This window comes from Cyclobacterium sp. SOCE241 (genome assembly GCF_056867545.1).
In genome coordinates this window covers 5,940,151-6,134,411 of the sequence record NZ_CP149779.1, presented here as the reverse complement: position 1 = coordinate 6,134,411, position 194,261 = coordinate 5,940,151, and the positions used below count along the sequence as shown (strand labels likewise).

The following is a 194,261-nucleotide window of genomic DNA, read 5'->3' as shown; positions in this document are numbered from 1 at the left end:
AACCAAAACCCACATATCCTCTTTTAATCTTTGTTTATTCGCATGAAAAAAGGCATGAATATTTCCTTTCATTATTTTAATTGTTCATAATAATAATAATAAAACTAAGAACAAAGTTACTTAGTCCTAATAATGAATTTCAAAACCTATTAAGCAAATAGAAAACCCGGTGGCCGAACGGAGCCGAAGCCAAGGGGATGTATCCGTATTACCTACTCCTTCAGCTCCGCCCAGGATCCGGTATAAAAAAGGCATAAAAATCCCCCAGCCCCCTTGACAAGAGAGAGTAGCAGAAAAAGACATTTTAGGCTGATTTTCTGAAATTAATTGGGCTGATAAAGCTTGCAGGTAGATCGCATTCGTTAATCCTAAACGCATCAAAATCCCCCTTTAAAAGGGGGTAAGGGGGATTTTTTACGTAAATTTTTAAATAATAAAAATAAAATTTAAAACGCTAAACCCTGTTTTTAAAGAGGAAATCTAGAAAATAAACATATAATTTCTTATATTTTATCATGCATTTTCTTCCTTATGATAAAAATTTAAAAGATTTTTCAAGAGAATTAAGAACTCATTCAACCCTATCCGAAGTTTTACTATGGCAAAAGCTAAAAGGTAGTCAATTTCGAGGCTATGCTTTCAATAGGCAAAAACCATTAGGGCATTTTATTGTTGATTTTTACTCTAAAAAATTACAATTGGTAATCGAAATTGATGGAGATAGCCATTTTTATCCTGAATCGGTTGTTCAAGACCAAAAACGGCAATTGATTTTGGAGAAAATGGACCTCTTTTTCTAAGGTTTTTAGATCGAAATGTCAAGAAATCTATGCCCTATGTTTTAATAGAGATAGGAAATTATATTGATGATTGGGAATTGAAAAATGATATTCCTAAAACCTCATTCTAAACTAGGGATATTTGATTAAAAATCCCCCAGCCCCCTTAATAAGGGGAGTTGCAGCAAATGACATTTTAGGCTGATTTTCTGAAATTAATAGGGCTGATAAAACTTGAAGGTAAACCGCATATGTTAAATCCTAACGTAACAAAGTCCCTCCGCCGCGGCGGAGAGCAAGGGGATTTTTACGTAACTGTCTAACTTACGCGGTACTTAATCAAACACCTCTAAGCACCTATTTAAATCAAGTTGCTTCACTTCAAACCAGACGGCTGAGCGGAGCCGAAGCCTTAGGGCAACGTATCCGTATTACCTACCCCTTCCGCTCAGGGTCCGGTATAAATCAAAACGCACCAAAATCGAAAATAATATTTCAAACTATTGGTCTCGTCTAAAATTTAACCTATATTCAATCGTAAGGGCTAAGCTCTTAGGATTTTACCAACAATTATAAAAGCACAAACGCTACCTAACCACCTAAAACCTGAAAGATATAAACATGGGAACTGAGAATGTAGAATTAATGAAAATGGCACGTGAATCCCTAAAGGGAAATTGGGGGCTGGCCATAGGTACTTTTCTTTTATATATGTTTATCATGGGCTTTTTACAAGGAATGGCGGATTACTATCCGATGATAGCCTTGGGAACGTTGTTAATTACAGGACCTATGACACTAGGTCTGGCCTATTTCTCACTGAGTATTGCCCGCAATCAAAATGCCAGGCTTCAGCAAATATTTGATGGCTTCAATAACTTTGGTACAGCTTTAGGGGCCTATTTATTGATGTTCATTTTTATACTTCTATGGATGCTTTTGCTGATAATACCCGGAATCATTGCGGCCCTTTCCTATGCCATGACTTTCTATATTATCGCTGATGACCCAAACATCGGCCCACTGGATGCCATTGACAAAAGCAAGCAAATGATGAAAGGTTACAAAATGAAGCTTTTCCTTATGTTCTTGATGTTTCTTGGTATGGCTTTGCTTTGTATCCTTACCTTGGGAATTGGATTTTTGTGGTTTATCCCCTTTGCCAATGTGACCCTGGCTAAATTTTATATGGACATAAAAAACAGGAATGTCATCCCTGAAGTTATCTAAAATTATTTTACTAATAAAGAGTAAAGCTATCTCGATAAAAAATTAATCAACCAACCAAGTCCCTTGAATATTGTCAAGGGACTTGGTTTTCTTTTTATAACTCAGCCAATTTACCTATTGAAAGACTAAAATTTCGAATAAACATAAAACCCTCTCAGGGGTGACATTTTTGTAGACAGGGGCAATAGCCCCTGCAATATGGTCTGTAGGCCAGCTGATTTTGGCGGTATTGTTGCTTCTTTTTCTGCAACAATACTGACAAAATCTTATCCTAAATCGAATAGTAACGCCATCTTAAAAAACCAGCAAAATCAGGAAAAATTAAATCTAATCAACTACCTTTATCATCTGTTTTACTGAAATCGACATATCATCTGTATCTTTTTATTAAGGCAAACTCGTCTAACGAGCAATTGCTCCATGGGAATCACCTGATCTCCTATAAACAGATGATAATTACACCCATTTAATTATTTTAATCAATTGTCGCATTGATTTTAAATGTTTTCAACATTTATAGACCTGCGATATATTAATGTTTAAGATGAAAAGTAAACAGTTAATCAATAACAACATCAATCACTTCTACACCAAAGCTTCTGAAGAAACCCGATTGGATAAAGGTATGGGCTTATTTGAATTTGAAAGAACAAAAACACTTATCGCCAAATACTTGCCTTCAATCCCTTCCCGTATCCTAGATATAGGTGGCGGTACCGGAAAGTATTCAGCTTGGCTTGCCCAAAAAAGACATCAAGTCCATTTGGTAGAACCGGTTGACAAGCATATTAAAATCGCCTTAAAAAGAGCCAATAAACGGGGCAATAAATTTCATGTACATCAAGGAGAATCTCGAAAATTAGAATTTCCAAATAATTTTGCTGACCTAATCATTCTCCACGGACCACTTTACCATCTTCAAAAAAAGGAAGACAGGGAATTAACGGTTCGTGAAGCAAAACGGGTTTTAAAAAACAATGGAATTGCTTTGGGTTTTGCGATCAACTATACAGCCTCAACTTTGGTGGGCTTACTAAATGGCTTGATTCACAAAAAATCATTTTTCGAAATGTGTAAAGAAGAATTAACTTCAGGAATACATAACCCACCCCTTGATTTCCCATGGTTATTGGCGGAAGCTTATTATCACAATCCCCCGCAACTCAAAGAAGAGTTTTTGAGTCAGGGATTTATCCATTTGAATACTTATGCAGTGGAAGGTATGGCTTGGTTAGATAAAAATTATTTTGCCAACATGGAAAATAGTGAACGAAGAAAAACCTTATTAGAACTTATTCAGCTCACTGAAAATGACTGTAACCTACTGACTTTCAGTCCACATATGATGATCGCAATTCAAAAAAAATCACCTTATGAAAAATAAAGTACAATTCTTCCAAGCATTGTCAGCAAACAGAGAACAGCACAATGAAATAGATTTAGGAGAACAATTAGGTCTTGATGAGCAAGAAACCCAAGCTATATTGGCTTTGCTCCTATCCGAAAATAAAATCAAATACGAGCGCAAAGGAGTCTGTAATTATTCGCTTATGAAGACAGTGAAAAAATAACCCCCGGTAAATTCCCCTGATCCTACAGGGGAATTTTTTTCGTTCTACTTTTTATTACTATCCTTTCAATACACTTAATATTGAGTCTTCTTCAATGTAAAAAGTCAGGTTCATAGATAATTTATGTTGGCAAGGTTGAATAACCCCCGGTTATCTATTCTAACGAAAATTGGTTTTGGCTGTATTGTTGCTTTTTTTCTGCAACATTACTAACAAAACTTCGACCACCTAAAATCCAAACTAGAAATCCAATCTTATCCTCCACATAATTTTTTTGTGTAAAACTGTTTGAATAATTATGTAAACATAAAAAACCCTGGAAGGGTGATATTTTTGTAGCCAGGGGTGAATAACCCCTGGTTATCTGATTCAATCGAAAATTGATTTTGGCGGTATTGTTGCATTTTTCTGCAACAATACTAACAAAACTTCGACCACCTAAAATCCAAACTAGAAATCCAATCTTATCCTCCACATAATTTTTTTGTGTAATGACTGTTTGAATAATTATGTAAACATAAAAAACCCTGGAAGGGTGATATTTTTGTAGCCAGGGGTGAATAACCCCTGGTTATCTATTCTATCGAAAATTGATTTTGGCGGTATTGTTGGATTTTTCTGCAACAATACTGACAAAATCTTAAGCCTACCTTAAACAAAAACAAGCTCTTCATTTAACATTATTTTTCATACTATTCTACATATTCCAAAACCCAAGTAACCCATTATTGGAAACTAGGAGTATATTTATAGGGGAGCTCTTTTTCAAAGTAATCCTCACCCCAATGAATACTTACATGCCACCCAATAATCATTAAATCAATGCACTTAAAAGCTTTAAACAAACTTTCCGGCTCGTTTTCTAATGCGCAAAAAATGCCTGTTCTATTTTTAGGACACGGCAGCCCTTTGAATGCCATAGAGGAAAACACCTTTGTCGCAAACTTTAAAAAATCGGAAAAGAAATCCCCAAACCAAAGGCTATTTTATGTATTTCAGCCCATTGGGAAACCAAAGGTACTTATGTGACCGCTATGAAAAAGCCAAAAACCATCCATGATTTTGGTGGTTTTCCCCAAGCATTATTTGATGTACAATACCCGGCCCCCGGAAGCCCTTCCCTTGCCCGGGAAACAAAAGATTTAATCACAAAAACTAAAATAGGATTGGATAAAAACTGGGGGCTAGACCACGGTACTTGGAGTGTAGTCAAACATCTTTATCCGAATGCAGAAATACCAACTATCCAAATGAGTTTGGATTATACCAAGTCGCCTAAACACCATTTCGAATTGGCGAAGGAGTTGTCTCAGTTGCGTCAAAAAGGGGTTCTGATCATTGGCAGTGGAAATATGGTACATAATTTAGGTAAAGTGGCCTGGGACAAATTAAAAGGAGAACCATTTGCTTTCGACTGGGCCATGGAAGCCAATGAAAAAATAAAATCCTGGATATTAAATGGGGACTTTCAAAATTTAATAAATTTCAAAAAACAAGGAAAAGCCTTTGACCTTGCCATACCAACCCCGGAACACTATTTGCCACTGCTCTACGCCTTGGCACTTAAACACGACCGAGACAAAACTAGTCTATTTAATGACCAACCCGTGGGTGGTTCTCTATCGATGACTTCGGTAAAATTTGACTAACCCATTCTTAATGCTACACTTATTAACCGATCGGTTATTGAATATAACTCATCTGATAATTCATTAAAATATTTAATCCCGTGTACAAAAAGCTGCTTCTTTTCGTTGTTCCAATTTTTCTAGGTTTAGATTTCCCCAATATTAAGCCGCCCACCGACGAAATTCTTTGGGACAAATGGGGTATTCCTCACATTTATGCCAGCACTGATGACAACCTTTATTATATGATGGGTTGGGCACAAATGCATAACCATGGCAACCTGATCTTAAAACTATATGGTGAAGGAAGGGCAAAATCGAGTGAATATTGGAGCGAAGATATTGGTAGAGATAAATTGTTGCATCAGCTAGGTGTACTCAATGCATCTCAGAAGGCTTATGCACTACTTCCCCAAAAGGAAAAGCAAGTCCTGATCTCTTTTGCCAAAGGGATCAATACCTATGCTGAGCAAAACCCCAATGAACTCGAAGAAAAATATAAAGTGGTATTACCGGTAAAACCCGAAGACATCCTACAACATACCTTTAGGGTTTTTTACTTAGAATTTCTTATCAACCGCAATATTCGGAAAGCGAAAAATTGGTCCGCCGGATCAAATGGATGGGCGATCAACGGAAGTAAAACTACCTCCGGAAACAGTATGCTAATGGCCAACCCGCATCTAAATTGGGATGATTTCTGGTTGTTTTTTGAAGCGCATTTAATAACAGAAACCAACGATTTGTACGGGGCCACCTTGGTAGGCCTTCCTACCATCGGTATAGGCTTCAATAAAAACCTAGGTTGGACCCACACTGTCAATACCTTAGATAATGTAGATCTATACGAACTTACCCTTCAAAATGGGCAATATCAACTCGACAATGAATTTCACGATTTCACTATTGACAGTGTCCAAATTATCGAAAAAACAGGAAGTGAAAAAAGCAACAACAGTGCTGAGAAAACAGTCAGCTTTTGGAATGGTATATAAAGAAGAAGGCAATAAAGCCATTGCCATAAAATGGCCCAATACTGACGGCAAGCTCAATATAATTGGTCAATGGTTGGCCATGGGAGAATCCCAAAACCTTGAACAATTTCAAGAGGCCTTGGCAATTAATGGCCTGCCCCTATTCAATGTAATTTACAGCGACAAAGAAAACAATATCCTGTATCATTTTGGTGGAAATGCCCCTAAAAAAAATGGAGATTGGAAAAAATGGCAAAACATCGTTGCCAGTACCTCCAGCGATGATTTGTGGCAGGGCTACTATTCCTCAGAGGAGGTTCCCACCTACCTAAACCCTGAAAGTGGCTGGATTCAAAATGCCAATGACCCACCCTATACCAGTACCTTTCCTGCAGCAATTAGGCCTGATGATTACCCTTCTCATATGGCTCCAAATGCAATGGGATTTAGACCCCAACGCTCAGCTTTATTGATTAAAGATGCAATGAACCTCAACTTGGATCAACTAATCGCTTTGAAGCATGATACAAAATCGGAATATTTTTTAAGAATAAAAGAAGATTTAAGGAATATCAATTCCATGGAACTGGATAGCTTGACAAAGGAGGCTTTAGAAATATTGCTCAGTTGGAATGGTGCTTTCGAGGCAAATAGCACTGGCCCGGTATTGTTTGGTATGTTAGCAAAGGAACTAGGGAGCAAGGGTGTTTTCGCCGAAGAATGGGATTTTAATGACCCTTTAAACACTCCCAGAAAGTTAAAGGACCTATCTCATGTTACTTCCTCACTTCAAATAGCAGCAGAAAAGCACCAACAAATTTACGGATCCCTAGCTGTTAGCTATGGAGATGTTTACCGTCTAGAGGTTGGGAATCATAGCTATGCTGCAAATGGTGGCGCAGGAAGTTTAGGGATATTTAGAACCATGAATTATTCACCAAAGGGAAAGGGACAATTCATTGCCACGCACGGTGAGACCTACGTTTGTGCCACTGAGTTTGGAAAGGAGGTTACTGCCAAAGCCCTTATGTCATATGGAAATGCCACCCAAGCCCATAGTCCCCATGTAGGAGATCAATTGGAACTGTTTTCCAAAAAGCAACTTAGGAAAGTATTGCTTCAAAGAGAAGATCAATTACAAAACCTAGAAAAAAGAGAGCAATTAAGCCAAATGCAATAGGGTAAATTTGGCGATAGGCTAGACTTTGGCCTCATATCGTCAAATTTACCTGTTTTAAGATTAATTTTGCCTTCTGTTCAATCGGTTAATTTTGAATTGAAGTAACAAAATCATCGTGATAACTGCCACTAAAATTATACCTGTTAGGAACTTTATTTCAGGCATAATCGAAGCTAAATCTCCACCATAAAAAGCTACTTTCCTAAAGCCACTTAAATATTGCGTAACCGGAATAAACTGGGCGACATTCGTGATCAGCTCAGGTATTGCAGAAGTGGGCCATGTAAAGCCACTTAAAATAAAGGCCGGTGTAGAAATCACCATCAACAGCTCCGTAGCTTTCAATTGGCTGGGTATGGCTATCGAAAACAACATTCCAATAAACATAGAAGCGAAGGTCAATAATGTTGTCAAAATTAACATTTGAAAATTGATTACTTCTACCCCAACATTAAAGAAAGTAAGAATCAAACTTATGATTAACCACATAAAGGGAAGCATAATCAAAAAGGGCGTTGCCTTTAAGGCTATGTGGTAAACTGAAGATTTACTTTCTTGTATAAGTTGGCCAAAATACCCATCTTCAAAATCTCTGGAAAAAACCAAGGCCATTGCCAGAAAAATGATTTGTTGCATAATGGCCGCAAGCAATCCAGGCAACATAAACGTCACATAATTACCGGTAGAATTATATAGTTTGTTGAAATTTATTTTAAAACTCTCATAAGCTGCCATGGCTTGATCCGGATGGATTCCTTGCTTTTTAAGCCCTTCTATTTCAATTCCGGCATTGATTGTCATCAACACAGTATTAATATGGTTGCTTGCAGTATTCGCATTCAAAATATTGGCCATATTTAGATCAACTCTGACTTCAGGATGCCGTTTTTGTAAAAGGTCTTTCTCAAAATCACTTGGCAAAGTAATGACAGCAATATACGGATTGACAGGCATTTCCCTTTTAATATTCCCCGGAACGGTACGAACATCTTTCACATCTAAACCTTCATTGTCCTCAAAAGCATCGATTATCTTATCTGTAGCAGGACTTTGGTCTTGGTCTACTATGACAATCGGTAAATTTTTGACCTTTGCTTGTTGGTACACAAAGCCGAATAAAATCCCATAGCCTACAGGTGCTCCAAAGAAGATGGCCATCAATACACTATTAGAAAAAATACGCTTGAACTCTAACTTCAATAAACCTATGAATTTTTTCATTTTCTTTTACTTTATAAGAAAGGTCGCATTCATGTATAATTTTTGAGCTGATACATCTGATGTAGGTACTACTTTCAATTCGTATATGGACTCAGACAATTCGTACAAAGGAGCTGTGCTTGTAATATCAGCGTATTTGGCAAGTTGTTTAATGGCTACAATTTTAGCCACTACCTCTTCTTTAGTAAAAGGATTTAACAGTGTCAAAGATTCTTCCAACTCAAAATCATAAATTTTGGATTCAGGTATGGTAAACCTAAAGTATACACCATTGGTTTTGTAACCATTGAAAAGGGTATACCCGGGACTAAGCAACTCCCCCTTATCCAAACTGATGGTTTCAATTGACATGTCGGCAGGAGCAATTACATACTGTTCTCTTGAGGCAGAAACAACCTCTTCTTTGGCTCCCTTAGCTCTATCAAGTTGCCCTTTTGCTTGTTCAATTTGTTCTTCTCTTGCTCCTTTTTTACTTCATCCCGCTTTGCAGACAAAGCGGCCACTTGAGCTTTTGCCATGTTTAATTTCATTTTCACCTCATCAAACTGTTGCTGAGTTACCAGAGAATCCATAAACATGGCTTCCAATCTGTTGTAAGACTCTTGAGCAAAATCCAGCTGGGCTTTTCCCGCATTCAATTGTTCATTTATCTGATTCAATTGTTCTGCAGTTGCCCCATTAAATGCCATATTTAACTGACCTTTGGCAGCCAATATAGCACCCTCAGCTTGAAGCATTTTGGCCTGCACTTCCGGGATATTGATGATGGCCAAGGTGTCACCTTCCTTAACTTTTTGCCCTTCCTCTACAAAAATTTCATCTACTCTCCCTGCAAGTTTGCTACTTACCGAAATGGTTTCAAATTTCACTTTGCCCCTATAAGGGCTGATTTGCTCTTGCTGACAGGAATTTAAGGCCAGTAATGTTAAACTGCCTAGTAATATATTTTTATACGCATTCATTTTCTTGATTTTTTTGTAGGTTAGTAATTTAGAATCCCTTTGGCATGAAGCAAATCTGCCACTGCTCTTCTTTCTTGAAAATAGGATTGTTGTAAATTAAAATTGGCCTTTTCAACATCGTTTAATGCATCCAACACCTCATTGATCGAAGCCAAGTTATTTTTAAATTGTGTATTGACCATCTCATAATTTTCTTTGGCCAGTTCAACTTCCTTTTGCACAATTTTGGTATTCATCAAGGCCGCTTCATAGCTAATTTCCGCTTTGGAAATCCCCAATGCAATCATTTCATTGGCATCTGCAATTTGCTCTCTATACTTGGCTGTTTCCAGCTGAATTTTCCTTCTTTTCAATCGGGATTGATTGCCATCAAAAACATTCCACTTGAGGCCTACACCTATATACCATTTAGGGTCAAGCAGGGATAAATTTTCTTCCAAAAACTCATAATGTCCCTTTAATGCTACTTTTGGAATAAAGTTGCTCTTCAGCATTTTGGCCTGATATTGCGTGGCTTTTTCTGCTTCTTCTAAGGCTTTGATTTCATTGCGTTTTTCACCGCTCACTTCACCATCCACAGCAAATGAATGCAACTGAGGGTTCAGCATTTGCAAGTCCACTCTGCTTTCACCCGTAAGCTGATGTAAGGCTTCGATCAACAGTGTATTGTTGTGTTCAAACTCAAGTTTTTTACCCTCCAATTGTTGCTTTGCCAAGGCTATTTTATTCCTGCTTATAGGGGTAGCCAGACCATTTTCAATGGCTTTATTGACATACAGCACTTGCTCATTGAGGTAATTTTCCGTGCTTTTTAGTACTTTTTTAGAAGCTTTTACCAAGGCAAGTTGATCATAGGTTTCGATAATCTTTAAGGCAATTTTATCCTCTTCCGCCAATCCTAAATAATTCAAGGATGCTTCCTTGTGTTTGCTTGCCTGCAGTGCATTGCTTGCTTCCAAACCGCTAAACAAAACCCAATCTACATCTACAGAAGACCTAAGAATATTTTGATTCTGTAATACAGGGACTTCTTGAAGTGGGATATCATTGGGGAAAGTGGAGTTGAATGGCAAGCCAATTGCATCTTTAATTACAAGCTTTTGTGTCTCGGTTAAAAGGGTTGTGGTATTCTCATCAAATGTAATGTCTTCATTCAAGTGGGTATAACTTCCATTCAAAGTTATTTTAGGCAAGAATACCGATTTCGCCAATTGCTGATCCACCTTTGCTTGTTCCACCTCAAATCCATTGCTATTGAGCCCATGGCTTTTATCTAGCCCTTTGTCGATCAAATCTTTTAAGATAGGATCCAATTGCTGCCCCTTGGTGATTGAAGGCAACGCCGTTACAAGCACTATCAATAGCATTACTAATGCTCCTTTGTATGGTTTCATGGTAAATCATTTAATAATTACCCTACAAAGGTCCTGGAACTACAAGAATTTTCTTTTGACCTATATCAAAAAGTGAAACATGGAAACGGAAAACAGGTTAAAATTGCGTCTTTTATCACTACCTATTGACTGAAAAATCAAAGCTAGCATGAAACATCGCCAGTATTTGTTTTTGAATCCGGGTTATTATTAGGAATACCTGGGCTTTCTCAGATAGGAATCCAATCATAAGAATATCAGGATATTAGGAGATTTTTACTCAGCATTTCTATATCCACTTTCTCCAATAAGCATAACTTTTGAAGGCCGAAAAAAGCCTAACAATCTTGTTTGTTATGAGTGGTCGATATTAATAAAGACTTTTCAAGTATGAATTATTTACTCGAATTGCTTTTCCTAATCCGACTCAAAGTTTCTTGCGTCATGCCTAAATAAGAGGCAATATGACCTAGTGGGACTTGATAAGCGATGTCCGGAAATTCAGCCAACATGTACTCGTACCGTTCTTTTGCCGTTTGGAATTGAATGGCGTTTAGTTTATTTACAACCTTGGTGAGCATTTCGGTGGTAACCAACCTTCCCAACTTCTCCATTTTTGGATAGGTATCAAATAATTCATCCAATTTCCCCTTAGAAATGCTGTAAATCACTGCATCTTCCAAAATTTCGATATAATATAAACTGGGACATTGTTGAAAAAAACTGTCGGCACTGGCCATAAATTTACCACTTCCAAAAAACCATTGGGTGATCTCTTTCCCAGACTGGTTGAGGTAATGGCTTCTACCCAAACCACTTTCTATAAAATACAAGGTTTTTGACACTTCTCCCTGGCGAACAAGCAATTGATTCTTAGCAACCGTCTCTTTGGTAAAGTGCCTAAGGATGTCATCTAGTTCCTCTGTGGTAAAAGGCACCAAAGCTTTTAAAAAATCAGAAAGATTCATATCAATTTATTGGGGTAGCTATACAATTCAATTCAAGCAAATTTAACAGCTCTTGCTGCGAATCAATGAAATCCTTTATTTTTTTTTAATTTCTTAGAGCTAATTAAAGTTCAGTTAAATATTTGTACCGAAATTGTATGGTCATGGGGATTAATCAATTTATATAGTCCCATATTCTCAAAATTTATGGAACAAAAACTTCAATTGCGAACAGTCAATGTAACCAGATATATGCAAGCTCTCAGGGAAGGGGGTTCACTTCCTGCACTTGCTGCCGCAGACGATGGCTTCAAATATGTGTTAAAATTTCGCGGGGCCGGTCAACGGGAAAAGGCGCTAATCGCTGAGCTCCTTGGTGGTGAAATTGCCCGGATTTTAGGTCTTAAAGTTCCTGAACTTGTATTTGCCAATTTGGATCCTGCCTTTGGTCGTTCAGAAGGTGATGAAGAAATTCAGGATTTACTAAAGGGAAGTCAAGGTTTGAACTTGGCCTTGCATTATTTATCCGGGGCCATAAATTATGATCCTGTAGCTACTAAAATTGACACTTTTCTCGCCTCTAAAATTGTATGGTTAGATCTTTTGATCACAAATGTGGACCGAACTTTTAGAAACACAAATATGCTGATGTGGAACAGAGAGCTTTGGCTAATTGATCATGGTGCAGCATTTTTATTCCAACATGGATGGACAAGATGGAAAGAAAATGCAACCAAGCCTTTTCCTATTATTGCCAACCATGTTTTGCTCCAACAGGCAGAAAAATTAGACCAAGTCAATGAGGAATTCTCCTCTCTTTTAAGTAAAGAGAAGATAGATGCTATCGTATCGCTAATTCCTGAGGAATGGCTACTCGCCGGAAGAGATGGAGATAATGCAGCAGAATTAAGAACAGTTTATGCAGATTTTCTGAAGTTAAGAATGTCCTATTCAGATCAATTCACCAAAGAAGCCAATGATGCAAGAAAATCACTTATATGAGTATGCTATCCTTCGGGTTGTTCCAAGGGTGGAGCGGGAGGAATTTGTAAATGTTGGCGTTATTTTGTGCGACCACAAAAGTAATTTTCTAGATGTCAAACTTCACTTCTGTCGGAAAAAAATTGTGACTTTGGATGCAGATGCAGATTTAGAAATGATCCATGAAAATTTAAAATCTTTTGAAAAGATTTGCAAAGGAGAAAACGATGGTGGACCAATAGCAAATATGGATCTTGCTTCTAGGTTTAGGTGGCTTACAGCAGTAAGAAGCTCAATAATTCAAACTTCCAGACCTCATCCGGGACTAAGTAAAGATCTTCCAAAAACCCTTCAGCAACTTTTTGAAGAGTATGTGATGTAATAAAATTAATAGCCAAAACTTCAAATCTTTAAGAAAGTTACTTTATTCATTAGGCCATAAAATACAAATCCCGCCCGCAAATTTCTATCGGGAGGGATTTGTATTTAACCCATATTAAGTAATAGGGTTTGAGATTAGTTTTGAATGGCGAGAAAATCAGGCTGATTTTCTCGCCATTCAACCCATAATTGATGGTCGATTGCATTGGGATTTAAAATCCATTAACACCGCCTGCCACAAGGCTAATCAACAATAGAACAATAAATATATAAAAGATAACTTTAGCTATTGAGGCCAAACCGGAGGCTATTCCTCCAAAACCTAACACCGCAGCGATTAAAGCTACAACAAGAAATGTAATTACCCATGTCAACATAATATCAGTGGTTTATAGTTAAAAATTGATTCAATCAATTGGTTACAAAAACCAATCCAGTATAACGGGTAACAATCGCTAAGTCCTTATTGCGGTGTATTTTAACCGATCAAGCTACTTTTTTGATTTATTCAGTTAATAACACCCCAATTTCGGCAAAAGTAGCAGCTTGGCCATCGGTTGTACTTTTGGCAACCAATCGAATATACCTAGCTGTTCGGGGTTCAAATTCTACTTGTTGTTCTATGGGACTATTGGCTATATTACCAAACTCCCCAGATGCAGCCTTTTGCCAGTTTTTCCCATCCAGGCTAGTATAAAATTCAAAGTCCTTGATCAATCCTGACATGTACCGGGTCTGCATAGGGTAATAGGTAAAACCGGAAACCTCCTGAGTTTCTCCCATATCTATGCTTGCCCTGTTTTGTTTACTGGTATAGTTGGTGGAAGGGTCATCATCAATCAGGTGGTTGGCATCCTTTTCCGGAGCTATTACCACCCACTTTTTCTTGGCTAAAGAAAAAGTTATCGTTATCGGTTCGCTAAATTTTCCTGTGATCGGATCCTTGGAGACTGCCTTCAAAGTTCCGGGCTTGATAAGTTCAAAGCTATTTTCGTAAGCAAGGCCATCAGTTTTTGGATCACTTCCATCCAAAGTGTAAAAGGACAGCAAGCCTTCTTCACTTAGATCAAACCTTACCAGACCATTTTTATCCCTGGAAATTGTAGGAGGTAATAATAATTTAGGCGCATTGTAAAATGCAAGGTGACTAATAACCGGGCTTTCTTTGGCATCATGAACGGTGAACCTCACTGCCGATGTTTTGGTATCCGGAAGTCTAAGTATTCTTTTATAACCTATGGTGGTCTCCTTGGCCAAGGGTTCCCATTGCCCATTCTCATTTTTGATTTCAAGCTCAAAAGACTTCACCCTTTGTCCTAAGGAAATATTCTCTTGCACCAAAAAGCGGTTAAAAGTTTGTTCTTCACCAAAATCTATGGTAACTGTTGCAGGCAGTTCTCCTGATTTGGGATTCCAAAATGTTTCCATTTCAGGTTGGAGCAAATTACCCACCATGTGCTCGCCATTTTCTGAAGATGCCGATAAATTGCTAACACTTAAGGAAACCTTTTGGCTAAAATCTTCTTTAACCTTTGTCACCAATTTCATGAGCTGTTGCACATCATTTTCGTGAATTTGCCCTGTTCTATCTACGGGGAAATTTAGCAACAAGGAGCTATTTCTGCCAATACTATTATAATAAATGTCCAACAATTCCGGAAGAGACCTTACCTTATGGTCTTCATAAGCATGGTAATACCAGCCCGGACGGATAGAAACATCAGCTTCTGCAGGTACCCAATGGGTGCCATTTTCCTGTCCTGAAGAATATTTTTTGAGTATTCTGGCATACCACCATAAATTGAATCTCTCATTAGGTTTGACCAAGTGGTGGGGTAGGCAAAACCATGTTCATTTCCAACCCACCTCACATCGGGGCCTGCATCTCCGAAGATCACAGCGTTGGGCTGCAATTCTCTTACAATTTCAATTGTCGAAGGCCAGTCGTAATAATTTTTTTATCTACTCTTCGCTCTTCATTGGCACCACCATAAAAGCCGGTACCTCCATTTGCACCATCAAACCAGACTTCAAATATCTCCCCATAATTGGTCAATAATTCTCGAAGTTGCTCCCTGAAAACAGAAATATACTCCGGTGTGCCATAGGTAGAATGATTTCTATCCCAAGGTGAAAGGTATACACCAAATTTCAGTCCCTCAGCCCTGAAAGCTTCAGACACTTCTTTGATAATATCCCCTTTACCATCTTTCCAAGCTGCATTCTTTACCGAATGCTCAGTAGTGGCTGTAGGCCAAAGACAAAATCCATCATGATGCTTTGCAGTTATTATTATGCCTTTCATGCCTGCTTCCTTGCATACCTTTGCCCATTGCTTCGGGTTAAAATCTGTGGGATTAAAAAGAGAAGGGTCTTCATCCCCCATGCCCCACTCCATATTGGTAAAAGTATTCATGTTGAAATGTGCAAAAGCATAAAATTCTAAATCTTGCCAAGCCAGTTGCTTTTCATCCGGTATTGGATGAACAGGAGCTATGGGCTCAGTTTCAGTCTGACGACAGCTCGCCAAAAGGACAAGAGTAAGGACAAATAGTAATTGTTTACGCATCATTTTTGTTTTGTTTTTGATATTGTGAAGGTAAAGTTCCAAAATAATTTTTAAAGTGTTTCGAAAAATACTTGGCATTATTAAACCCAACTTGATAAGCCACCTCTGAAACCGAAAACTGGTTTAACCTTAATAATTGGGCAGCCCTTTGCAGCCGAATGGATCGGATAAATTCCAAAGGACTTTGTCCTGTTAGGGCATTGCATTTTTTATACAAATGCATTCTGCTCATCCCTAATTCTTTGCTCAAGGTTTCTACAGAAAAGTCCGGATTTTCTATTTCACTTTCTACTAAAGCAATGGCTTTTTGTATCAATTTATCATCCAATGACACCAATTCCGGCTCACTGGTTTGGACAGATATGATTTTCTGATAATGTTGCTGTAGTCTACTTTTTTCCTCCAAAAGATTTTGTAAACCAGAACGAAGAAGCTCAAGGTTAAAGGGCTTTTCAAGGTATAAATTGCAACCGGAGGCCATTCCGGATAAATGGGCTTCTTCCGCAGTTTTCGCGGTCAGTAATACCACGGGTATGTGGGAGGTTTTAAGATTGCTTTTAATGTGTTTACACAAGGTTACCCCATCCATTTCCGGCATCATAATATCGGAAAGAATTATATCGGGTATCTTTTCTTGCGCTATTATTAATGCTTTTTCACCATTGGCTGCTTGGTCTATTACATAATCCTCCTTTAGCACCTCATAGAGGTATTGCCTAAGGTCTACATTATCTTCCACCAGAAGAAGTTTCGGCTTTTGGTCAACCCCTTCTTTCAGGTTTTCTTCAAGCAATTCCTCCCCATCAGAAAATAAAGATTCACCCCCAAAAGGCTTGCACCCCTTCCTTAGCTCTAGTGGAATTCTAACCGTAAATGTTGACCCCTGCCCAATTTCGCTATCTAAGCTAACCTCCCCACCATGCATTTTAGCAAATTCATCTACCAATGCTAGACCAATTCCTGTTCCCTGATTTTGGTTGGCATTGGTGGTATAGTACCTTTCAAAGACTCGTTTCTGAAGATGTTTAGGTATACCTATGCCAGAATCTATTACATGAATTGTCAAAACCCCTTGATTTGGACCATCTTGCCTGAAGCTTAATCCCACCTCAATTCGCCCACCTTCATTCGTAAACTTAAAGGCATTGGACATTAGGTTATTGATGATTTTTTCAATCTTATCTGAATCAAATGAACAATGTAAATTTTCTACTTCAGTACTGAAGGACAATTCAATATTGGTATGAATAGAAAGACTCTGAAAAGCAAGCACTTGATCCTTAATCAATGCTACAATATCACCTTCAGCCTTAACCAATTGAATGCTTTGCATTTCAATATTCCTAATGTCCATTAATTGGTTGACAAGCGTCAATAATTTAAGGGCATTTTTCTGAATTGTTTTTAAGTGGAAATTTGTCGAACCTTCTACATACTCCTCTCTTAATTTTTCTATAGGCGCCAAAATCAAGGTAAGCGGAGTTCTAAATTCGTGGCTTACATTGGTAAAAAAACGACTTTTCATTTGGTCTAATTCAGCCCGTCTTTGGATTTCTTTAATTTCTCCCTGCCTTTTTATTCTGAGACGTTCTTTGTTTACAAACCACCTCCACGTGACACCCAATAACAATAAAAATGACAATGAATAAATAAGGTAGGCTACACCGGTTTTCCAAAAAGGGGCCAAAACCTCTATATCCAAAGCTGCTGTTTCAGACCCCGGAATACCATCTATACTAGAGGCTTTTACCAATAGTTGGTACTTACCGGGATCCAAATTTGTAAAGGTAACTTCAAATGGAGGCTCCGTAAGGTTAGTCCAATCATTGCTAAAGCCTTCCAATTTATATTGGAAACTGCTTTTTTCCGGATTAAGGTAATTCATTGAAGAAAATGAAACGGCAAAAATGTTTTCATCATGGTTCAATTGAATGCTGCGAGAATGATCCAAAGGTTCTTTCAATAAAACCCGGCCATTTACATTTTCATTCACGGATACCTGCCGGTTGAATAATGAGAAGGCTGAGAAAACCACCTGTGGTTCATCTTCATGAAATGAAAAAGCCGTGGGATCTACAAAATTGAAACCATCCGACCCACCGAAATAGATGTCTCCTTTTTTAGCAATGAACATCGCATTTTTATTGAAATAATCTCCTTGAAGACCATCTCTTGCATTGAACACCCTAAAATCAGCTTTCAATTTAGGGCCGGATCTGTCTATCATCGCATGAATGATACCCTCTTGAGAGCTCAACCATAAGTCTCCAAGGGAATCTGCAACTAAACTGACCAAAAATTCATTTTTTAACCCGTCTGATCGATCGAAAACGACAAATTGAGAGGTCTGATCATCGTAATAGCAAAGGCCTTTATGGGTACTAATCCATATCTTTCCGTATTTATCTTTGATAAGGTCTGAAACTTCATTGCTACTTAAACCTGATTCATCTCCTATGCCTCCCGGAAAATACTTATAATATCCGGTTTCCGGATTAAAGACATCGATGCCCTTTATCCCTGCGGACCAAATATTTCCGTGCTCATCCTCAGTTATTCCGGTAATGTAGAGGTTTTTTAACGCCAATCCGTTCCCGGCTTCAGTAAACTGTACAAAGGAATTTTCCGCCTGGTTGTATAAAAAAGTCCCTCTCTAAGCGTACCTATCCACAATCGCTTTTTACTGTCTTCATAAAGGTTCCAAATATTATTGTCCTTTAAAGTTCCGGCATTTTTTTCCATCCCCGGTTCAAAGTGTATCAAAGATTCATTGTCATAGGCATACAAACCATTCTGGTAAGTACCTATCCATAACACGCCTTCACTATCCGTCAATAAGTCTACAACCACCAAATCTTTTGGGAGTGAGGTTCTCCCAAATGTTACAACATCTGTAATTGCACCATCTTCAGGGGAATATTGCCATAAACCTCCCCCATTGGTTCCGATAAATATATTTCCAGCTGCATCTTCTTCAAAGGCATTTACATCATTCATTGGGTAGGGCTTGCTTAGGTCTATTTCTCTTTTCACCAAAGCAAACCTGCTAAAATCAGGGTGGTATAACTCTACACCCTTTTTGTGGGTGCCAATCCAAACTATACCCTGATCATCTTCAAACAATGAATAGACAGCGTTATGGGATAAAGAGTAAGGATTATCCGGTTGATTTAAAAGATAACGAACTTTACTCTTATCTGTATTGATAATATTTATTCCCCCATGGTCTGTACCTATCCATACCTCACCATTGGAGCGGGGCAAAACTGCTTTTACCAATGAATTATTCAGTTTTAACCCCTTCGAGTTTTCATTGATAGCCTTTAAGGTTTGGGTCTTTCGATCTAGATAAAAAACGCCCAAAGCAAAATTAGGACAGAAAACCCAAGCACCGCCCTGCTTGTCAAGCTTGATTTTAAAATTAAACCTTTGGTTCCTACCATATTCTTCATCTATTTCGAATTGACCGGAAACTTTTAATGACTCGCCTGACAGAATGTCTACTGAGCCATTGTCATAAACCAACCAGATATCACCATTCAAATCTTCTTGGATATCCGTTACATTATTAAAACTCAAACTTGCCGTTTCAGAAGGTTTACTTATTAAGTATTTTGACTCATCCTTTTCCGGAAAATATAATGTCAGTCCATCAAAGGGATGTAAAAACCATAACCTCTTTTGTGAATCCACAAAAATTTTATTTACCTCCTTACTTTTTAATTTGTATCGGTTTTTGATGGCATCAAAATCTCGGATAAAAACTCCCTTATTTTTAATGTATACGTTGAAAATGGAATCCTCATTTTTCAGCCAAAGATCTCCGCCTATCCCCTCAAAAATATCATAAACATCATTGCTATATAGCGCATTTGAATCACTTTCATCTGCAAAAAAGTTTTTATGGTTGTTCCATCATATCGGTTTAGCCCATTGCTTGTCCCAAACCACATATACCCATCGGAGTCTTTAAAAATAGCCTGTACATGACCGCTAGACAGCTTTTGATCAGTTTGAAGCTTCCTTAAATTATACTCTTGCCCTAAAAGATTTGAAAAACAAGAAAATACAGCAAAGAGCAAAAGATGCCATCGAATCATAAACCTAAGATAATGACAATAAGGTAAAATTAAAATCACCCTTAGCAAATAAGACCATGACTATTTTAATCAAGGGAAAGCGACAGGTTTTCCTCGATCTATTATAAATAATAACTTTACAATTAGTTTTTGATACCCTTATTAAAAAATCCAATTTTCGGTTGATCAGTTCATCTGACTAATCAATTCCTCAAAATCATCTCTTATATAAATCACATTCCTACCTAATTCGATCCAATTTTTTTCTCTAATTGTTTGAGTAACCTTGAAATCACCTCTCTAGAAGTGCCCAATTCATTGGCGATTTCCTGATGGGTGGTGGAAAGTTCATTGGTTTTCAACTGCTTCATTTTTGTAACCAAATACCGCATCAATCTTTCGTCCATGCGTTTAAATGCAACAGCATCAAGTGTTTTCAGCAATTCTTGAAATTTTATTCGGTACGAATCTGTCACATAATCCTTCCATTGTTTGAACTCCTCTGTCCATTTTTCGTGCTTATCCACAGGAACACTCAGAATCACGCAATCTTCCTCAGCCACAGCCCTAATCTCACTTGGTTTATAAGATGAACAACAAGTTAAGGATAAAGCACAGGTTTCTCCCGGGTCTATGTAGTACAATAAGAGCTCTCTTCCTTCTTCATCTAAGCGCAAGACTTTAATGCTTCCACTTAGCAAAATAGGAACCATTTTAATGAATTGGCCGGGTTCTATTATCGCCTCCCCGCTTTTTACTTCAATGATTCTACCTTCATTACCCAAAGCAGCTAATAGTTTAGAATCAGAAAAAATGTCAAATAACTGTTTAAGTTTTCTTTTGTTATCATCTCACCTAACTTAATCCTTTTTACTATCTAAGGCAAATGCATTGGCTTGATTAAATTCATAAACCAAAATAAAAAACAGCAAATGAATCATCTGAGAAGGCAAAGCAGACCAGTTTTCAATTAAAGATGTTCCTGCAATTAATGCCAGCATTAAAAAACCACCTACAATAGCTGCGCGTTTGGTTTGCCAGCCTATGATTAGAAGTAAACCCAATAAGAACTCTATAAATGGAAGTGCAAAACTAAAAGGGATAAGTAAAAAGTCCGGAAGTGGAGCGCTCTGAAAATTATTGATCATCCCCTCGCTAAAAGCATTAAGTTTTGGAATCCTTACCAAACCATGGCCCAGCATACTTATGCCAATGCCTAATCTAACCATTAAATATGATACTGATTTCATAATTTGTGTATTATCATTTAATCTATGAATACTAATTAACACAGTTTTACTTCTAATCACTCCATAAGGTTGTAATTTTTTTCAGTTTCAAATTTGAAGTGAAATTCCTCCCCTTAGCAAGAGCATGTGATAGAATTTCCTGAGTCTTCTCAATGAGCCTTATAATAGCAAAGCATTGCTAGGTTAAGATTGCAAGCAAAAAAGAAGTAGCTGATCTTGAGGTCTTTTCAGCCAATTTAAGTTGTCTATTGCAGTATTTTGATTTAACCCTAAATCGAATTAACAATAGAAATGATCTATTTAAAACAAAAAAACCCCAATCCTATCGATTGAGGTTTTTTATTAATTATTTTTTATTTAATACCTGTAATAATCAGGCTTAAATGGTCCTTGAGGAGCTACACCGATATATTCGGCCTGGTCTTCAGACAATTGATCCAGTTCAACGCCTAATTTTTTAAGGTGCAATTCAGCAACCTTTTCATCCAAATGCTTGGGCAACATATATACTCCCGGCTTGTATTGGTCGGTATTGTTCCACAATTCTAATTGTGCTAAGGTTTGATTAGCAAATGAGTTGGACATCACAAACGATGGGTGGCCGGTAGCACAACCCAAATTAACAAGTCTACCTTCAGCCAAAATAATGATGTCGTTTCCATCAACATTGTAAAGATCTACTTGAGGCTTAATTTCATCTTTGGTATCACCATAAGCACCATTCAACCAGGCCATATCAATTTCATTATCAAAATGGCCAATGTTACAAACAATGGCTTTGTCTTTAAGTGACCTAAAATGCGCTTCAGTAATAATGTCTTTATTGCCGGTAGCTGTAACTACAATATCAGCTTCTTTAACTGCATCAATCATTTTCTTAACTTCGAAACCATCCATTGCCGCTTGTAAAGCGCAAATTGGATCCACTTCAGAAACGATCACTCTAGCACCTGCTCCACGAAGAGAAGCAGCTGATCCTTTCCCAACATCTCCATAACCTGCCACAGCGGCTACTTTTCCGGCCATCATTACATCGGTGGCCCGTCTTATGGCATCCACCAATGACTCTTTACAACCATACTTGTTGTCAAACTTAGACTTGGTAACAGAATCGTTTACATTGATTGCAGGAATTGGCAATGTGCCATTCTTCATCCTTTCGTAAAGCCTATGTACTCCTGTGGTGGTTTCTTCCGAAAGTCCTTTAATATTGGCCACTAATTCAGGGTATTTATCCAATACCATGTTGGTCAAATCTCCACCATCATCCAAAATCATGTTCAAAGGCTTTTTTCTTCACCAAAGAAAAGTGTTTGTTCAATACACCAATCAAAGTCTTTTTCGGAAAGCCCTTTCCATGCATAGACACTCACACCTGCTGCGGCCACAGCTGCTGCGGCATGATCTTGAGTAGAAAAAATATTACAAGAAGACCAAGTAACCTCAGCACCCAAAGCGACCAAAGTTTCGATCAATACTGCAGTTTGAATTGTCATGTGAAGACAACCCGCAATTCTTGCCCCTTTCAAAGGCTGGGATTCCCCAAATTCTTCTCTTAAGGACATTAGTCCGGGCATTTCACTTTCGGCAAGTCTAATTTCTTTTCGACCGTAATCGGCAAGAGAAATATCCTTTACTTTGTATTGAACGTATTCCTGTGATTTCGTTGCTGACATATTTGAAATTATATAGTTTCTAGGAAAATTTTGTCAAATTTAGCTATAAGTGGACACAAATGAAAATTAGTCATTTCTAATTAGTCTAATTTGTTTAAGCTCATAACGAATTTGTTCTCCATTTTGTTTACTCATTTCCAAATGGCCAAAATTTCCTACTCCGGTAATTTTACCTGAAAAATCTCACCATCATCATATGTGGCCCACTTATCAAACAGATAAAGCATGTTTTGATAGGTTTCTTTGATGGACTTAAATGATTTGGTTTGTAAATGGCGGTACCATATTTCAACATGCCTTAAAATTTCGCTCAGGACTTCGTTCAAATCCAGTTCAGTTCCTGTAATGTCTTTCAATGATATGGCTCCCCTGGTTTTAAAATCAGTTTGATTGACATTGATACCCAAGCCAATGATGGAATGATCCAAGTATTGTCCTTTTATACGATTTTCCAGCAACATCCCTCCTAGTTTTTTGCCGTCGTAATAAAAATCATTCGGCCACTTCACTGTCAGGTCATTCACATAGCGATTGAGGCCTTGTTTAACGCCGATAGCAATGGCCATATTCAAAATAAATTGATCGTTGATGGATAAAAAGGTAGGAAATAAAACCATAGAAAAAGTCAAGTTAAGCCCGGGTGATGATTCCCACTGGCTCCCTCTTTGCCCTTTACCCTTGGTTTGATTGTATGCAATGACAACAGCCCCTTCATGAATGAGCCCTGATCGAACCATAGAAAGCGCAACCTCGTTGGTAGAGTGACAGTCTGTCAGGTTTATAATTTCTTTTCCTAAAAAACAGTATTGGCAAGGATTTTATGCATCTATTATTAGTTATTTCACCCCATAATCTGGATATTTAATGTTTCATCTCAAGTTATGGATAACAAAGTAAATAAATTTAAATTACACGATAAATAAATATATGACGGCAGAAGAGCTGTGCAAAGTTATTGTAAAAGGAATGGAAGATAAAAAAGCTTCTAACATCGTATTGATGGACTTGAGAGATATCTTTAGCACGATGACTGATTTTTTGTGATTTGTTCAGCCACATCCGACACACAGGTAGATGGTATTTCCAACGCAATCGAAGAAGAAGTTTATAAAACGAATAAAGAAAGACCTTGGATGAGTGAAGGAAAAAACACGCGTCAATGGGTCCTACTGGACTATGCAAATGTTGTCGTTCATATTTTCTTAAAAGATACGCGAGAGTTTTACCAATTAGAAGAACTTTGGGGGGATGCTAAGATCACCAAAATCGAATCTCAATAATACTATGGATAGAAACTTTCCTTTATCTTATTCGTTTTAAAAAAATTCAAGCATTATAAAATACCGATATGAGTAATAATAAATCTAAAAAATTTGTTCCAAAACCTCCCCAAAAACCAAATTTCCAACTTTGGTTGATCATAACTGCAGTCATCGTCCTTATTGGCGTTACGTGGTTTAATCAAAACACAGCCACTGTTGAAATTACAATGAAGCGTTTTGAGGACATGGTTTTAAGCAATGACGTTAAAAAAGTAACTGTCATATTCAATCAAAACTATGTAGAAGTCACCTTAAAAGAGGAGGCACTCGAAAACCAAAGGTATAAAGATGAATTGGAGAGTCAGAACAGGTTTTCTAATCCCACGGGACCACATTATAAAATTAAGATAGCTTCCGTTGACAATTTTATCGAAAATTATTCCCAACTGGAAGAAAAATTACCCGAAGAGCAACGCATTGGCTATTCAGCCAAAGAGGAAGAGAGCTGGGGCAATTGGATTTCAAGCTTTGGCTTTTTGATTTTAATTTTCTTTCTATTCTGGATGATGATGCGGAGGATGTCCGGCCCAAGTGGACCGGGAGGACAAATCTTCAATGTAGGTAAATCCAAGGCTCAGTTATTTGATGCTGAAAACAAAGTCAAAATCACTTTTGACAATGTGGCAGGTTTGGACGAAGCCAAAGAAGAAGTAGAAGAAATCGTAGAATTCCTTAAAACTCCTGCCAAGTTTACCAAACTAGGTGGTAAAATTCCTAAAGGTGCTTTACTTATAGGCCCTCCAGGTACTGGTAAAACCTTATTGGCTAAAGCCGTAGCAGGAGAAGCAGGTGTACCATTCTTCACACTTTCCGGATCAGATTTCGTGGAAATGTTCGTAGGTGTAGGTGCGGCAAGGGTTCGTGACCTTTTCAAACAAGCCAAAGAGAAAGCGCCATGTATCATATTTATTGATGAAATTGATGCCATAGGTAGATCAAGAGGCAAAGGGCAGATGCCCGGCTCCAATGATGAAAGAGAAAACACCCTTAACTCCCTATTGGTAGAAATGGATGGATTTGGCACAGATTCAGGCGTAATTGTTCTTGCTGCCACCAACCGTCCGGACGTACTTGACAGTGCACTCCTAAGAGCTGGTCGTTTTGATCGCCAAATTAGCATAGACAAACCGGATATTGTTGGTAGAGAAGCCATATTTAAGGTACACTTAGAGCCAATCAAAACCGCTGATGATATAGAGCCCAAAAATTAGCTGCCCAAACCCCGGATTTGCCGGAGCAGAAATTGCCAATGTTTGTAACGAAGCAGCATTAATTGCAGCGAGAAGAAACAAAAATGCAGTGGATATGCAAGATTTCCAAGATGCTGTGGACAGGGTTATTGGTGGTTTGGAAAAGAAAAATAAAATTATCTCTCCTGAGGAGAAAAAGATCGTTGCCTACCATGAGGCAGGACATGCTGTTGCAGGTTGGTTTTTGGAACATGCAGATCCATTGGTTAAAGTAAGTATCGTCCCTCGAGGGATTGCTGCATTAGGCTATGCTCAATATCTTCCGAAGGAACAATTCCTTTACCAAACCGAACAACTTATCGACGAGATGTGTATGGCCTTGGGAGGCAGAGCTGCTGAAGAAATCATTTTTGGTAAAATCTCTACGGGAGCATTAAGTGACTTGGAAAGAATAACCAAAATGGCCTATTCCATTGTCTCTGTGTATGGAATGAATGATAAAATCGGTAATGTTTCTTTCTACGATAGCAAAGGTGGCGAATACAAGTTTGACAAACCTTATTCTGACAATACAGCACAAACCATTGACGAAGAGGTTCGCAAACTAATCGAATTTGCTTATTCCAGAACCCTTGACCTATTAAGAGAAAGGAAAAAGAATTGCTAATCATTGCCAAAGAATTACTTGAAAAGGAGATACTGTTTCAAGCAGATTTGGAGGAACTTATTGGCAAAAGACCTTTTGACAAGGAAACTACCTACGAGAAATTTACCAAACTAAAATCGGAAGATAAAGCTATTGAGGCACCCAAAAACGATGCTACAGATACTGACGATAAAAAAGAAGATGTCGTAGAAAATAAAGACTAAGGTCTCAAACAAACTATATTGTTACAATCATTTAAAGGAGGGGAAACCCTCCTTTTTTGATATATTGATATCCTATAAGCTATTTTTGTAAATAAACAGTAATTTTGTAAACAAAACAGATCGTTTTAAAGGCATGCCATCATCTCAAATTGCTACGAATAGAAACAATACCATGAAAATCACATTACAGCAATCCCAAAAGGTCTATTTTGTTTCAGATTTTCACTTAGGAACACCAGATGATATAAGCAGTAGGAAAAGAGAAGATAAAATTGTTAAGTGGCTAGGCGAAATTGAAGCAGATGCTGCCGCCGTGTTTTTTGTAGGGGATATTTTCGATTTTTGGTTTGAATACGAAAAAGTTATACCCAAAGGTTTTTTCAGATTTTTCGCCAAGCTAACCATGATGAGAAGTAAGGGGATTCCTATGTTTTTTTTCACCGGAAATCATGATTTATGGATGAAGGATTACTTTTCCGATGAATTGGGAATACCCATTTTTCACCACCCTCAAGAGATTGAAATCAATCATAAACGTTTCCTAGTAGGACATGGTGATGGATTGGGACCGGGAGATAGAAAATACAAGTTGCTCAAAAAGTTCTTTACAAGCAATTTGTGCAAATGGATGTTCAAATGGTTACACCCCGATATTGGAATCGCAATAGCTCAAGCTTGGTCCAAAAATAGTAGGCTATCCAATGAGTTAAAAAAGGAAGATGAATTTAAAGGGAAAGAACAAGAATGGCTCTTTCAATACAGCAGGGATATAGAAAGTAAAATACATTTCGATTACTATATATTTGGCCACAGGCATCTGCCATTAAACTTACCTATCAACGACACTTCTGTTTATTATAATTTAGGAGAGTGGGTAAATCAATGTTACTATGGGGAATTTGATGGGAAAGGCTTTCAACTTAAGCAATACAATGGCTATGCAATTAAGGCTAATTAATGCATTTTCTGCTTCTCTATTTTTACTATGTATGGCAAACAATGTTTGCGGACAAGACACCAAGCTCACCAAACTGTGGGAGGTTTCCCTTTCAGGAATAGATAAAGTGGCCACCAATAATAGAGGAGAAATTTTTGTTACCAATAATCAAGGATACCTTTTTCAATACGATGCATCAGGAAGTTCAGTCAATCTATTGGCTACATCCTTGAGTGCTCCCGTAACAAATTTGGATGCTTATAATACGGTAAACATATTTCTTTTTAGCGGGGCTTTGCAACGATTTGAGTTTTTGGACAGATTTTTAAACCCTATTAGCAGCTTATCCATTAATGAGGCCATCGCTTCAGGTTGGGTAAGTCAGGCTTGCCCCGGCAATAACAATAGCCTTTGGGTATATGATGAATCAGATCTCAATTTAAATAAGTACAATCTCACTACGAATGAACTTGTGCAGGCCCAAGCCTTGAACACACTTATCCAACAAAATGACCTAAAAGTAGTATTATTAAAGGAAAGAAATAATTTGTTATTCCTACAGATAGCTGAAGATGGGCTGTATATTTTCGACAATCAGGCCAATTTTATAGAAAAAATTCCGCTAGATACACACAACAGATCCGTTATTGAAGGAGATTTTGTTTATGTGATTCAAGAAGGCCAATTGATTAAAATAAATTACCTGACAAAGGAATCAAAATCTATTGCCATCCCTAAGGAAAGCAATTTTGAAAAGTTAGGCCTTTCTTCCCAACAGATTTTATTAGCTAATGAAAAGGTTTTGGCCGTTTATAAACGTCCAAAAGATTTATAATAAAGCACAATACAACCATTTACATAAAACAAAGTAATATTTATTGCTTTAGAGCCAATTGTTCGCTTATTAGTTATAATTTTGTTAAATTATATTAATTAAAGTTGAATTTTTAAAATTATTCGGATCGATCTTTGCTATTTGCATATTAATGAATGTAGAAAAATATACCTTAAAATTAACAATACCTGTACTCCTTTTTTTAGCTCTTTTCCAATTGGGGAAGTTTACAGCAGAGGCTCAGAACGTTAGCAGGCCCTTTGAAACGGAAATATCATTCCCTAAGGACCTGAACACCCCTACCGTAAATTTTAATTTACAATCATTGGGAAATAAAAAATTCAAGCTTATCCTAGACGAACCCAATACACAGTCAACTGAGGTTAAAATTTTTGACATTTTAGGTAATCTAATTTTGCAAGACCAACTAATGCCTGATGAGGGCCTTCAGAAAAATTATGATTTTACCCATCTCAACAGCAAAATCTTTGTTGTGGAAGTTGGCAATGCCAAATACAACAAAACCAAAAGCATTTATGCCAACCCCCATGGCACCATTGATAAACAAAGCAAATTAAAAGAATAAAAAAAGGACTTGATTTACAAGTCCTTTTTTTATCGTTGCATTGGGTAATTTAAAATTAAATTACTTCAACAAGTTGGATATCAAATACCAAATCTTCACCTGCAAGAGGATGGTTGGCATCAAGAGTGATTTTAGTTTCATCTACGTGTACCACTTTAACCGGAGTGGGCTGTCCTTGTTGGTTTTGGATGGATAAGTCCATACCAACCTCAGGCTTAATTTCTGCAGGCACTTGATCTATCGGCACGTCTAACATCATGTCTTCCCTTTTCTGACCATAAGCTTCGTCAGTTGGAATGGTTACGCTTTTGTCGTCTCCTACCTTCATGCCTTCTACAGCCACGTCAAATCCCTTTATCATTTTACCATCTCCTACAACGAACTCGAGAGGCTCTCGGTCTTTAGAAGAATCGAATATTGTTCCGTCTTTAAGTTTTCCTGTGTAGTGTACCTTTACGGTATTTCCTTTAGTTGCTACAGACATAATTTATGTTTTTTTGTTTGATGCACAAAGGTAACAGAAATATCAGGCTATTAAAAAATTACAACTCCCGAATGTAATTGTGTTCAAATTCGAAAAGAAATTGTTCACTTTCGAACAATTTTTCCGGCCTATATGCACAAATTTTGTTATTTTGGGGTATAAAAGCTTGGCATAATTTCAGCAGTTAAAAATCAAAAACAATGGAGGAGAAAAATTTAGGCAAAATTTTAATAGTAGATGACAATGAAGACCTGCTCTTTGCGGCTAAAATGTTATTGAAAAAACATGCCAAAGAAGTAACCATAGAAAAAGACCCAAGAAGGATCCCATTTTTGATAAACAATAACAATTTTGATGTAGTCCTTCTGGACATGAATTTTACAGAAGATACGACTTCCGGAAAGGAAGGATTTCATTGGCTCAAAAAAATAAAGGAAATTGACCCAAAGGCTGTGGTTATTCTTATAACTGCCTTTGGAGATGTGGAAATGGCTGTACAGGCCCTTAAAGAAGGAGCTACAGATTTCATCCTTAAGCCTTGGCAAAATGAGAAATTGCTTGCCACCTTATCTGCCGCCATAAAACTAAAAGAAAGTTACAACCAAGTTGACAAGCTTTCAAGCCGTCAAAAGCAGTTACAGGCGGACTTAAAAAAGCCTTTTCAGAAATTATCGGCCGCAGTGCTTCCATGAAAAATGTTTTCTCTATTATTGAAAAAGTGGCGAAAACGGATGCTAATGTTTTGATTCTGGGAGAAAATGGAACAGGAAAAGAACTTATTGCACGAGCCATTCATGACCAGTCTGAACGTAATGACGAAATTTTTGTAGGTGTAGACATGGGGGCCATAACAGAGAGCTTGTTTGAAAGTGAATTATTTGGACATAAAAAGGGGGCTTACACGGATGCCAAAGAAGACCGGGCAGGGAGATTTGAGCTGGCAGACAATGGCACCTTATTTTTGGACGAAATTGGTAATCTTAGCATGCCATTGCAATCCAAGCTTCTAACAGCCCTTCAAAAAAGGGAAGTAACGAGAATTGGGAGCAACAAATCATTACCAATAGATATTCGATTGATATGTGCTACCAATATGCCCATTCACAATATGATTATGGAAAGTACTTTCCGCCAAGACCTTTTGTATAGAATCAATACAGTGGAAATATTTTTACCTCCGCTCAGAGATAGGCAGGATGATATCCCTATATTGGCAGAACATTTTCTTAAAATTTATGCCAGCAAATACAGAAAAGAATTTAAAGGTTTGAAACATAGCGCTCATCAATTGCTGCAAAGGTACAGTTGGCCAGGGAATATCCGAGAACTTCAACATGCCATAGAAAGAGCCATCATCATGGCCGAAGGAGAAGAACTAGACAGCCGAGATTTCTTTTTCCTTTCAGCAAAACCTGCTAACGAAAAAATAAATACGAACACCTTAAACCTCGATGAGGTGGAAAAAAATATGATTCAAAAAGCAATCGATAAAAACAGCGGAAATATTTCTAAAGCAGCGAAAGAATTGGGGTTGACCAGGGCTTCCCTTTATAGAAGGTTAGAAAAATATGGATTATAAAATCGGTTTACTGGGAAGGGTTTTTGTGCTTGCACTGAGCCTTTTTTCCTAGCATATATTATCAGCAATGATGCAGGAGTATTTGCCATCTCTTTATTTATCATTCTAACATTTGTCCAATTGATACTGCTTATCCGCTATGCTGAAAGCAGTTTCAAAAAGGTCAGGCAGTTTCTGGACAATATTAAGCAAAACAATTATTCTACAGTATATCCTGTTAAATTTGATGGCACTGAGACGGATGATCTTCACATCGAATTCAATGCCATATTGGCAAAGCTAAAGGAAGATCAACTGGAAAAAGAAGCCAACTTTCACTATTTTAGAACCGTATTTCAGCACCTCAGTATAGGATTAATCACCTTTGAAGCAGATGGAAGCGTACAGATCCTCAATACCGCTGCAAAACGGATGCTGAATATTGATAAACTCAACCATATACGGGAGATATCAGGTATCAATAAAGAATTGTATCAAGCCATAGACCAACTCAGGACAGGAGGAAGTGAACTTATAAAAATTGCCCATCCTGATGGAATCATGCAATTGTCGGTATATGCCATAGAATTGGTATTGAGGGATACAAAGTTTAAATTGGTTTCTTTACAAAATATTCAAAGTGAGCTTGAAGAAAAAGAAATGGAGGCCTGGCAAAATCTTATCCGGGTACTTACCCATGAAATAATGAATTCCATTGCTCCCATCTCCTCTTTGGCAGCTACCATCAGTACTGATTTAAAAGACAAGATTAAAAATAAAGGACAAGTAGAGCAGGATGATCTACAAGATTATCAAATGGGCATATCCACGATAGAAAAAAGAAGTGAAGGCTTGATCAATTTTGTAAGTGATTTTAGAAGCTTGGCTCATGTGCCATTGCCAAAATTCACAGCCATAAAATTAAAAGAGCTTTTTGACAGGCTAGACATCTTATTTCAGAACCAAAATGAAGAAAAATCGATCCAGTTCATCAAAGAAATTCATCCAAGTGACCTGCTTTTATTTGCTGATTGTTCTTTAATAGAACAGGTATTGATAAACCTGGTTCAGAATGCCATCCATGCAGTAGAAGAAACGGCTATTAAAAAAATCACCTTGCGGGCCTTTATAGATGACAATGGCAAGATCATCATTGAATTGGAAGATTCCGGGAAAGGAATCGAAGAAGAGGCATTGAATAAAATCTTTATCCCTTTTTTCACTACCAAACAAAAAGGTTCGGGCATTGGTCTAAGCCTTTCTAAACAAATCATGCGTCGACACAAAGGCAACCTTCAAGTAAAGTCGAAAGTAGGTAAAGGAACTGTTTTCAAATTAATATTCAACGCATAATTTTCCCTATTAGTACAATCACTGCATTTCTATTTGGCACAAATACCTTTTTAACAATTTCTTCACATAAACTCAGGATATCCCCTCCAAATTAGCATTTAAATAATAAGGGCTTCATTACCAGTTTATTTGGCATGTTTAAATTGCTTCCAAAATAAAATCATTTTGGAGACAAATTTTAAAACGATTATTCTTTCTGACATCCACCTTGGAACAAAAGGATCCAAAGCCAAAGAAGTGGTCAGGTTTTTAAAGCAGCATGAATGTGAAAACTTGATCCTAAATGGAGACATTATTGATGGATGGCAACTAAAAAAGTCAGGTAGCTGGAAAAGAAAACATACCAGGGTATTTAATAGAATCTTGAAAATGATAGATTCTAATAAAACCAAAGTCTTTTATCTTCGCGGAAATCATGACGATTTTTTAGACCAGGTCCTTCCCCTTGAAATCGGTCGACTTTCAATTCTGAAAGACATGATTTACGAAAGCAATGGCAGAAGGTATTTTATCACCCATGGGGATGTTTTTGACAACATCACCACAAACCTTCGCTGGATAGCTTATTTGGGCGATATAGGGTATACATTTTTATTGTGGCTCAATACTCAAGTTAATCTTTACCGTCGCAAAAAAGGTTTGCCTTATTTTTCACTTTCCCAATACGTCAAATCTAAAGTAAAATCAGCTGTTACGTATATTGATGACTTTGAAAAAGAGCTGTGTAAGATTGCCAAATCTAAAAATTGTGACGGAATTATCTGTGGCCACATCCATAAAGCAGAAATAAGAAATATCGATGGCATTGACTACTATAACTCGGGAGACTGGGTGGAATCCCTAAGTGCTCTTGCTGAAGATCACAAAGGAAACTGGCAACTTATTTACTACAATGAATTGGATTTTAGCCAAACCGATAAAAACAAAGTGGTAAAGATGAAGGACATTACCTTAAATCAAGCCAAGAATTTTTATTGACTACAGAAATGAAATTTTTATTTATCGTTCAAGGTGAAGGAAGAGGGCATATGACACAAGCCCAAGTGCTGAAGGGGATATTAGAAAAACAGGGCCACAGTATAGAAGCCGTGATTTTAGGAACTAGTAAAAGAAGAAAAATACCGACTTACTTTTTAAATACTTTTAATTGCCCGATTTATAGTTTCCCTAGTCCCAACTTTGTTACCGATAAAGAAAATAAATCCATTCGACTAAGTGCCACAATTTTTCAAAACTTAAAAAAGGCTGCACATTTTATCCGAACACTAAAACAGATAGACCTCAAAGTACAATCCCATCAGCCGGATGGGATCATTAATTTTTACGACATTTTAGGTGGTTTGTACAACTTCCTTTATAAACCAAAGGCAAAATTCATTGCAATAGGCCACCAATACCTTACTTTCCACCCGGATTTTATTTTTGCCAAACAGGGCAAATTCAATAGTTTTTTATTTAAGTTAAATACCCTTGTCACCTGTTATGGTGCCCAAATGAAGATTGCTTTGTCCCTTTGGCAACCCTGCCCTACTACCTTAGGACAGGGGCTAAAGGTTTGGCCTCCACTTATCAAAGAAAGCATAAAAAAATCTACTGTCAAGCAAGATGATTTTTATCTGGCATACGTTGTTAACCCGGGCTATGCGCAAGAAATCATAGATTCTGCCAAGAAGAACCCTACAGCACAAATTGAAGCTTTTTGGGACAATGCAGCGTTTCCGAACCCATACCAAGTATTGCCAAACCTTACTTTCCACCTGATTAATGAACAACTATTCTTGGAAAAAATGGCTACCTGCAAAGGTTTTCTTACGACCGCCGGTTTTGAATCCATAGGAGAGGCCATGTTTTTAGGGAAACCAATTCTTATGGTACCGGTAAAAGGGCAGTATGAACAACGCTGCAATGCCCTTGATGCAGAAATGGCCGGAGCAGGTATGGCCTCCGACACCTTTGACCTTTCCGTTTTGGAGGAATATATGCGAAGGCCGGCAGACAGCCTCGAAAGAAAAAGCACCTTCAAATGTTGGCAAAACACTTTGGAGACCCATATCATGGAAATGGTGGCGGAACTCTCCGGCAAAAGAAAACTCAAGGTTTAAATCTGATCTTCGCCACAATTCCCACCTAGATCCTCTTAGTGGAGAATGAAAATCTTCAGTTTAAATCCAAATTTTATTCGTTCGTCTAAACGAATTAATTCAAATCAAATTTGCAAAGTCCCATTTACGCTTATATAATTAAATATTAATGTTTCGATCTCTAAATTTTTTAAATTAAAATAAAAAAATAAAATTGAGACATCAAATTTTAGCATAAAGAAATCTAAATAGCTTAAATTCGCTCTTTATTAATTTGGCGAGACCTACCCATGAATATAGAGCTAAAGCGATTGAAGGAAGACCGGGAAAAATCCGGCACTGGAAAAAATGGGGCCCTTACCTTACGGAAAGGCAATGGGGTACCGTTCGAGAAGATTATAGTCCTGATGGATCTGCCTGGGAAAATGTAACACACGATGATGCTAGAAGTAAAGCATATCGATGGGGAGAAGAAGGTATTGGCGGCATCAGTGACAATAAACAAAAACTATGTATTTCTTGGGCATTCTGGAATGGTCATGATGAAATGATCAAGGAAAGACTGTTTGGACTAACAGGAAATCAAGGAAATCACGGTGAGGATGTTAAAGAATTGTATTATTACCTAGACTCATCTCCTACGCATAGTTATATGAAAATGCTCTACAAATACCCACAGAGCAAATTCCCCTACCAGCAAATATTGGATGAAAATCTTAGACGAGGAAAAACGGATAGGGAGTTCGAGATATTAGATACCGGAATATTTGATAACAACGCATATTTTGATATTTACTTGGAATATGCGAAGGAAGACATAGAGGACATAGTCTGTAAAGCCACCATTCATAATCGAGGCTCAGAAGAAGCCTCTATTTGGGTTATGCCTACCATTTGGTTCAGAAAAACATGGTTTACAGGGGATGAGCCATTTATGCCTACATTCAGAAAAAATGGTAAAAACAAAATCAAAGCCTTTTCTCCTAAGTCCGGAAATTACAGTTTTATTTTTCAAGGAGAGCCTGAGCTTAAGTTTTGTGACAATGAAACCAACCGTGAAAGATTATACCATATTGGCAATCAAAAAAATACCTTAAAGATGCCATAAATGACTATGTACTTCATGGAGATACTGCTCACCTGAATCCCAAAAACACCGGCACCAAGTCAGCAGCCATATATAAGTTGACCATTCCTGCCGGAGGAAAATCCGAAGTACTTTTCAGGATGCAAAAATTGCAAACTGAAAACCCCATTGAAAATGCAGAAAGCATCCTTCAAAGCCGCATAGAAGACACCAATAATTTCTATGAAAATATCCAAGAAAGGGTAAAAGACGATGAAATGAAAATGATCCAGAGGCAGGCCTATGCCGGTATGCTTTGGACCAAACAATTTTATTATTACAATGTAGAACGATGGCTGGAAGGCGACCCCGGCAGGTATCAACCTCCGTTAGAAAGAAGATCCGGAAGAAATAGCAATTGGCGTCACTTACAGAATTACGACATTATTTCTATGCCCGACAAATGGGAATATCCCTGGTACGCGGCATGGGACCTAGCATTCCATACCATTCCTCTTGCCCGTTTAGATCCGGACTTTGCCAAAGATCAGTTGCTTGTCTTGCTGAATGATTGGTACATGCATCCCAATGGGCAAATGCCTGCATATGAATGGAATTTTAACGATGTTAACCCTCCCGTTCATGCGTGGGCTGTGCAAAGAGTTTATCAAATCGATAGAAAAAACAACGAAAACAAAGTAGGAGATCAGGAATTTCTAGAAAGAGCCTTCCATAAACTTCTTCTTAACTTTACTTGGTGGGTCAATCAAAAAGACGAAGAAGGTAAGAATATATTTGAAGGTGGATTTTTGGGGCTTGACAATATCAGTGTTTTCGATAGAAGCCATGTAGACAAGTTTTTTGGTAAACTTGAACAAGCAGATGCCACTTCTTGGATGGCCATGTTTAGCCTTAACATGCTTAGGATCTCCTTAGATCTATGTGAATTTAACAAAGTTTACCAACATACAGCCATTAAATTTCTTGAGCACTTCCTGAATATAGCAGGTGCCATGAGTAATATTTCTAAGGAAAATATTAGCCTTTGGGATGATGAAGACAACTTCTTCTATGATGTCCTACACCTTTCCGGAGAAGAACCTAAGCTCATGAAGGTAAAATCCATCGTAGGCATTATACCAATGTTTGCCGTAGAACCTATTCGGGAAGAATTGTTTGATGATCTTCCGGAATTTAAAAACGCTTGAATTTTTTCTTCAAGGAAAGACCAAAACTGGCCGCATTGGTATCCAACTGGATTCACCCCGGGCGTGACAAAAGGCGACTCTTTTCATTGTTGAGGGGACATCGAATGAAGAGTATCCTTAATAAAATGCTTGATGAGAAAGAGTTTTTATCAGAATATGGCATTCGCTCCTTGTCCAAGAATCATCTGGAACACCCCTATTCTGTGCAAATCAATGGCAATAAGTTTTCCATCAGGTATGCTCCGGGAGAATCGGAGACCTCTATGTTTGGAGGAAACAGCAATTGGCGGGGCCCCATTTGGTTCCCAATCAATTACCTGATCATTGAGTCATTGAAAAAGTTTGACTACTATTACGGTGGAACATTCTCCATTGAATACCCTACGGGGTCTGGGAAATACATCACCCTGGATTTGATCGCGAAAGAATTGTCGCTTAGGTTGATCAACATCTTCATGAAAGACAAAGATGGGAATCGGCCAATCTATGCAGATAATGAGAAAATGCAAAAAGACCCGCATTTTCAGGATTTGATTCTATTCTATGAGTATTTTCATGGAGACAATGGGCGTGGTCTGGGAGCATCCCACCAAACCGGCTGGACAGGCTTGGTTGCCGAGTTGATTCACAAATACCATAAAGAACAGGAATTTTACCCTAATGCTGCTACCGAATTTAGTTCCTAACAGATTAGAAGCCGGCTGCGATGAAGTGGGAAGAGGGTGCCTATGTGGCCCTGTAACTGCCGCGGCGGTTATTCTTCCGGAAGACTATGCCAATGAGTGGATCAATGATTCTAAAAAATTAACCAAGGGCAACAGGGAAAGGCTTACCAATGAAATCAAGGAGAATGCTTTGGCTTGGGCCATCGCTAGTGCCACCGTTGAGGAAATTGATGAAATCAATATCTTGAATGCCTCTTTCTTGGCCATGAACAGGGCGATTGATACCTTAAATGTCAAGCCTGAGTTTTTATTGATTGATGGCAACAGGTTTAACCCTGTCTACGATATCCCCTACCAATGTATCGTAAAAGGGGATGCCAAATATGCCAGTATAGCCGCCGCTTCTATTTTGGCAAAAACCCACAGAGATGAATTGATGACCAAGCTAGCCCTTGAATATCCGGGATACGGTTGGGAGAAAAATGTGGGTTATCCAACCAAAGCACACCGGTTGGGCCTACAAACATTAGGCCCTTGCCCCCACCATAGAAAATCTTTTCGATTGCTTCCGAAATAAGTTGGCGATACCTTATTCTATTCCGAAAGCTAATAAGCTTTGTGGAATACTGTTGATGATATCTGTAGGCAAAGTGCCCCTTCCATATTTTTCTCCGGCAAGTTCTCCGGCATGTCCATGATGAAAAACACCACAAATGGCTGCATTTTTCATTGAATACCCCTGGCCTAATAAGGAGGTGAGTATTCCTGTGAGCACATCTCCGGAACCACCTGTAGCCATAAAAACTGTTCCGGAATTATTAAATACCTGAGTTCCATCCGGAAAAGTAAGCAGACTAAATGCTCCCTTTAAAACCAAACTGCAATGATTATTCATGCAAAAATCTTTGGCCAGTTTGATTCGCTGAAGGTGATTGTCACAGGTTTTACCCGTTAACCTTTCAAACTCTTTTAAATGTGGTGTCAGCACAACATTTGGGTGCAATAAAGCTATCCACTCCCGTTTTTCTCCAAGGATATTAATGGCATCAGCATCCAGTACTGTAGGCCCTGTATAGTTTTCAAGAACATGGTGTACCAGTTTATGCGCATGATTACCTTTGCCCAATCCGGGGCCCAGGCCTATTGCGTCTATCCCTGCAAGATCAAGGTCAGCATCCACTTCCATATCAGAGGACGGGGGAATTACCATGGCCTCAGGTATGGTGGACTGGACAATGTTTACCCCACACCCCGGTACTTTGCAAAACACAAGCCCCGCCCCTGTTCGCAATGAAGCCTTTGTACTTAGACAAATAGATCCCATTTTCCCAAAACTTCCTCCTGCCAAAATAATGCGTCCAAAATCTCCCTTATGACTAAAGACATGGAATTTCCGATGGTAGGCAGGCATGTTCTCTCCGGAAAAAAACCAATACTCTGAAGGAAAAGGTTTAAAATGTTTGGGTTCCATTCCTATATTTCTCACCACTAACTTTCCTACATAAGCAGCATGCTCAGGGAAAAGCAAAGCCAATTTTGGAAATTGGAAGCTGATGGTATAATCTGCATGAAACACTTCCCCGTCTGCCGGAGTCTCTGAAGGAAGTCCGGACGGCATGTCTACACTGATTTTCACAGCCTCATTATTATTTAACATTTGCACCAAATCCAAGTACTCCCCTTCCAAAGGACGGTTTATTCCGACACCAAAAATAGCATCTATGCATAGATCCCTGGGCTCCAATTGACGCCAATTACTTTCTATTACTTTTTTCGGTAAAACTTTCAGGTTTTTAATGAAATCAACAGATCCTTTTTCCTGATTGCCAATTATAGCAACTTTCACCTCATAACCCATTCCTGACAATATTCTTGCAATGGCAAGGCCATCTCCCCCGTTATTACCTGTTCCACAATAAATATTAACCGTGTAGGCTTTCTTATACTTGGATTCAAACCAATGACAAAATTCATTGGCGGCCCTTTCCATCAACTGATAGGAGCTAATTCCCGATTCTTTGACAAACAAAGCATCAAGCTCTTTCACTTGTTTTCCTACTATTACTTTTTGCATAAAATATTATAATCAGTGACTTTCAAATAATAAAATTACAAGACAAGCACCACAAAGCAAGTGCTACATGTTGTTTCAGTAATTCAAAAGGTGAAGAAAATTTTATAGCCCATGTTTCCCAAATCACCACCACCGATTTCTAATCCCTTTGTAAAACCTTCAAAAAAATACTTCCTATCCAACTCCTAAAAAGGCGAACTCATAAACTGAAAGGCAAAGAGAAAGTAAAGCATAAATAATCTTGGTCATCCGTTTGAAAATTTAAGGTAATAAATGACAGTCCAAAAAACAATTAATCTTTCTTCAGATTAAATTGTATCTAAGGAAGGAGTGAAAATAATTGACATTTAGTTAGAAACATAAATTTTAAATAAAGAGTATTCGCCTCAAATTACTCTAAACGGGTAGATTAATAGCCCTTGAAAGGCAAATTGGGTAAAGGTTTACAAGGGAGTTCATGTCATTAATCCATTTATGAGAAAGTCAAAATCCCCTAGGGATAATGGGTTGAAAATATTCTTAAAATTAGGCACAATCACTGCTATTGTCAATGCTCTTTCAATCGATGGGTATAAATGGGCAATTTTTAATATTACTCCAACCCTTACATTAAGAGTACCATACTTCCGATAACATATTTTTAACATAGAATAATGGCCCAAATCATCTGGTTTTCAGTCTTCCATTAGAGAGCAAGTGTAGATAAAAAAAACCACCAATCTTTAACTAGCTTTTTCACCACGATCTAATCAATGAAATATGAAAATCAACCTTTACAAAAATACAGTCTCCATTTTTGCTTTACTCTTGATTGTCTTTGCTTGTTCTGAATCCAAAAAACAACAGCCCAGTACATCCAAAGCCCTTATCAGCAAAAAGATTTCAGAACTTTACCAAACAAAAACAGTTGCAGAACTTAATGCCCTTACTTACGAGGATGCTTTTGCCATGTTTACAGCGGAAGAAATTGAAATCTTGGCAAGTGGGCATTGGACATTTAATGTAAATGTTCCTGTTGTTGTATCTGTAATGCGTAGTAAAAAGCAAATAAACATTCCTTTTTGGCTTAAAGACCGGGGTTTTGAGAAAACTGGAATGCATATGCAAAACGAGATGACAACTTATGAAGTTTGGCAAAAGGAATTTGATAAAGGAGAAGTTGGGCTGGGCATAAACGGTTTGGTGAATTACAGCTACCATTATTTTGTAAGTGTAGCTCCTAAAAATCCAGGAGATGCATTGACTATCAGCAATATTTATCCTGAAACCAACTTTATTGGCACCTTAGATAATGGGGCATTTGTGTACCATGATTGGGACGAGTTAGTGCTTTCGGAGGTACCTGAGGCCTTAAAAGGACAGCAAATGCTCACAACCGTACGTGGTAGAGGAACCGAATCACAGTTGGTCAAAGCATTTAGAACCACTAAGTTTCCAGCTACAGAAAAAGCAGATCAAATCATGCTTACATGGAGTGCAGATCCTTCCTCCACCATGGACATCCAATGGAGAACAGCAAGCGCTATTGATTCAAGCAAAGTAAGCTACCGAATAAAAGGAACTGATGTTGTCCACACCCAAAAGGCTGAAAAGTATGAAATGGAAGACCTAAGGCTAGCCAATGATCGTTATGTCAATCGTTTTACTGCTCAACTAGAAAACTTGGAAGCAGGAACTACTTATGAATATAAAATAAGTACTCAAAACAGCTGGCCGGCAACACAAACCTTTACCACCCAATCCAAAGACGATAGTTTTTCATTCATCTGGTATGGAGACACACACTTTTCGCCCGTATGGGGAAAGCTGGCGAATCAGGCTTTTCAAAAACATCCAGAGGCAGCATTTCATGCCATTGCCGGTGATTTGGTAAGTGATGGTCTCCATAGAGACCAATGGGATGAACTCTTTGAATACTCCAAAGATGTCATTTCTCAGAGACCTTTTATGAATGTGATCGGAAACCATGACAACCGTATGGGCTTGGGTGCAGAGATGTACAGGCAACTTTTCAGTTACCCAACCAATGGACCTAAAGACCTCCCTACTGAGCACACCTATGCCTTCACCTATAAAAATGCCTTGTATTTGATGATTGATGCCACCTCTAAGGACGAATTGCAAACCCAATGGATAGAGCAGCAATTGAGTGCATCCAAAGCCACATGGAAATTTGCCATGTTTCACTTCCCTCCTTACAATTGGGAGGAGCCATATCCTAATATCCAAAAAGAATGGATTCCTCTGTTTGATAAGTATCATGTTGACATGGTGTTTTCGGGACATATTCATTATTATATGCGCTCCAAGCCCATGAAAGATGGCCAAGTAGTCCCTAAGTCCCAAGATGGTACCATTTACCTGATTTCCATAGGTATTCCTAGCCCTCATAGGGGCATGGATGAAGAACCCTATGCGGAGATTAGGTATGAGCAAGGACCATTTTATCAGGTTTTGGATATCGACGGCAACAGTCTTACCTACACCGCCAAGGATTCCAGTGAAAATGTGATTGATGCGTTTAGTTTGGTTAAGTAATTTATTGTTTATCAGACAAAACATTGTGTTAAAGCCTGAAATATAGAAAACGTCTTTCTTGTCTAAGTTTAGGGAAGAATAACTTGCACTTAAAATGCTAAAAAGGTCAACTTCCACAGGTTTTGCGAACAGTTATTCGTCAATGTTTTGGCTAAAGCCAAGGAAATGAGAAAATTTCCAAAACCCCCAGCTAAAGCTGGGGGCTATTGAGTATTGGAATCAATAAATACATTTCCTTTTCCATCAGATTTTCAAATTAAATAACCTTCTCAATAGGAATGGGCTTTAGCCCATTTATTAAAGCAATATCCTATTTGTCCCGCTTTAACCGAAATTTAAAGCGATAAAGGGTTTTCATATATTACACCTTGACCGTTGGATTTGGTCTGTGACACCTATGGCTTCGACAGGCTCAGCCACCGGTGCCGGATAGAGAAAAATTTAGACATAAAAAAAGCCGAGATTGCTCTCGGCTAATTGGTGGGCCCACCTGGGCTCGAACCAGGGACTTTCTGATTATGAGTCAGATACTCTAACCAGCTGAGTTATAGGCCCCACTATTTTTAAGATTTTATCCCCTCTTCTATTTGACCACAAATAAAAGAAAGTAATCTTCCAAGTCCAACTATTTTTTCAAATTCAACTTGGCTCCCATTTGAAGTTTAAAAGTCTTTTGAAGCTTTTACCTTGCTTTTGGGAATGCAATGTTACATATTTGATTTTAAAATCACAACATAATTTGTAATGAAAAATTGGCAAGAAATTGAATTTTTGATTTTTGATTTAGGTAATGTTATCTATGACATTGATTACCAACGGACTTTTGAAAAAATAAATAGTCGCCTTCCGGAAAACCAACATCATTTAATTAAAGAATTTATGGTCTCCCCTATTCACTTTGACTTAGAAACCGGGAAATCTGACGAAAATACTTTTAGAAATGGGGTGAGGGATTTCTTTTCTTCAGACTGGGAAGATGCATGGATTGATGAGGTTTGGAACAGTATCCTAGTAGGTATTCCTCAAGAAAGATTGGAGTTGCTAATCGAACTGAAGAAAAAATACCCTTTGTACATGCTGAGCAATACCAACAGCATCCATTTTAAGGTGGTGGAAGAAACTTTCAAAAGAAAATTACCAGAAGGCACCTGGCCTCAACTTTTTGACCATATGTTCTTAAGTCAAGAAATGGGTTTGCGTAAACCTGATGAAGCCATCTACAAAGAGGTGGTCAAAGGCATTGGTGCAGCTCCGGAAAAATGTTTGTTTTTTGATGACCTCAAAGAGAACCTTTTGGGCGCGAATAAAGTTGGCTTACAAACACATCATATTGACCACCCAAAAGCATTAATCAACTTTTTCCAAAATGTATAGTACCAAAGAATATTTAAAACACGGTACCCTTTTCCTATTAACAATTGTTGCAACTACCCTAGCAGGGGGTGAATGGCTATATGGAAGAAGCATACTCTCCTCCGAGCAACCCCTTACCTGGGAATATTTTGTCCTTTCTCTACAGTTTTCCCTTCCTTTTATAGGAATTCTATTGATTCATGAGTTGGGGCATTTGTTTACTTCCATTTACCATAAAGTAAAATCTTCCTTGCCTTTTTTCATTCCTGCCTGGCTGGGCTTCTTGGGTTCTCCTTCCATAGGAACCTTTGGGGCCGTTATCCAAATGAAGGGATTAATAAGCAGTAGAAAAAAATTCTTCGACATAGGTGTTGCAGGCCCTATCGCAGGCTTTGTGGTGGCATTAGGCGTTTTGTTTTATGGCTTCACAAATTTGCCTGAAGCGGATTATATCTATGAGGTGCATCCCGAATATGCAGATCCGGATTACGTGCTGGCAGAAGACGAAGAGGTAATGGATTTTGAATTGGGGTACAACCTATTATTTTGGGCAATGGAACATACCTTGGCAGATCCGGAGCGAATGCCCGCCATGTCTGAAATCATACATTATCCATACCTTTTTGCGGGGTATTTGGCCTTGTTTTTTACAGCCATTAACCTTTTACCCATTGGCCAATTGGATGGAGGACATGTGGTATTTGGGCTGTTTCCCAAAAAACACAAGATTATCTCCCTAGTGGTCTATACCGCATTTTTATTTTACGCAGGACTTGGGATAATAAGTCCCTTTGAGGACATCAATTACTTGGCATTGGCCTTACCTCTGTATGTAGGTTTTCTTTACATCTGCTACCGAAAATCAGACTTATCCAATACCAACAAATGGATAATGGCGTTAATGATTGCAGCCATTCAATACAGCTTGGTGAGTATTTGGCCGGATATTCAAGGCTATTCCGGTTGGCTTTTCTTTGCCTTTCTGGTAGGCCGGATTTTAGGTATCAAACACCCGGAGGTGATCGATGGAAGAAAATTAAATCAAAAACGAATCATTCTGGGTTGGTTAGCCATCGTTATTTTCATCTTATGCTTTACCCCCGAACCATTCGTTTTTGAACAATAAATAAAGAAAACAATTACTCTTCTTCCAGTTCTCTATAAGCCAAAATACCTCCGATAACATTACGGACTTTTGTGAAGCCTTTGCTCTCTAAAAACTGCTTGGCATTTCCACTTCTGGCACCGGAACGACAATGAACAATGATTTCATCGTCCTTGTGCATTTCTATTTCAGACAGCTTATTTGGAAGTTGGGCTAGAGGTATATTTTTAGCCCCCAAGTTGTCCTCTTCATATTCATAAACTTCTCTGACATCTAAAAAAACAAACTGTTCCTCTTTGTCTAATCTTTCCTTTAATTCTTCTACTTCTATGTCTTTCATCGGTACTTATTGAACAATAATTCTTTGAGTTAAGGACTGGCCATTTTTCACCAATTTGATCAGGTACAGTCCTTTTTGACTTTCTGTAAAATTAAGCATTTTACCTGCTTTATCCTCTTCCTGTGGTATATTTATCAACCTTCCCTGAAAATCAAAAACTTTGACATCAGTGACTTCACCTACCACATACAATCTCTCTGTTACGGGGTTTGGGTAAATAACTAAATCATCATCCGGCAATTCCGTTTCTTCCACCACGGGGTCTAAACTCAAATGAGCCCGCATCATTAAGTTTCCTCTGACAACTTCATTCTGCTGCCAGGCTCCCACCACATTGTAAAAATCCGGTCCCCGGAATCTCCGCTTTTATCCAAGCCTACAGGAAGGTAGTCATTTGAAAACTGAGTGAAACCTACAAAGAAATGATCTTCAACGAGTATATTGGAGTCCAATGCAAAATAAGCATACGTGCCCAAACCTGCATCGGCAGGAATTAAGACCTCTTTTTGATACAATGGTTCCCTGCTAATGGTGTCCCATACCATCAATTCTATGGCATTGTTTCTTTGAGCAGGGTCAACAAACTGAATGCTCACTCCTGCTAGGTAAGAAGGGTTGGTTAACTCAAAAGACAGGGCCAAAATACCCCCTCGTTGATTAATCCCCGCAGCATAATCAGCCATCCCGTTGTCATAAGCATAAAAATCGCGAAAAGGGATAACAATTTTACTCGTATCATTCACCCGAAAATCCACATTCGAAGAATATCCATCCCCTCCTTCTGTCTCCAAAAGCGTATCCCCTGCCATCAGATACATCGACACTTCTACATCCATGGGCTCATCGATTGCCTCCACCAATGCTTTGACATCTAAATTACCACTACTAAATGCTCTTCGCTCAAGGGCCTGAGGCACCGGGTTAAATGGACTGTTGGAATTGGGCGCATCCAATAGCTCACCCGTAGCCAGATTTTTTAGGCTTACGGTATATTCCATGGCCCTAAACCTATTGGCGAGATTGTTGAATTCGTTGCTTATCGGTCCTGTGATTTTGTCCTCGTTAATTTCAAAATAAGGGATAGCAAAATAAGGTGCAAATGGACTCCCTGGTATTTGGGTGATCGCCCTGTCTTCAGGAAACCTGTCGATAATACTCCTATCCTTGTTCAGGTAAATATAATCCAAAATCCACGAGTCAAAGGGACCTGAAATTCTTCCGGATTGCTGAAATTTAAATTGGAAGGCACCATACAGATATTTATTCTCCACAGGCAATACCACTTGAACAAATTCATCGGTTGACAAATCTGCCTCTCCGCTTTGGCTCCAGACCATTTCCCAAGAGCCTTCTGAATCTAAAAAATACAATTCAAGCGCATCTGAATCATCAGGGCGTTCGGCCTTGCCACCTGCCTGCCAATTAAAACTAAGGTACGTATCCTCTGCAGCGGTCAAATCAATTGGTTTGGAGAGCAATTGATCTCCCTCCCCTTCTTCTAACCTGGTAGAAGAATAGGGTTGCCCGGTTTCATCCACCCCATCAAACACCACAACCCCTAAAGAAGGGGCTGAAATTCCGGTGGTAAAGGAAGCATTTACTCCCTTGGCTTCCCACAATAACTCAGAACATTCGCCGGAAGAGAAATCATCCCAAAATGGGAGCTGAAGCGCATCTTCTGCCGTTTTTAAATTATAAGTTGATGCTGGTTCTTTAGAAATCGAATGGGAAGGAATCGGTAATTGGCGAAATTGTGCCAGACTGTCAAAACTTATCAAAAGCCCCAACAATAGCACAGCAATCAGACCTGATCCCTTATATTTCTTCATTTAAAAGTCTATTTCTTGGGCAAGTTTAGAAACCCATACATCCACACGCTCCCCTGTTCTCATACTTAGTCCGGAAGGTGGAAGTTGCTTTATTACGGTACCTTTTGGAACAGTATCTGTTTCCACGTAATTGATTTCTCCCATGGTAAGCCCGGAGCCTAAAATTAAAAATTCGGCTTCGAGATCATCCATTCCTATTATATTTGGCATGGTCAATACCTGATTGCCCAACCCATCACCCACCACCAAATCTATCTTAGAACCTTTGGGTATCTCTAAACCTTCCTTTATTTCTCTGCCTCTGTATTTTTGTTTCAACACCGCATTGTGGCCAATATCCGGCACATAAACTATATCTCCCCTTACCAAACCAAAGTTGGATATTATTTCTTGCGCATTTTTTAGCGGAGTATTGACCAAGTTAGGCATCTTGATTAAAGGTGCATTTTTTGCATTCAGGGTAACATATATTTTACGTTCCTGCTTTACTTTAGCTCCGGGTTTAGGGTTTTGTTTTAAAACTACCAAGGGCTTGGCTTCAGCTTCAAAACCACTGTCTAAAGTAACTTCCATTAACAGGTTTCTGCCTGCTAAATATTCTTGAACTTCATCATAGTGAAAGCCCTCTAAATCCGGAACTGTAACCGATTCCCCATGATGGGTATAACTCGGTAAATAAATTTGGAAAAAGGTAAACAATAACCCAAAGGTAATGGCCAATATAATTAACAGGTGAATACCTATTTTTTTAATACCTACTTTAAAATCACTCATAATTTGTCCTATGCAAGATTTGATCCAACTTTTAAGGATGTAACCTTTTTTCATTCGAATACTTATGCAAATTAATGCTATAATTTAAATCTTGTAAATTACAGCTGATATTTTTCTGAAAGAACTGCCCTCCCAATTTCATCCTATCATTGAATAACCAATCTTTTGGTTAGTAGGAAATCCTCACCTATGATCTTTACAATAAATAAACCGCTACTTAAATGCTCCTTCCCAAAGGTATACGTTTGATTTAAAGTATTGGAAAAAGTAACATCGTATGCTTTTTGTCCTGATGTACTGAAGAATTGAATGGTTACCTCTTCGTAATCCTGCAAATTGAACGTAATGTTGAATACATCCTGAGCAGGGTTAGGATAAATCAAGGTCTGGTTTATTTCAGGTACAACCGGGTCAGGATTATCAGACAAATACAAAGAAATATTGTCCAGCTGCAATACCCCATCTGTATCATTTTCGTTTTGTACTTTAAAATATATCCGTACTTTTTCTTCCCCGGCAAAGTCATTCAAATTGACAAAACTGTGTTGGCTTTCGTCATCAGATCCATTGGACACCATTTGTTTATTAAGCGCTTCACCTGTCACCTCCCACACAGTTTGCCCCGTTTGACCTCCATCTATGCTCACCAAAATTGAAAAACCGGATAAACCATCGGCGGAAAAGCCATTTCCTCCATAATCAAAAATTAATCCCGCCCTACTTGTCCCATCCAAGGAGAATTCGGGTGAAACCAACCAATAGCTATTGTCGGTTTCCATTTCGGACAATACAGCTTGATTTTCTGAAGATAATGATGCCACCTGCCAGGAAGTCAAATTATTTTCGGGATTAATGCTAAGCCAATCATCAAGTTGACCGGAATCAAAATTTTGCCTCCATGGGGCCAAAATACTAGCTTCATCCTGAATAAAATACCTTGTCAATTGGTCCCCTGAATCATCATTTTGATCAAAATTAGGCATTGAAACTTCATAGGTAACTTGATTTAAACCGGGATCAAATGAATTGTCTAACTCCACGGAAATGGAGGATCCTGGTGCAATGCTGACATCTTCTATCAAGGTTGATTCACCCGAACCTTTGTTTAAATAAAAACTCGTGACAGGTAAATTTCCATTATTGGTCAGGGTCAATTTATCTGCTACTTGTTCCCCATTCACTACCGGTAATGGCTCCTCTACAGCATTAATCCCCATTAGGTATTTTAGGTCTTCATCAGTGGTAATATTGATGTTTTTAATAAAAATATTATTTCCGTACCCATTGATTGAAACAAAAGCTATGCGCACATCACTTTCTCCGGCAAACGAACTGAGATTGACCAATTCTTTCCTAAACTGTTCCTCAGCATTTGGAACAAATTCATTGGAGGAAACATCCACCGTACCCAGCGTACTCCCTGACTTATGATATGGGGCCGTCAATAGGTTAAAGGTATTGCCACAATCAGTGGAAACCGCAACTATTAAGGACTCGCTATAAGCACTATTTGAAAAAGGTGAATAGGCCAGGTCAAATGACAACTGCGGATTTTGCAAATCAGAAAGATCAAAAACAGGACTTACCAAGTAGTCCAATTCACCCTGACCATTGTAATCAAAGCCATTGAGTAGAAAAACTTCCGTAGCACTTCCATCCACTTGAAGATCAATTGGTGTCCAGGTATAGGATTGGTCTTCATTGATGTATTCCCAACCTGAATTAACATTGTGTCCGGGATAGGAATAGGGCAAAGCTGCCGTAGCAGGCAAATTGATAGTAATGCTTTGAAAATTATTTGACTGGTCCTCATCTTCAGCACCATTTACCAGCACTATCTCTGCCCCAAATGTGTTGGTACTGCCACTTAAGAAAATCTCACTAAACTCGAGGAGTGCAGCTTCTCCAAGTTCAATATTAACTTCAAAATCTTTCGTTTCTTGGTCAGTCCCATTAACTTGAATACTTGCCCTGACCGAAGTTACCGTTTCTTGTCCTGCATTTACTACTTCAATAACGGGTACTATGGTATTGCTACAGCGATAGTTTGAGGGTGAAACAATTTCAGTTAATTCAAGATCATAACTATAAATCTGAGGGTCGGACAAGGCCCTGCTGCTGAGCAAGGACGCCCTCCTAGGGCTATAGGTCAAAATCACATCCATTCGTTCCACCTGACCTTCGGTAAAAAGGCTCATGCATCGGTCCGGTGTATAATCCATAAAGTTTTCCACCATATCTCTGGAATCACAGGTAAACCTAGGAGTGGCAACGCAGGTATTGTTGGATTGGCTTTGCAGTGGGGTATCGGTCACATAATCGTCAACCTCACAACCTCCATCACCCCAAATATGCCTAAGTCCTAAAAAATGTCCCATTTCGTGAGTCGCTGTTCTCCCTCTTGAATTTTGAGAAACATTGCCGATGCTTCCGAAATAATTGTAATCGATGGCTACACCATCAGTCTCGCGGGTAACCGTAGGGTTACTTAAGCCTTCCAATTCATTGGAAATAGGAAAACTGGCAAATCCAATGGTGGGTGGGGTAAGTGGCATTACCCAAATATTAAGGTATTCCTCAGGTGCCCAAGAAGCAAGCTGACCTACCAAAGCAGCATCATTTAATCCATAGGTATCTTTTGGTCCTTCCACCCTATTGATTCCATTGGAAGGCATGCCTTGGGGATCTTGTTTGGCTAAAACAAATTCAATCCCGGCACTTGAGGCCACATCTAAAAACTCAGTGGGAGTATTGGTAGTGAAATCAGCATTTTGCATTTTAAAATCCTCATTGAGAATTCTTATCTGATCTAAGATTTGTGCATCAGAGATATTTGCTCCCTCTCCAATTGCCTCTCCATGATGGATAACGTGAATGACCACAGGCAACTGTCTAATTTCATCAGCAAGTGTACGGTTCCCTTCGCTTTCCAACCTTAATTGCTCTCCTTTGGCCTCTACCCATCCTTCAAAATAGGCCTTGGATCCAAAGTATCCCAGAGACTGTGCTTGCTTTTCTTCAAAAAAAACGGTGGCACATTGTTCCAATGTCCTTCCTTCACTGTCGGTACTTGCCTCATTTTGACCTAAGGCAAAATTCCCTGCCCCTATAAAAAGAATTGCACTGATACTAAACAAAATATCAGTGCATTAGAATATTTAATCATATTTTAAATAATAAGTCAGGCTACTTCAATATTTACAGCTTCAACCCTAATGATTTCAGGGATTGCCTTTTTTATCGCTTCTTCCACACCGGCCTTTAGCGTCATGGTAGACATAGGACAAGAACTACAAGCCCCTGTAAGTTCCAGTTGAAGTACCATATCTTCGGAAAGGTCTACGATCTTCACATTTCCACCATCTGCTTCTAAATAGGGCCTGATCGTATCCAGCGCCTTTTCGATTTGATCTTTGTATTGATCCAACATTGTTTTTAAACTTTAACCTGTACTACTTCTGTTTTACTTGCAGCAGCATTTCTGATGGCTACTTGTCTTGCTACACCTTCCGCGAAGTTGCTGAAAGCTTCTGCCATTACTCCTTCTTTCAACACCGCCGGATAACCACTGTCTCCACTTTCTCTGATGCCTTGAACCAATGGAATTTCCCCCAAATAGGTAACGTCATATTTCTCAGAAAGTTTGCGTCCACCCCCTTGTCCAAAGATATAGTACTTATTGTCAGGCAATTCTGCAGGTGTAAAGTAAGCCATATTTTCTACAACTCCCAATATAGGCACATTGATCTGAGCTTGCTTAAACATTGTCAATGCTTTGGTAGCATCTGCCAGTGCCACTTTTTGTGGGGTGGTCACGATCACAGCTCCGGTAACCGGAAGGGTTTGAACCATGGTAAGGTGAATATCTGAAGTACCCGGAGGCAGGTCAATTAGCAGGTAATCCAATTCTCCCCAATCTACATCTCCAATAAACTGCTTCAAAGCAGAGCTGGCCATGGGACCTCTCCAGACAACTGCATTTTCTGCAGGAGTCAAAAAACCTATGGACATCAATTTCACTCCATACTGCTCTATGGGAATTATTATATTCTTACCATTCTCTTGTTTGATGGCCGGTTGCTCACCTTCCACATTAAACATTGTTGGTACAGAGGGGCCAAATATATCTGCATCTATCAAGCCTACTTTAGCGCCTGATTTAGCCAAGGCAACAGCCAAATTTGAGGAACAAGTGCTCTTCCCTACCCCGCCTTTACCTGAGGCTATGGCGATAATATTTTTCACATTTGGTAATAAGGGCGCATCATTTCTGACTGTCGTTACATTTGAGGTCATCAAGATATCTGCCTCCACATCCTCACCAAGTGCTTTTTTTAAGGCCTCTTCACAATTCATCCTGATCAACTCCTTTAAAGGACAAGCAGGAGTGGTCAACACCACCTTAAAAGAAATTTTTTGGTCACTAATAATTTCCAAATCCTGAATCATACCGAGTGTCACCAAATCTTTTTTTAGATCGGGATCTTCCACTGTAGATAGGGCCTGTAAAACTTTTTCCTTAGAAATATTCATTCCTGATTTTTGATTTTTATGCAATTTATAGCTAATCCTCCGTTAATAAAATATTTTCATGTTTTATGGCGGGATTTGCTCTTGCTAAACTTACTTTTCTCGAAAAACTGCTCGCCCTTCTTTCGTATGCTTTCAAAGAAAGCACTTCGGTGACTAAATATATGCCCTTCCTAGAATTTCATTTTGTCATGAAGATAACCAGCTTTTGTATCAAGCCAAAGTTTAGCGTTTCAGCAAGTGCCTGTATTGCGGTATATTTAAGATATTTTAACCCTTTATCGCAAGTTTCACTTACTTTCTCAACTATTAAAAGGTCAAAATAGTTTCTAATTTTGGAAGGACGCTGTCCAAAGAATTCTCGTTCATAAAGCTTATCTTTACACCTCGATAAAAAACTATGGCCATATCTAATCAAACAACGGACAAGGTAAGAGAACGGGTAGACATTGAAGAAGTGGTCAATGACTATGTCACCCTGAAAAGAAAAGGACAAAACCTCTGGGCCTGTTGCCCTTTTCACCAAGAAAAGTCCCCTTCTTTTTCTGTTTCTCCAGCCAAACAGATTTACAAATGCTTTGGGTGTGGTAAAGCCGGAGACCCCATTCAGTTTATCATGGACATTGAAGGGCTGGGCTTTCCTGAAGCCATCAAGCATCTGGCAACAAAGTATGGTATCGAAATAGAGGAGGACAAGAATTTAGACCCTGTAGATATTCAAGCATACAATGAAAAAGAAAGCCTTTACATTGCACTAAATTTTGCCAAGACCTTTTTTCATGAAAATCTACAATCCGGAGAAGGAAAATCCATTGGGTTAAGTTATTTAAAAGAGCGTGGCTTTGACATGGCCACCATAGAAAAATTTGAGCTGGGCTATTCCCTTGATGGTTGGGATCATTTGTTAAACAAAGCCAGAACATCAGGCTTCGAAGAAACCAACCTTTTAAAGGCAGGGCTAATCCTTGAACGTGAAAACAAGCCCGGCAACTACTATGACAGGTTTAGAGGACGGGTGATGTTTCCTATTCATAACCTGAGTGGAAAGCCTATTGCTTTTGGAGCGAGGATCATGACTCAGGACAAAAAGCAGCCCAAATACATCAACTCTCCGGAAACGGCCATCTACCACAAGAGTGACGTCCTTTATGGTATCTACCAGGCCAAACAAGCAATCCGACAGAAAGAAAACTGCTACCTCGTTGAAGGCTATACCGATGTAATCTCTATGCATTTGGCGGGGGTGGAAAATGTAGTTGCTTCATCCGGCACCTCTCTTACTGAGAACCAAATAAAGCTGATCAAGCGATTTACTGATCAAGTCACGGTATTATATGATGGAGATGATGCAGGCATCAATGCATCTTTAAGAGGTATAGACATGTTATTGGAAGGCGGTCTGAACGTAAAGGCCGTGGTATTCCCTCCCAATGAAGATCCGGATAGCTTTTCCCGAAAAGCCGGGAAAGAGGGTTTCCAAAAGTTTCTTGAAGCTGAAGAAAAAGATTTTATTCATTTTAAAATTGACTTATTCACCAAAGGAGCAACAGACGACCCCATAAAAAAGCAGAAGCCATTCGACAGGTAGTCTTAAGTATTTCAAAGGTTCCTGATCCGATTATACGATCCGTATATGCTAAAGAATCGGCCAGACTTTTGGGTATGGAGGAAGACATTTTACTTACTGAACTTAATCGCCAATTACTCAAAAACCAGCAAAAGAAAAGTCCTTCAAAATTTCAGAATGAGCCTGAATCGAGCCCTATCGAACAGCTACTTCCCGGTTCGCCGGCCGAAGAAACAAAGAAGACAGGACCTAGATCCATCAAGGAAGAAAGGGAACTAATAAGAATATTAATTAACTATGGCTTTGAGATGGTTTCTGAAGAGATGCATGTATGTGAATACCTGTTGGAAGAAATAAAAGACCTGAATTTTGATACACCTATCTATCAAGAATTGCTCAATCATTATAAAAATGCTTTGCGGGAAGGCACCATTCCCAAGTTCGATTATTTCTTAAAAATTCAAAATCCCAAATTAAAGACAGAAGTCATCGACATGGTAGCTCCTACCAGAGAAATTTCTCAAAATTGGGAGTCAAAGCACCAAATTTTTTCTAGAAGGGAAGCTGATGATCTTCCCGAAACCACCTATAAAGCCTCATTGAAGCTTAAGAGTGCCTATTTAAAGAGGATGCGTGATGAACTTGAAGAAAAAATTAAATTGGCAAAAGAGGAAGAATTAGAGGAATTATTAACCATGCATATGGAGCTTACGCAGTTAAAATCCAAAATAGATCGTGAGCTGGGCAATGTCATCCCTTCCAGAAATTAAACTAATATTTTGTAAAAAGGGTTAGTAAATAAATAATCGTAATTTTGTGATTACATATCAAAGACCATATAGAATAAAATGAAAGATACTGTTTATCTTGATCCAATAGAAGACGCGATAGCGGCAATAAAAAACGGTGAAATCATAATTGTAGTAGATGATGATGATCGCGAAAATGAAGGAGATTTTATTTGTGCAGCAGAAAAAGTAACTCCTGAAATCATCAATTTTATGGCCACCCATGGCCGTGGATTAATCTGTGCTCCCCTAATAGAAGACCGATGTGAAGAACTAGGTCTAGAATTAATGGTTGGCACCAATACAGCAGCGTTTGAAACCCCTTTTACTGTATCTGTAGACCTGGTTGGGCATGGCTGCACCACTGGCATCTCTGCAAGTGATCGCTCAAAGACTATAAAAGCATTGATTGACCCCGATATTAATCCCGATGAATTGGGCAAACCCGGGCATATATTCCCATTAAAAGCAAAAAGAGGCGGAGTTTGAGAAGATCAGGGCATACAGAAGCCGCCATTGATTTAGCTCGATTAGCCGGCCTACAACCTGCAGGAGTACTTGTAGAAATCATGAACGAAGATGGCACCATGGCACGTCTTTCTGATTTGGTACATGTCGCCAAAAAGTTTGATCTAAAACTGATATCCATAAAAGATTTAATTGCCTATCGCCTGAAGAACGATAGTTTGATTAAGCGAGAAATAGGGGTGGAAATGCCTACCGAATTCGGTAATTTTAAATTAATTGCCTACAAACAAACCAATACCAATGAAACTCATATGGCCTTAATCAAAGGCGAGTGGGAAGAGGGAGACACGGTAATGGTAAGGGTTCATTCCTCTTGTATTACAGGAGATATTTTTGGGTCTTGCAGGTGTGATTGTGGACCACAATTGCATGAAGCCATGAAGATGGTAGAAGAAAATGGCAAAGGTTTGGTACTGTACATGAATCAAGAAGGTAGAGGCATCGGTTTGATCAATAAGCTGAAAGCCTATAAATTGCAAGAGGAAGGAATGGATACCGTTCAAGCCAATTTAGCCCTTGGTTTCCCTATGGACAAGCGGGATTATGGTGTTGGCGCCCAAATCCTTAGAGATTTAGGCGTAAGCAAAATCCAGCTGATTACCAACAACCCAACCAAAAGGGTAGGCTTGTCCGGGTATGGTTTGGAGATTGTGGATACTGTTCCTTTAGAGATTAGTTCCAATCCACACAATGAAAAGTACCTGATGACCAAGCGAGATAAAATGGGACATCAAATCATGAAAAAATAAATCTTGGAGATATTATTTCACAGGTCATTCAACACAAAATGATTTTTTTCGTTATTAGTGTAGAATCAAATTAAGAATCTGTCATGAAAAAATCCATAAATTTAATCTTGTGCTTGTTCCTTATCACCGGTATTTCCATGGCGCAGGAATTCCCATCGCAAGTTTGGCACCCGGGAAAAGTCTTCCTAACCTCCGGGCAAATGTCTGAAGGAAAGGTAAAATATGATTTGGATGCAAATGTGGTGTTGGTGCAAACCAATACCGTAGAAACCTATAGCTCTGCCTCTATCACCTATTTCGAAATTTTTGACGAAGTATATGGTGGAATTAGGACCTTCTATAGCCTTCCCTATGCGTTAAACTCAGATTATAAGACCCCGATTTTCTTTGAGGTTCTAACTGAGGGAGAAGACATCACCCTGCTTTGTAGAGAGTTTATCACTACAGACAACCGAGGCTATAACTCATATGCCATGAGAGGAATGTACATGAACCCCATGTGGGGAATGCCAATGATGGGCAGAGGTTTTAGCAGACTGGATTTCAACTTTTATTTCCTTCAAGATCAGAAAATATATAAATACAATCAAAAGAAAAGTGTCTTACTCAAAGAGATTATGGACGACAAATCCTCCGAAATGAAGTTGTACATGAGGAAACACAAGCTTTCGCATGACAAGAGAGGGGATCTTTTGAGAATCACAGCCTATTACAATCAATTAAAAAGTAATTCTTAATGTCAAAACCTTTAATTTTAGTTTCCAATGATGATGGGATAACATCCAAAGGAATTCGTGTGTTGGTAGAAGTGATGAAGGAATTGGGGAAGTCATTGTTGTTGCTCCCGACAGCCCTCAATCGGGCATGGGACATGCCATCACCATTGGTAACACTTTAAGGCTTTCAGAAGAAACCATTTTTACCGATGTTGTTGCCTATAAATCCAGTGGTACACCTGTGGATTGTGTAAAACTTGCAAAGCACTATGTTTTGAAAGACAAACAGCCGGATTTGGTAGTTAGTGGGATCAATCATGGAAGCAACACCTCCATAAGTGTGCTTTATTCCGGCACCATGTCTGCAGCTGTAGAAGGTGCCATAGAAGGAATTCCTTCCATCGGATTTAGCTTGTGTGATTACAGTGCCAATGCAGATTTTTCACATGTTAAGGAATATGTAGCGCAGATTTCCCGACAGGTATTGGAAAATGGAATTCCTAAAGGGGTAGCATTGAATGTAAATTTCCCGCCTAAAAGGAATGAGGCCCTAAAAGGCATTAAAATTTGTCGACAAGCAAGGGCCAAATGGCAGGAGGACTTTGAGGAAAGATACGATCCCAATGGACGAAAGTATTTCTGGATGGCAGGGAATTTTGTCAATTTTGATAAAGGAGAAGACAATGACGAATGGGCCATCGCCAACAATTATGTCTCCGTGGTGCCTTGTCAATTTGATATGACGGCACACCATGCCATTTCTCAAATTAACAATGACTGGAACTGGGAAGACTTAAAAGCAAATTTATAGTGCCTACTGCTGATCCATCTGCATAGACAAAGCAACATAATTTAAAGTGCCGGTTTTTAAATCGGCACTTTTTTTATGGATCCTTAGCCCCTCAATTATTCTACCCGGATTAGGTAATAAGCATTCTCCGCCCTGGCAATGGTCAGGGGTTAAGCCTGTGAATAGGTGCCGGTATTTGATTTACGACTCAAAAGGCATGGGACCGATGATTATTTTTGAACCCGAAATAAGCATACGCTGCCCTTTTCTGCCCCAAGCGGGCCACCAGCCAGCTGTATTATCAAAGGCAGGAAGAAAAATAAAAAGCGCCATTTCGCTTAATGGGGCAGGTATGCCCAAACGGCAAAAACAGCCTCAAATTAGCTCCAAAACACTTTCACTTATAAACAATAGCTACTAAAAAGAGGACCCCTAAGCCAAAGAACAATATTAAATCAGCAACTTTTTCATTCTCCTACAGCTAAAAAGAGAAAACCATTCCCCATAGTAATCCTAATTCCCAACACCCTGAACTGGTCCCTGAGCTTGTGGCCCCTGAGCCTGTCGAAGGGTTCCAGCCGTCAGAATGCTTAGTTATTGGCAACTGGCTTTTTTATCAATAATCTTGAACTAAAACATCAGTCGGAATATGAAGTGTTGAATTCAGTTTTCTTATCATTCTTAAAGTCAGTTTACGTTTTTTACTTAAAATTTCACTAACTCTACTTTTAAAACCAACAACTTCGGCTAAATCCTTTTGTTTCATTCCCATCTGTTCCATTCTGAATTTGATTGCCTCAATTGGGTCAGGCATTCCAATTGGAAAGTTCTCATTTTCATATCTGTCAATTAAGATTGAAAGGATTTCCAATTCATCTCCTTGTTCAGTTCCTTTTTTGCATCAAAAATCTCTTCAAGTCTGTTCAGAGCATTTTGATAGTCTTTTTCGTTTCTTATTGGTGTTATTTTCATAATCAGATATTATTTGCGTCTATTTTGTCATATTCTGCGTGAGTTCCGATGAATCTTATCCAGCATATTTGATATTCAAAGTTGAATTTTACAATCAATCGGTAGTTGTCGCCTTTAATATTGTAAACAATTGGATTGTCTTTTAAAGTACTGGCACTCGGATAATCGTTTTTTAATTCATTAATATTTTTCCATTCGGATTTTTCAGTTTCTCTATACCAAGACTTTAATTGTTCTTCACAGTCAGCGTGTTTCTCCCAAAAGTCTCGTAAAGTTCGTTTCGCTATTACTCTCACATTGTACTTGTTTGTCCCTAATATAATAAAAAAGTTACCAATTTGGTAATAAGGTTTGTTTTTTAGCTTGTTGCCAACAATTGTATATAAACAAGTTTCCCTGAGGAGTTGCGTATAAATGAAATTTGTACCCGGCACCTTTACTTTTTCCACCTGTCAAATTAAGGATCTCGGTCAAGGGGTCTAAGGGAGAGACCATATTTTTATTTGAGAGTGGCTGCAAGAAGTAGGGGAAAACCACCTAATAATCATGCTTAAAACATCATAAAAGTGACTTTAGCCTACCAAAAAAAACAAAACAACGTAAAGGAAAAATCTATAACTACCTAACTTTTTCATCCTCCAACCATTGAAAAATAAAACAGGGAAAACCATTCCCCATAGTAATCCTAATTCCCAACACCCTGAACTGGTCCCTGAGCTTGTGGCCCCTGAGCCTGTGGTCCCTGAGCGGAGTCGAAGGGTCGAAGGGTTCCAGCCGTCAGAATTCTTAGTTATTGTAGCATGTTTTTTATTTTATCTATAGTATCAAAAATTTCAGCACCTTCCTTTATTTTCGATATTCCATGTTCTGTTTTTTCCAACTCTCGTATGATTGCAATACGTCCGAGGTTATTATGGTTTTACCCAAATGATTGGATAGAATCAAAATTTCAGGAATCCAAAGTAGTCCGAAATAATTTAATTCTTTGAACGTATTGAATCTATATTCTAAAGACTTTTCGAAATCTGAGTTAGCATCTAAGTAAGTTTTAGTTGTTTTTTTAATGTTTTGAATTAATGAGTCTACAATTTGCTGATTATCATCAAGGTGTAACGAATACCAATAATTCATTAAATGATTTTCCCATTCATCGATATATTCGGCACTCTCTGCAATAAATGTAGACTCCTGTTTCCCATTGTGATAAGAGAAGGTCGATATATATTGATAGGAATCTCTGATTGTTGGAAATAAGTTATTATCAACTCTCAAGTGGACTGCAAATTCAACTACTTCATCTCTGTAGTTCTTTATATTGGTTCTGAACCAAATTATTTGTTTGAAATCGCCTAAGTTTCTTTCTAGCTGCATTCTAGATTTAACAAACCTGAATCCGTAATCTCCTAATTCAGGAACAATATGAGCTGTTATGATTTTAACTATCCTGTCCTTTGGTTTCAAATCTTCATAAAGTTGATTCCTATTGGACATTTTTCTTCTCATATAGTCTAACCCAATATTCATTCTTTGCTGCTGGTTTGTTTTAATATGCTACAACGAATCGGGTATATCGGGAGTGGTGAGGTACGAGCCATTCCCTGATCATACCATGTTATAGCTCGTTTTTCATTCAATTATTACTACTGATTCTAATTCATCAATTAGTTCTTCCTCCATGTATTTATATTCATCCGGTATATTTAGAACAGATATAAATTTATCTAATCTTCCAAATTTATGCTCCATAATTTCCTTATGTTTCTTCTCCATTACATAGATTTCATCAGCCCATTCAATTAAACTAATTGATATTTTGGTTTTGGCAGAATTTGATGTCCCAGCTGAACGAACTTCAAGGTTTTGATATTTATTAAAGATTGTTTCGGCAGTTTTACTTCTCCATTTATTTCTACTGCATACAAATAGCAATTTTTTAGCTTCCAACATTCTACCTGGCTCAATTAGTTTAATCTTTCTAATATTAGATTTCTATCATATTCAAGTATCCAATCCGTATGTTTGTCATATAGTTTTTTTAATTCGGATTTGTTTGTCATTAGAATATCTAAACCCCTATCATCATAAATATGAAAAATTAGATTTTTAGTTTTATTGATGAAATATAATTCTTCTTCTACATGTGGTTTCCTGTCTGAAAAATCAGTATTGCAAAGACCACGAACTAGATGTTTTGTATTTACTTTTTGGAGTTGTGTTTGATAAATTGCTCTATTCCAAATGTCTTCATCATCATCTGGTTCATAAATATTTCTGACTTGATCTCTCTGAATTCTCTTCGCATCAAAGTCTTCAATTTGTTTGAATATAAAGTTGTCGTCTTCGATCGTATTGTCTTCCCATTGATATTTTTGTATGAAAATTAACAAATCGGTACTTGATGATTCAAAGCATGAATGAAATAGTGTTTCGGCTCTAAAGTAGACCTCTTTAAAATATTCGTCGTCCGTGGGTCCAACAGGATTCTTAAATTCTTTTTGTAGATCAAACCTTAAACTTAAATTCCAATTGTAGAATAATGGTTTTCTAATTATCAATTCTGGGAACTGATTACTTAGGTATTTAATATGTGAATGTGGTTCTTTCATTTTTTAATGAGCTAGTAGAGTAGAGCCTGATAGCCTACTTTGTCAGTACCTATAAAGATACTAATAACAAGTAAACTATCAGCGCCCCCTTCATCAAACCGTACCCTGTTAATTACAGGGCAGGCTATGAAGTTTTCGCTCATACGGCTTACCGATAGCCTTCTTTATTTGCATTTCATAGGATTCTACCCAACATAGGTATAATCCATGAGCTAAATGAATCACATCTGCTTTCTCTTCATATTTGAACAAACAAATAGCGACATTTAGAATCAACTACCTATAAATTCAGCCGAATAGGACTAAGCCAGTACTGAAAGTATCGATTCCATATTCGCTTCTCTAAAGTAGAGCCCCTTTCCTATTATGGTTTTTGTTCACACTACAATCATAGGTACTATGGGCTCCTCCGACTTCTCTTGTCCCCTTGCTGAACTTCGCTATGCTTATATCAGCCCGTTTAAGGTTGCCAACCTTTGAAACAAGAGACCTCCCACAGCCTGCCCCGACTTTTCAATCGGGGTTCCGTAATAATCCATCTATAACCACGCCACCCCTATGACTCCGGTAGACCATTACACTTCACATTGCTGTCAATCCATGCAACGTTCCAGGGTTTGAGACCGTCAAAACTCTCCCCATCTACAGATACACTTCTCGAAGCTACTAAGGGTTCACGCTTACGCATTACGGCTTGGGCATTTGAGCATACCGAGCTTCAGCGAAACCCTCACGGGTGAAGCTCTTCTAAATGAACAGCAAATTATTTAGGTAGGATTTACACCTACTGGATTACCACAGCTTCGTGGCACACCAACGGGATTCAGCTTGGAGACGGCGGGCATTCAGAGTCGTTCCCTTCATCACCTCACTTATCTTTCTAATGACACTAATTTTTATAGTTAATCGGATCTGCCCGCTGTATCCAAGGTGATGTTATAGCTCGCTTTTTCTTGCATTTTAATCAACTGAGTTGTAAAATTTGATGCGTTCATGAATTATTCTTTGCTTTTCGGATTTATCCAGATCTTCAATACATGTAAATGAATGTCCTCGGGTAAGTTCGAATGTTTCATAATCTGGTAAATGTAGCTTCCTAGTGTGAAAAATCCCTATTAGCATATCGTAATTATCAAACAATAATGTAATTCTATCTCTTGGTGAAGGGTCAACGATATAGCTTTCATAAATAAATAATTGCCTATAATTTAACTCTTGATTTAATTCATACTCACTAAATTCAAAGGATTTTATGTATTTATCCAAGAATGATTTAGTGAAAACACCTCTTTTAAGTGCTATTTCTAAAGCAGTTTCTGGAATCGAATTCTCCTTAATGTTGCCAATATGAGTAAAACCTTCAATCAGACCGACATTATCGTAAATTCTCCATACTTCAACCGTATCTTTTACTTTTCCAATGTGGGATCCATCAGTTGTTTTCAGCTGTTCTTCTGGATATAATTTAATCATTGAACCTTCATCTGAGCCAATTTGAATGAAAAATCCAATTTGTAACCAATCACCCTTTATTGGGCTAGTTTCTATCAAAGCATTATCATCAAGAGAAAGGATAATCTTTCCATTTTCTTTATTTCTCACATTAGCTGGCCCATCAATTCTTTCGCCATTAAGTATTTCGTAGGTGTCTTCTTCCTCTTCAATTTGTTGGATATCATCTTTTATTTGATTTTTTGATCTAAAGTCTGTTCAGTGCCATTATCTGTTTTAGTAGAACATGCTACAATTATTACAAATGGAAGTATTAATATTTGGTGTTTCATTTTACCGAAGTGAGCTATAACGCTCAGTATAAGATGCCGTAGCTGACGATAGGAAGCTATGCATTCTTATATCTTGTTGGCGGTAGTTTTTATTTATTCGTTTTGATTTGCGTCATGAATTTCTTTGTTGTCATAGTAAAAATGTTCAGGAGTTCTGTTTTCTATTGGTTTTATAAAACCGTATTTGAATCGAGATTCGAACTCTTCCACCGAAATGGATTTGAAATCCTCAATATCATCTTTATCTACTCCACCGAAAAGGCTGCCTGTAATATATCCATGCTCAATTTTATCTAGATTGACTCTGGTTGTTTTCGAATCAATGACAGTAATGGTCGCCACGGCTGTCACATCAATTCTACCCTTAGATATGTCAAAGTGCAAGTAAAAAAGGCTGTCCGATAGATTTTTCTCTAAAGTATCACTGTACGCATGTCCTGGCCGAATTAAATTGAAAAGGTCTGCCTTGCTTATTTGCAGCTCGTATTCCTCATTCACAGTTAAGTTCAAATCGACTTTTTCTCTCGGTAATGTTGTTGCCCAAATTGCAAACAGAGTAAGAATTCCTATCGGTATTTTCAAATACCTGCTAATTTTTTGCTCTGTTGAAATCTGCCTTTGAAAGTAACCAAATGACAGTGGAAGAATGAATAAAGCGAATAAGTCAGTGTAGTCAACTACTCGGTTAAATCCAATTCCAATGTTCTGAGCCAAATTGATTACTTCTTGTGAAAATGGTGATTTCCAAAACACGAATAGAGCAGCTGTTCCGATATAGATTGTTTTAGTCCATTTAATTCGAAGACTTGATAAGAAATATGGAAAAAGGAAAAGCCCTGCTATGTCAGAGAGTTTACCTGTCAAAAAGTTCGAGAACTCATATTTCAGATAAAAGTCATTTAAAAGCAACAACCCCAAAGCCAAAATGAACAGTGGTCTTGATAATATGTCTGGTCTTGAGAGTCTCATTTTAATTACCGCCAACGTTCCCGCTATGAAACGTGTCCCGAAGGGCATGTTTTATAGCGATTGTTGGCAGCTGGCTTTTATTTTTTTCTTCCTTTTTATTTTTCATGCTTAAAAATCTCGATCGGAAATTTGAGAATACAATGGTGTCCTTAACACTTAATCCTGTTGCAATCATACTATAGCAAAATAGGAACTCAAAAATCAAGAAAAACGCCTCGTACTGCGTCTTTGTAGAATTTACTGGATTTGTTAGGTAGAAGTCAGAGATTACGTATAACACTATTGAATAAATAAGGCTTATGAAAAGCATTATAAGAGTTACTTTAAATGTGTTTATTAGAGCAGAAAAGTCGCCTTCTTCCTCTAAGAACTCTATAAAGTCATTATCAGAAGAAGCCATAATGATTGCTAAGGCTGCAAAAAAAATGGAAAATACAATTGACAAAACAGAAATACCAACTCCATAAAAAGACTTACAGAACTCAATAGATAATTCATTTGGCAGAATTAAGGCCGTAGCTAAGGTCACGACAATTGCAACTACGAAATCCCAACTTAAGATTAATGAGCTTATTTTCATTAGCTAGTCCTTTTAATAATGTCCTTTAAAGTCTCGGTAACGCTTTGTAAAATATCTAATGCTTTATCCATATCATTTGGAAGGTTAGTATTAACATTCTTCTGTCGGTCTCTAGTACTTATTCTTTTTCTGCACCATTTTCAGTAATGCCAAATGCATCACATTCACCGTATCCATCTTCGGACATCATGAACTTACTCTCCGTTTCCTCATCTACTTTAATGGAAGCATTTGGTTTTTTAGTTTCCTGTATCTCTCTTAGTTTGTCTATCTCATTTCTTCTTAATCTTTCATCAATAGATTTCCAACGGTCAGCATAATTTGGATTAGAAGGAAAGAGTGTTATTGCTATTCTTTTGACTGATTTGAAGGTTTTTATCTTTTCAATAAATGAATATTGTTCCTTAATTGGGGAGATCGAGAATTCTGTGAAAAAATTATCGTGGTTCTGTTCAAATAATATTGAGAACTTTCTTCTGAATGTGTGTATGCTAATGAGGTTTGGAACTTCGAAATGCATAAGAACACTAGAGGTTGGGTCAATAATATAACGAGCCCGAGCAACAACACGATTATGAATGTTAGCACTTTTAATAGTCATAGTTTCATCATCTACAACATCTTCGTTTTCATCAGGATTGTATTTTACCAATTCACCCGTAACAAATTCGGTTCCCTCAAACTCTACTATTTCACTATTGAAGAATTTATATAAAAAACCTCTGTCAGAGTCACTAGCGTCATTACGAAGACCTGTTAGAATAAAATCCAACTTATCTGTTAGGTCTTTACCTGTTGCAATATGATATCTTGAAAAATAGAGTTTTGCCATGATTTAGATATATATCAGCTTGCAGCGTTGGTTATTTTATTGGAGTCAATTTCAAAACCCGATTCTCTAAGACGGTCAACAAGTCTAGGCACAGTTTCTTTGACATGGTCGTTATATCCAAGGTATAGAATTCCATTTGCATCTGAAGGCACTTCTAAATGCCCTTTTTTAAGTATAACGGTATTCTTTCGCCCTACTGCCGAAATGAGCATTCCCATTTCAAGAACCACATTCTGCCTTGCTCGAGGTTGTGCTTTCTCTGAGCCTTCTAATTTGGAATAACCCATGTCATCAGGTGTAAGTAGTACTATCCCAAATTTTGAGTTTCCTTCTCTACCAATTTCCTGCTCCAACGCTTCGATTATCGTTAGTCCGCCACCGCTTGAGTTAACCAACACAAAAGGTTCAAGTCCTAATTTATGGATAATTAATTCTAATTGCTCTCTTGAAGAGCTATCGTGTCCATGTACAACGAAAATTTTACTACCCGCTTTTAAAGATTTAGCTTTTGCTTCAATTGTGCTTGAGAAGGTATCACTTGGTACTAACTGAATTTTATCTAACTCAAGGTTTTTTATCATTTCAGAGAGTCTTTCCTTTGCAGGCTTAGTCCCTTGAAGTTGAATTGTTCCTGTCGAGCGATACCATAGTATTATCCCTCCATCAATAGTCCTATATTTTAGACCTTGTTCAAAGTCTTCCCAATTCCCTCTTTGACCTAGAGATTCTATGGCTTGTTTGAATTCCTCTGGTTGTCCTAAAAATTTATTTATATCGTTTATTTAGCTTGCTGCCAACACGTTTATATGCGCAGTTTTATTGCACAATATATCCTTATTTGGTTGACTTTGTGAAGTTTTATTACCTTTTATATTTAGATTGCCTCCTTTAAAATTTCGAAGGATTGATATTTATGTTTTTCTTACCAACCCATATCAAAACCATTCTGAGTAAGGTTTTTAAAGTATACATTATTATTAACCATATTGATCAATTAACAAGCAACACCCCGTTAGCTTTGAAAGTAAATGTGTTTCATATATGGAGGATTGCTTACAACGCACTAATAAATGCACAGTGCACCTTATTCGCCTTCCAACTACCACTAAAACTAAGGAATAAATACTAAATAAAAAACCCTTTGAACCCTTGAATAGGGGTTTTTAAAATTTTTAATTGCTTATTTTAAGCCATTTTTGTTATTCACGCAAAGGCTCAAGTAATCCATGATCAGTTCCAAACTAAAAAATTCCGGCAAAAACCCTATATAACCCATCATTTTACCAAAATGCTTTACTTCACCCCTTCTCTCTTGTCAGTTTTTGGTCAAATGCTTTGGTTAAAACCTAAAAAATACTGCCAAAAAGGCTGAAATTTCCGGCTAAAACCTAATAATTTCCACCTAAAAGGTGGAAGCTTGAATAAAAAAGCTGAAATCATCGAGTTCCGAAGTACCCCTCCCCACTTCCAAACCTCGAAAATTTAACCTTATCCAAAGACTTTTCCTGAAATTTTGTCATATATTCCGGTATTTACCCTGTTTTCTGTTAGTTTTTGGTCGAATTTTTCAGGTTATAGGTGAAAAATATCAGTTCTGAACCGGAAAATTCCATAAAATATATTCAAGCTTGTCAGTTTTAGGTACCCCACCCCTGTTTTAAGGTGGGTAATTGAGGTTATAAACTCCAATGGGTAGTTTTTGAAGTACCCTACCCCACTTCCGAAGTACCCTTGTTGGGCCCCTACAGCTTCGACAAGCTCAGCCTCCGGGAGTGGATTCCTACGGCTTCGACAGGGTCAGCTTGCGGGAGTTGGATAGGTTATTAACATTTCCGGTTCCTACGGCTTCGACAGGCGCAGCCTCCGGTACCACTGGTTCAAGTTTAACGAAGTGTAACTTGGGCCCATAATGCTGAAAGTTTTCAACTTTATTAAATTTCAATTCGGGTAGAAATAGTCAATAGCTTTTTAACGTTCTTCGATCCCTACGACTTCGACAAGCTCAGTCACCGGGAGTTAGGTAGGTTATTAACATTTTCGGTTCCTACAGCTTCGACAAGCTCAGCCTCCGGGAGTGGATTCCTACGGCTTCGACAGGCTCAGCCTCCGGTTAGGACCTACAATGCAGAAAGTTTTCGAATTCATTCAAATTGATTAACGAAATCTGTTCAATAGGAATGGGCTTTAGCCCATTTATAAAAGCCATAACCATTCACCCGGCTTTAGCCAAAATTTAGAGGAGAGATGGGTGCCGGAAAAATAAGCCATCAACCTAGGTTTAGCGCCCAATTAATCTTTTTATTCTTGAAAGGTGAAGATTGGGCTAAAGCCCTAAGATATAATTACATATTAATCCTTCAGCTGAAGCTGGGGGCTATTGATAATCAGAAATCAATTCGGGTAGAAATAGTCAATAGCTTTTTAACGTTCTTCGACTCCTACAGCTTCGACAAGCTCAGCCTCCGGGAGGGGATTCCTACGGCTTCGACAGGGTCAGCTTGCGGGAGAGGGTACGTTATTAACATTTTCGGTTCCTACGATTTCGACAGGCTCAATCTCCGGTAAGGATATCTGCGGCTTCGACAGGCTCAGCCTCCGGAAGGGAATAATTAGCCACATTCTGGTCCAGGTTTAGCGGAGGGTAACTTGAGGCTTCCTCCTTCTAATTTTAATTGGTGTTTTCCTTATTATTAGCTACCTGTCCATATTCATATACTTTCTCATGAATTTGAGGTGGTGCAGAACTTATTATCTGATTGTTTTTTATTTCAGCTCCTCTGGGAATTGCCGGGTCATCACTGTGTATTGCTTGCAACCAGGGAAACCGTTCACTCCAAGGGGCTTGATTGATGGGAACTGCTTTTAAGCGAGGCCACAAAGACAATTCACGATCAACAAGGTGATGTTTAAACCAATCGTCATATCCTCTTGCATCGTATACAATGGATGCTAATGGGCAATTTTTAATCGTATTGTTGCTAATTTGGTTATAACGTCCACCACCGATTAAAATCCCTGAAGGACTATCTTCAATCTGATTATTGACCACACTTATTCCGGAGGCCAAATCATCTAAATAAATGGCCCAGTTGTGATGGTGACTTGCTTGTCCCAGTTCACTGATGGTGTTTTCCCGAATTACGGTCCCGCCCATGGTCCAGTCTCTACCGCAATAAATGGCGCCGGCATCCGAGGTATTTAAACAAACCTTTCTGATTTCATTTTCAGCTATCAAATGATCATTTCCGGAAAAAGAATCGCATTATGGGGCGCAAAACTAATGTGGTTTCCTCTCACAATATGCCCTACGCCAGTCAATTTAACCGCAGGGGCATACGTTTTGACATGCCTTGAAAAATAACTAATGGAACAGTCTTCCACAAAATGAGTTGCCTTTGTCAAAGTATTTTTATCTCCACCTGAAAGCAAAATACCGGCGTCTCCTAAATATTTAAGCGTACTATTGCGAACCCCACAATTAAATCCCTCAGTTATGGCTACGGCAGACCTGCCTAATCCATACATCTCAGCCTGTTCGATCACTACCGATTTGGAATTGGAAATACTGACAGCCAGATTATTATGATACTTAAAATCTATATTTTCAATTTTTATTTGATTGCAATCCCGGATCTCCAAAAGGGTAAAATCTTGATAGGCAATTTGAATGGACTCGACTTCCTCATCTGAAAAAGAATGAATAAAACGAATGGTTCCGGTATTGGGATTGTAATAATATTCATTTTCCGTATCCACATATTCCGGTTGATTGATCGCGTAAAAGAGTCCACCCGAAGGAGCTCCCATTCCATAATTGTGGGGAGCTGCAAGTTCAATTTCACCGGACTGGGGATTGATGGAATCCACCCGAATAATTTCGTCAGCCCATTTAAAAGTCCAGTACCCATTTAGAAACAAGGGCAATTCCTTGTTGTAATTTTGTGTTAATTGAGCAGATAAGAATTTCGGAGGTTCTTGCTTGGTTTCCTTATTTTCCGGCTTCTTACCGTCCCTAATGATTGAATCAGCTTGTATAAACCCTTCATTTGGGTAACGAGATACAGACAAAGGTACTCCGGCAATATAGATTTCCGGCCAACCGGCATAGCCCTTAAATGAATCCGGCCAAGGGGGCATGATTAACTTTGGGTCAGTATACTCATACAACCCAATTGCTTTATCCAGGCAGGTTAAGTTTTCGATTGGCAGGTCCATACTTGAAGTGATGGTTACACCATTTGGAGAACCTGCTTTGATCACCAGATTATCCACACCCGAGAGACGTAAGGGTTGCTCTATGACGTACTTTCCATCGGGAATCACCAAAACCGAATCCTTATTTTTAATGGCCAAATCAATCCTACTTTGCAAACTTTGTTGCTGATTACATGAAAAAAGGGAGCATCCGAGAATGATAATTAGGATTAGTTGAAAGCATTGAGTTCTCTTGGTTGGCATCATTTTATAAAGGATTTTACCATTGTTTACTTGATTGTGGTAGAAAAGGCCACATCTGCAACCTGTTTGTGTGTTCTTCAAGAATCAAAATAAATGGGTAAGCCATTTCCCCAATGTAAACTTATTTCTTTAAAATTTATATTTGTAAGATCAGATTGCTTCATGTGATCTTTCTTGGGCCTTAGCTATCGGATTTCAATTAGGAGAGCATAGCCATTTTTAGGGGGCTTTATTCCTTCACTTTTCTTTCAAAGAACACCCATAATATTCCATAATCAGGTCTACCGGTAAGATCAAAATTTTGGAATATTTACACTGACTACCTATAAACATACTATCTCATGTGGTCTATTTTAATTATTCATGCAGCATTTTTTATACTTCTTTCCACTTCCACAAGGACAAGGATCGTTTCGACCTATTTTGGGTTCACTCCTAACCGGCATTATTTGAGGTTCAAATAGTTCATCATAATTAATATAATCAAGAATGTTTTCATCTTCATTATAACCTGCCCAAGTAGAAGTTACTTTAGCGTAGCGTTGTACAATGGGAAGTATTTCCAACTTACAGTCGTGTTGAATTGGATTGATTAAATCCTCAGATACATTCTCCCAACTACCACATATGCCAATTGACACTATTCCCTGTTCAAACAATTTTTCTACTTCAGGCAATAGTTCAACACCCTCAATATCAATAATATTACATATAAGAAGCCCAACTACATCGCTAGAAATTACATTGTCCTCCGGTTTGCTATTCAAGAAAAATTGTATGATTTCAGCAAACCATTGTAAGGCTTCCTCCCGTTTTTCAGGGTGATGTAAAGCCAATTGTTGTACAATATCACAAATATTAGACCGGGCATAATCATCAATACCCGGTTGAAACATGAATTGTTTGCATGCCTCAAGGTTGGTGGCAGCAATCTTATAAATAGGTTCCCAAATATCGGTCGTAAGAAAATCCGCAATATAAAGTTCAAGGTATTCACTGGACTGACTCAGTGCATTAAAAATAGCTTCTAAACTTTCTTCGGATTTCAGTTCGCCTAAGAGAAAAAATGAATGGATTACAAAATTCATCTTTTCCTCTTCCCATCCTTGGTCACTGACAAGTTTATTAAAATGTGCAAAACGATTGATACTATCTTGCAATATCAATTCAAGATCTGCTATTAATGTTTCTCTGGGCAATGCCAGAATTTTGTTTATTTTATCTTCGCCAATGAAAATTCCATTAGTATAAAGCCACTCTATTTCTTGGTGAGAAAAGCATGGCGGGTTACTATTTTCACTAACAGGCTGCGACTTTTTCTTAACAAATATTTTATTTTTCCGTTCTTCCTGATAGCGCTCACTACCTGCTTTTATTTGGGCATAATAAAGCTCTTTCAATGCCATTTCTGTTTCATTGGAATCAGGATCTAAGGCTTCCATAATCTCATAGCGGATTTCTGCTTGCTCAACATCCCCAATGGCACATAAATACAAGACTGCACATTTATGGAATGAAATGACCTCCTTTAAATGGAAAACATCACGATGTGGATAGAGTGCTTTAATTTCTAATTTGGGGCCCAAAATTTCCAACATTTTTTGGTATTCTTTTTTGGAATAATATTCGTTAGCCAAATTCAACTTTCCAAAAAGATAGTCAGGGTGTTGTTCTACAATCGACCTGTTGACTTCAAACATTTTTTCCGTTTCCCCTAGCTGAAGGTACAAGACCGATAAATAATTTTCAACTGTGGGTTATCAGGGTATTTTGCAATAGCCTCCTTAAATTTTTGAATACTTGATCGTTTACCTTCCAATGCCAATTTATGAAATAGGCCTATTTTCTTAGATAACTCAGGAGTAATATGATTCTGTTTATTTAAAAAGTTTGGGTCTGTAGTTATGGTATATCCAGTTTCTGATAGTTCCAAATTTTTATTTTTTTTCATACAGGAAGATTTGCTTAGGTTCAATAGTGAAATGTCTTTCCTCTTTACTTCGTAAATTGATCCGAGAAAATTCAAATCCGAAAGATTGGGACACTTGACTTTCTATATAGGACCAATTACAAAATTAAATTACATTTATCCAACTCATTATTATCATTTGAATTGCTATTTTTTGGTAAGCAAAACCTTAATAGAGATGTTATTTCCGACCATTTGAAATTGGCAACTGAAAGTGAATTTGAAATGCTTTAAAAACCCTTTTTTTCTTACCAATTGCGATAGGGTAACCCAAATGGCATGTTTTATCCCGAAATATGCAATAGACATTCTATTACGTGCTGAAATCGCTTTAAAATCAGCCACTTCGTTGCTGTTTTCAATTTCACCATAGCGGTGCTATGCTAAAATCTCCAAACAGCCTGATTTTCTTGCGATTGCAACACTCATCACGAATTCTATTACATAATCCGGGTTTATAAATTTAAAACCCATTTCCAACTTTGTTACCGTCTAGATCCTGATAGGTTTGAAATTGCAGACTTAGTAGTGAAATTTGGTTTTCTTAATCAAGCTAATTTTGATTAGCCCTCAGCCAAGCTTTTGGTGTCGTCCCTTCGATTTTTTTAAAGAAGGAATTGAATACTGTTTTAGAATTAAAGCCACTTTCATAGGCTAGTGCTAGAAGGGTAAGGTGGCTATTAGCAGGGTTTAAGGCATTCTCTTTAAAGTTCTCTACACGAAAACTATTGATGTATTCATTGAAGTTTTGCCCCATTCGTTCATTCAGCAACCAAGAAAGCTTGTTTCCGCTAATATTCACCTTTTCGGCCAGCTCTCTTAAAGATATAGATGGATTTTTAAACCATTTCTCTTCCTTCATCCCTTTGTCAAAAACTTTTAAAACTAGGTCGATTTCGGTAACCGACATTAGGGCTTTGGGAGCGGCAATGCGTTTTTGTTTTTCGGAATCAGTTGGTAATAAACCTACACCGAAAACAGCTTGTACCATATCCTGAAATCGCTGATTCTGGTGTAAAGGTTTAAGCAAGGGAATATTCATGAAGTTAATAATTTGACCTCTGCGCATTTTGATGTTTTCTTCCAAAAAGTCCAATGCCATTTCGTGTTCCCCCAAATGGACCATCAAAAACAAGGGCCAGGCAAATAGCGCCTCCCCAATTTCCTTTTTTATCATGAACTTCGCCCTGCTGATATCAACATCGATTTTATCCTCTGGATTGACCAATTTGTACAATACCCTGCATTCTTCCGCCCTCTCTGCCAAAGGGGTTTTATCTAAAAAGACAGTTAATTTTTCGTAATCTCCTGTTAAGATTAAGCAAAGTTGTTTTAGTCCAATGGGATGTGTGAAATTGGGGTTGATGCTTAATGATATTTCTATACATTCTAAAGCTCTCGTATAGTCCTCATTTAAAAAATATATATTTGCTTTAGTAAAGTAGTGATTCGGGGATAAAGGGTTTATTTTTAAAATATTATCAGTATGGCGGAGTGCTTTTTCGAAATACCCTATCGCTGTATACAATTCACATAAACCCTCTTCTGCTTCTGTATAGGATGGATTCAGTGCTATTGCTTGTTGAAAAACCTTTTGCCCGTTGATGAAATCCCAATGCCCCCAAAAAAGTAGTGTTGCTTTGCCAAAATAACCTCTGTAGGATTGTTTGTCCAGATTAAAACCTTTGGTAAGGTTAGCTTCTGATAACCGTAATAATTCTTTATTATTTGTCCATGATCCATACATGGCGTAACTGTACGCCAAGCCAAAGTAAGGTAAAGCAAATAAGGGGTCTATGGTTACACATTGTTCATAGATAGCTATTGAATTTACCATTCCTTGTCCATCCCACATTAAATGCTGATGACGACCTTTAAGATAAAGATCATAGGCCTCCATATTTTTAGTTGGTGCTTCAATTAAATGTTCCTGAATGTTGAGGTGACCAAAATTTTCCCGGATCCGGTCAGCAATTTGTAAGCTTATTTCATCTTGTACTGCGAATATGTCCTCCAAATCTCGATCGTAATTTTTTGACCAGAAGTGAGTGCCATTATCTGTACTGATCAACTGCGCTGTAATACGGACCCTGTTTTTCGCTTTCCGAACGCTCCCCTCCAAAACCGTACTCACACCTAACTGATCCCCAATAGTTCTTACATCCATATTTTTATTCTTAAATGCAAAAGAGGAGGTGCGGGCAATGACTTTCAAACCCTTTACGGTGGTTAGGGCGTTGATTATTTCTTCGGTAATGCCATCGCTGAAGTATTCGTTCGCCGGGTCGGTACTCATATTCACAAAAGGGAGAACCGCAATAGACTTATTGGATGATGACAGGGTCAGGTGGTCGCTCATTTTCTACTATGCTTTATGAGGGTTACTATGCACTGACATTAAATTTTTATAATATTTCTTTTAATTGGCTACACCGACAGGGTACCTATTTTTGAAGAAAACAATATAAGGGCTATTAAAGCTTGTTAAATTAACTGGACACTTAATTTTGAACGAATCCTGCCAAGGCAGGAAGCCGGCAGTTTTTGCTATTTCATCCAACTTTTAATTTATGCGTTAGTTTTCAACCTTTTAAGCTATGAAAAAAAATGCAATCTTTCATCGAAAAAGCCCGTAAAAATGTGCCTAACTATACTCTACAGCTCAAAAAGCTCTTTAAATCGATGAGCAAATGAAGCAGTGGTAAAACCAATTTCCCTACTCAGAATGTAACCCTACTGCAAAACCGGAGAAAGCATATTCTGGCCTATTTCGACCAAGGGCACCATCAGGCAATTGGTTTAACAAAATCAGGAAGCAAATGAATGAGTCCCAGCTAGCTTAATGGGACAGGTGTGCCCAATAGGTAAAAACAGCCTAAAATCCGTTCCAAAATCCTTATGCCTATTGAGAAATAGCCATTAAAAAAGGAACCTTAAGCCAAAGAACAAATAAAAGCAGCAAATTTTCAGTCTCCCATGGCTAAAAAAATAAAAAAGGAGAATATCATCTCCCATAGTAACATTAATTATCAAAACCTTAAACCTGTCCCTGAGCCTCTAAAGTGGCGAAGGACCAGCCTTTAGAATCCTAAGCAATTGGCCAACCTATTTACCTCACCGGTTCAAATTTAGCGAAGCGTAACTTGGGCCCAAAATCCAGAAAATATCTAACTATTATTAAACCAATTCTTTCTTTCTCAATCCAAGTTTCGGTTTGTTTAATTTGGTTATGGATTCCCTTACTTTATCTCTTGTTTCAGATTGAAGGTAAGTCGAAATCAGTGTATTTAAATTTATTCCCAAGACCCGATGAATAATCACTAAGTCTTTTAAGGTAAATTGAGATACGCCATTAATCAATTCGCTCATATAAGATTTTGGGTGTTCTAAAATCACTCCTAAATCTTGTTGAGTCATATCAAACTCTTTTAGTTTTTTCCGTATCGTTTCTTTGCGTTTATTTATGAATTTTTGCTCTGTATTAATTATTCCTTCAGCTTTATCTGATTCTTTAATTTTAAAATCTGAAATATTCTTAAAGTCCGACCATTCTCTATCCTCGTATTTTTTTATCAAATCACGAAGCCTTTTACGAATTGGCTTTAAATCAGGGCTTTCATCGATCATAAGGCGCAATTTACGTTCAAGCAAAGATGCCTTTTGTAAATCGTACTCATTTTCAAGCCTTTCGATTTTCTCAATGTCTTGTATTTCTAAAATATCTTTCATAGCCTATGTTTTAAATCCAACTATTATCCCGCAACCATTTTTTTATCACGTTTCGATTATTTTTAAATGTCAGTTCATAATCATCGTGATTCCCAGCCCAAACAATTGTAGCATCGCCATTTTCTTCAAATTCAATCAAGATTAAAGTCCGATGAATATTAATATTGAAAAAGTAAAACGCTCCACCATAAACACAATCTGCAGTAGGTATTGTACCAATCAAATCTTGAGGATTTTGCCAATTGTTTTTCTCAATATCGTTAATTAATTTCTCAACTGACTCGAATCAGTCTTCCAAGAATATGTTTGTTAATAATTTTCAATTTGAAATCATTTAACTTGGCGATTGCAAAGGTAAGCAAATGTTCGGATAAAATCAGAACTAAATACCAAATATCTAGTGTTGCATATGCCACATTCTTTACCTGATGAAAAAACCAGGAATAGTGGTATACTATGGAGTGGAATACTCAGTAAAAGACTTAATAGAACAGTTTCTGGTTCAACTTTGTCTGGTGAGTTTGGCTTACTAAAGTGATTTCATCCATGCAAGTGGAGGTTTTCCGTTCATTTCTTTTCCATTGATGAAAAGAAACGAACCAAAGAAAAATCTAGCCAAAACTAAACTCCCGCCCACAAGGCCTAACGCCGCCTCGTAGTTTTGGCCGAGCCACCGCGCCCCAGTATTAATAATTCCGTTAAAAATTACTATCTCGTCAGGACCTACTTGTGGGTCTACGTTGGGGAAGGTAGAGGAGGTTTCATCTTGTTGGGGACTCCCGAGGTTTCCTCTATGCAAATTCTTCCCTACCAATGACCTATTTATAAAACTGAATTAGGTTCAGGTCATATGATAAATCAATTTCCGCCTTGTAGCTTTTCGGCGTTAAGAAATTTAAGCTGGGTTGGCAAGGGCACAGGCACTGTTTGACGAAGTTTTTGGTTTAGTAAACATTAAATAAGCAAGGCCAACAGTAAAACCAAAAACAAGGAGTTTGCCTGTGTGCGGGAGGCCTTAAATTTTAGCCGAAAAGATACTCAGCGGCGGGTTTTTCCCTGACTAGCTCCGCTTCAGGACAGGTTGCTTACTTTTTTGACCTGTAGCAAAAAAGTAAAAATGGTTATTTTGTATAACTTGGTTTAGTAAAAAACTGGTTTACAATATAAAAAATAGTCCAATACAAATTTTAAATCTTTACTAATATGAAAGTAAAAGACTTAATAGAACTGTTTCTGGTTCAACGTTGTCTGGTGAGTTTGGCTTACTAAAGTGATTTCATCCATGCAAGTGGAGGTTTTCCGTTCATTTCTTTTCCCTGACTTGCTACGCATCAGGACAGGCCCTGAGTGAGTTATAAATCAGGACAGGCCCTGAATAAGACAGGGTAAACATTGATGAAAAGAAACGAACCAAAGAAAAATCTAGCCAAAAGAAATCTCCTAAAACAAAGCCCAACGCCGCCTCGTAGTTTTGGCCTGGCCACCGCGCCCCACTATTAATAATTCCATTAAAAATTACTATCTCCTCACTACCTATTTGTGGATCAACGTTGGGGAAGGATTAGGAGGTAATATCTTGTAGGGGATTCCCGCAGGTTCCTCTTCGCAAATTCCTCACTAAGTATGTATAGGAGCCATTATAGGAGCCCGATTTGAGTGTAGAAACTAGTCTCTGGCATCCGGAAATAAGACTAAAGGGCTATTCAAGGATCAGGCATTTAGGCCAGGGCCTGCTGAGCGATCTTTCCCAACAATAAAAACGGTTCCTGCCGGATCCATAATCCAATGGTTTTCTTTAGGTATTTGTTCCAATTCATCGCAAGTTTCGACTCCCTTGTCTTTTAAGTATTCCGTCGCCTTTTCAACGTCAGGGGTTTTTAATTCCAGCCAAGTTTCTGAATGGGTGTAATTGTCCACGCAATCCAACCATAGCCTATTCTGACCAAATTTCACTTCGTGGGTACGTGAAACAGTTGGATTATTAATTGACCTTTCACTCACACTTAGTTTGAGTGTGTCACGATAAAATTCAACCGTTTTTTCATATTTAGCTTTCGGGATTTTTATCGCAATGTTTATTCCTCCATCAAATTCTATTTTTTCCATTTTCGTTCGGTTTTTATGCTTGCAGGGTAGCGAAGTACCTGATAACCTACTTTATAATTACCTACAAAGATAATAATAGGTGCCAAACAATCAGCAACTTACACCAAACCTATCCTGTGAAACACAGGAAAAATACGGGCCCACCTCTATAAGGTCAGGCTTATAGAAAATAAATAGGTTAAGGCTTTAATGAATATTGCCACTAATATCACATTTACCCCCTATCCTACTTCGTAGCTTTTTACCGGAGGTTCCTGAGCAAGGTCCCTCGGCCTGCCGAAGGGGGCCGAAGGGATCTTGAACATTTCTCAGGGTTCAACAGGATTAATGCCTGGCTGTTCTAGCCGGCAAAATGCTTAGTTATCATGTACCTAGTTTTTATTCTTCTCGGTCAACAATAATCATCTATGGTATCACCACCTTCCCATTTTAATCCACGTTTAAGTGTGAATTGCTTCTTTGCGCCTTCCAAATTAAAAAATGTCCTAAACTCTCATGAATGAAAAGATGGTCCACAATTGAGACTTGTACCAGCGACCATTCTTTTAATGCTCCAGGATGATGACACATCACTAGTAAAGCATCCAACCTTTCAGAAAGCGCTGCGCTAACAACTTTCGATTCACCAAAATTATTACGTGCAAACACATCTCCTTCTTTGATACGTTGGTAATAATCTTGTAAGCCATTCTTTGTAGGATTAGAAGGACAAAGTGGAAACTCACTCGGCGTCTTCCAGCTTTTTTGGATTGCCCCAGATGTTTTAGACTCGATCAAAATTTCTGATGATGGTTCTTCGCTAAATTGTTCATTTGGTAATTCGTAGAGCCAATCTCCAAGTATACCTCCTGAAGGAATTTTACCACTGTTTGCCCAATCAAGCAATCTTTGTCGTGCATGTTCAGCCTCTTCCTTGATGACCGAACGCATCCACTCTAATCTTGGATCAAGATTTCCTGATTTAAGCCGAGATGGGTCTTTTAAAAAATTCTCGATGCTACCATAGGAAATCTTGATTCGACGTACAGTTGTAGGGTTTAATAAAATATTTTCAAGTCGAGTTACCCAAGCCAAATTTTCAGGTCGATTATTATGTCGAACAGTATCAAAGTGGTAAACAATGTGGTCTTCTGACGGTTGTGGCCCATGAAACGCGGTTGCTACAATTCTATGCACTGTTTCAGATCCAATATTCCTATAGCCAGTTAACTTATTACGATTTCCGATAGTCCATTTTTCATCTAAAGGTCTTTTCCTTTTACCAAATCTTCTGCATCTATAAATAGCTCCATTATCCCTAACATGATAAACTTCTCCACGATATTTGCATGTTTTTTCTATTTGAAATATGTCCAAAAGCTTATCATTCATATTTAATAGATTTTTTCATAATTAGGAAGTAGAGTACAGCCTAATCCACTTCCTTAATATTACCCAATCTTACAGAAGATAAATAGGTTAACTCTGTAATCAATGTTTTCATTGATATCAATTTTAACTCCCTATCAAACTTCGTAGCTTTTGTATGGAGTTCTCTTCTTCTCGACATCTTTACAATGTTATATTAAAGTTAACCCATAGAATTTCTCAGGATTCAATTCCTTTATTCTTACCTTCTAACCTCAGGGATTAGATTAACCTAAACACTCAGCACCAAAACTGTTAATTGGAGCACCTTTAGGTGGTTTAGAGCCATCCCCAGTAAAACGACCCTGATGAACATACCATCTTCACATTTAAAGCATTCGACCTTTTATTACCTTGGTTGATTCTTGGCATGCAATGCTCAGTAAGTGAGGAAGAGCCTATTAATTCATGTTTTTTGTTAGCAATAGACGTCACTTTTGGCATATATATCCATATTTAGCATAATTACAGCCACAATACTCTTGAAATATTGGACTAAGGGCAATAATATCATCACTTTCTAATGAGTTATAAATGAGTCTCTTTCCTAAATCACCATTAGAATATGCAAAAACACAACTCATTTTGTCGTTTGATTTATTTGTGAATTCAGCTTTTTTAAAATATCCCAAAATCCCAATATTAAAGAGCTTATCAAAAGTTCTCTCGTTTCACTTAAATCTGTTAATCCAAATAGCCTGTTCATTCTTTTGACAAACATTTCAAACGTAACTGTGCAAGAAATAGAATTCCAAGAATGTAGAAATTGAGTAATTCCAGGAATTGCATACTCTAATTCCCCGGATATCAATTCTGCAAGTTTTTTATTTGTGCGACTAACTATCTTCGGGATAGATGAAGGATCAACTTTATACTGATGATTATTCTTATCCCACTCATCAAATATATATTGTAAGTGAATGAGCAAATGACGAGGTCTATAAAGCGTGTGTCTCAAAATATATTCAAAGGTATTTTCTTCTACACCATGTACACTATTCTTTATTTTTTTGGCATATGTTCGTCCCACAAACTATCAAAGTCATTGTTTTTCGCCTTACAGTATGGTTTTATTCTTTTAGAGATCAACTTTTTAAATTCATTTGAAGTCCAGCCTAAATAATGTCTATTAAAGATAAATTTATCTGAGTCAAAATGAGAATTTCTAACACCATCAGTAAGTTCTCTGGGAAGAAATGCCTTATATACAAAATTATGGTTAATTGAATTATCCTTAGCATTCTTGTAAATAGCATCAACTAAACCCGAAAAAATAGCCTTTCTTGATTCTTCACTATGATCAATTATTGAATCAAAACCGTCTAAGCAAATCAAAACTTTCTTAGGCTCTCCAGCCAATTTATCAAGAATCACTTCAAATGCGGAAACCAATTCGCCATCAAATGGCTTGTCAAGTTCATCAAGTTGCATTTTATTAAGACTAAGAACTGAATCTTCACTCGAGTCAAAGCCTAATTCAGCAATTCGTGAAATAAGATTTTGAATGAATGAAAGTACTCTGCTATTTGATTTATGATTCTTATAACTTTTTCTTGATAATAAGCTATCTACCTCCGTTCTAAGCGAATCATTCTTATCCAACGTATCAACATATGCTTCAATAGAATAAATTAACAGAACGTTTCGCCAGGTCATACTCGATAATTTAATTAATTCTTTATGTGTAGTTGCTTGAAGTGATACTAATGCTTGGTGAATTTGAGTAAAACTTAAGTCATCTAAATTGATGATTTTTGTAGCGAGGAATTCATCTTTTTTCAACTCATGAAGGGCTCTACAAAGAGCACTTTTACCACTGCCCTTCAATCCAAATACAATGTCAGAATCATCATCAAGAATTGACAATAAGTCCTGTACTTCAATAAAGTGTTGTTTGAACTTAGGGTCAGAATGCGCTTCCATTGCTCCAAGATCTCGTTTATATTTCCTGCTCATTTATTTTCAATTTTATGTGCTGACATTCCTAAAAGAGAAATGATTAGATACAGAATTAAAAGATTCGTAAAATCTGTTTAAACAGGTTATCTTCCTTAGAATTTAGAGACATATAGGAATTAAGAATAGACGCTATAACTATAAATATTACAGCGAGTAATAGTAAACCTAGGAAAATATAATTAAATTTTTTCCCGGATTGGGTTAAAGCTTTGATATATAGAGCTGTTCCTTGAAAACTTAAAAAAATTGTTGCTATTCCCCATTCAGGAGATTTCAAAAAATATGTATAATCATTTTTGTGCAATGCTTCTAAAAACACATATAGACAAACTGGTAGTATTATCAAAAGAAACTCATATATGACAGCTAAGTTGTAGTTCTTTTTACTCATTGCATTTAGATTGTTGTCCCGAAGAGCAAAGCCTGATACCCAATTAATTAAATTGCCAATAAAGATAATAATAAAAAATAAAGGATCCGACCCCCTTTCATCAAACCGTATCCTAAAATACTAGGCAGCCTATGTTATTTCTAAAAGCCAGCCTTACATAAAACTAATAGGTAACCAATGAACTCGTAATGTTTGATATACATCAAACACTTTAGGCAAAATATAGCACTTTCTCTATTTGCCCTGACTTCAGGGACACTTCATCAGAGGTTCATTTACACCTACCTTCCGGTAGGCAGGTTTATTCTTACCTGACCACGCTCTTGACGTGGCCTTTTCCATAACGCTCAATACCTTGACGCTACAACTGATGCTCTCCCTTGTAGGACAACACCAGTGGTTCGGTTCCACCACCTTATAAACAGTTACGTATGGTTTGGCGCTTGGCGCAGTGGCGGATTTCGGAGCACTATACTGTCAATAAACGTATCCATCCGACAAACTACATCTTTTGTAAAAGCTAATCTGTTGCTAAACTTGTGTCATGAAAAGAGACAGAAAGCAATATGCGTAAACTTTATCAAGAATGGTTATCCTCAGGGGTTAGCAGATCAGCATTTTCCGATATGCATGGGATCGTTCGAACAACTTTTTTATTATTGGACCAAAAAATTCAGCACACAGGAAGAAGAAACAAAATAATGGGAAAGCTTTCCAATTGCTGGACACTATTCCATCTGTTGGTCGAGAAGGCCGAGTAATAGCGCATATTCATTATCCTTCAGGAATCAGCCTAGAAATCTATGATGGGGTCTCACCCGAGTTTATTAAAATCGCTTCTTGTCTAACGAATGCTTGCGCTATCCTCTTCATGTCGTTACTTTTTATATGATAAGTCCACTGATATGCGTTTTGGTATCAATGCCTTTCTGGACTGGTACGTAACAAGCTTGGCTTTGACCCCATGAATGGAGATGTGTTCATTTTTATTGGCAAGCGAGGCAACCAAATCCGACTTTTGCAATGGGACAAAGATGGTTTTGCCTTATATATCAAAAAGTTGGAACGAGGCACTTTTGAACGTCCTATTCTCATCGGAACAGCCATATACCAACTCAGCTCTCTTACAGGGGGTAAGGCTGGAATCGGTACGCTACAGAACCCGATACACACACCCTTAAAAGGGCGTGAAAATAAACACGTGAATTAAGTAAAAAAGTGCCTTAAAACTACTTCAAACCTATTTTTTATGCTTATTTTTATGTCATGGAAAATGAGACAATCGACTACAAAAAGCTATATGAGCAAGAGCTCCAAGCCCATCAAGAGTCATTGTTGACCATCTCCGAAAAGGAAAGTGCAATAGCAGACCTAAAGCATGAACTTGAAAAAGTTCAGGGGTATATTTTTGGCACCAAGAGTGAAAAGAGAACCGCTAATGTGGGACTAAATCAGATGGGGCTTTTCGAGCTAGGCACTACCCAAGCTGTACAAGAGGAGCTTTCCGAGTCAGTACCTACCACAGAGCAAAAACCACTCCAAAGAAAAGAGCCAAGGGCACCTCTCGTATGAGCCTTCCCGAAGAGCTCAGGAAGGGAAGAAGTGGTGATAGAGCCAAAAGAATCCACTGGAAGGTTGTGTGCAGATAGGTCAGGAAGTAACCGAAGTATTGGAAGTAGTTCCGGCATCTTTTTATGTGAAACGCTACGTACGTCCAAAATACGCGAGATCGAACGGTGAAGGCATCCTCATTGGTACATTACCAGACAGAGTAATAGAAAAAGGAATACCTTCAGAATCAGTGATTGTTTAACTCATCGTAGACAAATATGTCTACGGAATGCCGCTTCACAGGCAGCTGGATAAATACAGCAAGATGGGCGTCAGAACCCCTGCTTCGAGTGCCTCTGACTGCAATCAAGGGCTGGGAACAGCTCAAGCCACTCTCCGATCTACTCAGTATGGTAGTCCTAAGTCAAAAATACCTTCAGGTAGACGAAACGCCTATAAAAGTGTTAGATAGAGATCACAAAAAGTATTCATCAGGGGTTCATGTGGCTTTATCATGCGCCGGTAGATAAGTCTAGTACTCTTTGATTACAGAAAAGGGAGGGATCGATCGGGTCCTAAAGAAATGCTTGCTGACTTTAAGGGTATCATCCAAACAGATGGCTACAAGGTGCGATTCCCTTATGGGAAACATGACACTATTCATTTAACGTTCTTAGCGGCACATGCCAGACGCAAGTTTGTAGAAGCGCTCAATGACAACAGGAACAGGCAAACCATGTCCTTGATGAAATGCAACTACTCTATAAGCTGAAGCACAGATGAGAGAAAAGGGGTATGACTATCTACAGAAAACGAAGGAGAGAAAAGAGCATGCCACCCTTGTGCTGGACAGATTAGGGCAATGGCTGAAAAGCACCAATACAGCCACAGACCAACAAGTCCAATGGGTAAGGCTATAGAATATACCAGGTCAAGATGGGCAGGACTGAGTGTTTATGCACTTCATGGACAAATGGAAATAGACAATAACCTGGTTGAAAATGCCGTTCGTCCACTAGCTATAGGTCGTAAAGCGTATCTATTTGCAGGATCGCACAAGGCTGCGGAGATGACAGCAGCCATGTATTCTTTCATGGCCAGCTGCAAAAAGAACAAAATTAATGAGTTTGAATGGCTCCAAGAATGGCCTGAAAGAATCCAGAGCTACAAGCAAAAAGACCCTCTATCAACTACTACCTTCCAATTGGGAGAAATATAAAAAATCAAGTAGCTCCTCAAAGCATAAAATCCAACAACTCCAAATTAATCTTATATGGGTTCCTCGGATGCTTACCAATAAACCACAAAAGTTGATACGAGCTAGAATATTCAACTAACTACGCCCCCGCAATTGTGCCAACCCCTTGTTATGCACTAGCATTCTTTACTCTCATAATTACTTTTGTGATTTCCTCATAGTCAGTTGGCTTAATTATGATTGAAATTTTTATGCTATTTATTTTTCTTAAATTAAGTGATTCAATTATTTTGTTATTCCCTGTCAATATAACTATCTTTTTATTGATATTATCGTCAATATTTTGCAATTGTTGAATTAATGAATAACCATCTAAGTCACTTTTTGAGGATAAATCTATGTCGATGAAAATTACATCAAAACCTACTATTTCGGTTAAAGATCCCGACTGAGAAGAGGGAAACACTTGGATATTTAGAGCATTATCAAAGTTTAACAAGTTAGCTGCATTAAATGCTCCACTAACTGATTGATATTCATTTTCAAATATTGCTATTTTCATAAAGTAATGTTTTTAAATGTAATTTTAAAACAAGTTTAGTATCGTTGTCAGCAGCAAGTGCCTGATAAGGAATATTCATATCCTCTAAAGTTAGTTTTATAGTGTAAAGTCCATGGGTTGTTCTACGCATTATTTCATTTCGGTCATCCGACATTAGGTCATTTATCAGCTTATCCAAGTCTTGCTTAGATAGTCTATGGTCATTGCAAAAATTTATTTCTACTGTGGTTTCCGAAACTATAAACTTACATTCGACAAATTTTCTTTTATATTTTAGCATATTATTTAACCAATCAGATAGAAATAATTCGAATCCCTCTTCATTCAACTTAACAAACTTCTTTTCTTCTTTAGAGTCTATTGAAATGTCAATTTCAGTATTAGGAAAAAAGCTATAAACATTTCTTTTTAAAATAGTAAAAACACGTTCTATTGAAATTTCATCTAGCTTAGTGTAGACAAAAGGATTGTTGCTTTTTTCAAGCATATTGTTTGCTCGTTCTGTAATGTTATTTAATTCATTTCTTGCAGTTTCAGCTTCTTTAAATATTAATTCTCTAAAACTACTTCTCTTTTCTTCTATTACACTGTCAAAATTTTCTAACATTCTTAAGAGGTTTGAAAATGGACCTAGTCTGTTTCTAATGTAATGCATTGTTTTGTTAGCTCTATTTACATACTGACTTCTTTCTGATAGTCTATTAATCTCCTCGTTTCTAAAGTCTTGTAACCTTTTTTCACTCAATAATATGTTAGATATTTTTTGAATGCTGGTTCAAGTGTCCGATTAAAGAAACCTATTAGCAAATAATAAAAAGGTAATGTTGCTTCAGTAATGATTGCATAGATATATTCTTGGTTTTCAACCTTAGAATAGATAAGTAAATTATTGTGTTTCTCTCGTCCATCAAGTGTTAATTTGATATTTACGATACTTTTTTTACTTCGTATTTCCTCAATAATATTTTCCTCTTTTATGCTAAATGACCAAATGAATGATGACCCATTAGTTATAACAAGTTTATCAGATTTGTTGGAATGAATTGTAAAACAAATTATATCATCAATTTTTATTTTCTCAGTATTGTCATGGATTACTTCAATTAATTGTTTATATATTTTGTGTGGTCGTTTGATCTCTTCTTTCTTTAGATAAAAATTATCTACAGTTGCATTCAATTCTTCCCGAAATGTTCTAATTTTTAATCTCAATTCTGTATAGCCATTTATTACCCATAAGAATATTATTGAAGCTAAAGGAAGTAAATTGTTTAAAATAAACTCGGCATCAGCTTTATTATTAAGGTAAGAGATTAGTATAATGTAAGTGACTGTCGTGTAAACGTATAACGCAATGGATTTTTTTGTACCTGAAAAATTTATGCTATTGATAATTGGGAGAATAATGAGTGTGAAAATCAGTATTTCACCCGGGTCTTTGCCCAAAAGAATAAAGTTGATAAACAAAAAGTCATTCAGTAACCTTATTTTGTCTTTTTTGTCAAATTTTACAAATAAAAATAAATACAAAATTGTTGCCCCTATATAAACTAGAATGGGGAATAGATTATTTTGTGAAAAAACAATTAAAAAGGAATATCCAACCAATACTAGCCTAAATAGGATAGAGTTTATTTTCCTTTGGATATAGTCCATTATTTCGTGTCCCTTCATTTTTGCGAAATCTTATCTGAAATTTTAAAATAGAAAAAATTTATTATGAATGTAATAAATAAAAGCTTACCAATAATTATTACTAGAAGTCCAAACAAACCAATAGGCTCAACTTTTAAATTATTCTCAAGGTCAGCGAATAAAGTAAGAACATTCATTATATGATTCAGTAATGAATTCTGAGAATAATCCTCATATGATACATCAAAAATTACCAATGAATCTATAGGGGCTGGTAACAATATAAAACAAGTGATAATAAATAATACTATTATTCCTAAAAGTAATCTTACAATAGATTCTCCTAAGTATAAAAAACAGTTTTGGGGTATGATACGTAATTCTTGCTTTCGAGAACTTGTTTGATTTCTGATTTATGTTTTCTAGTAATAAACCAAGACCTCTCGTGCTCAGGTAGCTCTCTTGATGCAACGGATGTGATATATTTTAAAATTGATACTTGTTGATTTGAAGGTAAGTATTCAATTAGCTGTTCAATTTTCGAATAGTTGTAATTATCATATCCATAGTCAGCTAATTTAATTGTTTCAATGTATGAGTCAGAAAAATTTTTAATATCTTTGTAAAGTCCATTAGTTTGAGATATTTTTACTTTCAACTTTATAATATTGTAAAGTATATTGCTTTTCTCTGATTCACTTTTTGAAGCACTCAGCTTTGTGTATTCTTCTTTGATAATATGTTCAACTGTCATTTTCGTAAGTGTTTTTAAGCTTGTGCTAGTAGAGTAGAGCCTGATAGCCTACTTTAATATTACCTATAAAGATAATAAGAAGCAGAGAATCAGCAACCCTTTATCAAACCGTACCCTGTTAAATTCAGGGTAAAAAATAAATTTTTCCTTCATACGGCTTACCAATAGCCTTCTTTATTGAAATCCAATAACCTCTTGCCCACCTACCATAACTCTTCATCGAAATGAATTCATTTTAAGCCCTGGTATACTATGGTTCAGATTTTCTAAGAACTCAAAAAACACAGGTATAAGGAATAAAAAACGCTATTGGAAAATAAATTTGTCAACTTTTAAATAATTTGCAGCTATCTTAAACAACAAAACCTATCCAATCCCCATAACAGAAGGCTAACAGAGGCTAAGAACAAATCCTGAACGCACAGGAATTCAATAAACCGAAGCTTTAATCGCATCATTGAAGCTTAATTGTTGTGATGAGTTTTTTAATTCTTTCTTTTTCGGAAACGTAATATTTTATTTTTTTCCAAAGTTTAGCGTCACTATACCACCCATACGATGTTAAGACACCTAAGCCAGCTGATAAGAATAGCATTAATTTAAAAATCCAATCACTTATTTTTTTCTATTTGAAATTGAAGGTTTTACTGTTTTTTCAAAATTAGAGATTGAAATTGCATGAGTTTCACCATTATTTAAATTTTCGAGAAAAATACTGTCATTTTTAATTTCATTGAGTTCAAAAAGCTTGTCATTTTGTTTATATACAACTTCCGATTCTTTATTGAAATCTCCTATATGACCTGAGAATATAATAAGTCCTATAAACACAGCTACGAAAATAGTTCTGTAATAGTAAAACGAACTAGAATTTTTTGCAATTCTATACAATCTTTTATCACTCTCTATATTAATTTTTTCTACATTATCGACATTTGGAATTCGATGTTTAATCTCTATATTTTCTATAATTTTATCAAGGGTTACTTTATCAGATTTGAGTTCAACTAAACCTTCGATTTCGATAAATTCGTGCTTTCGAAAAAGTCCACCATCGATAATCAAGCTTGTATCATTTTTTGTTTTTAGGTTGAGTTGTAAATTGGAAGATTTTTGCGATTCGAAAACTGAAATCCATTTAGTCTTTTTTGGAAGTTTGATGTTTATAGGTGATTCGGCATTTCTTAAATCAATGTCTATTGAACCAGCATTGAAAATACTGAATTTTAAATAGACAATATTTTCTTCTATCGGTTTGGAATCAAAAGTAATACTTATTTGTTCAAACTTTTTTGTTATCTCGTGGAACATACCTATTGAATCAGATTCTATAAAAATGATATTTCCAGGGTATTTTTTTTCTTTAATGCTATATACAATCCATAGATTGTTCCTATTAGACCTAAAGCTCCAATAACAAAGCCTAAATTATTTAAAATCTCATTCATTTTTTTAAATTCATCACAACAATAGTGTATCTAACGTTTGAAGAATACAATATAAGGACCAGTAATGCTTATTCAAATAGATAGATACCTACTATCTAACCCCTAAATTAACTAAAAACTTATGAATAAAAAGCCCTTTGCAGCCTTCAAACTGGTTTTTTTGAGGAAATAATAGGTTTAAGGCATATTCCGCCCTAATATTTTGTTAAACGTTTACAACCGTTTGTAAACCGACAATACCAGAAAGGCATGAATCTCCAATGCAAAATTTACACACTTTTAGACATTTACCCTTCCATTGCCTTTTAAAATCTCCAATCTGCTGATTTTAGATCATTTTGTTTTTCCATGCAAAGTCTCAGGTAATCCATGATCAGTTCCTAGTAATAAATTCCCTTAAAAACCCTATATTAAGCTTTATTTCTCTGAAATACTTTACTTCACCCCTTCTCTCTTGTCAGTTTTTGGTCAAATGGATCAGTTAAAAATTAAAAAAAACTGCCAAAAAGGCGGAAATTTTCGTCTAAAAGGTTCAATTACCCACTTCATAACTGGAATTTTGAAGTAAATAACTCCAATGGGTAGATTCCGAAGTACCCCTCCCCACTTCCAAACCTCGAAAATTTGACCTTATCCAAAGACTTTTCCTGAAATTTTGTCATATATTCCGGTTTTTACCCTGTTTTCTGTCAGTTTTTGGTCGAATTTTTCAGGTTTGAGGTGAAAAATATAAGTGCTGAACCGGAAAATTCCATAAAATATATTCAAGCTTGTCAGTTTTAGGTACCCCACCCCTGTTTTAAGGTGGGTAATTGAGGTTATAAACTCCAATGGGTAGGTTTGGAAGTACCCCACCCCACTTCCGAAGTACCCTTGTTTGGTCCCTACAGCTTCGACAAGCTCAGCCTCCGGTACCACTGGTTCAAGTTTAGCGAAGTGTAACTTGGACCTACAATGCGGAAAGTTTTCAACTTTCTTAACCCCGAAATAGCCAGGTGGTTGCTAACGTTTTTCGATTCCTACGACTTCGACAGGCTCAGTCTCCGGTGAGGGTAGGTTATCAAAGTTTCAATTCCTACGGCTTCGACAGGCTCAGCCTCCGGGAGAAGGAACCCACGAGTGCTGAAAGTTTTCAACTTTTTGAAATAAATCCCGAATTCAATTCAGGTAGAAATAGTCGGGCGGTTGCTAACGTTCTTCGCCCCCTACAGCTTCGACAAGCTCAGCCTCCGGGAGGGGATTCCTACGACTTCGACAAGCTCAGCCTCCGGTGAGGGTGGGAAAAAAATAAGCGTGAATCCTATCCACGCTTATTTTTTATTAGCCCTTTAGGCTATTGAAGTTTATTTCTTGCTAATGGTAAAATCCATCTTGCCGGCTTTTAAATCGCCATTGCTTGTAAGGTTGATTCGGTACATGTCTTGACCCCACTTGCTCGCGACGCCTTCATCTTCCGGTAAATCAAATGGCATTTTCTCTACTTCTACTTCCATATCATTTGGATTGTATTGGATTTCAAAGGGGGATACTTTTCCGTCTTTACCCTGATAAGCAATGGAAATCAAACCGGGTTTGACTACCTCTACCGGATAAACGGTCATCAGGTGCTGAATGATTTCTCCAGCTTCCGATAACTTGTAGGTGTCTTTAATTGTTACCCTTTTCCCACGGTTTAACGCTAGGTCTCGCTGCCAGGAAACCAGACCTGCTGACTCGGGATAGGATGCGCTAATATCCAAAGTCATGGATGAACTTCTTCTATTGGTTTCATAAGCAACCTTCGTGGCCTGGTAGGCCCTTCCGGCTGTTTGCGTTTGCCCATTTACAGTAGGCAGGTTGTGGTAGTCCGAACGGTTGAACCAAATGGAATACCGCTCCCCACTGAAAGTCCTTCGGGTATAAGTTCCACTTCCCACATCTATTAACACAGGAAGCCCATCGTAAAATACCACGTAGTTTCCGATGTCATTGTGGTTGTGGCTTTCATCATTGTGCCCACCTTTGGCAGCAAGGAAGAAGCCATCTGTGCTTCCTTCCTGGTCTCGGGCTACCATTACCTGTATGTCTTTTAGCCAAACGTCTTTTGGCAATGGAAGTCCCTTCTCTGCATTTTCCAATTCCTCATGCATAAACACTTCAAAGAAATGTCTGAAATAATGAAACCTTGGCAAGGCTTTTTCATTTTCCGCTATATAGTAAGCCCCAAATTTCATCATGTCGGGATCCTGAATGGCCTTGCCATACCTGTAAATCATGGCTCCCGCCATGGTAGGTTTGGGACTGGCATCTGCAAAATTCAGAAAGTAATCTTTACTAATTTGCGCCCTATAAATATAGCGCCCCATATTTTTTACTTTTTCATCCTCATAGGCAAACTGAAAAGCTCCATTTGATGCCTCATTCAGCAAAGAAAGGTTATCAAATAACGAGGCTGCTGCGGCACCCCAATAGCCCGGTCCCTCATCACATCCCCCATCTTCGGGATAAGGTGTCAAAAATTCGTCCAGTACTTGTGTGGCTTTATTGATATGGGCTACTCTTTTTGCTCATCGTCTTCCAGCAATAATGCCGCATTGATCCAGTTGGAGCAGATCCATGGGTTCCAGTTATTTGGACGCCTGCCATTGGCATTTGAGGACATCCATCCGTGATGTTTGTTCATCAGAGGTTCAAATATTCTATTGGTGGTTTCATGCCTGATTCTCTTTCTTATCTGAGGAGAAATTTCATCGAATTTCTCTCCCAAAAGTAATCTGCCCAGGCCAAATACATGGCTGTCTCCGCAGCAAATAGGTCAACAAATGGCTTGGAAACATCCATTAATCCTGAATACTCATCTGTCTTGGGAAGGTGTGCCGGCACTCCCCAAAAGGACTCTTCACAAATGGACCATACCCCATTGACTATAGGATCAATAAACCTTCCTTTGTTCTCATACAGTTCTGCCAAAATCATGGCTCCTAAAACCCTCCTTTTTTCAAAGGTAATTTCTTGGTATTCGGTCCTGTTTCCATTCCTGTGAATCAACAAGGACTTGGTGGCAGGAATATAAGGCCATGAATAATTGATGTTTTCATTGGCATAATCTAGATAAAATTCCATTTGCTCTTTGTCCGCTTTGCTCCAAGCTTCTCTATCGTCAATGGCCGGAAATGGTCGCCAATCTTTTAGGGGGATCAGTACTTCTGCAAGCTCTTGTTCGCTGTATTGGCTACTGATAAGGTTCTGGCCGAATGCATTTAGGGATAATATAATCCCTGAAATAAGCAGGAATAAGTGTTTTGATTTAATCATTTTTATATGGGTTTATTCAATTACTTGTAATATAGCTTGTGTACTCCCTCTGACAAAGGAATTTTCATCCAGCCATCTTTAGTTTCAGGATTTTCTATTAATTTATCGTCAATGTATAGCCTTCTTGAAGCTTTACTTTTTAAATAAATGTCTGTTTTTTCATTGGCAATTACACTTATAAATTGACTGTTCATCCATAAGGTAAGCATTTTATCTGCTTTAAATTCCAGCTCACCGTCACTAAAATCAGTGGCATTTTTTGCAAATATAAAATTTCGTTCTCCTTTTGATTCCCTATGAAAGAAGAATTCCCCCTCAAAGTGAAAATGGTCAAAGGCAATGCTACGATCCGGTGTAAAGCTGTTAAAAACAAGGTCCTTTGCCCCATCCGTATGTTGCAGCAAATTGGCTGTAAAGGTCCCATGAAGCCTTGGCTGTAGCTGAATACCTTTTTCGGATTCAGCCATAGGATTTAATAAAGTTACAATGGTATTCTTGCCCGATTTATCCGGAGAGTAAATGGCTTCCAATCTGGAATGCTTCGGATGGTTGGGATACCTTGAAGGTATTGCAGAAGCCACCAAACTTTGGTTGATCCTCTCAGGCTTTGTAAGGTAATGGATGCCCAATGCAGTTCCTGCTACCGTGGGAAAATGATCTATTGCAGCCCGGTAGGATTCATTTACCAAAAGGGTATCAATATGACTTTCATTGGCAGGGTGCAGGTAAGAGATGATCTTTTGCCCTTGCTCTACCTCCACCTCATCTAAAAGAAGTACATATGCTTTTGAATGCGGAGTTTTGTGCAACAAAATCATGCTTCGGTTGTGAAAAGCCGAGGGAAGGGCCGGTCCTGCATCTCCCATGGCATAGTCAAAATCCTCGCGACTAATGTATTCCACAATTCCATTGCCTAATCGGGAATCATGGTCTTTACCATCTATGGTGAGGGTATTGTTTAAAGCTGCAGCCCGGGTGGGTTCACCAAGTCTCCCTCCATTGACCAAAAGCCTGTTCCCCATTCCGGATAATGCCAAGCCGTTGGTTTCTTGGTGGGTATGCCATTCATCTTGACTCTTAATATTGTAAAGCACGGCATGAATGCCCAGAGAATCACTACCGCTCTCTCTGAGAAAAGCACCTCCATTTTCATAGAAACTGCTTTTGGGAGCACTTGGATAAGGTGATTTTTTCTTCGGTAGCAAATAGGAAATGATATGCCCTCTTTTCTTGTCATGCTCGTGAAACCATGCGGCATAAGATGCCGCCAATTCATCAAAATTACCTACCCGAGCATGTAATAAATCGTTATTCAAGGTTTGACTGGGAAGCATGTCACCTATGATGGCCATTTCCTTGTTGTTGTTCACACTGGCACTGAAAAGCCATCGATGATACTTTTTAAGTCTTTCATTGGCGTAATATCTTTGGTCTATTCCGGTAAATTCAAGCACATCCATATAACCTGCCTTGGAAATACGGCTGTCTCCTCCCCTACTCTTTCCCAAGCATAATGTATGGTCACCGGAGAAACACCATCAGGGGTAATTTGATGCATAATCCCTTTGTAATAAGCATCATCAGGACCTGTTCGCACACCTTTGTAAATGTCCCAAGTACCATGCGTTCCTAGTCTTACATCGGTCCAGCTTCCTTTGCGGTTAATTTTAAATATTTGAGATTCAATCAACTTTTCACAGGCTAGAATTTCCTCTTTGGTCAAATCATTGTACACAATATCCAAGGCAAGAATGGCCACAAAAAAGGAGCTCATGGGTGGCACTACTCCACCCCAATCTCTTTTTTCGGTAGGTTTTAATTTTGAATATTGATTTAAGATTAAGTCTTTGACTTTTTGGGCGTACTTGGCTTTGTCTTCCGGATAGAGGATATAAGCCAAAGCCACTGCACCAATATAATCCTGCAATTCATACGCTCCCGAAATGGATTGATTGAAACCTTCCTCTGTGATTTTCAAGGCATCTTCAGCCATGGACTTCCAAGGTTCATAATAGGCCTTTTCGCGATGTGCCTCAAACTGATCTTCAGTTACAATTAAAAATGGATGGGAATTGGATTGGGCAAAAACTGAAGAGCTGTCCAACATTAAAAAAATGCCAAGCCCTACAGTTAAAACCAATTTGATTTTATTCATGGATTTCAATTTCTTGAGATTAATTTGATTTAGGAATCATGTTTTTCAAAATCCTTTAAGGGGATATTGATTTTGAATTCACTCAATTTGCTACCCACCTTTTCAATTGAACTTAAATTATTATAGCAAAAAGATCAACTCTTTGTCTATAGGTGGCAGGCATCAATTATTCCATTTCATACAGGTAAAGCACTGAAGGTTTGGGCCAAGGTTTTGGATAAGGCCTGTCTCGGTTTGGAGGCAGGGTCTCCCATTTTAGACGATAGGTTTTGCCATTTTCTGAATTTCCCAGGTCTTTGGCATTCCTTATTTCCAAGCCTTCAAAATCACCTTCAAGTTGAAGGGCAGCGCTAAAGCTTTCCGGTTTTAACACTTCACCAATGTTATTTAAATCTTTGTCCAAAAGAACCGTTCCTTCACCATATTTTATGTGCTTATAGCCCAGCTCAAAATTACCATCTTCCCTGCGATTAAAATCCCCAATGCGTACCTCTGAGTGGATACTACCTCGACCTGAAAATTCCCACCTGTAGTCCCAATTGGTAACTTGCGTGGCTTTCCAGGCGCCATCTACTATCCTGCTAACGTAAAACTGCAGGTTACCATTTTCATCGTACTTATGGAATGCCATCAATGGCTTATTGTTCTCATCGAGGCATAACTTTGCTGCAAGGTTGATTATCCCACCTTTGGGAGGAACAGGATCTACAATCACTGTTTTCTGGGCAATCGTAACGGGTACAGTTAGCTTATTGCCAAAAGCATCGTACCAATTTTTCAGGTCCGGGCTCTTGATATAAGAAAGGTCATGGTTGGTTTCACAATCCGGTGTATCCCTCCATACCCAATACATATGGTACCAATTGTCTTCTCTCAAGGAGGGTTGAGAAGCATAGGCATTCATCTCTCCTTGTCCATCCGTTAGTGGACTATCTAGCAAGCGTGTCCATTCCTTAGAAGCTACATCGTATATATTGTAAATTTCATTCCCATTTCCACTTCCGCCATCTCTGTAATGGAAAAGCAGACGACCTTCTCGGTCTGTCATAAAGTGCGGGTAAGTACAGCGTTTTTCATTAGAGCCTACCATTTCCATTTCTTGCTTTAGGCTGCTGATATCATAAGGCTCTTGCCCTCTGAAATAAGTAATGGGATGCACATGCATGTTGCCGGCCAAATGCAAGTACCCCTCTGAATCAATACCAATGGTAACAGAATTATGACTATCCCAGCCAAGTGTGGTGCTGGTTCCTTGCCCTTCTTCCCTATCAAACACAGGCAGTTGATACAGTTCAAATTGATCCTCATCAAGATCCCTTTGCCCTACAGTCATGTGTCTGTTCTTGTTGTAATAGGCTATGTATTGTCGATTTTGATGTGTGAGCAAAGAGAAACCAACCGAATGACCTGCCCATACACTATCTATAGGTATGATATTATTTACACTAAGTTTTTGGTCGCGCTCATCGATTACAATGGGCTCTTTTGAAGTTTCCTGACTTTTTTGATTGCATGAAACCAAGGCCAAAAACATAAGCCACACAAGACTTAAATTGACACGTATTTTCCGATTCATCATTTGTTTATTGTCTTAAATTTAAGCAGTATCTGGTTTAGAGTGGTCTAAAGGATACTGGAAATGCTACGTTTTAATCTCCCAAAATCACACTACTTCCGGCAAACTCACCTTCCGGAAGTTGTACCGTCACTTTACTTATCCAATTTTCAGCATCCCATGCTACCCGGTGTTGAGTCCCCTGTAGATTCAGTTTACTGTTTAATTGTAAGTGCATTTTATCTAACTTTCGACTTGGATCGGAGACGGCCATTTTTACTATATTTTGACCATCTAAGTGAAGCAAAACCAATCCCGGACCATCCATGGTTAATTCTAATCCATCTCCCAGATCAAGTTTACCCGCTTGGTAAAAATTAGCCTGCACTTGTAGCAGCTGTTTGTGCCGCACAGCCCTGCAGTTCCGGAGTATTCGCCAATATTTCTATTTGGTCATCAATCCGGTAGGCCTTGGTTTCCTCCAAGCTGGCATTAGGTAAAATCATGTAGGCATAGCTTTCCTGTCTCACATTATTTCCATGATTTACCCAAAGGCTGAACACCTCTTTGGTCACATCCTCTTGGGGAGCCCTTGTTTGTCGGTTAATGGAAGTCCAATTTCCTGTAACCTCTCCAAAAGACAATTCAACATCCTGAGGTGCTAACATAAAATAGCCTACTCGATCATGGTAAATCCAGTCCGGATTTTTGAGCCCATGCTTTCCTGACTTCAAAATTTTCATTTGATGACCTACTTGGGCATAAACTTCACCCTTCAGTAACAATTGATTTAAGGTAGTAAAGACCTCTTGCTTGCCTTTAGCATATATACCTGTTCCCAGACAAACATATTCCTTGTCAAAGAAAAACCAGCTTTTTCTGGCTTTTAGGGGATCATGGGGGCTGATAAAGTCAAAAGCCACACTTCCATATAAATCATCTGTGACCGCGCCTACAAAATCTGTATAGCCGGATTTTTGAATTTGATCCGGGTCCGGAAGCTTTTCTTTTTGCAGGATGGTGGCCCCGGGAATTTTCTGAAAATCCATAACCGGAAAAATATCCAAGTATTCTTTTCCTGTTATGGAAAGGTGATTGGTCCCATCTCCCCGGTGATGGTTCATTAATCCTTCACTGTTATAGGGCACCTCCATATTGTCATTCCTTATGGAGTACATTCTTACAGAAGTAAAAAGCCCGGCCTCTGATAGGTGAAGAATTCCGTTTGCCAAAAATACTTACCATAGGACAAGGAAACCTTATGGATCCCTTCTTCTCTAATTTTTACAATTTCTTCCAAATCACCTTTCCGATAATCAGTGGCCTGAAGTAATTTTTTTGGTGTTTTCGCATCCAAGCCATGAAGAGCGCCAGGTCTAGCAATGCTTCTATTTTTTGCTCCAGCCTCTAAATACTTTCCAAAAGCCAGGTTTTTACTTATTCCATCTAAATAATAGTCAACCAAAATTTCTACCTTATCTCTGGAAAAGGAATATTGGGTAGCTGCAGTATATACCAGCCATTCAACGAAAGCATCTGCATAGCCTAATCCATAAGAACTTGTATTGTTTACCCGATCTACTCGATGATGAAAGCTAAAGTCTCTCTGAAGGCCACGGCTACCTGTGGAAAATTTTATTTCTCCTTCGATCACTTTCAAAACAGTTTCAAATTTTTCCTTCTCGCCTAGAAACAGTAGGTTTTTTGCCAAAATACCGGCAATTTTTATTCTATCCCCACTAGGTCTTGCTCCTGAAGCATTGAGATGTGCCCTTCCTATAATGGGTTGGGTAGCTTGCACCAATTCTTCCGGCAATTCATCTCCTAACAATAACATCACTGCCACCAGATTATTTGGTGTGCCTATTTGATTGTACCACCAATTGTCGCAGAAATAATCGTTTTGTACCCAATGGTCCAGCGCATTGGAAATTGCTTGCTTTACTTTTGGACTTCCTCTAAACGTTGAGTTTGGATGTTGATAGGCTTTTGCCAAAGTCACCATATTTCCTGTATGGAAATAATGCTCAAAGCCTGTTCTTGACACATCTTGGTAATTGATTCCGGGCCAGGTTCCGTCAGGGTTTTGAGAGGTAAGCAGCTGCTGTATTTCCTCTTTATCCACTTCAGAAGTAAGGTACTCCTTCACCACCCTTTCCTTAACCAAGTCAAAGTCTGTGGATGCAGGTAGGGCGACAGTAATTCCTGTCGATAAGAAAAAAAGAGAAGACCTATAAAAGGTTACTGCCAAAGGATGAAAGTCTTCCTTTGGCAGTGGAATAATTTTGTATCACAATGCTTTCAATCTAACCTTGATTACATCCGTATTGTCTTCAATCAGATAAGCGGGGATCCTAATCTCCAATCTTTTTAGCCCTTCAATTTGCCTGTCAAGTTCTAGCGGTGCCGGGTCAAGTGAAATTACAGATACCATAATGTCCGGATGAGAAAGATTTTCTAACATTATCTTTTTTCATCTTGGGTAAGCACAGCACCTCCGTCCACAATACTTACATCTGCCTGAGTCATCATTTGCCAGGTGATCATTTTGGTATGCACATTGGTTTCAATCTGATCTTCTATGATCAATGACTGGTTGTCAGGTTTGATGAATTTTCTCGTAGCCTTCCTAAGTTTATTACCAAAAACGGGTGTTAAATCAAATGAAGCTTCCGGTTGATCTCCTTTTTCACTTCCAACATTTCCGCAAAACCATCATTTACATGGAGTTCACCATTTACTGTCAATGTGCTGTGTCCATAATTATTTTTGGTCAATAATGTCCACCTTTCACAGTCTTGGCAAGAATTCCAAAGATCAAAACCAGTTTGTTCCAAAGCATTGTAGCCCTGGTTACCCGGATCTATGCTCCAACGCACCCCATTCAGTTCCCAAATGAATGAGCCTGCATCCATGTTCCCATGTGAGACGGTGCTTTTACCACCTTTACCACCAAAGTAATAACCTTTACCATCACGCATAATGACAATAGGATTTTTTCCGTCTCCCTTATAAACCAGGGGTAATGCTGCTTCAGTAGTTTTTTCAAATTGTGCCAACCACACCAATCCTGCTCCTGCAATTCTATGAAGCTTTCCAAAATCAGCCACAGGTTGGCCAAATTTATCATCTTCTATGTACAGGGAATTCCCACTTTGGGTAGCAAACCAGGCCAAAATGATGTCTCCCGAATCACTGTGACGGTCACCACAATCTGCATAATTGTAATAATTTCCCGAAGGAGCAATTGTTAATTTTCTAAAATCAGCACTTTCTTTAAAAGCAGGGTAATCACCAATACCAAAGTCGGTACCAAAAGAGGTTTTAAGCATGGCAGAGGTAAGCACAGTAAAGGCAGTACCATATCCCCAATAAGTGGATCCTTCAGGATAAGCTCCATCCGGTCCATACTGCATAAGTCCATTAGGAATTCCATCCAATGAGCGGTGGATTGTTTTGGCTGCCAATTCAATGTCCTGATCTGCAATCACAATAGCAGCAGCAATCATACCGGCATTACAAACCTGATTCCAGTTGTTGGTGCCATACATTCTACCTTTACCCCCATTCCAGCTAGGTGCAATTCCTTTTTCAATCAAAGCATCTTTTGCTAGCTTTACAGTGGCATCAGGTAAGTCATCGCCTACCCAGTCAATGGCTAATGCAACCCCTGTAGCCATCTCTGCCACATCAAGAAAATGGGAAGGGTTCCAGTCTGAAAAATTACTTACAGCAATGATTTCCTCATTGAGTTTATCTAAATATTTGCTATCCTGCTCAATTAAATAAGCTATCCCTAAAACATTTACACGGTGCAAAAGGTCCCGAGAAGTTCCCAAAAGCCGGCGACCGATTACATTCCTAGTCAAAACAGGCTGATTGATTACCCTGTCCGCATCAGCTTTTAAAGCCAAGAAGTAATTTTCTACCAGAGGGTCATTCTTAATTTTTTTCTTTAAATTCCTTAATAGTGCCGGGCTAAGTGCCAATTTAGGGCCTGATTTTTTTAGATTTCGCTTCAAATACTTTACTGTAATGGGATTTTCCAATTTCACTGTATCCATCTCTACATGTTCGGGAACTGCAGCGACTAGAGGACTCCAAAGCAGGACTGTAATTATCAGCAATTGAAGGGTAAATTTTTCTATTCTCATATTTCTAAAAATTATCATTTTTTGTATCTATTTCTATTGGTTATGATTATTCAACACATTTGAACTTCGCATTTAGCACAATACCTATCTAGGGAATGACATCAATAACAAAGGCCTTTTTTATGCTATGTGCATTAATTGTAAAGTAGATAATAAGTTGACCCGAAAAACTTCAAAGAACAAGGTGGGTTAGGGCGATTTTCAAAAAATTAAATTGCCTCACATAATAATTTATCTTCATCTTATTTGGGAATATAATGGGTTTACAATTAAAGGATCAATTTAAAATATCATCTTTAATTTTCCTTTCCGTTTATAAAAAAGACAAAAAAAAACTGCCACAATCTGATGAAATCAGATCATGACAGTTTTTACCTGTTGAACTATTAATTAATTGTATCCCGGATTTTGTTGTAATTGAGGATTTTGAGCTAAATCATCCAATGGCAATGGCCACAGGTAATTTTTTCCCTCATCGAATGTAGGGTTCTCCCAATCAGTTCCTTTGTAAACATCAATATAAGTTTTTCCTGTTTCAGGATCTTCACTGGTTTCTACAATGGCACCAGCAAACCTAGCCTGATTTTCTGCATTCCAACGAATCCCTAGATCTGGGCTTTCCAATTTTTTACCTTGTTTCCATCGTTTAAGGTCTTTGTACCTAAAACCTTCTAAGAATAATTCGACTCTTCTTTCTCTTCTGATTTCTACGATCAATGAAGAGACTCCGTCATTCGCATACCTTGGATCCATTGGAGGATCTAGGGTCAAGTGCGGCATGGCCACTCTGTCTCTCAAAAGATTGATACTAATGTCAAGATCACCTTGACTGATCTCTCCCAACTCGGCTTTCGCTTCAGCGTAATTTAACAACACCTCGCCAAACCTAAGGATAATGGCAGGCGTCTCAGAAGTATTGTAAGCTTTACCGATCATATCATCTGCATTGTAATGCTTGATGATGTGGTAACCTGTTTCAGTGGTAAAACCACCCGGCATACCTACGATTCTAGGATATTCTCTACCATCAGCTCTGTCATACTTGTACATTTCAGTATCGTCCGGGTGCAAGATGGTCTGTCTCAATCGAGGATCACGGTTTTCAAATACGTCTTCGAAAGTATCGTCTCCTTTATAATTTGGAGACAAAGTAATCGGTAAGCCGTCAGTTGCCAAAAAGTCCTCAACAAAACTCTTGGTTGCACCACCTGTGTAGCCAAAATATCCCTGAACAACATTGGTAAAAATACCCAATTGGTACCTTCTCCAAACCATTACTTCAGGATTACCACTAAGATCTAGAATCCTCATGTAAGCGTTAAAATCTGTATCAGGATTACCTGTATTGTACAAAGCATAAGGGCTGTTATCCATTACTTCTTTAGCAGCTTCAGCAGCTTCAGCAAGCCACATTTCAGGATTAGATCCTCCATGGTATTTCCTCCAGGTTCCTTCAAACAGGCATAACCTTGATTTAATGGCCAAGGCAGCCCATCTGTTCAAACGACCAGGTTCGTTGCCATCTCCCCAATCATCAGGTAAGTGGGTGGTAGCAAAATCCAAGTCCGCCAAAACTTTATCCATGGCCTCTTCTCTAGGCATTCTAGCCGCAAATAACTGCTCAGAGTCAATGTTTAATTCAGTTTCAACCCATGGAACATCACCAAATTTCTGAACTTTTTCTGCATAAAACCATCCGCGCAATAAGCGAGCTTCAGCTTTGTATTTATTTTTTGCTTCTTCAGAAATAGCTGCTTTGTCATAATTGTCCATGCCTACGTTGATGGCCCTAACAAAACCCCAACCTCTGTACCCAAACCATTGAGGGCTATTAGGTACGAGTTGCTTACCTGCACGAACTTGTTGAAAGAACGTGTGTCTGTCATTCCTAGGTGCAAGGTTATCAGAAAATCCATCCAAGAAGTAATAGCTTCCATAATAGCTACTGAAACCATTGTTATGACCATGTAAAATTGGCACTTCATGATCAGTCAATGCCAAATGATACAGACTATTGTTGTAGACCATCAGGTCATTTTCTGTATTCCAGAAAGTCTCATTACTTACTTCATCTGTTGGGTAGCGTTCCAAGAAATCATCATTGCAGGAAGTCAGCAAAAATGAAGTCAGGCAAACCGCAGCCCATATATAATTATATCTTTTCATACTTGTTTTCGTTTTTGACATTTAAAAGGTAATCCTTGCACCTAATGTATAAACTCTCTGCATCGGGTATTCGATAGCACCTGAATAAATTGTTTCAGGATCCAAAGGCTTACGAATTGGAGAATATTCCCAAAGATTCATACCTGAAAAATAGATGTTGGCATTTTGAAAACCTATGGTTTCCATCCAGTTTTGAGGAAGGTTGTATCCTAGGTTCATGTTTTTCAGACGGATATAGCCTGCATTTTGTAGGAACCTGCTTTGTGTTAGAATGTTCTTCTTGTCATTGGTTGAGATATGAGGTGCTGCAAAATAAGCGTCTCTGTTATCTTCAGACCATGAGTCGGTTATAAAATACTCTTCCACATGTCCTGCATTGAAAGGGAAGAACCAGGTCCAGTTTCCTGAAGTAGGCCAGTGATCCCTTTTCCAAATACCTTGGAAGAATAAATTTAAGGTGAAGTTTTTCCACTGGAAATTATTATTCAAACCAAAACTCAATCTCGGCGTTTCATTACCGATAATTTTTCTATCTCCCGGATCACTCAAGGTATTATTACCCGGAGAAATTATACCATCTCCGTTCAAATCAGCATATTGAATGTCACCGGCTCTCCAGTTGGCACCCAATCTTGACTGGTCAGGAGCATTGTCAACCTCTTCTTGTGATTGGAAAATACCTACAGTTTCATAACCCCAGATTTCTCCAAGTTTCTGACCTACATAATACTGACTGATCACTCCTTCAGGATTAATAAATTTGGTGATCTCTGCCGTCCAGTCAGACAATGCCAACGTAACATCATAGTTCAAGTCATTGTTAACCTGATCTTTCCAGGTAAGGGCCAATTCCCAACCGGTAGTTCTCAAATCGGCAGCGTTGGATTGAGGAGCATTGGTTCCCAAAATGGAAGGGTATTCCTGACGCATCAACATGTCTTTGGTTTCCCTTGAATACACATCAAATGAAGCGTCGATCTTACCTCCAAACAAGGTAACGTCTACACCAATATTCTGAGAAACAACAGTTTCCCAAGTCAAAGTAGGACTTACAAGACCTGCAGCAGAAACATAAGGCGTACGCTGTCCGGCACTCATCATAAAGCCTGACTGACCTGTACCTAATGTAGGAATATATGGGTAATAGTTACTACCTAATAATTGGTTTCCTAAAGTACCATATGACGCACGGATTTTTAACTCATCCATCCAGTTTTTGGTGCCTGCCATCCAGGCTTCGTTAGAAATCCTATACCCCGCAGAAAAAGAAGGGAAGAATCCGAATCTACTGTCAGAAGGGAATCTTGAAGTTCCATCATATCGTCCATTGGCTTCCAATAAGAAACGCTCATCAAAGATGTAATTTACTCTGTAGAATGCACCTCTCAAAGATACGTGGCTACTGCTACCAAAAGTTTGTTGCAAACCTGTAGTGGCATTCAAATCAGTAATCAATGGTGTCAATAATGTATTAGCTTGGGCTCTTATCAATTTATTTTGACCCCATTCCTGGTTGAAACCAACCATCGTAGTCAAGCTATGAACTTCAGGAAGGTCAAATTTATAATCCGCATAGGCATTGAATACATAATACTGATTATAGCTGGCTCTTTCGTCAATAAAGTCATTACCACTGAATCCATTGCTAATCAGTCCATCAGCAAGTAAGTTGGTATCTACAATCTCAATCTTACTGGCTACATTTTGCTCAGAACGATGGAAGAAATTATAGGAGAAATTAGACTTTATTGTCAAACCTTTAGCCGGAGTAAGGGTTACTCCTTGTGTCAACCAAATATCATTGTTGGTCCAGGTAGATCGTCCACCATCTTCCAAATATGGGAAGAAGTTGGTACCGCCAAAATACATTCCAATATAAGGCGCATACGTTTCTCTATCCCCTTCGGTCACATAATATGGAAGGTCAGGAAAAGATATTGGCATGATCGGGTTTACCCTGGCAAGTGAGTTGATGTTTACATCCCAGTTATAGAAGTAAGGCTTATCACTTTGTTGGGAGTTGATCACGATTTTTTCATCCAAGGTCAACCAATCGGTTACTTTGAATTCACCTTTCATCAAGACATTGTAACGCTTGAAGTTTTCGTTTCGGTCAGAATTAAGGTAACCGTCTTTGTTGAGGTGTCCGATCGATACAAAATATTTTGAATTTTCTGATCCTCCGGAAATTGACAAATCATGTTGCTGAGATGGAGCAAATTCGGTCATGATTTGATCTTGGTAATTATTGAAACCATAAAATCTCAAATTTCCATCAACCACACCCCAAGCATTTTCTTCCGTTGGGTTTTCAGACCACCTTTTGGTACCATCAATCATGTCCTGATCATAAGCAGGCCTACCATTTGTTCTTTCATTGGCCAGGTTTCTTGCTTGCACAAAGCGATAAGGATCAGTAATAGGATCCATATTAAAGATTGGCTTACCTAATGAAAATTGACTATTTAGGGAAACGCGAACTTTACCCGCTTTACCACTTTTGGTGGTTACCAAAACAACACCAAAAGCTGCCCTTGCTCCGTATACAGCAGCTGCAGAAGCATCTTTGAGCACAGAAACACTTTCAATATCATTTGGGTTAATTCTGTTTAGATCCATAGGTACGTTATCCACTAATATAAGTGGAGAACCGCCATTAATGGATTGGTATCCCCTGATATTAAAACTAGGACTTTGAGAAGGATCACCATTTTGAGGTGCAATATTCAAGTTTGGAATGACACCTTGCAAACCTTCACCAACGTTGGCAATGGGTCTGTTCTGTAATCTTTCACTTGTCGCCACACCTACGGCTCCCGTCAGGTTAACTTTTTCTTGGGTACCATAACCTACTACGACAACCTCATCAAGAGATTGCGTGTCTTCTTTCAAAGTAATATTGATGGTACTTCGGTTGCCTACATTTACAGTTTGACTTTCGAATCCGATAAATGAAAATACAATCTCTGCATTTTCGTCAACTGTCAATGAAAATTTACCGTCCAAGTCTGTCGCAGTACCAATGTTAGTTCCGGGAACTGAAACTGTGGCTCCCGGTATTGGCATGCCGTTTTCGTCTGTAACGGTACCGGATACGGTAATATCAGCATCTGCATTAATAATCTTGGCGCTTGCTAATTCCGTTGGTACCTTTTGAATGTTTTCCAAATTTTTGTCTAAACCTTCCGTTTGGGCTTTTAGTCCCACGGAAAACAAACAAAAAAGGATTGCCGGTAGCCATGACATCGGTTGCATAGCCCGGTAAAAATGTAAACTTTTTTCATAGTGGATTATTTGTTAATTGATTTAATTCTTTCCGAGATCTCCTCTCGGATCTTTACTTTACTCTTCCTGCATTAATTTTTAACCATAGGCATTAAATAAGTATAGTTCACCAAAATTACTTTTATAAAATTCAAAATATTGATCTGCACTAAGATCAAATACTTGATATTTTCTACGTTTAAGTAAAATCTACCTGAATGAAACCATATTTACTTGGGAAAGAGAGGTTATTTTAGGTTTCTCCAAAATTTTACATCGTCGAAGTTTAGTTATATTTTTAGAAAGAAAAAAATTTATCGAAAAAAAATGTAAATATTCAAGATAAAATTTAACATTAACGTTTTAGTTTTAAATAATAAAAAAATGTTAAATTTTAATTAATACCGATAACTCAATATCAATGGTTCAAACAAAGGTTTAACGGCAAAAATAAGTTTTTCATCAAAGAAAATAGAAGCTTAGCAATGATCCTTTATTTATTATATCATAGATTATTTTAATTATATATTATTCTCAAATTCACCAGTAATCACTAATTCGGTCCCAACACAATATTTAGGTAATACTAACACTGGGGACTGAAATGCTAAAAACACCTGAAATTTTGGATTAAGGACTAACTCTTCATCCAACAGACCAATTTTCTCAATTGAACATTTTAAATATTTACCGTAACCCTCTCTTCATTAAGCGTTTACTTAGAAGGGTGCCTTAATTTTACTATTTTTTGCGCAATCGGCTTCATTCGTTTCATAATCAAAGCAATTGGCATGAATTTGATTTTAAGGAAGCCCAAATTCCCATTAATAAAACTATAAGCTCAATAATTAGTCAAAATAGCCTTAATTGAATACAGGCAAATACGGCAAATTCATATAAAAATACCAAGGATATTTTTTATTATCCCTCCAATATCTCCAGCAAAAGCTGAAGGGGCAGCAAATCGTTTTAGAAGAATAATTTTAAGAAAGCCCGAGTGACATTTAACACAAATATCATGTGTTCATAAAACAAAGCTTTAAAAACAACCGTTAAATATAAAAAAAACAATCAACTAGTATTTTATGACATTTTTTAAACCAAGATATTCTCCATTGATGTAATTATTGAATTTTTTGGTTAAAGATATGAGTACATTTAAAAAAATAACGAAATTTACCGAATCAAAAAAGCAATAAAACCATAAATAATAAAAAATTTAGAACTAACAACTTCACGGGTACGTTACTCATTTTGTGAAGGTTATCTTATTGACATTTTCATTTATTGAGTGATTTATTAACAAAAACTAAATTAGCAATGTTTAAATATTCGAGTCAAACCAGGGTTTTAGTGGCTGTGGATTGTATAATCTTCGGGTTTGATGGTACAGATTACAATTTATTAATGGTTAATAGGGGTTTTTCTCCCGAAAAAGAAAAATGGAGCCTCATGGGAGGTTTTCTGAAAGCGAATGAATCACTGGATGAGTCAGCCAATCGAATACTCTATGAACTCACAGGCTTAGAAAATGTATTCATGGAGCAAATGCATACGTTTAGCAAACCCAATAGGGATCCCATAGAAAGAGTTGTAGGGGTAGTATATATGGCTCTAATTGATATTAAAAAATACCAGCACCAGCCCCACGATGATTTTCAAGCCCGTTGGTTTCGTATGGATCAAATTCCAAAATTAATTTTTGACCACCAAGAGATGGTTGAAATGGCTTTTAATAGGCTAAGAAGCAAAGCTGCTTTTCATCCGATATTATTTGAATTATTGCCTGAGAAGTTTACATTACCCAAACTTCAGACTTTGTATGAAAAGTTGTTTGCCACCAAAATTGACAAACGAAATTTCACAAGGAAACTGCTCTCTAGTAAAATCATCCAAAAAATTGAAGAAAAAGACAAAACAGCTTCAAAAAAGGGAGCCTTCTACTATACTTTGAACCCTTCCACGTATAAGGAGAATTTTCAAAGGACGCTTAACCTCATTCCTAAAAGTGAAATACCTTCACTAATTGAGTAAGAAAAATCCGAATAGGTTAGGTAATTTCAAGCAACCATCACCCCTTGGAATGATAAAGCGCTATAAAAAGGCACTCCTACTTAAACCGGAAATTAGAAATAGACCATTGGCTAGGTGCTGAAACCTTTTTTATAACCAGCGCTATTGTTCTTGATGGACCACCCTTGCCGGCAGACAGGTTCACCATAGCAATACCCTACTAGAACCCCAAAACAACCTGATTTACTTGCGATTTAATTTCTTCTGGAGACAGAGCTTAGGAAGCCCTATAGCCATAATCTAATCTTTTAAAAATATGCAATAGACTATCTATTACGTGCTGAAACCACTTCAAAATCAGCTACTTCGTTGCTGTTTTCAATTTCACCATAGCGGTGCTATGCTAAAATCTCCAAACAGCCTGATTTTCTTGCGAGTGCAACACTAAACACGGGAGAGGCTATCACGAATCTTATTACATAACCCGGGTTTAAATCTTAATTAGGGGATAAAAAAGCAAAACCGTAGCATTTTTAAAATACTACGGTTTTGTTTAATTAAGGCAGCACCTTGCTGTTAGTCCCCCTATTCCAACAAACTTTTCAGCAACTCCCGCACTGCTTGAGGGTTTTTGATATTGTAATTGGCCTGTGTATAGGTATAGCCTACCCTAATGGTGTAAGCGTTTTTAGGCATGGCTTTAAAAGTATCTTCATCTGTCCAATCATCTCCAAGAGCCATAATAAAGTCGTAATCCTCCCCTTTCATCATGGCTGTGGCAGCTCGACCTTTATTAATATCCGGCCTTTTGATTTCCAGTACTTTATTTCCTTCCAAAACCTGCAAGTTATGACCTCTGGCCATGTATTTCAGGTGGCTAAACAGTTCTCTCATTCGAAGATCACCCAGACCGCTCTCCACTTTTCTAAAATGCCATACAAGAGAATGGTGTTTTTCTTCAATCAAAGCTCCAGGAGTCCGTAACACATAATACTCCATTACTTTTCTGATGTCTTCTTTCCAACTGTCATCTACCTCTGCATACAATATCCAATCTTCTTTCTGGTCCTTTCTTTTTAACCACACCCCATGTTCTGCAATCATGTCTACTTTCTGCCCTTCAAACCAAGCTCCAAGGGTTTCCTTATCCCTACCACTGATTATCACTGTTTGGCATTTTTGTGCTAGTTTGGCGACCAGTACCTTCAACTCCTCATCAGGAAAAGCATCTTGTGGTTTTCCTTTAAACCCTACCAAAGTACCATCATAATCCAAAAATAGTAAAGGTTTCTTGGCAGCATTAAATGCCTTCTTCATTTGGGCCATAATTTTCTTATCCAAGGCTTTGGATTCCAGATCAGCTTGTTTCTCTTTCACAAACTGTAACCTGTCCATAAACACTTTGACCCACTGAAAAATATCGTATTTTTTAAACTTGCCTGCATGGATGTAATTCTCAACTCCTGCTCTTCTTCATCCATAGACAGGGCTTCCACAATGGCACTGGTCACCCCTTCCTGATCATTAGGATTGACCAAAATAGCATCCACAAGTTCTTTACTGGCCCCAGCCATTTCAGAAAGTATTAATACTCCTTTTTTATCTGTTTTGCTGGCTACAAATTCTTTACATACCAGATTCATTCCATCCCTAAGTGGAGTTACCAAAGCAATATCTGACATGCTGTAAAAAGCACTTAACTCATTGAAAGGGAAACTGCGGTAAAAATAATGGATCGGCACCCAGTTTAGGGTTGAAAATTTACTGTTAATATGACCAACCAGCGTGTCAATCTCTTCTTTCAAAGTTTGGTAAGACTGCACTTGATCTCTAGAGGGGACCACCACCATTATCATGGATACCTTTCCTCTGTATTTAGGATTTTCATCCAATAGTTTTTCGAAAACTTTGATTCGATTAGGAATTCCTTTGGAATAATCCAGCCTATCTATGGTTATCAGCAGCTTTTGGTCCCCCAAAGTTTGCTTAAACTTCTTGACATGGTTTTTTGTCTTAGGACTTAAGGCTGCTTTTTCAAATTTCTCATAGTCGATCCCCATCGGAAAGGCATCAACATTCACCAGTCTATTGTCAGCTTGGATGAATCCACTTTCATTGGATAGCCCCAAAATTCTTCCCACCGCACTTAAAAAGTGTCGCATGTCATCATAGGTATGAAAACCAATCAAATCTGCGCCAACCATTCCTTCAAGCATTTGTTTCCTCCAAGGAAGCATCCGCATGATTTCATAAGAAGGAAAAGGAATGTGCTGAAAAAGGCAATTGTTGCATTGGGCAATTTTTCTCTCAGCATCATAGGAAGTAACAAGAGTTGATAATCATGTACCCAAATGGTATCACTATCACTTGCTTTGGCTAAAATTGCATCACAGAATTTTTGTTTACATTCCAATAGGCATCCCAATATTCATCCTCATAATTGATATGCTGGGTAAAATAATGAAAGGCAGGCCATATGGTTTCATTGCTAAACCCCTCATAATATAACTCCACATCCTTTTTAGTAAGAAAGACAGGAGCCATTTTTAATTTTTTAAGCTCGTCAACCACTTCCTTTCTTTGACCTTCATCTTCCACATCATTACCGGGCCAACCTATCCATATGTTCTCTCCTTCTTTATAGATAGAACCCAGACCGGTGGCCAAACCACCCGCACTTGGCTTAAATTCAAATTTCCCGTTTTTATGTTGTAAACTAATTGGTAGTCTATTTGAAACGATAATTGTTTTTGACATTATTTTGTGTTGGTTTATTTTAAAAATTTTTACAAAAGTGAATTTTACTTTTAACCGAATCTATCAATCGTAAATCAACTGTATTTTTTAAGTCGCCTGTTTCTTTATCTATACATTGGTTTATTCAAAGCTCCTGATTATTTATTCCATTTACCAAGAATCACCACGCATATTGAATAATCCGGAGAAAAATGTCATTTTGGGTATGAAGTCCATTCTAATATAATCAAATTGGGAAGAAATAAAAACTATCAAGTAAATGACAAGTATTAAGTCTCTCCATGAACACCTCAATATCCGACATTTCGTTCCCTAAACAATTTTCCCAAAAAATTACCTGTCAATGCACTAGAGCCTCCAATCAAAAAGCCCATGACACCGGTAATGCCTACTAAAATTGTTCCATTGGAAAAACCCATAATGTGGGAAAACTTGTCGGGAAGGTCTGAACCCGATACTGACCAAATAGTCAATGATACGATGATCCAAACACTTGCTACTCCGATGGCACCGGCAATAAAAGCAAGAAAAGCTGCTCCTCTAAACCATGCCGAAACTGCCCCTATAAGAATCATCATTACATAATAAGGTACTATTGCCCCTAAAAGGAAGGCCATAAGTGCTATCACTAACAAATGTATGATGAATTTCATATCAATCTGCGCTAAATTTTGTATAAAACAAATCTCCTAAAGTTTTGTTTCTGTCCCGCAAGCCTATTGTTAAATATTCACCGGAAGCCCAAGCATCAACCAGATTATCATAGTACTTGCTTCCCGGGTTTCCTGATTGTCCTCCGGGATAAACACCCACAGCTTTTATTTCCGACCCCATCTCTACAATCATTCTCCAACCCGGCCCCCAGTCTGCAGCAGAAGCATTGACAATTCCTTTCCCCCTCCTATTGGAATATTAAACCTTCCAAATGGAGTTAAGTTTGGGATCAGATGACTTATATGTGTGTTTTTATAGGAGGACCAGCTGATCGAATCTGTCTCTGCAGTAAGCGCTTCCATTTCTCCAACCATTCCTGAAAACCCTTTATTAATCCAAAAAGTAGCACCTTCTACCTTGTTGGTTTGGGGATCGTCAAACCAGTCAGCATTGGGCTCATTTTTCATACTATTCGCGAGGTTGAATTTATTGGGATAGGAAATGGGCAAACCCTTTGCCTCCCAAGTTGCAAACAAACCCCGCTCTATTTGGTCCCACCAAGATTGAAACAAAGCAGGTGCCATTTCATCTGCAGCGGCATCATAGTCCCAAGCTTCTAAACGAGCCAACCACTTTTCTCCGAGCACTTTATTCTCCCCATTCAGACTATCCAGCATCAGCGGCAATATTTCTGAAGCATGTAAGTTATAATTATCCAATTGCAATGCCTTCATGTCGTCAATTGTAATAGACGTTTGTTGCAATAATTGGTCCGAAATCCTTCTATTTCTAAAATATTCAAAATTATTGTTGTAAACAAAATAGGGATAATTATCAGAGACCGGGTGTTGATTGGCAGAAGTAACAAAATGTTTTTCAGGATTTATTTCTTCGGCATTATGCTCTCCGGGAATATACCCTTGCCATTCGTATATGGGCTTGCTGCCATCCATCAAGTATTTGCCTTGCCCCCTCCATTTTAAGGGAAATTTCCCCTGAACCTTAATGCCAATATCTCCATTTCGAGAGGCAAACACAAAATTTTGGGCAGGAGCCGCATAATGACTGAGCGCTCCCTCAAAATCCGGATAACCTTTGGCTTTGTTTAAGTGAATAAATGTTTTTTGCTCATTGGAATCCCCATGTGCTGTCCACTTCAAAGCAAAGTTCACCGGTTTTCCTTTCATTTTGAAATTCCTGTCATAAACTATTGGACCATAATGGGTGTAAATTACCGTATCGACGAAATCATTTTGTCCTTTCACGGAGAATATTTCCAGCTGACGCCTACTTTGTATCCATTGGCCATTGTATAAATACTCTTCTCTGGAGGAATCCTTAAAGGTAATTTTGTACCAATCTTTCACATCTCTGTCCGCATTGGTCATTCCCCAAGCCAAATTTTCATTAAAGCCGATGATTACACCCAAGGTTCCGGGCAAGGTGGCTCCTTTGACAGTATATTCAGGAGTGCTTAGCTGAGCTGCAAACCATAAGGAAGGCAGGTTAAGGGCCAAATGAGGGTCATTGGCTAAAATTGGAAAACCAGAAGCAGTTTTCTCCCCAGAAACCACCCAATTGTTTGATCCCAATCCTGGTTCTTTTTCCGGTAACAATTGGGAAATTTTGATAGAATCAATATAGGTACTATCAGGCTCTTCTACTTCAATAGGTATAAAATCCCAATCATCTTTTGCTACCACAGGCAACACATCTTGGGGATAATCAGGAAAAAGTCTATTCTGCCAGTCGGAACCAAACAAATTTCGAAAATTCGTATTGGCCAAATCGCTGTCACCTGAAAGTGTTTCCGCCATATTCATCAGAAATAGAAGTGTTTTGTACGGACTCCAAGGTTCAGGGTAATAATCTAAAAGTTTATATTCCAAAGGTAATTCTGCCTGTGAGAGTTGGGCAATGTATGCATTCACACCCTCAGCATATGCCTCCATCAACTGTAGTGTTTCAGGGTCATTATTTTTGAGGTACTTCAGTTTATTTTTTGCTCCAAAGCCTAAGCCTTTTCTCCGCATTTCCCTATCCCTGTTTAAAGCTACTTCTCCAACAATTTCAGAAAGCCTCCCTTCGGCAGCCAAAACCTGAAACTCCATTTGCCATAACCTATGCCTTGCAGTGGTAAAACCTTGAACCAAATAAAGGTCTTTTTCATTTTCCGCAAAAATATGTGGGATTAGATTTTCATCGTAGGTCACCTCTACTTCTGCTTGAAGTCCGGCTATGTTTACTTCAGTTTCAGGATCATAATCTTCACTATACGCATTTTGCCAAAACCCCTTGAAGGGATCAAAAATCTTTGCCAAAGGAGGTAAATTGCCCAAGTTTATAGACAAACCTACAGCCAATAATAATGAAAACAACAATGAAAAAAGAACCCTATATATTTCATTCAATATTTACCAATACTTTAGCTTTTTCCCATTTTATCTCTATTCCTTCATTTACTACTTCTATGGAAAGTATTTCCTGATGGTCAGTCACAAAAGTAGGGCTGACATCCACCCGTATAACATCATTTTCTTCATTGTATTGGAAATGACCATGTTCCAGGTCCCAATCTGCATTTAAAATAATGGTCCAAGGTTCATTTTCCCTAGGAATCGTAAACAAAGAATACCTCCCTGCCTCCACAGCTTCACCTTCTACTACAACATCTTTCTCAAATGTTACATTAGTAGCTTCATTCGCTCCTGTTCTCCAAACTTCACCATAGGGCACCAAATCTCCCCAAATCACTCGGCCCTTTACCGATGGAGCACCATATTCCACAGCTATTGCCTTTCCTCCAATATTCCCGGAAGAAGATTTTAAAGGACTTGCCCTTTCTTTTACTTCTTTTGCCGTATCCTCTATCATCGTATCATTTGACTTGGAAGACGGGTTGGAACAGGAGAAAACCCCAAAGCAAATAGAAAAAACTGATAAACTAAAAAATAGTTTCCTAAGGTCATTCATAGTGATTAAGATTAAATTTTACACTAATCTATGTAATTTTTCCTTAATCATCCATGCATTATAGGTTAAATATCAAATTCCTGCTACCCATGGTAAATCTCTTGTTTAAATGAACTTCCAAGCCCCAAATATTGGCTTATTTGCAGGCAAGCAAAAACTTCCATTTTTTGGTTAGCAGGATATTTTTAATTTTGGGTTAAAATTCATGGCCTTGAAAAATATGTTGGAGTAAAATGTGCCAATACCGGTAGTAAAAAATAAATCTATTGGTATCGCATAAAATTATTACCAATTTGTGAGTTATTTAAATCTTCACTATGCGCTTTATTATTGTTACAATTTTTTTTATTTCAATGGCCCTCTTTTTCAGTGTGCATATTTCACCTGAAACATGGGATTATACCGGCCTTTTGCCTTTGCTTATTCCTGTATTTTTAGTGCTTAATATTTTTCTTGTCGTCTTATTACTTTTCGGAAGATTTCGGCTGATAATTTACCCGTTTTTGGTTCTAATCATTGGCTGGAAATTTCTTGTGATTACTTTTCAATGGAATGAACCTGACACAAGTACGGAAGGTTTTACATTTTTGAGCTACAATACCATGTTATTTAACAATAGCTGGGGAAATGGAAACGAAAATAAGATAACAAATTCAATAAAATGGGCAAAGGAAAATCCCTCGGATATCAAATGTTTTCAGGAGTTTTATCAAGATTATACGACCCCGTCAAGAAATTCCCTCAAGATGATCAGCGATAATGGGACTTATGAATATGCCTATTATTCTGCGAATGGGAATGAAAAAAGAAATCCTACGGCATTGCCATTTTTAGTAAATACCCCATCATCAATAGTGGTAAGGTCTTTGACAATAAAAGAAATAATGGGGCCATGTTTGCAGATATTAAAATCAATCAGGATACCATTAGGGTGTATAATACCCATTTGGAGTCAATGAATATCAAAGCTGCCGACCTTGACAATTTGGATGGAATAAAAAATCAATACAGGTCAACCATAAAGAAATTAAAAGAGGGAATAAAGCTTAGAACTTCCCAGATGTTGTTGTTAAAAAAGCACATGGCAGATAGCCCCTACCCACTGATTTTAGCAGGGGATTTTAATGATTTGCCTTATAGTTATACTTACTTCAAGCTTAGGGAAGATTTGGAAAACGCTTTTGAAAGTAAAGGCCGAGGCTTTGGCTTTACCTATAACAAGGTTTTGTTTTTCTTGCGCATAGACAATATGTTTTTTGATAAGGCCTTGGAAGTTTTACAATTTAAAACTTTAAGAGAAGTCGATTATTCAGATCATTATCCAATTTCGGCTGTATTTGCCTTTCCTAGTCAGAAGAAAGCCGCCGATTGACTTTTTGCTGAATCACCTTTTTGAAGGGTAGCAACAATAAAGGCAGCCAAAACAAATCTGCCAAAACAGCAAACACCAATGAAAGACTCACTAAAACGCCTGTAAACCAAGGGATTTCTAAATCACTAAAGGTTAACATAGCAAAGCCGGAAACCAAAATAATGGTGGTCAGTACAATGGCCTTACCGGTGGTCAAAAAGGTATTGAACAAAGCTTTAGACAAATCTTGACCTTTCATCATTTGCATCCTTAAGTTGGTCATAAAATGAATACTATCGTCCACTGCAATCCCAAAAGCAATGGCAAAGACTATTGAGGTGGACAATTTAAAATCTATCCCAAACCAATACATAACACAGCCTACCCAAACCAAAGGAACAATATTTGGCAAAAGAACAAGAAAAGATACTCTCCAGGATCTGAAAAGAAAACCAATGATAATCCCAACAAGCAAGAAAGCAAAACCGAGACCGGTAAAAACCTTATGCGTTACTAATTCATGGCTTTTATCAATTAAAAAAGACGTTCCTGTCAACCTGACCTTGAGCAGATTATCGTCAATATTCTTTGCTACAAATGCTTCTAATTTTTCCTCTTGTTTTTTACCTAATAAACTCCCATTGTCTGCTGTTCTTGAGGAAAGCCTGCCCTCTGTTTTATCTTTAGTCCATAATTTTAAATTTTGGTTTATTCCTATTCTCTCTATGAATGGTTGCATCCTTTCATAAGCCAAAGCGGAAGGCAACGTAAATGCTTTTGAACTCCCCGGTTTTGTGCTTTATTGACCGCTTTCACAGCAGTCAAAGGAGACATAATAAAAGCTGAATTGTAATTTTCACCGATAAATTCTTCCAGCTTTTTGATTTCTTGAAGCACCGGGTAGTCCAAAATGCTCCCATTTTTATCAGCTGCCTGAAGGTATACTTCCAAGGGCTTGGACCCTCCATAATTTTGGTCAAAAAACCGAAAATCCTCCAAAAGGGCATGGTCTTCCGGAAGGCTATCCAACAAATACCCATTCGTTTTAACCCGAGACATAAAATAACCGGCCACCAAAGTGATAAGTACAAATACGACAAAAATTAACTTCCGTCTATTTAAAGTCTCCACAAATAAAGTTTGTAAAAGCCTGTTCCATCTCCTTGCCCATATTTCCCGATTGGAGGATGGTAAAGGAGAAAGGTGATACAAGGCAAAAGGCAGTAGTGAAAAAAGGGCCAAAAACATAAACATTACACCGCAACCGGTATACACACCAAACCACTTCAAACTGGGAACATTGGTAAAATATAAGGATACAAACCCTAGAGAAGTAGTGAGAGCTGTTAAAAAGACCGGCAGACCCAGGGCTTTAAATGCGTTATAAATGGCTTCCTCCTTGGGTTGTTTGGAAGTCAAGGCGCTTTGGTAATGGTTGACCACATGTACCATTCCACTTAAACCAATTACCATTAATATGGGAGGTTGCATGACAGACATCACATCCAATTCCCCGCCCGTCAACAACAGGAAGGAAAGACTCCAAAAGATACCTGTAATAATTATTACGAAAGGCAAAACCACACCCCACCAAGAACGGTACATCAGCCAGAGTAAAAAAAGTACTCCACACATGGCAAACCCCAAGAAGAGTGAGAACTCTTTCTGAAGTAAGGCTACAAATGCCCCTTGGGCCTTTATTTTTCCGGCAGACCTAAAACCATCAATTTCATAGGTTTTTAATCGCTGTTCTATATTCGCATACAATGTGTCTCCCTGTTCTTTGGCAATCATCTGCTTATTTTTCACCAAAAGGAGAAGAGAATTGCTTGGCTCATCAAATAAATTCCCATTCCACTGCCTGTCTTGTATGCTATTTTCAGCACTTTTGGAGAGGTTTTCCTTAGAAGACCAGTCTAACAGCTTCCTGTAATTAATCCCAAATGGACTGATAATCGGTTCTTTTTGGTCTAGTATTGAAACCACTCCATCCACCCCTTCCAATTGTTGTAACTCCATAGAAAAGGACAATGCCTTTGATAAAAAAGTGCTATCAAATATTCCCTGGTTATTTTGAAGTGCCAGCAATAAATAATCATTATCATTTTGAAAAGTAGCCCTATACTCCTGATAAAAATCCAAATCAGGATCATCTTGTTGAAAAAAGTTTTCAAAGTCATAATTAAAACTTACCCCTTGCCAAGAAACTACAAAGAATATTGACAGGATTACTGCAAAACCAAGTGCCCTATTGGACATTTTTTTATTCATTATTTGCGCTGTTTAGTTTTAAGACAAGAATAAAACTTTACACCTTCCTATTTTTCAACTCAGAAGGAAGGAAAAGTAAACTTAGGATATTTTTTTAGCCGGTGTATTCCATTCTTTTAATTGACCATTAAAACAGCCTAGGTTATTAAAGGTTTTGGCAGCTTGCATAATTTACTATAATTTAGAGCGAAAAATTAGGCACACATGAAAAAAATCACGGTACTTTTTCTTGCAGTCATGAGCATACATTTCTTGTTCGACCAAGAAGTTTTTGCGCAATCCCAAAGATGGCAGCAGTCGGTAAGTTATCAAATGGATATTGAAATGGATGTAAAAACCAATCAATATACAGGGAAGCAAACCATTGCATATAGCAATAATTCTCCGGACACACTCAATCAGCTCTTTTTTCATCTTTATTACAATGCTTTTCAGCCCAATAGCATGATGGATGTACGCTCAAGATCCATTAAAGATCCTGACAGACGCGTTGGGGATAGAATATCCAAGCTAACACCTGATGAAATCGGTTTTATTCATGTAGAATCTTTGTTAGTAAATGGACAAACCGTTGAGATGGAAGAAGTAGGAACCATCTTGGAGGTAAAGCTAACGGAACCTATAATGCCACATAGCACTGTTTTGTTGGAAAGCGAATTTACAGCACAAGTACCCCTACAAATTCGGAGAGCAGGAAGAGATAACGCAGAAGGTATTCGGTATTCCATGTCGCAATGGTATCCCAAACTGGCCAATTATGATGAACAAGGTTGGCACGCAAATCCTTATATAGGTAGAGAGTTTTACGGTATTTGGGGAGATTTTGATGTAAAAATCACTATTGACAAATCCTATATTCTAGGAGGTACAGGCTATCTGCAAAACAAGAATGAAATTGGCTTTGGGTATGAAGACGAAGGAGTAACGGTAAAAAACCTTCCGGCTCTACGCTCACCTGGCATTTTTATGCCCCTAAAGTACATGATTTTATGTGGGCTGCAGACCCAAAATACACGCATGAGAAACTAGTGACTGCGGATGGCATTACTTTACACCATTTGTATGTTAAAAGTAAGGAAACAAAAGACACGTGGCCAAAACTTAAGGAGTATACCGCTAAAACCATGGCCTATTTAAGTGAAAGATATGGAACCTACCCATATAAGCAGTATTCTGTAATCCAAGGTGGTGATGGTGGCATGGAATACCCCATGGCTACCTTAATTACAGGCCACAGACCAATGGGCAGCTTGGTGGGGGTGATGATGCACGAATTGGCTCACAGTTGGTTTCAGGGTGTATTGGCTTCTAATGAATCTCTTTATCCTTGGATGGACGAGGGTTTTACCACCTATGCCAGCACCCTTAGTATGGCCGATAATTACCTCAAACCTTCTGCAAAGGGACCATTAAAAGACTCCCCTCTTAAAGGAGCATATGTAGGTTACGAAAGACTGGTTGAATCGGGTCTTGAAGAACCACTTTCAACCCACGCAGATCATTTTCATACCAATACCGCCTATGGCTCTGCCTCCTATTCCAAAGGGGCCTTGTTTCTAGCCCAATTGGGTTATATTATTGGAGAGGAAACCCGAAATAAGGCCATGTTAAGGTATTGGGAAACGTGGAAATTCAAACATCCCAACGTAAATGATTTTATCCGAATCATGGAAAAAGAAAGCGGCATAGAGCTGGACTGGTACAAAGAGTATTGGGTGAACTCCACCAAAACAATAGATTATGCCATCTCCACAGTTACCGAAAAAGAAAATAACCTTGCTGTGGTCCTTGAAAGAAAAGGACAAATGCCTATGCCCATTGACCTTATTGTAACCTATGAAAATGGAGAAAAAGAAAGTTATTATTTCCCATTAGCAATTATGCGGGGAGGTAAAGCATCTGAAAGCAATTGGCCTGAAAGAGTAAAAACAACCAGATGGCCTTGGACCAACGAAACCGTAGAAATTAATATTGACCAATCCAATTCAAAAGTCACATCCATTCAAATTGACCCGTCAGAACGAATGGCAGATATTGACAAGTCCAATAATTTATGGACAAATGCCAAGTAGCATTCTTTCAAAGAAGGAAAAAGCCCTCATTAAGCTCCCCGCTTTTTGAGGGCTTTTTTTATGCTAAATTATTGGTATTCACTATAAATTCAATGATGGGTATAGCCCACTAGACCATACCAAAACCCAAAACAGCAACTCCTTTCATCCACACCTACACTCCTTCAACACCATAATAAACCGATCACATAAATAAAATTTGAATATTTTTCTTTTAATCATTGGGATTTTTATCAATATATATCTACCTTATGAAAGGATTAGTAACCATAAAACATCTAGACATGAGAGTAGCCACTTTATTCATTTTCTGTTTTTCGCTTTTTACCGTTGGATTGTATGCACAGGATCTTCCTGAAATAGAAAGGCAGACTAGGGACAAAACCTACCATTTCCAAGAGTTTGAATCCATGCAACTTGATGCATTTGACCCGGACAAGGTTTCTGTCACTACAAGCAATGAGGGAGATCTAGCTTTTGAAAGGTCACCGACAATGGTTGCACCAATGGGAAACTATAGGGATTTTAAAATCATTAAAATTACCCTACCTCCGAAATCAGCAATAGTACCACATAAAGACATTCCACTTCCTGAGCCTAAACAATACTTAGTGAAACGAATTGTGAAAGCGGAAGGAAATTGAATTTTTAATTGATTTAGATTTTTGATTTAAGGTTAAAGGTATTGGGTTTCACCCAATACCATTTTTTTTATAACCCCTTGCAATTCATAAACTTTACATTTTTTTATCGAATTGAGATCAGGTTTTATAAACCATGGCCATGCATTTTTATCTTAGGATAAAATTGTTCTAATTGAAGCCAACAAAGCTTCAAATCTATGAACAGCAATAAATCCAATTTGTTAGTCCCCGGCAAGGTCATCAATTATACGCTTTCAAGTACAGGAGTATTCGGAACCACTGAAAACTGTGCTTTCAAACTTTCGGTTTACAACGAAACCACCATCCGAATCCAAGTTTCACTTCAGAATGAATTCTTCCCCAATCCATACAGTGTCATTTCCACTCCTGAGGAAGTTAAATTTTTCTGGCAAGAAAAAAGGAGTACTGTATTTTAAAAACAAAAAAGATTGAATTACTTATTGAAAAAAATAATTTCAGGTTAATTTTTAAAAATACTAAGGGAACCATCCTTAGTGAAGATGCCAGTCATTTTGGCATCAATTGGCAAGGCACAGCAGTTGGGTGTTATAAAAAGCTTCAACAGTGGGAGAAATTTATAGGGCTCGGTGAAAAAACCGGTGGTTTGAACCGTTACGGACAAACCTATACCAACTGGAATACTGATCATTTCGGCTATGGCACCAATGCCGATCCATTGTATTTATCCCTTCCCTTTTATATAGGCTTACATCACAATAATTGTTATGGGATCTTCTTTGACAACAGCCATAAAAGCACTTTTAATTTTGGTGCCGGAAACAATCGTTTTTCTTATTTCACTGCCGAAGGTGGAGATCTGGACTATTATTTTATTCATGAAAAGAACGTAGGGGGAATCATTTCAGCCTACACTTCATTAACAGGTAAAACTCCAATGCCACCTAAGTGGACTCTAGGCTATCAACAATGCAGGTACTCTTATTATCCGGACAAAGAAGTCATCCGCTTGGCCCAAACTTTTCGAGAGAAAGAAATCCCTGCTGACACAATTTATTTGGATATACACCATATGGAAGAATGCAAGGTTTTTACCTTTGACAAAAAACGATTTAAGGACCCAACTGAACTTATTAAATACCTAAAAGAATTAGGGTTTAAAGTAGTGGTTATTCTGGATCCGGGAATAAAGGTGGATAAGGAATACCTCCCCTATCGTGAGGGAAATGAAAAACAGTTGTTTTTAAAATATCCAGATGGAGAAAATTATGAGGGCCAAGTATGGCCGGGTTGGTGTGCCTTTCCGGATTTCACGAAACCTGAAACCAGAGTCTGGTGGGCAGAAAAGTTAATTTTTTATTTAAATGCCGGCGTAGATGGTTTTTGGACAGACATGAACGAACCGGCCACTTGGGGCCAAACTATGCCTGACTTGGTTCAGTTTTTTTATGAAGGACAAGAGGCCAACCATAAAAAAAGCAGAAATGTATATGGCCTGCAGATGGCAAGAAGTACGAAAGAGGGACTTACCAAATTTTACAAAGGGAAAAGACCATTTGTATTGACCAGATCCGGCTTTGCAGGCATACAACGCTATGCTGCAGTTTGGACAGGAGACAATTTGGCCAGTGATGATCATATGCTAGCAGGGGTTAGGCTGGTAAACAGTTTGGGCCTGGGGGGCGTATCCTTTGCCGGATATGATATTGGGGGATTTGTTGGAAACACCAACCCAAAACTATTTGCTCGATGGATTGCTTTAGGCACCTTCTGCCCTTTATTTAGAGCCCATACCATGATCAATAGCAATTCCTCCGAACCTTGGGCATTTGGTGAGGAAGTAGAAGCAATTGCCAGCAACTATATTCGATTAAGATACAAATTAATGCCATTGATTTACACTGCTTTTTATCTAAGTTCTGAATCAGGAATTCCTATTAGTAAAAGCTTATCCATCGATTATACCTTTGACGACAAAGTTTATCATGGCGCATTCGAAAATCAATATCTTTTTTGTGATAATTTACTTGTCGCCCCAGTAGAAAGCTATAAGGAAATCACTAAAATCTATTTTCCTGAAGGGACATGGTATCATTTATTTTCCGGAGAAAAGCTAGGAGGAGTCAAGAATTGCTCTGGGAATGCCCTATTGAATACCTTCCTATATTTGTTAAAGCCGGAGCTATTCTTCCCATGCAATCAGCAAAAAATTTTACCGAAGATTTTAATGATGGACAATTAAACCTACATATTTACCAAGGAATGGGGAAATCTGAACAATTAATTTATGAAGATGACGGAAAAAGCACCGCCTACCTAGATTTATTATTTTCAAAAATATTGATCCAGATGGATTTTTCAGCCAACAAACTAAGCATTGAGAAAATTACAGCTAATTATGAAAGTGAATACCATACTGCTAATTTTTTCTTTCATGGAATGCAGTTCCATGAAGCAAGTTTAGATGGCAAAATGATTGAAATAAGTTATAAGAATGTCGCTTTCTTAGATGAAATCTCTGAATATGACCCATTGCCTGATACCGACCACACTTTTAAAGTTTGTCAAAATGTCCCAAGTTTTTCTATAAGCCTTGAGGGCAATCATAGGCGCTGCATACAATTAAACTAAATAAGGCAAAAAAAACCTCTCTATGAAATTAGAGAGGTTCTAAAATTTTATTTCTCTTTGTTATAATACTTTAAAGCTTCATCCATTTGATTGTTCAGCTTAGCTATTCTTTTTTCCGGACCGGGGTGAGTAGATAAAAACTCAGGTGGTCTTGAAGATGCATCTGATTGTGCATTCATTCTTTCCCAAAAATCGGAGCTTCCCGAGGATCATATCCGGCAATGGACATGAAAATTAAACCCAATTGATCGGCTTCCAATTCTTGGTCCCTGCCAAATTTCAGCATTCCAACTTGACCACCGATTCCTACTGCTTGCAAAAATATGGTTTCAGTTAAGCTTGGATTTTCACCCATGGCCACTTGGAGACCACCAATTAATCCATTGGCAACCAATCCTTGAGACATTCTTTCGCGGGCATGGCTGGCAATGGCATGTGCCACCTCATGGCCCATCACCACGGCAATACCTGTTTCATCTTCACAGATAGGTAGAATTCCAGTATAAAAAGCTACTTTTCCTCCCGGCATACACCAAGCATTAACCTGATCACTCTCCAATAAATTAAAGTCCCATTCAAAACCTTCTGTTATCGAAGAATAACCGTTGTCCTTCAAGTAGGTATCTACAGCATTTGCTATCCGATTGCCTACTTCCACCACCTGCTGTCCTTCTTTGGTATTGGTAAGCACCTTGCTCTCCTTCAATACCTGTCCATATTGATCATAAGCCAATGGTAAAACTTCAGAATTACTAACAATGCTAAGCTGCTTCCTGCCACTTAATGGTACTGTTGCACAACCATAGACTATAAGGCCTACAAAAAGAAGTGTTAATATTTTTTTCATGTGTAATAATTTTCAGATCAAGATAACAACAAGTAAGCTCCAAAAAAGGTGCCAGATAAATAGTAAGGGCAAAAATAGGTACTTTGTTCGAATTCTAGTGCATATTATTGGAACCGTAGTTAAAACTTAAGCCTTAGGAATTTCGTGCTGCGATTTTTTGGCTCCTTCTTTGATCGAACCAAAGGGAGGCAATGTTATGTCCCAACATGGATTAAATGATTTATTAATCCGGAATAAATCGGCTTTCCTGTGGTTTTTAGGGAGGCTAGTTTTTACAAGGGGCCTGTTTTTTGGGGATTTCAGAATAGCACCACTATTGCACTATTGTGAACTTGTCTGTTGAAAGGTGGGTTAGAAAACAGCCGCGAAGTGACTGGTTTTGAAGGGATATCAGTCCATAAAAATTATCTATTGAATATTACGAGTTCAACAATTAAAATTTAACTCGGTTGCTGTATTCTTCATTTTATATGTTTAAATTAATACCCATGAACAAGCATCAACAGTCCTTTGCCCGTATGGTCACCCAACCTATTTCATTTTTTGGGTATATGCTAAAGAACCTTCCTTCTATTATTTTTTGGGGTGTAAGGGTTAAAAATATTGATTTGGAATCCTGTCACACAACTTTACCTTATAATTGGCGAACCCAAAACCCGTTCAAATCCATTTATTTCGCGGCATTGAATGGCGCCGCTGAATTGTCTTCCGGATTACTTTGCAAATTGCACCTGGCAGGAAATGGAAATTTTTCTATGCTTGTGGTTGATATGAATGCTCAATTCCTTAAAAAGCAAACAATACTATTGTGATGAAATGTGAAGATGGCCTTCAGATCAATGAAACAATTGCAGGTCTGAGTAAAAAAGGAGATTTTGCCACTTTCAAAACAACAATATTTGGCCACAACCCCAATAATGAAATCGTGGCCAAATTTGAGATTACCTGGTCTTTTAAAAGAAAATAAGGCTACAACACCCTTATTATGAAGCTGTTTCTACTTGATTATTGATTATGTCGACTAGCTGATGGCTTTGAACTACCCCTGCTTTTCTCCACACCACCTTACCTTTTTGGAACAAAATCAGTGTAGGAACGCTTTTTACCTGAAACCTACTGGCTGCCATCGGGTTTTTATCCACATCAATTTTTATAATTTTTGCTTTCCCACCAACTTTCCCTGCCGTTTCTGTAAGAATAGGTTGCATCATTTTACAAGGACCGCACCAGGTGGCGTAAAAGTCCACCAATACTGGTTGATCTCCTTTGATTATTTCCGAAAAACTTTTTCCCTTTGCCATATCTGTACGCTTTAAATCTAAAACAAAATTATTGTTTTCATAGGAAAACATCAGTGATTTACCTCACAAAGTAAAAGCCAACTCTTACAATGACAGATAATAATTTTTGATAATGGATATATGGTGTTCCATATGCCCAAAAATAATGTATAATAGAGCGCTAAGGGACATAGGTTTAGCGTCTACAGATCCGATATTGTTGATTTGATCCTCTGGAATGGCTTCGATAAAGTTCCAAAGCAATTTGCGATGCAACAAAAAAGTATCCAATAATTTATCAATTGGCTGAGCATTAAAAGCTGCCGTTTTGACATAATTATCTTGATCGAATCCCGGAAAGTCACTTTTTTCACCTCGGCTTATACTCAAGGCTCTGAAATGCATTATTTTCTCGGTGTCAATAATATGCCCCAACAATTCATTAAAAGACCACTTATTTGTTTCGTAACTAAGTAAAGCTTTCTCGGTCGTCAAATTACCGAATAAGTTTTTAACAAATTGTTCTTGCGCTAGGGACAAGGTCTTCAAATCCTTTTCAGCCACCAAATCAATATAACCTTTGTAAAAGAGCGGGTACTCTTTTGGCAGGGGAAATTTAGGTCCTTTAGTAGTCTCCATAATTTTGTTAATTTTGTAGGATAAATTTAAATATAATCATTCGATATGAATCCATTATTGGCAAAATTTAATACACCGTTTGAAACGGCTCCATTTGATAAAATAAAAAATGAACATTTTCTTCCGGCCATTCAAAATGGTATAGCAGAAGTTAAAGAAGAGATAAAAAAGATTAAAACCTCTATTCCACCGGATTTCGAAAACACCATCGTAGCTTTAGAAAATTCCGGTGAAAAACTTCAAGAGCAGCTTCAATTTTTTTTAATATTAATGCAGCTGAAACCAATGATGAAATACAACAATTGGCCAGAGAGATTTCCCCACTTTTGTCTGCTCACAGCAATGACATCCTATTGGATGAAACTCTTTTCAAAAGAGTTAAAGCTGTTTTTGATCAAAGAGACCAACTCAAGTTAACCCCGGAACAAAGCACACTTCTGGAAAAAAGTTACAAATCTTTTATAAGAAATGGAGCGCTTTTAAAAGGAGATGACAAAGATAGGCTTCGAGCCATTGACCAAGAATTATCTAAACTTGGCTTACACTTCGGGGAAAATGTATTGAAAGAAACCAATAAATACGAGCTGGTGGTAGCTGAAGCCAAAGACCTTGAAGGCCTGCCTGATGGATTGATCGAAGCTGCTGCACAAACGGCTCAAGAGAAAGGAAAAGAAGGAAAATGGATATTTACGCTAGCGTTCCCAAGTTATGTCCCTTTCATGACCTATGCCAAAAACAGAGAACTTAGGAAAGAATTATACATTGCTTATAACACAAAATCTGCCAAGGGTGACGAACTTGATAACCGACAAATCATCAAGAACATCCTTAAGCTTAAGGATGAACGAGCAAAGCTCTTAGGATATGATAATTATGCTGATTTTGTCTTGGAAGAAAGAATGGCTGAAGGGGGAGAAAAAGTCTTAAGTTTTTTGGATGAGCTATTAGAAAAGGCAAAACCACGAGCTATTGCAGAGCTAAAGGAACTTGAAGCCTTCGCGAAAAAAAAGATGGCATTGAAAAACTATTTAAATGGGACATCAGCTATTATGCGGAAAAATTGAAAATGGAAAAGTATGCTGTAGATGATGAGTTACTCAAGCCCTATTTTGAATTAAACCGCACAATCGATGGGGTATTTACCACCGCAGAAAAACTATATGGCATTACGTTTAAGGAAAATAAAGCTATTCCTGTTTACCATCCTGATGTAAAAGCCTATGAGGTAAAAGATGAGAAGGGTGATCACCTTGCGGTATTTTATGCAGATTTTTTTCCTCGGGCAGGCAAAAGAAATGGAGCTTGGATGACAGCATATCGGGGGCAACGTAAGATTGGGAACAAAGAAAACAGGCCTCATGTATCCATAGTCTGTAATTTCACTAAGCCAACCAAAACAAAACCAAGCCTCCTGACCTTCAATGAAGTCACTACTTTGTTCCATGAGTTTGGTCATGCGCTTCACGGTATGCTGGCCCAGGGCACTTATGGATCCTTGTCAGGAACCAATGTTTATTGGGATTTTGTGGAACTTCCTTCTCAAATATTTGAAAACTGGTGTTATGAAGAAGAATGCCTTGACCTATTTGCCAAGCATTATGAAACCGGCGAACCTATCCCAAAATCTTATATAGAAAATATAAAAAAGGCAGCCAATTTTCATCAGGGTTTTCAAACGGCAAGGCAAATCAGTCTGGGCCAACTAGACATGGCCTACCATACCACTGCACCCGATGCAATTGATGATGTATTTGAATTTGAAAATGATGTCATGAAGCCCACCGCTTTACTAGACCCTGTTCCAAATACCATGATAAGCACCTCATTTTCCCACATATTTCAAGGAGGTTATGCAGCAGGTTATTACAGTTACAAATGGGCGGAGGTTTTGGATGCTGACGCTTTCGAATTATTCCAGGAAAAAGGGGTATTCGATAAAGCAACTGCAAAGTCCTTTAAAGAAAATATACTTTCAATGGGTGGCAAAGAGCATCCTTCAATTTTATATAAACGCTTTAGAGGAAGGGCACCAAAACCGGACGCATTAATCAAAAGAGCAGGTTTACAAGTGTAAAATAATGCCTATATATTCAACCTTTTTAACCCGCCTGAGTCAACAGTATTGATTTGGTCGGGTTATTATTTTTGATTTTAGGATGATTTATCAACCAATGCAAAAGGGGCTCGAATGGCCCCTTTTTAAACTTGTTTCGGAAAAACCTGTCTAAGTCCGTATGTAGGAAAAAATATATTGGCTTTTTAAATGATGATAAAACCAATTATCAACAACCAGATTAGGGCTGAAACCATTAGTAGTATGGTGAATTGCTTATCTTTCATCTCCCCGAAATTTTAATTCATTTTACACTATTAATGTACTAAAATTAACCCGTAAAAACAAATAATATCAGAATATAATTTTCAAAATCAATAAAATTCAAACTATTAATTTTATTGATTACTTAATGTTTTGGCTAAATAATTTCATAAGCGTCAAATACCATAGATAATATTGAGGAATCAATATTTTTTAAATCATTCACTACAAAACAAAATTCAATCCTTTTTACTCGAGTTAGTTTTAAATTGACCTAATTCATGGTAATGTTTCTGATTCTGAGACATATTATCTGCAGTCCATTTGATCTTCTTTGATTGAGGAAATTTTCTTACGGGACAATTCTCAACTTGGCAATAATGGCAGCAAGGATCAGGAATACAAGGATCTGCATGGACAAAAACTTCAGTTTTTCCCGGCAAATTCTCTTCCAACACTTCCTCCACTTCATGAACACAATCATGTACTTGTACGAGATCATAATAATAGGGAAGCGTAAGGTGAAGGTCAACATGGTTGTCTCCACCATATTGCTGAACCCTCATATTGTGAATATCTATCCAATTTTTTTGCCGGTGATTATTCAGAATTTTAACGGCCTTATTGATAGATTTTGGATTGGACTCATCCATGAGTCCTGCAACTGACTTCCTGACCAAAAAATATCCGTTGTAAATAATATAAAGTGCAAAAAGTGAGGAAATTATGCTATCCAGTGTATACCAGCCAGTAAAGAAAATGATGCCAATGCCAAAAATTAACACAAAACTACTGATGGCATCGGTGGAAATATGTTTACCGTCAGCTTCCAAGGTTAGGCTGTTTAACTCTTTCCCTTTCCGTTGCAATACATATCCCAATATCCCGTTTACCACCCCTGAAAATCCTATCAATACCATACCCAAAGGCAATTCAATCAAGGGTTGAGGAAACAAAAACGACCTAAAAGATTGGTAAAGAATAAAAATCCCAGCCACTATAATTAAAGTCCCTTCAATTCCGGCACTAAAAAATTCAATTTTACCATGCCCATAGGGATGATTCTTATCCTTGGGTACTGCACTTAATCGAACACTGTAAAGTGCGAAAAATGAAGCCACCACATTGACTATACTCTCCAATGCGTCCGTAAGAATCGCATTGGATCCCGTCAATAGATAGGAATAAAATTTAACTACCAGTAAAATTATACTGATAGCAACGGACCAAAGTATAATGCGCTGCTTTTCTGAATCCACAATAGTTGAAAATTTGTCTTTCAAAATTAGTCTTATTTAAGAGACTGAGAAAATTAATTAGGGATTTAAAACATGACTTTACTTCTGCTTCTATCAATTAATCTCGGCTTAACAGATGGAATCCCTAACTGCCTATTTTGGTCAATTAGGGCTAAAGCAAAGATTATATCGTCCATTGGATTAGGTTAAAATAAACCTATCGTAAAAATAAAAATGATTTAATAAGAGAAATTGATTAGTTTAACCCACAAACATCAACATCTATATAATAACCACCACTATGACTTTAAAAAGCAAGTATTATATATGGCTCATAACCTTCATGCTATGCACCCTGCATCTAACTGCCCAAACGACAACTTCAAGGCAATCATCCCATTTAAGTGTGGCACCTGCAGAGAGTATGGGCATGTCTTCAGAAAAGATTGGAGCGAATTGATAATATGTTAAAACAATCCTTGGTAGACAATACCATTCCGGGCCCAGTTGCCCTCATCGCCAGAAACGGAAAGATTGTTTTCCATGAAGCTTATGGAAATGCAGATGCCAATGGCAAAAAATTAAAAAGAGATGCCATATTTAGAATAGCCAGCCAATCAAAAGCAATCACTTCAACGGCTGTGATGATGCTTTGGGAGGAAGGCAAATTCCGATTGGATGATCCTATTTCCCAATACATTCCTGAGTTTAAAAACCCTGAGGTATTGGTAAATTTCAAATATGCAGACACAACGTACACCACCAGACCGGCCAATAAGGAAATAACCATCCGCCACTTGCTTACCCATACCTCAGGGATTGGCTATGGAGCCATAGACAAGGACGAAAGAATGAAAATGATCTATGACAAAGCCGGAACCATAGATCTATTTACTACTGCCCCTGTCACAATAAAAGATGTAGTCTTAAAAATAGCCCAATTACCGCTTCACCACAATCCTGGAGAGCAATACACCTATAGCTTGGGATTAGATGTTTTGGGATACTTTGTAGAGGTCATTTCCGGCATGACTTTTCAAGATTATTTACTCAAACATTTGTTTATACCATTGGGAATGAACGATACCAACTTTTACTTTTCTGCATCCAAGTCGGATAGACTAGTAGCCATCCAGAATAAAGTAAACGATCGATGGGAAAACTATCCCAATACCTTTTACGATGTCAATTATCCTATTGAAGGAGCTAAAACATTCTTTTCCGGAGGTGCAGGACTATCCAGCACCGCTAAAGATTATGCAACATTTCTTCAAATGTTTCTTAATGGAGGAGAGTTAAACGGTAAACGCTTCTTGAGTCGAACAACCATAGCCTCAATGATGGGTAATCAAACCGGAGACCTCTATGGAGGTGGCGACCAATATTATGGTTTGGCTTTTGGTGTGTTAACCGAACAAGGGCAGGCCAAGGGCGGCTTAGGATCCCAAGGCACTTTCATCTGGGGAGGCTATTTTAACACCCAATATTTTGCAGACCCAAAAGAAAACCTCATAGGAATAATACTCAAACAAACCCAAGGAAGTACCGGTGACCAAACAAGCTGGAAATTCAAACAAATGGTAGAGGCAAGCATAGATGATTGACCCAATAAAGAACCTGTTGATGAATCTAAACGGTAAACAACTTCCTATTAGGGTTCATAAACAGGTTCAGGATGATGATCAGGATCAAAAGGATTGTAATAATATAATTTTTCAGCTTTGTACTTCTCCAAATGTACTTCCAGTCTTTCCATAAATTGAGGATAAGATTGATTTTCATTTTGCGACCAAACCACTTCTGCCAAAGCGGCTATTCTTGGATACATTAAAAAATCAAACCTGTCTTCATTAGGCACAGTTTCTGTCCAAAGGTTAGCCTGAATGCCTAAAATAAGGTTTTCATCTTCTTTTTTATGCCAAAAGCATCCATATCAAAATTATATACAGCTTCTAATGGAGCATAAGCACCTGCCCACTTTCTTCCGTACTTATGGTCTTCTTGCTGAAGAAAGTCAAAGTAAAAAGGGATCCTTGGGCAGACTACTGTTGGGTAACCATTTTTGAGAGAAAGGCTTAGCTGTTCCTTTTTATCATGCCTCCACCAAAAGATAATTGTTTTGTCTTTAGGCAAATTTGCGGAAGCCATTTCATCCCAGGCCAACACTTTATTGCTAAAACGAAAAAGAGTGTCAGCCATCCTTTCAAAGAAATAGTCCTCAACATCTTTCATGTCCGTCAATCTTTCATTTTCCATCAATCGCAGAACATCCGGATCTTTTGGCCACATCTGATTGCCAAAACTTACTTCATCCCCTCCCAGATGCATCATATTGCTGGGAAATAATGCATCCACCTCATGCAAAATTTGGGATAAATAAGCATAAGTAGTCTCTTTGGCAGGGTGAAAGGTGAAGTCCGGATATTTTTCTGATCCACCGCCACTATGTTCCGGATATGCCCTATTGGCAGCTGTGGCATGTCCGGGCATATCAATTTCAGGAATCACCTAATCATTCGTTCACGGGCATACCTAACGATTTCTTTAATTTCCTCTTGGGTATAATAAGCTGCAGGAGCATTCGGCTCAGATTGATTACCAATTCCTCCCACTGTTGTTAATTTGGGGAAATTTTTAATTTCAATCCGCCATCCGGGAGCATCCGTCAAATGCCAATGAAAAGTATTTAACTTATAATAAGCCATATGATCAAGTAACTGCTTCACCTTTTCCATGCCAAAAAAGTACCTGGACTCATCCAACATGATCCCTCGCCATTCATACTTTGGACTATCCTGAATTTTCCAGTTTGGAAGAATAATTTTTCCATTTTTTTCTTTGGAAGCATGTGCGAGTTGAAGCAAAGAAATTACTCCATAAAAGGCACCCGTTTCATCCGCAGCTTCTATGGTTACGCTATTCTGCTGAATGTCCAATGTATAGCCTTCCTTCAGGTCATTTACCTTTCTTATTAGGATGGTTTTTGAAACAGATTCAATTTCCTGAAGAGGAAGATTCAATAATCTTAATGCCTCTTGTTGCAAATAATTTCCTTGATTAGGGAAATTTTCAAGAACAAGTCCCACTTTGTTATCCCATTGAAATTCACCTTGGTTTAGGAGATAGGTGGTCGGAATAGGAATAATTTCAGGCTGTTGCTGAGCGACCGTGAAATCTAGAGAAAAAAGGGCAAATAAAAATGATAATAGAAAATGCTTAGCTAAATACATTGTGGTAAGGTTAAATATTTTCCAAAACTATAAAAAATTATGCGGGAGGACGGCTTAATGAATGATAATCTCATTTGAAATTTAATTCCCTCAAAAAGAAACAGCTTTTTGAATTAATTTTTATCTGCAATAAAGTAGGATAAAATCGTAAATTTGACATCCTAAAGATTCACCTTATCACTTACTTCAATTCGGAAATAATATTACCACACTTTCCTATAATCCATCGTAATGTATCTAATTAATTCATCCTTAAGACTATTACCGGTATTACTTTTGTCTATAATCTTTTTTGCCTGTGAGCAGAAAGTTGGTAATACTATCAGCCCTCCAAATATTATAGTATTTTTCACAGATGACCAAGGCTATGCGGATTTGGGAGTATATGGAGCAGAGGATTTTGAAACGCCCCATTTAGATCAGTTGGCTTCAGAAGGTATTAGGTTTACAAATTTTTATGTTCCTGCAACGGTATGTACACCTTCAAGAGCGGGATTACTGACTGGTCAATATCCCAAAAGAAGTAATCTACATGAAGCAGTACTATTTCCATATTCAGAAGGAGGGCTATCCCCCCAAGCATATACCATGGCAGAATTACTGAAAGGTGCCGGCTATAGCACAGCCTGTATAGGTAAATGGCATTTGGGGCATAAGGACGAATACATGCCATACAATCAGGGATTTGACACTTTTTACGGAGTACCTTATTCCAATGATATGGACAACTATTATTATAAAAATATTGATTTCCAATCACCACCATTACCATTTTATGAAAACACTAAAGTTATAGAAAATGGGCCTGACCAAAGGTATTTAACCAAGCGCTATACTGAAGAGACGGTAAAAAGAATAAAAAATAGAGGTGAAAAGCCTTTCTTTATTTACCTGGCGCATAACATGCCGCACACCCCGCTTTTCGCTTCTCCTGCTTTTGAGGGCAAAAGTAAAAATGGCTTGTATGGTGACGTAATAATGGAGTTGGACTGGAGTGCTGGGGAAATTATTAATGCATTGAAAGAAGAAGGGATCTATGAAAACACCATCTTTGTTTTCACTTCAGACAATGGTCCGGCCAAAGGATCAGCAAAACCTTTAAGGGGCAGAAAGCACAGACATGGGAAGGAGGGCAAAGGGTTCCCGGCATAATTACTTGGCCTGGTTCCATTCCACAAGGAGTAGTGACTGATGAATTTGTGAGTACTTTAGACCTTTTCCCCACCTTCGCTAAGCTGGCATCAACAAAGATCCCTGAAGAGATAAAAATTGACGGAATGGATATCAGCGCTTTCCTAATGAACCCCAAGAATGAAAATTTACCTGAAAGGCCTTTCTATTTTTATGCAAGAAATGGTGAGCTTGAAACCATTAGGCTAGGGAAATGGAAACTTCATACAAAAAAATCAATCGGCTGGAATGAAAAATCTGAAGGTTCTTTCTTGGTTTCACTTTATGATCTGGAGAATGATGTCTCTGAAAAAACAAATGTTGCTGAGCTTCACCCCAAAATCGTAAATAAGCTTACAATAATGGCCCAAGAATTTGATTCAAGCTTACAATAAATAAACATCTATTATTCTTTATTAGTTGAGCTTCTATTCTGAGAAACCAGAAATAAGCCTTCAATAAAATAAGGTCAATCCGGATGTAGTAAATGGATTTGATTTATTCCTCCTGCGGTATAAATCTATCCTGCTATTTCACTCAAAATCAATTTTAGCTATCTTTGCACCCTATGAGCGAAAATAAATTCAAAAGATATACAATTACCTCTGCCTTACCTTATGCCAACGGTCCATTACATATAGGACATTTGGCGGGTTGTTATATTCCATCAGATATATATGTACGGTATTTAAGGTCTCAACAAAAAGATGTGGCCTATGTGTGTGGTTCCGATGAACATGGTGTTGCCATTACCATCAAAGCTAAAAATGAAGGGATAAGTCCTCAAGAAGTAGTAGACAGGTACCATGAAATAATGAAAAAGAGTTTTGAGAAATTTGGAATTAGCTTTGACCACTATTCCAGGACCTCTTCTCCGGTACATCACGAAACAGCCAGCCAATTGTTTACCGACCTCTACCAAAAAGGCGAATTTGATGAGAAGGAAACTGAACAATATTATGATGCTGAAGCCAAACAGTTTCTAGCTGATAGGTATATTGAAGGAACTTGTCCCAATTGTGGGTACGAAGAGGCTTATGGGGATCAGTGTGAAAAATGCGGTTCATCTCTTAGCCCAACCGACCTTATCAATCCCCGCTCCAAACTCAGTGGTAATACTCCGGTATTAAAATTGACCAAACATTGGTTTTTGGACTTGGGAAAATACACACCGTTTTTAAAGAAATGGATCCTTGAAGACCATGCCAAAGACTGGAAAAACAATGTTCTTGGGCAATGCAGAAGCTGGCTAGAGACAGGTGATGGTCTCCAACCACGTTCCATGACCAGAGATATGGACTGGGGTATTCCGGTACCCATTACCGGAGCCGAAGGTAAAGTACTTTACGTTTGGTTTGATGCCCCCATTGGCTATATTTCCTCCACAAAAGAATGGGCCAAAGCGCAAGGAAAAGATTGGGAATTGTATTGGAAAGACAAAGAAACCAAGCTTGTACATTTCATTGGAAAGGACAATATTGTATTTCATTGCATTACTTTCCCTGCCATTTTAAAAACTTTAGGAGGTTTCATATTGCCGGAAAATGTTCCAGCCAATGAATTTCTAAATTTGGAAGGTCAAAAAATATCTACCTCAAAAAACTGGGCGGTATGGTTGCATGAATACCTTGAAGAGTTTCCCGGACAGGAAGATGTTTTGCGTTATGTATTGACCGCAAATGCTCCTGAAACCAAGGACAATGATTTTACTTGGAAGGATTTTCAAGCCAGGAACAACAATGAGTTGGTCGCAATCTTCGGAAACTTCGTCAACCGTGCGGTAGTCTTAACCCATAAGTATTATGGAGGCAAGGTACCAAAGCACCATGGTTTAGAACCGGTTGATGAAGAACTCATCCGTATCTTGTCGGAATATCCTATGAAAATTGCACAATCGGTAGAAAAATACAGGTTTAGAGAAGCCTTATCATTGATGATGGATTTTGCTAGAACGGGTAACAAATACCTAGCAGAAACTGAACCATGGAAAACCATCAAAACCAACGAAGAAAGAACCGCTACAATATTGAATATTGCTCTAAATATTGTTGCCAACCTATCCATTTTGTCTCAACCGTTCTTGCCTTTTACCTCTGAGAAAATAAAAGACATGCTTGGTCTTCAAACCTTACAATGGAAGAAGGCCGGCCAAATGGATTTGATAAAAGAAGGAGACACGATCAATAAAGCGGCCTTACTATTCCAGAAAATTGAAGACAGTACTGTAGAAGCGCAAATTCAAAAACTTTTGGATAGTAAAAAGAAAAATGAAGCTGCCAAATACAAAGCAGCTCCAATGAAAGACATTGTATCGTTTGATGATTTTGTAAAACTAGATTTAAGAGTAGTAACCATTGTTGAGGCCATTAAGGTCAAAAAATCAAAAAACTACTCCTCCAATTGAAAGTAGATACCGGTATAGGCATCAAAACAGTATTAAGTGGTGTGGCCGAACAATTTACTCCTGAGGATTTGGTAGGGCGTCAAGTGACAATGTTACTAAATTTAGCACCTAAAAAGATGGTGGGCATTGAATCTGAAGGAATGATTTTAATGGCGGAAGACGCTGAAGGAAAACTAAAATTACTAACTCCTCACGAAGCCACCAATCCAGGTTCTGGCATCAGTTAAACTGAAAATCGGATTCCTTTTTGGTAACCAAACACTTGACTCAGATCAGCGATTATTTTCGCAGGTCTGAGTCAATTTAAAGTGATCAGAACAATTTTCCATGATATGAGTTGTGTTTTCAAGTCAAAATGCACGAAACCATGAAAATTCTGATCACTTTACTATTTATAATGGGGAGCTCCTTTTCTCAAACCCACATAGAAATTAAAGACCTGCAATGGAAAAATAGGGTTTTACTGGTTTTTCCTGCTGATAAAAATGCTAAGGGATTGGGTTTAACGGATGCGATTCAAGTAGACCTTGTCGACCGTGATCTGATTTATTTTTATTTTGGAGATGAATTTGAGAGTAATTCCCTGTATACCTTTACAAAAAATTATCAAAAAGAATTGCAAAAGCTGTACGGGTCAGGCTCCGACAAGGGTAATTACGTATTGATAGGAAAAGATGGTGGATCCAAATTAGAGGAATTTGGCAATGAAATTAACTGGCAATTGCTTTTTTCCACCATCGATTCAATGCCCATGCGCATTCGAGAAATGAAAAATAAGCCCCAATAAATGAATTGAAATTTTAATCTCTATCCTTCATCCATCCGGTTATGCTTATTCTTTCCTTGTTTGTTGGCAATACCTCATGAGGAACTTCTCCACTTAAAAAAACGACTATCCTCCCACCCAATGGCAAGAAATCTTTATAATCTTCTATCCCATCAGGTCTTGTGTAGAACATTCTTAATTCTCCGCCATCAGATTCTTCCCAAGTATCATTCAAGTACAAAATCACACTCACAACCCTGTAACTAACAGATTGAAATTGATCTAGGTGCCGAAGGTAAAAAGAACCCTGAGGATACATGGCAAAATGAGCTTCAAAGGATTTAAGCCCTAAAAAGCAACGTTGATTAATGGCTGACCTTAAGCGCTCCATCTTATCCCAATATACTTCTTGAAGTGGTGTTAAGAGGTTTTCATCCATCCATAAGACTTTATCGCTTCTTATTTCAGGTTTTATCGCAAAAGTTTCTCCTTTCCCAATCCCCGCCAATCTAAATTGCCCATGCATAAGCAATTCTCGCTGTTCATTGAGTAACTCCTTTCTAAATTCTTCTGATATATAGTGATCCAAAACACACCAGCCTTTTTCGTAAAGGCTTTCAACTATAATTTCATTCTTTTTTTCCCATTCATCCATAGGGTCAAATGTCGTTTATTATTAGAAATTTCCTTCATTTGTGGTCCTAAATTATTTTAGAAGGATGTAAAATAATTAGTGAAGTGAAATTCTCAATTTTATCTCTTATTTTTATTATTAAGCCTTAATTTTGTTTTTCCAAAAGAATAAAAAAAATATGCACCTAAAATCAGACGACATTGTACGATTGGAAATTGATTTTATCACCGGAGAAGTTCCTCCACCATTTAGTCATATTTTTAAGTTAAAACTCTCTTTCAGTAAAAACTTTGTAAATACCCAATTTAATATTCAATATACAGATAGAGAAACTTTGACTCCTAAAGAAATCGTTGATGAAGGTTTTACCATGGCGGATGACTATAGTTATAAAGGAGAGATTCCTAAGCTTTGGGAAGACATCTTCAAAAAGCTTTATTCTTCATCCAAATGGTCTAACCTAAAAACACTAGGGGAAAAGGGCGGAATTAAATTATTGGCAAAGGACATTCATGGAAAGTTGATTCGCGACATTCCTCTAAACCAAGAGGATTGGTATTTTACCTGTCAAGATTTCATCCAAGCCATATATGAGGTCAGCAAGAAAGAGGCCCCTATGCAAATTAGGTATTTGGAAGTTAAGAAAGAGCAAAAAACGATGGTTGAAATCGTTTATAAATTTTCTGTTAGGAAGGTACTTCTAAATATCAATGGGAAACAAAAAGAAATAGCTTGGGAAAGAGGTCGGGAAATTGCCTCGCTTATATTCATACCGGATTACGATTACGGTTTAGCCATAGAAGATCAACCCGTAAAAAATGGCAGGTATTTGGATTGTGGAGATGGAGTTTGGCACAATTTTGAAAAAGGCATTATTAACCTTGACCCTTCATTTGATGCCAAGAAAAAATCCAACAAGCCCTGAGTGAGCTCATATGATTTTTCGAACTTTTAGTGGTCGGATATTTTTCTAATATCCGATTTTATTTCTAAAATCATTTTCCCTATTTCCTCCAGTGAAACAGGGGCTGATGGAGTTGGATCAGGAAAATGTGAGCTAATAAAAGCTTTGGCTTCCCATATTTCCATTACATCCTGAATCGAAATATCATAGGGTTTGTAGGTTTGATTATCCGACACAGCAAATAATTTACCCCTCTCTTCTATATAATTAAAAACCCTTTTGTAAACAATCCCATCATTTTTGGTAACCAAAACATATGTTTTACCATTTTTAATCTCCATTGGGCTTTCGATATAAGCACCCACTACAACTGTGCCCGGCATCAACGGCAACATGCTGTCTCCGCTTATTTCAAATGCTCGGTAGGTCTTATTGCCATCCAAATTAGGCAGTCTAAAATTGGGTAAATTCTCCATATACTCCGGATCTGCATATCCATTAAGATATCCGGCAGAAGCTTTTTTACCCACCATGCTAATTCTTTCCTGCTCATCTTGATCCAATGTGACCGTGAGTATCTTTAATCGCTCTCGTTGAAGAAATTGACGCCCTTTACTTGCAATATCCCATCCTGTCAGCTCATCCATTGAGACATCAAAAATCTTGCTCAAGGTAAGCAATGTGGTAAGCCTGGGTTCGGATCTCCCATCCTCATAGGCAGAAATCATGGTTCGTTGGACACCAAGCTCTTCTGCCAGCTGTGTCTGGGTTAACCCTGACTTCCTACGTAATACCTTAATATTGCTCCCTAAAAACTCATGCGGAATACAAATAAAATTGATGATCATCTTTCCATTGATTTTTGAAAGTGAATTTCAATAAATCCATTTTTGATTGCTCTCGCAAATTTAACCTCAATTTTATTTCCTCCATTATCTCCTCATCTGACAAGGCTTGATTCACCAACAAATATCCATAATAGGGCTTCACAGCATTTTGAATATGAAACTTAACTTGTAGGTTGCCGGACATCAATTTTTTGGTTGTAAAACTAATATTGTGTAGGTTTCTCATATTTCAATATGTTTATTTAATGAACACTACGAAAATATAAATGTTATTTTAATTAACCTATTCTAATTGAGAAAATTTGATGCCAGCATATAAAAAAAGCCTGTGAAAGTAAATTCACAGGCTTCATTCCTAATAATAGGCTATCAATAAATTTGAATGGTTTATTTCCCAAACTTCTTTTTTAGCAAGGCAAGTTTGTCTTCCATGCTTTCTTGGGCTACTTTTTGGTTGCCTTGTTGATTTTTCTTGGTCTTTCCCTTCTACCTCCCGAGGAAGTGTTACTGGCAAAAGGATCAGACTTAAGACTTAAGCCAATTCTTTTTCTCGGCAAGTCCACTTCCATTACAGTGGCCATGACCTTTTGGTTGACAGCCACCACTTCTTTAGGATCTTTGATAAACCTGTCTGCCATTTGGCTTAAGTGAACCAGACCATCTTGGTGTACACCGATATCTACAAAAGCACCAAACTGGGTGATATTTGTAACGATACCCGGCAATTTCATCCCTACCTTTAAGTCTTTCATTTCATTGATTCCATCTTCAAATTGAAAAACCTCAAATTTTTCTCGTGGGTCCCTACCCGGTTTTCCCAACTCTTCAAGAATATCCTTAAGGGTAGGCAAACCTACCTGTTCATTGACATAATCTTTAAGTGGAATCTTCTGAAGCAATTCCTCTTTTTTCAACAACCCTCAACAGAGACTCCCATATCCTTTGCCATTTTATTGATCAAGGCATATCGCTCGGGGTGGACTGCACTACTATCAAGAGGGTTTTTGCCATTTCGAATTCTCAGGAATCCTGCAGCTTGTTCAAATGCTTTTTCACCTAAACGTGGCACCTTTTTAATATCTGCTCTACTTTTAAAAGGGCCATTTTCATTTCGATAGGCCACGATGTTCTGTGCCAAAGAAGGCCCTAGACCGGAAACATAGGTCAATAATTGCTTAGAAGCTGTATTTACTTCTACCCCTACACCATTTACACAGCTCATTACCGTATCATCTAGGGAATTTTTAGTGCAGTCTGATCTACATCATGCTGGTATTGCCCAACGCCAATGGATTTGGCATCAATTTTAACCAATTCTGCCAATGGGTCCATTAACCTGCGGCCAATTGAAATCGCCCCTCTTACAGTTAGGTCAAAATCCGGAAATTCTTCCCTAGCCACATCAGATGCAGAATAAATAGAAGCTCCGCTTTCATTGACCATGACCACCAAAACATCTTTTGGTAGGCCAATGTTTTTTACAAAATTTTCCGTCTCTCTGCTTGCCGTTCCATTGCCAATTGCGATTGCCTCAATTTTATGTGTTGCTACCATATGTTTGATCAAGGCTCCCGATTCCATGGTTTTCTTCTGTGGTTCATTAGGGAAGATGGTTTCGTTCTGAAGGAATTGACCTTGGGGTCCAAGACAAACAACCTTACAACCGGTCCTAAATCCGGGATCTATGGCCAATACTGATTTTTCACCCAAAGGTGAACTTAGCAACAATTGCCTAAGGTTTTCTGTAAATACCTTAATCGCATCTTCATCGGCTTTTTTCTTGGCATATAGCCTCACTTCCGTTTCCATAGAAGGTTTAAGCAACCTCTTATAGCCATCTTTCACTGCCAGCCTTACTTGGTCAGCACAAGTGTTGTTTTCTTTGACGACTGCCTTTTCAATAATCTTGGTAGCCGTTAAGTCATCAGGGCCTGTGTCCAACATCAGGAAAAGTTCTTTTTCTCCTCTTCTCATGGCCAAAACCCTGTGAGAAGGTGCTGTTTTAACAGGTTCTCTCCAGTCAAAGTAATCTTTGTATTTGATCGCTTCCTCTTCTTTTCCCGGAATGACTTTCGATACAAATTCCCCTCTTCAATAAAGAGCTGCCTTAATTTTTTCCTAATTTCAGCATCCTCATTGATCCATTCAGCAATGATATCTCTGGCTCCATTCAAGGCTTCATCTATAGAAGCCACCCCTTTTTCTTCGCTGAGGTATTCTTCAGCAGACTTGTTTAAATCAATTGAATTTTGTTCAAAAATCAATTGTGCCAATGGTTCAAGACCCTTCTCTTTGGCGATGGTACCTTTGGTTCTTCTTTTGGGTTTGTAGGGTAGGTAAATATCTTCCAAAATAGACATTGTTTCAGCAGCATTGATTTTATCAGCCAATGCATCTGTTAATTTACCCTGTTCATCTATGGATTTTATTATGGCTTCCTTGCGCTTATCCAGGTCCCTTAGCTGTTGCAACCTGTCTCTTACAGCTGCAACTTGCACCTCATCCAAACTTCCGGTGACTTCTTTTCTATACCTGGAAATAAAAGGTACTGTACCACCCTCATCTAGTAAATTGACCGTACTGATTACTTGCTTTTCTCGAACACCTAACTCAGTGGCAATCTTGGAATAATGATTCAAATCTGACATGAATAAAAATAATTAAATCCTGATTTTGTTTATTAGGGCGCAATTTAAAGCTATTTTTTGGGATATTGTAAAAAAACTAAGAATAAGATTATTCGGTTATTTCACAGCAAATTGTATATTTACAATCACATTTACACATAGGAATCAATGGATCAAGGGCAAAAAAACTATATAATTTAGTTAATTTAGAAGAAATTAGTGGGGGTAGTCAAGAGTTCATCAATGAAATGATAAAACTTTTTATCAGCCAAGCTGAAATTACTATTGACGGTTTTAATCAAGCGATTAACAAAAAAGATTACGCTACGATTCGTGACCTTGCACACCAGATAAAGCCCAGCATAGACAATATTAAAATCACCACTTTAATGCCGATTATAAGAGAAGTAGAAAGATTGGCTGAAACCGAAAGCACATCAGAAATTTTAGCATTAAATATTGTCACCGTCAATAGTGAATTGGAAATTGTTATCCAACAATTGCAAATGGAGCTTAACTAAAAACGCTCTTGTCTTTTTCCAACAATACTAATGAAGTGAACCGGTAGCCAATCGTTTTAAGGATAAAAATACTGAATCCGCATTTCTTCCATTTTCACGGCATCTATTTGGTTTTGTTGTTTGAGGATTTCCACCCTTAACTCATGGCAAGCCTTGGCAACATAGGAATCCGGAAAGGACCTGACTGAAAGCGTTAGTAATTCAAAGGCTTCAACCAGCCGTTCTTTACCACCTTTCTTATACAACTTCTTTCCTTTCAAAAATTTGCTTTCCATGCTTTGGCTTCCGGACGCATTCTTTCAGCTTCTTGAAACACTTTGAAGGGAACGATCTCTGAGGGATCATTTTTTTCAGCAATGGGAGGAATCTCCGAAGTTGCAAAATAAGCCGCAATTGCCTCGAAATAAGCTTGGGCTTCTTTTTGATTGTATTCCGATTGTTTCAGCTTTTTTCTTCTTTCGGGGAAGTAAAAAATGAAGCTTCTCCAATAATACCCGGGATGCCATAGGTTCCTCTCAGAACACTTGATCCTGATTGAGAAAATATGGTGAAATCTGAAACCAAACTATAAGATCCTTTCCCTTTAAATAACTGCCCAACCAACTTTTCAGCAACTTTCTTTCCCAATGCTACACTTGCCTGATTCTCTTCTGCACTGCCATGAAAATAAATTATAGGAAAATTCACTTTGGGGTCGGCTGTGGCATTGTGGTGTATAGAAATAAAAAGGTCTGCCTTATTTTCTAAAGCTATTTTGCTTCTTTCAGTCAAAGGGATAAATGTGTCGGTGGTTCTTGTAAGCACAACCTCGGCCCCTGCCTCATCCAACAACTCCCCAAGCAGCAAAGCAACCCTAAGGTTAATCCACTCCTCTCTCTCCCCTGTAGGCCCTACCCTGTAAGAATCAGTGGCAGCTGTACCTCCATGTCCGGGGTCTATGCATATCACTTTTCCTTTCACAGGATTGAAATAATTTGACCCATCCGACCAAGCGCATAATTGGGAGGTATAAAAAGATATAAATAAAAGAACGAGAATGCCTTTTCCAAAAATACTTTTCATCATTATTATTTATTAAAATCTTTATTGAATCTAATGATAATTTTTTGGGCTTATCCTAATCTATTCATGCTATAATTCATTTTTTCAAGGACTTCCAAATACTCCGAAAAGATCAATAAATTAACCTCAATCAAGAGTAGAAAAACAGAAAAGAATGCCATAACATCCTTGAAATAATAGAATTGCATTGGTAATCTACACAGGTTTACTGCCAAGGACATTTAGGTAATAAAACCATCAAATGATAGCTTCCTTGTTTACCAAAGATACTTGATTTATCCAAAATTACTAGATCGAACTTTATCCAAGTAGAACAATTACTATAAAAAAAGCCCCTGAATTTAAAATCAGAGGCTTTTTTAGAGATTTGTGCCAAATCAATCTATTTCCAATACCTCTATGGTAGAAGGTTCTTCCACAATTATTTGAGCTACCTTATCGATTGTTGCTTCGCTATTATCTGACAAGCCTAATGGACTGTCTAAAGGAATAAAAGGAGCAATTACTATGGAAACGATTGAGGTCAATTTGATAAGTATATTCATGGATGGGCCTGAGGTGTCTTTAAATGGATCACCTACAGTATCTCCGGTAACAGAAGCTTTGTGAGGTTCTGACCCTTTGTAATACATTTGACCATCAATCTCAACGCCTTTTTCGAATGACTTCTTGGCATTGTCCCAGGCGCCACCAGCATTGTTTTGAAATATTCCCATCAAGACTCCGGAAACCGTAACACCTGCTAACATGCCCCCCAATACCTCGTGGCCAAATAGGAACCCGACCACTATAGGTGAAATAAGCGCTATAGCTCCCGGGGCTACCATTTCTCTGATGGAAGCTTTGGTAGATATTTCCACACATTTTTCATAATCAGGCTTGGTTTCAAATTGCATGATTCCCGGAATTTCCTTGAATTGCCTCCTTACTTCATTCACCATGTCCATGGCTGCTCTACCCACTGCTGCTATTGCAAGAGCTGAAAAGATAAAGGGAATCATTGCTCCTACAAATAAGCCGGAAAGCACATCTGCTTTATAAATATCGATGGTGGTAATTCCTGAAATTCCTACATAAGCTGCAAACAATGCCAAGGCGGTTAATGCTGCAGATGCAATGGCAAACCCTTTTCCGCTGGCAGCTGTAGTGTTACCTACAGCATCAAGAATATCTGTTCTTTCTCTTACCTCTTTGGGTAGGCCTGCCATTTCAGCAATCCCACCGGCATTATCAGCAATCGGTCCAAATGCATCAATCGCCAATTGCATGGCTGTGGTAGCCATCATACCCGCAGCAGCTATGGCCACACCATATAAGCCTGCGGACATATAAGAAGTAAAAATCCCTGCTGCCAATACCAAGATTGGAAGTACTGTAGATTGCATCCCTACAGCCAAGCCTCCAATAATATTGGTAGCATGCCCCGTAGAGGATTGTTTAATGATGGAATTGACCGGGCCTTTGCCCATCGCTGTGTAGTATTCTGTAATAATACTCATTAAGGCCCCTACAATCAAACCTATAAAAACTGCACCAAACACCCCCATTTTAGTAAAAGAGGCTGAATTAAGTCTTGACATTACCAATTCACCTTCCGGTAACATAAAGTCAATGACAAAAAATGAAGCCGCAACAGTTAATAATATTGAAAGCCAGTTGCCTTTATTCAAAGCCGCTTGAACATTTCCATTTTCCGATTTTATTTTAACAAATAATGTACCTACTATAGAAAATACCAAGCCCAATCCCGCAATCACCAAAGGCAATAGTACCGGAGCAATGCCTCCAAAATTATCATCACTTACTATTTCTCTTCCTAAAACCATGGAAGCCAATATCGTGGCAACATAAGAGCCAAAAAGATCTGCTCCCATTCCTGCAACATCTCCTACATTATCACCGACATTATCCGCTATAGTAGCAGGATTACGTACATCATCTTCAGGAATACCTGCTTCTACTTTACCTACAAGGTCAGCGCCTACATCAGCCGCTTTGGTATAAATTCCTCCCCCAACACGCGCGAAAAGAGCAATGGACTCCGCGCCTAATGAAAACCCTGCCAATACTTCCAGTGCTGTTTCCATCTCATGGCCATTCACATCACCCCTGTAGAGACTACAAACATATTGTAAAAAATTATAAACAGGCCGCCCATTCCTAAGACTGCTAAGCCTGCCACCCCAAGCCCCATCACAGTACCACCTGTAAAGGAGACATTTAAAGCTTTGGCCAGACTGGTTTTCGCGGCTTCAGTTGTTCTAACATTGGATTTTGTGGCGATTTTCATTCCCAGGTAACCTGCAAAAGCAGAAAGTACAGCACCTATGATAAAGGCTATGGCAATCACAGGGCTGGAGTTGTCTAATAATGTACCGGACCAACCCAAAATAATGGCGGCAATAACTACAAAATAGCCCATTACCTTCCATTCTGCTTTAAGAAATGACATGGCCCCTTTGGCAATAAACCCTGCCAACTCTACCATTTTTTCATCACCTGTCGGTTGTTTCGTTACCCAGGCTGATTTTATGGCCATAATCAAAAGGCCTAGAATACCCAAAAATGGGACCAAATAGAGAAATAATTGTTCCATACTGACTGTTAAAAGAATTTGGATTTATTTTTAATTTGGACAAATATATTATTATTCCACTTGCCACCAAGGAAGAATAGGTAAAAGATACTTCTTACTGCAAATTCCCCTAATTTTCTATCTTAATTCATGGAAATTGCATTATCTATAACTAAAACCCAGCTTAAATCCCCAATTTCTAATTTTTAACCCAATTTTATTCTCAAATTATTAATCTATAGCAAGCTTCTTTAAAAATAAAAAACCAGCCGTCAAGAAAGAATATTACCGCTAGATTAATCCTTGATAGGATTTGTATGCATTTTTATTTGTATTTGTTGTTCTAAAAAGTTAGCACTTTCTAATTTTCTTAATATCCGAAAATTGAAATATTAGGAAAGGTCCATTAATGGATCCTTAAGGAAAGAATGCTACTCCTAGGACGGTACTGAACATGCCTACTAATAGAAGGATTTAGACCTTTCAAGAAATTATAAATTTAACCACTATGAAGTTCATCAAATTAAACGTATCCCTAATTTTAGTTATACTTTTCCTGCTTCCCTTTAAAGGGTTAGCGCAAGAAAAAGGGCTTACCTTGGCACTATTTGATGTAGACGCTACCCCTCCTATTGGAAGCTTGTTGGCCTATGATCCTTTAGAGAAAAAAGACGATTTGGGCTTGCGTGCAAAAGGAGTAATCATTTCAGGTAGCGGTTTACCTATAGTTATTTGTGCTATTGACTGGATAGGTATTGCCAATGAAAGTCAAGATGCTTTTAAATCACGACTTGCCAAGGCGGCATCCACTTTACCATCTAGGGTAGCTGTTCACACCCTTCATCAGCATGATGCACCTATCAGTGACTGGGGCGCAGAGAAGATTTTAAAAGATGCAGGCCTAGACCCGAAAGCCTATGAAAGTTCCTTTGATAAGGTACTACTGGACAACTTGGAGGAGGCTATAAAAAATGCTTTGAAGGACCCTAAACCCATTACCCATATAGGAAAAGGTAAAGGAATTGTTGAAAAAGTGGCTTCAAATAGGAGAATTATAGGAGCCGATGGCCATGTAGCCTATACCAGAACCTCGGCTACTAAGGATAAGAAAATCAGAGATTTTCCGGAAGGATTAATTGACCCTGAAGTTTCATTGGTGAGTTTCTGGAATGGAGAAGAGCCTCTGGCCGTTTTTAGTTATTATGCCGTTCACCCCCAAAGTTATTATCTCACCAAGATTGCAAACCCGGATTTCCCCGGAATAGCAAGGTATATGCGGCAATTGGATGTTCCCGAAGCCATGCATGTACATTTTAATGGTGCAGGTGCCAATGTTACAGCTGGAAAATACAACGATGGAGCTAAGATCAACCGGAAAATTCTGGCAGAAAGGCTGGCTAAGGGCATGAAGGATGCTTGGGAAAATACCGTTAAAACAAAAATTACTGATCAAGATGTCTATTGGCAGCAAGAGCCCATATTGCTACCCCCAAAAGAAAATTTACCGGAAATTGCTCAAGAGATGCGCACGCAAAACGCCAGATGGCTAACCAATAATGTGCAAAAATTGGCTTGGTATAATAGACATGCTCTTGGAAAAAAAATGAGATTAGCTGTTTGACTATTGCTGATGTAAAAATACTCCACCTTCCCGGAGAACTTTTTGTGGAATACCAGTTGGCGGCAAAGGCTGAAAGAAAGGATTTGTTTGTAACCATGGCGGCCTATGGAGATTATGGCCCTTTCTATATAGGTCCATCTTCGGCTTATTCAGAGGGCGGTTATGAAGTAGGAACAAGCCCGGTTACCGAAGCAGCCGAACCCATCATAATGGGAGCCATAAAAAAATGCTTCATCGGAAAATAACGGACATTGAAACAGAAAGCCCAATGGTATTGGAAGCAGAGAGTCAAACCCCTTGCGTACCTTGGATCAATGGAAGGCTAAAAAACTTCTTGGAAAAACAATATGGCTTCAATCATGGGTACGCTTCCATCTAGAAGCCACTTAGCAAATCCTGAATTAATATATGGAGATTCGGTAATTACTGAAAACTACACCAAACATCACATTTCCTTCGCAAGTGATGAACGAAATGAAGTAACAGCCTTCCTGTACATACCGCATATTATCAAGTCAAAAGCACCCGCCATGCTTGTTCTTCATAGTACAGGAGATTTAGGTAAAAAAATAGTTGACGATCAAGGTCCACGAAAAAATAGAGGTCTGGCCAAGGAGTTGGCTGAGAGGGGTTATGTAGTCATAGCTCCGGATTACCCTAGTTTCGGCGAACAAAAAGAGCATGATTTTTCTAAAGATGGTTTTGAATCAGGTACACTATTGGCCGTATGGAATCACATGAGGTCTGTGGATGTGCTTAGCAATATGGAGCAGGTAGACCCGGATCGTATTGGTGTGATCGGTCATTCGTTAGGTGGTCATAACGCATTATTTGTAGCAGCGCATGACCCAAGGCTTAAAGCTGTGGTAACAAGCTGTGGTTGGACACCCTTTGATTATTACGATATTGGAGAAGCAGGTATCAAAAATTATGGAGGTAGATTAGGACCCTGGGCTCAGGACAGGTACATGCCTTCGATAAAAAAATTATTACCGGAAGCCCAACTGCCCTTTGACTTTACTCAGGTTATAGCATCTATAGCCCCGAGACCGGTTTTTACCAATGCTCCTCTGAACGACAGTAATTTTTCAGTGGAAGGTGTTAAAGCCGGAATAGCTGAAATTCAGCCAGTTTACAATTGGTTAGGTTTTCCCGATAATTTGCAGGTCAAATACCCTAATGCAGCTCATGATTTTCCCGAAAACACCAGACAAGAAGCTTATTCTTTTTAGACAATGTTTTTGGTTTTACCCCAATAAAAAAACTGGAATTTGAAAAATGATCACCTTCAATCCCCTTTTAAATAAAAAATTAAGGCACTCAGTCAATTGAAAAGTGAAAAATTTCATTTCTTTCAAGAAATATTAGATATTAGTCCATTAATCAGTCAATCATTAGTTAAAATTATGAAAGGTAACGTTACCCATATTTTATTTTCAATCTTACTTCTGGGGTTTTCCTCCTGTAAAGATGACAAATATGCTGAAGCACTCAGTCCTGAAGAAAGCATTGCAACTTTTAATATTCACGAAAATTTTGAAGTGAAACTATTCGCCTCAGAACCCCACATCCAGGACCCTGTCAATGTGGTTTTTGATGAAAAAGGAATCGCTTACGCTGTGGAAATGCCAGACTACCCCTATAAACCTGAAGAAGGAAAAGGTAAAGGGGTAATCAAAAGACTGGAAGATACTGATGGTGATGGCTTGGTAGATGCTTCAACTGTGTTTGCTGAAGGCTTGGCTGATGCTACCAATTTGATGCCTTGGAAAGGAGGTCTTTTAGTAACTGCGGCACCTCATATCTATTACCTGAAAGACACAGACAATGATGGTGTTGCTGATTCAAAGACATCTGTATTTAGTGGTTTTTTCGAGAATAATTCTGAAGCGCAAATTACCAATCTTCGATTAGGTATAGACAACTGGATCTATGCAGCAAACAATGGACAAAGAAGTGATGTCACTTATAAAGATGCTCCAGAAGAAGGTCCTTTACAACTCAGAGGTGCTGATTTTAGATTTAGATTAGACAAGCAGTTGTTTGAAAAAGAGACTGGTACAGCTCAATTTGGTCAGACCTTCGATGATTGGGGAAATAAATTTTTCACTCAAAACACCCTCCACCTGCAACAAACAGTAATCCCCAATAGGTATTTAGAAAGACATGGGAAATTATCCAATAGCTCCGTCAACCATAACCTCTCAGACCATGAGCTTGAAATGTTTCAATTGACCCCTCCCCCTATTGGAGAGCAGAACGTACGAGAAGAAGAAATATCCAATACAAAGAACAAGAGCTTAATCGCGTAGAGTATGCTGAAGATCATTTTACTGGTGCTTCAGGTGGTACAGTATACGATGGTGGCTATTTTCCCGAAGGCTTTAATGGCAATATTTTCACAGGAGAGGTAGCCGGCAATTTGGTACATCGTGATGTGATAATAGAAGATAAGTACAGCCCAACCCTTGTGGCCAAAAGAGCTTCTGAAGAGCTTGACAAAGAATTTCTTGCCTCAACTGACCCATGGTTTAGACCAGTAGGATTTACTGTAGGGCCTGATGGGGCATTATTTATGGTAGACTTTTACAGACAGCATATTGAAACTCCGGTTTCTATTCCTGATGATTTGAAAGAAGACATGGATTTCATGAAAGGCATGGACCGAGGCAGAATCTATAGAATTGTACCTAAATCCGGTGTTTCTTCTACTGCGGTTGAAGATTTTACCAAAATGGATGCAGAGACCCTTGTTTCTCATTTGGCGAATAAAAATGGCTGGTGGAGAACAACAGCTCAAAGAATAATTTTGGAGAACCCTAAAGATGAATACATCCCATTATTAAAATCCCTTGCATCAAATGAAGATCCAAACGCTCAACTTCATGCTTTGTATTTGTTACAGTCCATGGATGCCTTGGAACTAGACTTAGTAAAAGAAGCATTAAAAAGTGATTATTATGGAATTAGAAAGAATGCATTGATGATCGCAGAAGCTTTTCCTGAGCTAAAGGGAGACATTGCAGCAATGATTAATGACGAATCCCCTATCGTTTCCCTACAAGCAATTCTTAGCCTTGGCAATTATGAAGATGATTTCACCATCAACCAATTGGCCAAAGCCTTGGTTGAAAAAGGAGAAAATAAATGGTTTCGTCTAGGCATATTAAGTTCCAATGCAGGCTCAAGTGAAGCAATATTAAAAGTACTGGAATCTGAGTATAAATTTTCTGAGAAAATTGAAGACTGGAAAGAAGCCTATCTTAAAGAAGTGGATCATATCCTTGTCGAAAAAGGTATACGAACCAAATCTGAATAACTTTAATCATTGAATTGGGTTTGTAGTCCTTACCTACTTATTTCCTAATTAAAAAATATAATAAAGCACCTCCAGTAGTATGAACAGAAGAAAATCTATAAAAACACTTATCGCATCGACAGGAGCTGTATTTTTCCTAAGTAAATGTAGCCAACCAAAGGAAGAATATAAGTTAGAAAACATCAAGGATTGTGGGGACTTAACAGGGCTAAGTGAAGAAGAGGTAGCCAAAAGGAAAAGTTTGGGGTATGAAGAAAAGTCTCCATTAGAAGGAGATAAATGCGACAACTGCCAACTATATTTGCCGCCGACAGAGAAGCGAAAATGTGGTGGATGTCAATTATTTAAAGGCCCTGTAAATGCCGATGCCTATTGTACTTATTGGGCTCCTAGAGTAGAAAATGCCTAGAAACTAAAATGGTTTAGATTATCAAATAGAATTAAGCATCATAAAACGCTTTTGATAAAGATCACCTGCCTTAAATTAAGCAGGTGATCTTTTATTTTAAGGCTTGTAGTATAGATAATTTCCAAATCAAGAGAAATAAGCATGAAACATCCTCAAAGCTGCTTAACTTTAGAGGGATTTTTATATCTTCAAATCAATATTAACTCCCTCAATACATTCTACTCAAAATGAACAGGTTAATCGTATTAGTAGATTTTTCCCCCTACACGCCCACACAATTAAAGCTCGCATGCAGGTGGCAAGAAATATATGGTTTAGATTTGGTGTTCCTCCACAAAATGGATGGCTTGGCACCCACACTTTCCAATACCAGAGAAAGTGATAAAATCATAGCTTTTAATAAAGCTGAAGCAGAGAGAAAATATTTACAATACCTAAAAGATAGTGAGCTTAGCCCTATTTCAAATCAAACTACCTTTGAGGCTATTCCCCTCCAACTGACCCATTATTTGGAAGGTTTTCTCAAACCGAATGACCTACTCCTATTGGGTTTGAAAGGCACCGGTTTTTTAAAAAGAATTTTGATAGGAAGTACGGCTACCACCATAATTAACCAACTCAATCAAACAGTTATTGCATTACCTCAAAGTATAGATTTCGCAATACCTAGAAAACTAGTATTATCATGCCAAGAAAAATATCCTCTCAATGAATCTGCTCTTGAAATCATACTAAATACCGTAGGTAAAAAGATCGAGGAGATTGAATTGTTGACCATAATCGAAGACAAAGCAGAACTAGAACCTAGCAAAACGTACTTGGAATATATTGAATCAAAGATAGGTGAAGCGTATTCCTATAAAATCAGTATTTATGAAAATACAGATGCCTTTTCAGAAATTAAAAAGAGGTTTAGCCAATGCTTGGATGACTTTATCGTTCTTCAAAAAGGTTCTAGGCATCTCAATGACAAACTGTTTAGAAGGTTTTTTATCAATGATTTAATTCATGATGGCAATACTCCACTAATTATTTTACCTGCTGAAAAATAGTCGTTCCTCTTACTGATTAGAAAAACAACCGGTAGATTTTATTTTTCCTGCCGGCTGTCTCCATTAGTAATCCTAAGGCACTTCGATTTCACCATAGCGGCACCATGCTATAATCTTCAAATATCCTGACTTTCTTGCGATTGCAATATTTCCCGTAAATACCGGACAGGCTTCACCCCTTACTGTTGACATGGTGGAGAAAGCTTATTTTAATAATCCGAGTTGAATCAGTCAAAACTTTTTAAATAGGTATTAAAAGATTTGATATTGGTTTGCTTGTTAATCAAAACACATTCTATTTGGGCCATTTCACAGAAATCTTCCAAAACCTGTGCATTCAGATTCTGGCTAAAACAAGTATGGTGTGCTCCACCTGACAAAATCCAAGCCTTACAGGCTCCCTTAAAGTCAGGAAGTGGCCGCCACATGGTTCTTGCCACCGGTAATTTAGGCAAATCGTGAGGTGGTTTTACGGCTTCTACCTCATTTACAACCATCCGAAATTTGTTGCCCAAATCAATTAAAGAAGCATTGAGTGCCGGCCCGGCTGCCGCATCAAAAACCAATCTAACAGGATCGTCTTTCCCACCTATCCCCAATGGGTGGACTTCACAGCGAATAGGCCCGTCTGCAAGACACTCGTCAACTTCCAACATATGGGCACCAAGTACTAGGCCTGCCTGTTCCTTGAAATCATAGGTATAATCCTCCATAAAAGCATTTCCTCCGGGAAGTCCTGCACCCATTACTTTCATCGCTCGAACCAAGGCCATGGTTTTCCAATCCCCTTCTCCCGCATAACCATAACCTGCATTCATAAGCCGTTGCACAGGCAGACCCGGTAATTGTTTCATTCCATGCAAGTCTTCAAAAGTATTGGTAAAGCCTTTGAAGGAACCTTCCTCCAAAAAGTTTTTCAAGCCCAATTCTATTCTGGCTGCTTCTTGCAGGGAATGATGGCTGGTTCCTCCTTTTTCAATGAGTCAGTTAATTCATAGGTCTTGTGGTATACATCAATTAATTCAGCAATTGCCAAATCATTTACTTCATTGATTTGCTCCACCAAATCTCCCACTCCATAGGTATTTACTCCAAAGCCAAATTTAATTTGAGCCTCTACTTTGTTGCCTTCGGTAACAGCTACCTGCCTCATATTGTCTCCAAACCGCACAAACTGCGCATCTTGCCAGTCTTTCCATCCGCAAGCAGCCCTGCTCCAATAATCGATTTCTCGGTGAACTTCAATGTCTTTCCAGTGACCTACCACCACTTTCCTCGGTATTTTCATCTTAGTACAGATAAAACCAAATTCCCTGTCTCCATGTGCGCTTTGGTGCAAGTTCATATAGTCCATGTTTATACTATCCCATGGGATGTTTTCACCATATTGGGTATGCAAATGTAAGAGTGGCTTATCAAGCAACTTCAAACCATTGATCCACATTTTGGCAGGTGAAAAAGTATGCATCCATGCCATCACTCCTATGCAATTTTCGGCTTTATTTGCCGCTAAAAAAATTTGTGAAATCTCATCTTGGGTGGTTACCATTGCCTTAAAGACAATGGTAACTGCAATATTATTGCTAACATTTAAATGTTTACTAATGACTTCGGAATGTGAAGCCACCTCCTTTAAAATATCTTGGCCATATAAATGTTGGCTACCTGTAACCAACCAAAGCTCATTATTTTTAAGTTGCATACGATTATTTACTTAATTATTTTTATATCTATGAGAAAATTCATTTAAAAATTAGATGCTAATTTTCCTTTCCACATATTTGTTAATTGTAGCAAGGCCGGCTATTCCAAACAGATGAAAGAAGCAGCGCTTGTTAAAAATTAGCCAATATGCTAAATATAAAAAGAGAATTGGACTTCAGCTCCTTATTCTCAATAAACCTAATGTAATCATTCAAAGCCTTTGAAATACCATGAGTAAATACGAAGAACTGAAATTTAATTGTTACACAGCTAATATGGAATTACCAAAGCTGGATTTGGTGGTCTATACCTTTGGAAATGTAAGTGCTGTAGACCGAGAAAACGGAGTATTTGCCATCAAACCAAGCGGAGTTCCTTATGAAAAATTAAAACCAAAAGACATCGTAATTGTAGATTTTGAAAACAATGTCGTGGAAGGGAACATGAGACCCTCTTCGGACACCAAAACCCATGCTTTCTTGTACAAGCAATGGCAGAACATTGGTGGAATATGCCATACCCACTCCTGTTATGCCGTATCTTGGGCTCAAGCACAGATGGATATTCCTTTATTTGGAACCACACATGCTGATCATAACACCAGCGATATCCCTTGTGCATCTCCCATGAGTGATGCAAATATTTCAGGAGACTATGAACACATGACAGGGCAGCAAATATTGGACTGCTTCGAAGAAAAAAATATTTCTTATGAAGAGGTAGAAATGATTCTTATTGGAAACCACGGCCCCTTTACGTGGGGAAAGGATGCCCAAAAAGCGGTGTACAATAGTAAGGTGTTGGAAGAAATTGCACGAATGGCTTATTTGACTTTACAAATCAATCCCAACGCACCGAGGCTTAAAGATGCCTTAGTAAGGAAGCATTATGAGCGGAAGCATGGGAAAGGAGCCTACTATGGTCAAGCCGGTAAATAAATTCTTCTTTATGTTCTGTAAAAATAAAAACCTCCGGGACATTATCCCGGAGGTTTGAACAATTAAAAAAACCACCAACCTTTAATTAAATCTAATCAACTGTTCTTTCGAACAGCCATATTTAATTTATCTGCCAATAAATACATGACAGGTACTATTACTAACGTTAAAAAGGTCGCAAAGGTTAGGCCAAATATTACTGTCCATGCCATTGGTCCCCAGAAGTCAGCATTATCACCACCAATATAGAACTTGGGCTCAAATGAAGACAGCAATCCATAAAAATCAATATTCATACCTATAGCCAGTGGAATCAGGCCTAATACCGTGGTTACAGCGGTTAATAACACCGGTCTAAGTCTGGTTTTCCCACCTTTTACAATACTGTCTAATAGGTCTTCTTTGGAAAGATTCTGCTCTTCAGTAATTTTAAGTTCTTCTCTCTTTCTGGATCTTATTAGGTCCGTGTAATCGATCAGTACTATGGCATTGTTAACCACCACACCTGCCAAGGATATTATCCCAATACCTGTCATGATTACCACAAAGTCCATATTGAAAATCACAAGCCCTAAGAACACGCCTATTGTACTCAAAATCACCGAGGCCATTATTATGAATGGAGTGGTAATGGAGTTGAATTGGGCAACTATGATAAGGAATATTAAAGAAACCGAGATCAATAGAGCTCTTGTCAAAAATTCAGCCGATTTAGCCTGTTCTTCTTGCTCACCGGTAAAACTAATATTGATCCCCTCCGGCACTTCAAAATCCTGCAACAACCGCTTGATTTGGTTATTAATTTCTGTGGCATTGTACCCATCATTGACGTTTGAAAATAAGGTAATAACCCTCTCTAAGTCTTTCCTTTTGACAGAACCATAGGTAGAACTGTATTCCAAGCTAGCCACAGAGGAGATCGGTATTTCCTTTTTATTTCCAAACTTATCTCTAAAGCTAATTTTCTTGTTAAGTAAAGCATTGATATCATACCTGAATTTATCCGCTAATCTAAGCTGAATAGGATAATCATCTTCCCCTTCCTTAAATTTAGAAACTTCCAAGCCGAAAAGGGCTGTTCTTAACTCATTGGCGATCGTGGCTGTTGAAAGGCCAAAACGTCTGGCTTTTTCCCTGTCTATGTTTAAAATCAACTCAGGGTTTCCAAGCTCCAAATCAGACTTCAACTCCTCTATACCTTGGATTCCTGACTCATTGATATGCTCTCTGACTGAATTCACATAGGCAATAAGTTGTTCAAAGTTTTCTCCTGTAACTTCAATATTAATTGGTTTACCAACAGGGGGTCCGTTTTGTTGCTTGCCAACTGTCATCAATACACCAGGATATCCCTCTGCCAACTCCCTAATCTTCTCCATGATCTCATTGGTATTGATCCCTTCTCGGAATTGATACTCTTCAAAACCAATCGTCACCTTGGCCTTGTGAGGAGTTGATGCCTGGCTAGGCCCTTCCATAGGATCACCTGTTCCTTCTCCAATTTGGGTTATCACAGACTCTATGATTTGATCATATGGCTCAAGTAGAGCATACAGATCATCTTCAAACTCTTCCACAAAACTGTTAGTAGAAGTAATATCCGTTCCTATTGGCTTTTCTATATAGATATTTATAAGGGCCGGTTGGTTGTCAGGGAAAAACAATGTTTTCGGAGCACTCACATAAAGTAGCATCAATGACATAACCAAAAGAATAAAGGTTCCCCCAAACAGGAGATAAGGCCAAAACCCCTTTAGTGCGAAATACAATGTCTTTTCGTACATGTCTTCCAATTGTACCAAAAACACATTCTGGAACCACTTAATAGCTCTTCTCAGAAAGAAAACATTGAAAATGATTAAAATTGCAGCGAGGAAAAGTAAGTTCCCGAAAGCTATCCAAGAGATAAAATAACTTATTATAGCCAGAAAGGTCAAGACAGCGGCCACTATCATTGGTCGTTGAACAGGCTTTTTCTTGTCGACATCCTGAACCTTCATGAAAAGTGCTGTCAATACGGGATTGATTACAAGCGCTACAAACAAGGAAGAAGACAATACTATAATCAATGTAATGGGAAGGTATTTCATAAACTCCCCGATAATACTATCCCAAAATGCTAAAGGAAGAAAAGCAGCAAGTGTGGTAGCAGTAGAGGTAATTATAGGCCAGGCCACTTCACCAACGCCTTCTTTAGCAGCTCTCACTGCAGACTTACCCTCCTGCATCAATCTATAAACATTCTCTACTACAACAATGCCATTATCTACCAACATGCCCAAGGCTAGTATCAAAGAGAACAATACCATTAAGTTTAGTGTCACTCCCAAGGAGTTTAGCACTAAAAAGGATATGAACATAGACAATGGAATTGCAATTCCTACGAACAGTGCATTTCGGAAACCAAGGAAAAACATCAATACCAACACAACAAGGATTACCCCAGAAATGATACTGTTTTCTAAATTATCTACTTGAGACCGGGTGGCTTTGGATTGGTCATTGGTAATGGTTACTTCCAAATCCTCAGGAAATTTATTGATTTTCACTTCATCAATAAGGGCCTTAATTTTATCAGAAGCATCCAAAAGATTTTCTCCGCTTCTTTTAATTACATTAATAGTAACCACAGGCAATTTCTTACTTCTGGCAAAACTCTCTCTTTCTTTATAGGTGTCTTCTACTTCTGCTACATCCCTGAGGTATACAATATTGTTGTTCTCGGTCTTGACGATAACATCTTCAATTTCTATAGGCTTGGCAAATTCACCATCTATCCTTAATGTTCTTCTGTAATCACCGGACAAAATATTACCTCCTGAAATGGTAACATTCTCATCAGAAACAGCGCTTGATATGTCAGAAAAAGTAACACCCAATGCTTCCATTTTATAGAGATCTGCATTGATACGAATTTCTCGTTCAATGGTCCCACTTAAATCAGCACTTGATATTTCAGTTAATTTTTCTATTTCATCTTCCAAGTATTCCCCATAAGTTTTAAGCTCTTGTTCGGTATAGTTTCCTGAAATATTTACATTCATTATCGGAAACTCTGAGGTGTTGACCTCCAATACATCCGGGTCTCTATCCAAATCATTGGGCAACTCACTTTTCGCTTTATCTACCGCATCTTTGACATCCTGTATGGCCTTGGATATTTCCACATTTGGATTAAACTCAACCACAATGGATGAGAAGTCCTGGATGGAAGTGGAGCTTACATCTTTTAAATTATTTATGGATTTTAACTCTTTTTCTATGGGCCTGGAAATCAGGTTTTCCATGTCTACGGGTGAGTTTCCGGGGTATGCTGTACCTACATAAACCGTAGGAATCACTATTTCCGGAAAACTTTCTTTAGGCATGGTCCTGTAGGCAAACATCCCTAGGAAGGTAATAATCAGTGTAAGGATAACCACGCTGGTCCTGTTATCCACAGACAGTGAGGAAATTCCAAATTCTCTGATTACTCCTTTTTCTTGTTTTCTTCTGAAGCCATATTCTAATTAAGATGAGATTTTTACATTAAAATTATCTCCTACTTCCCTAAATCCTTTATCAATAAGTGTTTCAGATCCATCTAAGCCTTTTGTGATTTCAGTATGTCCTTCATAGGTCATCCCCCTTTCCACATATTTTTTGTGGGCCACACCATTATCAACTACAAAAACATAACTTCCCTGGTTGTCTTTCAGGATGAGATAAGTAGGAACAACAACGGCCTCATCAACACTATAATCCTGAATATTTAGAACTGAAATCATGTTTGGTTTTACGTTTTCTACCCTTGGAAGAAAAACCTCAACCTTAAATGTTCTGTTGTCAGGATTAATAATTTTCCCAATTGCAGTTACCCTAGTTTTAATGGTTTTGTCTATAGAAGGAAAATGTATACTTACCGAATCGCCTTTATTCAAAATCCCTACAAATCTCTCTGAAATATCTCCTTCAATAAACAAATCATCTTCTCCAACAAAATTCACTACAGGCGAACCAGGCTGAACCAACTCCCCTACCCTTACGGTAAGTTCTTCTACAGTACCATTAAATGGGGCAGTAATTGTAGTTCTATCCTTTTGAAGTTCAATAGAAGCAAGGTTCTTTTCAAGAGTCTCCTTCCTGTTTTTAGCTTCCAAATATTGGATTTCTGTGCCTATTTTTTGATTCCAAAGTCTTTCTTGCTTTTCAAAAATTGTTCTGGCTAGCTCTAGCTGAGTTTTAATTTCATCCAAATTCCTTTCTATGGACTCGGCATCAATTATTGCTATTACTTGGCCCTTTCTTACAGACATGCCTTCACGGGTAACAATCTCCTCTACCCTACCTGAAACTTCGGAACTTATGTTTACATTCTTTTTGGAAAGTACTGACCCGGTCACCTCCACATAATGTTCAAATTTTCCAACTTTGGGTTTTACGGTAGTTACCAATACTGATTTCCTACGGTTTTTCCGAAACTCCGGATCCAAGGTGGAGATTTCCTCCTCCAATTCTTCGATCTTAACTTTTAAAGCTGCTGATTCAGATTTGAATTCTTCCAATTGGTTTTTTTAGAAGAAAGATCATCTTTTTCTTGCTGCGAGCAAGAAAACATTCCCAACGCAAGGGATAGGGTTAAAAACTTAAATGTATTTTTCATAAACATGTATAATCCTTTTCTTATTTTAATATTCCCAATGCTTTTTCCAAATCTACTCTTGCGATAAACGTATCATAAAGTGCAGAAAAATAATTGGTCTCCGCCTCTTTAAGTGTGGCATCTGCTTCCACTACCTCAAGGTTAGACCCTACCCCTTCTTGGTATTTTATTTTGGCCATATTGAAAACCTCCAACGCCAACTCCTTGTTTTCTTTTTGTACTTCCAATTCTTGCAAACTGTTGATCAAATTCTGCCTGGCCTGAAATTTTTCCAGTTGGATGTTTTGCAAGGTGAACTCCTTCTGAACTTCTAGTTGCCTCATTTGAACCCTGTTTTGCTGGATTTTATGCATTTTAAGGAATCCATCAAAAATCGGAATTTCTAAGGTAATCCCTAAAATGGAACCTGTATACCAATCGCCTGACCATAGCTTGGAGAAATTCCCTCCAAATGCATTTCTTTGGAAGGTGTAGTTGGCATCCAACCTAGGCATATATTGGATTTGGTTATTTTTTAAATCCAAAACTGCCAAATCATAATTTGTATTGATTTGATCTACCTCGACCCTTTGTTGTCCTTCCTCATTTAACAATCTTTGGGTTTCAAGGTATTGGGTGAAATCATCTAATTTATCGGTTAAGACAATTTCTTCCTCCTCAGGGAAACCCATTTGCAACTTTAAAAGGGCCTTGCTTACACTGGTAGAAGTTTTGGCCTTGTTCAGTTCTGTTCTTATATTATTGTTTTGAACCCTAATTCTGGTCACATCAATCTTTTCAGCAAAACCTTCTTCATAAAGTATTTCAGTTTCCTTTAATAGCGTGTCTAAGCGATTCAGGTTTGCCTGAATCAATGTTTCTCGTTCTTCACTTACCAAGACAGAAAAATAGGCCTTTTTCACATTTTCAACCACCTCTAGATCTGTAAACTCCTTATCAAACTCTACCAATTGCTTGTACGTTTTAGCAGCTTTAAGCCCAATAAAATAAGAGCCATTAAAGATCATTTGGCTTACAGTAGCTGTAAGGTTGGCAGAATAAATAGGTGAAAACTGAATCCCAATAAAAGTACCTTCAGGTGCTTCCGGATCAAAAAACTGAGCGGGAAATGGCGATATAGGTACCTTAAGATTTTTGGTAGCATTCAACCTTGAAGTAATTTGAGGGAGCCCTTCTGAAGTCCGCTCTCCAATCAAACCTTTTGCAGCCTGTATTTCTAATCTTGCATTTCGGGCTTCTGCGTTATTTTCTAGGGCAAAGTTAACACTCTCTTCTAAAGAAAAAGACGGTTGCTGGGCTTGAGCCTCCGCAAACCAATGTCCCAATAGCCAAATTGTTAGGGAAAGAATAATTGGTTTAAAATTCATAAAGTTAAATTTCCTGAGTTTGTAGTTTTTTATAGTAATTTGACCTTCCCTGGTCAGTAAGAATTCCATGTATAAAATGATCTAGCACTGCCAGTTGACACTCCAGCAAACTAAAGTTAGATTTTGATTTTTGAAGGACAAATGCATTTGTAATTTGATCCATTCGCATATAAGCCAATAATTCCGAATCTATTTCCCTTCTAAAATCCCCAGAGGCTTTGCCCTGTTCTAAAACCATAGTGAGGTTTTGAAGTACCTTGGACGTTTTAAACTCACTTATTTTGTTCCAACATTTGGGATAAAATCTTTGGATATCATGCAATAACAATGGATTCATTCTCGTAAATTTCTCCCTTAAATACTTTGTCATCAAAAGTAAATGATCGATGGCACTTACATCTGTTCTTTGCATTTCTTCTATGTCACATTTGTATTCCATGATGGTCTCATCCACAGTCGCGTTGACCAACTCCTCTTTGCTGGAAAATTCTTCGTAAATGGTTTTCTTGGATATACCGGCAAGCTTGGCTATTTCATCCATAGTCACTGCCCTTACTCCAAAAACCAAAAAATTATCCAAAGCCACTCTTATAATGTTTTCTCTTGTTCCCAATTATCGTATGCTGTTTACTTGGTTGGGAAAACTAAAGAAACTATCAAAAGGTTCAAAGTTTTTTCAAAAATTTCTATTCTATTACCTAACCATTTTAACTTCTTTAAAAATAAACTATCAAATTTTTGAAAAAAGCTTGATTTAAGTTAGGAAAACCCTTTTTTCCATTTATCTCAAAATCCGGACAACAGATTCTTTTTTTGCCAATTATAAGACCTAATCAAAGACATTTTTTTTAATATTAAAGTTATCACAATGAAAACCCTTTCCTTACTCACTTTCTTCTGCGAAATTTTAAAACCAATTTTGTACATTTGCCCATTCAAAAAAGCTATCGATCCCTTTATGAAGATTTTGTTTTTTCAATCCCCGGAGAAGACCATTTACGCTTTGGAAACCAATGAAGCGTACAAAAACAATGAGCTTGAGAAATTAAACTGGCTATTTGGAGGTGCTGTCCATTTGGAAGACCTTAAAATTTCCGGCGAGTTTATTGGTCCAAGAAAGGAAATGATCACCCCTTGGTCTACCAATGCGGTTGAAATAAGCCAAAATATGGGAATTAAAGGGATTCTTAGGATCGAAGCCTTCTATCCGTGGATTGAAGGTAGTTCTTTTGACCCTATGCTACAGCGATTGTACAAAGGACTTGACCAAGAAGTTTTTGCAATTGCTAAAACCCCGGATCCGATACAATATATCGAAGATATCCACACCTACAATGAAAAAGAAGGGCTGGCTTTAAGTATAGAAGAGGTAGCTTATTTAGAAGGTGTAAGCCAATCATTGGGACGACCATTGACTGACAGTGAAGTGTTTGGATTTAGCCAGGTAAACTCAGAACATTGCAGGCACAAGATCTTTAATGGCACCTTTATACTGGATGGAGAGGAAAAATCCATGACCTTATTTCAGTTGATCAAGGCAACCTCCAAGGCCAATAAAAATGGAATCGTTTCTGCTTATAGTGATAACGTTGCTTTTGTAAAAGGCCCTAAAGCTTTACAATTTGCGCCAAAATCTTCAGAAAAGGCAGATTTTTTTGAGATTAAAGAAATAGATACCGTGCTTTCACTGAAAGCCGAAACCCATAATTTTCCTACCACAGTAGAGCCGTTTAATGGTGCTGCTACGGGTTCAGGTGGGGAAATCAGAGACCGGATGGCAGGTGGTACCGCCTCAATTCCTTTGGCAGGTACAGCAGTATATATGACTTCTTATCCAAGATCAGAAGCCGGAAGAAGTTGGGAAAAGGACCTTGAAGAGCGAAAATGGCTCTATCAATCCCCAATGGACATCCTTATTAAAGCCTCTAATGGTGCCAGTGATTTTGGAAATAAGTTTGGTCAGCCCATCATTTGCGGAAGCCTAATGACTTTTGAGCACAATGAAGGTGAGCTGCATTGGGGTTTCGATAAAGTCATTATGCAGGCTGGAGGAGTTGGGTTTACAGCAGCCCCTTATAGTCTTAAAAAAGCTCCCGAAAAAAGTGACCGTATTGTTCTGATGGGCGGCGACAATTATAGAATTGGTATGGGAGGATCTGCAGTTTCCTCACTAAACACCGGTGAATTGAGCCTTTCTCTGGAAATGAATGCCATTCAGCGGTCAAATCCAGAAATGCAGAAAAGGGTATCAAATGTCATCAGGGCTTTGGCTGAAAGTGACGATAACCCTATTATTTCTATCCATGACCATGGAGCAGGTGGCCACCTGAATTGCCTTTCAGAGTTGGTGGAGAATACTGGTGGAACCATTAATTTGGAAAAATTGCCCGTTGGGGACCCTACCCTTTCTGCCAAAGAAATCATTGGAAATGAGTCCCAGGAAAGGATGGGATTGGTAGTAAAAGACATTCACATTGACAAGATAAAAAAGATTGCTGACCGAGAAAGAGCGCCGTTTTATAATATTGGCCAAACAACCGGGGACATGCAATTCAAATTTGAAAACACCCAGACAGGAGAAAAGCCTGTTGATTGGAGTTTGAATCATATGTTTGGGTCTTCCCCAAAAACTGTTTTGGTGGACAAAAAGGCCAATCAAAATTTCACAGCACCTGAATACAATGTTCAGGATTTTGAGCAGTATTTAACCAATGTGCTGCAATTAGAAGCAGTGGCTTGCAAAGACTGGCTCACCAACAAAGTAGACAGGTCGGTTACCGGTAGGGTGGCCAAGCAACAGACAACTGGAGAACTTCAGCTTCCATTGAATAATGTGGCAGTAATGGCCATGGATTATTCAGGAAATAAAGGAATAGCTACTTCAATCGGGCATTCTCCTATAGCCGCTTTGGTAAGTCCTGAAGCCGGCTCCCGATTGGCAATTGCAGAAGCACTTACCAACTTAATATGGGCTCCACTAACCGATGGACTTAAAGGGGTTTCCCTAAGTGCCAACTGGATGTGGCCAGCCAAAAACGAAGGAGAAAATGACAGGTTATACCGGGCAGTTGAATCCACTAGTGATTTCGCTATCGCTTTGGGGATAAACATTCCTACTGGAAAAGACTCCTTATCAATGACCCAGAAATACCCAGGTGGCCAAACAGTAAAATCTCCCGGGACTGTTATCATTTCCACGGTTGGAGAATGTTCGGACATTAACAACGTTATTTCTCCTAGCTTGAAGGCTAGCCCTGATTCAACATTGCTATACATAGATTTGTCAAAGGATGAAGCAAAATTGGGAGGCAGCTCCTTTGCCCAATCACTTAATAAAATAGGCAACGAAGTACCGAACATAAAGGATGCAGTCTATTTTAAAAGTGCCTTTGCAACCATTCAAGACCTTATCAAGCAAAATAAAGTACTAGCGGGTCATGACATTTCATCCGGTGGTTTGATCACTACCTTATTGGAAATGTGTTTCCCTAACCAGAATACCGGGATAGATATTCATACTTCAAATCTTAAGGAAAAAGATTTGATCAAAGCATTATTTGCAGAAAATCCGGGCTTGGTCATTCAGGTAAAGGATGCGGCCGATGTCTCTTCATTCTTGAATTCACAAGGAGTGTCTGCTGTGGAAATTGCAACTGTAAATGCTTCAGGCACCGTTCAAATTGAGGGTTTAAATAAGTCATGGGAAGTATCAGTGTTGCGGGATATTTGGTACAAATCCTCCTATTTATTGGATCAACAACAGTCCGGAAAAGACCTGGCCAAGGATCGATTTGACAATTATAAAAATCAACCTTTGAATTTTAGTTTTCCAGAGAATTGGAAAGGAACCTATGAAGCATTAAGCTTGGATCCAAACCGAAAAACAGCTACAGGTGCCAAAGCAGCGATTATTCGTGAAAAAGGAGTCAATGGAGATAGAGAGATGGCTTATTCCTTGTGGTTGGCAGGCTTCGATGTCAAAGACATCCACATGACTGACCTTATTTCCGGAAGGGAAAACCTTGAGGATGTAAATATGATTGTGTTTGTTGGTGGCTTTTCAAATTCCGATGTTCTTGGTTCTGCCAAGGGATGGGCAGGAGCTTTTCTTTACAATGAGAAAGCTAAAAATGCTTTGGATAATTTTTATGCTAGAAAAGACACTTTGAGTTTAGGGGTATGCAATGGTTGTCAACTAATGGTTGAATTGAACCTTATCAATCCTGAGCATGAAAAGAAAGCCAAAATGCTACACAATGACAGCAATAAATTTGAATCAGCTTTTGTAAATGTTACCATTCCTAAAAATGATTCCGTTATGTTTGGCACCTTATCAGGTCAGCGATTGGGTGTTTGGGTGGCACATGGAGAAGGTAAATTTTACCTTCCTGAAGAAAAAGACAGCTACAATTTTGGTATGGAGTATTCTTACGGTGCATACCCCGGTAATCCTAACGGATCAGATCACAATGTTGCAGGACTGGTATCAAAAGATGGGCGCCATCTTGCGATAATGCCTCATATAGAGCGGGCAATTGCTCCTTGGAACTGGCCTTACTATCCGGAAGATCTTCAAAAAGAAGACGTAAGCCCATGGATAACTGCCTTTATCAATGCAAGAAATTGGGTTGCTGAGAAAATTTCTCATTAAAAACTTAGTCTAGTTTTTTGATATTTACCGACTTTTTGTCTATGACAGAGGGTCGGTTTTTTTTTGTTTCTTTATTGGGTGCATTTTTTCCTTAGCTCCAAAAATTAAATTATCCCGGATTATGCAATAGGATTTCCTGAATTCCTACAGGAAATGTTGCAATCTCAAGAAGATCAGGCTGTTTGGATATTTTGGCAGGGCACTTCTATAGTAAAATTGAAGACAGGAAAGAAGTGGCTGATTTTGAAGCGATTTCGTCTATGCATATTTCGGACTTAAGAATGGATCAGAAATTGCAGCATCAAAAAGGTATCGATTCAACCAACCTTTTATTGATTTCTCAGTTGGTTTAACGAAGAAAACTTACCAAACGATCAACAAAAATTAAAAAATATGCAAAAGCAACCACTTTTAGAATCCCTTACCATAGGAGATTTAACATTGGCCAACCGACTTATAATGGCCCCTATGACCCGAAGCAGGGCAGACAATCAAGATAAAGCCCCCACTGATTTACATGCCGAATATTACAAACAAAGAGCCTCAGCAGGGCTTATCATTACTGAAGGTTCTCAAATTTCTCAAGAAGCTGTCGGCTATATCAATACTCCAGGAATCCACAGCAAGGCTCAAGTAGAAGGTTGGAAAAAAGTAACAAAGGCCGTACATGATGAGGGTGGAAAAATTTTCATACAGTTATGGCATGTAGGTCGGATTTCACATCCCGATTTCCATGAAGGAAAACTACCTCTAGCCCCCTCTGCCATAAATCCCAAAGCGAAGTCCTTTACACCTAAAGGATTTAAGGATACTGTCACTCCTAAAGAAATGTCAATCCCGGAGATTAAGCAAACCATAGAAGATTTTAAGAATGCTGCTTCAAATGCATGGGAAGCGGGATTTGATGGAGTAGAAATTCACAGCTCCAATGGTTATTTATTGCATCAATTCTTTAGTCGAACTTCCAATGTAAGACTCGATGAATATGGTGGAAGTATCGCCAATAGATCCAAAATCTTGTTTGAAATTATCGATGCTATTAAAGAGGTGATTCCTGAAAACAGAATTGGCCTAAGGTTAAACCCCTCACTAAATGGTATTTTTGGTATGACCATGGACGAAGAAAGCATACCTACCTTTGACTACATTATAGAAAACCTCAACAAGTATAATTTGGCATACTTGCATCTTTCAGAACCATTTAATGATGTTTCAGATATTCCCTATGCAGAAACAGAAATTGCCAAGAGATATCGCCCGATCTTTGACGGGAAATTAATTATCAATGCCGGATTTGATCAACAAAAAGGAAACAACCTTATCTTGGAAGGATTGGCGGATGCGGTCGCCTACGGTAAATTGTTTATTTCCAACCCTGATTTGCCCGAGAGGTTTGAAAAAATGCAGCATTAGCGGATTGGGACGAGTCTACTTTTTATACCCCCGGTGAAAAAGGCTATACAGACTATCCCAAAATAAATTGAAGATAAGCTTGTATATATTCAAACTGTAAGAATGGGTATTTTCATGATCTACTCTTTCAACCTCACCCTATTCAAGCTATGGTGAGGTTTTTTTCATTTTCAATGCATTACATTTCTATTTACGCTATAGTTTGATCCTAATAAAACCTTTACTTCTCCTTGCTCTAGGTCGCGGAATTGGCGATTCATTTGAGGAACCAAAAAACTATTTAAATGGTTTTTTTACCCAATACAAAATACTATGAAATACTCAATTTTAGATTTAGCCATACTTAAAGAAGGACATGATGCTGCTGATGCCTATAGAAGATCTTTGGATATAGCCAGGCATGCGGAATCATGGGGATATAAGCGCTTTTGGTTAGCAGAACATCACAACATGCCATATGTGGGAAGTTCAGCACCTACAGTATTAATGGGCCATATTGCAGGAGGAACGAAATCTATTAGAGTGGGTTCCGGAGGTATAATGTTACCCAATCATAGTCCCTTAATGGTTGCCGAACAGATTGGAACTTTGGAAACGCTTTACCCAGGCAGGATTGATCTTGGATTGGGCCGAGCTCCTGGAACCGATCAAAAAACGGCTGCGGTTTTAAGAAGAGGCCGGTTAGAAACGGTTCAGGAGTTTCCTCAGGATTTGGAAGAATTGCAAATGTTCTTCTCTGAGGACAACCTAGATGCTCCTGTTCGAGCTTATCCTGCTGAAGGGCTTGATGTGCCGGTTTATCTGTTAGGCTCAAGCATGGACAGCGCCGTTCTCGCCGCAAAAAAGGACTTCCTTACGTTTTCGCAAGTCATTTTGCCCCTACCTATTTCAGCCAAGCAAGTACTTATTACAAACAAAATTTCAAAGCAACCTCACAAAGCAGCCTTCCTTATTTGATAGCCTGTCTTAATATAATTGTTGCGGATACGGATGAAGAAGCAGCCTATTTGGCAACATCCTTTTATCAAATGGCTTTAGGAATCATTAGAGGGAGATCCTACCCTCTTTCTCCGCCGGTAAAAGACATGAATGATATATGGAGTCCTCAAGAGGAAGCTGCCATCAAACACATGATGCAATATGCATTCATAGGCAGCTATGAAAAAGTCAGCAAAGAATTAGAAGTCTTTATAGAAAGACACGATTTAGATGAAGTAATGGTCACCACCAATGTATATGATCATGATAAAAGGCTTAAATCTCTTCAATTTACTGCCAAGGCTTTTCAATCACTCAGTCGTCAAAATCAATTGTAACCTTTCTAATTTATACGCAACAAATAGGTGAAGTTAAATTCACCTATTTTTTTTGTCCTACTTATTAAACAGCTTGATATTAAGCTTAAATCAAGCATTTTTACAGGATATCCAATACTTTTTGATCTTAGAAACCCAAGCTTCAGACTTATATGTGGCTAGCCGGAATACTTAGCAAGCATTGTAAACCCCTCAAAATTAAGCCGGACTCTAAAAACAAATTATTTTTTTTGATTTTTTTTCCATGATGCTGTGATTATTTTACTAAAATAACGAATTACTAAGAAAAGTAATCTCAATGACAGTTTCAGAAAATAAGCTTTCGGATTCCTTCTTACAACACCTCGCTGACAACAAAGGCATACTTTACAAAGTGGCCAGAACTTATAAGCATGACGAGGAGGAAGTAAAAGACTTAATTCAGGAGATCACTATTCACGTCTGGAAGGCTTATCCCGGTTACAAACCAAATTTGAAATTTTCAACATGGCTTTATCGAATCGCATTAAATGTTGCCATATCCAGTTACAGAAAAGAAAGCAAAAGGGCTGCTATAAACACCATGATGGATGATAGGTTTGTGGAAATTGCTGCTCCCGCAGATACAGCTCAAAATGAAAACGTCCAACAGCTTTATGCTCTTATAGGTGAGTTCAAGCATTTTGACAGAGCATTGATGCTGTTGTATCTGGAAGAAAAAAGCTATGCAGAGATCTCCTCAATTATGGGAATAACGGTTTCAAATGTGGCAACAAAACTCAATAGATTAAAAAACATCTTAAAAGAAAAATTCACATCATTAAATCAAAAGTAAAATGGAAGAGCAAAGCATTCAAAATTTATGGAAAGTTCAAAACAGTAAAATTGAACAGGTAATTCAACTAAATACCAAAATATTAAAATACCAAGTAAGCCAACGCTCGCGTAAAGCGCTTTTTGGGCTTAAGGCCGAAAAAGTAACAGGTTTAGTATTCGGAACCATTTATATTGCAATATTAGCAACTATCCTTTCCTACACAATTAAAAATCAACCCTTTACCAATCCGCTCTTTATGCTTTCAATTGGGGCCATATTCTTAACCAATATTAAGGTAGTATTGGATTATGCAAAGCACTTGGTCATGGCCAACCAAATTGATTTTTCCGGTCCTGTTGTTTCTATTCAGCAAGAATTATCAAACTTAAAGTTAAACTTGGTTAACAACATGCGCTATTGGTACTTTCAGCTACCATTTTATACCCTTCTACAGATTGGCTTTATTGATTTTACGGGAGAATTCCCCATGGCATGGGTCGTCATACAAGGTTGTTTCACCCTATTATTAGCTAGCATTTCCGGATGGATATTTATTCGCATGAAACCAAAAAACATTGCAGATAAAAAGGTCAATTGGTTAATTAACTTAGCAAGTGGAAAGCAAATTGATAAGGCAGCCAAACACTTAGAGGAGCTAAAGTCTTACCACTTGTAAAAATCTATCGAATAAATAAGACCGATTTGGGATAAAAATTAGCCTATAATAAGGCAGTTTCAGTGCCTCTTGGTCTCTGCACCCCCTGAATTAGGTAATAAACCCAATAATAAAGTCTATCAATACAATCAGTCTTTATCCATTGAACCGCGAAGGCTAAGACTATCCTGTCTGCCAATAGGCAGCTTTTAGGCAGACAGGTAAATAAAAAACAGCCAAAAAAATTGATTTAAGCTAACCATAAAAGAACCAATGTATTTTCATGGTTCATCCCAATGTTATGCTAAGCAATATCGATTTCGAAAATCAGATTCCGGTACTAAATTTTAGATCAACTATACCTGATAGAATGTTTGTTGTTTTTATGAGATAAAATCACCAGTTTGTGTGCTGTTTCAAATTTAATCTTGTAAAATACTTCAGGAGGGCAAATGAAAACAACATTGAGGCTTCCTGATAAATCCACCAAAATAAATAACCATATGATGAGAAAGTTGCTTCTCTTGTTTTTTGTAATTGCCGGTATAACTTCTTCCCAAGGCCAAACCACTTCCCCTTTTGGAAATGTGGTACTCACATCCAATAGTGGGAATACTCACGTTCAGGTAAAACAAAATGGGGACCTACATGTAAATGTTGCTCCGAATGATGCTACAAAATTTAATGAAGATGGCTTTGTTCATTATAGTGATTTTGGTGCAAAGGGAGATGGTAAAACCGATGACATCAATGCCATTGCGGGTACTCATGCCTATGCCAACCAACATGGCTTATCCGTAAAAGCAAATAACGGCGCCAGCTACTATATAGGAGGTAAAGACCGAACAGCTTATATTCAAACCGATACAGATTTCGGAACAGCTACTTTTATTATCGATGATAAGGATGTAGAGAATATCAAAGCTTCTGTTTTCATAATAAACTCCAATTTAAAACCCTATAAACTTGAAGGCATCACTTCTTTAAAGAAAAATCAAAAGAAAATAAAAACCAACCTTACCGGCCCCTCGCTGATAAATGTCACCAATGACAATGTAAGACACTATATCAGGTATGGTTTAAATCAAGACAATGGCTCTTCTCAAACTGATATTTTTGTAGTAGATGAAAATGGAAAAGTAGATATGAACGCCCCTATCATATGGGATTTTGAAAATATCACAGAGATCACTGCACTTCCAATTGATCAGGAAACTCTAACAATAAAAGGTGGCCGTTTTGTTACCATCGCTAATCAGGCAGTTTCAAAATACAACTACTACAGTCGAAATATAACCGTTAGGCGATCAAATGTCACAATTGATGGACTCGTGCACCAGGTCAAAGGTGAAGGAGAACATGGTGCGCCATATGGAGGTTTTTTAAGTATACGTAACTGTGCCAACGTGACCGTGAAAAACACCGTATTAACAGGTCATAAAACCTATAAAACCATTGGGTCAGTGGGAAAACCCGTATCCATGGGTACCTATGACATCTTGGTGGGTCATGCCCTCAACGTGTCTTTTATTAACTGTAGTCAAACAAATGATATTGACGATCGAACTTACTGGGGGATAATGGGCTCCAACTACTGTAAAAATCTCCTTTTCGATAATTGCACCTTCTCTAGGTTTGATGCACATAAGGGAGTAGCCAATGCAACAATTAAAAACTCCACCTTGGGCCATATGGGAATCAATGCAATCGGATCAGGCACTTTTTTGGTGGAAAACTCTACCCTTCGAGGGGAAGCCTTGTTAATCTACGCTCCGATTACGGGAGTACCTGGCAAGGGGAATTAATCATTAAAGACTGTACTTTTGTTCCGAATGGTGGCCGTAAGAGCAACGCTTCATTGATCGGCGGATCTTATTCCGGTCAGCATGATTTCGGCTATACTGCTTATATGCCGGAGAAAATCACAATAGAAAACCTACACATTGATGATTCAAATCACACAGAAGACTACAAAGGACCAACCATATTTTCTAATTTCAATGCCAAAAAAACAGATGAATCCTATCAGGAAAAATTCCCCAACGTAATAACTAAAAAAGTTATTCTTAAAAATGTTACCACCGAAAGCGGCAAAGAAATTAGCTTAAGTCCCAATAAATTTATGTTCAATGATGTGAAAGTTATAACCAAATAAATTCCTTTTAATTTTCACTCCCAAATATTACTGTGGCTCTCCCCTTATTTGAGGCAAGCCCATTACAAGCACCCTGAAAACTTGATTAAGATTTCAGGGTGTTTTTTTAGCAACAAACCGAGATTTCATTGGGAGTCAATTTGAAAATAAGCTCTCCAATCAATGACCCTTCTCATAATTAAATGCTGATTTGGTATAGGAAACATTAAGAACTTTGTAAACCAAATAACATTAGGACCTTAGGAGATTTTTTCATGATTTTATAATGGTGAGCCTATCTATCGACAGACAGGACAGAAAAGTAGTTGCTGATTATTAAAATGATTTCAAACTAAAATAGGTAATCCATTCCTTATTTTGAGTTAAACCCAATTTGGAATCCCTGTCTTTAAGGAATTTATTTTTAGGATAAAATTAATTTTTTTATCAATAAATTTTTTTTCGTCAATTTCTCACACCAGCTAAAATCGGCCTAGAGACGAAATTAAAGGCTATTTTTTCTTATTTAATTACTATCAAAGCCACACAACGACCGATCAAACTAACTATATTCCTTTCATCAAAGATTTTGTTGGAATACTTTTTGATTACCTGATAAATCTAAACATTCAAATGGTTAATAAACAGCTTAACTGACCACTAGAATTTAAAATTTTATATAAATAATGAGACTATTTAAATCAAAATTCAACGAATACATTTTGTTGACATCATTAATCCTAGTAATTTCTTTGGCAAATTATTCTTGTGACAGTAAAGGAGAGCAGGTAGAAGTAGAAACACTTTCATTGCCTGTAACCACTGTGAAGAAGGATTCTGCAATCACTACATTCGAGTATCTAGGAGCCATTGAGGGTAAAGTAAACGTTGAAATTCGTCCCCAGGTTGAGGGGTTATTGGATAAAATCCATGTGGATGAGGGCGATTTTGTAGAGAAGGGTCAATTGTTGTTTAGCATAAATGCTTTGCCCTATGTGGAAAGGCTAAAAAATGCGCAGGCAGCAGTGGAAGTTGAAAAAGCCAAACTAGAAAACGCAAAGATCGAGATGGAAAGGCTACAACCTTTAATAGACCATGAGGTGATTTCCGAGGTACAGATGAAGACCGCCCAATCGAATTATGAAGTAGCCAAGGCCTCTTTGGCACAAGCAGAAGCCTTGAAAGCCACGAGTCAGATCGATATGCAATTTACGCAAATTAAGGCCCCGGTAAGCGGTTATATAGGGTTGATACCTATGCGCGTGGGTAATTTAGTTGCCAAAGGTGATGATGAGCCGGTAACCACCTTATCTGATATCAGTGAGGTCTACGTTTATTTTGCAATGAGTGAATCCAACTATCTTTTTTACAAGAAAATGAAGGAAGATTCTACTGCACGGCGATTAAACCCAAATGTAAAGTTAATCTTGGCTGACGGAACCATCTATTCTGAGGAGGGGGTGATTGATGCTGATGCCGGGCAAATAGATAGAAACACCGGTGCCATCACCTTAAGAGCGAAATTTGACAACCCGGATAAATTATTGAGAAGTGGTAATACAGGGAAAATAATTTTGGAGCAGATCCATCCTGATGTGCTCATGGTACCTCAACAATCGATTACCAAAATTCAAGACAAGAACTTTGTATTTATTTTAAAAGCTGACTCTACAGTGGAAAGAAAAGAGGTGAAAATCAACGGGAAAGCAGGGCAAAATTTCATCTTGAACGAAAATAATATTTCTGAAGGGACAACCATTATACAATCGGGAGTAAACAAAATTAAGGATGGAATGAAAATAGAGGCCTATCAGCAAGTGCCAACGCCTTAAGTTTTCCCAATTGCCATAATTTAACTACAACCAACTTTTATATCTATGATTAAGAAAATCATTGAAAGGCCTGTCCTGGCTTCTGTTATATCGATATTAATAATTATCGCAGGACTGATTAGTTTAATGCGATTGCCGGTGACAAGGTTTCCGGACATTGCTCCCCCAAGTGTTCGAGTAGGGGTTAGTTACCCTGGTGGAAATGCAGAAACAGTAGCCAAATCTGTGCTTCTTCCTTTAGAAGAGGCGATTAATGGGGTTGAGAACATGACCTATATTCGCTCTAAAGCTACCAATTCAGGGCAGGGAAGTATCAATATATTTTTCAAGCCGGGTACCGATCCGGATATTGCAGCTGTCAACGTACAAAATAGTATTTCCCGAGAAATTGGAGAGCTCCCACCGGAAGTTATTCAAGAAGGGATCTCAGTTGTAAAAAGGTTAAGCGGTAATATTATGACCATAAATATTATCGCCGAAGGTGAAGACTCCCCTTATAATGAAACATTTATCCAGTCCTATTCCAGAATTAACGTAAAACGGGAATTGTTAAGGGTTGAAGGGGTAGCGCAAGCGTCCTTTGTTGGTAGAAGAACTTATGCCATGAGAGTATGGCTAAACCCTGAAAAGCTGGCTTTATATGGGTTGGTCCCGCAAGACATTACAAGCCAAATCAACGACCAGAATTTTGAAGCAGCTCCCGGCAGATTTGGGGAAACATCTGAGGAGATTTTTGAAACAATTATTAAGCACAAGGGTCGGTTCAGTACTCCAGAGGAATATGAAAATATAGTTATCAAATCAAATAAAGATGGATCTATATTATATCTTAGAGATATTGCCCGTGTAGAGTTGGGAGCCTCTAACTTGGGAAGTGACAACACGGTCAATGGCAAGGCTGCGGCCACGATTAACATTACTCAAACCAGTGATTCCAATGCCAAAGAAATTGATCAGAATATTAGGGAAGTAATGGAGCGAATTTCAAAAAATTTCCCTGAAGGGATTACTTATGAAATATCCTATTCTGTAAGGAATCAAATTGATGAATCGATCAATCAGGTAGTCTTAACCATTATAGAAGCCTGTATTCTTGTCTTTATCGTAGTATTTGTCTTTTTGCAGGACTTGAGATCCACGATTATCCCTGCCATTGCGATACCCGTTTCACTGATAGGTACTTTCTTCTTTTTACAGTTGCTCGGTTTTTCAGTAAACGTCTTGACCATGTTTGCTCTGGTTCTTGCCATTGGAATTGTAGTAGATGATGCCATCGTAGTGGTCGAGGCTGTTCACCACAAGATGACCCATAGTAAATTGCCTGCAAATAAAGCCACAATTGCTGCTATGAATGAGATTTCAACAGCAATTATTTCAATAACCATAGTAATGGCCGCCGTTTTCGTACCTGTAGGCTTTATGGAAGGACCCGTAGGTTTATTTTACAAGCAATTTGCCTATACCCTAATATTTGCCATACTCATATCTGCCCTAAACGCTCTGACGCTTAGCCCTGTCTTGTGTGCATTAATGTTGAAGCCTGCTGAAGAATATGAGGATAAAAATGCAAGCAAATTTGGCAGGATAAAACGCAGGGTTTTCACCGCTTTTGAGTCCGGTTTTGATGCCTTTACAAACAAATACATTTCCTTGGTAACCCACCTGCTAAAGAGAAAATGGATACCATTAAGTGCTTTGGTTGTACTATTGGTTTTGACGGTATTAATGTTTAGAAGTACACCTAGCGCATTTATTCCCTCCGAAGACGACAGTTTTCTAACTTATTCTCTTACCATGCCTCCGGGTTCATCCTTGCACAGAACCTCAAGCCCAATGCAACAAGTGGACTCTATCCTTAGAAAACACCCTGCGGTAAAAAGTGTCAATAGTATTTCAGGATTTAATGTTATGGAAAATGCCCCCAGTCCATCTTTTGGGATGGGATATATCAACCTTAAACCTATTCATGAAAGAGGCGAAATTCAAGAGCTTGATGCATTGATTACAAACTTAATCAGTGAGCTATCTCATATTCCTGAAGCCAACATTAATGTATTTGCCAGACCTACAGTTCAAGGTTTTGGAGAGTTCTCAGGTTTGGAAATGATCATTCAAGACCGGGTAGGAGAAAACTTTACAGAGTTCAATGATGCAGCTGATAAGTTTATCGCAGAATTGAATGAAAGGCCGGAAATTGAAAATGCCTTTACCACTTTCAATGCCAATTTCCCCAATACCAAATGAACATTGATTATGTGAAAGCAAAAAACATGGGGGTAAGTGTTCAAAATATGATGCGTTCAGTACAAGCTTATTTTGGAAGGCTACAATCAGGTGATTTTAACCGTTTTGGCAGGCAATACAGGATTTTTGTTCAGGCTGACATTCCCTACCGAACAGAGAAAAAATCTATGGATGCCATCTTTGTCCGTAATAATCTTGGGGAAATGGTGCCTGTTAACACCATGGTTTCACTTGAAGAAGTAAATGGACCTGAAATTGTAAATCGGTATAACTTGTTTAATTCGATTACTATCAACGCTACTCCTGCCGATGGCTACAGTACCGGAGATGCAATGAATGCCATTGAAGAAATAGCCGCAGAACTTCCTACAAATTACAGTTACGAGTGGACAGGTATGAGTTTAGAAGAAAAAAATCAGGTCTTCAGACGGCAATTATCTTTATTCTAAGCATTGTCTTTGTATTCTTTCTACTAGCTGCTCAGTATGAAAGCTACTGGTTGCCATTTGCTGTATTGCTTTCCATACCATGCGGGCTTTTAGGTGTTTTTGTAGCCATTAATCTTGCAGGCATAGACAATAATATTTATGTGCAGGTAAGTATTATCATGCTCATAGGTTTGTTGGCCAAAAATGCCATACTGATTGTAGAGTTTGCCGCTCAAAAAGAGCGCAAGGCCTTAGTATTTTTAATGCTGCGGTAGAAGCTGCTCGATTAAGAATACGTCCCATCATTATGACGTCATTTGCTTTTATCGCTGGTTTGATTCCTTTAATGCGAACCGTGGGAGCTTCTGCCCAAGGTAATAAATCTGTAAGTATTGGAGCTGCAGGAGGAATGCTATTCGGCGTAATCTTGGGAATTTTTATAATTCCTACGCTCTATCTGATCTTCCAGACTTTACATGAAAAAACCAGCAGAAGGTTAAGTAAAAACAAGCCCGTAGAAGCCTAAAAAATTAAAAATTATGCCAATTAATCTTAAAATAAAACCCAGTACTTACGTCTCACTTTCCCTAATTATGTTGGTGATGATGACAATCTGGGGTTGTAAATCAGGAGAAAATTATGTGCAGCCGGACTTGAATCTTCCGGCCACATTTAAATCTCTATCAAGCAATCAATCGGATAGCACAAAAAATGACACTTCCAATATTGGAAAACTAGCATGGAGGGAGGAGTTTTTTGAAGATAGTACGTTGTTGGATTTGATTGATAAAGGATTAAAAAATAACCTATACCTACAACAAGTTCAAAAGGAAACAGAAATTGCCAATGAAGGTTATAAGCAATCTAAGGCAAATTTTTTACCTCAACTTACTGCTATTTTAGAAAAGAGAGATGACAGGTATTCCGAGAACTCCTCCACCAGAGAAAATGTCAAGTACTATGAAAACAAGGAGATTCCCAACCAATGGTACTTAGCCAGAGCCAATAATCTAGCAGCTGTTCAATCCAGCTGGGAAATTGATTTGTGGGGTAAACTCAGGCGACTAAAGGAAGCCAACCAGGCACAGTTGAGACAAAGGGAGGCTTTTACAAAAGCTGTACAAACAGATCTAGTAGCTGAAATCGCAACTTCTTACTATCGGCTGCTCATGCTTCAAGAGCAGAAACAAGTTGCTGAATACAACTTAAGATTGAATGATTCCACTCTTAGCATTGTAAACCTTCAATACAGAGCAGGTGAAGTTTCATCATTGGCCATTACTCAAACAGAGTCCCAAAAACTTATCTCTGCCTCCTTGGTACCCCAAATTGAGCGAGAACTTGAGGTTCAGAAAAACAGGTTAAACGAGTTATTGGGTGAATACCCCAAAGATTCATTGGAAGTTCTCAGGGGGTTAGGAGACACCAGACTGCTAAGTGAAATTGCTGTGGGGGTTCCTTTTGAGCTAATTCAAAATCGACCGGATGTTAAAGCCGCTGAATTGGCTTTAATAGAGGCGAATGCTCAGGTGGGCGTTTCACAAGCCATGCGATATCCTTCATTGTCCTTAAGTGCTCAGTTAGGTTATGATGCGATTAACTTTTCAGATGTAATGAATCCCGGATCTCTTTTTGGGGTTTTTGTAGGTTCACTTACACAACCCATCTTCCAAAATAGGAAGTTAAAAACCAGGTATAGAATTTCACTATCAGAAAGGGATATTGCCGAGCTTTCTTTCCGAGAAAAAGTTTTACAAGCTGTGGCAGAAATTTCTAATGGGATGGTGACCATCCAAAAGCTTAATGAAGAATATGCTCTGGCAGAAAAACGGTTGATTAACGCCAGAAAGGCAGTAAAAGAATCCTATTTACTATTTAGTAGTGGTTATGCCACTTATTTGGAAGTTATTAATGCCCAGAGTAATGCTTTGGATAGTGAATTATATATGGTAGATGTAAAAATGCAAATGCTTATTGCCAATATAGAATTGTACAGAAACTTAGGAGGGGGATGGAAATAAGCTTAAATCAATTAAGCTCCCCTCTACTTTCAATAATTCAATAATGCTTTATCCGCATTTATCACAACCACATCCGGATTGGGGTTTATTGCGCTTATGAAACCAAGTGCGATAAACCCATCCACCAATTACGGCAATAAATAAACTAAAAACCAATACTTCCTGCCACATAACTAAGAGAAAATTTGATAAGTTGCCAAAGCTCCAAGATAAGCTATTATCGTCATGAAAATGGTTTGTAAAATAGGCCATTTCCAACTTTTGGTCTCTCTGTATACCACAGCCACTGTGCTCATACATTGCATGGCCAAGGCATAAAAAACCATCAGAGAAAACCCGGTCGCCCGATTAAAGACTTTTTCACCGGTATCGGCATGTACCTGTTTTGCTAACTTCTCTCGAATGGTCAATTCGTCTTCCACATCTTCACCAACACTATAAATGGTCGCAACAGTCGCCACAAATACTTCTCTTGCAGCAAATGAGGTCAATAGTGCAATTCCAATTTTCCAATCATAGCCCAAAGGGCGAATGGCCGGTTCTATTGATTTACCCAAGATCCCTATATAGGACGATTCTAACTCCTTGGATGCATATATATTTCTAATTTCATCTTTTTCACTTTCTGTAGCCTTCTCCAACATTGCCAATTTCTCAGCTTCAACAGCCTCCATTTTACCAGATGGACCATAACTGGCCAATACCCATAAAACTATTGAAATGGCCAATATCACCTTCCCTGCTTCAAGCACAAATATTTTGGATTTGTTGAACATAGTCAACAATACAGTTTGCAATCTAGGCATCCTATAGATAGGAAGATCCGCCATCAAAAAACTCTTTTCTTTGGTCTTGATGATAAATCTAAGCGCTAGAGCCCCTAAAAGCGTGAAAACAGTTCCAAAAAGATACATGACCAACAGAGCGATGGCTTGTAAATTTATCCCCATCCATGCTTCATCAGGGACGGTCAACCCAATCAAGATTATATATACCGGTAACCTTGCTGAACAACTCATCCAAGGTGTCACCAAGATGGTAATCAACCGTTCTTTACTATTACTAATATTTCTACTAGCCATGATACCCGGGATGGCACAAGCCATTCCTGAAATCAAAGGCACTACACTTTTACCATGCAACCCAAAGGGACGCATGATTCGGTCCATAAGAAAAACAACTCTAGAAAAATAGCCTGTATCTTCTAAAAAAGCCAAGAAACCAAATAACAAAGCAATCTGAGGAATAAAAATAACTACTCCGCCAATGCCGGTAATAATTCCCTCTGCCAATAAATCGGTAAAAACACCGGGAGGTAAGGTTTCCATAACCCAGCTACTTAAAAAGGCAAAAGTCCCATCGATGAGGTCCATAGGAGCTTCAGCCCAAGCAAAAATAGCCTGAAATATAAGCAACATTATGCCTAAAAAGGTTAAATAGCCCCAAACCGGGTGTAAGAAAATAGCATCTAATTTGCCATGAAATTCTTTAGGTTTATTGACCCCGGCTAACACCGATTTTTCCAACAAGACAGAAATTTTTTTATACCTCTCCGTTGTTTCCTTGGTCTGCTGTTCTTCAACATTAAATTGATAAGCCTTGGCTTTTTCTTCTAACCAAACCCTTTTATCCTTTGCCAAAGTAGGATCAAAGGATGAAAATATTAATTGTTGAAAAGCTTGATAAGGTTGATTAAACCCAAATTTTTCCTGAACCTGTTCCAATAATTCATGGGAATCAGGTTTATGAAAAGTTTTCCCTACTACAAACTTATCTTCCGTAAATAATGATTTAACTTCTTCTAGCCCTTCGTTGTTTCTGGCATCAGTCATTACTAAAGGAACACCAAAGGCTTGGTATAAAGAAAAAGTCTTAATGGACAAGCCCCTTTTTTCAGCCAAATCCTTCATATTGATTACAAAGGCTATGGGAATACCCAGATCCATTACTTGCGTTCCAAGCAGAAGGCTTCTTTCCAGATTACATGCATCCAAAATTACTAGGGCAGCATCAGGCTTATCTTCTCCTTGGCCATTTAGCACTTTATGGGCGATGACTTCATCCTCAGATTTGGGCAATAGGCTATAAGTACCCGGTAAATCTATCAATTCAAATCTTTGATCACCCTTCTGAAAATGACCAACCATTTTGTCAACGGTCATTCCCGGATAATTACCAATCTTTTGATTTAAGCCTGTGAGTTGGTTAAAAATACTGGACTTCCCTACATTAGGATTACCAATTATGGCAATTCTTTTCATCCCCAATCGTTCTGCTATTTCCATGCCTTATTCCGCTTTTAAATGTATCAGATCAGCTTCTTCTACCCTTAAAGCAAGGATATTACCATCAATAATAAAGGCCATTGGGCCGTTAAAAGGTGCTTTCTTTAATAAGCTGATCTTTTTACCGGGCAAAACTCCCATTTCCATCATCCTTACCAGCAGGTCAGAATTGCTTATACTGGAAATTTCGTGCACTAAATTATTTTTAAGTCCTGCTGCAGTCATAGGAATTTGATTTTTAAGGCTTTTCTGCATCTTTGATTTCAATCCGCAATTTTAACATATTTTTCTCGTAAAAATAAGGATTTCAGCCTTTATTTAGATTGAATAAATTATATCGATTTCAACCTAATAACCAAAAAAACTGAGTCAGAAGTTCGGTAAAACCCAAACCTTTTAAAAATAAATCTTAACTACACTTAAACCCATTGTTCTAAAAGGCTGTGTACTAATAATTACTATCAAAAATACAAACCCATGACTCCGCGTTTCTGCTTTTTTCCAATATTTAACATACCTCTGAAAAAGCAAAATTAAATACGCAAATAAAGTTTTCTAAGCTTAGGTAATTCTTGTCACAAAACCTCTTGGAATAAATTGCTAAATTGAACCGAATTGAATTTGAGAGCTATTAATCAAATAAATATTCTCGTATTGCAATAAATTTTAGCCCAATTGAAGCATAGGCTTTAATTTAGAAAAAGCACTGGTGATTTAAGGGAAAATTCATTACAATGCTTTCATTCAATGAACAGGTATTAGAAGGTTCTTATTCAATTTAAAATAAGCTGATAATTAAAATCTTTAAAGTTATGTTTTTCGAACGTGTTTATGATAAAAGTTTAGCACAGGCCAGTTATGTTATCGCTTGTCAAGCTGCCGGGGTAGCAGCTGTAATAGACCCTAAAAGGGATGTGGACACTTATTTGAAAATTGCAGAAGAAAATAATTTTACGATTACTAAAATTTTGGAAACCCATATCCATGCGGACTTCTTATCCGGATCTCGGGAGTTAGCTTCCCTTACGGGTGCGGAAATGTACCTTTCCGATATGGGGGATAAAGATTGGCAGTATGAATTTCCTCATAAAAAAACCCTCAATGGTGACCATATTGAATTAGGCAACTTGGATTTCGGAGTAGTTTCAACCCCGGGACACACACCTGAGAGCTTAAGTTTTATACTTACTGACAAAGCAGCAAGCGATGCACCGGTCATGATTTTTACCGGAGATTTTATATTTGTAGGAGATGTAGGAAGGCCAGACTTGTTGGAACAGGCTGCCGGGATCAAAGGAAGCCAAGAAATTGGTGCAGGTCAATTGTTCGAATCTTTGCAAGATTTCCTAGATTTTCAGGATTTTATCCAGGTTTGGCCCGGGCATGGCGCTGGTTCGGCCTGTGGGAAATCGCTAGGAGCAGTCCCTTCCACCACTGTAGGATATGAGAAAATTAGAAATTGGGCTTTCAAGTTGTTGGATGATAAAGAAACTTTCACCAAAACTTTATTGGAAGACCAACCTGAGCCACCCAAGTATTTTGCTAAAATGAAACAGCTCAATAAAATTGAGCGAAAACTGCTTACAGAAGTTCCCGAGATAAGGCATTTAAATAAAAATGAATTTAAGGATATTTTACATGGAGAAATGCCCATCATTGATACCCGAACACCAGAGGCATTTGCCGATGGATTTTTAAGTAGGAGTTTGAATATTAAAAACAACAATAGCTTTCCTACTTGGATGGGATGGTATATGGATTACGATAAACCATTTGCATTAATTGCCATGCCGGATGAAATAGAAGATCTTTCCAGAAAATTGATGAGAATTGGATTAGACAACGTTTTTGGATACATCAGCCCTTCTGAGCTTAAGGAAATCAGTGACTTAGCATTTAATAAAGAAGCACCTATAGGTAAAGAAGCTGTAAAAGAAAAAGTTGTCAACCAAAATGCACAAATTATAGATGTAAGAGGTGCCTCGGAATATAAAAAAGGTCATATCGATGGGTCCATAAACTTATTTGTAGGAAAATTAAATGAGAACCTTGAACAGGTTAGTAAAGACCGCCCTGTGATCGTGCATTGTTTATCAGGCAGTCGGTCTGCTATTGCTTATTCATTACTTAAAGCCAATGGATTTGAAAATGTTTACAATTATTCCGGTGGATGGCAAGACTGGCAGCAGCTTTGACCTTCCCTTCGTGCATTGAAAACAGGGGCTTTGTTTAACCTTCTCTAGGCAAGTCAAGAATTATTTTGATTATTGTTATTAAAACAAGAATTAGTTAATTGCAAGTTGATACTTCTAGCACAATCATACGTTACAATTGGTATGATTTAATCTATTAGAATATTTTAAGCAATGAAAACTACCATTCAAGAACTTGCTCAAGAGTTGGCCGACTTGGAGGCCTCATTAATTGAGGTTACCCATGAGTTTGATGTATATCTCGAACAAATACCCAAAGATCAGAGAGTTGCTGCCATCAACTTGATCCAGTATTTATATTTCAGGAGTAAGGACAGGAAATCATTACAAGAAAAACTTCATTATTATGGCTTTTCTGCACTTTCCAATTCCGAAAACCATCTGCACAGACAGGTGCAGACCATCAGAGAACGTTTAGGCCATACTTATGCAAAAGGGGAACTTAACCCATGCACGTATAAGTTTAGCCGAAAAAGGCTTGAACAAAACAGTAAATTACTGTTTGGAAAGCAGGCCCAAGCCAAGATGCCGAGTGTAATGGTCACCTTTGCTACAGATTTTGCTGAAAATCCTGAACTTATAGAACGGCTTTTACTCAATGGCATGCAAGTCGCTCGTATCAATTGTGCGCATGATGATCAGGACCTTTGGTTGGAAATGATAAAACAAATCAAAGCTGCTGAGAAAAAACCGGACTATCTTGTAAAATATATTTTGACCTTGCCGGGCCAAAGATTAGAACCGGGCTTTTAGCCAAGGGCAAGGATGAAGGAAAAGTAAAAGTTGAAGAAGGAGACGAAATTTGGTTAGCTGAAAGTAAAAAAGGTTTTTCAGCAGAAGACATCGTAATAAGCCCTAATGAAAAAGGTATTATTTCCTCTCTTCAAGAAGGTCATCGCGTGTTCATTGACGATGGCGAAATAAGCGGGGTTGTCACCAAGGTGGAAAAAGGAAAAGCAGCTGTAAAACTGGAAAGAGTAGCTTCCAAAAAGGGTAAAATAAAGTCAGAAAAAGGAATTAATTTTCCGGATTCACCTTTGAACATCCCATCCCTTACAGACTTTGATAAAGCTTGTTTGCCATTTATCACAGCTCATGCAGATCTGCTGGGTTATTCTTTTGTGAAGACGCCTGGAGACATTACCAAATTAAAAAGTGAGCTTAAAAAATTAAAACTCAAAAAACAGCCTGCAATCATTCTAAAAATAGAAACCCCCGAATCCGTGAGGAACTTACCTGCCTTACTATTTGAGGCAATGAAAACACCCCCTTTGGGATCATGATCGCTAGAGGAGATCTGGCCGTTGAAATAGGCTTTGGGAGAATGGGAGAAATTCAGGATCAAATCTCATGGATTTGTGAAGCGGCCCATGTTCCGGTAGTCTGGGCTACTCAAGTTTTAGAAAAACTTCAAAAATCCGGTATGCCTACACGTTCAGAAATAACAGATGCAGTGCAAGCCTCTCTGGCAGAATGCATCATGATTAACAAAGGCAATCATACCATAAGAGTACTTAAAACTTTGAAAGAAATAATGCTTAGAACTGCCGGGCATAGGACAAAAAAGAGATTCATTTTCCGCCCTTTAAGTATTGCTAGCGATTTTATCGAGTCAAAGAACATTTATAATATCACACCAACTACTGAAGAAAAATGACCTAATGGTTAGACAAAATATCTTTTAATTTCACTGTCTTGACTTACATTTAAACAGTACAGTGCAGGATACCTTTCGAGCGAAAATGATTTACATTTAGTCCCAAACTAAAAATAAACCCATGAAAATATTGACTTTTTGGACTTTGCTTTCTTTGATCTTTTGCATCAACACAAAGGCTGCGTCAGACTTAACTCCCGACTACTTAAGGTGTGAATACCTAGAGAACCCTTTCATCGACGAAAAGAAACCTCGATTAAGCTGGATTTTAAAGTCAGAGGTTAGAAACCAATACCAAACTGCCTATAGAATATTAGTTGCAAGCAAAGTTGAACTTTTGGAACCCGGAAAAGCAGACTTATGGGATTCAAAAAAACCATTGGAGACATTACTTCTCAGGTGGTCTATCAAGGCAAGCCCCTCAAGTCTCGTCAGAAATGCTATTGGAAAGTGCAAAGCTGGGATAAAAAAGGCCAGGCCGGTAAGTGGAGTGATTGGGCAACCTGGGAAATGGGGCTTCTAGAAGAAGATGACTGGAAAAGTCAATGGATAGGAAAGGATTTTTCAACGAATACCCAGCCCATCCCTTATAAAAATAAAGAATTGTTTTTACCCCCTTCTCCTATTTTAAGGAAAAAAATCGCATTGGCAAACAAAGTAGCTAAGGCACGATTATACGTAACTTCACTGGGATTGTACGAATACAAGATCAATGGTAAAAAAGTTGGGGTAGATTTTCTAGCTCCCGGTTGGACCGATTACAACAAACGGCTCTACTATAATGTGTATGATGTGACACAACAGCTTGGTCAAGGAGAGCATGTATTACAAGCAACACTTTCACCTGGTTGGTACAGTGGCTATATTGGATATGCATTATTGATAGGCAACCCTGTAGTCAGGGCGTTTTATGGAAACACACCTGCCTTAAAAGCACAATTGGAAGTTACATTCACCAATGGTGAAACGGCCATTTTTACTACCAATGAGCAATGGAAAGCTGCAACAGGTGGGCTTATAGAATCAGATATTCTTCATGGAGAAACCTTTGATGCCAGAAAAGTTCCTGAAGGTTGGAGCCAAGCAAACTTTAATGATGAACATTGGGATGATGCAAGCATAATAAACGCCGGCAAACGTAATTTACAATTATATCCTGCTCAACCTGTTCAGGTTACAGAGGTTATTGAACCTATTGAAATTCATAAGAGAGAAAATGGTGATTATATTTTCGATATGGGGCAAAATTTTGCTGGTTTAGTTAAACTGAAAGTAAAGGGAAAAGCAGGTGACAAAGTAGTATTAAAATTTGGGGAAATGTTGCACCCCGACGGCAGGTTAATGGACGAAAACCTTAGAATGGCCAGGGCAACAGACACCTATATACTCAAGGGGGATCCCGAGGGAGAGGAATGGACCCCTGCATTTACCTACCATGGTTTTCAATATGTACAAGTTAGTGGTTTTCCCGATAAGCCTACCAAAGGGAACATCACTGGCTTAGTGCTTGGCTCCAATACACCTAGAGTAGGCCATTTCGAGACTGACCACCCTATGGTCAATCAATTGTACCAAAATATTGTCTGGACCCAACGTGCCAATTTTGTGGACATCCCCACGGATTGTCCTCAAAGAGATGAAAGAATGGGCTGGACAGGAGATGCCCAAACTTATGCCGGGACTGCAGCCATCAATATGGATGTCTCTGCCTTCTTTACCAAATGGATTCAAGATCTTCACGATGCACAATGGGAATATGGTGCCTATCCCGACTATGCCCCCGCCCCTCCGGTAAGAAGCACAGACACTTATGCTCCGGGATGGATGGAAGCAGGTATTATTAATCCATATGAACAATTCAAGGCATATGGTGATACAAGAATCATTGAAACGGGCTGGGAAAACATGGAGAAATTTATGGCCTTTCATTATAAAAAAGCAAAGGGGCTTATTTTTATCCGGAAGGTTCTTTCGCAGATCTCAACCCCAAAGGTGGGTATGGAGACTGGCTCTCTATAGGTAAAAAAACACCTCCGGACATGTTGGCAACCATGTATTACGGTCATGCTGCCAGCCTTATGGCTGAAATGGCAGATGCCATTGGAAAACCGGAAAGAGCCATGCATTTCCAAAACTTGGCTAAAAAAATTAAAACAGCCTTCGCAGCACATTATCTCAACGAAGAAAACCTAAGGCTCAAGACAGATGCTACAGCTTATGGTGACGGAGCCGGATATGTGGATGGACAAATGGGATTTTCAGGAAATACACAAACAGCCTATGCCAATGCAATTTTTTTGGATTTTCTTGATGACAACCAAAAACATATAGCCGGAAATCACTTGGCACAGTTGATCCATGAAAATGATGGCAAACTAGCCACAGGGTTTCTTGGTGCCAAGCAGCTTTTACCAGCTTTGTCTGCTACAGGACACAGTGACTTGGCCTATCAACTTCTACTGAATGAAGAATATCCTTCATGGGGATTTGAAATAAAAAATGGGGCCACCACAATTTGGGAGCGATGGGATAGTTATGTGAAAGACGACCCGGAAAAAATGGCCAGCCTAAACAATGGCATGAATTCTTTTAGCCATTATGCTTTCGGTTCAGTATTTGAATGGATGTTTCACAATATGGCAGGCATCAAAACTGACGAAGTGGCTTACAAAACCTTTACTATTGCCCCTGAAATACCGAGAGAGGAAATCAATTATGTGGCTGCCAGCCACCAATCTATTCATGGAAATATCAGTAGTTCTTGGAAAAGAGTAGGAGAAAAACTCTTTATGAAGGTAAGCATTCCTGTTAATACGCAAGCCACCTTATTTATACCGGCCAAAAGTGAACTAGACATAACCATGGACAAAAAAAGGTTGGACCAGTATGAAGACCTCCAGAGAGGACATTTCATCGAGGGGAAACAAGTGCTGAAGTTAGGCTCAGGTACCTATCAATTTGAAAGCATCATAAAATAAATGATTCGCTAAATAAAATAAATAGCTGATACCTGCGAAAGTTTATTTCTTCATCTTTTCAGCTAAATTTAGCCCGTCCTATCTACATGCCTAAGCAGGGCGGGCTGAATTTTAATTGCTAGAAATTGAAATTCCAAACAAACAAGGGATAATAATCCCACCTTTCCACTTTAAAGAATAAGGGCAGTTAATCCATCATTCGACAAACTTTTCCCCAAATATCTGCATCAACCGGCACGCCTAGCCGAAGATTTTCTTCTCTTCTGATAAAGGACTGCTCTCCCGGGAAATGAATGTCCATCCCATCAAAAACCTTTGATTGTTTTAAATCTGCTATGGTTTGTTCAATTTTCCCATCCAAGTTGGTTTTAGATATTCCCATTACCTCAGGATGAATGCATAAAAAAAACTGGGAAACACCATATTCCTCTTGCTGCCGACCAATTTCTTGAGAAGACTGTCCATCAGAAAGACCTGAAGCCAATAGGTCCAACATCAATGACAATCCTGCTCCTTTCCATAAACCTATCGGCAAGGGAAGCTTCTCAGCAATAACTTCAATGGGATTTTTGCTAAGCTGCCCCTCTGCATCAAAACCAGCAGCATAAGGCAGTTGCTTTCCGGATCTTTTATAAATTGCCATTTTGCCATAGGAGTATTGAGTCATGGCGGTATCTAAAATTACGGCTTTGTTTTTATAAGGCAGCCCTATTACTAATGGGTTGTTTCCCAATTTTGGTTCCTTCCCACCCCAAGCAGGCATGTTGGGAATGGTATTGGTAAAGCAAATACTTATACACCCTGCTTCCGCTGCTTGCCAGCCATAATTGCCTGCTCGCATCCAATGATTGGTGTTATTTAAAGCCACACAACCCATACCATTTTTAATTGCCATGGCGGCTGCCCTTTTCATAGCAAAAGAAGCATTGTACATTCCTGCTCCCAATTGGCCATCCCATCGCTCCATGATTGGCAAAGAAAATTCTAGCACAGGTTCTGCTTCCGGAATTACTCTTCCCCCTCTACTTGCTCTAAAAATGCAGGGAAACGGTTCAATCCATGAGAAGCCACCCCATCAAGACTCGCCATAGAAAAAGCTCAGCACAAATTTTGGCCTTCTTGGCCTCAAATCCACGCTGAATTAAGATATTGGCAAAAGTGGTTTTTAAAATTTCAAATGGGATTCTATTGGTAGTGTTCATAATAGGTATAGGGTATAAATAATTTTTGAATAAAGTAAGCAATTTTACCGGCCGAAAAAAACACCTTCCTATTTTCACTAAAAGGAAGAAATAATCATTAAACGATCCTAAAAAATATTTCCGAATCCACCACCACAGCACTTTCAAAAAATTTATACCTAAACCCCACAAAATGAATGGATTAATCAATAAGCTATTTACTCTCTTTTCCTGAATCCGGATGCCTTCATTAAAAATAAATTAATCATATCATTGTCTATTTTATCCATTATTTTATAATTTGCACGGATTACAATATCATTTTTTTATTTATGATATTTTTTTATATTAGATTAAATCATAAAATAATGTATAGGTATTTATCTATTTCTATTTTTTATATTTTTCTATTTTCACCTCTGGTTTTAAATGGAACAAACTTTTCTACCCCCAACTATTCAAGTATAAAGAAAGATTATAAAATCACTTTATCAGAGGACTACTCCTATGAAATCGAAATCAATCAGGTAACCACCATCTATGACAAAAACGGATTATCACACGCATCCTATCACTTTATCATAGATCAATTCACCAGCTTAGATAATTTTGAAGTAAAGATAATAGACCCATTCAATGAAAAAACCATAAAGAAAATAAAAGCCAAAGACCTTCAAGAAAGAGATTTAATAACAAGTGGCAATATTTACCAAGATTTAACCTTAAAGCAATTCAACCTGCAGTCATCTTCTTTTCCGGTAAGGGTGGAAATGAAAGTAAAACTAAGAAAATCAGGGAATTTCTATTTCCCTACATGGAGACCACAAAATAACTACCATCAAAAAGTAGAACAAGCTCGCTTGGAAGTTATCTACCCGGAATCCTTAGGAATTCGTTTTAAAACCCAGCATTTTGAGGGAGCATTTGACACCAATTTTATAGGTGAAAATCACACCCTAGTTTGGACAATCAATGACCTCGCTCCTCTTGCTGAGGACACGGAGGAAACAGATTTATCTAAGATAACTTTAGCCCCTGAAAAATTTGGGATGGATGGGTTTGAAGCAAGAATGGACACTTGGAAGAATTTCGGTTTGTGGTTTCACCAATTAAATAAAGAAAGAACCAAATTACCTGATGCGTTTAAACAAGAGCTTCATGAGATGGTGAAAGGGGTCGATAATTCTATAGAAAAAATTGAAATTCTATACAGGTACCTACAAAAAAACTATAGGTATGTCAGTATTCAATTAGGCCTTGGAGGTTGGCGTCCGATGGAAAGTGAAGAGGTGCTTTCTAAGAAGTATGGGGATTGTAAAGGTTTGACTTTATTTATGCAAGCCATGTTATCAGAAGTAGGTATTCCTTCAGATTACACTTTGGTTAAAGCAGGGGAAGATCCCACTTTCGACGAAGATTTTCCCTCTAATCAATTCAATCATGCCATCTTAAGGATAAAATCCGGTGATAAAAAATATTGGCTGGAATGTACTTCCAGCCATTTACCTGCTGGATTTTTAGGTTCATTCACAAGGAATCGGAAAGTATTGGTCATAACCCCGGAAGGTGGAGAAGTAGATCAAACACCTACATATTCTGATCCTGATTTTAACACCACTGTATTTAATTCTTCTATCCTTTTACAACAAAATGGAAATGCTGCAATAAAAGGAACATTGTTGCAGAAAGGATTTCCTGCCGAAATTACAGTCATGAAAACATATGACAAAAAGGAGGATGAAATTACCAATCTTTTCAATGGTCAAATAGGAGGAAATGGTTTAATAATTAATGACATTAGTTTGGATAAAAAAATTGAATGGCAGGATATTCAAACTCAAATCAACTTCTCAGGGATGGTTCAAAGGTATTACAAAAGTACCGGTAAACGAATATTTATCCCCATCTCATGGCACACTTGGGAACCTAACCTAAAAAACACCTCAGAGGTATACATGGAGGAAGTCAACATCAAGAAGCATCGCTCATTGAACACAGAATCAATCCCCCTTCCCTATCCATCACAGAGGACAATTATGAACTAAAAATGGAGATAATAATTGATGATGAAAATATATTAATAAAAAAACAAATACAATTTACTGACACCGATCGGCTCTCTGAAGAAGAGCAAAGCGAACTACTTATAGCTTTAAACAAAAAAATACAAGGAGAATTAGTTTTTACCAAACAATAACACTATGACTTTTTTAAAATACACTATAGGATTATTTATACTATTCATATCCCCAAATTTATTATTCTCACAAGAATTGCGCTTTGGTAAATACAATGATGCTGAATTTATATATAGTGAGGTAGAGTTTGAACCGGAAGCAGATGCAGTAGTTTTGCAAGAATCCAGTTACAATATATTTTTAGGAGTTACATTGGAAAGCAAAATACACAGGCGAATAAAAGTTTTAAAGGAAAGCGGGAAGGAACAGGCAAATGTAATATTGAAATACTATAAAGGGGATGACCGAATTCAAGATATTTATAAATTAAAAGCCCAGACAGTAAATTTTGTCAATGAAGAAATTCAAATTGAAAAATTATCTAAATCAGATTTTTATGAAGTAGATGCGGGAAATGGATGGAGAGAAATCAGGTTTACCTTTCCACAAGTACAAGTAGGCTCTATCATTGATTTTACCTATGTGAAGGCAGATAAGTCCATTTTATCAATTGATGGTTGGGTTTTTCAAAATGAAATCCCAACACTAAAATCAATCTATGACATTACCTTTCCGGAATTCATCTGGTACAAATCACTGAAACAAGGAATCAAAACCATTTCCCATGATTTCAAAACAAAAACTAAAGACAATTATAGATGGGAATTGGACAGCCTAAAAGGCTTTACTGCGGAACCTTATATGACCCATTACAGGGATTATTTGGAAAAAGTAAGTTTTCAGCTGGAGGGCTATGAATATAGGGAGTTGGATAGTTTTGGCATGGATTTAAATCAATACAAATCACTTTTTGATTCCTGGCAAGATTTAACGGATTTCTTTGCCGATCGTTTAGAATTTAAAAGCTACTTGTCCCCAAAAAAGAAAACACAGCAAATTACAGGTTTAGAAAGTGAAGGAACAGACACTTTAAAGCTAGCGATGGACATCTACGAACATGTCAGTGATGAATACCATTATTCCGGAATGTCTGCCATTGTTCCCTCAAAAGATTTTTCGGAAACAATCGAAAGTAAAAATGGAAATAGGGCAGAAATAAATTTGTCTCTTCTAGCTCATCTCAGAAATTATGGCATTATAGCTTATCCGGTTTTAATAAGTAGCAAAGGAAATGGAAGGTCCAACCTTGTACCCTTCCCTTTTGTAGACCAGTTTAATCAATTGATTGTAGTCACCTCTATTGCCAATAAAGTATATTATTTAGACGCCACTGATTCATCTATCCCTTTTGGATTTTTGCCTTCTCAATTTTTAGTTAATCAAGGTTTTCTTATGCTTGAGGAGAACAGTGGACTCATAGATATTCAAACCCACCACTCCTCAGGATACTTTGTGTTTGACAATATCCATATTGAGGATGAAGTCTCTTTAAAAAGAGAAACTGCCGTTAAAGCCATGGGCTTTGATGGTGTATACAATGCAGATCTATTTAACGCAGAAAACAACTCGGGTGATGCACTCAGGGAAAAGTTGATGACCAACGAACAAGGAAACCTTAATCCTGTCTTTACCTTTGAAAAGATTCCAAATACCAATCAAACTCTAATAAAATATACGACATCTAAAGAAATAGATAAAACTCAGAACTTATACATAAACCCATTCCAATTATTGAGATGGGAACCCAACCCATTTGTAAGATCCTCCAGAACTTTTCCTATCGATTTTGGATACCTATTTACGGACAGGTATGGGGCTAAAATTGAAATTCCTGCAGGCTATACTTTAGATGACTACCCTGAAAATGTAGCCATGACCTTACCCAGTGGAGCCATCTCTTTTTCATACAAAGTCAATATTATCAATGAAACAGCCATAATTAATTCAGTAATCACTGTTTCCAATCAATTAATTGGGCCCGAAGAGTACCCGGACCTAAAATACCTAATTGATATAATCTCAAGCAAATTTAAAGAGCCACTGGTTCTTGTAAAAAACCAAACTTTGGCACCTGAAAGTAATTCCGCTGAATAGACCAAAAATCACCCACAACAATAAGACTATTGGAAGTTTACTAAAGGTAAAAAGATTTTATTTTTGGTTAATTCCGGCATTTTTCACTTTTTGCATTCCCAAAATTACTAGTGATCTACCTATGAAAATTATCAGTTGTGAACGTCCGGGCGAATTTGAGTCCAAAGAAACTGAAGTACCACAAGTCAAAGGCGGGGAGGTTTTAGTCCGCATCCAACAATTGGGGGTATGTGGCACTGATTTACATGCCTTTGCCGGAAACCAAGCATTTTTCACTTATCCCAGAATTCTTGGACATGAAATTGCTGCCAAAGTGGTAGATGCCAATGGCTCCTCTCTTAAAGCTGGAGCACCGGTGGTTGTTATCCCCTATTTAAATTGTGGCCACTGTGGAGCTTGTAAAGCAGGAAAAACGAATTGTTGCGAAAAACTGGAAGTTTTGGGTGTTCACATCGATGGAGCCATGCAAGAATACATGGCGTTACCGGAATCTATTCTCCTCCCTACTCCTCAATTAACCTGGGATGAAATGGCCATTGTTGAGCCCCTTTCTGTAGCATCACATGCTGTTAAACGTGCCGGAATCAATAAGGGGGACAAGGTTCTAGTGATGGGATGTGGCCCTATAGGGCTGGCCATTATGGTTTTTGCAACCTTGGCAGGTGCAGAGGTTACTGCGCTTGACATTAACCCTTGGAGATTAAACTTGGCTAAAACAAAATTTAACGCTATACATAGCATCAACGCGTTGGAAATAGAAAAAATAGTTTCTCTCAAAGAAACCTATAAAAATCAATATCAATTTGTATTTGATGCTACAGGGAACAAAAGGGCCATGGAGGCAGGCCCTTATTATGCAGCGCATGGAGGCAGTTATATTTTAGTCGGCTTGTATAAAGATCAATTGTCTTTTCACCATCCTTCAATTCATGCCAAAGAATTAAGTATTCTTTGCAGTAGAAATGCTACAAAAGAGGATTTTCTTGAGGTCATTAATACCTTAGCACAAAAACAATTCCCTACAGCCGATTACACTACCAATAAGTTTGGTTTTACACAAACAAAGGAAAAGTTTCCTGAACTTACCGAAGCTGACAATCAGGTTATCAAAGCCTTAATTAATTTTTGAAATTTTACCATTTAAAAACTCCTAACACCGATTATACATTGGCTTTTGTAACTTGATTTATTTATTTGCGAAATTTGTGCATAAAATGAAGTCAATTGTATGAATAGGTTTTCTATTGTAATTCTCAGCATTCTTTTTCAATCTGCCCCTTTCTTACCCAAGGTCAGGTAAGTAGTGGATACCAGGTTTTGAAAACCAACAATGCATTTATAATAAAGCCCTATGCTATCGATTTCACTAGAATAGATACAGAGGGCATGAGTTTGGAATGTTCCACCACCAACCTTAGCAACGAACTAAACTTTAGTCATATTTCAAGTTATTTTGATGAGGATACCCAAATTCTATTTAGAAACATAAAAATTCAGGCAAGGGTGTACATTGACATTTCAGGGACGATTCAAAATTTGTATTTCATTTCGGAAAATGATCCGGAAAATTACTCCATAGATTTCAATGGATTGGCAACCACCATTAAAAGGAAACTTAAAATTGAACAGAATAAGGAGTGCCTTACAAAAATGGAAGACAAATATATTTCTTGGTACATTCCTCTCTTCCAGTATTAAGCTAACCCTTCTAAATTTCGGATTATTTAAAATGAAATCATGGAGGAATTCTCTATTTCAGTCAAAATTTATAGAACAAGAGATATAAAAAAAGCCCGAATAAATCGGGCTTTTCTATTTTTAGAAACGTTTGTTATTATTTTAGAAACAACATTTCTCTGTATTTCACTAGTGGCCATGATTCATCATCCACTAACAATTCAAGCTTATCAACAGCATATCTTATTTTATCAAAGAAAGTATCTTTTACATCAGAGCTATAAAGTTTCGCTTTTACAGCGATATCTTCTTCTTTATTTACCCTTTTCCTTGCTTCAATCATATTACCAACATCAGATTTAAGGGATTCAATATGTCTAGATATTTCCTCAATTGTCTCTATGGCAGCAGAATTATCCAACCCTAAACCTTTCAAACCATTGGCATTGGTAATTAACTTGTTTTGGTAAAGGATAGCTGTTGGAATAATGTGGTTCAAGGCCAAATCTCCCATCACACGAGATTCAATTTGAACTTTCATTATATAGTTTTCCAAGCGAATCTCATGTCTAGCATGCAATTCTCTTTCATTCAACACCTTATGCTTGCCATATAGGTCAGTAACCTTTTTAGAGATTAACACATCAAGTGCTTCAGCTGTACTCTTAAGGTTAGAAAGTCCTCTTTTCTCTGCTTCATTGGCCCATTCTTCAGAATAACCATCACCTTCGAAACGTACTTTCTTGCTATCCTTAATGTATTTTCTAAGAACATTAACAATGGCAAGTTTCTTTTCTTTACCACCACTAATTTCCTTATCTATATCTTTCTTCATCTCCTGAAGCACATCAGCAACAATCACATTCAAAGCTGTCATTGGTCCTGCAGGGTTTGCAGTTGAACCAACAGCCCTAAATTCAAATTTGTTACCTGTGAAAGCAAATGGAGAGGTTCTGTTTCTATCTGTATTGTCAAGAATGATTTCAGGAATCTTAGAAATTCCTAATTTCATGT

General features: G+C 38.1%; 157 protein-coding genes, 1 tRNA gene and 25 pseudogenes (1 of these 183 running past the window's edge). 85 read left to right on the top strand and 98 right to left on the bottom strand.

Annotated elements, in window-relative coordinates; all coding sequences use genetic code 11:
• Positions 1-126: 126 nt before the first annotated feature.
• Positions 127-378: a hypothetical protein gene (locus WG932_RS31070; protein WP_483086470.1), complete on the bottom strand. Its 252-nt coding sequence runs from the start codon at positions 376-378 to the stop codon at positions 127-129.
• 137 nt (positions 379-515) lie between these two features.
• Here WG932_RS31070 and WG932_RS31065 point away from each other — a divergent pair, with 137 nt between their 5' ends.
• The 8 genes from WG932_RS31065 (at position 516) to WG932_RS31030 (ending at position 7,362) form a co-directional block, all read left to right on the top strand.
• Positions 516-800 (top strand): endonuclease domain-containing protein, encoded by a 285-nt coding sequence (locus WG932_RS31065; protein ID WP_483086469.1) that lies wholly within the window; start codon positions 516-518, stop codon positions 798-800.
• Positions 801-1,400: 600 nt separating this feature from the next.
• Complete coding sequence (locus tag WG932_RS31060; protein WP_149394024.1) at positions 1,401-2,009, top strand: DUF975 family protein; 609 nt, start codon at positions 1,401-1,403, stop codon at positions 2,007-2,009.
• 544 nt (positions 2,010-2,553) lie between these two features.
• A complete protein-coding gene (locus WG932_RS31055) occupies positions 2,554-3,393 on the top strand; it encodes a class I SAM-dependent methyltransferase (protein WP_339680802.1) in 840 nt (279 codons plus the stop codon).
• Positions 3,383-3,580 (top strand): hypothetical protein, encoded by a 198-nt coding sequence (locus tag WG932_RS31050; protein WP_339680804.1) that lies wholly within the window; start codon positions 3,383-3,385, stop codon positions 3,578-3,580. Before WG932_RS31055 ends, WG932_RS31050 begins: the two co-directional genes overlap by 11 nt.
• 822 nt (positions 3,581-4,402) lie before the next feature.
• Positions 4,403-4,609 (top strand): hypothetical protein, encoded by a 207-nt coding sequence (locus WG932_RS31045; protein ID WP_483086468.1) that lies wholly within the window; start codon positions 4,403-4,405, stop codon positions 4,607-4,609.
• Positions 4,534-5,229, top strand: a complete 696-nt coding sequence (gene ygiD, locus WG932_RS31040; protein WP_483088757.1) for a 4,5-DOPA-extradiol-dioxygenase — start codon at positions 4,534-4,536, stop codon at positions 5,227-5,229. The genes WG932_RS31045 and ygiD overlap by 76 nt, the downstream gene beginning before the upstream one ends.
• Before the next feature lie 80 nt (positions 5,230-5,309).
• Positions 5,310-6,203, top strand: coding sequence for a penicillin acylase family protein (locus WG932_RS31035; protein WP_483086467.1), 894 nt, complete (start codon positions 5,310-5,312; stop codon positions 6,201-6,203).
• Complete coding sequence (locus WG932_RS31030) at positions 6,148-7,362, top strand: penicillin acylase family protein (protein ID WP_483086466.1); 1,215 nt, start codon at positions 6,148-6,150, stop codon at positions 7,360-7,362. Before WG932_RS31035 ends, WG932_RS31030 begins: the two co-directional genes overlap by 56 nt.
• Positions 7,363-7,422: 60 nt before the next feature.
• Here the strand turns inward: WG932_RS31030 and WG932_RS31025 are convergent, their stop codons facing one another.
• The 5 genes from WG932_RS31025 to WG932_RS31005 all read right to left on the bottom strand — a co-directional run bounded on the left by WG932_RS31025 (position 7,423) and on the right by WG932_RS31005 (position 11,886).
• Positions 7,423-8,583, bottom strand: a complete 1,161-nt coding sequence (locus WG932_RS31025; RefSeq protein ID WP_149394020.1) for an ABC transporter permease — start codon at positions 8,581-8,583, stop codon at positions 7,423-7,425.
• Positions 8,584-8,589: 6 nt separating this feature from the next.
• The gene (locus WG932_RS31020) at positions 8,590-8,934 is read right to left on the bottom strand and encodes a hypothetical protein (RefSeq protein ID WP_483086465.1); all 345 of its coding nucleotides are present in this window, start codon (positions 8,932-8,934) and stop codon (positions 8,590-8,592) included.
• Between the two features lie 14 nt (positions 8,935-8,948).
• The gene (locus WG932_RS31015) at positions 8,949-9,545 is read right to left on the bottom strand and encodes an HlyD family secretion protein (RefSeq protein ID WP_483086464.1); all 597 of its coding nucleotides are present in this window, start codon (positions 9,543-9,545) and stop codon (positions 8,949-8,951) included.
• Positions 9,546-9,565: 20 nt separating this feature from the next.
• A complete protein-coding gene (locus WG932_RS31010; protein WP_149394018.1) occupies positions 9,566-10,939 on the bottom strand; it encodes a TolC family protein in 1,374 nt (457 codons plus the stop codon).
• A gap of 374 nt (positions 10,940-11,313) precedes the next feature.
• On the bottom strand, positions 11,314-11,886 hold the full coding sequence (locus WG932_RS31005; RefSeq protein WP_149394017.1) for a Crp/Fnr family transcriptional regulator: 573 nt from the start codon (positions 11,884-11,886) through the stop codon (positions 11,314-11,316).
• A gap of 186 nt (positions 11,887-12,072) precedes the next feature.
• Here WG932_RS31005 and WG932_RS31000 point away from each other — a divergent pair, with 186 nt between their 5' ends.
• Positions 12,073-12,867 carry a HipA family kinase gene (locus tag WG932_RS31000; RefSeq protein ID WP_014021501.1) on the top strand — a complete coding sequence of 265 codons (795 nt, stop codon included), beginning with the start codon at positions 12,073-12,075 and terminating at the stop codon, positions 12,865-12,867.
• On the top strand, positions 12,845-13,228 hold the full coding sequence (locus WG932_RS30995; protein ID WP_149394089.1) for a DUF3037 domain-containing protein: 384 nt from the start codon (positions 12,845-12,847) through the stop codon (positions 13,226-13,228). Before WG932_RS31000 ends, WG932_RS30995 begins: the two co-directional genes overlap by 23 nt.
• A gap of 211 nt (positions 13,229-13,439) precedes the next feature.
• On the opposite strand, the gene WG932_RS30990 is transcribed toward WG932_RS30995, so the two are convergent.
• The 10 genes and pseudogenes from WG932_RS30990 to WG932_RS30945 all read right to left on the bottom strand — a co-directional run bounded on the left by WG932_RS30990 (position 13,440) and on the right by WG932_RS30945 (position 23,577).
• The gene (locus tag WG932_RS30990; RefSeq protein ID WP_014021499.1) at positions 13,440-13,604 is read right to left on the bottom strand and encodes a DUF1328 domain-containing protein; all 165 of its coding nucleotides are present in this window, start codon (positions 13,602-13,604) and stop codon (positions 13,440-13,442) included.
• Between the two features lie 127 nt (positions 13,605-13,731).
• Positions 13,732-15,054, bottom strand: coding sequence for a discoidin domain-containing protein (locus tag WG932_RS30985; RefSeq protein WP_483086463.1), 1,323 nt, complete (start codon positions 15,052-15,054; stop codon positions 13,732-13,734).
• 91 nt (positions 15,055-15,145) lie between these two features.
• The gene (locus WG932_RS30980; protein WP_483086462.1) at positions 15,146-15,799 is read right to left on the bottom strand and encodes an alpha-L-fucosidase; all 654 of its coding nucleotides are present in this window, start codon (positions 15,797-15,799) and stop codon (positions 15,146-15,148) included.
• Positions 15,789-18,383 carry a hybrid sensor histidine kinase/response regulator transcription factor gene (locus tag WG932_RS30975; RefSeq protein WP_483086461.1) on the bottom strand — a complete coding sequence of 865 codons (2,595 nt, stop codon included), beginning with the start codon at positions 18,381-18,383 and terminating at the stop codon, positions 15,789-15,791. Before WG932_RS30975 ends, WG932_RS30980 begins: the two co-directional genes overlap by 11 nt.
• Positions 18,374-19,489, bottom strand: coding sequence for a ligand-binding sensor domain-containing protein (locus WG932_RS30970; RefSeq protein WP_483086460.1), 1,116 nt, complete (start codon positions 19,487-19,489; stop codon positions 18,374-18,376). Before WG932_RS30970 ends, WG932_RS30975 begins: the two co-directional genes overlap by 10 nt.
• Before the next feature lie 134 nt (positions 19,490-19,623).
• Entirely contained in the window at positions 19,624-19,896 is a 273-nt protein-coding gene (locus WG932_RS30965; RefSeq protein WP_483086459.1) for a two-component regulator propeller domain-containing protein, read from the bottom strand.
• A 165-nt stretch (positions 19,897-20,061) separates the two neighbouring features.
• Positions 20,062-20,660, bottom strand: a pseudogene (locus WG932_RS30960) (Crp/Fnr family transcriptional regulator).
• 75 nt (positions 20,661-20,735) lie between these two features.
• On the bottom strand, positions 20,736-21,125 hold the full coding sequence (locus WG932_RS30955) for a DoxX family membrane protein (protein WP_014021495.1): 390 nt from the start codon (positions 21,123-21,125) through the stop codon (positions 20,736-20,738).
• 357 nt (positions 21,126-21,482) lie between these two features.
• A pseudogene (ahcY, locus tag WG932_RS30950) lies at positions 21,483-22,801 on the bottom strand (adenosylhomocysteinase).
• A 155-nt stretch (positions 22,802-22,956) separates the two neighbouring features.
• A complete protein-coding gene (locus WG932_RS30945; protein WP_483088756.1) occupies positions 22,957-23,577 on the bottom strand; it encodes a biotin--[acetyl-CoA-carboxylase] ligase in 621 nt (206 codons plus the stop codon).
• A 151-nt stretch (positions 23,578-23,728) separates the two neighbouring features.
• On the opposite strand from WG932_RS30945, the pseudogene rsfS reads away from it, so the two are divergent.
• The 5 genes and pseudogenes from rsfS (at position 23,729) to WG932_RS30920 (ending at position 28,541) form a co-directional block, all read left to right on the top strand.
• A pseudogene (rsfS, locus tag WG932_RS30940) lies at positions 23,729-24,081 on the top strand (ribosome silencing factor).
• Positions 24,082-24,149: 68 nt separating this feature from the next.
• Positions 24,150-26,183: pseudogene (gene ftsH, locus WG932_RS30935) on the top strand (ATP-dependent zinc metalloprotease FtsH).
• 133 nt (positions 26,184-26,316) lie between these two features.
• Positions 26,317-27,141: a UDP-2,3-diacylglucosamine diphosphatase gene (locus tag WG932_RS30930; protein WP_014021490.1), complete on the top strand. Its 825-nt coding sequence runs from the start codon at positions 26,317-26,319 to the stop codon at positions 27,139-27,141.
• A 31-nt stretch (positions 27,142-27,172) separates the two neighbouring features.
• Positions 27,173-27,955, top strand: coding sequence for a hypothetical protein (locus tag WG932_RS30925; RefSeq protein ID WP_483086458.1), 783 nt, complete (start codon positions 27,173-27,175; stop codon positions 27,953-27,955).
• Positions 27,956-28,106: 151 nt separating this feature from the next.
• Positions 28,107-28,541: a T9SS type A sorting domain-containing protein gene (locus WG932_RS30920; RefSeq protein ID WP_149394011.1), complete on the top strand. Its 435-nt coding sequence runs from the start codon at positions 28,107-28,109 to the stop codon at positions 28,539-28,541.
• A gap of 55 nt (positions 28,542-28,596) precedes the next feature.
• Here WG932_RS30920 and WG932_RS30915 read toward each other — a convergent pair whose 3' ends face one another.
• The gene (locus WG932_RS30915; protein ID WP_014021487.1) at positions 28,597-29,025 is read right to left on the bottom strand and encodes an FKBP-type peptidyl-prolyl cis-trans isomerase; all 429 of its coding nucleotides are present in this window, start codon (positions 29,023-29,025) and stop codon (positions 28,597-28,599) included.
• Positions 29,026-29,225: 200 nt separating this feature from the next.
• On the opposite strand from WG932_RS30915, the pseudogene WG932_RS30910 reads away from it, so the two are divergent.
• The 6 genes and pseudogenes from WG932_RS30910 to WG932_RS30885 all read left to right on the top strand — a co-directional run bounded on the left by WG932_RS30910 (position 29,226) and on the right by WG932_RS30885 (position 37,533).
• Positions 29,226-30,604: pseudogene (locus tag WG932_RS30910) on the top strand (sigma-54-dependent transcriptional regulator).
• A pseudogene (locus tag WG932_RS30905) lies at positions 30,594-31,936 on the top strand (sensor histidine kinase). Before WG932_RS30910 ends, WG932_RS30905 begins: the two co-directional pseudogenes overlap by 11 nt.
• A gap of 165 nt (positions 31,937-32,101) precedes the next feature.
• Positions 32,102-32,914 carry a UDP-2,3-diacylglucosamine diphosphatase gene (locus WG932_RS30900; protein ID WP_014021484.1) on the top strand — a complete coding sequence of 271 codons (813 nt, stop codon included), beginning with the start codon at positions 32,102-32,104 and terminating at the stop codon, positions 32,912-32,914.
• Positions 32,915-32,922: 8 nt separating this feature from the next.
• Positions 32,923-34,038 carry a glycosyltransferase family protein gene (locus tag WG932_RS30895; protein WP_483086457.1) on the top strand — a complete coding sequence of 372 codons (1,116 nt, stop codon included), beginning with the start codon at positions 32,923-32,925 and terminating at the stop codon, positions 34,036-34,038.
• Positions 34,039-34,307: 269 nt separating this feature from the next.
• Positions 34,308-36,977 (top strand): annotated as a pseudogene (locus WG932_RS30890) (MGH1-like glycoside hydrolase domain-containing protein).
• Entirely contained in the window at positions 36,952-37,533 is a 582-nt protein-coding gene (locus WG932_RS30885) for a ribonuclease HII (protein WP_014021481.1), read from the top strand. Before WG932_RS30890 ends, WG932_RS30885 begins: the two are co-directional and overlap by 26 nt.
• Before the next feature lie 12 nt (positions 37,534-37,545).
• Here WG932_RS30885 and WG932_RS30880 read toward each other — a convergent pair whose 3' ends face one another.
• Positions 37,546-39,030, bottom strand: a complete 1,485-nt coding sequence (locus WG932_RS30880; protein ID WP_339680838.1) for an NAD(P)H-hydrate dehydratase — start codon at positions 39,028-39,030, stop codon at positions 37,546-37,548.
• 759 nt (positions 39,031-39,789) lie between these two features.
• Between WG932_RS30880 and WG932_RS30875 the strand changes: the two genes are divergently transcribed.
• A complete protein-coding gene (locus tag WG932_RS30875) occupies positions 39,790-41,568 on the top strand; it encodes a purple acid phosphatase family protein (protein ID WP_483086456.1) in 1,779 nt (592 codons plus the stop codon).
• A 478-nt stretch (positions 41,569-42,046) separates the two neighbouring features.
• Here WG932_RS30875 and WG932_RS30870 read toward each other — a convergent pair.
• Positions 42,047-42,123, bottom strand: a tRNA-Ile gene (locus tag WG932_RS30870).
• A 189-nt stretch (positions 42,124-42,312) separates the two neighbouring features.
• Here WG932_RS30870 and WG932_RS30865 point away from each other — a divergent pair.
• Both WG932_RS30865 and WG932_RS30860 read left to right on the top strand, forming a co-directional pair.
• Positions 42,313-42,942 carry an HAD family hydrolase gene (locus WG932_RS30865; protein ID WP_483086455.1) on the top strand — a complete coding sequence of 210 codons (630 nt, stop codon included), beginning with the start codon at positions 42,313-42,315 and terminating at the stop codon, positions 42,940-42,942.
• Complete coding sequence (locus WG932_RS30860; protein WP_149394007.1) at positions 42,935-44,047, top strand: site-2 protease family protein; 1,113 nt, start codon at positions 42,935-42,937, stop codon at positions 44,045-44,047. The genes WG932_RS30865 and WG932_RS30860 overlap by 8 nt, the downstream gene beginning before the upstream one ends.
• Before the next feature lie 13 nt (positions 44,048-44,060).
• On the opposite strand, the gene WG932_RS30855 is transcribed toward WG932_RS30860, so the two are convergent.
• The 7 genes from WG932_RS30855 to WG932_RS30825 all read right to left on the bottom strand — a co-directional run bounded on the left by WG932_RS30855 (position 44,061) and on the right by WG932_RS30825 (position 51,502).
• On the bottom strand, positions 44,061-44,366 hold the full coding sequence (locus tag WG932_RS30855) for a rhodanese-like domain-containing protein (protein ID WP_014021476.1): 306 nt from the start codon (positions 44,364-44,366) through the stop codon (positions 44,061-44,063).
• A gap of 6 nt (positions 44,367-44,372) precedes the next feature.
• Positions 44,373-44,654, bottom strand: a complete 282-nt coding sequence (locus WG932_RS30850) for a T9SS type A sorting domain-containing protein (RefSeq protein WP_483086454.1) — start codon at positions 44,652-44,654, stop codon at positions 44,373-44,375.
• Complete coding sequence (locus WG932_RS30845; RefSeq protein WP_483086453.1) at positions 44,654-46,195, bottom strand: T9SS type A sorting domain-containing protein; 1,542 nt, start codon at positions 46,193-46,195, stop codon at positions 44,654-44,656. The genes WG932_RS30850 and WG932_RS30845 overlap by 1 nt, the downstream gene beginning before the upstream one ends.
• Positions 46,196-46,969 (bottom strand): PASTA domain-containing protein, encoded by a 774-nt coding sequence (locus tag WG932_RS30840; RefSeq protein WP_014021474.1) that lies wholly within the window; start codon positions 46,967-46,969, stop codon positions 46,196-46,198. It abuts the gene before it with no gap.
• A 146-nt stretch (positions 46,970-47,115) separates the two neighbouring features.
• Positions 47,116-50,106 carry a M43 family zinc metalloprotease gene (locus WG932_RS30835; protein WP_483086452.1) on the bottom strand — a complete coding sequence of 997 codons (2,991 nt, stop codon included), beginning with the start codon at positions 50,104-50,106 and terminating at the stop codon, positions 47,116-47,118.
• Between the two features lie 44 nt (positions 50,107-50,150).
• Positions 50,151-50,399, bottom strand: coding sequence for a NifU family protein (locus WG932_RS30830; RefSeq protein WP_014021472.1), 249 nt, complete (start codon positions 50,397-50,399; stop codon positions 50,151-50,153).
• Positions 50,400-50,404: 5 nt separating this feature from the next.
• Entirely contained in the window at positions 50,405-51,502 is a 1,098-nt protein-coding gene (locus WG932_RS30825; protein WP_014021471.1) for an Mrp/NBP35 family ATP-binding protein, read from the bottom strand.
• A gap of 397 nt (positions 51,503-51,899) precedes the next feature.
• On the opposite strand from WG932_RS30825, the gene dnaG reads away from it, so the two are divergent.
• From dnaG to surE, 5 genes and pseudogenes are all read left to right on the top strand, one after another.
• Positions 51,900-53,087, top strand: a complete 1,188-nt coding sequence (gene dnaG / locus WG932_RS30820) for a DNA primase (protein WP_483086451.1) — start codon at positions 51,900-51,902, stop codon at positions 53,085-53,087.
• A gap of 74 nt (positions 53,088-53,161) precedes the next feature.
• Positions 53,162-53,836 (top strand): hypothetical protein, encoded by a 675-nt coding sequence (locus WG932_RS30815; protein WP_483086450.1) that lies wholly within the window; start codon positions 53,162-53,164, stop codon positions 53,834-53,836.
• Between the two features lie 78 nt (positions 53,837-53,914).
• Positions 53,915-55,131 (top strand): annotated as a pseudogene (locus tag WG932_RS30810) (bifunctional 3,4-dihydroxy-2-butanone-4-phosphate synthase/GTP cyclohydrolase II).
• Positions 55,132-55,214: 83 nt separating this feature from the next.
• Positions 55,215-55,868 carry a hypothetical protein gene (locus WG932_RS30805; protein WP_014021468.1) on the top strand — a complete coding sequence of 218 codons (654 nt, stop codon included), beginning with the start codon at positions 55,215-55,217 and terminating at the stop codon, positions 55,866-55,868.
• A pseudogene (gene surE / locus WG932_RS30800) lies at positions 55,868-56,658 on the top strand (5'/3'-nucleotidase SurE). Before WG932_RS30805 ends, surE begins: the two are co-directional and overlap by 1 nt.
• A 595-nt stretch (positions 56,659-57,253) precedes the next feature.
• Here the strand turns inward: surE and WG932_RS30795 are convergent.
• From WG932_RS30795 to WG932_RS30685, 23 genes and pseudogenes are all read right to left on the bottom strand, one after another.
• Positions 57,254-57,609, bottom strand: a pseudogene (locus WG932_RS30795) (helix-turn-helix domain-containing protein).
• Between the two features lie 2 nt (positions 57,610-57,611).
• Positions 57,612-57,905, bottom strand: coding sequence for a type II toxin-antitoxin system HigB family toxin (locus tag WG932_RS30790; protein WP_483086449.1), 294 nt, complete (start codon positions 57,903-57,905; stop codon positions 57,612-57,614).
• A 550-nt stretch (positions 57,906-58,455) separates the two neighbouring features.
• Positions 58,456-59,133, bottom strand: coding sequence for a hypothetical protein (locus WG932_RS30785; RefSeq protein ID WP_483086448.1), 678 nt, complete (start codon positions 59,131-59,133; stop codon positions 58,456-58,458).
• A gap of 102 nt (positions 59,134-59,235) precedes the next feature.
• Complete coding sequence (locus tag WG932_RS30780; RefSeq protein ID WP_483086447.1) at positions 59,236-59,556, bottom strand: low molecular weight protein tyrosine phosphatase family protein; 321 nt, start codon at positions 59,554-59,556, stop codon at positions 59,236-59,238.
• Between the two features lie 14 nt (positions 59,557-59,570).
• A complete protein-coding gene (locus WG932_RS30775; protein ID WP_483086446.1) occupies positions 59,571-60,215 on the bottom strand; it encodes a DUF3885 domain-containing protein in 645 nt (214 codons plus the stop codon).
• A gap of 556 nt (positions 60,216-60,771) precedes the next feature.
• The gene (locus WG932_RS30770; protein ID WP_483086445.1) at positions 60,772-60,903 is read right to left on the bottom strand and encodes a hypothetical protein; all 132 of its coding nucleotides are present in this window, start codon (positions 60,901-60,903) and stop codon (positions 60,772-60,774) included.
• A gap of 272 nt (positions 60,904-61,175) precedes the next feature.
• Complete coding sequence (locus WG932_RS30765) at positions 61,176-61,817, bottom strand: hypothetical protein (RefSeq protein ID WP_483086444.1); 642 nt, start codon at positions 61,815-61,817, stop codon at positions 61,176-61,178.
• A 275-nt stretch (positions 61,818-62,092) separates the two neighbouring features.
• Positions 62,093-62,863 (bottom strand): hypothetical protein, encoded by a 771-nt coding sequence (locus WG932_RS30760; protein ID WP_483086443.1) that lies wholly within the window; start codon positions 62,861-62,863, stop codon positions 62,093-62,095.
• Positions 62,864-62,969: 106 nt separating this feature from the next.
• Entirely contained in the window at positions 62,970-63,548 is a 579-nt protein-coding gene (locus WG932_RS30755; RefSeq protein WP_483086442.1) for a hypothetical protein, read from the bottom strand.
• Positions 63,549-63,666: 118 nt separating this feature from the next.
• Complete coding sequence (locus WG932_RS30750; RefSeq protein ID WP_483086441.1) at positions 63,667-64,380, bottom strand: DUF4747 family protein; 714 nt, start codon at positions 64,378-64,380, stop codon at positions 63,667-63,669.
• Between the two features lie 14 nt (positions 64,381-64,394).
• Positions 64,395-64,961, bottom strand: a complete 567-nt coding sequence (locus WG932_RS30745) for a TIR domain-containing protein (RefSeq protein WP_483086440.1) — start codon at positions 64,959-64,961, stop codon at positions 64,395-64,397.
• A gap of 2,087 nt (positions 64,962-67,048) precedes the next feature.
• The gene (locus tag WG932_RS30740) at positions 67,049-67,615 is read right to left on the bottom strand and encodes a right-handed parallel beta-helix repeat-containing protein (protein WP_483086439.1); all 567 of its coding nucleotides are present in this window, start codon (positions 67,613-67,615) and stop codon (positions 67,049-67,051) included.
• Positions 67,612-68,751, bottom strand: coding sequence for a right-handed parallel beta-helix repeat-containing protein (locus WG932_RS30735; protein ID WP_483086438.1), 1,140 nt, complete (start codon positions 68,749-68,751; stop codon positions 67,612-67,614). Before WG932_RS30735 ends, WG932_RS30740 begins: the two co-directional genes overlap by 4 nt.
• 440 nt (positions 68,752-69,191) lie before the next feature.
• On the bottom strand, positions 69,192-70,568 hold the full coding sequence (locus tag WG932_RS30730; protein WP_483086437.1) for a DUF1186 domain-containing protein: 1,377 nt from the start codon (positions 70,566-70,568) through the stop codon (positions 69,192-69,194).
• Positions 70,553-70,789 (bottom strand): hypothetical protein, encoded by a 237-nt coding sequence (locus tag WG932_RS30725; RefSeq protein ID WP_483086436.1) that lies wholly within the window; start codon positions 70,787-70,789, stop codon positions 70,553-70,555. Before WG932_RS30725 ends, WG932_RS30730 begins: the two co-directional genes overlap by 16 nt.
• 571 nt (positions 70,790-71,360) lie before the next feature.
• Entirely contained in the window at positions 71,361-73,166 is a 1,806-nt protein-coding gene (locus WG932_RS30720) for a helix-turn-helix domain-containing protein (protein ID WP_483086435.1), read from the bottom strand.
• 818 nt (positions 73,167-73,984) lie between these two features.
• Complete coding sequence (locus tag WG932_RS30715; RefSeq protein WP_483086434.1) at positions 73,985-74,536, bottom strand: helix-turn-helix domain-containing protein; 552 nt, start codon at positions 74,534-74,536, stop codon at positions 73,985-73,987.
• Positions 74,537-74,546: 10 nt separating this feature from the next.
• A pseudogene (locus tag WG932_RS30710) lies at positions 74,547-74,804 on the bottom strand (type II toxin-antitoxin system HigB family toxin); the annotation flags it as partial.
• 261 nt (positions 74,805-75,065) lie between these two features.
• Positions 75,066-75,350: a hypothetical protein gene (locus WG932_RS30705; RefSeq protein WP_483086433.1), complete on the bottom strand. Its 285-nt coding sequence runs from the start codon at positions 75,348-75,350 to the stop codon at positions 75,066-75,068.
• Positions 75,351-76,246: 896 nt separating this feature from the next.
• The gene (locus tag WG932_RS30700; RefSeq protein ID WP_483086432.1) at positions 76,247-76,642 is read right to left on the bottom strand and encodes a VOC family protein; all 396 of its coding nucleotides are present in this window, start codon (positions 76,640-76,642) and stop codon (positions 76,247-76,249) included.
• Between the two features lie 429 nt (positions 76,643-77,071).
• Entirely contained in the window at positions 77,072-78,013 is a 942-nt protein-coding gene (locus tag WG932_RS30695; RefSeq protein ID WP_483086431.1) for an HNH endonuclease signature motif containing protein, read from the bottom strand.
• A gap of 616 nt (positions 78,014-78,629) precedes the next feature.
• Entirely contained in the window at positions 78,630-79,079 is a 450-nt protein-coding gene (locus WG932_RS30690) for a hypothetical protein (RefSeq protein WP_483086430.1), read from the bottom strand.
• Positions 79,052-80,005, bottom strand: a complete 954-nt coding sequence (locus WG932_RS30685) for a P-loop ATPase, Sll1717 family (RefSeq protein ID WP_483086429.1) — start codon at positions 80,003-80,005, stop codon at positions 79,052-79,054. The genes WG932_RS30690 and WG932_RS30685 overlap by 28 nt, the downstream gene beginning before the upstream one ends.
• A gap of 1,325 nt (positions 80,006-81,330) precedes the next feature.
• Here WG932_RS30685 and tnpB point away from each other — a divergent pair.
• The 5 genes and pseudogenes from tnpB to WG932_RS30660 form a co-directional block, all read left to right on the top strand.
• Positions 81,331-81,609, top strand: a pseudogene (tnpB, locus tag WG932_RS30680) (IS66 family insertion sequence element accessory protein TnpB); the annotation flags it as partial.
• Between the two features lie 56 nt (positions 81,610-81,665).
• The gene (locus WG932_RS30675) at positions 81,666-81,971 is read left to right on the top strand and encodes a transposase domain-containing protein (RefSeq protein ID WP_483086428.1); all 306 of its coding nucleotides are present in this window, start codon (positions 81,666-81,668) and stop codon (positions 81,969-81,971) included.
• A 67-nt stretch (positions 81,972-82,038) separates the two neighbouring features.
• Positions 82,039-82,212, top strand: coding sequence for an IS66 family transposase zinc-finger binding domain-containing protein (locus WG932_RS30670; protein ID WP_483086427.1), 174 nt, complete (start codon positions 82,039-82,041; stop codon positions 82,210-82,212).
• Between the two features lie 16 nt (positions 82,213-82,228).
• Positions 82,229-82,480: an IS66 family transposase gene (locus WG932_RS30665; protein WP_483086426.1), complete on the top strand. Its 252-nt coding sequence runs from the start codon at positions 82,229-82,231 to the stop codon at positions 82,478-82,480.
• Between the two features lie 53 nt (positions 82,481-82,533).
• A pseudogene (locus tag WG932_RS30660) lies at positions 82,534-83,169 on the top strand (IS66 family transposase).
• Positions 83,170-83,317: 148 nt separating this feature from the next.
• Here WG932_RS30660 and WG932_RS30655 read toward each other — a convergent pair.
• The 20 genes from WG932_RS30655 to WG932_RS30560 all read right to left on the bottom strand — a co-directional run bounded on the left by WG932_RS30655 (position 83,318) and on the right by WG932_RS30560 (position 104,039).
• The gene (locus tag WG932_RS30655) at positions 83,318-83,710 is read right to left on the bottom strand and encodes a hypothetical protein (RefSeq protein WP_483086425.1); all 393 of its coding nucleotides are present in this window, start codon (positions 83,708-83,710) and stop codon (positions 83,318-83,320) included.
• The gene (locus tag WG932_RS30650) at positions 83,691-84,317 is read right to left on the bottom strand and encodes a hypothetical protein (RefSeq protein ID WP_483086424.1); all 627 of its coding nucleotides are present in this window, start codon (positions 84,315-84,317) and stop codon (positions 83,691-83,693) included. Before WG932_RS30650 ends, WG932_RS30655 begins: the two co-directional genes overlap by 20 nt.
• Positions 84,318-84,451: 134 nt before the next feature.
• Positions 84,452-85,384, bottom strand: a complete 933-nt coding sequence (locus tag WG932_RS30645) for a hypothetical protein (protein ID WP_483086423.1) — start codon at positions 85,382-85,384, stop codon at positions 84,452-84,454.
• A 304-nt stretch (positions 85,385-85,688) separates the two neighbouring features.
• A complete protein-coding gene (locus WG932_RS30640) occupies positions 85,689-86,099 on the bottom strand; it encodes a hypothetical protein (protein WP_483086422.1) in 411 nt (136 codons plus the stop codon).
• A 615-nt stretch (positions 86,100-86,714) separates the two neighbouring features.
• Positions 86,715-87,410 carry a hypothetical protein gene (locus WG932_RS30635; protein ID WP_483086421.1) on the bottom strand — a complete coding sequence of 232 codons (696 nt, stop codon included), beginning with the start codon at positions 87,408-87,410 and terminating at the stop codon, positions 86,715-86,717.
• Positions 87,411-88,177: 767 nt separating this feature from the next.
• Positions 88,178-88,465: a hypothetical protein gene (locus tag WG932_RS30630; RefSeq protein WP_483086420.1), complete on the bottom strand. Its 288-nt coding sequence runs from the start codon at positions 88,463-88,465 to the stop codon at positions 88,178-88,180.
• Positions 88,466-88,890: 425 nt separating this feature from the next.
• A complete protein-coding gene (locus tag WG932_RS30625; protein WP_483086419.1) occupies positions 88,891-90,042 on the bottom strand; it encodes a heparinase II/III domain-containing protein in 1,152 nt (383 codons plus the stop codon).
• 38 nt (positions 90,043-90,080) lie between these two features.
• Positions 90,081-90,209 (bottom strand): hypothetical protein, encoded by a 129-nt coding sequence (locus WG932_RS30620; protein ID WP_483086418.1) that lies wholly within the window; start codon positions 90,207-90,209, stop codon positions 90,081-90,083.
• Between the two features lie 47 nt (positions 90,210-90,256).
• Positions 90,257-90,841, bottom strand: a complete 585-nt coding sequence (locus WG932_RS30615; RefSeq protein WP_483086417.1) for a hypothetical protein — start codon at positions 90,839-90,841, stop codon at positions 90,257-90,259.
• Between the two features lie 20 nt (positions 90,842-90,861).
• The gene (locus WG932_RS30610; protein ID WP_483086416.1) at positions 90,862-92,349 is read right to left on the bottom strand and encodes a hypothetical protein; all 1,488 of its coding nucleotides are present in this window, start codon (positions 92,347-92,349) and stop codon (positions 90,862-90,864) included.
• Positions 92,274-92,996, bottom strand: a complete 723-nt coding sequence (locus tag WG932_RS30605; protein WP_483086415.1) for a hypothetical protein — start codon at positions 92,994-92,996, stop codon at positions 92,274-92,276. Before WG932_RS30605 ends, WG932_RS30610 begins: the two co-directional genes overlap by 76 nt.
• Before the next feature lie 166 nt (positions 92,997-93,162).
• Positions 93,163-94,575 carry a BNR repeat-containing protein gene (locus WG932_RS30600; protein ID WP_483086414.1) on the bottom strand — a complete coding sequence of 471 codons (1,413 nt, stop codon included), beginning with the start codon at positions 94,573-94,575 and terminating at the stop codon, positions 93,163-93,165.
• A 70-nt stretch (positions 94,576-94,645) separates the two neighbouring features.
• Positions 94,646-94,939 carry a polysaccharide lyase beta-sandwich domain-containing protein gene (locus WG932_RS30595; RefSeq protein WP_483086413.1) on the bottom strand — a complete coding sequence of 98 codons (294 nt, stop codon included), beginning with the start codon at positions 94,937-94,939 and terminating at the stop codon, positions 94,646-94,648.
• Positions 94,929-95,729, bottom strand: a complete 801-nt coding sequence (locus WG932_RS30590; protein ID WP_483086412.1) for a polysaccharide lyase family 8 super-sandwich domain-containing protein — start codon at positions 95,727-95,729, stop codon at positions 94,929-94,931. The genes WG932_RS30595 and WG932_RS30590 overlap by 11 nt, the downstream gene beginning before the upstream one ends.
• A gap of 2 nt (positions 95,730-95,731) precedes the next feature.
• Positions 95,732-96,802, bottom strand: a complete 1,071-nt coding sequence (locus WG932_RS30585) for a hypothetical protein (RefSeq protein ID WP_483086411.1) — start codon at positions 96,800-96,802, stop codon at positions 95,732-95,734.
• Between the two features lie 39 nt (positions 96,803-96,841).
• Entirely contained in the window at positions 96,842-97,015 is a 174-nt protein-coding gene (locus WG932_RS30580; protein WP_483086410.1) for a hypothetical protein, read from the bottom strand.
• Positions 97,015-97,140: a hypothetical protein gene (locus tag WG932_RS30575; protein ID WP_483086409.1), complete on the bottom strand. Its 126-nt coding sequence runs from the start codon at positions 97,138-97,140 to the stop codon at positions 97,015-97,017. The genes WG932_RS30580 and WG932_RS30575 overlap by 1 nt, the downstream gene beginning before the upstream one ends.
• Positions 97,141-97,205: 65 nt before the next feature.
• Entirely contained in the window at positions 97,206-98,705 is a 1,500-nt protein-coding gene (locus tag WG932_RS30570; protein ID WP_483086408.1) for a heparinase II/III domain-containing protein, read from the bottom strand.
• A gap of 390 nt (positions 98,706-99,095) precedes the next feature.
• On the bottom strand, positions 99,096-100,871 hold the full coding sequence (locus WG932_RS30565; protein WP_014021438.1) for a RagB/SusD family nutrient uptake outer membrane protein: 1,776 nt from the start codon (positions 100,869-100,871) through the stop codon (positions 99,096-99,098).
• Positions 100,872-100,892: 21 nt separating this feature from the next.
• Complete coding sequence (locus WG932_RS30560; protein ID WP_483086407.1) at positions 100,893-104,039, bottom strand: SusC/RagA family TonB-linked outer membrane protein; 3,147 nt, start codon at positions 104,037-104,039, stop codon at positions 100,893-100,895.
• Between the two features lie 1,416 nt (positions 104,040-105,455).
• On the opposite strand from WG932_RS30560, the gene WG932_RS30555 reads away from it, so the two are divergent.
• Positions 105,456-106,169 carry an NUDIX hydrolase gene (locus WG932_RS30555; protein WP_014021436.1) on the top strand — a complete coding sequence of 238 codons (714 nt, stop codon included), beginning with the start codon at positions 105,456-105,458 and terminating at the stop codon, positions 106,167-106,169.
• Positions 106,170-106,733: 564 nt separating this feature from the next.
• On the opposite strand, the pseudogene WG932_RS30550 reads toward WG932_RS30555, so the two are convergent.
• From WG932_RS30550 to WG932_RS30530, 5 genes and pseudogenes are all read right to left on the bottom strand, one after another.
• Positions 106,734-108,905, bottom strand: a pseudogene (locus tag WG932_RS30550) (bifunctional alpha,alpha-trehalose-phosphate synthase (UDP-forming)/trehalose-phosphatase).
• A gap of 290 nt (positions 108,906-109,195) precedes the next feature.
• A complete protein-coding gene (locus WG932_RS30545) occupies positions 109,196-109,558 on the bottom strand; it encodes a hypothetical protein (RefSeq protein WP_014021434.1) in 363 nt (120 codons plus the stop codon).
• A 1-nt stretch (position 109,559) separates the two neighbouring features.
• Positions 109,560-109,751, bottom strand: a complete 192-nt coding sequence (locus WG932_RS30540; protein ID WP_483086406.1) for a penicillin acylase family protein — start codon at positions 109,749-109,751, stop codon at positions 109,560-109,562.
• On the bottom strand, positions 109,748-111,970 hold the full coding sequence (locus WG932_RS30535) for a penicillin acylase family protein (protein WP_483086405.1): 2,223 nt from the start codon (positions 111,968-111,970) through the stop codon (positions 109,748-109,750). The genes WG932_RS30540 and WG932_RS30535 overlap by 4 nt, the downstream gene beginning before the upstream one ends.
• On the bottom strand, positions 111,963-112,532 hold the full coding sequence (locus WG932_RS30530; RefSeq protein ID WP_014021432.1) for a DUF2911 domain-containing protein: 570 nt from the start codon (positions 112,530-112,532) through the stop codon (positions 111,963-111,965). The genes WG932_RS30535 and WG932_RS30530 overlap by 8 nt, the downstream gene beginning before the upstream one ends.
• A 317-nt stretch (positions 112,533-112,849) precedes the next feature.
• Between WG932_RS30530 and WG932_RS30525 the strand changes: the two genes are divergently transcribed.
• Positions 112,850-113,491: a hypothetical protein gene (locus WG932_RS30525; RefSeq protein ID WP_483086404.1), complete on the top strand. Its 642-nt coding sequence runs from the start codon at positions 112,850-112,852 to the stop codon at positions 113,489-113,491.
• A complete protein-coding gene (locus tag WG932_RS30520) occupies positions 113,377-113,904 on the top strand; it encodes an endonuclease/exonuclease/phosphatase family protein (RefSeq protein ID WP_483088755.1) in 528 nt (175 codons plus the stop codon). The genes WG932_RS30525 and WG932_RS30520 overlap by 115 nt, the downstream gene beginning before the upstream one ends.
• Here WG932_RS30520 and WG932_RS30515 read toward each other — a convergent pair.
• Positions 113,879-114,622, bottom strand: coding sequence for an efflux RND transporter permease subunit (locus WG932_RS30515; protein WP_483086403.1), 744 nt, complete (start codon positions 114,620-114,622; stop codon positions 113,879-113,881). The two genes, WG932_RS30520 and WG932_RS30515, sit on opposite strands and share 26 nt — an antisense overlap.
• Positions 114,607-116,154 (bottom strand): efflux RND transporter permease subunit, encoded by a 1,548-nt coding sequence (locus WG932_RS30510; protein WP_483086402.1) that lies wholly within the window; start codon positions 116,152-116,154, stop codon positions 114,607-114,609. Before WG932_RS30510 ends, WG932_RS30515 begins: the two co-directional genes overlap by 16 nt.
• Positions 116,155-116,358: 204 nt before the next feature.
• Here WG932_RS30510 and WG932_RS30505 point away from each other — a divergent pair.
• The 5 genes and pseudogenes from WG932_RS30505 (at position 116,359) to WG932_RS30485 (ending at position 121,480) form a co-directional block, all read left to right on the top strand.
• Positions 116,359-118,226, top strand: a pseudogene (locus tag WG932_RS30505) (M1 family metallopeptidase).
• A 251-nt stretch (positions 118,227-118,477) separates the two neighbouring features.
• Complete coding sequence (locus WG932_RS30500; protein ID WP_149394335.1) at positions 118,478-118,870, top strand: hypothetical protein; 393 nt, start codon at positions 118,478-118,480, stop codon at positions 118,868-118,870.
• Between the two features lie 197 nt (positions 118,871-119,067).
• A complete protein-coding gene (locus WG932_RS30495; protein WP_483086401.1) occupies positions 119,068-119,307 on the top strand; it encodes a hypothetical protein in 240 nt (79 codons plus the stop codon).
• Positions 119,271-121,091 carry a TIM-barrel domain-containing protein gene (locus tag WG932_RS30490; RefSeq protein ID WP_483088754.1) on the top strand — a complete coding sequence of 607 codons (1,821 nt, stop codon included), beginning with the start codon at positions 119,271-119,273 and terminating at the stop codon, positions 121,089-121,091. Before WG932_RS30495 ends, WG932_RS30490 begins: the two co-directional genes overlap by 37 nt.
• Positions 121,043-121,480, top strand: coding sequence for a DUF5110 domain-containing protein (locus WG932_RS30485; RefSeq protein ID WP_483086400.1), 438 nt, complete (start codon positions 121,043-121,045; stop codon positions 121,478-121,480). Before WG932_RS30490 ends, WG932_RS30485 begins: the two co-directional genes overlap by 49 nt.
• Positions 121,481-121,527: 47 nt before the next feature.
• Here the strand turns inward: WG932_RS30485 and WG932_RS30480 are convergent.
• Positions 121,528-122,327, bottom strand: a pseudogene (locus tag WG932_RS30480) (M48 family metallopeptidase).
• Between the two features lie 488 nt (positions 122,328-122,815).
• Between WG932_RS30480 and WG932_RS30475 the strand changes: the two are divergent.
• Together WG932_RS30475 and WG932_RS30470 are read left to right on the top strand one after the other, a co-directional pair.
• Complete coding sequence (locus WG932_RS30475) at positions 122,816-123,139, top strand: DUF4442 domain-containing protein (protein ID WP_483086399.1); 324 nt, start codon at positions 122,816-122,818, stop codon at positions 123,137-123,139.
• The gene (locus tag WG932_RS30470; protein ID WP_483086398.1) at positions 123,136-123,294 is read left to right on the top strand and encodes a hypothetical protein; all 159 of its coding nucleotides are present in this window, start codon (positions 123,136-123,138) and stop codon (positions 123,292-123,294) included. The genes WG932_RS30475 and WG932_RS30470 overlap by 4 nt, the downstream gene beginning before the upstream one ends.
• 16 nt (positions 123,295-123,310) lie before the next feature.
• Here the strand turns inward: WG932_RS30470 and trxA are convergent, their stop codons facing one another.
• Both trxA and WG932_RS30460 read right to left on the bottom strand, forming a co-directional pair.
• Entirely contained in the window at positions 123,311-123,628 is a 318-nt protein-coding gene (gene trxA, locus WG932_RS30465; RefSeq protein WP_483086397.1) for a thioredoxin, read from the bottom strand.
• 84 nt (positions 123,629-123,712) lie between these two features.
• Positions 123,713-124,246 carry a DinB family protein gene (locus WG932_RS30460; protein WP_014021422.1) on the bottom strand — a complete coding sequence of 178 codons (534 nt, stop codon included), beginning with the start codon at positions 124,244-124,246 and terminating at the stop codon, positions 123,713-123,715.
• 45 nt (positions 124,247-124,291) lie between these two features.
• On the opposite strand from WG932_RS30460, the pseudogene WG932_RS30455 reads away from it, so the two are divergent.
• Positions 124,292-126,320, top strand: a pseudogene (locus WG932_RS30455) (M3 family metallopeptidase).
• A 482-nt stretch (positions 126,321-126,802) separates the two neighbouring features.
• Here the strand turns inward: WG932_RS30455 and WG932_RS30450 are convergent.
• Positions 126,803-127,846, bottom strand: a complete 1,044-nt coding sequence (locus tag WG932_RS30450; protein WP_483086396.1) for a cation diffusion facilitator family transporter — start codon at positions 127,844-127,846, stop codon at positions 126,803-126,805.
• A 401-nt stretch (positions 127,847-128,247) separates the two neighbouring features.
• On the opposite strand from WG932_RS30450, the gene WG932_RS30445 reads away from it, so the two are divergent.
• The gene (locus tag WG932_RS30445; protein WP_483086395.1) at positions 128,248-129,405 is read left to right on the top strand and encodes a serine hydrolase domain-containing protein; all 1,158 of its coding nucleotides are present in this window, start codon (positions 128,248-128,250) and stop codon (positions 129,403-129,405) included.
• Between the two features lie 47 nt (positions 129,406-129,452).
• Here the strand turns inward: WG932_RS30445 and WG932_RS30440 are convergent, their stop codons facing one another.
• Together WG932_RS30440 and WG932_RS30435 are read right to left on the bottom strand one after the other, a co-directional pair.
• On the bottom strand, positions 129,453-129,659 hold the full coding sequence (locus tag WG932_RS30440) for a hypothetical protein (protein ID WP_483086394.1): 207 nt from the start codon (positions 129,657-129,659) through the stop codon (positions 129,453-129,455).
• Positions 129,660-129,688: 29 nt separating this feature from the next.
• Positions 129,689-131,031: pseudogene (locus WG932_RS30435) on the bottom strand (beta-N-acetylhexosaminidase).
• Between the two features lie 231 nt (positions 131,032-131,262).
• Here WG932_RS30435 and WG932_RS30430 point away from each other — a divergent pair.
• The 4 genes and pseudogenes from WG932_RS30430 to WG932_RS30415 all read left to right on the top strand — a co-directional run bounded on the left by WG932_RS30430 (position 131,263) and on the right by WG932_RS30415 (position 135,392).
• On the top strand, positions 131,263-132,183 hold the full coding sequence (locus tag WG932_RS30430) for a sulfatase-like hydrolase/transferase (protein ID WP_483086393.1): 921 nt from the start codon (positions 131,263-131,265) through the stop codon (positions 132,181-132,183).
• On the top strand, positions 132,117-132,596 hold the full coding sequence (locus WG932_RS30425) for a sulfatase/phosphatase domain-containing protein (protein ID WP_483088753.1): 480 nt from the start codon (positions 132,117-132,119) through the stop codon (positions 132,594-132,596). Before WG932_RS30430 ends, WG932_RS30425 begins: the two co-directional genes overlap by 67 nt.
• Positions 132,597-132,769: 173 nt before the next feature.
• Positions 132,770-134,832 (top strand): annotated as a pseudogene (metG, locus tag WG932_RS30420) (methionine--tRNA ligase).
• Positions 134,833-134,972: 140 nt separating this feature from the next.
• On the top strand, positions 134,973-135,392 hold the full coding sequence (locus WG932_RS30415; RefSeq protein ID WP_483086392.1) for a DUF4174 domain-containing protein: 420 nt from the start codon (positions 134,973-134,975) through the stop codon (positions 135,390-135,392).
• Positions 135,393-135,405: 13 nt separating this feature from the next.
• Here WG932_RS30415 and WG932_RS30410 read toward each other — a convergent pair whose 3' ends face one another.
• A complete protein-coding gene (locus tag WG932_RS30410) occupies positions 135,406-136,026 on the bottom strand; it encodes a 2OG-Fe(II) oxygenase (protein ID WP_483086391.1) in 621 nt (206 codons plus the stop codon).
• A 157-nt stretch (positions 136,027-136,183) separates the two neighbouring features.
• Between WG932_RS30410 and WG932_RS30405 the strand changes: the two genes are divergently transcribed.
• A complete protein-coding gene (locus tag WG932_RS30405) occupies positions 136,184-136,930 on the top strand; it encodes a hypothetical protein (protein ID WP_483086390.1) in 747 nt (248 codons plus the stop codon).
• 26 nt (positions 136,931-136,956) lie between these two features.
• Here WG932_RS30405 and WG932_RS30400 read toward each other — a convergent pair whose 3' ends face one another.
• The 3 genes and pseudogenes from WG932_RS30400 to WG932_RS30390 all read right to left on the bottom strand — a co-directional run bounded on the left by WG932_RS30400 (position 136,957) and on the right by WG932_RS30390 (position 140,405).
• Positions 136,957-137,757, bottom strand: coding sequence for an XRE family transcriptional regulator (locus WG932_RS30400; RefSeq protein ID WP_483086389.1), 801 nt, complete (start codon positions 137,755-137,757; stop codon positions 136,957-136,959).
• Positions 137,726-137,983 carry a hypothetical protein gene (locus WG932_RS30395; protein WP_014021410.1) on the bottom strand — a complete coding sequence of 86 codons (258 nt, stop codon included), beginning with the start codon at positions 137,981-137,983 and terminating at the stop codon, positions 137,726-137,728. The genes WG932_RS30400 and WG932_RS30395 overlap by 32 nt, the downstream gene beginning before the upstream one ends.
• Positions 137,984-138,144: 161 nt before the next feature.
• Positions 138,145-140,405: pseudogene (locus WG932_RS30390) on the bottom strand (Tex family protein).
• A 227-nt stretch (positions 140,406-140,632) separates the two neighbouring features.
• On the opposite strand from WG932_RS30390, the gene WG932_RS30385 reads away from it, so the two are divergent.
• Complete coding sequence (locus WG932_RS30385; RefSeq protein WP_483086388.1) at positions 140,633-140,905, top strand: Hpt domain-containing protein; 273 nt, start codon at positions 140,633-140,635, stop codon at positions 140,903-140,905.
• A gap of 56 nt (positions 140,906-140,961) precedes the next feature.
• On the opposite strand, the gene WG932_RS30380 is transcribed toward WG932_RS30385, so the two are convergent.
• The 3 genes and pseudogenes from WG932_RS30380 to WG932_RS30370 all read right to left on the bottom strand — a co-directional run bounded on the left by WG932_RS30380 (position 140,962) and on the right by WG932_RS30370 (position 144,563).
• Complete coding sequence (locus tag WG932_RS30380) at positions 140,962-141,180, bottom strand: hypothetical protein (protein ID WP_483086387.1); 219 nt, start codon at positions 141,178-141,180, stop codon at positions 140,962-140,964.
• 166 nt (positions 141,181-141,346) lie between these two features.
• On the bottom strand, positions 141,347-141,970 hold the full coding sequence (locus tag WG932_RS30375; RefSeq protein ID WP_483086386.1) for an N-acetylmuramoyl-L-alanine amidase family protein: 624 nt from the start codon (positions 141,968-141,970) through the stop codon (positions 141,347-141,349).
• A 374-nt stretch (positions 141,971-142,344) separates the two neighbouring features.
• A pseudogene (locus tag WG932_RS30370) lies at positions 142,345-144,563 on the bottom strand (sodium-translocating pyrophosphatase).
• Between the two features lie 487 nt (positions 144,564-145,050).
• Between WG932_RS30370 and WG932_RS30365 the strand changes: the two are divergent.
• The 8 genes from WG932_RS30365 (at position 145,051) to WG932_RS30330 (ending at position 150,943) form a co-directional block, all read left to right on the top strand.
• Positions 145,051-146,163, top strand: a complete 1,113-nt coding sequence (locus tag WG932_RS30365) for a hypothetical protein (protein WP_483086385.1) — start codon at positions 145,051-145,053, stop codon at positions 146,161-146,163.
• A complete protein-coding gene (locus tag WG932_RS30360; protein WP_483086384.1) occupies positions 146,160-146,408 on the top strand; it encodes a hypothetical protein in 249 nt (82 codons plus the stop codon). The genes WG932_RS30365 and WG932_RS30360 overlap by 4 nt, the downstream gene beginning before the upstream one ends.
• Entirely contained in the window at positions 146,390-146,542 is a 153-nt protein-coding gene (locus WG932_RS30355; protein WP_483086383.1) for a hypothetical protein, read from the top strand. Before WG932_RS30360 ends, WG932_RS30355 begins: the two co-directional genes overlap by 19 nt.
• A complete protein-coding gene (locus WG932_RS30350) occupies positions 146,511-147,395 on the top strand; it encodes an alpha/beta hydrolase (protein ID WP_483086382.1) in 885 nt (294 codons plus the stop codon). Before WG932_RS30355 ends, WG932_RS30350 begins: the two co-directional genes overlap by 32 nt.
• A gap of 174 nt (positions 147,396-147,569) precedes the next feature.
• Positions 147,570-148,475, top strand: coding sequence for a PVC-type heme-binding CxxCH protein (locus WG932_RS30345; protein ID WP_483086381.1), 906 nt, complete (start codon positions 147,570-147,572; stop codon positions 148,473-148,475).
• Positions 148,394-149,482 (top strand): HEAT repeat domain-containing protein, encoded by a 1,089-nt coding sequence (locus tag WG932_RS30340; RefSeq protein WP_483088752.1) that lies wholly within the window; start codon positions 148,394-148,396, stop codon positions 149,480-149,482. The genes WG932_RS30345 and WG932_RS30340 overlap by 82 nt, the downstream gene beginning before the upstream one ends.
• Before the next feature lie 79 nt (positions 149,483-149,561).
• The gene (locus tag WG932_RS30335; RefSeq protein WP_014021403.1) at positions 149,562-149,891 is read left to right on the top strand and encodes a high-potential iron-sulfur protein; all 330 of its coding nucleotides are present in this window, start codon (positions 149,562-149,564) and stop codon (positions 149,889-149,891) included.
• 227 nt (positions 149,892-150,118) lie between these two features.
• Positions 150,119-150,943: a hypothetical protein gene (locus WG932_RS30330; RefSeq protein WP_483086380.1), complete on the top strand. Its 825-nt coding sequence runs from the start codon at positions 150,119-150,121 to the stop codon at positions 150,941-150,943.
• A gap of 227 nt (positions 150,944-151,170) precedes the next feature.
• Here the strand turns inward: WG932_RS30330 and araA are convergent.
• Positions 151,171-152,645: pseudogene (araA, locus tag WG932_RS30325) on the bottom strand (L-arabinose isomerase).
• A 232-nt stretch (positions 152,646-152,877) separates the two neighbouring features.
• Between araA and WG932_RS30320 the strand changes: the two are divergent.
• Positions 152,878-153,585 carry an L-ribulose-5-phosphate 4-epimerase gene (locus WG932_RS30320; protein WP_339680427.1) on the top strand — a complete coding sequence of 236 codons (708 nt, stop codon included), beginning with the start codon at positions 152,878-152,880 and terminating at the stop codon, positions 153,583-153,585.
• 95 nt (positions 153,586-153,680) lie between these two features.
• On the opposite strand, the gene WG932_RS30315 is transcribed toward WG932_RS30320, so the two are convergent.
• From WG932_RS30315 to WG932_RS30300, 4 genes are all read right to left on the bottom strand, one after another.
• Positions 153,681-157,025, bottom strand: a complete 3,345-nt coding sequence (locus WG932_RS30315; RefSeq protein WP_483086379.1) for an efflux RND transporter permease subunit — start codon at positions 157,023-157,025, stop codon at positions 153,681-153,683.
• 69 nt (positions 157,026-157,094) lie between these two features.
• A complete protein-coding gene (locus tag WG932_RS30310) occupies positions 157,095-158,129 on the bottom strand; it encodes an efflux RND transporter periplasmic adaptor subunit (protein WP_483086378.1) in 1,035 nt (344 codons plus the stop codon).
• A 118-nt stretch (positions 158,130-158,247) separates the two neighbouring features.
• Positions 158,248-159,594, bottom strand: a complete 1,347-nt coding sequence (locus WG932_RS30305; RefSeq protein WP_483086377.1) for a TolC family protein — start codon at positions 159,592-159,594, stop codon at positions 158,248-158,250.
• A gap of 4 nt (positions 159,595-159,598) precedes the next feature.
• Positions 159,599-160,180: a TetR/AcrR family transcriptional regulator gene (locus tag WG932_RS30300; RefSeq protein WP_483086375.1), complete on the bottom strand. Its 582-nt coding sequence runs from the start codon at positions 160,178-160,180 to the stop codon at positions 159,599-159,601.
• A 372-nt stretch (positions 160,181-160,552) separates the two neighbouring features.
• Between WG932_RS30300 and purL the strand changes: the two genes are divergently transcribed.
• The 12 genes and pseudogenes from purL (at position 160,553) to WG932_RS30240 (ending at position 177,084) form a co-directional block, all read left to right on the top strand.
• A complete protein-coding gene (gene purL / locus WG932_RS30295; protein WP_483086374.1) occupies positions 160,553-164,245 on the top strand; it encodes a phosphoribosylformylglycinamidine synthase in 3,693 nt (1,230 codons plus the stop codon).
• A gap of 182 nt (positions 164,246-164,427) precedes the next feature.
• Entirely contained in the window at positions 164,428-164,598 is a 171-nt protein-coding gene (locus WG932_RS30290) for a hypothetical protein (protein WP_483086373.1), read from the top strand.
• 40 nt (positions 164,599-164,638) lie between these two features.
• Positions 164,639-165,729: pseudogene (locus WG932_RS30285) on the top strand (alkene reductase).
• 241 nt (positions 165,730-165,970) lie between these two features.
• Positions 165,971-166,615: an MsnO8 family LLM class oxidoreductase gene (locus WG932_RS30280; RefSeq protein ID WP_483086372.1), complete on the top strand. Its 645-nt coding sequence runs from the start codon at positions 165,971-165,973 to the stop codon at positions 166,613-166,615.
• Positions 166,612-166,974 (top strand): hypothetical protein, encoded by a 363-nt coding sequence (locus WG932_RS30275; protein ID WP_483086371.1) that lies wholly within the window; start codon positions 166,612-166,614, stop codon positions 166,972-166,974. Before WG932_RS30280 ends, WG932_RS30275 begins: the two co-directional genes overlap by 4 nt.
• Positions 166,975-167,272: 298 nt before the next feature.
• Complete coding sequence (locus WG932_RS30270; protein WP_483086370.1) at positions 167,273-167,788, top strand: RNA polymerase sigma factor; 516 nt, start codon at positions 167,273-167,275, stop codon at positions 167,786-167,788.
• A gap of 1 nt (position 167,789) precedes the next feature.
• Positions 167,790-168,446, top strand: a complete 657-nt coding sequence (locus WG932_RS30265) for a hypothetical protein (RefSeq protein ID WP_014021390.1) — start codon at positions 167,790-167,792, stop codon at positions 168,444-168,446.
• Between the two features lie 431 nt (positions 168,447-168,877).
• Entirely contained in the window at positions 168,878-170,230 is a 1,353-nt protein-coding gene (locus WG932_RS30260) for a hypothetical protein (RefSeq protein ID WP_483086369.1), read from the top strand.
• Between the two features lie 53 nt (positions 170,231-170,283).
• Positions 170,284-170,580, top strand: coding sequence for a hypothetical protein (locus tag WG932_RS30255; RefSeq protein ID WP_483086368.1), 297 nt, complete (start codon positions 170,284-170,286; stop codon positions 170,578-170,580).
• A 665-nt stretch (positions 170,581-171,245) separates the two neighbouring features.
• The gene (locus WG932_RS30250; RefSeq protein WP_014021388.1) at positions 171,246-172,391 is read left to right on the top strand and encodes an efflux RND transporter periplasmic adaptor subunit; all 1,146 of its coding nucleotides are present in this window, start codon (positions 171,246-171,248) and stop codon (positions 172,389-172,391) included.
• Positions 172,392-172,436: 45 nt separating this feature from the next.
• Positions 172,437-175,589 (top strand): annotated as a pseudogene (locus WG932_RS30245) (efflux RND transporter permease subunit).
• Positions 175,590-175,602: 13 nt separating this feature from the next.
• Positions 175,603-177,084 carry an efflux transporter outer membrane subunit gene (locus tag WG932_RS30240; protein ID WP_483086367.1) on the top strand — a complete coding sequence of 494 codons (1,482 nt, stop codon included), beginning with the start codon at positions 175,603-175,605 and terminating at the stop codon, positions 177,082-177,084.
• Positions 177,085-177,257: 173 nt separating this feature from the next.
• Here WG932_RS30240 and feoB read toward each other — a convergent pair whose 3' ends face one another.
• Positions 177,258-179,369: a ferrous iron transport protein B gene (gene feoB, locus WG932_RS30235; protein WP_483086366.1), complete on the bottom strand. Its 2,112-nt coding sequence runs from the start codon at positions 179,367-179,369 to the stop codon at positions 177,258-177,260.
• Between the two features lie 3 nt (positions 179,370-179,372).
• On the bottom strand, positions 179,373-179,594 hold the full coding sequence (locus WG932_RS30230) for a FeoA family protein (protein WP_014021384.1): 222 nt from the start codon (positions 179,592-179,594) through the stop codon (positions 179,373-179,375).
• 587 nt (positions 179,595-180,181) lie between these two features.
• Here WG932_RS30230 and WG932_RS30225 point away from each other — a divergent pair.
• The 7 genes and pseudogenes from WG932_RS30225 (at position 180,182) to WG932_RS30195 (ending at position 186,217) form a co-directional block, all read left to right on the top strand.
• Positions 180,182-181,564: an MBL fold metallo-hydrolase gene (locus WG932_RS30225; RefSeq protein ID WP_483086365.1), complete on the top strand. Its 1,383-nt coding sequence runs from the start codon at positions 180,182-180,184 to the stop codon at positions 181,562-181,564.
• A gap of 171 nt (positions 181,565-181,735) precedes the next feature.
• The gene (locus WG932_RS30220) at positions 181,736-182,335 is read left to right on the top strand and encodes a hypothetical protein (protein WP_483086364.1); all 600 of its coding nucleotides are present in this window, start codon (positions 181,736-181,738) and stop codon (positions 182,333-182,335) included.
• Positions 182,290-182,865, top strand: a complete 576-nt coding sequence (locus WG932_RS30215; RefSeq protein ID WP_483088751.1) for a pyruvate kinase — start codon at positions 182,290-182,292, stop codon at positions 182,863-182,865. Before WG932_RS30220 ends, WG932_RS30215 begins: the two co-directional genes overlap by 46 nt.
• Positions 182,862-183,239 carry a pyruvate kinase gene (locus tag WG932_RS30210; protein WP_483086363.1) on the top strand — a complete coding sequence of 126 codons (378 nt, stop codon included), beginning with the start codon at positions 182,862-182,864 and terminating at the stop codon, positions 183,237-183,239. The genes WG932_RS30215 and WG932_RS30210 overlap by 4 nt, the downstream gene beginning before the upstream one ends.
• Before the next feature lie 121 nt (positions 183,240-183,360).
• Positions 183,361-183,555 (top strand): annotated as a pseudogene (locus WG932_RS30205) (glycoside hydrolase family 78 protein); the annotation flags it as partial.
• A 44-nt stretch (positions 183,556-183,599) separates the two neighbouring features.
• Positions 183,600-185,258, top strand: coding sequence for a family 78 glycoside hydrolase catalytic domain (locus WG932_RS30200; protein ID WP_483086362.1), 1,659 nt, complete (start codon positions 183,600-183,602; stop codon positions 185,256-185,258).
• 20 nt (positions 185,259-185,278) lie between these two features.
• The gene (locus tag WG932_RS30195; protein ID WP_483086361.1) at positions 185,279-186,217 is read left to right on the top strand and encodes an alpha-L-rhamnosidase-related protein; all 939 of its coding nucleotides are present in this window, start codon (positions 185,279-185,281) and stop codon (positions 186,215-186,217) included.
• Between the two features lie 187 nt (positions 186,218-186,404).
• Here WG932_RS30195 and WG932_RS30190 read toward each other — a convergent pair whose 3' ends face one another.
• Entirely contained in the window at positions 186,405-187,208 is an 804-nt protein-coding gene (locus tag WG932_RS30190; protein WP_483086360.1) for an Ldh family oxidoreductase, read from the bottom strand.
• Positions 187,209-187,766: 558 nt separating this feature from the next.
• On the opposite strand from WG932_RS30190, the gene WG932_RS30185 reads away from it, so the two are divergent.
• The 5 genes from WG932_RS30185 (at position 187,767) to WG932_RS30165 (ending at position 193,268) form a co-directional block, all read left to right on the top strand.
• Complete coding sequence (locus tag WG932_RS30185; protein WP_483086359.1) at positions 187,767-189,443, top strand: DUF3857 domain-containing transglutaminase family protein; 1,677 nt, start codon at positions 187,767-187,769, stop codon at positions 189,441-189,443.
• Positions 189,444-189,445: 2 nt separating this feature from the next.
• Positions 189,446-189,595, top strand: a complete 150-nt coding sequence (locus tag WG932_RS30180) for a hypothetical protein (RefSeq protein WP_483086358.1) — start codon at positions 189,446-189,448, stop codon at positions 189,593-189,595.
• A gap of 4 nt (positions 189,596-189,599) precedes the next feature.
• Complete coding sequence (locus WG932_RS30175; RefSeq protein WP_149394370.1) at positions 189,600-191,570, top strand: DUF3857 domain-containing protein; 1,971 nt, start codon at positions 189,600-189,602, stop codon at positions 191,568-191,570.
• Positions 191,571-191,691: 121 nt separating this feature from the next.
• The gene (locus tag WG932_RS30170) at positions 191,692-192,699 is read left to right on the top strand and encodes a zinc-binding alcohol dehydrogenase family protein (RefSeq protein WP_483086357.1); all 1,008 of its coding nucleotides are present in this window, start codon (positions 191,692-191,694) and stop codon (positions 192,697-192,699) included.
• A gap of 188 nt (positions 192,700-192,887) precedes the next feature.
• Positions 192,888-193,268: a hypothetical protein gene (locus WG932_RS30165; protein WP_483086356.1), complete on the top strand. Its 381-nt coding sequence runs from the start codon at positions 192,888-192,890 to the stop codon at positions 193,266-193,268.
• Positions 193,269-193,404: 136 nt separating this feature from the next.
• On the opposite strand, the gene WG932_RS30160 is transcribed toward WG932_RS30165, so the two are convergent.
• On the bottom strand, positions 193,405-194,261 hold the end of the coding sequence (locus WG932_RS30160; RefSeq protein WP_187770963.1) for a glutamine synthetase III family protein. The gene runs 1,306 nt beyond the window's last position; the window shows 857 of its 2,163 coding nt (coding positions 1,307-2,163); its start codon lies off the right edge, out of view; it ends in the stop codon at positions 193,405-193,407.

Bases quoted from the DNA above. Each gene is read 5' to 3' on its own strand.
- WG932_RS31070 (WP_483086470.1), bottom strand. From the start codon at position 378: ATGCGTTTAGGATTAACGAATGCGATCTACCTGCAAGCTTTATCAGCC.
- WG932_RS31065 (WP_483086469.1), top strand. From the start codon at position 516: ATGCATTTTCTTCCTTATGATAAAAATTTAAAAGATTTTTCAAGAGAA.
- WG932_RS31060 (WP_149394024.1), top strand. From the start codon at position 1,401: ATGGGAACTGAGAATGTAGAATTAATGAAAATGGCACGTGAATCCCTA.
- WG932_RS31055 (WP_339680802.1), top strand. From the start codon at position 2,554: ATGAAAAGTAAACAGTTAATCAATAACAACATCAATCACTTCTACACC.
- WG932_RS31050 (WP_339680804.1), top strand. From the start codon at position 3,383: ATGAAAAATAAAGTACAATTCTTCCAAGCATTGTCAGCAAACAGAGAA.
- WG932_RS31045 (WP_483086468.1), top strand. From the start codon at position 4,403: ATGCACTTAAAAGCTTTAAACAAACTTTCCGGCTCGTTTTCTAATGCG.
- WG932_RS31025 (WP_149394020.1), bottom strand. From the start codon at position 8,583: ATGAAAAAATTCATAGGTTTATTGAAGTTAGAGTTCAAGCGTATTTTT.
- WG932_RS31020 (WP_483086465.1), bottom strand. From the start codon at position 8,934: ATGTCAATTGAAACCATCAGTTTGGATAAGGGGGAGTTGCTTAGTCCC.
- WG932_RS31015 (WP_483086464.1), bottom strand. From the start codon at position 9,545: ATGAATGCGTATAAAAATATATTACTAGGCAGTTTAACATTACTGGCC.
- WG932_RS31010 (WP_149394018.1), bottom strand. From the start codon at position 10,939: ATGAAACCATACAAAGGAGCATTAGTAATGCTATTGATAGTGCTTGTA.
- WG932_RS31005 (WP_149394017.1), bottom strand. From the start codon at position 11,886: ATGAATCTTTCTGATTTTTTAAAAGCTTTGGTGCCTTTTACCACAGAG.
- WG932_RS31000 (WP_014021501.1), top strand. From the start codon at position 12,073: ATGGAACAAAAACTTCAATTGCGAACAGTCAATGTAACCAGATATATG.
- WG932_RS30995 (WP_149394089.1), top strand. From the start codon at position 12,845: ATGCAAGAAAATCACTTATATGAGTATGCTATCCTTCGGGTTGTTCCA.
- WG932_RS30990 (WP_014021499.1), bottom strand. From the start codon at position 13,604: ATGTTGACATGGGTAATTACATTTCTTGTTGTAGCTTTAATCGCTGCG.
- WG932_RS30980 (WP_483086462.1), bottom strand. From the start codon at position 15,799: ATGATGCGTAAACAATTACTATTTGTCCTTACTCTTGTCCTTTTGGCG.
- WG932_RS30965 (WP_483086459.1), bottom strand. From the start codon at position 19,896: ATGATTCGATGGCATCTTTTGCTCTTTGCTGTATTTTCTTGTTTTTCA.
- WG932_RS30955 (WP_014021495.1), bottom strand. From the start codon at position 21,125: ATGAAATCAGTATCATATTTAATGGTTAGATTAGGCATTGGCATAAGT.
- WG932_RS30930 (WP_014021490.1), top strand. From the start codon at position 26,317: ATGCCATCATCTCAAATTGCTACGAATAGAAACAATACCATGAAAATC.
- WG932_RS30925 (WP_483086458.1), top strand. From the start codon at position 27,173: ATGGCAAACAATGTTTGCGGACAAGACACCAAGCTCACCAAACTGTGG.
- WG932_RS30920 (WP_149394011.1), top strand. From the start codon at position 28,107: ATGAATGTAGAAAAATATACCTTAAAATTAACAATACCTGTACTCCTT.
- WG932_RS30915 (WP_014021487.1), bottom strand. From the start codon at position 29,025: ATGTCTGTAGCAACTAAAGGAAATACCGTAAAGGTACACTACACAGGA.
- WG932_RS30895 (WP_483086457.1), top strand. From the start codon at position 32,923: ATGAAATTTTTATTTATCGTTCAAGGTGAAGGAAGAGGGCATATGACA.
- WG932_RS30885 (WP_014021481.1), top strand. From the start codon at position 36,952: ATGCTGCTACCGAATTTAGTTCCTAACAGATTAGAAGCCGGCTGCGAT.
- WG932_RS30880 (WP_339680838.1), bottom strand. From the start codon at position 39,030: ATGCAAAAAGTAATAGTAGGAAAACAAGTGAAAGAGCTTGATGCTTTG.
- WG932_RS30875 (WP_483086456.1), top strand. From the start codon at position 39,790: ATGAAAATCAACCTTTACAAAAATACAGTCTCCATTTTTGCTTTACTC.
- WG932_RS30865 (WP_483086455.1), top strand. From the start codon at position 42,313: ATGAAAAATTGGCAAGAAATTGAATTTTTGATTTTTGATTTAGGTAAT.
- WG932_RS30860 (WP_149394007.1), top strand. From the start codon at position 42,935: ATGTATAGTACCAAAGAATATTTAAAACACGGTACCCTTTTCCTATTA.
- WG932_RS30855 (WP_014021476.1), bottom strand. From the start codon at position 44,366: ATGAAAGACATAGAAGTAGAAGAATTAAAGGAAAGATTAGACAAAGAG.
- WG932_RS30850 (WP_483086454.1), bottom strand. From the start codon at position 44,654: ATGATGCGGGCTCATTTGAGTTTAGACCCCGTGGTGGAAGAAACGGAA.
- WG932_RS30845 (WP_483086453.1), bottom strand. From the start codon at position 46,195: ATGAAGAAATATAAGGGATCAGGTCTGATTGCTGTGCTATTGTTGGGG.
- WG932_RS30840 (WP_014021474.1), bottom strand. From the start codon at position 46,969: ATGAGTGATTTTAAAGTAGGTATTAAAAAAATAGGTATTCACCTGTTA.
- WG932_RS30830 (WP_014021472.1), bottom strand. From the start codon at position 50,399: ATGTTGGATCAATACAAAGATCAAATCGAAAAGGCGCTGGATACGATC.
- WG932_RS30825 (WP_014021471.1), bottom strand. From the start codon at position 51,502: ATGAATATTTCTAAGGAAAAAGTTTTACAGGCCCTATCTACAGTGGAA.
- dnaG (WP_483086451.1), top strand. From the start codon at position 51,900: ATGGCCATATCTAATCAAACAACGGACAAGGTAAGAGAACGGGTAGAC.
- WG932_RS30815 (WP_483086450.1), top strand. From the start codon at position 53,162: ATGGAGGAAGACATTTTACTTACTGAACTTAATCGCCAATTACTCAAA.
- WG932_RS30805 (WP_014021468.1), top strand. From the start codon at position 55,215: ATGAAAAAATCCATAAATTTAATCTTGTGCTTGTTCCTTATCACCGGT.
- WG932_RS30785 (WP_483086448.1), bottom strand. From the start codon at position 59,133: ATGAATATTGGGTTAGACTATATGAGAAGAAAAATGTCCAATAGGAAT.
- WG932_RS30780 (WP_483086447.1), bottom strand. From the start codon at position 59,556: ATGTTGGAAGCTAAAAAATTGCTATTTGTATGCAGTAGAAATAAATGG.
- WG932_RS30775 (WP_483086446.1), bottom strand. From the start codon at position 60,215: ATGAAAGAACCACATTCACATATTAAATACCTAAGTAATCAGTTCCCA.
- WG932_RS30770 (WP_483086445.1), bottom strand. From the start codon at position 60,903: ATGCGTAAGCGTGAACCCTTAGTAGCTTCGAGAAGTGTATCTGTAGAT.
- WG932_RS30755 (WP_483086442.1), bottom strand. From the start codon at position 63,548: ATGAAAATAAGCTCATTAATCTTAAGTTGGGATTTCGTAGTTGCAATT.
- WG932_RS30750 (WP_483086441.1), bottom strand. From the start codon at position 64,380: ATGGCAAAACTCTATTTTTCAAGATATCATATTGCAACAGGTAAAGAC.
- WG932_RS30745 (WP_483086440.1), bottom strand. From the start codon at position 64,961: ATGATAAAAAACCTTGAGTTAGATAAAATTCAGTTAGTACCAAGTGAT.
- WG932_RS30725 (WP_483086436.1), bottom strand. From the start codon at position 70,789: ATGAAAAAAAATAAAAATTTGGAACTATCAGAAACTGGATATACCATA.
- WG932_RS30720 (WP_483086435.1), bottom strand. From the start codon at position 73,166: ATGAGCGACCACCTGACCCTGTCATCATCCAATAAGTCTATTGCGGTT.
- WG932_RS30715 (WP_483086434.1), bottom strand. From the start codon at position 74,536: ATGAAAGATATTTTAGAAATACAAGACATTGAGAAAATCGAAAGGCTT.
- WG932_RS30700 (WP_483086432.1), bottom strand. From the start codon at position 76,642: ATGGAAAAAATAGAATTTGATGGAGGAATAAACATTGCGATAAAAATC.
- WG932_RS30695 (WP_483086431.1), bottom strand. From the start codon at position 78,013: ATGAATGATAAGCTTTTGGACATATTTCAAATAGAAAAAACATGCAAA.
- WG932_RS30685 (WP_483086429.1), bottom strand. From the start codon at position 80,005: ATGAGCAGGAAATATAAACGAGATCTTGGAGCAATGGAAGCGCATTCT.
- WG932_RS30675 (WP_483086428.1), top strand. From the start codon at position 81,666: ATGGAAAATGAGACAATCGACTACAAAAAGCTATATGAGCAAGAGCTC.
- WG932_RS30665 (WP_483086426.1), top strand. From the start codon at position 82,229: ATGTCTACGGAATGCCGCTTCACAGGCAGCTGGATAAATACAGCAAGA.
- WG932_RS30655 (WP_483086425.1), bottom strand. From the start codon at position 83,710: ATGAAAATAGCAATATTTGAAAATGAATATCAATCAGTTAGTGGAGCA.
- WG932_RS30650 (WP_483086424.1), bottom strand. From the start codon at position 84,317: ATGTTAGAAAATTTTGACAGTGTAATAGAAGAAAAGAGAAGTAGTTTT.
- WG932_RS30645 (WP_483086423.1), bottom strand. From the start codon at position 85,384: ATGAAGGGACACGAAATAATGGACTATATCCAAAGGAAAATAAACTCT.
- WG932_RS30640 (WP_483086422.1), bottom strand. From the start codon at position 86,099: ATGACAGTTGAACATATTATCAAAGAAGAATACACAAAGCTGAGTGCT.
- WG932_RS30635 (WP_483086421.1), bottom strand. From the start codon at position 87,410: ATGTTCCACGAGATAACAAAAAAGTTTGAACAAATAAGTATTACTTTT.
- WG932_RS30620 (WP_483086418.1), bottom strand. From the start codon at position 90,209: ATGAACAAACATCACGGATGGATGTCCTCAAATGCCAATGGCAGGCGT.
- WG932_RS30615 (WP_483086417.1), bottom strand. From the start codon at position 90,841: ATGATTAAATCAAAACACTTATTCCTGCTTATTTCAGGGATTATATTA.
- WG932_RS30605 (WP_483086415.1), bottom strand. From the start codon at position 92,996: ATGAATAAAATCAAATTGGTTTTAACTGTAGGGCTTGGCATTTTTTTA.
- WG932_RS30600 (WP_483086414.1), bottom strand. From the start codon at position 94,575: ATGATGAATCGGAAAATACGTGTCAATTTAAGTCTTGTGTGGCTTATG.
- WG932_RS30590 (WP_483086412.1), bottom strand. From the start codon at position 95,729: ATGTACTCCATAAGGAATGACAATATGGAGGTGCCCTATAACAGTGAA.
- WG932_RS30580 (WP_483086410.1), bottom strand. From the start codon at position 97,015: ATGTTAGAAAATCTTTCTCATCCGGACATTATGGTATCTGTAATTTCA.
- WG932_RS30570 (WP_483086408.1), bottom strand. From the start codon at position 98,705: ATGAGAATAGAAAAATTTACCCTTCAATTGCTGATAATTACAGTCCTG.
- WG932_RS30565 (WP_014021438.1), bottom strand. From the start codon at position 100,871: ATGAAAAGATATAATTATATATGGGCTGCGGTTTGCCTGACTTCATTT.
- WG932_RS30555 (WP_014021436.1), top strand. From the start codon at position 105,456: ATGTTTAAATATTCGAGTCAAACCAGGGTTTTAGTGGCTGTGGATTGT.
- WG932_RS30545 (WP_014021434.1), bottom strand. From the start codon at position 109,558: ATGAAATTCATCATACATTTGTTAGTGATAGCACTTATGGCCTTCCTT.
- WG932_RS30540 (WP_483086406.1), bottom strand. From the start codon at position 109,751: ATGATTGTAGAGATGGGGTCGGAAATAAAAGCTGTGGGTGTTTATCCC.
- WG932_RS30530 (WP_014021432.1), bottom strand. From the start codon at position 112,532: ATGAATGACCTTAGGAAACTATTTTTTAGTTTATCAGTTTTTTCTATT.
- WG932_RS30525 (WP_483086404.1), top strand. From the start codon at position 112,850: ATGCGCTTTATTATTGTTACAATTTTTTTTATTTCAATGGCCCTCTTT.
- WG932_RS30515 (WP_483086403.1), bottom strand. From the start codon at position 114,622: ATGCAACCATTCATAGAGAGAATAGGAATAAACCAAAATTTAAAATTA.
- WG932_RS30510 (WP_483086402.1), bottom strand. From the start codon at position 116,154: ATGAATAAAAAAATGTCCAATAGGGCACTTGGTTTTGCAGTAATCCTG.
- WG932_RS30500 (WP_149394335.1), top strand. From the start codon at position 118,478: ATGAAAGGATTAGTAACCATAAAACATCTAGACATGAGAGTAGCCACT.
- WG932_RS30495 (WP_483086401.1), top strand. From the start codon at position 119,068: ATGAACAGCAATAAATCCAATTTGTTAGTCCCCGGCAAGGTCATCAAT.
- WG932_RS30485 (WP_483086400.1), top strand. From the start codon at position 121,043: ATGCAATCAGCAAAAAATTTTACCGAAGATTTTAATGATGGACAATTA.
- WG932_RS30475 (WP_483086399.1), top strand. From the start codon at position 122,816: ATGAACAAGCATCAACAGTCCTTTGCCCGTATGGTCACCCAACCTATT.
- trxA (WP_483086397.1), bottom strand. From the start codon at position 123,628: ATGGCAAAGGGAAAAAGTTTTTCGGAAATAATCAAAGGAGATCAACCA.
- WG932_RS30460 (WP_014021422.1), bottom strand. From the start codon at position 124,246: ATGGAGACTACTAAAGGACCTAAATTTCCCCTGCCAAAAGAGTACCCG.
- WG932_RS30430 (WP_483086393.1), top strand. From the start codon at position 131,263: ATGTATCTAATTAATTCATCCTTAAGACTATTACCGGTATTACTTTTG.
- WG932_RS30415 (WP_483086392.1), top strand. From the start codon at position 134,973: ATGAAAATTCTGATCACTTTACTATTTATAATGGGGAGCTCCTTTTCT.
- WG932_RS30410 (WP_483086391.1), bottom strand. From the start codon at position 136,026: ATGGATGAATGGGAAAAAAAGAATGAAATTATAGTTGAAAGCCTTTAC.
- WG932_RS30405 (WP_483086390.1), top strand. From the start codon at position 136,184: ATGCACCTAAAATCAGACGACATTGTACGATTGGAAATTGATTTTATC.
- WG932_RS30400 (WP_483086389.1), bottom strand. From the start codon at position 137,757: ATGATCATCAATTTTATTTGTATTCCGCATGAGTTTTTAGGGAGCAAT.
- WG932_RS30395 (WP_014021410.1), bottom strand. From the start codon at position 137,983: ATGAGAAACCTACACAATATTAGTTTTACAACCAAAAAATTGATGTCC.
- WG932_RS30385 (WP_483086388.1), top strand. From the start codon at position 140,633: ATGATAAAACTTTTTATCAGCCAAGCTGAAATTACTATTGACGGTTTT.
- WG932_RS30380 (WP_483086387.1), bottom strand. From the start codon at position 141,180: ATGGAAAGCAAATTTTTGAAAGGAAAGAAGTTGTATAAGAAAGGTGGT.
- WG932_RS30375 (WP_483086386.1), bottom strand. From the start codon at position 141,970: ATGATGAAAAGTATTTTTGGAAAAGGCATTCTCGTTCTTTTATTTATA.
- WG932_RS30365 (WP_483086385.1), top strand. From the start codon at position 145,051: ATGAAGTTCATCAAATTAAACGTATCCCTAATTTTAGTTATACTTTTC.
- WG932_RS30355 (WP_483086383.1), top strand. From the start codon at position 146,390: ATGCTTCATCGGAAAATAACGGACATTGAAACAGAAAGCCCAATGGTA.
- WG932_RS30350 (WP_483086382.1), top strand. From the start codon at position 146,511: ATGGCTTCAATCATGGGTACGCTTCCATCTAGAAGCCACTTAGCAAAT.
- WG932_RS30345 (WP_483086381.1), top strand. From the start codon at position 147,570: ATGAAAGGTAACGTTACCCATATTTTATTTTCAATCTTACTTCTGGGG.
- WG932_RS30335 (WP_014021403.1), top strand. From the start codon at position 149,562: ATGAACAGAAGAAAATCTATAAAAACACTTATCGCATCGACAGGAGCT.
- WG932_RS30330 (WP_483086380.1), top strand. From the start codon at position 150,119: ATGAACAGGTTAATCGTATTAGTAGATTTTTCCCCCTACACGCCCACA.
- WG932_RS30320 (WP_339680427.1), top strand. From the start codon at position 152,878: ATGAGTAAATACGAAGAACTGAAATTTAATTGTTACACAGCTAATATG.
- WG932_RS30305 (WP_483086377.1), bottom strand. From the start codon at position 159,594: ATGAATTTTAAACCAATTATTCTTTCCCTAACAATTTGGCTATTGGGA.
- purL (WP_483086374.1), top strand. From the start codon at position 160,553: ATGAAGATTTTGTTTTTTCAATCCCCGGAGAAGACCATTTACGCTTTG.
- WG932_RS30280 (WP_483086372.1), top strand. From the start codon at position 165,971: ATGAAATACTCAATTTTAGATTTAGCCATACTTAAAGAAGGACATGAT.
- WG932_RS30270 (WP_483086370.1), top strand. From the start codon at position 167,273: ATGACAGTTTCAGAAAATAAGCTTTCGGATTCCTTCTTACAACACCTC.
- WG932_RS30265 (WP_014021390.1), top strand. From the start codon at position 167,790: ATGGAAGAGCAAAGCATTCAAAATTTATGGAAAGTTCAAAACAGTAAA.
- WG932_RS30260 (WP_483086369.1), top strand. From the start codon at position 168,878: ATGAAAACAACATTGAGGCTTCCTGATAAATCCACCAAAATAAATAAC.
- WG932_RS30250 (WP_014021388.1), top strand. From the start codon at position 171,246: ATGAGACTATTTAAATCAAAATTCAACGAATACATTTTGTTGACATCA.
- WG932_RS30240 (WP_483086367.1), top strand. From the start codon at position 175,603: ATGCCAATTAATCTTAAAATAAAACCCAGTACTTACGTCTCACTTTCC.
- feoB (WP_483086366.1), bottom strand. From the start codon at position 179,369: ATGGAAATAGCAGAACGATTGGGGATGAAAAGAATTGCCATAATTGGT.
- WG932_RS30230 (WP_014021384.1), bottom strand. From the start codon at position 179,594: ATGACTGCAGCAGGACTTAAAAATAATTTAGTGCACGAAATTTCCAGT.
- WG932_RS30225 (WP_483086365.1), top strand. From the start codon at position 180,182: ATGTTTTTCGAACGTGTTTATGATAAAAGTTTAGCACAGGCCAGTTAT.
- WG932_RS30220 (WP_483086364.1), top strand. From the start codon at position 181,736: ATGAAAACTACCATTCAAGAACTTGCTCAAGAGTTGGCCGACTTGGAG.
- WG932_RS30210 (WP_483086363.1), top strand. From the start codon at position 182,862: ATGATCGCTAGAGGAGATCTGGCCGTTGAAATAGGCTTTGGGAGAATG.
- WG932_RS30200 (WP_483086362.1), top strand. From the start codon at position 183,600: ATGGGATTCAAAAAAACCATTGGAGACATTACTTCTCAGGTGGTCTAT.
- WG932_RS30195 (WP_483086361.1), top strand. From the start codon at position 185,279: ATGTTGGCAACCATGTATTACGGTCATGCTGCCAGCCTTATGGCTGAA.
- WG932_RS30185 (WP_483086359.1), top strand. From the start codon at position 187,767: ATGTATAGGTATTTATCTATTTCTATTTTTTATATTTTTCTATTTTCA.
- WG932_RS30180 (WP_483086358.1), top strand. From the start codon at position 189,446: ATGGAGATAATAATTGATGATGAAAATATATTAATAAAAAAACAAATA.
- WG932_RS30175 (WP_149394370.1), top strand. From the start codon at position 189,600: ATGACTTTTTTAAAATACACTATAGGATTATTTATACTATTCATATCC.
- WG932_RS30170 (WP_483086357.1), top strand. From the start codon at position 191,692: ATGAAAATTATCAGTTGTGAACGTCCGGGCGAATTTGAGTCCAAAGAA.